Genomic DNA, 225,766 nt, shown 5'->3' with positions numbered 1-225,766 from the left:
AGCCGGATCGGTGTTGGCGATCATCTCGACGCAGACATCCCACTCCTGCTCCGAATTACGGCCAATTGACCGCCAAGAGGATATCAGCTCGCGATCGAAGCGTTGCAGCCAAGCATGCGTGCCGTCGACATGTCCTATCGTCGATTGAAGGAAGCCGATGAGTTGCTCCGACAGAAATCGCTCTTCATCGGCGGTGGCGTGCCTGCCGAAGACGAGCAGCGATGCTCGATAGATCAGACGACTGTATCGCGGGTCCGCATCCCGCCAGCCCCCGACGACCCAGCGCGCACAGTCCTCGATGAAGCGAGCGAGACGCGAGCTACGTCGTACGAGCGCATTTCCATCCGTCCGCACGAAGGGAATGTCGGCTTGCTTCAGGGCGTCCGCGACTTTGTCGCCGAGGTATGCGGCTCGGTACAGCACGGCGATTTCGTCGAGCGGAATGCCTTTTTCCACGAGCTTGGGAACAACCGTCTCGGCGATCGCCCGCGCTTGCATATCGAGGCCCTGGGTCGTCGACCAGAAGGTGAGCTCGCCTTCGGGCGCGCCTGCACGTTCCCGGTAATCGCGCTCCTCGCCCAACGCGCCTAGGGAGGCGCGGACGATCTTCCTGCCGGACCGATAGTTGAAGCGCAATCTGATCGTTCGCACATCCGGTCGTTCGGTCAGGCCCTCGAGCAGTTCCGGGTTCGCTCCCGTGAAACCATATATCGACTGGTCCGCGTCGCCGACCGCGAACAATCGGATGCCTCCGCCGAAGCACGACAGGAGAACGAGCTCGTGCAGTGCATGGCCGAGATCCTGATATTCGTCGACGAACAGGATGGGAAAGCGGGCGCGAAGCGCGTCGCGTATCCAGTCATGCTCCTTGATCATGCGATAGGCCAGTAGTGGCATGTCATCGAAATCGATCAAGCCTTGCTGCCGAAGCTTGAACTCGTATGCTTCGATGAACATCGCGAGCTCCGGATTGCGTCCCCGCCACTCCGGTCGGGTGCGATCCACGTCCCGACGACGCTTCTCCGAGGCGAAGCTCCATCGGCGATGAGGGTCGTCCGTGCCGGCGATCGCGACCGCGTAGGCGGCTTCCACCGACGCGCGCATCTCGGCGCGCTTCGCGACCCGGAAATCGGCGGGCAGTCCGATCGGCACGCATCGGGCGTACGGCGCGATCACCTGGCTAAGCGCAAAGCCGTGAACCGTACCGACGAAGACGCGGTCGCCAGCTTCCATGCCGAGGCGCGCCAGCCGCATTTCGAGCTCAATCGCGCATTCGTTGTTGTAGGTGATGCATGCCACGCCGCGTGGTTCAACCACGTCCTCCGCCAGCGCGCGCGCCATTGCGGTAGTCAGCGTCTTGGTCTTTCCGCTGCCTGGGCCCGCCAGCACCACGCAATGCCCGGTCTCGCGTACGGCCGCCGACTGCTCCGGATTCGCGGCGAGTTCCTCGAGCGCCTGAAGAAGCAACCGACTACTGGACACGGCCGGCCACGAAGCGGATTGCATCGGTGATGTAGTCGGGTGGAGCCAGACCAACCGCCTTTTTCGCGAGCTTCGCGCTCAGCCGGCCTTTACCGATGTCCGCCACCATGGCCAGCAGCTGCGACGCGTCGACGGGGGCCGAGCCTGCCCTCCAGTTCGCTATGCGGGTGCTTCGGGTGGATCCGAAGCCCTGCTCATCGAGGATGTCGAGGAGAGGCTTCAGCAGCGACGGCGTATTCGCGACGGAGACTTCAAATGTCTGCTCGTTGAGAAAGATGCCGGCACCGGCCCAGGTCGATGCGAACGACACGAACTGGAGCGCCTCCCACGCTGTCCGCTGCGCGGGATGGATGGGCGGCTGCCCACGCACCTTCAGCACATCGCTCCAGAGATCGATCACACGCTTTTTTCCGAGCGGTTGTTTGGCACCATCCAAAGGATCCCAGTCGGTAATCACCGCGTAGGGCATGCCCAGAGCTTCGGCGAGCTTGACGTATGGACCGAAGTTCGTGCCGGCGACGTTGCACACCGTGATGCCGAGATCATCCAATACTTGTCCGAGAGCCGAGGCGAACACGGGAACCAGCGCCTCCTCGGCGTCGCCTTCGACGAATATCACGCCGCGGGCGAAGAGCAGCTCCGCTCGCGTGGCATCGAGGTAGTTCTCGAGATCGTCCAACTCGTCGGACGTCACCGGCAGGTTGGCAAGGGAGAATGCCTGCGTCGACCGGTTCCGTCCTTTCAGCTGGATGATCGACCGCAGCGGCGTGACCGCGGCGAGCGTCGGGGAATGGCTGGTGACGATCAATGCCTGTGCGGCATCCGCAGAAGCGAACAGCTTCTTGAAGACGGACCGCTGCAGCTGCGGGTGAAGGTGCGCCTCCGGTTCCTCGATGCACAGCAGGGAGAAGTTGCGCTCGTTCTTCCTCCGGCGCCATGCGAATTCGGCCAGCTTCAACGCCAGCAGGGCGACGTTGGCTGATCCAAGACTCGCCTCCGCGATGCCGCGCTTGCCGCCGTCGATGAACATCGCGATCGCCCGGAACAGTCGCAGCGGGTCGGACGGCGCGAATCCCAGACGTGGATCGATATCATGCGCTTCGCCGGAGAGATGAAGGATGCCGGCGCGCAGCTCGTTCTCCAGCACCTTGATCGTCGGAAACGCCTCCAGCGTCTTCGTGGCCTTGTCGAGATCGGCCGCGACCGCGGCGAGATCCTCGCGGGTCACGCTCGAAATCGCGTCCTCAAGAAGGGGGCGCAGTGGCGAACCTCTCCATGTGCCGAGATGCCCTTCGGCATCGCGCAACGCGTCGAGCACGTCGATTGCGATCCGGCGTCGAACCTTGCTGGGCACCGGCCGGGACTCCTCGCCGCCGCCGAACACGACAAATTCGAAGTCGTCGCTCGACTGCGGAATTCCAGCGACGTCGGCCTTCTTCCGGAAGATGTAGCTGAGTCGCGCAATCGTCGGATCGCCGGCGACACGATACTCCGTCAATAAGGCGAGCAGACCGAAATCGGTCGTGAATTCCGCGAAATCCAGATGGATTTCGATCGGACTGCCGTAGTCGGGCGCCGCACCATCCCAGAAGTCCGACATCTTGAGCTGACGCGCCGAGTCCGGAAGCGTAGGATCGAGAACCAAGCGTATCGCGAACAGGAGATTGCTCTTTCCGATGCGGTTTTCCCCCAGGATAACGATGTTTCCCGAGAGAGGGATATCGACCTGTAGAAAATTTCTGAAATTTCTTATGCTGAAATTACTCAACAGCATCCGCTTAGATCCGATTCTCTAAAGTGAAATAATTCAAGAGTAAGATCAGTAACCTAGAGCAGTCGCTTCCACAATAGGAAAAGACCACGGACCCGCTTGAAATACCTTCGGGTTTCCGACGCGTGCCTGATCTTTGCTGCGATGATATCCGGGATCGAGAGGCGCCGGGCCAGCGCTTCGTAGATATCCATTCCGTCTGCGAGAATGATCTTCCTGACTGTGAACGCCTGCAGACCGACTTCGGTGAATCCCGCGAAGCTAACGAAAAGACCGCGCGTCCATTTCGGACGTTCGTTCACCTTACCTTGAAAACCGCGCAAAGTACTGGCGTCGGTCTTCACGCGGTGCCACTTCGCCTCGAGCAGATACGTGTTGCCATTCAACTGGAACGAACCGTCGATCTGCTCGCCGACAACGGTGAAACCTCCGCGCGCATCCATGTCCCATGCGTTGTAGAGGTCCGTAAGTAGCCGCTCGAAATGGCGCCCTCGGGCCTGAGGATCATCCGACAATTCGTGAAGAGCAAGAAAGCGCTCCTCAAGTCGTCGCAACTCCTGCTCGTTCGAACGTAGTGCTTTCCGAGTGTTCGGCGGATTCGGATCGACGCCGCTCCGAACGATTTCGTAATCTGGAAGTAGAGGTCCGCCCAATCGCTCCACGATTAGGCTTAGACGCCGATGTGCATCGACGGCCATCTCGATCTGCTGGCTAGCGACTCGCTTCGTCTCACAGTATTCCCATAACGCGGCCAGTGCTCTTACGATCGCCCGCGGTTGCCCGACCGTCAAGAATGCGCGGAGGCGTTTACCCTTGCTGCCGCCATAGATCGCGTAGGCGCCATCATCGATATCGACCCCGACCTCCCGGTTGAAGAAATCCGCGAAAGTGTTGTTGGTAAAATCAACCACGTAGCCCGAGCTCATGCCGAACAGCTCGTCGACGAGAATTAGTTCGATTGGTCGAAGCTGCTCCATCCGTTCGACTATCCGCATGTTCGTGTGCAGCCCTGCTCCGTTCCGCGCTGTTCGCGGGACCTCCTTGCTGCGTCCGAGCCTGTGCGAACGGCCGGGCGACGCGCTTCGGCCGCAGACGCGGATTCGGGTGGCACACCGCGTAACCTGACGAGCTTGCGGCGCAAAGGGTTCGAGACCCCGAAGCGAGCCTCCGACGCGAGCGGTGCACAAGGAGTGTCGCTTCCGCCTCCCGACGGGCGGCGCCCGCTCCGACGTACATCCCGGAAGCCTGGTCGAGCGAGGCGCGTTCTACCGCTCTCCGGATTTCTGCGTGGAATGCATGAGCCGCTCCGAACCTGCCTTCGGACTGCCTCGCCTCGCATGAGATCGCGCGAGCGGCAGGGCCACGCGTTCGGTACCGCGCAGTTCATCGGCCGGCCCGGCTACCAGCGGAAGTCGGGAAAGCGGATTGTCAAAATCCGACAACGGACCGGGCGCTGTCAGCCTCCGAAAAGATTTCCGGCCCGGTCCCTGCCCGACGTCTCGCGATGAGGGGGCAGAAATCGCGAGACACGGCGGAGTGGCACAGGCTCCGAATTCGGCCCGCACCGATGACGAAAGGTGTTCAGTTCGCGCTATACGGCCAATGCAGCTCGGAGTTCGCGACACCTGCCACTTCGATCTCGTGTGCCAGCGCCTCATCACAATGGACCCGACCTCGCGGCGACAAACTAGCATACTGCGCCAACGAACTCGCTGGATGCGCCGGCTACGCGAGTTGGCAAGATGCGCCTGAACGTCCGTGTGTGGACGCCCCATCGGATTCAAGGGGGTGTTTGAGAGATCTGTGCGCGCAGGTTCAGGTGCTTCCGTGTGTCCGGCCTTTCGATGCAGCCATCCTCACGGCTGCTGGCCTGTATGGAGATCGCGGATCGGGTCCAAGTCGCTTTGGCGCGCTCGAGGCGCTTGGACGTTCACTGGTTTTCCCGACCCCGTCTTCTGACCGTTGCGCCATACCTCTCGCCTGACCTTCCCTGCCTCCCTGACGCCTCAGGCCGTGGCGGTCACGCCGTGGCCGGAGCTCTGTAGGAGCCGCCGCGGGCCATCAACGCCCAGACGATCCTCGCCATCTTGTTCGCCAGGGCGACGGTGATCAGCATGCGCGGCTTGCGCGACAGCATACCGGCCAACCACGCCCCAGCTTTGTCGGGAGCGCGCGCCGCGACCTTGGTCGCAGAACTCGCGCCCAGGATCAGCAACCGTCGCAAGCTGCGCTCGCCCATCTTAGTCGTTCGCCCCAGCCGCTCCTTGCCGCCGCTGGAGTGCTGCCGCGGGACGAGGCCGAGCCAGGCCGCAAAGTCGCGCCCGCGGCGGAAGGTACTGGCGGCCGGTGCCAGTGCCACCAGTGCGGTCGCGACCACCGGGCCGATACCCGGTACCGTCATCAGCCGCTTAGCCACGGCATCGTCCTTCGCACGCTGGGCGATCGCGCGGTCGAGGCGCGCGATCTGCGCTTGGAGCGCTTGCAGGCTGTCCGCGATGACGGCCAGGACCGGCCGTGCCTCGGCCGGAACGTCAGATGTGGGGTCGCGGACGATCGCGACGAGCTGGCCAACGTGCCCGGCCCCCTGGCGAACGACGTATCCAAACTCGGTGAGGTGCCCGCGCAGCGCGTTGATCAACTGGGTCCGCTGACGCACGAGCAGGTCGCGCGTACGGAACACCACTGCCGCAGCTTGAGCCTGCGCGCTCTTGCCCTGGACGAACCGCATCGTCGGGCGCTGCGCCGCCTCGCAAATCGCTTCCGCGTCGGCCATGTCGTTCTTCTGCCGCTTCACAAACGGCTTCACGTAGGCTGGTGGGATGAGCCGCGTGTCGTGACCTGCCACGGCTATCTCGCGCGCCCAGTAATGAGCACTGGCGCACGCCTCCATCGCGACCACGCATCGCGGAAGTGTCGAGAAGAACGCCAGCACCTGATCACGCCGCAGCTTCTTGCGGAACACGACTGCGCCACTCGGACCGGAGCCGTGAACTTGGAAAACCGATTTGGCCAGATCGATTCCGACCGTGCTAACCTCGCCCATGGACGCCTCCTGCAGTGGTGTCACAACACCTCCACTCTGGCACGCCGATGCCGTCAGGGGGCGTCCACCCCAACGCTCCCGGGAACGGCAAGGACCCGCTTCGACCGCGAGATCGGCCGGAGAGCGGCTCCACGTGCACCCGCGCCGCCTCACGAAGGTGGCGAAGCGGATTCGATCTTCCGGAGAATTTCGGGCAACGAAACCGGCCTGAAATTCCAAACGTCCACTCCGACGTCGCAGGTGGCTGGCAGGTTCGGCAAGGCTCCGTGGCTATGTCCATGCAAAGCCAGAGATCCGCGGCGGGATCCCCTCCACCCGCGCAATGCGTAATGGAACAGGACCAGCAGGCGGCCATTCGCGTCGATCTCGGCGTAGTGCTGCACCGAAGCCCAAGGCAGCGCCAGGGTTCTTCCACGGTCGTGGTTGCCGCGCACCAGATGGATCGCCCGACCGTGTAGGCGACCGAAGATCTCCGCCTGCCGATTGGGACCACAGCGGTAGGCGAAGTCGCCCAGATGCCAGACTTCGTCGCGGTCCTCGACGACGGCGTTCCAGCGTTCGATCATCGCCTCGTCCATCTCGGCCACGTCGGCGAATGGACGATGGCAGAAGCGGATGATGTTGGCGTGGCCGAAATGGTGATCTGCCGTGAACCAGAGGGTCATGGCTCCCTCCCCCATGCGCCTGCTGAGTCGCGATCGGCGCCCACTTAGAAAACCAGATTTTCTGATAATCTTCCATCCGGTCTAGCTGGCTGGTCGGCTTTCTCGATCCCGCCGACGGGCCAATGCCCAAGACCCTCAGAAGCGCACGTCATCGAAGATTGATCGAACTGCTCGTCGAAGCTCGTGAGCGATCAGGCCTGACTCAAAGCGAGCTCGCCTCGCGACTTGGCCGATATCAATCGGTCGTCGCCGCGATCGAAGGAGGGGGAAGGCGGATCGATCTGGTCGAGTTTCTCGAGATCGCGGACGCGTTGGAAATCGACGCGACGGTGGTCCTGAAGGCAGTTCGCGCGATCTCCCCCTGACGTCGGTTCAGCCCGACCAATCCTCGTCGAGGAACCCCAGGCCGGCGAAGGGCGGCTCGGGTTTGCAGCGATCGTATCGATTGCGACGGTCGCTGCGACGGCACCAGCGCCCATCGCGGATTCCGTCATTGTAGCTGGCGACAGGCTACGGCCGCACGGCTAGGATCCTCTCCATGACTGCGCCGATGGATGAATTCTCACCTCTCACGATCGCAGGCTACGCCTCGCTCGCCTCGTCCACCGACCAGCGAAGCGACGGTGGCTCGCTGGCGTTCCCTCTGCTCGGGCTCTTCGGGGAAACGGGCAGCCTTCTCAGCGAAGTCAAAAAGAAGCAACGTGATCGGGCCTCGTATCTCGGATACGCCAGCGCCGTCGTCGAAGAACTCGGCGATGTCCTCTGGTACGTGACCGCGGTCGCTTCACGCGGCGGACTCCGATTGGAGGAGATCTTCGCAAGCCCGACCCAGACCGGTGCGGCGACCTTCGCATCCCTCCAGCCCGCGATCATGCCGCATCAGGACGCGCCGAACGCGGCTTTCGAAAGGACGCTTCTCCAGCTTGCCAGCGAGGTCGGTGTGCTGCTCGCCGACCAGCACGAGGAGCGGCTCGGACAAGGCGATCTGCTTGCGGATCGGTTGAGATCGATCACACGGTCCCTGGTCGAGGCCGCCACCGAAGCGGGAGTGACGCTCGAGGCGGCGGCAGTGAAGAACCTGGAGAAGATCTTCGACAGGTGGCCGCACGAGCGCATCTATCCGGTGCCCCTCGATGCGCAGTCCGATCCGGCGGAGCAGCTGCCGCGAGACCTGTACGTCGACATCTTCGAGCGCGACGTCCGCGAGCGCAAATTCGTCTACCAGCGTTGCAACGGCATCAACATCGGCGACCGGCTGACGGACAACGCCATGCTTCAGGACGACTACCGCTTCCACGACGTCTTCCACTACGCCTACGTCGCCGTGCTCGGCTGGTCGCCGGTCGTCCGGGCCCTGCTCCGGGTGAAGCGCAAGAGCGCGCCGAAAGTGGACGAAGCGCAGGACGGCGCACGGGCGATCCTGATCGAGGAGGGGATCACGACCTGGATCTTCGGGCAGGCAGTGGACCTGGAATTGTTCGCCGGCGCTCGGCCCGGCGACATCCCGTTCGACCTCCTGAAGCACGTCCGCCAGTTCGCGGCGGGCTACGAGGCGGAGCGCTGCCCGCTTTGGATGTGGGAAGAAGCCATTCTTCAGGGCTATGCGGCTTTCCGCTTCCTGCGCGAACATCGGCGCGGGCGTATCCACATCGACATGGTCAACCACCGCCTCTCGATCGAGCACCTGCTTTGAGAACGCCCGCATCCTTCGCTGCAGCGCTCGCCGAAGTTCGGCTGCCCTCGGTCTTCAATCCGTACGGAGACGTCTGCCCGGAACATGATCGCGCCGATGCCGCCACCGTGCGTCGACGCAATCTCACGCGCTGCCTGGAAGCGGCGCTCGACGCCAACGTCGATACGATCTGGATCGCCCGCGACCTCGGATATCGCGGCGGCCGCCGGACCGGATTGCCCCTGACGGACGAGGTCCATCTCGAGCCGGCCGGCGCCCTTATGGGCGGCATCGACCTCAAGCGCGCCACCCGCGGTCCCGTCGTCGCCGAGCGCACCGCGGCGATCATCTGGCGTGTTCTCGCCCGGATAGGCGAGCCTGCGATCCTATGGAACGTCTTCCCGCTCCACCCACACGAGCCGAAGAACCCGTTCTCGAACCGATGCCACACCCGCGCCGAGCGCGACGCCACGTGGTGCCTCATGGAGGCCTTGATCGCGATGGTCGCGCCCAAGCGCATCGTCGCGATCGGGCGCGATGCGGCTCTGGCTCTTTCTGGTATCGACATCCCGCTCTCAGTCGTCCGCCACCCGAGCTACGGCGGACAGGCGGAGTTCATCTCTGGCGTGCATTCGCTCTACGGTGTCGCCCAGACGACCAAGGAGCGGCCGACGCCTGCGAGCCTGCCCTTCTGAACACGCATGCGGGCCTTGCGGAAGGGCTCCGGCGACTCCGTCCGAGACGATCGGCGGCGACGGGACGAACGTGGTCGCGGCGCCCCCTCGATCCGGCATCGGTCAGGCCGCGTATTTCTGGCCGGCATCCCGGACTCGGCTTAGAAGGGTCTTGATGTCGTTGCGACGGGTGCCCTTCGGCAAATCGACCTCAGCACGCGTGGAGACGATCGTGAGTTCGCCGAGATCGAGGCCCGTCTCACGGCAGACGAAATCCATCAGACGCCCAAGGCCGATGAGGTTTCCGAGCAATTTTTCAACGTAGAAGTGGTTACGATACATCGCCGTAAGCCCAAGCTTCTTTCCGCTGTTCTTCGCTCCGGGCACCACCTTGAAACTCAGGAAGCTGAGACATTGTCCTCCGTAGGGTGAATTGTCGACGTCGCGTGCCGCATCGAACAATGGAAGCTCGAATTTGTTGAGGGATTTGACTTTTTTGTCGTTGATCCGTCCGACGATATCCCAAAGCTGATTCGGGCTCTTCCCTTCCGGCACCGAAACGTCGATCATCCGCTCGAAGTAGTAGCCAGACCACCGCTCGTTGCGCCGAACCCTTCTCAACACCCGTTCCTGGAAGACGTCGAAGAAGGCCGGGGCACCGTATCGGTGGTAAAGACTGGCAGGGAAGATCGTGTTCGCCACGGTCCCGACCGCCTGTTGACCCTGTTGGCGGAGGAAGTCATCGACCAGAGCGACGCCTGGATCCTGCAGCGTCGTGTTCCTCGTCGGGTCCGCGATGTCGAGGACGACGTTGTAGGCGCAGTGGCTCGGCTGCGCTTCGACCATCCGTACGGCCTCGCGCCAAGCGCTGATGCAGTCAGGCTGCTGGGGGATCGGGAGATACAACGACATCCTCCGTCAGTTTCGCGGCAGCGTAGATGCGCGGGGCGATAAACGTCTCGGTGAGCCAAGCGTGGCCTCGCTTGCCCCACTTCGCGCCCCAGCTGTTCCGCACCAGGATCGCACGATGGCCGCCGGCCTTTCCGTGGCCGACGGCGACCACGGCGTGACGGCGCTGCGGCTCCGGCGTTTCGCCGGTGGCGGGATGGATCATGCCGTCCGCATCCGGTCGAAAGAAGGAGCGGGAAAGCTGGATCAGGACGATGACCGGCTGGCCGCGCTCGATCTCGCCCACGATGATGTCGAAGGCGACCGGGCGACGTTCGGATCCGCGTCTGAACAGAAGGCCGACGTCGCCCGGCGGGACCCAGGACGCAGCATCGACCGGCGTCGCCGGAAGGTAGGGCCAACCGCCCTCCTCCGGCTGCCCGTCCTCACGCAGTACGTCCAGCATGGACGCCAGCGTCGCTCCTTCATCCGGACCGAAACCCATGCGCGTCTGAGCCCGATGAAACGCGTACTCGGACGAAAGGGGGAGCCATCCGGGCCGAACCCCGGCATGGGTGTCGCTCGCAGCAAACGCGAGACAGGTCGGCCGGGGGCCCTGATCGCGCGCATGACCGAAGCGCGGCCGCAGGTCTACGAAAACCTCGACGCCGCTCATGCCGCCTCAAGCAAGCTCCGCCGCTCGGCACGAGAGAGGCCTTCCTCCTCGGGGCCGGTCAGGTCCATCTCGACGTCCAATTTGGTTAGGAGCGCGTCGGGATCCCAGGGCCGAAACTCGGCGAGTTCGATCAGTCCGCGGAAGTCGTCCGGCGGCGCGGCCGTGACGCGCCGAAGCACGTTGTCGCCGACGCTGTCTTCGGGTGGCTCCGACAATTCGTCCCCGACGATCGCGAAGCCGCTGTCTTTGAGCTGATCGATGTCCCACAGATATCCGCCGCCGCTGTGCTCCTTCAGGCGGAGCACGAAGATGTCGTTGCGGCTTCCATCGATGCGGGTTCCGGCGTCGCGTTCCGTGAGAAGCCAGACGTCGCCTCGATAGTCGTCTGGGCGGTAGGGATCCAGAAGCTCGGCCTTGAGTTCCCGCGGTTTCGTCTCGAGGAGCGCGTCGACGTGTCCGGAGGTGATCAGACGATGCCTCGCGAGCGTGTAGCAGGTCGCCGCGTAGCTGGCGCCCAGACGCAGAGAAAGCTGGTAGACGCGATCGGGTCGGACGAAGTCCCTCGCCGTCCAGCCCTGACGCGATGCGTGTGCGAAGAAGAGCCAACGCGGCATCATGAACTCGACCGCGAAGGCATCCGCTTCGACCTCCTGGAATTTCGGCGCCCTCTCACCAGCCATCGGCATGCGCCGCAGAATTCCCTCGTCGTCGAGACTGGGCTCGTGCCCAAGGGAGAAGTGCCCGAGCTCGTGGGCTGCCGTGAAGCGCTGGATGCTCATGGCGCGCTGTGTGGTCACGAGGATTCCCGGAGCCGGATCGTTCAGATAGGCTCCGAGGAGTCCCTGCAGAGGACGCAGAAGGAGTGGCAGGTCGAGCGCTCCGATCGATCCGAATACGTCGACATTGCCCCCATGCGCTTCGACCCGTGATCGTATGCCGAGATCCCGATGAAGCCGCGCGGCGGCCTGTGTACCGGCCCGGACCGCTCCTGCGTAGGTTGTCGCGACCATCGCTCAGCCTCGATCCGGCCGCGCTCTGACCCGCAGGTACTCCGCGAAGCGACCGAGCTCCTCTCTGTCCTTCTCCGAGAGCGCCGCCGCCTGCCGCGCCAAGTGGGCGACGTCGATCGGCAGTTGTGAGGAGGCCTCGTCTTCTCCGGTGAAGTAGCCCACAGGTTGGCGGTAGAGTCTGGCCAAACGCGTCAGCTCGATGGCTTCCACACGGCGCTGGCCACTCTCGATATCGGTCAAGGCAGTGCGCGGGATCTTGAGGTAGTTCGCCACCTCCTCCTGCTTCAGACCGAGATACTTCCTGGCCTCTTTCAGCCGATCGCCCAGCTTCCTGCGTTCCTCCTCGTCGCTGCCCGGAGGGCTCGAGGCTTGGTTCACGTCTTCACTCCGTTGATCTTGGCCCAGTGCTTCTCGATCCGTGGAACAAGCTGTTCCAACGCCTGCTCCACCGACGTGAAGCCACCCGCGCGTACGACGGTATCCGGCAGGTTGCAGCCGACGACACTTTCGACCGCCGTGAGCAGCGAGACGACCACCAGGGAGTCGATCTGAAACTTCGTCGTGGCGATCGCCGCCGGCGTGGGCGGCAGGGCGTCGCCTTTCACGGCCGCCTCCGATTTGACCGCCTCGATCAGCTCGTCGCGTAGGCACTTCTCGACTTCGGCCGTCGGGAAGGACGACACGGATGGAGCGGGGAACGTGGCGAGCGTCATGGCCTGTCGAAATCCGTGACTTTCCAAGAACAATAATGTCGAATTTTTCGACATGCAAGCGGCGATCAGGATGCGACCTGAAACGGCTGCGGACGCCCTGCAAAAGCGTTGGACGACCGATCGCGGCCAAGCGTATCGGAAATGCCGCATCCGATTTCGGACCGGTGGCACGACGCCGATCCGTACCTTCCATGGCCTCGCGATAGGTTGCCGAGGAAGTTACGGACAAGGAAGACGCCGGACCCAAGCCCGAACGGATCAGTCACCCGACGTGCCGAACCCGCGATCATCCGGCCTCGGGACTAGAACGCCACGCGGCCCTGCAACTGGTCGCGCCGTGTCCCGCCCTGCTGACCGCGGCGATGGCACGACGACCGATCTCGGTCGACGGTGCTGCCTCAGGCGACGCATCGCACACCCGGCCCGCCTCGCGACGAGCGGCAGGTCGATACGCGATGCGAGATCCGGATGCGGGCGAAGGACGCCGTGCGACGCTTCGGCCCGTTGGTGGATCGACCCGATCCGCACGTGAGCCGAGAAGGCACCCCCATCAAAAGGGTGTTTCGATTTTTTCGTGGGCCGACGGCGACCTCGTGCGCGTAAGAACGGCAGGACCTCCTCGATGTCCCACCGAGTGACCGCGCCCGGCGCGCGATCTCGGCCGCCGATGTGCCCGTGTCGAGTGCATAGGAAGCACCGGCCCACTTTTGAACCGCGTTCGCCGTCGGGCGGAGGAGGCGCCCGCATGGACCGCGGAGCACCGAAGGAACCAGCGTACCCTGGATCGGCATAGCCGCGGACGACGTCTGGAACGTCGAACGCCTCCGACCCTGGATATCGCCGATCGACGAGCGGCACACCCGCCTGGACCGAAGGCAGTGGATTTCTGAGCAGGTCGGAAGGAATGCGCAGGTCCCGTGTCCCGCACCTAGGTCGAGATCGAGCTACGAAGGCGCCTAAGGCGTCGGGAGATCCAGCGCGGCCGAAACCGGAAAATCGGAGTGAGCCGTCGCTTGCCCATTCCTTCGGGAGCGGACCCACACGCGGGTCCCGCAGCGTGGCATACCCGGTGCCGCCTTGGTGCTGCCTGGAAAGCTGCAACGCCGGGGTGAGGTGTTGCAACGATCCTGCAAGTACTTGCAATAATTGAAGTTTTGGAGCGGGCGAAGGGATTCGAACCCTCGACCCCAACCTTGGCAAGGTTGTGCTCTACCCCTGAGCTACACCCGCTCACTAGTGCCGCGCCGCCTGGACTTTCGTGCCGGCGGCCCCCGGCGCGGCTCTCTAAACACCATTCCGGCGGACGACGCAAGCGCCCTTTTCGCGAACCGTGACGATTTACCAATTCGGGTCCGGCGGGAGGCCTTCCTTAATCTCGCGGAGCCGGGCGCGGGTCCCCCGGGTGGTGCCCTCGGGCAATGCGTCCAGCGGGAAGAAGGCGCATTCGGCGACCTCCCGGTCCGGCGCCTTGGGGCGCAGCACCGTGAAGGCCGGCAGGACGAACAATGCGACGTGATCGCGGGGGGCGGCCACCACATTCCGGTAGAGGGCGTGCAGGCGCGGCTCCCCCTGGGGCACGATCTCGGCCTCCTCGCGGAATTCCCGCACCATCGCGTCGCGCACGGCCTCGCCGCGCTCCACACCGCCGCCGGGCAGGTGCCAGCCGCTGACATAGGTGTGGCGCACGAGGGCCACACGCCCCGCCCCGTCCAGGGCGACGCCGCGCACGCCGAGGGTCATGCCCCGGGACGCGAGAGCCCCGAGGTGGAACAGGCGCCGCAGGAGCGGCCGGTCGAGGAGCATGCGGGTGCGCGGCTCAGACGACGTCGAGGGTGATCTCGCCGAGCCCGGCGATCGCCGCGACCATGCGCTGACCGCGCTGGACTGGGCCGACGCCGGCGGGCGTGCCGGTGAAGATCAGGTCGCCCGGTTGCAGGGCGAAGTAACCCGACAGGTAGGCGATCTGCTCGGCGACGGACCAGATCATGTCGGCCAGGTCGCCCTTCTGACGAATCTCGCCGTCCACCGACAGCGTGATCGCGCCCCGCGCCGGATGGCCGAAAACGGAGACCGGATGCAGCGCGCCGATCGGGCCGGACCCGTCGGCCGCCTTGGCGGTGTCCCAGGGCCGCGACATCTTCTTGGCCTCGTCCTGGACGTCGCGCCGGGTCATGTCGAGGCCGACCGCGTAGCCGTAGACGTGGTCGAGGGCGGTCTCCGCCGGGATGTCGCTGCCGCCGCTGGCGAGGGCCGCCACCATCTCGACCTCGAAATGGTAGTTGCCGGTCTTCGGGGGGTAGGCGTGAGGCGTCGGCTCGGAACCGACGATCTGCAGGGCGTCCGCGGGCTTCATGAAGAAGAACGGCGGCTCCCGGTCGGGGTCCGCCCCCATCTCGCGGGCATGGGCGGCGTAGTTGCGGCCGACGCAGTAGACGCGGCGCACGGGAAACAGGTCGCTGCTGCCCACGATGGGGAGCGCGATGCGTTGCGGGTTCTGGATGACGGAGAGCATCTCTGCCTCTGCGGTGGATCGTCCGGACGGCCCGGCGCGACGACGCCCGGGCCCTACATCATCGTTGTAAGGTCCGCACCGGCGCACGCCATACCGGAGCTTGCGTACCCCCGCCCCTGGCCTACAGAATCTTTGCGATGACCCCGACAGCCGCCCTCGACACCCTGCTGACCGCCCTGCGGGACGGGATCGGCGCGCGGCACGTGCTGACCGATCCGGACGCCCTGGCGCCCTACCTGACCGAGAGCCGGCGCCTGTTCACCGGATCGGCCCTCGCCGTGATGCGGCCCGGGAGCACCGAGGAGGTCGCCTTCGCGGTCCGCGCCTGCACGCAGGCCGGCATCGCGGTCGTGCCGCTCGGCGGCAATACCGGCCTGACGGGCGCCGGGGTGCCGCAAGGAGGCGTGGTGCTGTCCCTGGAGCGCATGACCCGGCTGCGGGCGGTCGATGCCGTGGATGCCACCATCACGGTGGAGGCCGGGATGATCCTGCAGGACGTGCAGGACGCGGCCGAGGCGGCCGGGATGCTGTTTCCGCTCTCCTATGCGTCCCGCGGCTCGGCCCGGATCGGAGGCGGCGTCAGCACCAATGCCGGCGGGATCGCGGTCCTCGCCTACGGCAACGCCCGCGACCTCGTCCTGGGGCTCGAGGTCGTGCTCGCGGACGGACGCGTCTGGAACGGGCTCAAGTCCCTGCGCAAGGACAATGCCGGCTATGACCTGAAGCAGCTCTTCATCGGCTCCGAAGGCACGCTGGGCATCGTCACCGCGGCCGTGCTGAAGCTGTTCCCGCGGCCGCGCTCCACGAGCGTCGCCTTTGTCGGGCTCGATTCGGCCAGGGCCGCCCTCGACCTGTTCGTATTCCTGCGGGCGCGGATGGACCGCGACCTGACGGCCTTCGAATACCTGCCGCCGTTCGCCCTGGAGATCGTGCTGCGCCACGTCCCGGGGACGGTGCAGCCGCTGGACGGCGCGCACGGCGCCTACGCGCTGATCGAGGTCGCGTCCGCGCGCCCGGATGCCGACACGCAGGCCGAGCTGGAATCCGCCCTCGGGCAGGCCCTGGCGGACGGGGTGATCGCGGACGCCACGATCGGCACCAGCGGCGCCCAGAACGCCGCGCTCTGGCGTCTGCGGGAGGGCGTTCCCGAGGCGCAGACCCGCGAAGGCGCGTCGATCAAGCACGACGTGTCGGTACCGCTGTCGCGGCTCCCCGCGTTCCTGGAGCAGGCGGACGCGGCCTGCACGTCTGAGATGCCCGGCCTGCGACCCTGCGGATTCGGCCATTTCGGCGACGGCAACATCCATTTCAACCTGTCCCAGCCGCCCGGCATGGCGGCGGTGGAGTTCCTGGCCGAATGGGGCCGGTTCAACCGGATCGTTCACGACATCGTGCACGACCTCGGCGGTTCCATCGCTGCCGAGCACGGGGTCGGCCTGATCAAACGCGAGGAGCTCGCCCGCTACGGGGATCCGGTCGGGCTCGACCTTATGCGGCGCCTCAAGGCCGCCCTCGACCCCGAGGACCTGCTCAACCCCGGCAAGGTCCTCATCCGGGACGACCGCGACGCTTCGACGGCGCGCTGAGGAATTTTGTGCATCGCGCCATAATTCGGCGCGGAGCCGGGTGCAGGACAGCAACGCCGCGCCGTCATCCGCCGGGGTGGCCCGCTGCGTTAAGCCGCTGCTAACGCTTCGGACAGACCCTCACCGCAGACGACAAAGACGGGTCCTTCGGCGCCAGGCATGGCAATTGCTCAGAGGCCTTCCTATCTCGCAGATGCGAGATCGAGCGACGAACCGTCACCGACAGGCTGTTTTCATATCTCTTTGGAGACCGACGGAATGCCCACCTCCCAGGCCCGCGTGCAGACCAACGAGGCGAGCCGCTACCTGCAGCAGCTCTGCCGGCACTGGAGCCACAAGTTCAAGGTCGAGGCGACGCCCGTGCACGGCACCGTGCCGTTCGGCGAGGACCGCGTCTGCACCTTCGATGCCGAGCCCGACGCCCTGGTGATGCGCATCGACAGCTCCGATCCGGTGAACCTCACCCGGCTGGAGAACGTCGTGGCCGACCACCTGGCCCGCTTCGCCTTCCGCGAGAGCCTCGGCGACATCCGCTGGTCGCGCGCCGCCTGACGGCCCGCGCAGCGCGGTCACGTTCGACCCGTCCGGCCCCCGGCCCGGGCGGGGTCTCGCGATCCGGAACGGCCCGCGGCGGTGGCGCACCAGGTGGCGCACCACTTGCACGCGAGTCCGGCTTGCGGCCAGATCGGTCGCCGCCGAGACCGGGATCGATCCATGAAGCGACGTACCCTGCTGACAGGCGCCGGAGCGCTGGTGGCCGGGACGCTCGCCCGTCCGGCCCTGGTGCGGGCGGCCTCCGCGACGACGCTGCGCTTCGTGCCCTACGCGGATCTGGCGCTTCTCGACCCGATCATCACCACGAACTACGTCACGCGCACCCATGCGCTGATGGTGTTCGATACACTCTACAGCCTGGATGCCGCCTACCGGGCCCAGCCGCAGATGGTCGCGGGCCACGAGGTCACGGCCGACGGCCTCACCTGGCGCCTGACCCTGCGGGACGGCCTGCGCTTCCATGACGGCACGCCGGTCCTCGGCCGCGACGTTGTGGCGAGCCTCAGGCGCTGGTCGCAGCGGGACGCCTACGGTGGGGCGCTGTTCGACACGGTGGACGACCTCTCGGCGCCCACCGACACCATGGTGCAGTTCCGCCTGAAACGGCCCTTCCCGCTCCTGCCGGACGCCCTCGCCAAGCCGACCTCCTATGTCCCGGTGATCATGCCGGAGCGCCTGAGCGCGACGCCGGCGACGCAGGCGGTGCCGGAGATCGTCGGCAGCGGCCCGTATCGGTTCGTCGCCGCCGAGCGGGTTCCGGGCTCGCTCAACGTCTACCGCCGGTTCGAGGAGTACCGACCCCGTCCGGACGGGACGGCGAGCTTCACCGCCGGACCGCGCATCGCGCATTTCGACCGCATCGAGTGGCGCACGATCCCCGACGGCGCGACCGCGGCCGGCGCCCTGCGCTCGGGCGAGATCGACTGGTGGGAGCAGCCCCTCGTCGATCTCGTGCCCGACCTGATGCGCCAGCCGGCCGTGCGGGTGGATCTGGTGGAGACCGCAGGGCTGATCGGACAGATCCGCCTCAACCACACCCTGCCGCCCTTCGACAATCCCGCGATCAGCCGCGCGCTGCTCTCGGCCGTCGACCAGACCGAGATGATGGACGCGGTTGCCGGCAGCGACCCGGCGATCCGCCGCGGGCCCGTCGGGATCTTCACCGCGGGTGGTCCGATGGCGTCATCGGCCGGCATGGCGGTGCTCACCGGCCCTCGCGACCTCGCCGCCGCGAAGCGGGCGCTCGCCGAGGCGGGCTACAAGGGCGAGCGGGTGGTGCTGCTCTCCGGGACCGACGTGCCGCGGATCAACGCGATCTGCGAGGTGATGGCCGATGCCTGCCGCAAGCTCGGGATGAACCTCGATGTCGTCGCCACCGATTGGGGGACCGTGAACCAGCGGATTCTGAACGCGAAGCCCCTGGATCAGGGCGGCTGGTCGATGTTCGGGATCTTCTCCGGCGGGCTGGACCATCTCTCGCCGGCCTACCATCTGGCCGCCCGCGGGAACGGCCGCGCGGGCGTCCCGAGCTGGCTCACGGACGCCCCCCTGGAGGAGATGCGCAGCGCGTGGTTCGCCGCGCCGGACCTCGCCGCCCAGAAGGCCCTCGCGGCGCGGATCCAGGCGCGCGCCCTGGAGGTCGGCGCCTATCTCCCCTGCGGCCAGTACTTCCAGCCGACCGCCTACCGGCGCGACCTCGAAGGCATGCTGACCGGGCTGCCGCTGTTCTGGAACCTGCGCCGGTCGGCCTGAGCGCGCAGCCGCCGGGTCACCCGACGCTCATCAGGCTGGCATTGCCGCCGGCCGCCGCGGTGTTGATCGCGGTGGAGATCTCTTCGACCAAGCCCGCCGGATCGTAGAGATCGCCGGCCGCCAGCGCCTCCGGCTCGCGGGCCTGGAGAGGTAGGATGGCCCCATCACGGGCCGCGATAGCGGCGTTGAGATCCCGCAGGGCCGTCGCATCGCCCGCGAACAGGACGCCCTGGACGTCGCCCGCGCGGTCGAGATCCGGAGCCCAGGCGATCCGGGCCGCGCACACCGCCGGCAGACCGTCCAGGGCCGCACCGCTGCCGCCGGCCGCGACGATGACCGCCGCGTTGCCTGTGCCGAGGATCGCTCCGAGCTGGAGCAGGAGCGCCGTCTCCGTCGCCGCGATGGCGGCGACGCGCCCGCGCGGACGCAGGGCGTACAGATTGCGCTCACCCACGGGCCCGGCCAGCGCGATCGGGGCGGATCCGGGATAGCGGACGGTTTCGAGCCTTTCCGCGAGGTCGTGGCGATGGCGCGACCGCAGCCACGCCGTGTAGGGGCGCAGCGCCGCGTCGTCGGCGGGCAGCCCGTCGCAGGCGGCGGCGGGCGGTCTCCGCACCAGCCGGCCGAGGGCCAGCGGGCCCCCGGCCTTGGGGCCCGTCCCCGACAGGCCCGAGCCGCCGAAGGGCTGCACGCCCACCACCGCGCCGATGATGTTGCGGTTCACGTAACGGTTGCCGGCCCGCACGCGGCCGAGGACATGGTCGATGGTCTCGTCGACGCGGCTGTGCAGCCCGAAGGTCAGCCCGTAGCCGGTGGCATCGATCGCCGCGAGGAGCCCGTCGAGGGTATCCCGACGGTAGCGCAGCACATGCAGCACCGGGCCGAACACCTCCTGCTCGACATCGGCGACCGCCCCGATCTCGATCAGCGTCGGCGGTACGAAGGTCCCGGCGCCGGCCGCGGGCGGCAGGGGCAACTGCTCCACGGGAAACCCCCGCGCGCGCAGGCTCGCCACATGATCGACGAGGCGGGCGGCGGCGTCGGCGGTGATGACCGGTCCGACATCGACGGCGAGGCGCCGCGGGTCGCCGACCTGCAGCTCCCGCAGGGCGCCCTTGAGCATGTGCAGCGTCCGGTCGGCGATCTCCTCCTGCAGGCACAGGATCCGCAGCGCCGAGCAGCGCTGGCCCGCGGAATCGAAGGCCGAGGCGATCACGTCGGCCACCACCTGCTCGGCGAGCGCGGAGGAATCGACCACGAGGGCGTTCTGGCCGCCGGTCTCGGCGACGAAGGGCACCGGCTCGCCGAAGCGGTTCAGCCGCCCCGCGAGTGCGCGCTGGATGGCCTTGGCCACCGCGGTCGAGCCGGTGAACATCACGCCCTGCACGCGCGGATCCGCGACCAGGGCGGCGCCGACACGGCCGTCCCCCGGCAGCAGGTGAAGGGCATCCGCCGGGATCCCGGCCGCGTGGAGCACGCGGATCGCCGCGGCGGCGATCAGGGGCGTTTCCTCCGCGGGCTTGGCCAGGACCGTGTTCCCCGCCGCGAGGGCGGCCGCGGCCTGCCCGACGAAGATCGCCAGGGGGAAATTCCACGGCGCGATGCAGGCGACCGGGCCGAGCGGCTCGTGCGCGTCGCCGAGGATTCGCTCGGCCTCGGCGGCGTCGTAGCGCAGGAAATCGACCGCCTCGCGGATCTCCGCCACGGCGTTCGCGTAGGTCTTGCCCGCCTCCCGCACGATGAGCCCGATCAGCGCCGGCATCTGCGCCTCGAAGGCGTCGGCGGCCCGCCGCAGGCAGGCGGCGCGCGCGGCCGCCGGCGTCGCCGCCCAGCCGGCGGCGGCCGCTTCCGCCCGGGCTACGGCGCCTGCGACCGCCGCAGCCGTCGCCGCCCGGCCGAAGCCGACGACGTCCCGGTGGTCGGCGGGATTGCGCACGGGCTCGTCGGCCGCCGCGTCGTCCTCGCCCGACGGCACCGCCCGCCAGACGGTGCGCTCGCTCGCCAGCAACCCCTCCGAGAGATCGGCGAGGGCGGCCTCGTCGGCGAGGTCGAGACCGGCGGCGTTCATGCGGTGCGAACCGTACAGGTCCCGGGGAGCCGCGATCCGCGGATGCGGCGCTCCGGGGCTCGGCATGGCCTCCACGGCGGTGACGGGGTCGGCGATCAACGCCGCGATCGGCACGGCCACGTCGGCGACTTGGTTGACGAAGGAGGTATTCGCCCCGTTCTCCAGAAGCCGCCGGACGAGATAGGCAAGCAGGGTCTCGTGTGTGCCCACCGGCGCGTAGATGCGGCAAGGCCGGCGCAGGCGCTCTCCGGCGACCACGGCCTCGTAGAGCGGCTCGCCCATGCCGTGCAGGCACTGGAACTCGTACTGGCCGGGCCGAAAATCCGGGCCGCCCATCTCGACGATGCTCGCCAGGGTCTGGGCGTTGTGGGTGGCGAATTGCGGGAAGACCGCGTCCGGAGCCGCGAGGAGCCGACGCGCGCAGGCGAGATACGAGACGTCGGTGTGAAGCTTCCGGGTGAAGACCGGGAAATCCGCCAGACCGTCCACCTGCGCCCGCTTGATCTCGCTGTCCCAATAGGCGCCCTTGACCAGACGCACCATCAGCCGCCGACGGCTTCGGCGGGCGAGATCGATCAGCACGTCGATGACGAAGGGACACCGCTTGCCGTAAGCCTGGACCACGAAGCCGAGCCCGTCCCAGCCAGCGAGGTCCGGATCGAGGGCGAGCCGCTCCAGGATATCCAGAGACAGGTCGAGGCGATCGGCCTCCTCGGCGTCGATGTTCAGGCCCATCCCGTAGCTCTTGGCGAGGCGGGCGAGGTCCCGCACACGGGGATGGAGTTCGGCCAGGACACGGTCGCGCTGCGACCGCACATAGCGGGGATGGAGCGCCGAAAGCTTGATCGAGATGCCGGGTCCGAGGAGCACGCCGCGGCCGGCGGAGGCCGCCCCGATCGCCCGGATCGCCTCCGCGTAGGCGCGCCGGTAGCGTTCCGCATCCTCGGCGGTCACGGCAGCCTCGCCGAGCATGTCGTACGAGTAGGTGAAGCCCTTGGCCTCGCGCCGCCCGGCATGCCGCTCGGCCTCGGCGATCGTCCGCCCGGCCACGAATTGCTCGCCCATCATCCGCATGCAGAGATCGACGCCGGTGCGGATCACCGGCTCACCGCCGCGGGCGATCAGGCGGGTGAGCGCGGCGGACAGACCGGCCTCGTGCCGGGTCGCGGCGAGCGTGCCGGTGACGAGCAGGCCCCAGGTCGCCGCGTTCACGAAAGGCGACGAGCTGTGCCCGAGATGGGCTGCCCAGTCGCCGCCCGCGATCTTGTCGCGGATCAGCGCGTCCCGCGTCGCCGTGTCGGGGATTCGCAGCAGCGCCTCGGCGAGGCACATCAGCGCCACGCCCTCCTGGCTCGACAGCGCATATTCGTGGATCAGCCCCTCGACGCCGCCGCGGCGCCCCTGCCGACGCAGGGTTTCGACCAGGCGTCCCGCATGTTCGGCGACGCGCCGGGCGGCCTCGGGCGACAGGCGGGCCTGATCGAGGAGCGCCGCCACACACTCGCTCTCGGGCCGCCGACAGGCCGCGGTCACGGCCTGCCTCAGGGGCGACCGGTCCGGCAGGCCGGCGGCGAGCCGGCGGGAGGCAGCACTCGCCCCGACTGCCGCAGCTTCGACGACGCCGGTCCCGGACATGATCCGTCCCTCTGACACGGCACGATGCCGCGCCGTTGCGACCTCAGGCTACACAATCCGGGCGCCGCGTCGAAGCCGGGGTGCCGACGGAAAGGCTTGGCCCGACCGGACCGTCCCGGGCGGTCACGGTCACGCGGCCTCACCTTTCAGGAGCGAAGCCTGCGCCTGCGCGAGATCGGATCCCGTATGCAGGGATGCCGCGGCGATGAACTAGGTCAATCCATAGGCTTCCGCCCACATAAGGTCTCGTCGTATGTTTTGGCCGTCTATTGGTCCGCTAGCCGCGAATTACATTAGACTATATTGAGATATATTGGGGCATTCAATCGTTTTGCACATTCGGATCGTCCGCCCTTGGTTGCGGACCGCTCAGGTCAGAGTCCCACGTCTCGATGAGGACGCCGCATGCCGCGTTTGGAGATCACCGGCACCGAACGACGCTACAACACGGTCGCAGCCATCGAAGACAAGGGTGCGTGGCAGATGGTCATGCCCTTTCCGCGGGCTTCGATCCGCGCCGCCGCCCTTGTCGGCGATGAGAGGCTGATCTGCCTGTCCGAAGACGGGGAACTCTGCCTGATCGCGTGGCGCTCGCGCCGGGATGTCGTGCGGCGGCGCCTGCCGCGCGGGGATTCCTATGCCCGTAGGCTGTTCGTCACGCGCGATGCCGAGCTGATCGCAGCCTATGTGAGCCATGTTCCGAGCGACGAGACCCAATACCTCCACCGCCTCGTCGTCCTGCGGGCGGCGGATCTCGAAATCCTGTTGGATGGGCGGGGGATCACCTGGCCGTCCGACGGTCCGATCGGACGTCTTTCCAACGAGGAGGCTTATCCGCCGCGACCGGGTGGACCGGCCATCCTGACGATTCACGGCGATCTGTTCGAGGATCCGGAGGGAAGGCTGGCCTTCATCGGCCTCCGATGTGGGCCGGGCGGGTCGTCCTACGGGCTTTGCCGCCTGGGGCGAACCGACGGGTCGGTGCGCTACGATCCGCTTCCAGAGGCGGTGAAGCCGTATTGGTTCAGCCCGAGCGGCCGCTACTGCAGTGACGCGGACAGAGGATTCACGCGTCCGATGAGACGTGCGAGTCTGGGCCATGGCTCAGACGGTCTGTGTGCTTCTCGATGCGAGCGATGCGGCACGACTGGTTGCGATCGCCAGCGACCGCTCCCGCCCGCTCAAACATACCCAGCGTGCCCGCATCGTCCTGCTCTCGGCCGAGCGCTTTTGTGTCCAGGACGTCGCCCGGCGGGCGGGCGTCAGCCGCCCGGCCGTGTGGCGCTGGCAGCGGCGCTACGCCGAGGCTGGCGTCGAAGGTCTGCTGCGCGACAAGACGCGCCCGCCCGGCACGCCGCCCCATTCAACCGAGACGGTGGCCGAGGTACTGGCGCTGACCTGCTCGGAGCCGCCGGGCGAGGTCACCCACTGGACCGGCCGGGCCGTGGCCCGCGCGGTCGGGATCTCGTTGCGTGCCGTGCAGCGGATCTGGGAGGCTCACCGCCTCCAGCCGCATCGGCTGCGCACGTTCAAGCGCTCGCGCGACCCCGCTTTCGCCGCCAAGGTCGAAGATGTCGTCGGCCTCTACATGGCCCCACCCGCCCACGCGGTGGTGCTGTCCATCGACGAGAAGAGCCAGATCCAGGCGCTGGAGCGGACGCGCCCCGACCGTCCGCCTGCCCCCGGCCATCCTGCCGCCCAGACCCACGACTATACCCGTCACGGCACCACGACGCTCTTTGCGGCCCTCGACGTCCTGGCGGGCACCGTGCTCGGCCGCTGCATGCAGCGCCACCGGAACGGTGAGTTCATCCGGTTCCTCAACGCCGTCGAATCTGCTGTCCCGTCCGGCAAGGCGATCCACGCGATCCTCGACAACGTCGCTACCCACAAACATCCGAAGGTGCGCGCCTGGCTCGCCCGGCACCCGCGCTGGACGTTCCACTTCACCCCGACTTCGGCCTCGTGGCTCAACGCGGTCGAGGGCTTCTTCTCAGCGCTGACCCGTCGTCGGCTGCGGCGAGGCTCCTTCACCGGCGTCGTCGATCTGCAGGCGGCGATCAAACGCTACATCGCCGAGCACAACCAGCGCGCCAGACCCTTCGTCTGGACAAAGCCCGCCACCGATATCCTCGAAGCCGTCGGCCGATCCCCTGAACCATCCGTCTGAGTCAGTGCACTACGCGGTCACGCCGCGCTCCGATCCTTCGCCCGGGCAACCCGGAGCGGCAGCGGATGCGGTGGGGGACGATCCCCGACACCGCGCACAGGCCGTCGAACTCTGGACGACCGAACCCGTCGCCCACGTCGCGACCCTCGTCGCGCGCCCGGGCCCCGTGCCGCACCGCGCCATGACGGAGGTGGCCTGGGAACCGGACGAGCGGGCGCTCTGGGTCAAGTACGGGTTCTTCTGGGATCAGAACACGGAGTTCCAGCGCATCGGCCTGGACGGCGCTCGCTCGCCCGTCTTCGCGTTCGGCCGCTATGCGGGCGCCAAGGCCGTTTCCACATTCGGCGACGTGGCCGATGCCGAGAGGGTCGAGATCCGCTTCTACAGCGACGCAGTCTTCATTCCGCGACCCTGGTGCGCCGATCCGGGGCCCGCGCGGCTGATCGCGCAGGACGAGGACGGGTATCGCCCTCTGGCGTCGGCGGGGCCGAGCGCATCTGCGGTCGGGCGCTTCCTAGCGCGCTCGCTACCGGTGGTCACCGTGGCGGACTTCTCGGCTGCGGCCATCGCGGAATCGTTGGGCTGGCTCACAGGCCAGATCCGGACGGATCTGGCCGCTCTTCTGCGGAGCGACGCCCTGGCGCTGACCTTCAGGGTCGGCAGGAAGGCACTGACGGAGCCGGCCTTCTTCGCGCGGATCGCGCGCGAGCGCATCGCGGTGGCGCCCGTGCTGCGTGAGCTGCTGACAACCTATCTCGAAGTCCAGCCCGCACTCGTGGCCGCCAACAACCTGTACCGGCAGATCTGGGGGCCCGAGGACGACCAGGGAGCGCTGGCGCCGGCAATGCAGGCGCTGCTCCATCTCGATCCGGCGGCCCACGACGTGTTTCGCGACTATCTCGCCCAGCGCGACGGGGAGCACGAGCACTACTCCACCACGGTGATGATGCAGACCTACATCGCCGCGACGGGCTGGCGGGACAGGGCCATGATCGGGTTCGGCGTCTATTTTGCGCTGATCCGGTACAGGGACGGCGTGATCAGCCTGGGCGGAGGCTTCCTCGAGGAACACGGTGTCCTCGATGCCGCCGAGGGGTTGCTGGATCCCGCCGACTTCGCCGTGCTCATCCGCGAGGAACTCGACGGGTTCGCCGCGCGGCCCGATCTCGATTGCCGCCTCGGCCCGGATGCCCTGTCTCGCGAACTCCGAGCCAGCCTCGCGACCACCGCCTATGGCCGGCGGGTCCTGGCGGCGCTCGCGGACCGGCCGGCCGCACCGCCCGGCCCGACCTGAGGCCGCGGGACGCGAAACGGTCCGTCGCGCGATCCCGTCACTTCACGGCTTGGGCGTGGGCGGCCTCGATCGCCTCGGTGAGGAGGGGGTGGGCGCCCTTGCGACGCAGGGTGGCGGTGGGGATCACCACCGGATCGGCGCAGGCCTGGACGACGTGCGCCAGGTCGAACTGCACCGCGAGGCCTCCGACCTTGGCGTCGAGCCACGCCATCATGGCCGGTGGCTGGCCGTCGTAGGTCTCGGTGACCGCCTCGCGGCATTCCTTGTCCGCATCGACGGACTTCGGATCGCCCGTCCTCGGCCGATAGCCCGCGAGGTAGAGTTCGTGCAGCGTCTTGGAGGCGAGCGTCACCATCTTGGTGCCGCCCGCGCCCTCGGCGAGGGCGAGCGTGCCGGTCAGGGATGCGGGCAGCAGGGTGGTCCAATCCACGGGGGCGCCGGTCGTGAGGTCGTAGACGATCGACATCGTGCTGGAGTTCGGATGCGCGCCTCCGCAATACATGCTGTCGGAGATCACGAAGCTCAGGAAACGCGGGCCGCGCATCGGGGTCTCGACGGTCCGCTCCCAGGAGCCGTTCTTCCCATCCTGCGCCTTGCAGTCCCGCGCCGCCGCGAGGGCCTTTGTGTCGAGGCGCTTCACCGCCGCGTTGATCCGCCGCTCGGCGTCGTCGGCCGGCGCAGCGATCTGCGGCATGGCCGCGAGGCCGGGGATCAGGTCGGCCGGCGCCTTCAGGACCACGGGTCCGTCGGCCCAGGCGGATGTGGTCAAAGCCAGGAGGACCGCGGTCCAACCCGCAGCCCTGCCGCGGGCTCGCCATGCGCTCGGCCGGACGGTTCGCTTGAACATGGTGCCGCTTCTCCCGATGGCGGCGGGTCCGACATCCGAGGCCGCCCGCCGTGTCGCGCTTCGATGCGTCCGTCCCTACCATCGGCGAACGCCGTGCGGCGCGCGCTTTGACACCTGCGGAAGCGGTGGCAGAAGCCCCCGCATGACCGCGATCCTGATCTACGGCGCCACCGGCTATACCGGCCAGCTCCTGGCCGCGCATGCCGTCGGGCAGGGCCTGCATCCGATCCTGGCGGGGCGCAACGCGCACACGCTGCGGCCGCTTGCGTCCCGGCTCGGTCTGGAGATGCGGGTCGCACGCCTCGACGATGCCGAAGGCCTGCGCGCCGCGCTCGCAGGGGTGGCGGCGGTGATCCACGCGGCCGGCCCGTTCTCGAAGACGGCGCGGCCGATGGTGGAAGCCTGCCTCGCCGCGGGCGCGCATTACGTCGACATCACCGGCGAGATCGCGGTGCTGGAGGCGCTCGCCGCGCAGGATGCGGCGGCGAAGGCGGCCGGCCTTGTCCTCCTGCCGGCCGCCGGCTTCGATGTGGTGCCGAGCGATTGCCTCGCTGCCCACGTGGCCGGGCGCCTGCCCGGCGCGACGCATCTGCGCATCTCCATCGGCGGGTTCGGCGGCTTCAGCCGCGGCACCGCCCGCACCATGGTGGAGGGCATCGCCTGGGGGACGCGGGTGCGCCGGGACGGACGCATCGTCGAGCTGCCGAGCCCGCCCCGCGGCACCGCCGATTTCGGCGCCGGCCCGCGCCGGACCGTGGGGCTCGGCTGGGGCGACGTGTCCAGCGCGTGGTACTCGACCGGGGTACCGAACATCGACGTCTACTTCGAGGCCTTCCCCGCCATGGCGGCGGCGGCCGGTCTGCCCGCCGGAATCCGGCGGATCATCGCCGGCGGCACCGCGCAGCGCCTGATCAACCGCGGCATCGACCGGCTGCCCCCTGGCCCGTCCGCCGCCGCGCGGGAAAAAGCCCGCAGCACCTTCCTGGCGGAAGCCTGGGACGGCGCCGGCCGCCGCGCGGCGAGCCGGATGGAGACCTCCGAGGGCTACACGCTGACGGTCTGGACCGCCCTGGAGATCGCCCGGCGCGTCGCCGCGGGACAGGTCGCGCCGGGCTTCCACACGCCCGTCACCGCCTTCGGCGCCGACTTCATCCTGGGCTTTCCGCACGTGAAGCGGACGGATCTCTGACCGGCGCTCCGGCCTGGCCCAGCGCTCGATCCGATGCGAGCGGCCCGGGGCTCACACGGTCGCGCCGATCTGCCAGGGGGCGAATTCCGAGGAGCCGAAATCGAACTGCTCGCTCTTCGTCCGCTCCCCGCTCGCGACCCGGAGGATCAGGTCGAAGATCCGGCGCCCGGCCTGCTCCACGCTCTCTTCGCCGTCGAGGATCGTGCCGCAATTGACGTCCATGTCCTCCTCGAGCCGCCGGTACATGGCCGAGTTCGTGGCGATCTTGATCGACGGCGACGGCTTGCAGCCGAATACGCTGCCGCGCCCGGTGGTGAAGCAGACGAGATTCGCCCCGCCCGCCACCTGCCCGGTGGCCGAGACCGGATCGTAGCCGGGCGTGTCCATGAACACGAAGCCCTTGGCGGTGACGGGATCGGCGTAGCGCAGCACGTCGACGAGGTTGGTGCTGCCGGCCTTCGCCATGGCGCCCAGCGACTTCTCCAGGATCGTGGTCAGGCCGCCGGCCTTGTTGCCCGGCGACGGGTTCGCGTCGATCTCCGATCCCTCCTTGCGGGTGTAGTCCTCCCACCAGTGCATCAGGTCGACGAGCTTCTGGCCCACCTCCGGGCTGACGGCACGGCGGGTGAACAGGTGCTCGGCCCCGTAGGTTTCGGTGGTCTCCGACAGGATCACCGTGCCGCCGTTCTGCACCACGAGGTCGCTGGCGATCCCCAGAGCCGGATTCGCCGAGACGCCGGAATACCCGTCCGAGCCGCCGCATTGCAGGGCGACGATCAGTTCGCTCGCCGGCATCGGCTCACGGTGAACCACGTTCGCCTCGGCCAGGATCCCCTTCACGAAGTCGATGCCGGCCTCGACGGTCTTCCGCGTGCCCCCGAGGCTCTGGATGTTCATGCTGCGGATCCGGTCGCCGAGCCCCTGCTCCTCCAGGAACGCGCCGATCTGGTTCACCTCGCAGCCGAGCCCGATCATCACGATGTGCGAGAAGTTGACGTGCCGCGCGTAGCCCGCGAGCGTCCGCCGCAGGAGCCGCAGCGGCTCGCCCATCGCCATGCCGCAGCCGGTCTTGTGGGTCAGCGCCACGACGCCGTCGACGTTGGGATAGGGGGCGAGCGGGTCGAGGCCGAGGATCGGGTGGCGGCGGAACGCGTCGGCGATCAGGTCGGCCACGTGCGCGCTGCAATTCACCGAGGTGAGGATGCCGACGTAGTTGCGGGTGGCGACGCGCCCGTCGGGGCGGCGGATGCCCTGGAAGGTCGCCGCCGGCGTGATGAGCCGCGTCGGCTTGGCGTCGACGCCGAACGCGTAGTCCCGGGCGAACTCCCCCATCCCGAGATTGTGGACGTGGACGTGCCGGCCGGCCGCGATGTCCTTCTTCGCGAAGCCGATGATCTGGCCGTACTTGGTCACCGGCTCGCCGCTGCGGTGCTCCCTGACCGCGACCTTGTGGCCGGCCGGGATCCGCTCCGCGGCCGTCACGCCGTCAGCGACCGGGGTGCCCGGCTCGATGGCGCCGCGCGCCACGGCCACGCCGTCGGCCGGCCGGAGGGTGATCACGGGATAGGTGGACATCGGTCTCTCCTGGGATTCGGTGGGGCCGGTCGCCGTCACCGCGCCGCCTCGGGGCGCAGGGCCGGGACGCGGGCGTCGCGGACCGGCAGCGGCGCGATCTCGCCGACCACGAACAGGTAGATGAAGGCGCCCAGCAGGCAGAACCCGCCGGCGACGATGAGGGGGATCACGAACGAGCCCTGGGTGACGGTCAGCATGATGCCCGTGAAGGTCGTGGTCACGATCCCCGCGACGTTCGAGGCGAAGTTCTGGATGCCCCCGATCGAGGCCACGTGGGCCGGGGTCGGCGCCACGTCGCCGGGCAGCGCCCAGATCGACGCCGCCGTGAAGGCGAGGCTGCCATAGGCGACCGCGAAGCACAGCAGAGCCACGTAGACGTTCGGGGCGATGATCGACAGCGTGATCACCGACGACATCAGCATGCCGCCGACGAGGCAGGTCTTGCGGGCCGCGGTGAGGCTCCAGCCGCGGCGGTAGAGCGCGTCCGACGCGAAGCCGCCGAGCCAGCCCGCGGGGATCGACGCCAGGGCCGGCAGGCTGCCCAGCGTGCCGAGTTCGGCCAGTGAGAAGCCGCGCGCCTTGACCAGATAGGTCGGAAACCACGTGATGAAGAAGTAAATCACGAAGTTCAGGCAGAAGAATCCTGCCATCATCCCCCAGACGGTGCGGTACCGGAACAGCGACAGCCACGGCACCTGATTCTGGGCGTCGGCGGCATCGACGGTCTTCGGCCGGTCCTGCGCGGCTCGGAGCCGGGCCAGTTCCTCCGGCGAGACCTTCGGGTGGTTCTCCGGCTCGCGGTAGAGCCACATCCAGAACACCGCCCAGACGAAGCCCAGCACGCCGGTGACGATGAAGGATTCCCGCCAGCCGAGCGTCGCGATCACCCAGGAGACCAGCGGGATCGCCAGCGCCGAGCCTACCCGGGAGCCGCTGTCGAAGATGCTGCTGGCGAAGCTGCGCTCGCCGCGGGGAAACCACGAGGCCGCGACCTTGGCGAAGGACGGATAGGCCCCGGCCTCGCCGATGCCGAGCAGCATGCGCAGGCCGAGCAGCGACAGGAAGCCCCGTCCGGCCGCGGTCAGCGCCGTGCAGGCCGACCACCAGACCACCGCGACCACCAGGGAGAGCCGCGCGCCGACCCGGTCGGCCACGTAGCCGAAGGGCAGCTGCATGATCGCGTAGGTCCAGAAGAAGCCCGACAGGATCAGGCCCATATCGGTGGCGTCGAGCCCCAGTTCCTTGGACATGGACGGCGCCGCGACCGCGAGATTGGCGCGGTCGATGTAATTGATGGCGTTGGCGGCCATGCAGAGGCCGATCATGAGCCAGCGCAAACGAGGCATCGCGTTCTCCTCCCGAATGCCGGGGATGGCGTCCCCGGGCCGTGCGGCGCCCCCGTTTTGGCCGGGGGTCGCCGCCGATCGTGGTGTGGCGCCGGGCCTTGTCCGGCTCAGTCGCGGTAGGCGTTCCCGTCGAGGCCGTGCGGCCGGCCGGCGGCCAGGAGGGTTTCCCAGACGGGCTCGGGCAGCGGCACGCCCTCGGCGAGGCGTTCGGCGCGCATCCGCCGCTCCGGCTCGCCCGGCAGCAGAACCTCGGCGCCGGGCATCGGCTTGGCGCTCTTGAAGAAATCGAGATAGGCCCGTGTCTCGGCGGCGAGCGCATCCTCGGTGCCGAGGGCGGCGGGCGTGACGTAGATCGACAGCATGCCGTTGCAGATCCGCCGCTGCCCGGGGCCGGCGGTTCCGGAGCCGGTGAGCGCGCCAGCGAGCAGCTCGCACATCAGCGCGAGGCCGGATCCCTTGTGCTCGCCGAAGGCCCGGATCGCCCCGGCGCCGCGCTGGTTGTCGCGCTCGACGCCCTCCAGCGGTCCGAACAGCGTCGCCGGATCGGCGCTCAGGCGGCCGTCGGGCTCGATCAGCGCGCCCTTCGGCAGCGGCTTGCCGCCCCGGGACGCGACGAGCACCTTGCCCTCGGCCACCAGCGAGGTGGCGAAGTCGAGGATGATCGGCTCGGAATCCGGAACCGGGAAGCCGGCGGCGAAGGGCGCCGTCGAGAACCGGCGCTCCACCGAGCCGTAGGGCGCCACGAGGAGGCTACCCGCCACGTTGACGAAATGCACCGAGACGAGCCCCGCCGCCGCCGCCCGCTCGGCCCACTCGCCGATCCGGCCGATATGCCCGGCATGCCGCAGGGCAATGATCGCGACACCGTTCTCCCGCGCCTTGGCGATCCCGAGATCGACGGCGACGGGGCCGGCCGTCTGGCCGAATCCGTAATGGGCGTCCATGAGGGCGAAGTTCGGCGCGTCGGTGACGATCTCGGGCGTGCGGCCGGCTTCGACCTCGCCCGCGCGCAGCCATTCGACGTAGCGGGTGACGCGGACGACCCCGTGGCTGTCGTGGCCGGTGAGGTTGGCCGCCACCAGGAACCGGCCGATCCGTTCGGCCTCCGGCTCGGCGCAGCCCTCGCGCACGAAGATGTCCCGCACATAGGCGGACAGCCTGTCGGCCGAAATCCGCATTCCGTTCCTCCCTCGCCGCGCTTCACCGAGCGCGTGCGGGATGAACCTAGCGGTCTCGGACGTGCAGGGCGAGCACCCGGGGGTGACGGCGGACGCCACCTGTCGTCCCCGAGGGCTCGGTCAACGATCCGACGGGACCGGGCCGGGCGGATCGCCGTAGGGATAGAAGTCGGCCGCCCGCATCTGCGCGTAGGGGAGATGACCGAGCCGCACCGTCCCGAGGAACGGCTCCGGGGGCTCCACCAGCAGGATCGTGCGGGCGTAGCCGCTGTCGTCGAAGCCGCGCCGGAAATGCACCCGCGACTTGATCGCCACGACGTCGAAATCGGCCGGCTCCAGGCCGAGACGCCACAGCTCCTCCGGGTCGACGATCTGCGCGAGCTGCGGGCTCAGGACGAGCACATTGCCGCCTCCGAAGGCGACGCAGATCCAGGTTCCGCCGCCACCGCCGCTGCCGGCGACACCGGGCTCCGGTGCCGCGACGACGCGCAGGACGGTTCCGGTGATCCGCACCGGATCGCCCGCGGACGGGTCGCCGCCGCCGCCGACCGGCGCGTCGAACGGGTCGCCCACCGCGATCTCCCGCGCCGCCGCCAGGACCGCGGGCGATGCGACGGTGGCGACCAGGGTGCGGGTGAGACCCTGCCGGAGGATCTCGCCCAGCAGCCAGGTCGCCCGGCCGGACCGGTCGCTGTGGTCGGCGAGGACGACCGGAACGGCGCCCTCCGCGACCGCCGCCCGGGCGAGGCGCACGCCGTCGGCGATCGTATGGATCCGCGTCGCCTCGAGCAGCGAACGCCGCTGCCGCCACGCGAAATCCGCGACGTCCCGCGCCACGCGGTCGGCGAGGTCCGGATCGCCATTGGTGATCGCCTGCACGGTCATCCCGCCATCCGGAGCATCGCCCCACGGGAAGCCGAAGAAGACGTTGACGAACACGTCCGGCTCGCGCGCCTCCCAGACGAGGGCGCGCTGCACGAGGTCGGCCCAGGGCGTGGCACCGGTCCATTGGACCGCGGTGGGTGACAGGATCGGCACCTTGAGGGTCCGATGCGCCGGCCGGTAATCGCCGCGCACGGCGCGGACCAGCATCCGGGCGGCCCGCTGGCCCTGGAGGTGGCCGTCGTAATGCGGGAAATACTTCACCGCGAAAGCCAGGTCGGCATGGTCGAGGAAGGCCTGATCCTCGTTCCCGTGCAGATCGAAGGTCCCGACGAGAACCGCCGCGTCGCCCACCGCCGCGCGGACCTGCCGGGCGATGTCGGCCTCGGGCCGGGGAACGCCGCGCACCGCCATCGCGCCGTGCAGCGCGAGGTAGACGCCGTCGAACGGACCCGTCGCCCGCAACTCCGAGATCATCCGGCCGAGGAAATGCGCGTAGGCGTCCGCAGTGATCCAGCCGGAGGCCGTGCCGGTGCGCGGCCAGAGCGGCGAGGTGATGCCGACCAGCGCGACGCCGTCGTATTCCCGCGCCACCTGCACGAAGCCGCCCATGTAGCCCTTGGGATCGGTGGCGAGCAGCGCGTCTCCGGCCGCCGGCGAACCGGGATAGATGAAGTCGTCCCGGGTCGTGTCGTTCGGCAGGAACGTCACGGTCTCGTGCGTGAACTGGAGGACGGCGAGGCGCATCGATGGTGGGTCCTTTGGGATCCGGGTGATGGTCAGGCGATCTCGCGCACGAGCTTGGCGATGAGCGCGCGGCCGAAGGCCGCGAAGCTCTCGGCGGTCATCACGAAGGCGCCCTCGCCGCCGATCACGACGGCCCGGTAATACGCCGCCAGACCGCCCGACGGGTTGGTGTGTTCCTTCAGAAAGTCCGGCATCCCCTCGGGATCGCTGAGGATCACGATGCCGTTCACCGTGATGCCGGACGCCACGGCGGCGTCCCGGGCCTCCGCGATGGAGCGCCCGGCATTGCCGGTGCCGTCGCCCGAGATGTCGATCACCCGCCGGTCGGCGCGGAACGGCGCCCGCGCCAGCAGATCGGTGGCGAAGGCGAGCGCCGAGCCGATGGCGGTGCGGCCATAGAACGGGCGCGGTACGGCGGACAGACGGGCGGCGAAGGCGGCCGCATCGCCGGCCGAGCCGATCACCATCCAGTCGACCGCCACCCGCTGCTCGCCGGGGCCGGCCCAGTCGAACAGGGCGACGCCGATGCGGCCGGTCGGGCCCTCGCCGATGGCGCGGAGCACGCGCGGATCCGCGAAGGCCTCCGCGTAGCCCCTGCGCTCGAGTTCGAACCGGGCCGCGCTGATGCTGAGCGACACGTCCGCCGCCAGGACGAGGAGGAGGTCCACCCCCGGATCGGCCGCATGGGCGCGGCGACCGGCCAGCGACAGGGCGGCAAGCATCCCGGACAGGAACGGGCGTCGCCGCATGGTCGACCCTCGATGGCAAGCGACTGTGCGGAACGGCGAACGCTCACACCTCTGCAACGAGCCTGCCACCCCGCCGGTTCAGGCCGTCCGGCCGCACTGCGCAAATGGGGGCCGCGTCGCGGAAAAGTTCCGCCCCCGGCACGCGGATCTGCGCCGCTTTCCGCCGCATCACGCTCCCAACGCGCTGCCCTACCTGCCGCGGACCGAGGCGCTGATGGCGCCGCCTTTCCAGAGTCCGTCGACATGAAGCTTGTCCGCCGAATCGGTCGCGCCATCGAGAGCGGGATCGTCGGAGCCGTCACCGGTACCGTCGCGCTCGTCAGCCGGACGATCGACGGCGCGATCGGGCTGGTGGGCCGCCTGTCCGACCGGCTCGACCGCCGGCTCGCGGCGCTGGCGCGCGAGTCCCGGGCGCGCCACGAGCGCGAGGGCCGCCGACAGATCGACCCGATTTCGCTGAAATAGGCGTGCTCGGCGCCCGGGCGCTACAGCCCGGGTCCCTTCGCGGCGCCGAAGATGCGGCCCGGCCTGCCATCGGCCGCGCCCTGGAGGAGGACGACCCAGCTGTCCGCGTCGGCGATGTGGGCCTGGGCATCGGGCACCTCGAAACTGATTGGCTGGCCCGTCCAGTGGCCGAGGCGCTGCATGCCCCGCACGACGTTCACGTAGGTCGCCGTCCGGCCGCCATTCTCCCCGGCCTGGATCGCGATGGCGCGGCTGCGCAGCACCGGCACGAGCCAGACATCGCCGCGGATCTCGGTCTTGGCCTCCGGGGCCGCCCCGACCTCCACCAGGATCCGGTCGCCCTTCATCTCCCCCCGCACCGGGACCGGCAGCCCGCCGTGCTGGCAGGCCTCGCGGATCAGCCGGTCCAGGGCCGGCCGGTCGGAGCCCACGGCGAATCCGTTGCCGTCAACCACCACTTGCGGTGTGAAGACCTGCCGCGCCCCCCGGCCCCGGGCGTAGGCCCGCTGGCGTTCGGTCAACGGCCGCAGCGCCAGCGTGTCCTTCCAGCCGAGATAGTCCCAGTAGGTCACCGGCAGGGTCAGGGCGACGACGCCGGGCTTGCGGGCCAGATCGCGCAGAACCGGATCCGCGGCCCGGCAGGCGCCGCAGCCCTGGCTGGTGAACAATTCCACCACGGCGCGGACCGGCTCGGCCCGCGCCGGCATGGCGGCGAGCGCCGCGCAGGCCAATACGGCGGCGCGGAGCGCGCGGCGGTCGCGGAGCGGGGCGCGGGGCCGGGGCGTCATCGATCCATCAGACCGTCTGGGAGGCCGAAGGTGAAATCACGTTGGCTTGAGAAGCCTCTACCGTCGGTTGAGATAGCGCCGGCGTCACTCTTGCCCTCGGCAGCATGTCGGGCCGCCAGCGGCGATGCATCCACAGCCACTGTCCGGGATTTTCGCGCACCCAGCCCTCCACGACGGCTGTCATCGCCTGCATGGCGCCGGCCACGTCGATGGTCCCGTCGGCGGCCCGGGGCAGGTCGAGGGGCGGGGTCAGGTCGAGGCGGAAGCGGCCCTCCGGCAGGCGCACGACGCGCACGCCATGGACCGGGCAGTCGTAATGGCGGGCGAGCTTGGCGAGCAGCGGGTTGGCGAGGCAGGGCCGGTCGAGGAAGTTCACCACGACGCCGCGGGTGAAATGCTGATCGATGAGCTGGCCCAGATGGCCGCCATTCTCGACCACGTCGCGCATGGCGAAGACGGCCCCCGGCGTGGACGCGGCCAAGCCGCCCATCGTCTTGCGCCGGACCTCCTGGACCAGGCGCGCCGCAGCCGGATTGTTGGGCGGGCGGAAGACCGCGGTGGCGTCCAGGCCGAACCGGGCCGCGCAGATCGCCGGCAGCTCCCAATTCGCCAGATGCGCCGAGAAGATGAGACCCGGCTCGCCGTCGTCGCGCAGGGCGTAGAAGTGCTCGATGCCCGACACCTCGGTCCGCGTCGGGCCCGTCGCGGCGGGATCGTAATCGAACAGGGTGTCGAGATGGGCGTACTCGGCCCCCGTCCGCCCGAGATTGTCCCAGGCCTCCAGGGCGATCCGTCTCCGCTCCGAGTCCGGCATGTCGGGGAACGCCGCCCGCAGGTTTGCCATCGCGGTGCGGTGCGCCGGCAGGAGCGGTCCGAGGGTGCGCAGCAGCAGCGCCGCGAATGCCGTGGACCGCACCGGCCCGAGGAGGCGCGCCAGAAGGACCAGGGCCCGGATCACCGGGACCATGGCGAAGCCCGCGAGGCGCGGGTACGATCGTTTCAGCAGGAGGGCGAGACGCAGCACAATCGATTCCAGGGATAAGGTCCGGGCGGCCCCCCAGCGACCCGTACGGCGACGTTTACGCCAAGTCTCTCGCGTCGCGAAATGCTGATCGCGACACCCGGAGACATTGCAGCGCCCGACGGGCGCGCCGCCGTCGGCGCTACAGGCTGACGAGGATCTTGCCGAACACCCGGCGCGATTCGAGCCGCTCCAGACCCTGCGCGAAATCGGCGAGCGGGTACACCGTGTCGACGACCGGCCGGATGCCGGCTTCCATCTTCGCGAGCGACTGACCGATATTGGCGAGCGAGCAGCCGAAGGAGCCGGTGATGCGGTATTGCTGCTGAAACAGCTGCATCAGGTTCATGGTGGTCGAGACACCCGAGGTCGACCCGCAGGTCACGAGGCGGCCGCCGCGCTTCAGACAGAGCAGGGAGCCGTTCCAGGTGTCGGCGCCGACATGCTCGAACACCACGTCGACGCCCTTGCGCTTCGTCAGCCGGCGGACCTCGCCCTCGAAGCGCTCGGTGCGGTAGTTGATGACGTGGTCGGCGCCGAGTTCCGCGGCCTTGCGGCCCTTCTCGTCGTCGCCGACGGTCGTGTAGACGGTGCAGCCGATCGCCTTGGCCATGCGGATCGCCCCGGTGCCGATGCCCGAGCCGCCGGCATGGACCAGCACGCTCTCGCCGGGCTCCAGCCGGGCATTGTCGAACAGCATGTGCTGGACCGTGCCGAAGGCGATGCCCGCACAGGCGGCGTCGGTGTCGCTGACCCCGTCCGGCACCTTCACGACGAGGCGGGCCGGCAGGGTCACCAACTCCCGGGCGAAGCCGTCGAGATGGAAGCCCATCACCCCGGACACGTCCTCGCAGAGGTTGTCGCGCCCCTCGCGGCAGGCCCGGCACCGGCCGCAGGTCATGGCCCCGTAGGGCACGACCCGGTCCCCGACCGCGAGGCCGGTGGCCGCCGCTCCGACCGACTCGACGATCCCGGCCGCTTCCGCGCCGACGATCAGCGGCATCTTCCGCTTGGCGAAGGCCATGCCGCGGAAGCCCCAGACATCGATGAAATTGAGGCCGACGGCGCGGATGCGGATCCGGACCTCGTCGGCGCCCGGTGCGGGCGGCGGCTCGATCTCGGTCAGGCGCAGGTCGCGGTCGCCGAACAGCTGCAGGGCTTTCATCGTCTCTCTCATCACTCCGGCGCCAGATATCGCCGCCGCGCCCAGCCCAGGACCCGTCCGGCCTTCACCCGGCACCACGTGGTGCGGCTCGGCGTATCGTTGGTGCAGCCGAAGACCAGGGCACGCGTGCGGATCTCGCCGATCTGCTCGGCGGACGGATCCGGCTCGGCGCGGATGCTGAGCGGCTCGCCCGGCGGCAGGCCGGAGATCCGGTAGACCTGCGGCTCCGCCCGGGCGTGGCCCGGGATCAGGACGGCCGCACAGCAGAAGGCCGCGGATAGAGCGAAGCTGGCGCGCATCGTCAGGATGGTCCGGTTCGGCGGGGCCACCGGTCAGGACCGGTGGACACCCATCATGGCAGTCAGGCCGCCATCGACGGGCAGCACGGCCCCCGTAATGTAGGCGGCCCCCTCGCCCATCAGGAAGGCCGTCAGCGCCGCGACATCCTCGGGCCGCCCGAACCGGCCGGCGGGAATCTGGCGCTCCATCCCGTCCCGGTAGGCGGCGTAGCGCTTCATCATAGCGGTGTCGACGAAGCCCGGGGCGATCACGTTGACGGTCACACCGCGCTTGGCGGTTTCGATCGCCAGCGTGCGGCAATAGGCGATGAGCGCGCCCTTGGTGGCCGCGTAGGCCGCGTTGCCGGCATTCGCCCGCAGGGCGGCGACGGACCCGATCGCCACGATGCGGCCCGACCGCGCCCGGGTCATCTCCCGGACGAGCGACTTGGCGAGCCGCGTCAACGAGAAGAAGTTGACCTGCATGGCCGCCTCGGCCCGCTCCTGATCGAGCATCGCCGCGAGGGCGTCACAGGACTGGCCGGCATTGTGGACGAGGCCGTAATAGCCCGCCGCTTCTGCGATCTCGCAGAACGCCTCCAGCGCCCCCCGATCGCTGAGATCGACGGAATGGGCCGCGAAGGCCCGGTCCGGATGCGCCGCACGCAGGTCGGCCAGCAGGGCCTGCGCGGCCTCGGCGGAGGCGCGATAGGTGAAGTCGACGCTCAGCCCGGCCTCGGCCAGGGCGCGGACGATCGCGGCGCCGATTCCGGACGCGCCGCCGGCCACGAGGACGCGGCTCTGGGCAAGTGCGGCGCTCACGCGGGCTCCGCGCCGAAGACCAGGCAGGTGTTCTGGCCGCCGAAGCCGAACGAGTTCGACAGCACCGTGCGCACCGGCAGGTCGCGGGCGGTCTCGACGATGTCGAGGGCGATAGTGGGGTCCGGCACCCGGTGGTTGATGGTCGGCGGGATCCGGCCGTGGCGGATGGTCAGGAGCGAGACCGCGGCCTCGATGGCGCCCGCCGCGGTCAGGGTGTGGCCGATCATCGACTTGTTCGAGGTCACCGGCAGGCTGGCCGCGCGGGCGCCGAACACGGCCCCCAGGCCCAGGGCCTCCATCTTGTCGTTCTCCGGCGTCGAGGTGCCGTGCGCGTTCACCGTGTCGATCGCCTCGGCCGCGACGCCGGCATCCTCCAGGCTGGCCCGGATCGCCGCGATGATCGGCGCGCCGTCGGGACTGGAGCGGGTGCGATGGAAGCCGTCGCCCTTCTCGCCGCAGCCGAGGACGTAGCCGAGGATCGCGGCGCCCCGGGCGATCGCGGCCTCGGCGTCCTCAAGAACCAGAGCGGCCGCGCCCTCGCCCATCACGAAGCCGTCCCGGTCCTTCGAGAACGGCTTCGAGGCCGCTTCCGGCGCATCGTTGCGGGTGGAGAGCGCCGAGAGCAGCGAGAAGCGGATCAGCGATTCCGGGTTCACCGACCCGTCGGTGCCGATGCAGAGCGCCGCCGCGGTCTCGCCGCGCCGGATCGCCTCGACGCCGAGCTGGATCGCCGTGGCCCCCGACGAGCAGGCGGTGGAGAGCGAGATCGGCGAGCCCTTGGTGCCGAAACGGTCGGCGATGCGGTCGGCGACCGTGCCGAAGATGAACAGGTCGTGCCAGGGATCGAAGCGGCGCGTCGCGGCAGCCCGCAGCAGGCCGGCATAGTCGACCGGACCGTCGCCACCCGCGGCCTCGGCCAGGGCCTGCCGCTGGGGCCATTCCATCTCCACCGGCGGGACCGCGATGAACAGCGCGCCCGGGAAATCGCCGCTGGTGCCGATCCCGGCTTGCGCCACCGCTTCCTCGGCGGCGACGGCGGCGAACCGCTCCGACAGGAGCGGCGCGACGAGGGGATCGGTGTCGAGGAAGTCCACCGTCCCGGCGATGCGCGTGCGCAGACCGTCGGTGGGAAACCGCGCGATGGCATGAATGCCGGACCGGCCCTCGGTCATGGCCGTCCAGGTATCGGCCTGTCCCCGACCGAGGGAGGAAACGACGCCGATGCCGGTCACCGCGACGAGCGGCCGGCCCTTGGCGTCGCGGTAGGATCGCGCGCTCATGGAGCGGTCCTTACGGGATTTTCCGCCGCGGTACACCTCCGGACCGAGGGGCTTGCGGCCGCGCTGCCATCATTCCGAGGCGCCGGAGGCGAGCCCGGGACGATGGCAACGCGGTCTCGGATCGGCGACGTCCGAGACTCGGCGCGCCGCTTCTCCTGTGCGGCCGGAACCACCAGGCTGCAGGTTTCTAGGTGCGCGGGGCGTTGGCGAGACGGAGCACGGTCTGCAGCAGCACGTCGGCGCCGGCCGCGCAGTCGGCCTGTGTGGCGGATTCGGCCTCGTTGTGGCTGATCCCGTCCTTGCACGGCACGAAGATCATCGCGGCGGACACCTTGGCGGCGAGGTTGCAGGCATCGTGGCCGGCGCCCGAAATGATCCGGCGCCGCGCATGCCCCAGGCTCTCGGCGGCCGCATCGATCGCCGCCACGATGGCGGGATCGAACGGCACCGGCTCCTTCCGCCAGATCCGCGTCAGCGCGATCTCCAGGCGACGGCGTCCGGCGATCTCGGCGGCCGCCTCGGCCAGGGCCGCCTCCATGGCGTCGAGGGTCGCCGAGCGCGGGTCTCGCACATCCACCGTGAAGGCGACCCGGCCCGGCACGACGTTGCGGGACGGCGCCAGGATCGCGGCCTCGCCGATCGTGGCCACGGCAGAGGGCGCGTGCGCCAGGGCGATCCGCTCGGCCGCGAGGGCGAACTCGGAGAGGGCGAGCAGCGCGTCCCGGCGGCGCGGCATCGGCGTGGTGCCGGCATGGCTCTCGAAGCCGGTGATGACGCCGTCGAACCACATGATGCCTTGGCCGCCCTCGACCACGCCGATGGTCTTGCCCTCGGCCTCCAGGATCGGGCCCTGCTCGATATGCAGTTCCACGAAAGCGCCGATCTCCCGCGTGCCGACGGCCTCGACCCCGCGATAGCCGATGGCGTCGAGGGCTTCCGCCACCGTCGTGCCGGCGGCGTCGCGCTTGGCCAGGATCTCGTCGGTGGTGAAGTCTCCCGCATAGGCCGCCGAGGCCATCATGGCGGGGGCGAAGCGCGAGCCTTCCTCATTGGTCCAGTTGACCACGAGGAGCGGCGCCTCGGTCTCGATCCCGGCATCGTTCAGGCTGCGCATCACCTCGAGGCCCGCCAGGACGCCGAGGACGCCGTCGAACTTGCCGCCGGTGGGCTGGGTGTCGAGATGCGAGCCGAAGGCGATCGGCTTGCGGGCCATGTCCCGGCCCGGCCGCAGGGCATATTGGGTGCCCAGCGCATCGACCGACACCGTCAGCCCGGCCGCCTCGCAGGCCTCCCGGAACCAGTCGCGGACCTGGCCGTCCTCGGCCGAGAGCGTCAGGCGGTTGATGCCGCCGGCCGGCGTGCCGCCGAACGCCGCGGTCTCCAGGATCGTCGCCCAGAGTCGCGCACCATCGGCGCGCAGGTTGTGGGTCTTGCTGAGGCTCATCTCGGCCATGCCGGTTCCTTTCACGGCGGGTCGCCGTGCGACGGGGTCTTTATAGGCGGGCGCGGCCGGCTGGGCAGCGCGTCCACACCGAGCAACCGCGATGCCAACCGGATCTGTCAGACCGGCGGGCGCCGGACCGGATTCGCGCGGAGCAGTCCGATCGCGTCGACCCGCAGGGCTACGGCGATCTCGCCGAGGGCGCTCGCCTCGATGTTGCTGATCCCGTCCTGATCGGCGACGTCCGCGGCGATCAGGAAGACGTTCTCGCGCTGGTTCGCGGGGCGCTCGGCGACCGCCGCCACATGGCGCAGATTCTCGGCCCGGCCGAGCCGGGTCCGCGCCCGGGCGATGCCCTCGTAGAGTTCGGTCTCCAGCATCAAAGCGTCGTAGCCCTTCATCAGGACCGGGTCGGCCTTCAGGCCGAGCAGAGCCGCGTCGAATTCCGGACCGGCGACCTCGCCGTCGGCGACGATGACGTTGGCCGCGGCCGAGACTGCCGCGAGCATCAGCGCCTTGTCACCGGCATAGGCCGTCACGGTACGGCCGACATGGCCGAAGAGGTCGCGCAGAAGGCTCATTCGGGACTGTCGGCGGCAGGGTCGGACGTCGGGAGTGATCGGGAGGGATAGCAGACGGCGGCGCGGAGGAAACCCATCCCCGAAGGTCAGCCCATAAAAGGGGTCGGATCCCGAGACCAGACATCCTTCGGCAACATGGCCATGCGAGTTTTTCGGTCGACCGCGTTCCAAAGCGCGGCCGGCGAAATGCGGCTTCAGCGATTCCCCCTCCGCGGCAGCCGTGCACGTCGTCACGCCGCCGGAACGACGTTCGGGTGCCCCCCAGGCCCGCGCTTCGAGCCGGCGGCGGTCTCCCCCGGGCAATACTCCGCTGCTATCGACAGGGCCGCGGGCCGGCGGGCGCCGGATCTGTAACCCGCGCCGATAAACGCCCGGGGTCGGTCGGCGCTCCGTCCGTCAAAAAGCGCGTTCCGTGGCTCGGCGCGACGCGGATCGACCCGTTACGGCCTCCGGTACGGTTCGGGCGCTCGCCCCATCGACGCGGGTCGCCGTTGCGGCGCCGGGCTCCCCCGACGGTCAGAGTTCTCGAAGATCCCGAATCCGCCTCTCCGGATCAGACGCCCCGTGGAGACGACGAGCCGCCGGGCACGCAGGTCAGCATGGCCTGCGCGGCACCGCTCTCACGAGGGGCGCCGCGCAGACCCGGCTCCGGCCCGCAGTGCGGCCCGGATCGCGTCAGCGCCAGAACGGCTTGACGTCGAGGAGGTCGGACCGGGCCTCCGCGGCGGCGTCGAGCAGCTTCTGCGCCCCGGGGTCGTCCGGTCCCGGCATCGGCGGGCCGGACAGGCTCTCGGTCATCGACCGGGCCGTCTCCAGATCGTTGAGAGCGCCGAGATGATCCTGCAGGTCCGAGAGCGCGGCGCCGAACTTCTCCTGCCGGCGGACCGCCTTCTTCTTCCGGTAGAGATCGGCGAAGAACTCGGCGCCGTAGCGCAGCTTCTTGGCGGCGATCCGGGCCCGATGGCGGGTATGCGGGTCGAGGTGTCGGAGACCGCGCCCGCGCTTCTTCAGCCGCGACCGCGCCTTATCGAGCACCTGCGCCGCGAAGTGCCGCCCGTCGACGGCGGCGTCGGGCCCGTCGGCCCAGGACCCCGCCTCGACCCAGCCGGCCAGGTCGATGATGAGCGCGCGCCATCGCGGGCTTTCCAGGGTCGCCATCACGGCCTCGTAGGCGACGGCGCGCTCCGCTTCGGCCCGCTGGCGCAGCGCGTCGAGGCCGGGTTCGTCGGGCCGCTGCTTCGCGAGATCCGGAATCGTGTCGCTGAGGAACACGTCGAGGTTGCGGGCGTGACCGAATGGCTCGGTGACCTGCTTGATCGAATCGTTGAAGCCCGCGGCCCGGGGATCGGCCTGCAGCATCGGACCGAACAGCGACAGTGCCGAGCGCAAGCGCCGCAGGGAGACGCGGATCTGGTGCAGGGCCTCGGGCGGGCGCCCCCCCTCCAGGAAGGCGGTCTCGTTGAGGCGCATGTGGCGCAGGCAGGCGCGCGCCACGTGACGGAAGACGTCCCCGGCGCTCGCTCCCTCCGGCAGGTCCACCGGCTCGGCCTTCACCACCGCCGGGCCGCGCCCGTCGAGCAGGGCGTAGCCGACGGCGCTCTTCGCGCGCACGCCGAGGCGCAGCGGCACGGTCTCGGCGAGGGACTGGGCCAGGACGAACAGATCGGCCGGGTCGCCGTCCTGGAGTTCCAGCTCGACTTCGCAGAGCGGCGCACGGCCCCGCGCAGTCTCGACCTGGCCCTCGTCCAGCGTGACGAGAATCCGGGACGTGCCCTCCTCCACCGGGATCTCCCGGCGCATCACGACGGTGGAGAAGACCCGCTCCAGCGGGGCGTCGGCCTTGCGCAGGATCCGCTCCGCCGCCGTGTCGGCCCAGGCGGCCGGGTCCGGCGCTTCCCCGGCGATCTCGGTTTCCCACTCGGCCCGGTCGAACAGGCCGACGCCGCCGCTCCCGGCCTTCACGGTCTGGACGTGCCGGCCGCCCTTGGCGCGCACCCGGAGGGTCAAGCCGGCCTCGCGAAGCGCGCCGTCGGGGGTGTCGTAATAGGTGGTGACCAACCGTTCGGGCTCGGCTGTCGCCGCCTGCTTCAGCCGGGGGTGGGACGCGAGCGCCGTCAGGTCCGCACCGGCGCAGTCGAGCTTCAACTCGACCTCGCGGGGTTCCTCGGCGGCGTGGCTCTCGGTGTCGCTCATACGCTCCTCTTGATGACCTGCCTCGCCTAACGATGCACAGATGCCCCTGGGTTGCATCGGCCCCCGCGGCATCGGCATCGGGGCGTGACCGTCCGACGCACCCGATCCACCAAAGGCGGCGGGCCTCCCGGCGTCAAGCAGAGAGCGCGGCACACCGGCCCGGAAGCCCCATGCTGCACTGCGTTAAAAACGCGCTTTCCCGGAACGGCACGACGTGGCAAGACAAATTGTCCACAATCCATCTGCCGCGCGCGCCCCCGCCCCGACCGTCCGGCGGCCAACGGCGCCGCAACGCGCCGGCGCGGCGGATTCTCCTTTCGCGCGAGCGGTGCGCCCCGGGTGGACGGCGACACCGCGGAGATGGTCCGGTCGGTGACTGCATTGAAGACACTCCTCGTCGGCGTGATCGGGCACGTCGATCACGGCAAGACGGCCCTCGTCCGGGCGCTCACGGGCGTCGAGACCGACCGGCTGAAGGAGGAGCGCGCCCGCGGCGTGTCCATCGTGCCGGGCTTCGCGCTGCTGGCGTCCGATCGCGGTGAGATCGACCTCGTGGATCTGCCGGGCCACGAGCGGTTCGTCCGCGCCATGATTTCCGGCGCCACCGGCATGCGGGCCGTCCTGCTGGCGGTGGACGCGCACGAGGGCATCAAGCCGCAGACGGTGGAGCATCTGGAGATCGCCCGCCTCATCGGCGTGCGCCGCGGCGTGCTGGCTCTGACCAAGGCGGACCTGGCGACGCCCGAGACCGTGGCGGCCCGCGCGGCCGAGATCGCCGCCGCCGCCGCCCGCGCGGGGATCGCGGCCGGTCCGGTCATCGCGACGTCGACCGTCACCGGCGCCGGCCTGCCGGAGCTGTCGGCCGCCCTGTCGGGGCTGCTGGACGAGACGGAGCCCGGCCGCGACGACGGCTTCCCGTATCTTCCGGTGGACCGGGTCTTCTCCCGGCCGGGATTCGGCACCGTCGTCACCGGGACGCTGCGGCGCGGACCGCTCGCCGTGGGCGACACGGTGGAGATCGCGCCCGGCGGCCGCACGGCGGTGGTGCGTGGCCTCCAGATTCACGGACGTGCGGTGGAGCGCGCCGAGCCCGGGCGTCGCACCGCCGTCGCCCTGCGCGGGATCGACCTCGACGAGGTCGCCCGCGGGCAGGCTTTGTCGCCGCCGGGCCTGCTCGCCCCGAGCGCGTGGCTCGACGTGGCGATCACCGCGGCGGCCGGTGCGGACGCCCTGGCGGGCGGCTCGGCCTGTCGCCTTCTGTTCGGGACCACCGAGGTCGAGGCGCGGCTGCGCCTGCTCGACCGTGATGCCCTGGAGCCCGGCGCCAGCACCCAGGCCCAACTCCATCTCGGCGAACCGGTCGCCGTGCCGGCACGGGAGCCTTTCGTGCTGCGGCTCGACTCGCCCTCCGTCACGGTGGCAGGCGGGCGGATCCTCGATCCGGCGAGCCGCCGCCGCCGGCGCCACGACCCGCGGGTCATGGCGGACCTGGCCGCACTCGCGGCAGGCCATGCCGGAGAGGCGATCACGGTCCGCCTCGGTCAGCTGGGCGCGGCCGGGGCACCCCTCACCGAACTCGCCCGGATCGCCGGCATCGCGCCGGAGCGCGCCCGGCAGATTCTCTCCGAAGCGGGCGCCCGCGCGATCGGCGACCGCTACATCGGCGCCGCAGCCTTCGCGGCCCTGCGCAGCGGCACGCTGGCGGCCCTCGCCCACCATCACCGCGACAACCCGATGGATCACGGGATCGCCCTGGAGCGGCTCGCCCGTGCCCTGGCGCTGCCCGAGACGGTAACCGGTGCGGTGCTGCGCGACCTCGCGGCCGCGGGCGCTGTCGCCCAGGCGGGCGCTGTCGCCCAGGCGGGCGCCCTGTGGCGGCGAGCCGAGTTCGACCCGGCCCGCAACGAGAGCGAGGCCGCCCGCCGGCTGGAACAGGTCTTCCGCCGCGCCGGACTCAGCCCGCCCGACGAGGCGGAGGCCATCGGACGCGACGTGCGGCGGCGCGAAGCGCTCACCTACCTCGTGGGCGCCGGCACGGTGATCCGCGCCGTCGACCGGGTCCAGCGCCGCGCCGTCCTGTTCCACCGGGAGGCGGTCGCCAACGCCAAGACCCGCCTCGTGGAGGCCTTCCCCGAGGCTGGGACGCCCGACATGGGCTTCCTGGCCCGGGAAGCGGGCGCCACGCTGGGAATCTCGCGCAAGTTCTCGATCCCCCTGCTGGAGCACCTCGACGCGACGGGCTTCACCCGCCGGGCGGGGGATCGCCGGGTGATCGTGGCCCTCGAACCCGCGCGCGCCGCACCGGACGCGGGCTGACGGCCGCCGGGGCGCTCCAACGACGCCACGGACCAGTAAGCGGACTAGTAGTCAGCGCCGAACCAGTCGCCGGCCCCCGGCTCGTAGCAGGTGTAGCCGATCAGGCAGTTCGGGTTGTCGCGGGTCGGACGGAAGGCGCGCTTGGCGATTTCGGTGGGCTCGCAGAACGACCGGTCGCGGACGAACCGGTCGTAGGTCATGCCGCCGGTCCCCAGGACCAGGGCGCCCCGGGCCTGAACGAGGCGGATCGTCTGCTGGCAGGTCATGGCCGTGCTGGACGGCCGCGTCTGCGCCGCGGCGGGTGACGCGGCCAGGACCAGGGCCGCCGCAATCCGGGTCATCATCGCCGACGCCTGTCCTCGTCCCATCGATCCTGCGGACAACCCGCCGGGGACGCTCACCCGTCCTGCGTCGCCTCGCCGCAAGGCCGCTCGTCGGGGACGGCGCTCCCGTCTCCATGGGATCCGAAGCCCCGCGGCCGGGCCGATCGAAGCCCGGCGTCAGACCTCGAAGGATTCGACGTGCACGGTTCCCGGCGCCTGCCGGCGCGCGGTTTCCTCGATCCGGGCGAGCTGCGCCTCGGCGCGGCCGCAGGGAAACCCGTAGCGGGCGCGGACGCGCGCGCTGGCGATGCCCAGGGCAAGGCGGCTCAGGGCGACGAATTCCGCGACGGGATAGTCCTGCCCGACCGCGAGGTGCTCCTTGATCACCAGCGAGGGCGCGTAGCAGGCCTCGCGGGTGCCATCCGGCCAGCGGATGTGAAAACGCATCTCAGGCATCGCGGGGGATCCGAAGGGTGTTCCAGGCCGCGGCCCCCGTCGCGGCCGGGAGCACCGGTGCGTCCCGGGGCGCCAGTTCCGCGTAGGTCGGCAGGTGGCGCGCGGCGCAGGCGTCCCAGACATGGGCCCGGGCGACCTCCCGGCCGGCATTGCGCAGGCGCCCCCGCCGGCCCGGTTCGAGACTCGCCTCCATGGCTGACGCGATGGCGCCCGTGTCCTCCGGGTTCACCGACAGGGCCTCGCCGGGGGCGAGATACTCGGTGAAGGGCGGTCGGGCGGAGACGATCACCGGCGTGCCGCAGGCCATGGCCTCCAGGACGCACAGGCCGTAGCCTTCCATGAGCGAGGGAAACACCAGGGTATCGGCGATCCGGTAGAGGCTCGGCATGTCTGCCTGGTCCACCGGGCCGGTGCGGATCACCGGACGGCCGGTGCCGACCGCGAGCCCCTCGCGCTCGAGGGCGGCGCAGCAGCGGGCCTCGTATCCCGCATGGTCGAGCAGCGAGGCGCCCCCGGCCACGACGAGCTGCGCGCCGGGATGGGCGCGGCGCAGGGCCGCGAAGGCCTCGATCACCGCCAACGTGTTCTTGCGCGCCTCAAACCCGCCGACGCTGAGGAAGACCGGGCCGCCGCCGAGACCGAGGCTTCGACGGAGAGCCTCGTCCTCCGGTCCGGGATCGGGCGTGTAGGTCGCGCTATCCACGCCGGTGCCGACCACCTCGGCCCGGGCGCCGTATTCCACGGCCAGCGTCGCCGCCCAGGTCCGGCTGAGGCAGAGCAGGCGCCCGGCATCGAGGATCGCCCGCTCCTCCCACTGCGCAAGCTGCGCATCCGTAGACGCGTCGATGTGGTGGACGGTGCGCACGAAGCCCGGGATGAGGCGGCGGCGGGTCAACGTGGCGAGGGCGTTGCCGCTGATGCAGCATTGGGCGTGAAACACATCGAAGTCGCAGGCGGCGGGGGTGGAGAAATGGGCGAGGTAGTCGGCGATCCGGGCACCGACCAGCGCGGCAGCCGATCCGCCCACCGGCTTAGCCGCGACCGAGATCGCCGGACATCGCGCCGCGCGGAAGAAGCCGCGTCCGGTCGGATCGGGGGCGTGGACGACCGCCTCGTGGCCGAGCCGGCACAGGGCCTCTCCGAGAGCCAGAGCGTGGGCCACGCCGCCGCGCGGATGGGTCGAGTGCGTGAGGATCGCGATGCGCAAGCGGCCGACCGGGGGACGGTTCATGGAGGCCTCAAGCCGGTCGGGGATCGCGCCCGAAACCCTGACCACGCGCTCCGCCGCCCTCACGGAGATGCGCCCAGCACCGGTCGCATGGTTCATGCCGGATGCGGCAGCATCCTGCCGAAACGTCGCATCGGCGCCGTTTCGGGGGCCGGCCGGTCGCCAGCCCCAAAAGCCGCCTAATTTTGCGTTACGAATTCAGTGTGTTTTCAAGCTCGGCACGGAACCGCTCTTTTCAGCACCGTGTGTCAGACTGTATCTAACGCTCACGTGAGCCGGAGCCGTCGGTCCCGTGTCCAAGTCGCTGAACACTGCCTTCCCCGCCCGCAAACTGCTGCGCCGTCTGGGCTTGCTCAGCGCCTTGCTGGTCCTGCCGACGGCGGTTCTGGCCTATGCGGACCTCCTGCCCGAATCGCTCGACATGCTGGGTCTCGACCTGTCTGAGAGTCCGGACCTGCCGCACGTCGCCCGTCAGATCGCCATCGGCGCACCGCTGAAGATCGTGGCCTTCGGCTCGTCCTCGACGCAGGGTATCGGCGCCTCGAGCCCGGCCAACGCCTACCCGGCCCGCCTCCAGATCGACCTGCGCAAGAAGCTGCACGGAATCGACGTCGCGGTCATCAATCGCGGGATCGGCGGCGAGCACGTCGACGACATGCTGGCGCGGCTCGACCGGGACGTCATCGCGGCCGAACCGCAGCTCGTGATCTGGCAGACGGGCAGCAACGATCCGCTGCGCGGGGTCTCGGTCGAACATTTCCGCGAGGCCACCGTGTCGGCCATCCGCCGGATCCGCGAGGCCGGGATCGACGTGGTGCTGATGGAGCCGCAATGGTGCCCGAAGCTGGAAGCCACGCCGGGCGCCTCCCGCTTCCGTGACGCGGTCCGCAGCATCGGCGACGACCTCGACGTTCCGGTGATCCGCCGCGCCGATCTCATGCACGGCTGGGTGCGCGAGGGTAAGCTGACCACCAAGCAGCTCTTCGCCGCCGACGGGCTCCACATGGCCGATCGCGGCTACGCCCTCCTGGCCGAGGCCGCGGCGCAATCGATCCTGCAGGATGCGGGTCCCGTGCGGAGCTTCGAGCCTGTGGCCGAATAGAGGGCGCCCCGCCGCCCCTTCCGGCTGGACTCGGCCGGCGAAGCTCCCCATCTCGGCGCGACCGAGAGCGGAGCCGAACCTTGAGCCAGGATGCATTCAGGTATGAAGACCGGGGCGCGGTGCCCCAGATGCACGCGACCACGATCCTGATGGTGCGCAAGGGCGGCCGTGTCGTCATCGGCGGCGACGGTCAGGTCAGCCTGGGCCAGACCATCGTGAAGGGGAATGCCCGCAAGGTCCGGCGCCTGGCAAAGGGCGCGGTGATCGGCGGCTTCGCCGGCGCCACGGCGGACGCCTTCACCCTGTTTGAACGCCTCGAAGCCAAGCTTGAGCAATATCCCGGTCAGCTGACGCGGGCCTGCGTCGAACTCACCAAGGATTGGCGGACGGACCGCTACCTCCGCCGCCTCGAGGCGATGATGCTGGTCGCCGACCGCGATGTCAGCCTGCTTCTGTCGGGCTCGGGCGACGTGCTGGAACCGGAAAGCGGCGTCATGGCCATCGGCTCGGGCGGCAATTACGCCCTGGCGGCCGCCCGCGCGCTGGAAGACGGAGACCTCGATGCCGAGGCGATCGTCCGGCGCGCCATGGGGATCGCCGCGGAGATCTGCGTCTACACGAACGGCAATCTGGTGATCGAGACCCTCGAAGCCTGACCTCCCGCGGCTGCGGCCTGAGCCGGCGTCGACACCGTACGATCGACGCCGATTCTCGCACCGTGGCCGCCCGCATCCGGATCGTCGGGGCGCTCATGCCCCGCCGCGGCGGTCTAAGCGGTGCATCCCCATCGCACCCGCAGCGGACTCGGCGATGCAGGTCGTATTCGCGTGCAATGAGGAAAAGAAGCGGCTCCAGCCGACTTCAGGAGATCCTCTCAATCCTAAATTCTACAATGAAAATTCGACGATCAATCAATTGATTGATGTAAAACTATCAGATTGGCTAAATTTCGTGCGCTTCATCTACCGAGCACGAGAGCTTCCGGATCCATCACTGAAATTTGAGCGCCGGGTCCGCCATCTCGCGGCACAGCTCCAGCCGAGATTTACGACGACGACTGCATCGGTAAGGGAATTTTCACGCTGTAAAATGCATAGTCGGCCCATAATAAGCAAAATTCGTCGCGCAACATGCGCGCTGAGGGCTAAATTATGCGATCGATTAACGACGTCCGCATCGTGACCAAACTGACCGCGGCCTTCGGCAGCTTAGCGGCGGTAACGATCGGGATCAGCGCGATCGGATACAGTCATCTAACGTCGATCGAGCGGGTCAATCATCTTACGGAACATTCCTACCAGGTCATCTCTGCGCTCGACGGCGTGACGCAGTCGATGCTGAACCAGGAAACGGGGCTCCGCGGCTACCTGCTCTCGGGCGACCCGAAATTTCTGGAGCCGTTCCGCAACGGCCAGAAGGCCTACAAGGCGGCGCTGGAGACCGCGCAGGCGCTCACGGTGGACAACGCGGCGCAGCAGGCGCGCCTGGCGGCGGTGAACAGCTTGGCCGCGACCTGGTCGAACGACATCGCGCGGAACGAGATCGCCCTCGTCGAGGCGGGCCAGCTCGACGCGGCGCGCCAGATCGAGGCGAGCGGAGCCGGGAAGGCGTCCATGGATGCCCTGCGCGCGAAGATTGCCGATGCGGACCAGGCCGAGCGGGAGCTCCTCGGCGCCCGCAGCGACGAACAGGGGCGCTCGTTCAGCGCCGCCTATCTCGCCAGTCTTCTCGGCAGCGTGGGCAGCGTCCTCATCGCAGCGCTTCTGGCGTTCCTGGTCTTCGCGATGCTGACCCGCCCGCTCGGCCGCCTCGTCGCGGTACTCCAGCGCATGGCCCGGGGTGAGATCGAGGCCGAGATCGCAGAGGCCCGACGCGGCGACGAGATCGGCGCGGTCGGGCGGGCCGTGGAGGGAATCAAGACCATGGTCGCCAGGAAGGCGGCCGAGGATGCCGAGATCAAGCGGATCGCCGACACGGCGGCGGCGGCCGAGCGGCGCCGGACCATGATCGAGCTGGCCGACAGCTTCGATCGCGCCGTGGGCGGGATCGTCGGGATGGTGTCGTCCTCGGCCACGGAGCTGCAGGCGACCGCGCGGACCATGTCGGCGACCGCCTCCGAGACGTCGAGCCAGTCGACCACGGTGGCGGCGGCCGCCGAAGAGGCGGCCACCAATGTGAACACGGTGGCGGCGGCGGCCGAGCAGCTGGGCTCCTCGGTCCAGGAAATCGGCCGGCAGGTGGACGGTTCGGCCCATCTGGCGCAGCGCGCCGTCTCGGACGCCGACCAGACCGGCGCCCTGGTTCAGGAGCTGAGCAATTCCGTATCGCGGATCGGCGACGTGGTCGGCCTGATCTCGAACATCGCCGGCCAGACCAACCTGCTGGCGCTGAACGCCACCATCGAGGCCGCCCGCGCCGGTGCCGCCGGCAAGGGCTTCGCCGTCGTCGCCGCCGAGGTGAAGGCGCTGGCCGAGCAGACCGCGAAGGCGACTCACGAGATTTCCGGCCAGATCGCGCAGATCCAGGCGGTGACCGGTCAGGCCGTGACGTCGATCGGCGGCATCACCGAGCGGATCCGGGAGATCAGCGGCGTCGCCACCTCGATCGCCGCCGCGGTCGAGCAACAGGGCGCGGCCACGCAGGAGATCGTCCGGAATGTCGCGCAGGCGGCGGTCGGCGCCGGCGAGGTGACGAGCAACATCTCGGGTGTCGCGGGCGCCGCCGAGGAGACCGGCATGGCGGCCGGCCAGGTGCTCGACGCGGCGTCCGAGCTTTCGCGGCAATCGGAGAAGCTGACCGCCGAGGTCGACCGGTTCCTCGTGAGCGTCCGCGCGGCGTGAGCGGTGCCGCGCAGCGGGCTTCCGGCGACGGAGGCCCGTTCGTCAAAACAAATAATGCCGACGGCGATTAGTTTACGCGGCTTTGACGAATAACCGGCATTTTAGCGCCAATCGAGCCTCTGCGGTTGGATCTCAATGAAAATCGGCGGAAAACTTCTGGGCTTCGTCGGCGCGTGCAGCCTGACGACGCTGATCGTGGCCGGGGTGAGCGTGGCGACGCTGAGAAGCTTCGAGCATTCCCTCACGAGCGTCGAGAACGCCTCGATCCGGGCGCTCGACGCCGCCAACTTCAACCGCCTCGCCGCCGAAGTGACCATGGATTCGCGGGGGGTCTACGCCTCCGCAGACCGGACGGAGGCGGCCAAGTACACCGCCGGCATCCGCAAGGGTCTGGCCGAGATGGACGCGCTCCGGGCGGACTGGGCGCCGCGGGTCACCGAGGCCGAGCGCCCGCTCTTCGACGCCATGGTGCGCAATGCCGAGGCGTTCCGGACCCTGCGCAGCGCCCTCGCGGAGGCTGGCGACACGACCGGCCCCAAGGCGGCCGCCGAACTCGGCTTCAACGACGCCAACCGCGCCAACCGCAAGGTCTTCCAGGCGAGCATCGATGCCCTGGTGAAGCAGGGCCGGACCGAGATGGCGGCGATCAAGTCGGACACCCAGGCGCTGTTCCAGGCGCGGACTCTGCTCCTCCTCGGCCTCGCGCTGGCCGGAACCGCGATCTGCTGCGCTCTGGGCCTGCTCATCGGGCAGCGGCAGATCGCCCGGCCGCTGCGGGCGGTCTCGGAGGCGATCCAGCGCCTCTCGCGCGGCGACCTGACCCTGCCCGCGATCAAGCCGGGGCGCGACGAGATCGGGGCGATCTGGACCAGCATGCAGGTCTTCAGCGACACGATGCGCGAGGCCGAGACCCTCCGGCACGAGCACGAGCGGATGCGGGTCGATACGGCGGCGCGCAAGCGTTCCGAGATGGCCGGGCTCGCCGATCAGTTCCAAAGCAACCTCGGCGGGCTGGTCGATCACCTGGCCGGAGCGGCAGCCGGCTTGGAGCGCGCCGCCGCCACCATGGCGGGCAACGCCGATCACGCCGGCACGCAGTCCCAGGCCGTGACCCGCGCCGCCGAGACCACCGCCTACAACGTCGAGGCCGTCGCCGCCGCCACCGAGGAACTCGCCGCGACGGCGAGCGAGATCGGCGTTCAGGTCACGCAGACCTCCACCGCGGCCGAGGGGGCCGTCGAAGCGACGCGGCGGACCCGGACGAGCGTCCAGGCCCTCGCCCGCAGCGCCGAGGGCATCGGGCAGGTCGTCTCCCTCATCTCCACGATTGCCGGCCAGACCAACCTGCTGGCGCTCAACGCGACGATCGAGGCCGCCCGCGCCGGCGAGGCCGGACGCGGCTTCGCGGTCGTCGCCACCGAGGTCAAGGATCTGGCCACCCAGACCGCCAAGGCCACCGAAGAGATCGCCGGGCAGATCGCCGCCATGCGGGCGGCGACGCATGAGGCCGTCGCCGCGATCGAGGAGATCGGCGGCACGATCGAGCAGGTCCACGGCATCGCCCTCGGTGTGGCCGCGGCCGTCGAGGAGCAGCAATTGGCCACGCAGGAAATCGCCCGCAGCGTCTCGGAGGCCGCGAGCGGCACCCGCTCCGTTACCGAGACCATGGCGCTGGTCCTGGGTGCGGCCCGCGAGACCGGCGCGAGCGCCGCGGAGGTGCTGGCGGCCGCCGCCGACATCGCCCGCCGCTCCAACGGGCTGGGGAGCGAGGTGGCGGGCTTCGTGGCGCAGGTCCGGGCGGCCTGACGGTCCCGCCGCCGCGCGCGGATGTTGCATTGCAGCGCGCAGGCCCCTAGGGTCCGCGCATTCGCAAGGACCCGGTGAAAGCCCGGGTGGCTCTTCCGGCCGCCGATCCGCCGGACCACGCATTCGAGACGCGCCATGACCCGCCAGCGACGCGGGCACGCCGCTCGTGCGGAATCAAGCATGTCACTCAGCTCACCCGGACAGACCGGGTTTCTCCGGTCGTGGACATCCAACATCCGCGGCGACACCCTCTCGGGGATCGTCGTCGCCCTCGCGCTGATCCCCGAGGCCATCGGCTTCTCGGTCATCGCCGGCGTCGACCCGAAGGTCGGCCTCTACGCCTCCGTGGTCATCGCCTGCACCATCGCCTTCGCGGGCGGCCGCCCCGCCATGATCTCGGCCGCCACCGCCGCCACCGCCGTCGTGATGGTCGAGCTCGTGCGCGACCACGGGGTGCAGTACCTCTTCGCCGCCACCATCCTGATGGGCGTGATCCAGATCCTGGCCGGCCTCCTCCGGTTGGGCCGGCTGATGCGGTTCGTCTCGCAGTCGGTGATGACCGGCTTCGTCAACGCCCTGGCGATCCTGATCTTCCTGGCGCAGATGCCCGAACTGACCGGCGTCACGCCGGCGACCTACGGGCTCATCGCCCTGGGCTTGGCGATCATCTACGGCGTGCCGCGGATCACCCGCGCGATCCCCGCCCCGCTCATCGCCATCGCGGTGCTGACGGCGATCACCGCGATCTTCCACCTCGACGTCCGCACGGTCGCCCATCTCGGCGCCCTGCCCTCGGCGCTGCCGAGCTTCGCCCTGCCGGACGTGCCCCTCACCTTCGAGACCCTGCGGATCCTTCTGCCCTACGCGGCGACGTTGGCCGCGGTCGGCCTGCTGGAGAGCCTGCTCACCGCGCAGATCGTCGATGACCTGACCGACACGGGCAGCGACAAGAACCGCGAATGCATGGGCCAGGGCGTGGCCAACATGGCCTCCGCGGTGTTCGGCGGCATGGGCGGCTGCGCGATGATCGGCCAGTCGGTGATCAACGTCTCCTCGGGCGCCCGCGGCCGCCTCTCGACGCTGGTGGCCGGGGCCTTCCTGCTGCTGCTCCTCGTGGCGCTGCAGGATCTGCTCGCCGTGGTGCCCGTGGCGGCCCTGACCGCCGTGATGATCATGGTCTCGATCAACACCTTCTCCTGGCGTTCCCTGGCCCGCCTGCGGACCAACCCGCTGCCATCCTCCGCGGTGATGCTGGCCACCGTCCTGGTCGTCGTGGCCACGAAGGATCTCGCCATCGGCGTGCTGGTCGGCGTGCTGCTCTCGGGCGTGTTCTTCGCCGGCAAGGTCTCCCGTCTCAACCGGATCACCTCCAGCCTCTCGGCCGATGGCCGGACCCGCACCTACGCCATCACCGGGCAGGTGTTCTTCGCCTCCGCCGGCACGTTCTCCGAGGCGATCGACGTGCTGGAGCCGGTCGAGCGTCTCGTGATCGACGTCCACGCGGCGCATTTCTGGGACATCTCGGCGGTCGCAGCCCTCGACCGGGTGGTGCTGAAGGCCCGCGCCCGCGGGCGCCTCGTCGAGGTCGTCGGCCTCAACGCCGCCAGCTCGACCCTGGTCGAGCGGTTCGGCCAGCACGACAAGCCCGGCGTCGCAGCGGTGCCGGCAGCGCATTGAGGCGGCTATCGGCCCACGCGGCGCCCCCTTGCGCGGGGCCGCGTGGGACCCCATTCCCGGCGCGGGGCCGATTTCGGGCCGGGAACAGGGATGGCACAGCGGTGACGACGTTCTCTCCGCGCGAGATCGTGTCCGAACTCGATCGCTTCATCGTCGGGCAACACGACGCCAAGCGCGCCGTGGCGATCGCGCTGCGCAATCGCTGGCGACGCCAGCAGCTGATCGGTCCGCTCCGCGAGGAGGTCGCGCCCAAGAACATCCTGATGATCGGGCCGACGGGGTGCGGAAAGACCGAGATTGCCCGCCGCCTCGCCCGGCTCGCCAACGCCCCGTTCCTCAAGGTCGAGGCCACCAAGTTCACCGAGGTCGGCTATGTCGGCCGCGATGTCGAGCAGATCATCCGTGATCTCGTCGAAGTGGCGATCGGCCTGACCCGGCAGGTGAAGCGCGAGGGCGTGAAGGCCAAGGCCGAAGCCGCGGCCGAGAACCGCCTCCTCGACGCCCTCGTCGGGCCGACCGCCAGCCAGGCCACCCGTGACAGCTTCCGGCGCAAGCTCCGCAACAGCGAGCTCGACGACAAGGAGGTGGAGCTGGAGCTGACCTCCGGCGCCCCCACGGGCATGCCGATGTTCGAGATTCCCGGTGTGCCGGGGGCCTCCATGGGCGCGATCAACATCGGCGACATGCTCGGCAAGGCACTCGGCGGCCAGCGCGGCAAGCCGCGCCGGATCCTGGTCCGGGACGCCTATGCGCCCCTGATGGCCGAAGAATCCGATAAGCTCGTCGACGACGAGGCGCTGGTCCGCGAGGCGATCGGCGAGGTCGAGAACAACGGCATCGTGTTCCTCGACGAGATCGACAAGATCTGCGCCCGCGAGGGCCGGTCCTCCGGCGACGTGTCCCGGGAGGGCGTACAGCGCGACCTTCTGCCGTTGATCGAAGGCACCACGGTCGCCACCAAGCACGGCCCGGTGAAGACGGACCACGTCCTGTTCATCGCCTCGGGCGCCTTCCACGTCTCGAAGCCGTCCGACCTCCTGCCCGAGCTGCAGGGCCGCCTGCCGATCCGCGTGGAGTTGCAGCCGCTGACGGTGGACGACTTCAAGCAGATTCTCACCGCCACCGAGGCGAGCCTGATCAAGCAGACGGTCGCGCTGATGGAAACGGAGGGCGTGACCCTGTCCTTCACGGACGACGCGGTGGACGCGCTCGCCCGGGTCGCGGTCGAGGTGAATTCCTCGGTGGAGAACATCGGTGCCCGCCGGCTTCAGACGGTTCTCGAACGGGTGATCGACGAGATCTCCTTCACCGCCACAGACCGCTCCGGCGAGACGGTGCCGATCGACGCGGCCTATGTGCGCGAGCGGGTTCAGGACCTGGCGTCCAACGCCGATCTGAGCCGGTTCATCCTCTAGGGCCTGGACGTCACCCGCGCTCCGGTTTGCGGCCACGCCGTCATTCCGGAGCGCCACGCCGGAGCGCCAGAGGCGAGCCCGGGCTTCGCGACGCGGTCCCGGAACCTCCAGTCATGATTGAGGGTGGCGTGAGCCATGCGGCCCGGCGCGGCCCTTGGCGGCCGCCGCGTCTGCTAGGCCCGCGCCGGGGCGCGGTGCTGGGGGATGTCGACGCGTGTCACGCATGAGATTCGGCCTCGGCGACACGATGCTTTCGGTCGCCGCGCTGGTGACCGGCATGGTCTCCCTCCAGAGCGGCGCGACCTTCGCCAAGAACCTGTTTCCGGCGGTCGGTGTATCCGGGACGTCCGCCCTGCGGGTCGGCTTCTCGGCCCTGATCCTCGTTGCCGTCTGGCGGCCGTGGCGGCGCAGCCTCACGGCGCGCGAGGCCGGCTGGATCGCCCTCTACGGGACGGCTCTCGGGCTGATGAACCTCCTGTTCTATCTCGCCCTGGCACGGCTGCCCCTCGGACCGGCCGTGGCCATCGAGTTCGTCGGGCCGCTGGCCGTCGCTCTGATCGCGTCGCGCCGCCGGTCGGATTTCCTGTGGATCGGCGTGGCGGTCACCGGACTCGCGCTGCTCCTGCCGATCTCCGGTCAGGACGGACTCGATCCGATCGGCATCCTGCTCGATCTCGGCGCGGCCGTGTGCTGGGCGCTCTACATCCTGTTCGGACAGCGCGCGGGGCGGATCGACGGCGGCCAGGCCGTGTCCCTCGGCATGTTCACGGCGGCCATCGTGGTGGCGCCCTTCGGCCTGTCGGAGGCCGGACCGGCCCTGCTCACCCCCGGCATCCTGGCCGCAGGCCTTGGCGTGGCAGTGATGTCGAGTGCCCTGCCCTATTCCCTGGAGATGTTCGCCCTGCGCCGGCTCGACCGGAAGAGCTTCGGCGTCCTGATGAGCCTGGAACCCGCCGTGGCGGCCTGCGCCGGCCTCGTTCTCCTGGGGGAGCGAATCAGTCCCATCCAATGGCTGGCGATCGGATTGGTGATCGCGGCCTCCGTGGGAATCACCGTGAGCACGCGGCGGACGACCCCGACCGCGGCCGTACTGGAAGCCTGATCGTGAAGACTACTTCCCCGCCAGAACCCGCGAGGCGACGTTGATGTATTTGCGGCCCGCTTCCTGGGCGTGAAGCACGGCGTCGCCGAGCTTCTCCTCGTCGCGGACGCTGGCCAGCTTGATGAGCATCGGCAGGTTGATGCCCGCCACGACCTCCACCGATCCGCCGTTCATGCAGGACAGGGCGAGGTTCGACGGCGTGCCGCCGAACATGTCGGTGAGCACGACCACGCCCTCACCGGTATTCACCCGACAGACCGCGGACATGATGTCCCGCCGTCGCAATTCCATATCGTCTTCCGGCCCGATCGTGATCGTCTCGATCTGATCCTGCGGGCCGACCACGTGCTCCAGAGCGGCCTTGAACTCGGTCGCCAGTAGCCCGTGAGTTACGAGCACCATGCCAATCATCGACACGTGTTCCAACGTCCTGTGAATGCCGCCATGTTGTGCATCGCACAGCCCCCCACAAGGCGAACGCGACTTTTTTGCCCGGACATTTCCGCGATCATGCCACGGCCGCAGCGGCTGCGCCATGGGGGTATACCAGTCTTAGGCGAATCGAACCGCCTGTGCGGCTGCGAAGTCACGGCCGATGCTTTCGCAGTGCCGCACGGATGAGCAGCGGCGCGAGGCCGGCGGCGCGCACGCCCCGGTCGAGAACGAGGCGCGGCAGGGTCAGGCCGAGGAGCGCCGCCGCCTCGGGGGGCTCCGGCAGGCGCGGTGCCGTCTCCACGAGATCGACGGCGAGGTCCAGAACCACCTCCGGGCGGAATGGGATGCCGAGCTCGGCCACGGGCAGGATCCCCTGCCCCCGGATCTCGACCTGTCCGGCGAGGCTCGGATGGGGACAGGCCACGAGTCGCCCTTCGCGCACCGTACAGACGACGCGGTCGTCGGCCACGAAGGCCCCGTCGGCCGCGTCGGCGAGCAGGAGCGCGAGACTGGATTTGCCGGCGCCCGACGGGCCGCGAATCAGGATCCCGGTCTCGCACAGCGCGATACAAGCGCCGTGAAGGGTGAGCATCAGGCGTGGAGTTGCCGCGGGGCCGCCGGCAGGCGGACCACGAAGCGGGCGCCGCGCACGGTGGGCTCGCCATCCTCATCCGGGGCGCCGGGCCGGTTCTCGGCGCGGATCGTGCCGCGATGGGCCTGGACGATCTGGCGGGAGATCGACAGGCCGAGCCCTGAATTCTGGCCGAAGCCCTGCTCGGGCCGGTCGGTGTAGAAGCGCTCGAAGATCCGCTCCAGGGCATGCTCCGGGATGCCCGGACCCTCGTCCTCGCAGATCATCTCCACCTCACCGCGCACCCGGCGCAGCACCACCCGGACCTTCGCGTCGCTCGGCGAGAACGAACGGGCGTTGTCGAGGAGGTTGTTGACCACCTGGCCGAGCCGGCTGTCGTGGCCGATGATCGTGAACGGCGCATCCTGCTCCGATCCGATCGATTCGACGTCGAGCTGGATCAGGCAGTCCTTCGGGCGCCGCCGCTCGTTGGCCACGGAGACGACGGTGGTGAGAAGCCGCCGGAGATCCACGCGCCGGGCTTCGGCGCGCGCGAGTTCCGCATCGAGCCGCGAGGCGTCCGCGATGTCGCTGATCAGCCGGTCGAGGCGCTTCACGTCGTGCTGGATGATCGCCATCAGGCGGCCGCGGGATTCGTCGGTCTTGGCGAGCGGCAGGGTTTCCACCGCGCTGCGCAGCGACGTGAGCGGGTTCTTCAGCTCGTGGCTGACATCGGCCGCGAAGCTCTCGATGGCGTCGATCCGCCGGTAGAGCGCCTGGGTCATGTCGCGCAGGGCGCCGGACAGATGGCCGATCTCGTCGGTCCGCTCGGTGAAATCGGGGATCTCCTCGCGGGTCTTGATGCCCATCCGGACCTTCTCGGCGGCCTCGGCGAGGCGGCGCACCGGCCCCGCGATGGCGCCGGCCAGCAGGAACGACAGCACCACCATCACCGCCGAGGCGACGAGGAAGACCTGGAGCAGGCCGAACCGCTCCGAGGCGATGACCCGGTCGATGGCATCGCCCTGGGTCGAGATCAGCAGGGCGCCGCGGACCGAGCCGGCCCGGTGGATCGGCACCGCCACCGACACGGTGGTCTCGCCGAGCTTGTTGCGGCGCACGAGGCTGCCGCGGTTGCCGCCGAGCGCCGCTTGGACTTCCCGGAGGGAGTGGCCGTTCACCGGCCCGGTCTCCTCGGCGGTCTCGGTCCGGCTGCGGAACAGGCCGCCGAGCTTCGCCTGGATCGTCTCGAAGGCGGATTCGAGCATCCCGGGCTTGTGGGGCTTGGGCTCCAGCGGATCGGGCCGGCTGGCGTCGCCGCGCTTGAACAGGGTGCGGGTGTCGAACAGGAGGCCGCCCTCCTGATCGTAGACCCGGGCGCGGTTGCCCGTCGGCGTCACGAGGCGCGACAGGAGCGGCGCCACTTTCTCGGGGTTGAGCGAGAAGGCGAGCGGCTGCGATTCCTCCTCCGCCGCCTCGCCGGCCTGCTGCTGGAGCAGCTTGTCGGGATCGATGCGGATCGTGTCGGTGTCCACCGACGCCGAGGCGGCGATCGCCCCCGCGATGATCTCGCCCTGGATGGCGAGGCTCTGGATCCGGGCCTGGATCAGGCCCTGGCGGAACTGGTTCAGGTAGAGGAACCCGACGAGCAGCGCGATCAGCCCGACGAGGTTGAGGACGACGATGCGGCGCGTCAGGCTCGACGAGGCGCGCTGACCGATCGCGTCCCACACGGCGCGGGGCAGGCCGAGCGGTCGGGCCAGAATCTGGGCCAGGGAGGCGCGGGGCGGGGCATCCTCGGTCTGGGGCTGGGTGGTGCGGGCGGTCACGGGGCGGATCCTGGAGATCACGCCTCCTTGAAGCGGTAGCCGACGCCGTAGAGCGTCTCGATCATATCGAAGCTCTGGTCGGTGACCTTGAACTTCTTGCGCAGCCGCTTGATGTGGCTGTCGATGGTCCGGTCATCGACATAGACCTGATCGTCGTAGGCCGCGTCCATCAGGGCGTTGCGGCTCTTCACCACGCCGGGGCGCTGCGCGAGCGCCTGGAGAATCAGGAACTCCGTGACCGTCAGGGTCACCGGCTCGCCCTTCCACGTGCAGGTGTGGCGCTCGGGATCCATCATCAGCGCGCCGCGCTCCAGCGACCGGGCCGCCACCTCGGCCTCGCCCCGGGGCGCGCTGCCGGGGGCCTCCTTGGCGAAGCGCCGGAGCACCGCCTTGACCCGCTCCACGAGGAGCCGCTGCGAGAACGGTTTATGGATGAAGTCGTCCGCGCCCATCTTGAGGCCGAACAGCTCGTCGATCTCCTCGTCCTTCGAGGTCAGAAAGATCACGGGAAGGTCGGATTTCTGCCGCAGGCGTCGGAGAAGCTCCATCCCGTCCATGCGCGGCATCTTGATGTCGAAGATCGCGAGATCGGGCGGCGAATGGCGCAGACCGTCCAGGGCGGAAGCGCCGTCCGTGTAGGTCTGGATGCGGTAACCTTCGGTCTCCAGCGCGATCGACACAGAGGTGAGGATGTTCCGGTCGTCGTCGACGAGGGCGATGGTCGGCATGCGCGGTCCCTGACTGAACGGGCTCAGGCGCGGTCCCGGCTCTACGCACAGGCCGCGCCGCATCCCGGCCCACGAGGGGCAGACGAAAACGCGAACCGGGCAGTTTCGGCGCAGCCCGGCACACGCAAAGGGACAGGTGCTTTAGTACGACCGATCGGAAAAAGCGAGCGGCGGTCATAGCTTGGCCGTAACAGCGGCACGCCGGGGCCCATCTGACGCGGTTCGGACGCCTCGCGCGCGCAGCGGCAGATCGCTAACATGGCGGCGGAATGCGGCGGCAATTCGGATCGGGGAGGAATCGCGGATGGGCGAGACGATGGACACGGGTCCGGGTCCCGGCGGACCGGCCCGTCCGCTGCCCGCCGAGGCGGCGCCGTTCGACGCGATCGGCCTGTCGCGGATGCTCCTGCGCAGCATCCGTTCGGGTGCCCTCGCGACCCTGGATCCGGACGGCACGCCCTTCGCGTCCCTCGTCACCATCGCCACCGACGCGGACGGCACGCCGCTGATGCTGCTGTCGCGGCTGTCGGCCCATACCCGCAACCTGCTCGCCGAGCCGCGCTGCTCGCTGCTGTTCGCGCAGGGCGGCAAGGGCGATCCCCTCGCCCATCCCCGGCTGACGGTGGTCGGCCGCGCCGTCCAGACACCTGAGGCGCGGGCGCGCGAGCGGTTCCTGGCCCGCCACCCGAAGGCCAAGCTCTACGCCGATTTCCCCGATTTCGGCTTCTTCGCCCTCGCGCCGGATGCCGGCCATCTCAACGGCGGCTTCGCCAAGGCCGCGACGCTGACCCGGGACCAGCTCCTCCTCGATCTCTCGGACGCGCAGCCGATCGTGGCCGGCGAGCGCGGCGCCGTGGAGCATATGAACGCCGACCATGCGGACGCGCTGGCGCTCTACGCCGCGGGCGCGGGCGGCGAGGCCGGGCTGCCCTGGCGGCTCACCGGCCTCGACCCCGAGGGCATGGACCTGATGGCGGGCGATCGCACCGTCCGGGCCCCCTATCCGGAGCGCGTCACCGACATGGGTGCGCTGCGCAAAAGCCTCGTTGCCATGGCCGCGCGGGCGCGCGCGACCGGTGCGGACGCGTGAACGCGCAAGGACTTCACGATCAGGCATGGCGAAAAGTCGCTGCGTGCCCCATATCGGGGCGATGAGCGATACCCAGACTGATACCTACCCCTTCAGCCTCGATGTGGAGCCGGTCGGCGAGAGCGGCTCCCTGTTCCAGTGGAGCATCCGCAAGCACGGCAAGCTGCACCAGCGCTCGGACCGGAAACATCCGACCGAGGCCAAGGCGCGCTCCCATGGCGAGGCCGAGATCGAGCGCCTGATCCGCGACCGCGGTCGCTGATCGGACGGACGATCGTCGGCGACAGTCCCGTCGTTCACCCGGGGGCCGGCACGTTCCGGCCCCCGTCGTTTGTCCGTGGATCGGACGATCGGGTCCATGCCCTCCGTCATCCCGGGACCGCGACGCGCAGCCCGCGACCGGGACACCCGGCGGGATCCGACGGCGCCAGCCGGTACGGTTCCGGTATTCGGGCCCTTCTGCGCCCGCCCGGAATGACGGGACGGGACCCTCATCGCGACGGCGCCGGTCCTCAGGCGCTTAGGCCGCGCTTGGCGCCTTCCCGCGGCGCTGCTATCTCGCGCGGGAGCCGATCTTTTCGAATACGTCCCGACGTCAGAGGGTGCGCGCCGGCGTGCGCCCGAACGGAATGCCGATGACAGCCCCGATCGAATCCATCCGCAATTTCTCGATCGTCGCACATATCGACCACGGCAAATCGACCTTGGCCGACCGGCTGATCCAGGCCACCGGCACCGTCGCGCTCCGCGACATGAGCGAGCAGATGCTCGACTCGATGGATATCGAGAAGGAGCGCGGCATCACCATCAAGGCGCAGACCGTGCGCCTGGAATACAAGGCGCAGGACGGCAAGGATTACGTCCTGAACCTGATGGACACGCCCGGCCACGTGGACTTCGCCTACGAGGTGTCGCGCTCGCTCGCCGCCTGCGAGGGGTCCCTCCTGGTGGTCGACGCCTCGCAGGGCGTGGAGGCGCAGACCCTCGCCAACGTCTATCAGGCGCTCGACGCCAACCACGAGATTGTGCCCGTCCTCAACAAGGTCGACCTGCCGGCGGCCGAGCCGGACCGGGTGAAGGAGCAGATCGAGGAGGTGATCGGCCTCGATGCCTCCGACGCGGTGCCGATCTCGGCCAAGACCGGGCTGAACATCGAGGCGGTGCTGGAGGCGATCGTAACCCGCCTGCCGCCGCCGAAGGGCAAGAGCGACGCGCCGCTGAAGGCGCTCCTCGTGGACAGCTGGTACGACGCCTATCTCGGCGTCGTGGTGCTGGTGCGGATCATCGACGGCACCCTCAAGAAGGGCATGACCATCCGCATGATGGGCGCCGACGCCGTGTACGGCGTCGACCGGATCGGCGTGTTCCGGCCGAAGATGGCCGATATCGACGCCCTCGGCCCGGGCGAGGTCGGCTTCTTCACCGGCTCGATCAAGGAGGTGGCCGACACCCGCGTCGGCGACACCATCACCGAGGACAAGCGCCAGACCACCGAGATGCTGCCGGGCTTCAAGGAAGTCCAGGCGGTGGTGTTCTGCGGCCTGTTCCCCGTGGACGCGGCCGAGTTCGAGAATCTCCGCTCGGCCATGGGCCGGCTGCGGCTCAACGACGCCTCCTTCTCCTACGAGATGGAGTCTTCGGCCGCCCTCGGCTTCGGCTTCCGCTGCGGCTTCCTCGGCCTCCTGCACCTGGAGATCATCCAGGAGCGGCTTGAGCGCGAGTTCAACCTCGACCTGATCTCGACCGCGCCCTCGGTGGTCTACCGCCTGAAGATGCGCGACGGGGAGGTGAAGGAGCTGCACAACCCGGCCGACATGCCGGACATCATGAAGATCGAATCGATCGAGGAGCCCTGGATCCGCGCCACGATCCTTACGCCCGACGAGTATCTCGGCGGCGTTCTGAAGCTCTGCCAGGACCGCCGGGGCGTCCAGATCGACCTCAACTACGTCGGCAAGCGCGCAATGGTGGTCTACGACCTGCCGCTGAACGAAGTGGTGTTCGATTTCTACGACCGGCTGAAGTCGATCTCGAAGGGCTACGCCTCCTTCGATTACCACGTCTCGGATTACCGCGAGGGCGACCTCGTGAAGATGTCGATCCTGGTGAATGCCGAGCCGGTTGACGCCCTGTCGATGCTGGTCCACCGCACCCGCGCCGAATCGCGCGGCCGGGCCATGTGCGAGAAGCTGAAGGACCTGATTCCCCGCCACCTGTTCCAGATCCCCGTCCAGGCGGCGATCGGTGGCAAGATCATCGCCCGCGAGACGATCAAGGCTCTGTCCAAGGACGTCACCGCCAAGTGCTACGGCGGCGACATCTCGCGCAAGCGCAAGCTTCTGGACAAGCAGAAGGAAGGCAAGAAGAAGATGCGCCAGTTCGGGCGCGTCGAGATCCCGCAGGAAGCGTTCATCGCGGCGCTGAAGATGGACGATTGAGGCGCCGCGTTGGTGAGGCGCTTTCCGTCATCTGTCACGAAGAAGACGCGAGAGCCGATCTTGCTTTTGCGTTCGAACGTGATGGCCGGTTCTGAAATGGGAACCGGCCTTTTCCGTCGTTGCGAGCGCAGCGACGATGCGGGGCGCAAAACAAGCGTCTACCCCGGCGGCAGCACGTCGATCTGGATCCCCGCATAATACGCCGCCAGATTGGCGATATCCGCGTCCGACAGCTCCTTCGCGACCACGTTCATGATCTCGTTCTGCCGCTTGCCGTCGCGGTACTCGGTGAGCGCCTTCACGAGGTAGGGCTCGACCTGACCCGCGAGGTTCGGCGCCTCCGGCAGCTTCGAGAGCCCGTCCATCCCGTGGCAGGTCTGGCAGGCGGTCGCGCGCTTCTTGCCCGCAGCAGCGTCGCCGGCCTCGGCCGAGAGCGGGACGAGCGTGGCGGCAAGGAGGAGAAGCAAGCGGATCATCGGGGCGGGCTCGAACTCTCGGACCGGTGGAGACTGGCACCCGCGCTTCCGGACGGGGCGCGGGTCCCCTCTCCCGTGCGGGAGAGGGACAGGGTGAGGGATCGGATCTTTCCGGAGACGGCGCACCCCTCATTCCGACCCTCTCCCGGACGGGAGAGGGAGTGCGTCGCGCCCGTTCGCGACGGGGCGTCCCTCCCGGTGAGGGGCGCCCGGTCACAAGACACTACTTCTCGTAGGAGATCCGATAGATCGCCCCGGCGGAATCGTCCGAGACCAGCAGCGAGCCGTCGAGCATCACCGCCACGTCCACCGGGCGGCCGAGATACTCGCCGTCGCCGGTGAGCCAGCCCTCGGCGAAGGGCTTCACCGATTCCACCTTCCCGTCGGCGCCGAGCTTGGCGAACATCACCCGGGCGCCCACCGGCTCGGTGCGGTTCCAGGACCCGTGCTCGGCGATGAAGATCCCGCCCTTGTAGGAGGCCGGGAACTGCTTGCCGTTGTAGAAGGTCATGCCGAGATCGGCCGCGTGCGGGGGCAGCTCGGCCTGCGGCGCGACGGCGTCGGCCGGCGGGGTCTGGTCCTTGTACTCCACCGTGCGGACCGCACCGCCGCCGAACCACGGGAACCCGAAATTCTCGCCGGCCTTGGTGGCGCGGTTCAGCTCGCCCGGCGGCTTGTCGTCGCCCATGCCGTCCACTTGGTTGTCGGTGAACCAGAGGGACTTATCGGTGTTGAAGTCCATCCCCACCGAATTGCGGATGCCGGTGGCGTAGACCTCGCGGTTCTTGCCGTCGGCATCGATGCGGATGATGCCGCCGATGCCGGTCTTCTTGTAGAGATCCATCTTCTCGGGCGGCGGCACGTTGTAGGGCTGGCCCAGCGCGATGTAGGTCTTGCCATCCGGCCCGACCCGGCAGACCCGGGCGGTGTGGTTGAAGCTCTCCTCGGAGGCCGGGATCAGCGCGCCCTGCTTGATCAGCACGCCGGCAGCGACGTCCGGATTCTCGTAGAAGAACTCGGCGGCCGGGAAGGCCAGGACGCGGTTCTGCTCCACCACGGTGAGCACGCCGTCCTTCGAGAAGCAGACGCCGTTGGGGATCTTGAACGCGATGCCCGGCGCGAAGGGCCGGACCTCGTCGGCGACCCGGTCCTTGTCGCGATCGGTGACCGTGAAGATCTTGCTCTTGCGCGTGCCGACGAACAGCACCCCGGCATTCGGGCCGACCGCGATGGCGCGGGCATCCGGCACCACGGCATAGAGATCGATCTTGAAGCCGTCCGGCAGCTTGATCTTCGACAGGTTCTTGCGGATCGCGTCGGCGCGCCGGCCGGTCTGCGGGATTTCGGCGGCGGCCTGCGTGTCCGTGCTGTGGAAGCCCTCGAGCTTCTCCAGATCGTCGGTCTTGGCCTTGGTCTCGGCAGGGGCGGCGCCCTGCGCCAGGGCGGGCAGAACCGCCGCCGGCATGGCCACGCCCGCGACGAGCGCGGCGAGAAGCAGAGATCGCATCGAAACAAATCCTCCCGGCGGCCCTCGGTTCAGGGCATTACCGGAAGGGAACGATAGGGGCGCGGGAGAGACCGGCAAGCCGCTTCGGTGACGCGGGCCCGGTGCTGTTGCGCGTCAGGCGACCTTGCGCGGCACGAGACGCTCGCTGCCCAGCGCCGCCTCGCCCCCCGACACGCCGGCCTCCGTGTACTCGGCGTCCTCGTTGACCCGCCAGACGTCGTGCCGGCGCCGGCCGCAGAGGATGTTCTCCACGGTCAGCATCGCGGTCATCATCGCATGGTCCTGGTTGTTGTACTTGTGCATGCCGTTGCGGCCGACGAGGTGCAGGGTCGGGAAATCCCGCTCCAGCTCCCGCCGCACGGTGACGACGTGGCCGGCATATTCCTCGTCGTAGACCGGGTAGGCCTTCGGCTGGCGGACCACGCAGGCATCGACCACGTCGGCCGGGTCGATCAGGCCGATCTGGCCGATCTCGCGCTTGGCGAGCTCCACCAGCTCGGCATCGTCGGCGTTCCAGAGGCCGTCGCCCTCGAAGCAGAAATATTCGAGGCCCAGGCAGGTATGGTCCGCGTCCGGCACCATCTCGGGGGACCAGGAGCGGAAGTTCTGCACCCGGCCGACCTTCACCGACGGGTCGTGGATGTAGATCCAGTTGTCCGGGAAGTTCTTGTCGGACTTGGCGATGAGCGCCACCGTCAGGAAATCGCGGTACTTCAGCGCCCGGGCGTTGAAGGTGCTGAGCGGCCGCGGGCGAATCGCGTCGACCAGCTCGCGGACCGGCGCGGACGAGATGACGTTGCGGGCCGTGAAGGTCTCGCGGCTGCCGTCGGCGCGGCGGGCCGCCACCGTCCAGATGCCGGTCCCGGCATCGTAGCTGAGGGAATCGACGCTGCGGTCGAGGCGCAGGTGGCCGCCCTGGGCCTCGATCTTGGCGGCGGCGGCCTCCCACATCATGCCGGGTCCCCGGCGCGGATAGCGGAACGACTCGATCAGCGTCTTGATGACGGGACCGCCTGCCGGGGTCCGCTTGCGCAGGCCCAGGGAGCGCTTGATGCCGTCGCGGATCGCCGCGCCGAGGTCGAGCCCCTTGATGCGCTGCGCCGCCCAGTCGGCCGAGATCGCGTCGCAGGACATGCCCCACACCTTCTCGGTGTAGGTCTTGAAGAAGATCGCGAACAGGCGCTCGCCGAACTGGTTGCGCACCCAGGCGTGGAAGGTCTTCGGCTCCTCGACCGGCCGCAGTCGGGCATAGAGGTAGGAGGCGACGCAGGCCGCACTGGTGAAGACGCCGAGGTTGCGGAGCGCCTCGAAGGCCTTGAGCGGGTAGGCGTAGTACCGGCCGCGATAGTAGATCCGGGACAGGCGCGGCCGCTCGATGAAGTCGTTGGGAAGGATCTCGTCCCAGAGATCGACCACGGCCTGCGACTTCGAGAAGAAGCGGTGGCCGCCGATATCGAACAGGTAGCCGTTGTGGGAAACGGTCCGCGAGATCCCGCCGACCTGCGCCGGATCCCGCTCCAGGACGGTGACGGAGCGCCCCTTCTTCGACAGCAGGTAGGCGGCGGTCAGACCCGCGGGCCCCGCGCCGATCACCAGCGTCTCGGTGTGGTGGCTCATCCCATGCTCCGGCGATTGGTGCGGCGCGCGACGCGCAGGACGCCGACCGGACGGCAGGATGCCGGGTCGTGGTTAAGGAATCGCTGGCGCGGCGGCGGGAACGCGCGGCCGATGTCCCTTGACCGCGCGTTAAGCCGAACCGCGCCAGCATGACGGCGAGGGCATCGACCGCCCGCCCGGGTGATCCAACCATGCCGGCTCCGGCGCCCCTGCCCTCCCGACCGCGCCGGCGGATCGAGACCCGCACGCTCCTGTGGGTACTCGCCGCCCTCTGCATCGCGACGATGAACGCGCCTCACGCGGTGTGGGAGACGATCCGGCACCTGCGGGTTCCGGATACCGACGACGCCATGCGCCTCGTGGAAGTCCGCGACCTGCTGGCCGGACAGGGCTGGTTCGACAACGTCCAGTACCGGTTCCTGGCCCCGGCCGGCACGCCCAGCCACTGGTCGCGCCTCGTGGACGCACCCATCGCGGCGATGATCCTGGGACTCACGCCCCTGACAGGTCACGCGCTGGCGGAAGGCCTCACAGCCGCCTTCTGGCCCATGGTGCTGTTCGGGCTCTACGGCTGGGTTCTGTATCGCAGCGTCCGGCACAGCTTCGGAAGCCGGGCCGCGCTCCTGGCCCTGGTGGCGGCGACGCAGACCTTCGGTGTCACGATCCAGTTCCAGGCAGGCCGGGTCGATCATCACAATCTGCAGATCATCGCGATCCTCGGCCTCGCCTTCTGCATGATCGGCGGCGATCTGAAGCGGGGGGTGATCGGTGGGATTCTGGCCGCCGTCTCCCTGGCGATCGGGCTTGAGGGGCTGCCCTTCGTGGCGCTGGCCGCCCTGTATCTCACGGGCGACTGGTGCCTGCGCGGAGCGCCCGCCCGTCCCCCGCTGGCGGGTTTTGGCCTCGGGCTCGGGGCCGCCGCGCCCGCATTGTTCGCCGTGCAGACAGCGCCTTCCCTCTGGGGTGTCTCGCATTGCGACGCGCTCTCGCCACCGTGGCTCTGGCTGACCGTGGGCGGCCTCGTCTTCGCCACCGGAGTCGCCGTCGCGGGAGAGCGCCTCGCGACGATCCGCGCCCGGCTCGCCCTCGCAGGCTTGGCCGGATGCGTCCTTCTGGTCGGGTTCGTCGCCGCCTTCCCGGCCTGCCTCGGCGGCCCCTTCCCGGACATGCCGCCTCTCGTGCGGATCCATTGGCTGCTGACCGTCAACGAGATGGCGCCACTGACGAAATTCGTGGCGCGCGGCCAGTGGGAGGCGCTGGTCTTCTATCCCGTCGTGATCCTCGCGACCTTCACCGCAACCGGGATGGCCTGGCGCGGGCCGGAGCGTCGGGCTTGGTCGGTGATGGCGCTATTCCTGTGGCCCGGGCTGATCCTCGGCATCATTCAGTTCCGCGGCCTCTACATCGCCTCCGGGTTCGTGCCGCTGGTGGCGGGCATCATCCTCGATCGGGCGCTGGCGCGCGCCGCAGGCCCGCCTGCCGATGGCCCACGCTGGCAGATCGCGCTCCTCGGCGCCGGAATGATCAGTTGCCTCTGGATGATCCCGGCGCTCCTGTTCGGAGCGTTGGCGCCGGACCTGCGCACCGCGCCGGATGCGGCCGAGGTCACAGCCTGCCTCAGCGATACCGCCGTGCGCCCCCTCGCGGCCCTGCCGGAGGGCACCGTGCTGGCGCCGATCGTCCTGGGACCGTCGATCCTGTTGCGGACACCGCATAAGATCGTGGCCGCGCCCTATCATCGGGCGATTCCCGGACTCACGGCAGCAATCGAAGGGCTGGGCGGTACCGAGGCCGACCTCGACCGGGTGCTGACGAAGTTCGGCGTTCAATACCTCGTCGCCTGCCCGGCCCGGCCGGCCGACGATCTTCAGGCCGAGACGGCTTTCGCCACGCGACTCGCCCAGGGCAGGGTCCGGAGCGCCCGCCTGATGCCGCTGGACCTGCCCGGCCCACTCAAGGCGTGGCGCGTGATGCCCTGAGCGTCAGAACAGGCGACGATCGAGACGGATGATCCGGCAAAGATCGCCGGCGGTCGCCGCCGGCGCGTGCGGCGCGCGGATCAGCAGGGCCTCCGAGCGTCCGAGTACGCCCAGCATGGAGGAATCCTGACGCTGCTCGGCGGTCGCGATGGGCAGCTGGCCAGGTTCCACGGTGAGGCTCGCGCGCATGTAGTCGGCGCGGCCGTCATTCGCCGAAAGGTCGCGGCCGAGCCTCGCCGGCTCGCTGCGGTCGGCGCCTGCCTGCGGATCCCCCTGGAGCGCACGGATGGCCGGAACCACGAACAGCAGCCCGCAGACGATCGACGAGACCGGATTGCCCGGCAATCCGATCACCAGCATGTCGCCGAGGCGGCCGTGCATCAGCGGCTTGCCCGGACGGAGGGCGACCCGCCAGAACCCGAGTTCCAGTCCCTCCTTGGCGAGCGCGCTCTGAACCAGATCGTGGTCACCGACGGAGGCGCCCCCGAGGGTCACGAGCAGGTCGGCCCGCGCCTCGCGGGCCCGACGGAACGCATCCGCCAGGGCGGCGTGGTCGTCGGCCGCGATGCCGAGATCGATGATGTCGGCTCCCGCCTCCGCCGCGAGGGCCGCGAGCGCGAGGCTGTTCGAAGCGACGATCTGGTCCCAGCCGGGCGTCGCCCCGGGCTCCACCAACTCATCACCGGTGGCGAGAATCGCAACCCGCGGCCTCCGCCGCACGGAGAGGCGCGGATGGCCAGCCGCCGCGGCCAGCGCCAAGCGCCGGGCGTCGAGGCTCATGCCGGCCGGGATCAGGGTTTCGCCCGCGGTGAAATCGAGGCCCGCCCGACGGATGAACCGCATCGGTTCGACCGGCTCGAGGACGCGCACCGTCCCATCCTCCGCGGCCGCATTCTCCTGGATCAGGATCGCATCCGCACCCTCCGGAACCGGCGCGCCGGTGAAGATCCGCACCGTCTCGCCTGCGCCGATGCGTCCCGAGAAGCCGTGTCCGGCCGCACTGGTGCCGATCATCCGCAGGGATGCCCCCACCTTTGAGGCGTCGGCGCTGCGCACGGCGTAGCCGTCCATGGCCGAGGCCGGGAACGGCGGCTGTGTGCGGGAGGCGCCGACATCCGCGGCGAGCGTCCGGCCGGCAGCCTGCGCCAGCGGCACGGTTTCGGGTTCGACCGGACCGGCGACGCTCGCGAGAACGCGCGCCAGCGCCTCGGCGACCGGGATCAGGTCGCTCATTCCTGCGGGGCCCGATACGCGCCCGAGCGACCGCCGTCCTTTGCGATGAGCCGTATGCCCTCGATCCGCATGCCGCGATCGACCGCTTTCACCATGTCGTAGACCGTCAGGCAGGCCACCGAGACCGCGGTCAGGGCCTCCATCTCGACACCCGTCGGACCCTGCACCCGGACTTCCGCGGCGATGCGCAGGCCCGGCAGCGCCGCGTCGGGCTCGCACTCGACCCGGACCTTCGACAACAGCAGCGGGTGACAGAGGGGGATCAGCTCGTGGGTGCGCTTGGCCGCCATGATGCCGGCGAGTCGCGCCGTGCCGATCACGTCCCCCTTCTTGGCGTCGCCCTCGCGGATCAGCGCCAGGGTCTCGGGCCTCATCACGATCTGGCCTTCCGCCCGGGCGGTCCGGTCGGTGGCGGGCTTGTCGGTGACGTCGACCATGTTGGCCGCGCCGCTGGTGTCGAGATGGGTCAGCGTCGAGTCCGGCTCCATCGCTTAAGCCTTCTTCCGCGGCTTGCCGCCCTTGGTCTCCGCATCGCCGAACAGCAGGGTACGGGCCGCCTTCGCGACGTCCGGCTGCCGCATCAGGCTCTCGCCGACCAGCACCACGCCGAGGCCGTTGTCCCGGAGACGCACCACGTCGGCATGGTCGCCGATCCCGCTCTCGGCCACGGCGATGCGATCGGCCGGTATGCCCGGCGCGAGCCCGATCGCGGTCTCGAACGACACCTCGAAGGTCTTGAGATTGCGGTTGTTGATGCCGATCAGGGCCGTACCGAGGGGGATCGCCCGGGTCAGCTCGGCCGCGTCATGCACCTCGACCAGGACATCCATGCCGAGGAGCTTCGCCGTCTCCACCAGGGCCACGGCCTCGTCGTCGTCGAGGCAGGCCATGATGACCAGAATGCAGTCGGCGCCCCAGGCCCGCGCTTCGTAGACCTGATAGGGCTCGAACAGGAAGTCCTTGCGCAGCACCGGAAGCCCGCAGGCTTCGCGCGCCGCCGTCAGGTATTCGGGCCGGCCCTGGAACGAGGGCTCGTCGGTGAGCACCGACAGGCAGGTCGCGCCGCCGGCCTCGTAGGCGGCGGCCAGGGTAGCCGGATCGAAATCGGCGCGGATCAGGCCCTTGGAAGGCGAGGCCTTCTTCACCTCGGCGATGAGCGCCGGGCGGTCCTCGGCGAGGTGGGCGCGGATCGCCGCCGCGAAACCGCGCACCGGCTCCGCCTGCGCGACCCGCCGTTCCAGCTTGGCGAGCGGCACGCGCAGCTTCGCTTCGGCGATCTCGCGGCGCTTGTAGGCCTCGATCCGCGCGAGGACGTTCGGCCGCTCGGGCGGCGTCTCGGCGCCGGTCTGCTGGGTCGCGTCGTGCGTCAGCGAGCTCATCGGCCCTCCTCCCCGTTGGAGTGGTCGTTCGAAGCCCGGACAAGGCGGGCGAGCGTCGCCCGGGCCGCCCCGGAATCGACGGCATCCTGCGCCCGCGCGACGCCGTCCGCCAGGGCCTGCGCGGCACCCGCGACGACGAGGGCAGCCCCCGCATTGAGAACCGCGATATCCCGGTAGGCGTTGCGGGCGCCGGCCAGGACGGCCTCGAGCGCCCGGGCATTGTCGGCCGGATCGCCGCCGCGCAGTTCCTCGGGGGCGCGCAGCGCCAGCCCGAATTCCCGCGGGTCGATGGTGAAGCGAGACAGCCTGCCGTGATCGAGGGCCACCACCCGCGTCGGACCCGTGACGGTGATCTCGTCGAGCCCGTCGGACCCGTGGACGGTCCAGACCCGGCGGCTGCCGAGTTCCGAAAGGACGCGCGTCAGCGGCTCGGCCAGCGCCTCCTGGGCGACGCCGAAGAGCTGATAGCCGACGCCGGCCGGGTTGCTGAGCGGGCCCAGCAGATTGAAGATCGTCCGGACAGGCAGTTCGGAGCGAACCGCCGCCACGTGTCGCATCGCCGGGTGATGGGCCTGGGCGAACAGGAAGCAAAGGCCGGCCTCGTCGAGGCAGCGCACCTGCCCGGCCGGATCGAGGCCCAGACGGACGCCCAAAGCCGCGAGCACGTCGGCCGCGCCCGACCGTGAGGTCGCGGCGCGATTCCCGTGCTTGGCCACCGGCACGCCGCAAGCGGCCACCACGATGGCAGCCAGCGTCGAGACGTTGACGCTGCCGGAATGGTCGCCGCCGGTGCCGACGACGTCGATAGCGTTCGCCGGCGCCGCGACACGCGTCATGCGTTGCCGCATGGCCTCGGCGGCGCCGACGATCTCGTCGACGGTCTCGCCGCGCACCTTGAGGGCGGTGAGGAAGGCGCCGGCCTGGACCGGCGTCACCTCGCCCGACAACAGGTCGTCGAAGGCGGCACGGGCCTCGGCACGGTCGAGGGCGAGGCCCCCGGCGACCTTCGCGAGATGGGGTCTGAAACGATCCATGGCTTCTGACGGAGGGCCGCCCCGGCCTCCCGGCGTCAATGCACGTCGGCACGCGTCCTGTCACGCGCCGTATTCCAGGCCGTGGCAAGATCGAGGAAGTTCTTCACGATCTCCGTGCCGTGCTGCGACCGGATGCTCTCGGGATGGAACTGGACGCCATGGAGCGGACGCTCGGCATGCTCGAGCCCCATGATCAGGCCGTCCGCCTCCGCGGTGACCCGCAACGCGGCCGGGCAGGTCGCACGATCGACCACGAGGGAGTGGTAGCGGGTCGCCTCGAAGCTGTCGTTCAGGCCGCGGAACAGGCCGCGGGCGCCGTGCCGGATCGTCGATACCTTGCCGTGGAGCGGCAGGGGCGCCCGCACGACATCGCCGCCGAACGCTTGTCCGATGGCCTGGAGACCCAGGCACACGCCGAAAATCGGGATCTCCGCGGACAGATCACGGACCACGTCGAGGCAGATACCCGCCTCCGTGGGCGTGCATGGCCCGGGCGACAGCACGATCGCGTCCGGCGCCCTGGCGCGGATGTCCGGAATCGTGAGCGCGTCGTTGCGCACGACATCGACGGTCCCGCAGAGCGGACCGATCAGGTGCACGAGATTCCAGGTGAAGGAATCGTAGTTGTCGATGACGAGGACGTTGGGCATCGCGGCGGCACGCTCGGGCATGCAGGCGATGTGACCGCTCGCATCGGCGCGGTCAACCATCCCCGTCGTTCGGCAATCGGGTCGGGCGCGGAACCGGTTCGCGGCCCCGCCTACTGTCCCCGTTTCGCCTGCGCGGCGAACCGCACCGCCTCCTCGGCGGCGCGGAACAGCGCCTTGGCCTTGTTGACGCATTCCTGCTGCTCGGAGGCTGGATCCGAGTCGTACACGATCCCTGCCCCGGCCTGGACGTGCATCTGACCATCCTTCACCACCGCGGTGCGCAGGACGATGCAGGTGTCCATCTCGCCCCGGGCGCCGAAATAGCCGATGCAGCCCGCATACGGCCCGCGCTTCTCGCGCTCCAGCTCATCGATGATTTCCATGGCCCGCACCTTCGGCGCCCCCGAGACCGTCCCGGCCGGGAAGCCCGCCGCCAGCGCGTCGAGGGGATCGTGGCGTGGATCGAGGTCGCCCTCGACATTCGACACGATGTGCATGACCTGGCTGTAGCGCTCGATGAAGAACGAGTCGGTTACCCGGACGCTGCCGATCCGCGAGACCCGGCCGGCATCGTTGCGGCCGAGATCGAGCAGCATGAGGTGCTCGGCCCGCTCCTTCGGATCGGCAAGGAGTTCCTCGGCGAGCGCGGCATCCTCGGCCGGGGTTGCGCCGCGGCGGCGGGTTCCGGCGATCGGGCGAACCGTGACGGTCCCCTCGCGCACCCGGACGAGGATCTCCGGCGACGAGCAGACGATCTGGAACGTCTCGAAATCGAGATAGCACAGGAACGGCGCCGGATTCGTGCGCCGGAGGGAGCGGTACAGGCTGAAGGCCGGCAGGGTGAACGGCGCCGAGAAGCGCTGGGACAGCACCACCTGGAACACGTCGCCCGCGACGATGTACTCCTTGGCGCGCGCCACCATGGCGGCGAACGCGTCCGGCGACGTGTTGGAGACCGGCTCGGGATGGGCGACCGCCGTCAGGTCCACCCGCGCCTCGATCGGCAACGGACCTTCCAGGGCGGCGGCGACCCGGTCGAGACGCTGAAGCGCATCCTCATAGGCGGCCCGGGCCGTCGTCCCGGCCGTGGGCCTCACCGGCGACACGACGGTGATCAGGTCGCGGATGGAATCGAAAACCACCATGACCCGCGGACGCATCAGGATGGCGTCCGGCACGCCGAGGGGATCCGGGTTCCGCTCCGGCAGCCGCTCCATGGCGCGGACCATGTCGTAGCCGAGATAGCCGAATAGACCGGCCGCCATCGGCGGCAGATCCTGGCCGTCGACTTCTTCGCCGATGGCGCTCTCGGCGATCAGCGCCCGCAGGCTCGCCAGCGGTGCCCGGTCATCCGGCTCAAACCGGGTGAGGTCGGCACCGCGCGCGATCGCGGGCGCGCCATCCCGGCAGCGCCAGATCAGGTCCGGGTCGAGGCCGATCATGGAGTATCGGCCGCGCACGGCACCACCCTCGACCGATTCGAGGAGGAAGGCCGGACCGGAATGGCCGGCGCGCAGCTTGAGGAACGCCGCGACCGGCGTTTCCAGATCCGCGACGAGGCTGACCGCGACGAGGCTCGGCTGCCTGGCCTCGTAGCGCGCCGCGAAGGCCGCATAATCGGGCGCTTCGGCCATGCCTCAATACTCGCCGCCGATGGCGCGGCGCAGGGCCGCCGGATCGACCTTGACGCCCGCGTTCTTCTGAACCTCGCTGATGTACTGAGACAGGACGTCGTCGGCGAGGGCGGCCTGGAAGCTCTGCGTGATCTGCTTGTCGCTGGGGCTGTCGGCCACGAAGGCCGGAACCGTCGCCGCCGTGACCTTGAACACCGCGCGCGAATCTCCGGCCGCCGCCGTACCGGCCTTGCCGACCGGTGTCGCGAAGATCAGGTTCACGTCATCCGGCTTGAGCATGTCCTTGGCTTGATTGCGTGCGAGATCCTGCGCCTCCTGCAGGTTGACGCCGACCTCCTGCGCTGCGGCCTCCATGGTCTCGCCCTTGTTGATCTTCTCGACCAGCTCGCGGCCCTTGGCCTGAAGGCGCTTGGCGATCTCGGTCGCGGTCCAGCCGGCCTTCACGCCGTCCTTGACCTCATCGAGGGGCTTGTCGTGGGCGGCATCGATTCCGGTGACGTCGTACCAGACGTAGCCGCCGGTCTTGGTGCGCAGAGGCTCGTTGTCGCCGCCGATCTCGGCGCGGAACAGGGCCGGCACAGTGGTGTCCGGATCGGGGATGTCGGCGACCCGTTGCCCGTCCGGTCCCTTGCCGTTCACGTCCACGGCCTTGACGCTGACGATCTTGAGGCCGCGCTCCGCCGCGATGTCGGTGAGGGGCTTTGCACCGGCCCGCTGATCCTCGATCGCGTCGCGGGTGGTCTCCATCGCGTCGCGGGCGCGGGCCAGGGCGAGGCCCTTGCGGATCTCACCCTCCACGGCCTCGAAGGGCTTCACCGTCCCGGGCTCGATCTTGGTGACACGCAGCAACACCGTGCCGAAGCGGCCCTGGACGGGCTGGCTGACACCGCCCTCCGGCAGCGCGAAGGCCGCGTCGGCCACCGCCTTGTCGAACAGCTCGCTCTTCGTCAGCGTGCCGAGGGTCAGGTCCTTGTCGTCGGTGCCGCGCTCCGTCGCCACCGCCTCGAACGTCTTGGCGCCGTCGGTGATCGCCTTGCGGGCCGCCTCGGCGGCGGCCGGGTCGGGGAAGACGATCTGCTGGATGGTGCGTTTCTCGGGCGCGCCGTAACGATCCTTGTTGAGCGCGTAGGCGGCGCGGGCGTCGGCCTCGGTGATCGCGTCCGGCTTCGCCATCGCCTCGGGTTCGACCACGAGGAGGTTGACCGCGCGGAATTCCGGCGCCCGGAAACCGGACTTGTTGGCCTCGTACCAGGTCTTCAATTCGTCGTCGGTCGGCTCGGGGATCTGCCCGGCGACCGAGGGCGTCAGCATCAGGTAGGCGGCGGCACGGCGCTCGGTGGTGTAGCGGTGGACCGCCTCCCGCATGGCGACCGGCACATGCAGGTCCGACGACACCGCCTCGGCGAGTTGCAGACGGGCGATCACGGAGCGCTGCTCGCGCACGAACGTGCCCTCGTTCAGGCCCGCCCGCTGCAGGGTCTGGTAGAAGAGCTGAGGCTCGAACTGGCCCTGCGCGTTCTGGAAGCTCTTCTCCTCGTGGATCGCCTTGATCACCGCGGAATCCGGCACGACGAGGCCGAGATCGTGGGTCTTCTGATCGAGGGCGGCCTCGGTGATCAGCTGGGACATGACCTGCCGGTCGAGGCCGAGCATCCGCGCCTGATCGGGCGTGAGGGGACGCTTCAACTGCGTCTGATAGCGCTGCAGCTGGTTCTGATAGGCTTGGCGCACCTGCTCGGCGGTGATCGGCGTGCTGCCAACGGTCGCCACCTTGTTGCTCGCGCCGCCGCGGAAGAACTCCTCGACGCCGAAGATCCCGACGCCGGCAATCAGCAGCGTGAAGATGATCGTCAAGACGATCTTGCCGAGCCAGTGCTGGCTGGCGTTGCGGATGCCCTGAAGCATGGTCTGTGATCGAGTACCTTCGGCAGCCGTCCCGTCGCCGGGCCGGCGCTGTTCCTGAGAGCCGACCGCGATAGACCATTCGCGTCCACAGGCAAAGACTCGGGCGCTTCGACGTGTTTGCGCGCTCAAGCTCCCTCTGGTAGGCCCCGGCAACTTCGGGAAACGCCGCGGCGGAGCGAGGGCAGGAATGACGCAATCGGGGCGCAGGCCGCTTGTCGCCGGCAACTGGAAGATGAACGGGACCCGGGCATCCATCCAGGTGGTCGAAGCGATTCGCGACGGGCTCTCGCCCGACCTCGCGGCCCGCATCGACGTGCTGATCTGCCCGCCCGCGACGCTGATCGGCTCCTGCGTGGCGGCGGCCGCCGGCTCGCCCATCGCCATCGGCGGCCAGAACCTCCATGCCCGCCCCAGCGGCGCCTTCACCGGCTCGATCTCGGCCGAGATGCTCGCCGATCTCGGCGCGCAATACGTGATCGTCGGTCATTCCGAGCGTCGGGCCTACCACCACGAGACCGATGACGGCGTCCACGCCAAGGCGCTGGGTGCCCGGCGTGCCGGCTTGTGCGGCATCATCTGCGTCGGCGAGACCATCGAGGAGCGCGAGCAGGGCCGCGCCCTCGACATCGTCCGCGCGCAGCTCGCCATCGGCCTGCCGAAGGGCGCCACGGCGGCCGATACGGTGATCGCCTACGAGCCGGTCTGGGCGATCGGCTCGGGCCGGACACCGACGCCGCGCGACATCGCTGAAGTCCACGCATCCCTGCGCGAGATGCTCGACAAGCTCGTGGGCGACGAGGCGCACAAGATCCGCATCCTCTATGGCGGCTCGGTGAAGCCCGGAAATGCCCGCGAACTTCTGTCGGTGGACAACGTCGACGGCGCCCTGGTGGGCGGCGCGAGTCTCGTGGCCGCGGATTTCCTGGGGATCTGCGCCGCCTACGCCTGAGCGCGCCTCAGACGGTTCGATGCGCTCGCGGCGCTTGCCGTCGTCACGCGTTGCAAAGAGACTTCAGTCTTTGCAGGGCCTGAGTGGGGCGGCACCGGACTGCTCCGCCGGCGCGGGCGGAGCGGCGATCGCACGGAGGCGCTGTCAGATCTTGAAGGCCTGACGCGCGAGCAGCCGCCAGCGGCCCTGATCCCGGTGCCAGACCTGCATCACGCCGATATGCACCGGCGCCGTCTTGCCGCCCGAGACGACCTCGCCCGTGAAGACATGGCGGGCGACGGCGTCGTCGCCGACCACCGAGACGGAGCGGTCCGAAAGAGTGATGCTCGGGAAGGCCGAGCGCTTGCTGGTGAGCGTTTCGACGAACGCCGTCTTGTCCTGCACCTGACCGCTGGAATGTCCGTAGCTCAGACCGTCGAGGACCAGGGCGTCGAGGGCCGGCCCGTCCGCGGCCAGCAGGGCTTGGGTCAGAGCGTCGACGGCCTGCTCCACGGCGGCGGCGTCGGGCCCGGCGGCCGTGCCGGGGACGGCGCGGATCAGAACGGGCGCGGCGATGGCGGCAACGAGCGCCACCCGGCGTGACACGGACATGGTTGGCCTCCCGGACGGGGCGGCGCGTTCGGTCGGCCGCTCTCTCCCGTGCAGAAACCACGCGGCGCGGCCGAAGGCGAGGGGCGCCGCCGACAGCCGGCCGCGCGCGTCAGGTTGGCGGCGGGCGGCCGGTGGTGTATGCCGTCGCCCAATTCCGGCCGGTCCGCCCGCAAAGTCGCCCACGAGGCTTCCGCTGCACGCATGCGTGCCGGGGAGCATCGGAAGCGGCGGCGGGCTCCGGCCCTCGTGCGTTCGTCTCCCGGTGCCCGCTGCCGGCGCGCGGCGCTGAAGAAGATCCCGGAACACCGATGCAGACCGTCCTGATCGTCGTCCACCTCATCATCGTCCTCGCGCTGATCGGCGTCGTGCTGCTTCAGCGCTCCGAGGGCGGCCTCGGGCTCGGCGGCGGGGGCGGCGGCGGCGTCGCGGGGTTCATGACCGGCCGTGGCCAGGCCAACGCCCTGACCCGGGCCACGGCGATCCTGGCGGCCCTGTTCTTCACCACCAGCCTGGCGCTCGCCATCCTGTCGCATCGCTCCGCGGCGCCGAAATCGATCCTCGATACCGGCGCGCCGCAGACGTCGGGCCAGCCCGCCAAGCAGCCGACCGGCGCCGACAACCTGCTCGACACGCTCCGCCAGCAACAGGACCGGGTGCCCGCCACGGCGCCGGCCCAGCCGGCCGCGCCCGCCCAGCCGGCGGTCCCGGACGCGCCGCAATCCCGCTGACGGGCTGCGCCCGGAACGGCGCAGCGTCTCATTCCATCTCCGACGGGCCGGCACTCAGCCGGTCCGTGCCATGCGTTCCATGATCCCCAGCCCATGCGCGGGCCGGGGCACGGGTCGTTTGGCAAACGGCAGCAGCTTCTTTATGGACCGAGGCCCATGACGCGGTACGTTTTCATCACCGGCGGCGTGGTCTCCTCCCTCGGCAAGGGGCTCGCCTCCGCAGCCCTGGCGGCGGTGCTGCAGGCCCGCGGCTACCGGGTCCGGATGCGCAAGCTCGACCCCTATCTGAACGTCGATCCGGGCACGATGAGCCCGACTCAGCACGGCGAGGTGTTCGTCACCGACGACGGCGCCGAGACCGATCTCGACCTCGGGCATTACGAGCGTTTCACCGGGGTCCCGGCGAGCCGGGCCGACAACATCACCACGGGCCGGATCTACCAGGACATCATCGCCAAGGAACGCCGCGGCGACTATCTCGGCGCCACGATCCAGGTGATTCCGCACGTTACCAACGCGATCAAGGACTTCGTCCTCGACGGCAACGACGCGTTCGATTTCGTGCTCGTCGAGATCGGCGGCACCGTGGGCGACATCGAAGGGCTGCCGTTCTTCGAGGCGATCCGCCAGCTCGGCCAGGAACTGCCCCGCGGCACCTGCTGCTACGTCCACCTGACGCTCTTGCCCTACATCCCGTCCGCGGGCGAACTGAAGACCAAGCCGACGCAGCATTCCGTGAAGGAGCTGCGCTCCATCGGCATCCAGCCCGACATCCTGCTCTGCCGCTGCGACCGGGACATCCCGGTCGATGAGCGCCGCAAGCTCGCGCTGTTCTGCAACGTCCGCGAGACCGCGGTGATCGAGGCGCGGGACGTGGCGTCGATCTACGAGGTGCCGCTCTCCTACCGGACAGCCGGCCTCGATCGCGAGGTGCTCGGCCATTTCGGCCTGGAGCACGGCGAGGAGCCGGATCTTGGCCGCTGGCGGACGATCTCCGAGCGCGTGCGCAACCCCGAGGGCGAGGTCTCCATCGCCATCGTTGGCAAGTACACGGGGCTCAAAGACGCCTACAAGTCGCTGACTGAGGCGCTGACCCACGGTGGCATCAGCCATCGGGTCAAGGTCAACCTCGAATGGATCGAGGCCGAGGTGTTCGAGCGCGAGGATCCCGCGCCGTTCCTGGAGGGCCTGAACGGAATCCTGGTGCCGGGCGGGTTCGGCCAGCGCGGCGCCGAGGGCAAGATCCGCGCGGCCCGCTACGCCCGCGAGAAGCGCATCCCCTATCTCGGGATCTGCTTCGGGATGCAGATGGCCGTCATCGAGGCCGCCCGCTCGCTCGCGGGAATGCCGGACGCCAATTCCACGGAGTTCGGCGAGACGTCCGAGCCGGTGGTCGGCCTGCTCACCGAGTGGCTGCGCGGCAACGAGCTGGAGCGGCGGGCTGCGGCCGGCGATCTCGGCGGCACGATGCGGCTCGGCGCCTATGAGGCGAAGCTCGATCCCACATCCAAGATCGCCCAGATCTACGGGTCCGAGCAGATCTCGGAGCGCCACCGCCACCGCTACGAGGTCAACATGGCCTATCGCGAGCGGCTGGAGGCCAAGGGCCTGCGCTTCTCCGGCGTCTCCCCCGACGGCCTCCTCCCCGAGACCGTGGAGCATGTCGGGCACCCGTGGTTCATCGGCGTGCAGTTCCACCCGGAGCTGAAGTCGCGCCCCTTCGAGCCGCACCCGCTGTTCAAGGGCTTCGTCGGCGCCGCGATCGAACAGAGCCGGCTGGTCTGAGCCGCGGCGGCGCGCCGCTGCTCGCGCGGCGGGCCGGAGCCCTATATCCTCGGCATCGTGACCGAGATCCTCTTCTACCATATGCAGCGGCAGCCCCTGGAACGGGTGCTGCCGAGCCTCGTCGAGCGCTCGCTGGACCGCGGCTGGCAGGCCGCGATCCAGGCCGCCAGCGAGGAGCGCCTGCAGGCGCTGGACGACCACCTCTGGACCTATTCCGACGAGAGTTTCCTGCCGCACGGGACCGATCGCGAGCCCGACGCGGCGAGCCAGCCGGTGGTGCTGACACTTCGGGACGTGAACCCGAACGCGGCTTCGATCCGCTTCCTCGTCGAGGGCGCCGACCTGCCGCCCGATGCCGGCGCGTATGAGCGGATCTGTATCCTGTTCGACGGGACCGATCAGGACGCCCTTCTTAGGGCGCGCGAGCAGTGGAAGCAGGCCAAGGAGGCGGGCCACACGGTCGCCTACTGGCAGCAGGACGATTCCGGACGCTGGAACAAGAAGGCGTGATGGTGGCCCTCAACAGACGTCTCGCGCGCGCCGCGCTCGCCTTCGGCATGCTCATCGCCGTGCCCTCCGCCGGCTGGGCAGAGGAGGCGCCGCACGGACATCCGCCCGCGGAGAGCAAGCCGGCACCGCGCGGGCCGGACGGACGACGCCTGCCGCCGGATTCCGTCACGAAGCAGAGCGTCACGCTGCCTGATGGCAGGGTCCTCGACTTCACCGCCACGGCCGGCAGCCTGCCGCTCGTCGACGAGGCTGGCAAGCTGCAGGCCGAGATCGCCTTCGTGGCCTACACGGTGGCGTCCAAGGACGGCCAGGAGCGCCCGGTGACCTTCGCGGTCAATGGCGGCCCGGGCGCCGCGTCGGCCTACCTCAACATCGGGGCGATCGGCCCCTGGCGGCTGCCCGTCGGCGGCGACAGCATCAGCCCGTCGCAGCCGGTCACGCTCACGCCCAACGACGGGACGTGGCTCGGCTTCACCGATCTCGTCTTCATCGACCCCGTCGGCACCGGCTACAGCCGGGCCGCAGACGGCAACGGCAAGGCCTACTGGTCGATCGAGTCCGACGCCGCGACCCTCTCGGCAGCCATCGCCCGCTACCTGCGCAACAACGATCGTCTAGCGAGCCCGAAGTTCTTCGTCGGCGAGAGCTATGGCGGGTTCCGCGGCCCGCTGATCACGGAGAAGCTCCAGGAAGAGATCGGCGTCGGCCTGTCGGGGATGGTGCTGCTCTCGCCGGTGCTCGACTTCGGGTGGCTGGAGACCCCGCGGGCCAATCCCTGGAGCTACGTCCTGAAGTTGCCGTCGCTGGCGGCCGGCGCGCTGGAGCGGGCCGGGACGGTACCCACGCCGGCCTTGCTGGGGGATGCCGAGGCTTACGCATCCGGTGCCTATCTGGCGGATCTCCTGAAGGGGCCGAGCGATTCCGCGGCGGTTGCGCGGATGACCGAGAAGGTAGCCCCGCTCGTCGGGCTCGATCCCGCCCTGGTCCGCGCACAGGCGGCGCGCCTCTCGACCCGGAGTGTCCAGCGGGAGATCGATCGTGCCGAAGGTCGCGTGACGAGCGCCTACGACACCGGCATCACCGGCTGGGACCCGAATCCGGCCGCCGCGCAATCGAGCTTCGAGGATCCGCAGCTCACCGCGCTCCAGGCGCCGCTGACCAGCGCGATGCTCGATCTCTACGCGCGCACGCTAAAATGGCCTGTGGCCAACATGCGCTACGAGCTCCTGAACAATGCGGTCAATCGGGGCTGGAGTTGGGGCTCGGGACGACAGGCACCGGAGGTGCTCTCGAACCTTCAGGGGACCCTGGCCCTCGACGGGCACCTGCGTGTCCTCGTGGCGCACGGATTCACCGATCTCGTAACCCCGTATTTCGCCTCGAAGCTCCTGCTGGCGCAGGTCCCGGCCTACAGTGCCGGTCGCCTGAGCCTCGCAGTCTATCCTGGCGGCCACATGTTCTACACGCGGCCGGATTCCCGCGCCGCCTTCAAGGCGGATGTCGAACGGATGTACACGGACGCCCTGAAGGTCCGCGATGGCGGCTCGGCGCGTTCGGCCGGCGCACCCGCGGAACGTCTCAGAACCGCACCGTGACGTGTTCGTCCGGGATGCAGGCGGCAAGGTCGTCGCCGGTCGGATCGTGACCGGCGCGACCGATCAGACATCGTCGAAGGCGAGAGCTTCGGCCGGGTACTCCACCATGCTCCGGCGCTGAGCGTCGGTATTCTGCCACTCGCCGACCTTCATGTACCGGCCTTCGCGATCACGAACCTCGACCACTTTCCCGATCGTGGGAATCGACTGAAAGCCCTGCGGCCAATTGGACGCGAAGTAGAACACCTGCTCGACGCGCTCCGAAAGGTGGCAGATCGCCGGCCCGAAGGTTCCGAGCCCGAAGACGAGGTAGCGGCCGTTCACCAATGCGGCAACGTCGGAGATCAGCGATTCGCTCTGGATCTCCACGGGCAGGCCGCGCTGCGCCGCATAGGCCTCCACTTCTGCAATGACCGGGTTGAGACGGTTCTCGAAGACGAGCTTGACGGAACGGATGCGGCCCTCGGCCTGCAGCCGGTCGATGACCATCCGGTAGAAGGCGAAGGGCGGCTGCGGATAGTGCGGGTCGACCCAGGTGCTGAAGATGTCGCCCGACCGGATATGGATCAGGAGCTGATCGTCGGGCTTGGCCGCAAATGTCCGCGGCAGGCCGTTGAACAGGGGCCGGATTACATCCTGAACGATCGCGCGCGAGTCGATCGGGCCCTGCAGCGCCGTCACCCGCTCGAACTGCGTCGGATCGAAATACAGCCCTGACAGGAAGTAGCCGTCCGGCGGAAGCGACTCGTCCGGCGGAATGAACGTGATGCCGTCGCAGGTCAGCCTCTCGGTCAGAAAGATCACCTTGCTGCGGTCGACCTTCGGGACCTTGATGTATTTCAGGTTGAGCGCCTTCGCGATCGAGACCGCGATGATGTACTGCACGAGGCAATTGCCGAAGGCGCCGTTCTCGAACAGTGACAGGCCGACGAGGTTGCGGCTAGCCCGGCCAGGCGCGGCTTCGAGATTGTAGGTGACGTAGACGTTAGCGCCGGGCTTCTCGTTCAAGAGCGTGATGTCGAGCCCGAGCAGCGCCCGCAGGGCGATGAGGTCGATGGCGGCTTCATCGGCGCGGATGTCGACGCCTGCGACGAGCGCCGGATCCGGCACCGCGATCCGCACGAGACGCGCCCAGGCCCGCTCGTCGGCTCCGATGGCGGCCACGAGGGCGCCCGGCTTGGCGGTCCAGCCGACGATGTCGGGCGCGGACCACGTGACGCCGTCCTGCGAGACCTCGACGGCCACATCGCCGACCTCGGGCGCTACAGTATCCTGTACGGGTCGCAGCGCGACCGCGCGGATCGGAAAGCGACCGCCCAGATCGATCTCGAGCCAGGCGGTGTTTTCATCCTGTACGATCCGGGGGGCGCGGCCGGTCGCGAGATCGACGAGGACCGGGCTCGGATCGTCTGCGAGGGCCATCGGGTCTCCGAGAGCTGAGCGGAGGCGCCCATGCCGGGCCGGCCGGGCATCCGGTGCGGCGGTGCCCGCATCAGGGCGCGGACGTCAAGCCCGGCCACCCGCGAAGGGACGCACGGGAATCCGAACGGATCTGGCGCCGCTCCGTTGTGTCGTCGCCGGCATGCGTCTACAACGTGCCGGTGACGGTGCCCTGGCAACGGGGTGAAAAGGGAATGCGGTGAGGGGTTTCGCCCCGATTCCGCGGCTGCCCCCGCAACTGTGAGCGGCGAGCGCCTGCCAAGCGCCACCGGAGCGATCCGGGAAGGCGGTGGGCGCGCCGAGCCGCGAGCCAGGAGACCTGCCGTCGCAACAGGATCCCGCAATGCCGCCGGTGGGGCGGCTGGAGACACTCGACGATGACCGCTCAGACCCTCGCCCCCGTCGCCGCCGGTACCCGCTCGTCGGAGCGTCCGGTCGCCGTCGCGCTCGCGGCCATGCTGGGCCTCGGCCTGCTGTTCATGGCGGGTTTCTCGCCGGCGATCGCGTTCCACAACGCGGCGCACGACTTCCGCCATACCCAGAACTTCCCCTGTCACTGACGCCCTCGGCGCAGGGATGATCATTCGGCTTCTGTCGGCGGCCCTGGCCGCCGGCTTCTTCGCGGCTGCCGTTGTAACGGGCCTCGAACTCACGCTGACCTCGCCGCTGATCGTCGCGGCCGAGCGCTACGAGCAGCAGGAACCCTCGCATCAGGCCGCGAAGGCCCTTCCGATCGTGCTGGCCCATGCCGGGCATGACCATGCCGCACCCGACGCGGCACCGGAATGGCAGCCCGGCCCCGGCCTGCCGCGGATGGCCTTCACCGGTCTTGCGACCCTCGTCGGCGGCGTCGGCTACGCCCTGCTGCTCGGCGCGGTGATGATCGCCTGCGGCCGCGAGCCGACGCCGCAGGTCGGTCTCGCCTTCGCGGTGGCGGGCTTCGCCAGCGTCGCCCTTGCGCCGGGCCTCGGCCTGCCGCCGGAACTGCCCGGCAGCGCCGCTGCACCGCTGGCCGCGCGGCAGGCCTGGTGGGTGATGACCGCGGCGGCGACCGGAATGGGACTCTACCTGATCACGATCCGCCGTGCTCTGATCACGATCCTGGGTGGCCTCGTCCTGATCGTAACCCCCCACGTCGTCGGCGCCCCGCAGGCACCGGAGGGCGCGTCGGAGCTTCCGGCCGCACTGGCCGCACAGTTCGCCGCCCGGTCGCTGGCGATCAGCTTCGTCTTCTGGATCCTGATCGGGTTGGGGCTCGGCTGGGCGTGGCAGGCGTTTTCCCGCGACACGCAACGGGGAACGGCCCGTGCCTGAGACCGTCCTGTACGTCTGCACGACCTGCCGCCGTCCGGACGACGATCCGGATGGACCGCGCGCCGGAGCACGCCTTTTGGAGGCGCTTCAGGCCCGGAGCGCCGGCACGCCGAACCTGCGGGTCGAGGCGGTGGAATGCCTGTCGGTCTGCAAGCGGCCCTGCACCGTGGCGGTCGCCTCGGCCGACCGCTGGACCTACGTCTACGGCGACATGGATCCGGCCGCCTCGGCGGAGACCATCCTCGCCGGGCTCGCGGCCTATGCGGCGACCTCGGACGGCATCGTGCCCTGGCGCGAGCGTCCGGAGGCCTTCCGCAAGGGCGTGATCGCCCGCATCCCCCCGTTCCCTGAACCCCGCCCGCTCCCCGCCGGCACCCTGGAGGCCGCGGAATGACCATCGTAAACAAAATCCCCTGCACCATCGTCACGGGCTTCCTCGGAGCCGGCAAGACGACGCTGGTCCGCCACGTGGTCGAGAACGCCAGGGGGCGCCGCCTCGCCATCCTGGTCAACGAGTTCGGCGACGTCGGCTTCGACAAGTCCTTCCTCGCCGCCTGCGGGGTCGAAGGCTGCACCGAAGAAGCTATCGTCGAGCTGCCGAATGGCTGCATCTGCTGCACGGTCGCGGACGATTTCGTTCCGGCGCTGGAGACTCTCCTCGGCCGCGCCGAGCCGCCGGAGCACATCCTGATCGAGACCTCGGGCCTCGCGCTGCCGAAGCCGTTGGTTCAGGCGTTCCAGTGGCCGGCGATCCGCTCGAGGGTCACCGTCGACGGGGTCGTCGCAGTGGTCGACGGCCCGGCCGTCGCCGCCGGCGTCTTCGCGGACGATCCGGAGGCACTGGCCGCCCAACGGGCCGCGGACCAATCGGTCGATCACGACAATCCGCTGGAAGAGGTCTTCGAGGACCAACTCCTCTGCGCCGACCTCGTGGTCCTCAACAAGGCCGACCTCATCGATGCCCCGACCCGCGCTCGGGTGCGTGCCGAGGTGGAAGGCCACCTGCCCCGGGCCGTGAAGGTGGTTGAGACCGAGAATGGCGTCATCGACCCGCGGGTGCTGCTCGGCCTCGCGGCGGCCGCCGAGGACGATCTCGATTCCCGCCCGTCGCATCACGGCGAGGGCGAGGATCACGACCACGACGACTTCGAGACCGTGGCGCTGCCAGTCCGCCCCGCGATCACGGCGGGCGATCTGGCGGCCCGGGTCGAGAAGGCAGCCGAGATCCCGGGCGTCCTGCGGATCAAGGGTTTCGCCGAGGTCGAGGGCAAGGCGATGCGCCTTGTGGTGCAGGGGGTCGGCCGGCGCGTGGCCCACCATTTCGACCGGCCGTGGAAGTCCGGGGAGGCCCGGGACGGCAACCTCGTGGTGATCGGCCTCAAGGGGTTCGACCAGCGCGCCGTCGCTGCGGCCCTCGCGGGATGACGGCCGCCGCGCGCGCCTGCGCGGCTGACGGCGGCGCGCCGGTGCGCGCGGCCGCGGTTTAGGGGCCGTCGATGCATCTCGTGCGCATCGATACCGTCTCGCTCGACGAGGGTGAGGCGGCGGTGGATCTCGGGCAGGAGCCCGGCGATCTGGTTGTGCTGTCGTTCACCGACAGCGACCTCGCGGCGGTCGGCCAGGCCCACGCCGCAGAGCCCGGTCTGCCGAGTCTCCGGCTCGCGAAGCTCGCCAAACTGCGGCATCCGCTGTCGGTCGATCTCTACGTCGAACGCGTCGTGGCGCACGCCAAGGTGGTGGTGATCCGTTGTCTGGGCGGACTGGATTACTGGCGCTACGGGATCGAGCGCTGCGCCGAAACCGCGCGGGCGCACGGCGTCGTGCTCGCGGTCCTGCCGGGCGACGACCGGCCGGACCCCCGCCTCGCGCCGTTCTCCACCGATCCCGCCCTCGCCGGGGAACTCGACGCCTATTTCCGTGCCGGTGGTCCCGGCAATCTCCGGCGGATGCTGCGATCCCTGGCCATCCGGCTGGGCGCCGAGGGGGCGGTCGAGCCTCCGCAGCCCCTGCCCCGCGGCTTTCCCTGGTGTCCGGGTTGCGGCGCTCTCCCCCTCGAAACAGCCATTGCCGCGTCTGAAACGGCGATCCCGCTCGACGGCGCGCCGTCGCCCGCCCATCCGCTGGCCCTGCTGCTGATCTATCGCTCCGCCGTGCTCGGCGGCGACACCGAGCCGTTCGTCGCACTCTCAGCCGCGCTGCGCGCCCGCGGGATCGGGGCGCTGCCGATGGTCGTGTCAAGCCTGAAGGAGCCCGAGGCCGCGGCCTCGGTCGCCGATGCGGTGCGGGCGCGCAGACCCGACCTCGTCATCGCAGCCACGGCGTTCTCCGCGCGTGAGGACGGCACCGACTTCGTCCTCGACGGCGCCGGCTGCCCGGTCATTCAGGCGTTCACGGTAGGGTCACCGCGCGCGGCCTGGGAGGCGTCGGCCCGCGGCCTCGGCGCGTCCGATCTCGCCATGCAGATCGCGTTGCCGGAATTCGACGGCCGGCTCTCGGGCTTTCCGATCTCCTTCAAGGAGGAAAGCCCGGAGGTCGCCGGCTTCACCCAGCGGCGGGCCGTGCCCTACCCCGCAGGCATCGCCGCCCTGGCAGACCGGGCCGCGGGATGGCTGCGGCTGGCCGCCCTGCCCCGGCCGTCGCGCCGCGTGGCCCTGGTCCTGTCCGACTATCCGGCCCGGGGCGGCCGGGCCGGTTTCGCCGTCGGTCTCGATACGCCCGAGAGCGCCCGCGCCATCGCCGCCGACCTCGCCGCCGCGGGCTACGCGACGGGGGCACTTCCGGAAGCCGGCACGCTGATGGCGGATCTCACGGAGGGTCCGGCCGCGTTCCGCGTGCCCCTCCCCGCCTATCAAGCCTGGTGGAACACCCTTCCCGAAGAGACTCGCGCCTCGATCACCGCCGTCTGGGGCGAGGCCGAATCCGATCCGGCCTGCGTCGACGGCGCCTTCCGGTTCCGGATGCTGACGGGCACGGCCGCATCCGATCGGAGCGCCGCTCCGGATCGCACCGGGGACGAGGCGATCCGTGATCGCGGTCGGCTCGCCGTCTTCCTTCAACCGGACCGCGGGCGCGATCCCGATCGCAAGGCCGGCTATCACGATCTCGACCGGGCTCCGACCCATGCCTATCTGGCATTCCATCTCGGCCTGCAGCAGCACTTCGACGTTCTGGTGCAGCTCGGTACGCACGGGACAACCGAGTGGCTGCCCGGCAAAGCCGTGGCCCTGTCCCCCACCTGCTTGCCGGCGCTGTGCGTCGGCGGCCTGCCGGTGGTCTATCCCTTCATCGTCGATGATCCGGGCGAGGCCGCGCCGGTCAAGCGGCGCCTCGGCGGCGTCGCGCTCGGTCACCTGACGCCGGACGTCGCCGTCCACGCGCTGAAGCCGGAGGCCGCACGCCTGCGCGAGTTGGTGGAGGAATACGCCGCCGCGAGCGTGCTCGATCCCCGCCGCGCCGAACTGGTGGCCCGCGCCATCCTCGAGGAGGCCGAGGCCGCCGGATTGCTGGACGGCGCCGGCATCGGCCCGGACACGCCGATGGACGAGGCGCTGACCCGGCTGGACGCGCATCTCTGCGACCTCGGCGAGACCGTCTTCCGCGACGGTCTCCACGTCTTCGCCCGAGCCCCGGGCGAGGCCGCGGAGGCGGTGCTGGCAAGCGCCGCCGCCGAGCGGACCGGGCTGCTCGCGGCCCTCGACGCCCGATTCGTCCGGCCGGGGCCCTCCGGCTCGCCGTCCCGCGGGCGAAGCGACGTGCTCCCCACCGGACGCAACCTCGCGACCCTGGACCCGCGGGCCATCCCGAGCCGCGCCGCCGCGCTCCTCGGTGAGAGGGCCGCCGCCGCCGTGGTGACCCGCTACCTTCAGGACGAGGGTGCCTATCCGGCCCGGATCGTCATGGATCTCTGGGCCTCGCCGACACTGCGCACAGGCGGCGAGGATGTGGCTCATGCCCTCGCCCTCATGGGCGTGCGGCCGGTCTGGGACCATGCCAGCACCCGCGTCACCGGTTTCGAGATCCTTCCGCTGGCGATGCTCGACCGGCCACGGATCGACGTCACCGTGCGGGTCTCCGGAGCGTTCCGCGACACGTTCCCCGAGACCCTCGCGCTGCTCGACCGGGCGACCCGCGCCGTGGCCGACAGGGACGAGGCCGACGACGAGAACCCGCTGGCGGCGGCCCGCCGACGGGGCGAGACGGCCGTGCGGGTCTACGGCGCCGCGCCGGGCCGCTACGGCGCCGGTACCGCCGCGACGGCCCTCGACGGCACATGGGATGGCCGCGCCGATCTCGGTCGCGCCTATCTTGCGGCCAGCACGCACGCCTATGGCGACCGCGAGGCGCCGGATGCGGATTTCTCCGCCCGGGTGGCGGGAGCCGACGCCTATCTCCACGCCTTCGACGTGGCCGAGCGCGATCTGTTCGACGGGGATGCCGCTGTGGACGCGATGGGCGGCTTCGCGGCCGCCGCTGCCCTGGAGGGGGCGAGCCCCACGCTCTACAGCCTCGACGTCTCGCAGCCGGAGCGACCGAAAGCCCGAACTGCCCGGGAGGACGCGGCCCGCCTGATCCGTGGTCGCCTCGCCGATCCCCGCTGGATCGCCGCCCAGCTCCGTCACGGCTATCGCGGCGCGCAGGAGCTGGCTCAGGGGCTCGATGCGGTTTTCGTCCTCGCCGCCGCCAGCGATGCGGTGTCCGATGCCGGCTTCGAGACGCTGTACGCCGCCTGGATCGCCGATACCGAGGTGTTCGAGCGCCTGCGGGCCGCCAACCCCGCGGCCACCCGGGCGATCCTGGAACGGTTCGACGCCGCCCGGGACCGGGGACTCTGGCACAGCCGGCGCAACGCTCTTCCGGCCGACGCCTTGCTGCACGAGGCCGCCGAATGAGCGTCGCTCCGCGCCCGCATGGACGTGCGCTGCCCGAGGCGGCCAGCCGTCGGGGCTGGTGCCCCGGCCTGACCCGGCCGATGCCCACGGGCGACGGCTTGCTGGCGCGGGTACACCCGCCCCTGGGCGTCCTGACGCTCGGTCAGGCCCGCGCCGTGGCGGAAGGCGCCCGTCGCTTCGGGAACGGGCACCTGGATCTCACCGCGCGGGCCAATCTTCAGATCCGGGGCGTCACCGAGGCGACGCAGGCTTCCCTTGCCGCGTGGCTCTCGGCCGAGGGCCTCGGCGATGTGCGGGCCGATGGCGGGCCTCAGCGCTTGACGCTCACGAGCCCGCTGGCGGGTCGCGATCCGGAGGAGGCCATCGACGTGCCGGGACTGGCCCGTGCCGTCGAAGCGGCGGGGCTGACGATTCCCGGCCTGCCGGCCAAGACCCTGGTCGTGATCGAGGGACGCGTCGATCGGGCGACCGCGGAGGCCGATTGCGCCGTGATCGCTGACGCACCCGGCCGCGTTGCGATCACGATCGCTTGCGGCGAGGGGCGGCAGGATCTTCTGACCTGCGGGGAACGGGAAGCGCCCGACGTGGTGGCCGCCGTGCTCACCGCCTTCGCGCGGACCGGCCGGCGCCGGATGCGCGATCTGTCGGAAGACGAAAGGGCGACGCTGACGGAGGCGCTGCGGAGCGGAAAGCGACCACACGTCGCAGCGCGCGGAGGCGGGAGCGTATGGCCCGGACAAGCCCGGCAGCCACGAGGCGGACAGGACCTTCAGATCCTCGTCATCGATGCGCCCTTCGGTCGCTGTACGGCCGACGCCCTCGACCGGCTCGCGGATGCCGCGCTCACGCTCGACGCGGACGAGCTTCGACTGTCGCCGACCCGCGGTTTCATGCTCCTGGCCCCCCCGGACGTCCCGGCAGCGGCAGTGCGAGAGGCCCTGTCGGTGGACTTCATCGTTGCCGCCGACGACCCGCGGCGGGCGATCGATGCCTGCACGGGTGCCCCGGGCTGCGCCTCCGGGTCGACCCGGACCCTCACCGATGCGGCGCGCCTCGCGGCGGCGTTCGCTCCCCTGGCGGCCTCGGGCCGCGCCGCGCACGTCTCGGGATGCGCCAAGGGATGCGCCCGACCGGGCCCGGCCGACCTGACCCTCGTCGGTCGCGATGGTCTGTACGGCGTGGTGATCGGCGGTGCCCCCGCCGATGAGCCGGCGATGCATCTCCCTATCGAGGCCGTGCTGGAGCGGTTAGGAAGGGCCAAGATCGTCGGGCTGTCCGTCGCCTTCGCGCCGGAGACGACCTGGACGGACAGCGGGAGGACCAGGAGACCGGCATGAGCGCGAGCCAGAACGCCCTGCGCCAGACAGGATCGGAGCCGGCCGCGGCCCACGAATCCCCGTCCCGCTATGAGTATATCCGCGACGGCGGCGCGATCTACGCGCGCTCCTTCGCGATGATCCGCGCCGAGGCGGATCTCGGACGCTGGTCGGGCGCCGCCGAGCGCGTCGTCGTGCGCATGATCCACGCCTGCGGGATGACCGACCTGCCGACCGACGTGGAGATGTCGCCGGGCTTCGCCGAAGCGGGCGTCGCGGCCCTGAAGGCCGGCGCGCCGATCCTGTGCGATGTCCGCATGGTCGCCGACGGCGTCACCCGGGCACGGCTGCCCGCCGATAACGACGTGGTCTGCACGCTCGGCGATCCGCGCGTGCCGGAGCTCGCCCGGAGCCTCGGCACAACGCGGTCCGCAGCCGCCATGGAGCTGTGGCGCGAACGCCTGCCGGGCAGCGTCGTGGCGGTGGGCAACGCGCCGACCGCCCTGTTCCGCCTTCTGGAGCTGCTCGACGCCGGCGTCGCGCCTCCGGCCGCGGTGATCGGCATCCCGGTGGGTTTCGTCGGCGCGGCCGAATCGAAGGAGGCGCTGGCCCGGGACGGCCGCGTGCCGTTCGTGGTCGTGCACGGGCGGCGCGGCGGCAGCGCCATGACGGCCGCCGCTATCAACGCGCTCGCCAGCGAGGTCGAGTGATGGACGGTTTCGAACGCCTCGACGGCCCGACCGAGGAGCTGTCCGCGGCGGCGATGACGGGAACGCTCTACGGGGTCGGCATGGGCCCGGGCGATCCGGATCTGTTGACCGTGAAGGCGCAGCGCATCCTGATGCGCGCGCCGGTGCTGGTGCATTTCTGCAAGCGCGGCCGGCGGGGCAACGCCCGCACCATCGCGGACGCGATCCTGCGCGATCCGGCCCGCGAGATGGCACTGGCCTATCCCTACACCACCGAGATTCACCCCGAGCATCCGGAATACGTCACCGCGCTGGCGGGCTTCTACGACGAGGCGGCCGGTAAACTCGCCGACCACCTCGGCGCCGGGCGCGACGTCGCGATCCTGTCGGAGGGCGACCCGTTCTTCTACGGCTCGTTCATGCACCTGTGGCGGCGCCTGAAGGACCGCTTCCCCGTGGAGGTGATTCCGGGCGTCACCGGGATGTCGGGTTGCTGGACTCGGGCCGGTACGCCGATCACCTGGGGCGACGACGTCCTCACCGTCCTGCCGGCGACCCTGTCGCTCGAGGCCCTGACGGAGCGCCTGCGCGGCACCGACGCCGCCGTCGTGATGAAGCTTGGGCGCCATCTGCCGAAGGTGCGCGCCGCTCTGTCGGCCGCCGGGCTGCTGGCCCGTGCGGTCTACGTGGAGCGCGGTACCATGGCGGGCGAGCGGGTGGTGATGCTGGCCGACAAGGCCGACGACGACGCACCCTACTTCTCCATGGTCCTTCTGCCCGGAGAGGGACGGCGGCCGTGAGCGGAAGCCTTGCCGTCGTCGGCCTCGGCCCGGGCGACGCCGCGCTGCTGACCGAGTCCGCCCGCCGGGCGCTGGATGCGGCGGAGGATGTCGTCGGCTACTTCCCCTATGTCGCCCGTGTGCCCGAGCGACCCGGCCTGGTCCGGCATGCCAGCGACAATCGGGTGGAGGTCGACCGGGCGCGCCACGCGCTGCAGCTCGCCGCCTCCGGACGAAGGGTCGCGGTCGTCTCCGGCGGCGATCCGGGGGTCTTCGCCATGGCGGCGGCGGTGTTCGAGGCGGTGGAGCAGGGCGAGCCTGACTGGCGCGACCTCGCGATCACCGTGGAGCCGGGCGTCACCGCCATGCTGGCCGCCGCTGCCCGGCTGGGCGCGCCCCTCGGCGGCGATTTCTGCGCGCTGTCCCTCTCGGACAACCTGAAGCCCTGGCCGGTGGTGACCGCGCGGCTGGAGGCGGTGCTGCGCGCCGACTTCGTGATCGCGCTCTACAATCCGATCTCCGCCGCCAGGCCCTGGCAGCTCGGGGCGGCTTTGGAGATCGCGTCCGGGATCCGCGCGCCCCACACGCCGGTGATGTTCGCCCGCGCCATCAGCCGGCCGGACGAGGCGATCCGGGTCGCGACCCTCGCCGAGGCGCGCGACGTGCCGGCCGACATGGCCACGATGGTCATCCTGGGCGCCTCGACGACGCGGCTGATCCCGCGCGCCGGCCGGACACCCTTCGTCTACACGGCCCGCAAGGTTGAGGAACCGGCGTGATCGCCCGCCTCCAGCCAGCGGAGGGCGCCCGCAGCGTCCGGGACGCTCGGCACGTCGGGCTTGCCCGGCCGGCGCACCATGACGACGGGGATTCCGAGGGTGCGCGCCGCCGCGATCTTGCCGTAGGTCGCCGCCCCGCCGGCATTCTTGCTGACGAGAATCTCGATGCCGCTCGTGCGCATGAGCGCAGCCTCCGACGCGACATCGAAGGGCCCGCGGGCTTCCAGGGCGGTGAGGTGCGGCACCGGCAGGATCCCGCCCAACGGCTCGACCGTGCGCGCCAGATAGGTGTGTTGGGGGGCCGCCGCGAAGACCCCGGCCTCCTGCCGGCCGATCGTCAGGAACACGCGCCGCGGCGCGGATCCGAGGGCGGCGACCGCCTCATCCATCCGGTCGACCTCGATCCAGAGGTCGCCGGGCTCGCGCATCCAGGCGGGTCTGCGGATCGCGAGGATCGGCACCGCCGTCAGGGCGGCTGCGCAAGCCGCATGGTGCGACATCGTCGCGGCGAAGGGATGGGTCGCGTCGATCAGGCAATCGATCGCGTCGGCTTTCAGGTAGTCGGCGAGGCCCTCGATCCCGCCGAATCCGCCGATCCGGGTCGGCACGGGCTCGGGCTTCGGCGCGGCCGTCCGGCCGGCCAGCGAGAGCGTCACGGACAGATCCGCCCGACCAGCGAGCGACCGGACCAGGGCGCTCGCCTCGCCGGTCCCGCCGAGGATCAGAATCCGCATCGTGCCGCTCGTCGGGAACGCCGTGTCCATGGACGCCTTGTCCATGAGCCCTGAGGCGCTGTCGAGCTCACCCTGGCTGTCGATCGTCGGCATCGGCGAGGACGGGCGGGCCGGATTGACGCCGGCCGCCGCCGCCGCGCTCGATGCCGCCCGCGTGGTCTATGGCGGCCGACGCCATCTCGCCCTCGCGGGTCCGCTCGATGCGGATACGCGGTCTTGGCCGAGCCCGATCCACGAGGCCTATCCGGAGATTCTCGCGCGGCGGGGGCAGCCGACCTGCCTCCTCGCCACCGGCGACCCCTTCCACTATGGCATCGGCGCCGAGATCGCCCGGATGGTGCCGGCGGCCGAGATCCGCGCCTTCCCGCAGCCCTCGGCCTTCAGCCTCGCCTGTGCGCGGCTCGGCTGGCCGCTGGCCGAATGCGCGCTGGTCACGCTCCATGGCCGCGCGCTGACCCGGATCGTGCCGCATCTCCAGCCGGGGGCGCGGGTGCTCGTGCTGTCCTGGGACGGCACGACCCCCGGCGCGCTCGCCGCATTGCTTTGCGCGCGGGGCTTCGGCGCGTCGACGCTGACGGTGCTGGAAGCGATGGGCGGCCCGAATGAACGGGTCGGTACGACCCGCGCGGACGCGTTCGACCGCGCCGACATCGACGCGCTGAACACGGTGGCGATCGCGGTGGCGGGGCCCGGTCACGCCCTTCCTCTCGCCCCGGGCCTCGACGACGGCCTGTTCGAGAATGACGGCCAGCTCACCAAGGCCGAGATCCGGGCTCTGACCCTATCGGCGCTCCGTCCGCATCCGGGCCTGCATCTCTGGGATGTCGGCGCCGGCGCAGGCTCGATCGCGATCGAGTGGATGCTCCGTCACTGGAGCCTGCGCGCCACGGCGATCGAGGGACGCCCGGACCGGGCCGAGCGCATCCGTCGCAACGCCGTCGCCCTGGGGACGCCGGACCTCTCCGTCGTCGTCGGCACCGCCCCCGGGGCACTCGAGGGCCTGCCGACGCCGGATGCGGTCTTCATCGGTGGCGGCGTCTCCGAGCCCGGGGTCCTGTCTGCGGTGCTTGCGGCCCTCCGGAGCGGTGGTCGCTGCGTGGCCAATGCCGTCACCCTCGAAGGCGAGGCCGCGCTGCTCGCGGCCTTCGCGGCGCAGGGCGGAAGCCTGCGTCGCTACGGTGTCGAGCGGGCGAGCCCGGTCGGCGGGATGCATGGCTGGCGCACCGCCATGCCGGTGACCCAATGGGCCTGGACCAAGCCGTGACCGGATTGCTGGTCGCCGGAATCGGCTTCCGTCGGGGGACCGACGCCGACGAGATCGCGGCGCTGATCGAGCGCGCGCTCGCGGCGCTCGGTGCCGACCGGTCGAGCCTGACGGCCGTCGCCACGGCGGCCGACCGAGCCGCAGAGCCGGCGATCCGCGCGGCGACGGCACGGTTCGGCCTGTCGCCCCAGCCCGTGGCAGCCGCCGCGCTGCAGGCGCGCGACGCCGAGATCGTCACCCGCTCGGCGCGGATCGAACAGCTGCGCGGCGTCGGCTCGCTGGCCGAGGCGACGGCCCTGGCCGGCGCCGGGCCGCAGAGCCGCCTCGCCCTGCCGCGGATCACGAGCGCCGGCGCCACTTGCGCCCTGGCCGTCCGATGCGACACGACACGGGACACATGACCGTTCATTTCATCGGCGCCGGACCCGGCGCGGCCGACCTGATCACGGTGCGCGGGCGCGACCGCATCGCGGCCTGTCCCGTCTGCCTCTACGCCGGATCGCTCGTGGCCCCCGAGATCCTGGGCTGGTGTCCGCCCGGCGCCCGGATCGTCGACACGGCCCCCCTCGACCTCGACGCCATCATGGCGGAGATCCGGACGGCGCACACGGCCGGACAGGACGTGGCACGCCTCCATTCCGGGGACCTATCGATCTGGAGCGCGCTGGCCGAGCAGATGCGCCGGCTCGACGCGCTGGCGATTCCCTACACGGTAACGCCGGGCGTCCCGGCCTTCGCCGCCGCAGCCGCTCTGCTGCGCCGCGAATTGACGGTCCCCGGCGTGGCGCAGACCGTGGTCCTGACCCGAACCTCAGGCCGCGCGAGCGCCATGCCCGAGGGAGAAACCCTGTCGGCCTATGCGGCCACCGGGGCGACCCTGGCGATCCACCTGTCGATTCATGTAGTCGAGGCGGTCGCCGCGGAACTGATCCCGTTCTACGGGCCGTCCTGCCCGGCGGCGGCTGTGTTCCGGGCCTCTTGGCCCGACGAGCGGGCGCTGGTCGGCGATCTCGCTACGCTGCCCGGCCTCGTCGCGGCGGCCGGCCTGGAGCGCACCGCCCTGATCCTGGTTGGGCCCGCCCTCGGCGCCGCGGGCTTCCGCGAGAGCGCGCTCTATGCGCCCGATTACGACCGGCGATACCGGCCCGGCGGCACCGTGGGCCAGCCGTCGTGAGCGCCCCCGGCCTCCTCGTCGCGGCGCCGCGCTCCAGCTCCGGCAAGACGACCGTGACCCTCGCTCTGATGCGCGCCCTCACCCGGCGCGGCCTGCGGGTCCGCGGCGCGAAATGCGGTCCGGACTACATCGACCCGGCCTTTCACCAAGCCGCCACCGGCCATCCGAGCTTCAATCTCGACAGCTTCGCCATGGCGACGCCCCTCCTCGACACGCTCGCGGGCGAGACGGCGGCGGCGGCGGATGTGGTGATCGCCGAGGGCTCCATGGGCCTGTTCGACGGCGTCCGGGCAGCCGAGAACCGGACCGGGGCGAATGCCGACATCGCGGCGCGCTACGGCTGGCCGGTCGTGCTCGTGGTGGACGTGTCGGGCGCGGCGCAATCGGCGGCTGCGGTAGCGCTGGGCTGCACGCTCTACGATCCCCGCGTGCGGATCGCCGGGGTCATCCTCAACAAGGTGGCGAGCGACCGCCATCGCCGCCTCGTCGAAGCCGGCATGGAGCGCGCTGGATTGCCGGTGCTCGGCGCCCTGATGCGCGACGCACAGCTGGTCCTGCCCGAACGCCATCTCGGGCTCGTCCAGGCCGGCGAGACCGCGGATCTCACCGCCCGCCTCGACCGGCTGGCCGACCTCGCGGAAGCCGGTATCGACCTCGACGCCGTCCTGGCCAGTGCGGGCGGCGCCGTGCCGGCCTCCGGCGGCCGGCTGCCGCGGCCGCCTGGACAACGCGTGGCGGTCGCTCGGGACGCGGCGTTCAGCTTCCTCTATCCGCACCTTGCGACTGGGTGGCGGTTGGCCGGTGCCGAACTCGTCCCCTTCTCACCCCTCGCCGACGAAGGCCCACCGGAGGATTGCGACGTCTGCTGGCTGCCGGGGGGCTATCCCGAACTGCATGCGGGCCGAATCGCCGGCGCCGTCCGTTTCTTGGACGGGCTTCGCGACTTCGCCAGGACACGCCCCGTCCACGGAGAGTGCGGCGGCTACATGGTCCTCGGGCAGACGCTTCAGGACGCCGACGGCACCACCCATCCCATGGCGGGCCTCCTCCCGGTGGCGACATCCTATTACCGCCGCAAGTTGCATCTCGGCTATCGCGTCGCGCGGCTCTGCGGATCCGGCATGCTCGGAGAAGACGGGGCGCGCCTCATCGGCCACGAGTTCCACTATGCCACCGAGCTCTCGCCGATCGCACCGGAGGCATCAGCGCTCGCCCGCGTTTCGGATGCGGAGGGTGTGGACCTGGGGTTTGCCGGACATCGGGTCGGCCCCGTCACCGGCAGCTTCTTCCATCTGATCGCGGCTGACGCACCCTGAAACCGTCCCGGATGCAGCCGCCTCCGGGGCGCGCCGGGCGAGGCCCGCCAGCCCGCCTGTCAGGCCGGATCCGCCGCCGGCGCCGCCGTGCGGTTCTGCGCGAGGCGCGCGGCGCTGCGGACCAGCGCCAGCACATCGCGGCGCATCTGCTCATCCTCGATCTGGGCGTAGGCGCGCAGAAGCTCGATGGCACCGTGGGCGCTGAGGAAGCCGAACACGTCCTCCTGGGCGTTCTCGCGGGGCTCGGTCTCCTCGAAGAACGCGGAAACCGGAACTTCGAGAAGGCGCGCGATCTCCCGCAACCGGCCGGCGCCGACCCGGTTCTGCCCCTTCTCGTATTTCTGGACCTGCTGAAAGGTCACCCCAACCGCATTGCCGAGAGCGGTCTGGCTCATGCCCCGCGCCTTGCGCAGGGCTGTGATGCGAATCCCGACGAGACGATCGACGTCGGTGGTCTGCTTCGGCATCGTTTGCCCAGGGGAATCCTTCTCCATGGAGTGGGATGCATCCTCCTGCGAATGCGGTGTTTTCGCCTCGCTATCGCGCCGCTTCACCGCCCGCCCCTAAGTCGCATGTCGTGCACGCCGTGTGGCCGGTCATCCCTGCCGCTCATGCGGCTATAGCCCTGATCCCGACACAGGTGGCGTGCACCGCAGTTGGACACCAAGTTGTCAAGCTTCGCAAGTCAAAGGTTACAGCTTCTAGTTTAAGTACACACATCTTTGCAACATTGTTGCGGAAATGTCGATGGCGATGATTGGGCAGCTTAAGTGGTGCGCCTTGTCGCCGCGCAGGTGTTCCCCTTAGGACCGCCGATGCTTGTAGGATTGGTAGCGCGCAGGAGAGACGCATGTTCATCGCGATGAATCGCTTCAAGGTCGTCAAGGACGCGACGGCCGACTTCGAGGCCGTCTGGCTCGGCCGCGACAGCCATCTCGGCGAGATGCCCGGCTTCGTGGAATTCCATCTCCTGCGCGGCCCCGAGCACGAAGACCACGTCCTGTACGCCTCGCACACGATCTGGCGGTCGCACGCGGATTTCGAAGCTTGGACCCGATCCGAGCAGTTCCGCAAGGCGCACGGTCGCGTGCCTTCGACCAAACCCCTGTATCTCGGTCATCCCCAGTTCGAGGGTTTCGAGACGATCCAGACCGTCGCCAGACCCGCCGACGCCGAGGCGGAGGCGACGTCTTAAAGCTCAACCGAGACTCCTCGCCCGTTCCGCATGCGGGGCGGGCGCAGGGCCGGTTGAAACTTCGGACGAAGAAACGCGCTTGAATTGAAACGACGCGTTCGATGACGGCCGAACTCCAACATTGGCGGCCGCCGCATGCGTCATGCCGGCGCTCAGCATTAATCATGTATTGCAACGCCTGGGCGCGCGCTCTAGGTCGCAGCCTCCCGCCGTGACAGCGAATGCGAACCTGCCGGGCCCGCGGCTTGCTCCGTCACCGTCACCAGGCGGCGCCGAAACCTTTCGTGTCTCAGACTGGTACAGAGTCCGACTAAGACGGGACGTTGCGGGTCAGATGTTTCACGATCGGCTTCCGGAGACGTTTCAGGCGCTGCCCACCTCGGCGGAGCGCCGACGCAATGTGTGGTCGGCGCTGCTGCCCCGGCGCGGTCGTGCCCTGGCGCGGATCGCCCTGTCGACGACGCTCGCCGCGACCGATCTCGCGGCGATCGTGATGGTGTCCCTGGGCGTCGAGTTCGCCTACCACGCTCTCGCCCAGGACAGCGCATTCTGGGCGAGCAGCGTTCGCGGCCTGCGCCTGTCGGCGCTGCTGGGACTGGTGATCATCGCCGCGAACGTCCTGCGCGAGGAGTACAGCCTCGAGAACGTCATGGCGCAGAAGCCGGGCGTTCAACGCGTGGCCTCCCTCTGGCTGGTCGCCTGGGCCGCCGTGCTGGTCGTGAGCTTCATGACCAAGACGACCAACGATTATTCGCGCCTGATCTCGTTCGGGACGTTCGCCGTGGGCCTTCCGGTCCTGATCGCGGCCCGGGCATCGGTGCGGCGCCTCGTGCGGGCGCGGCTCAGTGCCGGCTCGGCCACGGCCAGCCGGATCCACCTCGTCGGCTACGAGGAGGACATCGCGCGCTTCTACGCCGGCAAGGAAGCCGATCATCTCGGCTCGCGGATCATCGGGACCAGCTACCTGCGACGGGTCGATCCCGGCGCCGACGTGGCCACCCGATACGACCAGCTGCAGGAGGATCTCGACCTCGCGGTTTCGGTGGTGCGATTCCTCCGGCCGGACGACGTCTTCGTGCTCGTGCCGTGGGCCGACACCGCGGAGGTCGAGCGGTGCATCGACGCGTTCCTGCGGGTGCCCTCGGCCCTGCATCTGCGCCCCGGCGCCGTCCTCGATCGCTTTCCCGATCTGCAGGTCGCCCGGGTCGGCGGAGTCTCGGGGATCAATATCGGTCGTCGGCCGCTCAATCTGGGCGAGGTGATGCTGAAGCGCCTCCTCGATCTGACCTTGGCGACCATCGCCCTGGTGTCGCTGTCCCCGTTGCTGGCGGCCATCGCCGTTGCGATCAAGCTCGACAGCCCCGGCCCGGTCTTCTTCCGGCAGAAGCGCTACGGTTTCAATCAGCAGCCGTTCGGCGTCTTCAAGTTCCGGTCGATGCGCACGGATGCGAATGCCGCCTTCCGGCAGGCGACCCGCAACGACAGTCGGATCACCCGGGTCGGCGCGATCCTGCGCCGGACCAATCTCGACGAGCTGCCCCAGCTGATCAACGTCCTGCGCGGGGAGATGTCGCTGGTCGGTCCCCGCCCGCATGCGCTGGCCCACGACCGGAGCTTCGAGCGGCGGATCGCCCTCTATGCACGCCGCCACAACGTGAAGCCTGGGATCACGGGTTGGGCTCAGGTCAACGGCTACCGGGGGGAGACCCAGACCGACCTCGCCATGGAGCAGCGCGTCGCCTGTGACCTGCACTACATCGACAACTGGTCGATCTGGTTCGATATCCAGATCATGATCCAGACGGTCATTTCGCGCCGCGCATACCAGAACGCGTTCTAAGGCGCGGGCGCGAGGCGGTCGGGAGGCGCCATTCCCGCGGGCGTGGCACGCTCCTGGATTGCTCCCCGCCGCCAGCGCGGACGGGCTGGACCAGGCAACTCGGTCTCGCGGCTCAGGGTGCCAGCTTCCGCTGACGACAGGTGCCGCAATCGCCCTCGACCTCCAGGATACTGTGGGTCGGCGTGAATCCGGCCCGCTCCAGAGTGCGCCCGAGGCTGCCCTCGACCTCCTCCGACGAGGCCTCGTCGACGCCGCCGCAGGTCCGGCAGATCAGAAAAATCACCCCCTCCCCGGGCGCGTGGCCGTGCGCGCAGGGGATGAAGGCGTTGCGGCTCGCGATCCGATGGACCAGCCCCTGATCCATCAGGAAATCGAGGGCGCGGTAGACCGAGACCGGGGCCACACGCTTGCCCGGCGCGCTCAGCCGCTCGGCGATGTCGTAGGCGCCCTGAGCCTTCCCGGCCTCGGCCACGGCCTCCAGCACCTCGCGGCGCAGGGGCGTGAACTGCAGACCGCGCTCGCGACAGAGGGCCTCGGCCCGCGCGAGAATGTCACCGGTGCCGGCGTGGCACGCGTCGTGACCCTCGTGACGGTGCATGATTGCTCCAAACATGATCCGCAGGTTGTCCCGCGGGTTTGTTACAGTGTATCACCGCGGCCCAGGACCGCACCAGTAGCTCCGCGTGGTGCCCGCGCCGGTGTCAGTGCGCGACGAGGATTCCTTGCCGACCATTCCCAGCCCGAGACGCGCGGCCCGACGATCGCTGTTCCAGAGCGGGATCGGCCTGCGGCTGGCGCTCGCCGCGACGCTCGCGGCGCTGGTCTGGCTGACCATCGCCTGGGCGCTTTCGGCATGAGCGGCCCGAATCCGGATCCGATCCGCCTCGTCGGCCTCACCCTCGGTTACGACCGGCATCCAGCGGTCCACCACCTCGACGGGACCGTGCGAGCGGGCGACCTGCTCGCGCTGGTCGGACCGAACGGCGCCGGCAAGTCGACGCTGCTGAAGGGCATGGCCGGAGAGATACGCTGCCTCGACGGCCGCATCGAACGTGCGGGCGCCCTGGCATACATGCCGCAGGCGGACGAGATCGACCGGAGCTTTCCGCTCACCGTCATGGATCTCGCCGGGATGGGTCTCTGGCGGCAGGCGGGAGCGTGGCGCAGCCTCGTCCGGCGGCGGCCGGCCATCGAGGCCGCGCTGGCGGCGGTCGGTCTCGAGGGCTTCGCGGCGCGGCCGATCGGTACCCTGTCGGGTGGTCAGTTCCGGCGCGCGCTGTTCGCCCGGCTGATCCTGCAGGATTGCCCCGTTGTGCTCCTCGACGAGCCCTTCACCGGGATCGATGCGCGGACGGTCGACGATCTGCTGGTGCTGATTGCGACCTGGCACAAGGAGGGGCGGACCGTGGTCGCCGCCCTGCACGACCTCGCGCAGGTCCGCGCGCATTTCCCGACGACGCTGCTGCTCGCCCGGGAGCCCGTGGCCTGGGGGCCGACCGCGCGGGTTCTGACCGCCGAAAATCTGGCCCGCGCCCGCAACCTGTCCGAGGCCTGGGACGAGGGCGCGGCGATCTGCGAAGGACCGCGGAAGCCCGCGGAGCCGGCGCACGATCACGGCCGGGCAGCGCATCACCATCACGAGGACGCCGCGTGACCGATCCGTTCGGGTCTCTGTTTGCGCCGTTCGTCGAATTCGGCTTCATGCGCCGGGCGCTGGCGGGTTGCCTCGCCCTGTCGGTGTCGGCACCGCCCATCGGCGTCTTCCTGACGCTGCGCCGCATGAGCCTCATGAGCGACGCGATGAGCCACGCGATCCTGCCGGGGGCTGCGGTCGGCTTCCTGGTCGCCGGCCTGTCCCTGCCGGCGATGACGCTGGGCGGCCTCGTCGCCGGCCTCGCGGTGGCCCTGCTCGCGGGCGCCGTCACCCGGGCGACCACGATCCGGGAGGACGCCAACCTCGCGGCCTTCTACCTCATCTCGCTCGCCGCCGGCGTGCTGCTGGTCTCCCTGCGCGGATCGCAGATCGACCTCATGCACTTCCTGTTCGGCTCGGTCCTGGCCCTGGACGATTCCGCCCTCTGGCTGCTCGGCGGCATCAGCACGCTGACCCTGCTGGCGCTCGCCGTGATCTACCGGCCGCTCGTGATGGAATGCGTCGACCCGCTGTTCCTGCGGAGTGTCAGCCGCAGCGGCGGTCCCGTGCACCTCGCGTTCCTGGCGCTCGTGGTGGTCAACCTCGTCGGCGGGTTCCAGGCCCTCGGGACCCTGCTGGCGGTCGGCCTGATGCTGCTGCCCGCAGTGGCGGCCCGGTTCTGGGCCCGCGACCTGGCCGGACTGATCCCGGTCTCGATGCTGATCGCCGCCCTCGCGAGCGTCTCGGGGCTCAGCCTGTCGTACCAGTACGACCTGCCGAGCGGCCCGGCCATCGTTCTGGCGGCCGGGGCCCTCTATGTCGCCTCGATGATGGTGGGGCCGCGCGGCGGCCTGCTGCGCCGCCTCGTGCGGCCGCGTCACCTCGAAGCCTGATCAGGGCTGGTCCTTCAGGGCCGCGAGACCTTCGCGGTAGGTCGGATAAGCGAGGGCCACGCCGAGCTCCTCGCGGATCAGCCGGTTCCGCACGCGCTTGTTCTCGCCGTAGAAGCTGCGCGCCATCGGCGACAGGTCGGCGGTCTCGAAATCGATCTCGGGCGGCAGCGGCAGGCCGGTGAGGGAGGCGGCGTGCTCGGTCACCGTCTGGGGCGCGGTCGGCTCGTCGTCCGTGACGTTGTAGATCGCCCCCGGCCGCGGGCGGTAGATGGAGGCCAGCAGCGTCGTGGCGATGTCGTCGACATGGATGCGGTTGAAGACCTGCCCGGCCTTCACGATCCGCTGCGAACGACCCTCGCGCAGTTTCACGATCGGGTTGCGCCCGGGTCCGTAGATGCCCGAGAGCCGGAAGACCTGCAGGGCCTTCCCGGTCTCGGCGCCGAGCGCGAGCCACGCCGCCTCGGCCTCGAGGCGCACCTTCGACCGGGCGCTGCGTGGCGCCGCGGGTGTCGTCTCGTCGATCCACGCGCCGCCCTGGTCTCCGTAGACGCCGATCGTCGAGAGATAGCCGATCCAGCCGATCCGGCTCGCCGCGATGGCGTCCCCGTAGCGGGCGAGAACCGGGTCTCCCGCCTCGCCGGGGGGGGCCGAGGCGAGCAGCACGTCCGTGTCGGCGAGATCCGCGGCGATCCGGGGATCGTCGGCCTCCGGCCCGAAGGCGCGCATGGCGAACCCGGTCTCCGCCGCGACGCGGTCGGCGGCCGCGGGATCCGTGACGCTGGCGCGGACGGTCCCGAAACGCGCTCGCGCCCGTTCGGCGAAACGGCGGCCGGTGAAACCGAGCCCGAAGACGAAGAGATTCATGGGGCGGATGTCTCGCCCACGGGCGATTCCGTCAAGGCGGCGGCGGCCGTCCACTCGTCGCGGACATGGGCGTCGGTCTCGCGGTCGCCATGAAGCCGGCGGAGCGCGTGCAGGGCATCCGGCGCGAGCAGCCGGCCGCAGGCCCAGACCGCCATGCCGCGCACCAGGGGAGACGCGTCATCGAGGGCCGCGACGGCCGCGCCCGCCAGATCGGGATCGCCGGAATTGCCGATCGCGATCATGACGTTGCGCAGGAAGCGGTCGCGCCCCGTGCGCTTCACCGGCGTGCCGGCGAAGAACGACCGGAACGCCGCATCGTCGAGACCGGCGAGATCCGCCAGCGCCGGGGCCGCCAGATCCGCGCGCGCGGCGAGCCGGTTCTCCGCCGCCGAACGGGCGAACTTGTTCCAGGGACAGACGGCCAGGCAGTCGTCGCAGCCGAAGACCCGGTTGCCGATCGCCGGCCGGAACGCGGCAGGGATCGGACCGGCATGCTCGATCGTCAGATACGAGATGCAGCGGCGGGCATCGAGCCTGTAGGGGGCCGGAAAGGCGTCGGTCGGGCAGATGTCCAGGCAGGCGCGGCAGGAGCCGCAATGGTCGCGCTCCGGCGGGTCGGGCTCGAATTCCGCGCTCGTGTAGATCGCCCCGAGGAGCAGCCAGTTGCCGTGCCCGCGGGAGATCAGCACCGTGTGCTTGCCCTGCCAGCCGAGGCCGGCCGCCTCGGCGAGGGTCTTTTCCATGACGGGGGCGGTGTCGCAGAAAACCTTCACCCGCACGTCGCCCTTGGCGGAGAGATACCCCCCCAATTCTTTCAGACGACCCTTCAAAACCTCGTGATAATCCCGCCGCTGTGCATAAGCGGCGATGGCCCCGCGATCCGGCCGGGCCAGGAGGTCCAGGGGATCGTGCTCGGGCCGGTAGCTCATCGCGAGCACCAGGATGCTGCGCAGGCCGGGCCACAAGTCCACCGGGCTCGCCCGTTGGTCGGCCCGCTCCGCCATCCACTCCATGGTGCCGTGCGCGCCCTCGGCGAGCCAGGTCGACAGGCGGCCCGGAAGGTCCGGGAGCCTGTCGGGACGGGTGACGCGCAGGCCGCAGAAGCCGAGCGTCCGGGCCCGGGTCTCGACGAGGCGGCGGAGATCGGCGCCGAAATAGGTTCGTCGGGCGGTCAGAAATCCAGGTCCGCGTAATGGGCGGCCGGTGCCATGCCGGGCACGCGGTCGGCGAGCAAAGCGCGGAACGAGGGCCGCGACTTGACCCTTGCGTACCAGTTCCGGGCCATCTCGTCCTCGTCCCAGGGCACGTCGCCCAGGTAGTCGACGCAGGAGAGATGGGCGGCCGCCGCCAGATCGGCATAGGTCAGGTTGTCGCCGGCGATCCATCGCCGCCTGGCGATCAGGTAGCCGATATACTTGAGGTGGTAGCGCACGTTGGAGCGCGCGGCGCGGATCGCGTTCATGTCGGGCGGGCCGCCGCCCTCATGGGCCGACATGAAGCGCTTCGAGATCTTCTCGTTCACGAGGTAGGCCGTCACCTCGGACTCGAACTTGACCAGGAACCAGTCGAGCAGGCGCCGGACTTCGACGCGCTCGACGGTGTCCTCCGGCAGCATGCGCCGCCCCGAGAGCCCGAGGCCGCGGGTCTCGTCGAGATACTCGGCGATGACGCCGGCACCGGGGACGACGAGCCCGTTCTGCTCCAGCAGCACGGGTGTGACGCCCGCCGGATTGATCAGCAGGAAGTCGTCGCGCCGTTCCCAGGGCCGTTCCTCGAACAGCGTCGGCTCCATGCCCATCTCGGCGAGTACGAGACGGATGAACCGGGAATTCGCGCAGAAGGGGAAGTGGTAGAGGGTTGCCATCGAGGCCGTGGAGGACGTTCGGTCTGCCAACGCGGCCTGTCCCGCGCTCGTCGAGGGCCCTGATGCGCAGGTGTTCGGCGCGCAGGACTTCGGACCGAGCGTTATTGCCCGACCGTTTCCGAGCCCTTAACACGCCCGGCCCGGCCCGGTAACCGCTCGTCAACCCTAATGGGCGAAGCCTCGGGCTCAACCATTTCGCGTGGCAGGCGGCGGCTCGACGGGGGCCGCAGCGCCCACGGCACAAGGCGTCACGATGGATCCGGCAAGCATCGGCAAGGCAGTGCTGCTCGCCCTTGTGGAGGGGGCGACCGAATTCATCCCGGTCTCGTCGACCGGCCACCAGTTGCTGGTCGGACACTTCATCGGCTTCCACTCGCCCAACAACACCTTCGAGGTGCTGATCCAGCTCGGCGCGATCCTGGCGATCCTGCTGGTGTATTTCCGCCGCCTGCTGGCGATCGCCACGGCGGTGCCGTCCGATCCGAAGGCGCGCCGGTTCGTGCTCGGCATCCTGGTGGCGTTCCTGCCGGCAGCGATCATCGGCGGCCTCTTCTCCAAGCTGATCAAGGCCTACCTGTTCAATCCGTGGATCGTGTGCGCGACCCTGGTGGCCGGCGGCCTAGTGCTGCTCGTCATCGACGACACCGACCTCGAGGTGAAGAAGAAAGACGTCTACGACTTCACCCTGCCGATGGACCTGAAGATCGGCATCTTCCAGTGCCTCGCCATGATCCCCGGCGTGTCGCGTTCGGGCGCCACCATCGTGGGCGCGATGCTGATGGGCGCCGACAAGCGCTCGGCCACCGAGTTCTCGTTCTACCTGGCGATGCCGACGATGGCGGGCGCCTTCGCCAAAGACCTGCTCGACAACTACAAGTACCTTTCGAGCAACGATGTCGGCCTGATCGTGATCGGCTTCGTCGTGTCGTTCGTCTCGGCGCTGTTCGTGGTGCGGGTGCTTCTCGACTACGTCTCCCGCCACGGCTTCTGGCTGTTCGCGTGGTGGCGGATCATCGTCGGCGCCCTCGGCTTCGCCGGCCTGATCATCCTGGGCTAACGGGCCGGTCCCTCTCGGGCCCGGACGACCGGATCGGCGGATCCGCCTCGGCGGCGTGATCCGTCCGGTCGTCGGTCCGGGCACCGTAGACGGGCCCGCAATCCGGAAATGCTGGCTTTGCCGAAGCCTGCCGGGTCGGCATGTCCGGTTTCCGGGCTCCCCGTCGCGCCGCCGGGACCATCAAAAATCGGTGATGGGCGGCTTCAGCTTTCCTCAACCATCGGGCGATTGCCAGCGGCGGAGCGGCGTGCGAGGCAAACGCATGGAAGCGGTGCAGAAGACGCCGCGCTCTGGGACGTTCCGATGGAAGACACACCGCTCGCCGACCTCTTCGAGCCCGCAGACCGGGCGCGCTGGCTCGGCCTCGTCGAAGGCGTCCTCAAGGGCGCCGATTTCGAGAAGCGGCTGGTGTCGCACACGGCCGACGGCCTGCGGATCGAACCCCTCTACGGACCGGCCGCCCCGGCGGCCCAGCCGGTGCGCGAGCCGGGCCCCTGGCGGATCGCGCAGCGGGTCGATCACCCCGATCTCGCCGCCGCCAACGCCCAGGCGCTCATCGACCTCGAAGGCGGGGCCGACGCCCTCGTCCTGGCCTTTGCGGGCGCGGCGGGCGCCCGCGGCTACGGCCTGACCGCCGCGAGCGTCGAAGACCTCGACGCGGCGCTGAAGGGCGTGATGCTGCCCCTGATCGCCCTGCGGATCGACGCCGGCGGGCGCGGCCTGGAAGTGGCCCGGCTGGTGAGCGCGCTAGCGCAGCGCCGGGGCGAGGATCTCTCGACCTACGACCTCGATCTCGGCATCGATCCGGTCGGCGTTCTGGCGGCGACCGGAAGCCTCGGGGCGGTCTGGAAGGACATCGCCCCCGGTCTCGCCGAGACCGTCGCGGAGCTGGAAGCGGCGGGTTTTACCGGCCGAGCCTTCCTGGCCGACGGACGGCCCTATCACGAGGGCGGTGCCGGAGAGGCGGCGGAACTCGGTGCTGTGCTCGCCACCGCCGTCGCCTATCTGCGCGCCCTGGAGGATGCCGGTCACGACCTCTCCACCGCCCGTGACCGCGTCGCGATGCTTCTGACGGCCGATGCCGACGAGTTCGTCACGGTCGCGAAGTTCCGCGCGATGCGACGCCTCTGGGCCCGGGTCGAGCAGGCCTGCGGGCTCGATCCCAAGCCGCTGCGGCTCCATGCCGAGACCGCGTGGCGGATGATGACCAAGCGCGATCCCTTCGTGAACATCCTCCGCACCGGCATGGCGGCCGCCTCGGCCGGCATGGGCGGCGCGGACAGCGTCGCGGTGCTGCCCTACACCCAGGCCCTCGGATTGCCCGACGCCTTCGCCCGGCGCGTCGCGCGCAACAGCCAGATCGTGCTCATCGAGGAATCGCATCTCGCGCGCGTCAGCGACCCCGCGGCCGGCGCCGGGGGATTCGAGGCCCTGACCGCCGAACTCGCCGAGGCGGGCTGGGCGGCGTTCCAGGCGATCGAGGCGGAGGGCGGCATCGTCGCCTCGCTCAGCGTCGGCAAGCTGCAGCGGCGGATCGAGCTGACCCGCGAGGCCCGGGCCAAGGCCGTGGCGAACCGCCGTGAACCGCTCACGGGCGCGAGCGAATTCCCCAACCTCTCCGAGAAGCCCGCGGCCGTCCTCGACGTGCCGCCCGTGGCCGGGCCGCGCGGGTCCAATTTCGGCGCGGGTTCGGCCGTCGCCTGCGACGCGCTGCCGTCCCTGCGCCTCGCGGAGCCCTACGAGGCCCTGCGGGACGCCTCAGATGCCTGTCTCGCCAAGACGGGCCGCCGGCCGGCGGTGTTCCTCGCCAATCTCGGCCCTGTGGCGTCGTTCAACGCCCGTGCGACCTTCGCGGCCAACGCCTTCGCGGCGGGCGGGATCGAGGCGCTGTCGAACGAGGGCTATTCCGACGCCGAGGCGGTGGCGGCGGCGTTCCGGGACTCCGGAGCCAGCTTGGCCTGCATCTGCTCCACCGACGCAATCTACGCCGAGCACGCCGTCGCGACGGCGGAAGCCCTGGCGAAGGCCGGCGCCGGTCCGATCTACCTCGCGGGCAAGCCGACGGACCTCGCCGAGCCGCTGAAGCAGGCGGGCGTGGCCGCCTTCCTGCATGTCGGCTGCGACCTGCTCGCCCTCCTCAACGCGGCCTTGCGCGCGGCTATGCGGGGTCCTGCGCCGCAGACCCCACGCTGAAAGGCGCCAATCCTCGCGAACCCGCCTCGTCCCGGATCCGATGACGTCTCGCTTCGCTCTCGCCCTGTTCCTCGTCGGCATGAGTCCCGCCGCCGCCGCGCCGCGCCAAGCGGCCCCGCCCGACCGGTTCGACGGCACCTGGAGCGTCGAGATCATCACCAAGACCGGGAGCTGCGACCGCGCCTATCGCTATCCGGTGCGGATCGAGAACGGACGGGCGCGCTTCATCGGAACCGCCTTCGTGGTCGAGGGCGGGGTGACCCGGAACGGGGCGATCCGGGGATCCATCTCGAACGGGGCCGCCACCGCCGACGTAAGGGGGCGGCTTGACCGGAACGGATTCGGAACCGGCACCTGGGTCGCGTCCGGCGCCCTCTCCTGCCGCGGTCACTGGAACGCCGAGCGGCGCGGCTGAGGCCGCGTGTGGCCGTCGCGAAACAGTCCGGATCTCGCCCTGAATCGGGCAGCTCGACCGTGCCGAAAGCCCCGATCCCGACGCAATCATGAGCGAGACCTGAACACCGTTCGGACACCCGACGAGGCCGCCCGCATGAAGACTTCGATCCTCGCCACCTTCGCTGTCCTCGCTCTCGTCTCGGGGGCCGAGGCGCGTCCTCACCGGCTTCCGGCTGCGTCGAAAGTGAACACGGCGGAGGCCGAGAAGGTGCTGGCGCCGCTACGGCAGGCCGCCACCGAATGCTTCGCCGACACGGTGCTGTCGAACCCGAAGGCCACCGCCGAGGCGCGGGCGGGCCGCTGGTACGAGGCCGTCGGCATCACCGGCTTCCTCTGCCGTCCGGAAGTCGCCGCGATGATCCAGGCTCATGACCGGCTGTACGGCGCAAAGACGGGCGAGCGTTATTTCAAGGGCGCCTACGTCAAGCATCTCGACCAGCAACTCGCCGAGCGGCTCCAGCCGATGTTCGCCCGCAAGGCCGTCGCCAGCGCCGAGCCTCCGGTGGAGAAGGCCTCGGCAGAGGACTCGGCCGAGGGCAACTGAGCGGGAACCGTCCGGGCGTCCGTGTCTTCCCCGAGGCGGAGACGGCGATGCCTTACGAACTGCATTACTGGCCGATGATCCAGGGGCGTGGCGAGTTCGTCCGCCTCGCCCTCGAGGAAGCCGGCGCCGACTACATCGACGTCACCCGCCAGGATGACGAGGATGGCGGGATCGGCCCCATGCTCGACCGCCTGTCCGATCCCGGCGACCCGCGGCCGCCCCTGGCGCCGCCCTTCCTGCGCGATGGCCACATCGTCATCGGGCAGAGTGCCGCGATCCTGCTCTATCTCGGGCCGCGGCTCGGCCTCGTCGGCGCGTCGGAGCGCGACCGGATCTGGACCCATCAGCTCCAGCTCACCATCGCGGACGCGGTCGACGAGGCGCACGACACGCACCATCCCTTGGGTGTCGGCCTGTATTACGCGGATCAGAAGCCCGAGGCCCTGCGCCGGGCCGCGGAATTCCGCACCGAGCGCATCCCGAAATTCTTCGGCTATTTCGAGCGCGTTCTGGCGGGGAATGGCGGCGGCCGGCTCGTCGGCGCGGATCTGTCCTACGCGGACCTGTCGCTGTTCCAGCTCGTCGACGGCCTGCGCTACGCCTTTCCCAAAGCCACCGCCGCAGCCCTACGCCCCAACCCGAACGTGGCGCGGCTCCACGAGACCGTGGCCCGGCGACCGCGGATTGCCGCCTATCTCGCCAGCGACCGCCGGATCCCGTTCAACGAGGACGGCATCTTTCGCCGCTATCCCGAACTCGATCCCTGAGGCGCAGGCCTCACCGCCGCGGCCCGGCAATCAGGATCGCCGCGAGCGTCAGCGCGACGAGCCCCAGCACCAGCGACAGCAGGCGCCAGAACAGCAGCGGATCGCGCTCCAGCAGAGACGCCCGCCGTCCGTCCGTGAAGGCCGGATTGGGATGCCGCAGGTCGTGGACGAAGGCGGACAAGGCCGTGTAGCGCCGCAGCGGATCGGGATGAACGGCCTTGCGAAGCGCCCCGTCGACCCAGACGGGAAGCAGCGGACGCACCGTGAGAGCCGACGTGTAGCGAAGCCGCCGTTGCGCCGCGCGCGTGCGCGCCCGCGGAACGGCGTCTCCGTACGGCAGCCGTCCCGTCAACATCTGGTAGGTGATGACGCCGACCGCGAAGATGTCGGACCCGGCATTGGCCGGCGCGCCGAGGAAGCATTCGGGCGCCGTGTACTGGACCGTGCCGAGGATCTCCGCAGGATCGATCCGCGGATCGCCCTCGACGACGCCCGCGACCGTCGTGGCCCCGAAATCGATGATCTGGACGGTTCCCGCGGTATCGATCAGGACGTTGTCGGGCCGCAGATCCTGATGGACCATCTCCCGCCGGTGAAACGCCTGCACGCCCCGGGCGAGCTGCTCGACGAGGCCGCGCACCGTTTCCAGATCGGGGGTCGCCTGGTCGCGCATCCACTGGGTCAGGGTCTGGCCCTCGACGTAGCGCATGACCGTGTAGAGGTGGCTGCGGCGGCCGGCCCGGGGATGCGCCTTGAGCACGTGAGGATTGTCGATCCGCCGCGCGATCCACTCCTCCATCACAAACCGCTTCCGCTGGGCCGGGTCGTCCCGCAGGTCCAGGGACAGCACCTTCAGCGCGGCCTGGGCACCCGTCTCCGCCTCGACGGCGAGATAGACTCGGCTGCGGGGTCCGGAATGGAGGATCCGCACGAGACGGAAGCCGTCGAGTTCGGCGGGCGGGTCGAGGAGGGGCGCGGGGTCCAGCCCCTCGGCCTCCCCGAGGAGATCCGCCGGCGCGCCGGCCGGTACGCTCTCGACCCGCACGATCTGGATCGTCAGGTTGTCCTGACTGCCGGCGGCCAGAGCTGCCTCGACGATCGCCTGCGCCGCCGCGTTGAGGGTCGCGGCTTGCGCGATCGCCGCAACCACGTCGCGGGGCCGGACATGCTCGTGGACGCCATCCGTCGTCAGCACGAAGGTGTCGCCCGCCTCGATGCCGACGACGTGGTAGTCGATCTCCACACGGGCATTCGCCCCGAGGGCGCGGCCGAGATAGGATTCCGCTGCGGAGACGACGACGCGGTGGTCCTCGGTGAGCTGTTCGAGGGACCGGCCGGACACGCGCCAGATCCGGGCATCGCCCACGTGGAAGAGGTGGGCCATGCGCGATTTCAGGACGAGGGCGTCGAAGGTGGTGACGTAGCCCCGGTCGGCATCATTCGGATCGGCGCCGCGCCGGGTCTGGGCGTAGAGCCAGGAATTCGCCGCCGCGATCACGCGCTGGGCCGAGGTCTTCACCGACCACGTGTCCGGCGTGGCGTAATAGTCGCTCAGGAAGCTCTTGACCGCGGTCTCGCTCGCCGCCGCGCCCACCGCGCTGCTGCTGATCCCGTCGGCGAGCGCCACCGCGATCCCCTTCAGACCCAGAGCGGGTTGAACCGGCACCAATATGCCGTTGAAGTCCTGGTTGGCCGCCTTGCGGCCGGCGCTGCTGTACTGGCCGATCGTGACCGTCAGATCGCCGGAGACGTCCGATCCGGTGCTCAAGCGGCGGCTGCCGCGCCCGCGCCGCGCCCGCGGTACGAGAGGGCCTCCGCGAGATGGAGCCGGCGCACCTGTGTCTCGCCGTCGAGATCGGCCAGGGTCCGGGCGACACGCAGCGTGCGGTGAAAGCCGCGTGCGGAGAGGCGCATGGTCTCGGCCGCCTGCCGGATCAGCGCCGTGCCATCCGCGTCGGGGCTCGCGACCTCTTCGATGAGGTTGGCCGGACAGGTCGCGTTGGTGGTGGATTCCGGCAGGCCCCGCGCGGCATAGCGGCTCCCCTGCAGCGCGCGGGCCGCCGAGACCCGGGCCGCGGCCTCGCGGGAGCCCTCGGCCGGGGCCGGCAGGATCAAGTCTGCTGCCGTGACCGCCGGCACTTCGATGCGCAGGTCGATGCGGTCCAGCAACGGGCCGGAGATCCGCGCCTGATACTGCGCCATGCAGCGCTCGTTCGGGCCGCGGCGGCAGGCGTAGCCCGGCTCGAGGCCCTGGCCGCAGCGACAGGGATTCATCGCGGCGACGAGTTGGAAGCGCGCCGGGTAGGTGACCCGGTGGTTGGCCCGGGCGATCATGACCGCGCCGGATTCCATCGGCTGACGCAGGCTATCGAGAACCTGGGGCGAGAATTCGGGCAGCTCGTCCAGGAACAGGACTCCCCCATGGGCGAGGGATACCTCCCCCGGCCGCGCCCCGAGCCCGCCGCCCACCAGCGCCGCCATCGAGGCCGAATGGTGCGGCTGCCGGAACGGCCGGCGATTCGAGAGGGCGCCATCCTTGAGCTCGCCCGCCACCGACTGAATCATGGAGATGTCGAGGAGTTCGCGCGGACTGAGCGGCGGCAGAATCGAGGGCAGGCGCGCCGCCAGCATGGATTTGCCCGAGCCGGGGGGCCCGTTCATCAAGAGGTTGTGGCCGCCGGCCGCCGCGATCTCCAAGGCACGCTTGGCGCCCTCCTGGCCCTTGATGTCGGCGAGATCCGGGAGCGGTCCCGCCAGCGCGGCGACGGCAGGCTCCGGCCGGGCCATGACCTGGCTGCCCTTGAAGTGATTGGCGAGCTGAATGAGCGAGCGCGGCGCGAGCACATCCAGATCGCCTCCGGCCCAGGCCGCCTCCGGACCGGTGGAGGCCGGGCAGATCAGCCCGAGTCCCCGCTCCCCCGCCGCCATGGCAGCCGGCAGCACGCCGCTGACCGCCGTGATGCTGCCGTCGAGGGCGAGTTCGCCGAGCACGCAGTATCCGGCGAGCGCGTCGGCCGGGATCGCACCGATGGCCGCCATGACGCCGAGCGCGATCGGCAGGTCGTAGTGCGAGCCCTCCTTGGGCAGGTCGGCCGGCGCGAGATTGACGGTGATGCGCTTGGCGGGCAGCGCCAGTCCGGAGGCGATGAGCGCGCCGCGAACCCGCTCGCGGGACTCCGCCACCGCCTTGTCGGGCAGGCCCACGATGGTGAACACCACCGAGCCCGGGATGATCTGGACCTGCACGTCCACCGCCCGCGCCTCGATGCCCTCGAAGGCGACGGTGGCGACGCGGGTGACCATCGATGCATTGCCCTCGCCGCCATATTCCGGTGCGGCCAAGATGTGCGGCAGATTCGGGAGCGGCTCAAGGGGACCGCCGCCGCGACGGAACTCCGGTGCCGCATTCCTGTTCAAAGCCGGAAACCCTCGACGGACTGGAGAAAGCCATGCGTCTGACCACGCCCCTCCTCGCCCTGACCCTGATCGCCGGCACCGGCCTCGCAGCCCACGCCGACGAGAAACTTCCTCCCGACCAGCAGGCCAAGGTCGAGGCGATGCTGAAGCAGGAGGGCTTCACCAAGTGGAAGGAGATCGAGCTCGACGACGGCATGATCGAGGTCGACGATGCGATTGACGCGAACGGCAAGCAGTTCGATCTGCATCTCGATCCGAAGACCCTGGCCATGGTGAAGCGCAAGGCCGAGTAGGCGGCGCTTGCGTTCGGCGAACGGCACGGCCATATAGCCGTCGGGGGGTTGGCGAGGGACGTTTCACTCGCCAACCGGGTCAGGTCCGGAAGGAAGCAGCCCTAACGAGACCGAGCGGGTCTTCGTCCAGCCTCCCACCTCATTCCCGCGCGCGGAAGCTCGATCCCGACACGGCATGGACGCTACGACCGGCACGCCTGACGACGAGCCGGGCCTGCCCGGGTTTCCAGCGCCCGCCGTCGCGGCGACGCCCTACCGGGTGCTCGCGCGCAAGTACCGCCCCACCAATTTCGGCGACCTGATCGGCCAGGATGCCATGGTGCGCACCCTCGCCAACGGGTTCGCGGCCAACCGCATCCCGCAGGCCTGGATGCTCACTGGCGTCCGCGGCGTCGGCAAGACCACGACGGCCCGCATCCTCGCCCGCGGCCTCAACTACGCCCGTGCCGGCCAGCCCGACACCGGCCCGACCGTGTCGATGCCGGAACTCGGCCTCCACTGCGCGGCGATCATGGAATCCCGGCACATGGACGTGCTGGAGATGGATGCTGCCTCGCATACCGGCATCGACGACGTCCGGGCGATCATCGACGGCATCCGCTACGGGCCGGTCTCGGCGCGCTACAAGGTCTACATCGTCGACGAGGTCCACATGCTCTCCGAGAAGGCGTTCAACGCCTTCCTGAAGACGCTGGAGGAGCCGCCGCCCCACGCCAAGTTCGTGTTCGCGACCACGGAGATCCGCAAGGTCCCGGTGACGATCCTGTCCCGCTGCCAGCGGTTCGACCTGCGCCGGGTCGAGGCGCCGACCCTGCATGCGCATCTCGCGAAGGTCTGCGCGGCCGAGGGCGTCTCCGTCGAGGACGAGGCTCTCGGCGCCATCGTCCGCGCCGCGGAAGGCTCCGTGCGCGACGCGCTCTCGCTCCTCGACCAGGCGATCGCCCACGGCGCCGGCACGATCACCGCGCAGAGCGTGCGCGACATGTTGGGCCTCGCCGATCGCGCCCGGATCCTCGACCTGTTCGAGGCGGTGATGCGCGGCTCGGTTCCGGCCGCCTTCGCGGAATTGCGGGCGCAGTACGATTCCGGCGCGGACCCGTCGGTGGTCCTATCCGATCTCGCGGCGTTCACGCATCTCGTCACCCGGCTCAAGGTGGTTCCGGAGACGGCCGCCGACCCGACGCTCAGCGAGACGGAGCGCGTCCGCGGGGCGGAATTCGCCGAGAAGCTCTCGATCCGCGCGCTGTCTCGGGCGTGGCAGATCCTGCTGAAGGCGATCCCCGAGGTCCAGGCCGCACCCCGGCCCCTCGCGGCGGCCGAGATGGCGATCGTGCGCCTCGCCTACGCGGCCGACCTGCCCACCCCCGACGAGGCCTTGCGCCAACTCAAAGCCGAGGCGGCCGCCGCGCCCGCGCAGGAGCCCCCTCCCGTGCCGGCGCGGCCGCCGCTGCCGCCGATCCCCGACCTGCGTGGCGGCGGCTCCGCGGCGCTGGCCGCCGCACCCCGGACGGCGACGGCGGAGCCGGCGCCTATGACAGCGCCCACCGCCATGAGCGTGCCATCTCCGAGACCGGTGCCCGCAGCCCCCCCGGCGCCGCGCCTTGGGCGATTCGAAGACCTGATCGCTCTGGCCGACGCCAATCGGGACATCCTGCTGCGCACCGCGCTGGAGCGCGACGTGCATCTGGTGCGCTTCGAGGAAGGTCGGATCGAGTTCCGCCTCGCCCCGGGCGGCCGCCCGAGCCTCGCCACCGATATCGCCGCCGCCATCGACCGATGGACCGGACGGCGCTGGTCGGTGGCCCTGTCCAAAGAAGAGGGCGCGCCGACCCTCGATGCAGCCGCCCGGGCGGCGACCGAGACGCGCCGCGAGAACGCCGCCGCCGACCCCTTCGTGCGCGAGGTGCTGACACGCTTCCCCGGGGCTGAGATCGTCGATGTGCGCGAGACCGCGCCCGAGGCCCTGCCCTCCGCCGAGCCGGACGTTTCCGCGGACGGCGATGCCGCGCCGGTCGGCGAGGCCGAGGATGACGACGCCTGAGGCGCGCCCGACCGACGGTGGCGCCGGAGCCGCATCGTACCCAGATCAGACGGGGAAACGGAAAGAGAGCCGCATGCGCGACCTGATGGGCATCATGAAGCAGGCTCAGGCCATGCAGGAGAAGATGGCCAACCTGCAGTCCGAGATGGACGGGATCGAAGTCACCGGCGCCTCCGGCGGGGGTTCTGTCCGAGTGACGATGACGGCCAAGGGCCAGATGACGGGCGTCAGCATCGACCCGTCCCTGATGGTGGCGGACGAGCGCGAGATCCTTGAGGATCTGATCGTGGCGGCCTGCAACGACGCCCGCGGCAAGGCCGAGGCGACCATGCAGCAGCGCATGGCGGAACTGACCAAGGATCTGCCCCTGCCGCCTGGGATGAAGCTGCCGTTCTAGGTCGGTCGATTGCCGTTCATTCCGTCCCGGATCCGCATCCCGCGGTGCGGCCGCGCCATCGCGGAGGCTTTCGGGACTCGCGCGGCCGGCTGAAGGTCTCTTCGGCGGCCTCCGCGACCTTGCGGCACCTCGCGAGGCCGGCGCGGTTCGGACATGCGTGGGTCGCTCCGGCCCGATGAAGGCGGGCGGCCCCTCGGGCCGCCCGATCGCGTTTTCAGGCCGCGATCGCCTGAGCGGACGGCCCGGCGGCACGCACGTCGGCATCGACATGGGTCTCGAACCGCTTGAAGTTGTCGTCGAACATCTTCACCAGACGCGCCGCCGTCTCGACGAAGGCCCCCTTGTTGGCCCAGGTCTTCACCGGGGTCAGGATGTGCGGCTCGACGCCCGGCACGGAGACCGGCACCGCGAAGCCGAAATACGGGTCGCGGCGGAACTCGGCCTGGGCCAGGGAGCCGTCCAGCGCCGCACTCAGCAGACGGCGCGTGACCCGGATCGGCATGCGCCGGCCGGTACCGACGCCGCCACCGGTCCAGCCGGTGTTGACGAGCCAGCAATCGACACTGTGCTTGGCGATCAGGTCGCGCAGCAGGTTGCCGTAGGTGCTCGGGTGCCGCGGCATGAACGGCGCACCGAAGCAGGTCGAGAAGGTCGCCTCCGGCCCGGTCAGGCCGCGCTCGGTGCCGGCCACCTTGGCGGTGTAGCCCGAGAGGAAGTGGTACATCGCCTCGGCGCCGGTGAGCTTGGCGATCGGCGGCATCACCCCGAAGGCGTCGCAGGTGAGCATCACGATGTTCTTGGGATGCCCGGCCCGGCCGGTGGCGCTGGCATTCGCGATGAAATCGAGGGGATAGGCGCAGCGGGTGTTCTCGGTGAGCGAGGAATCGTCGAAATCCGGCGCGCGGGTGGCGGGATCGATCACGACGTTCTCCATCACCGTGCCGAAGCGTTCGGTGGTGGCGTAGATCTCCGGCTCGGCGTTGCGCGAGAGTCGGATGGTCTTGGCGTAGCAGCCGCCTTCGAAGTTGAAGATGCCGGAATTCGACCAGCCGTGCTCGTCGTCACCCAGGAGCTGGCGGGAGGAATCGTTCGAGAGCGTCGTCTTGCCGGTGCCCGAGAGGCCGAAGAAGATCGCCGAGCCGCCCTCCGCGTCGAGGGCCGCGTTGGCCGAGCAATGCATCGGCATCACGCCCTGGCCGGGCAGGATGTAGTTCAGATAGGTGAAGACCGACTTCTTCATCTCGCCCGCGTAGGCGGAGCCGCCGATAAGGACGAGCTTCTTCGAGAAGTCGATGGCGATCACGGTCTTCGACCGGCAGCCGTGCCGGGCGGGATCCGCCTGGAAGCTCGGCAGGTCGATGATCGTCATGTCGGGCACGTAGGACGCGATCTCGGAGCGGTCCGGCCGGATCAGCAGGTTACGGATGAACAGCGAGTGCCACGCGAACTCGGTGAACACCCGGGCCTTGACCCGGTAGGCCGGATCGGCGCCGCCGTAGAGGTCCTGGGCGAACAGCTCCTTGCCCTCGGCGTGCTTCAGGAAATCCTGGCGCAGGGTCTCGAACTGCTCGGGCGTGATGGCACCGTTGTTGTCCCACCAGACTTCGCTCTCGGTCCCGGCGTCCCGGACCACGAACTTGTCCTTGGGCGAGCGGCCGGTGTGGCTGCCGGTGGTGGCCACGAGGGCGCCGCCGCGGGCGAGCTGGGCCTCCTTGCGGGCCAGCGCCTCCTCGTAGAGACGCGGCGCCTCGAAATTCCAGTGGACGGCCTTGAGGTCGCGGAAGCCGGTCGCCTCGGCGCCGTGGGCCGCGTTGTGATCACCGATGTTGGTCAAGATCGTATCTCCCGGGCCCCTGTTCGACCGTCGACGCGATTGTGCCGGACGGCTCCGCCGTCCGGCTTTGCCCGGGAGACGTCCGTGCGGTCGTACAGGACCGCCGCACGCAGGATCTCCGTTCCCGGCTGCTTCCCGTCTCTCCATCCAGTAGGCGGCGAAGCTTCGCTGTCATTATGGGCTCCGCCAGGGGCCCGCAACGTGGACAAACAGATTAGAGCACAGTTGTGGACTCAGGAACCCAAGTCTGTAAGCAGTTCCGTTCATCGCACAGCGTAACGCTATCGGCGGAGCGGCTCTGGAATACCCATATGCTGGACACGCACGCGTGCACCCTTGCGCGCTGCCCGGCGGCGTCTATGCCCATCCGGACCTGACAGCCCCTTCCTCATCAAGAGGCACGATGCCCCAAGCCGTCGCCGGCCCCGAGATCGAACGCCTGATCCAGCTGCTGGCCCGCATGCCCGGCCTCGGACCGCGCTCGGCGCGGCGGGCCGCCCTCCAGCTCATCAAGAAGCGCGACACGCTGCTCGGCCCCCTCGCCGACGCCATGCGGGTGGCGGCCGACCGCATCATCGTGTGCTCAAGCTGCGGCAACGTCGATACGTCCGACCCCTGCACGATCTGCCGCGACGTGGAGCGCGACCCGACGACGCTCGTGGTGGTGGAAGATGTCTCCGATCTCTGGGCCCTGGAGCGCTCGGGCGCCGTGAAGGCGCGCTACCACGTGCTCGGCGGCGTCCTCTCGGCGCTGGACGGCGTGCGGCCGGAGCACCTGAACCTCGCGAGCCTCGTGGAGCGCGTGGCCCGGCCCGAGGTGACGGAGGTCATCCTGGCTCTCAACGCCACCGTCGACGGCCAGACCACCGCCCACTACGTCACCGAGTCGATCCGGCACTGCGACGTGAAGGTCACGCGCCTCGCGCACGGCGTACCGGTCGGCGGCGAACTCGATTATCTCGACGAGGGCACCCTGTCGGCGGCCATCCGCAGCCGCACGGCCTTCTGACGGGCGATCACGCGGATCGAGCCGGTATTTGACCGGTCTTCGGCCGCATCCTATTCGACGCTGAGCCTGGACCCGTCCCGGCGCCTTCCCTGCCGGTTTCCGCCATGACCATCCGCCCGCTCGTCATCCTCCCCGATCCCGTCCTGCGCCTGGGTTCCGAACCGGTCGGCCCGATCACCGGCGAGATCCGCACCCTCGTCGCCGACATGTTCGAGACGATGTACGATGCCCCCGGCGTCGGGCTGGCCGCGATCCAGATCGGCGTGGCCAAGCGCGTGGTCACGATCGACACGTCCAAAGAGGAGGGCGTCCGCGACGCCCGGGTCTTCATCAACCCCGAGATCGTCTGGTCCTCTGAGGAAAGGCGGGTCTACGACGAGGGCTGCCTGTCGATCCCGGACTATTACGCCGAAGTCGAGCGTCCGGACCGGGTGCGCGTGAGGTTCCGCGACATCGACGGCAATGAGCAGGAGATTGAGGCCGACGGCCTGCTCTCGACCTGCATCCAGCACGAGATCGACCATCTGAACGGCGTGCTGTTCATCGACCATCTGTCGAAGCTTAAGCGCGATCGGGTGATCAAGAAGTTCACCAAGGCAGCCAAGCGCGACGCGGCCTGACCCGGCCATGCGCGTCGTCTTCATGGGCACGCCGGACTTCGCTGTGTCGACGCTCGCGCGGCTCGCGCAGGACGGGCACGACATCGTGGCGGTCTATACCCGTGCGCCGGCGAAGGCGGGCCGCGGCATGAGCCTGCGCCCCTCCCCGGTCCACGCCCTCGCCGAAACCCTCGGCGTGCCGGTCCTGACGCCCGCGACGCTGCGCACGCCCGAAGCGGCCGAGACTTTCGCGGCGCACCGGGCCGACGTCGCCGTCGTGGTGGCCTACGGGATGCTCCTGCCGCAGGCGATCCTCGACGCACCGAAGCACGGCTGCCTGAATCTGCACGGCTCCCTGCTGCCGCGCTGGCGCGGCGCGGCGCCGATCCAGCGCGCCGTGATGGCGGGCGATGCCGAGAGCGGCGTCGGCGTGATGCGGATGGAGGCGGGCCTCGACACCGGCCCCGTGGCCCTGGAGGCGAGAATACCCATCGCGCCAGGCATGATTGCTGGCGAGCTGCACGACGCATTGATGCCCCTCGGCGCCGACCTGATGGCGCAGGCCCTCGTCCGGCTCGATGCGGGCACGCTGACGTTCACACCCCAGCCGGAGGACGGCGTCGTCTACGCGCACAAGATCACCAACGACGAGGCGCGGATCGACTGGTCCCGGTCGGCCGGTGAAATCGCCAATCGGATCAACGGGCTGTCGCCCTTCCCCGGCGCCTTCTTCGAGGTCGATCTCGGCAAGGGACCCGAGCGCGTGAAGGTGCTGCGAGCCGCCCCGGCAGAGGGTGCGGGCACACCCGGCACGCTATGCGACACCGATTGCACCGTCGCGTGCGGCGACGGCGCCGTGCGGCTCATGGAGTTGCGACGCGCCGGGAAGGGCGGCAGCGCGAGCGGGGCCGAGTTCGTCCGCGGCGCCCGCTTGATGCCCGGCGCCCGCCTCGGCTGATGCCCCGCTACAAGCTCGTCATCGAGTACGACGGCAGCCCGTTCTGCGGCTGGCAGCGGCAGGCCGACGACCTCACCGTCCAGGGCGCGATCGAGACGGCGGTCACGCGCTTCTCGGGAGAGCATGTCCGGCTCACCTGCGCGGGCCGGACCGATGCCGGCGTGCATGCCATTCATCAAGTCGCCCATCTCGACCTCGCCAAGGACTGGCGGACCGACACGGTACGGGACGCGCTGAACGCGCATCTCCGGCCACAGCCGGTAGCGGTCCTATCCGCGGAGATCGTGCCGGAGAGCTTCGATGCCCGCCACTCGGCGATCCGCCGGCACTACCGCTACCGCATCCTCAACCGGCGCAGCCCCGCGGCGCTGACGCGGGCTCATGTCTGGCACGTGCCGTGGCCCCTCGATGTCGGTCTCATGCACGCCGCCGCCCAGCGCCTCGTCGGCCGCCACGACTTCTCGGCCTTCCGGGCCGCCGAGTGCCAGGCGAACAGCCCGATCCGCACGCTGGAGCAGCTCGACGTCGCCCGGGCTCCGATGGCGTTGCACGACGAGATCGTGGTGGCGACCGCGGCGCGCTCCTTCCTGCACCATCAGGTGCGGGCCATGGTGGGCACGCTGATGCTCGCGGGCTGCGGACGCCTCTCGGCGGACGACGTGGCCGAGATCCTCGCTTCGGGCGAGAAGCGCCGGTGCGGACCGCTGGCACCGGCCGCCGGGCTGACCTTCGTGGGCGTCGACTACGCGTTCGGGAAATAAGCCTCGAGCACCCGCTCGTAGATCGCCGTGAGCCGCTCCAGATCGGCGACGGCCACGCATTCGTCGATCTGGTGCATGGTCTCACCGACGAGCCCGAACTCGATCACCGGGCAGGCATCCTTGATGAAGCGCGCATCGGAGGTGCCGCCCGTGGTCGAGAGCGTGGGCGTCAAGCCGGTCTCCGCCCGGATCGCCTCGGAGACGAGATCCACGAAGGCGTCCGGCCGGGTGAGGAAGGCCGGGGCGTTCGAAGGCTGAAGGTCGAGGCTGAAGCGCACCGCGTTCCCGGCCGCCTGCTCCAGGCGCCTGCGGATCTCGGCCCCGAGCGTTTCGGCCGTCCAGTCGTCGTTGAAGCGGACGTTGAAAGTCGCCCGCGCGGTCGCCGGGATCACGTTGCTGGCCGGGTTGCCCACGTCGATCGTGGTGAATTCCAGGTTCGAAGCATCGAAATGCGCGGTCCCACGATCCAGCGGCTCGCCGACCAGCGCCGAGGCGAGGCGCAGCAGGCCCGGGATCGGGTTCTCGGCCTTGTGGGGGTAGGCGACGTGGCCCTGCCGCCCCATCACGGTGAGCTTGCCGGTCAGCGACCCGCGCCGGCCGATCTTCATCATTTCTCCAAGCCGGCCAGGATTGGTCGGTTCCCCGAGCACGCAATGATCGAACCGCTCGCCCCGCGCGCGCGCCCAGTCGAGCAGCTTCACGGTGCCGTTGACCGCAGGCCCCTCCTCGTCGCCGGTGATCAGGAAGGCGATGGAGCCGGCGAAGCCGTCGCCCCGCCGCTCCAGGAAGGCGAGCGTCGCCGCCAGCATGCAGGCGACGCCGCCCTTCATGTCGGCGGCGCCCCGGCCGTACAGCATCCCGTCGGCCACCTCACCCGCGTAGGGTCCGTGGCGCCACGCGCCCTCGCCTTCCGGAACGACATCGGTATGGCCGGCAAAGACGAGGCAGGGACCGTCCCGTCCGATGCGCGCATAGAGATTCGGCGTGTCGGGATAGCCGGGCTCCGAGAAGACCGGCCGCTCGACGGCGAAGCCGGCAGGCCGGAGCGCGTCGGCGACCACGTCGAGGGCGCCCCGATCCTCCGGGGTCACGGACGGGCACCGGATCAGGGCCTGTGCGAGGCGCAGGGCCGCGTCGGGGGCGTGATGATCAGCCGGCATGAACCCGTCCTCGGCGGCGTGACGTGCCGCGCGGCCCGCTTACCCCGAAGCGGGCCGCCCCGGAACTCCCGTGTGCCCGGCCCTACTTGGTCACCACCACCTGCACGTCGCCGTGGCGACGCTGCACCGAGACGGTGACATCGTCGTCGTAGCGCTGGAAGCGGAGATCCAGGCGCGAACCGCCGAGCTTGACGTTGTAGAGCGTCACACCGTCGAGGAAAGCCGGGAGGATCGGGTTCTTGAGCCGGACGCGGTTGCGCTCGTGGTCGAGTTCGAGACCGAGGCAGGCCGCCAGGAAGGCGAAGGGCGCCGCCGCCGCCCAGGCCTGCGGGCTGCAGGCCACCGGATAGGAGACCGGCCCGCGCTGCTTGCGGCGCATGAAGCCGCAGAACAGTTCCGGCAGGCGCTTCTGGTCCTGGTAGAGCGAGGTGTCGAACATGCCCTGGAAGATGCGGGCGGCCTCGTGCTTGCGGTCGTAGCGCGCCAGACCCATCGCGATCAGCGCGTTGTCGTGCGGCCAGATCGAGCCGTTGTGGTAGGACATCGGATTGTAGCGCGCCTCGCCCTTGGCGATGGTGCGCACCCCCCAGCCGTTGAAGCCGTCCTTGCCGAGCAGGGTCTCGGCGACCCGTGACGCCCTCTCGGGCTTGGCGATGCCGGTGAACAGGGCGTGGCCCGCGTTGGACGAGCGCACCGCGCATTGCTTCTTCGCGCCGTCCAGGGCCAGGGCGTAGGTGCCGATCTCCTCGTTCCAGAACGCCGCATCGAAGTTCTCGCGAAGCGCCACGGCTTCCTGCGTGAGGCGCTCGGCCATCGGGTCGTGCCCCAGCAGAGCCGAGAGCTTCGCCATTCCGTTCTTGGCCGCGTAGACGTAGCCCTGCACCTCGCAGAGGGCGATCGGGCCCTTGGCCAGGTGACCGTCGGTGTGGAAGATCGAATCGTGGCTGTCCTTCCAGCCCTGATTCTCCAGGCCCTTGTCGGTGTCGCGGGCGTACTCGACGAAGCCGTCGCCGTCCCGGTCGCCGTAACGGTCCATCCATTCCAGGGCGAGCTCCAGCGCGGGCCAGATCGCCCGAACGGTGTCGAGATCGCCCGTGACGGCGTAGTACTCCCAGGCCAGCATCACGAAGAGCGGGGTGCCGTCGATGGTGCCGTAATAATGCCGGAACGGCACCTCGCCGAGCATCGCCATCTCGCCGCGCCGGGTCTCGTGCAGCACCTTGCCGGGCTGGGCGTCGGCGGCCGGATCGACCGCCTTGGCCTGCGTCGAGGCGAGGTAGCGCAGCACGCCCCGGGCGAATTTCGGGTCGATCCAGAGCGCCATCATCGCCGTGATGATGCCGTCGCGGCCGAATACCGTGGAGTACCAGGGGATGCCGGCGAAGGGGTAGATGCCCTCCGGGGTGCGGCTCGCCAGCATGTAGAGGTCGGCCGTGGCCCGGCACAGGCCCTCGTTGAACTGGTCGTTCGACGAGATGATCGTGGTGATCCCGGCGGTGAGGCTCCGGAGATCGCGCCGCGAGTCGCGATAGGCGCGGGCGAAGATCGTGCCCTCGGCGAGATCCTTCGGCTCGCGCCGGGCGCCACCGGCATTGGCCGCGAGGGTCAGTTTGGCGGCCGCGTCCTCCCCGACCATCGTGTCGGTCGGCGGCTTGGTGAAGGCCCGGTGCGCCTCGAAGGTCACGCGGATGAACAGCGAGGCCCGGCCCTCCGGCGGGAGCGAGACATCGAAAACCACCTTGCCGGGTTCGATCGAGTTGGGCTTCGGGCCGAAATGCAGCGCCGTCGTCCGGACGATCTCGTCCAGGCCGACATAGCGGAACTGCACCTCCCGATCGCTTGCCACCAGGACGCCGCGCTTGCCGCGCTCCTGGCGGTCGGTCCCGCGGACTTCGAACAGGTCGCGGAAATCCGCGTCGAACGTCACGACGATGCGCAGGCGGCGATGCTTCGAATCGTAGGAGCGCAGACCGATCCGGTCGTAGCAGGCCCCGCGGAACAGGAACTTGGTGCGCTCGATGGCGATCGTCTCGCGCGGGATCGAGGTCTCGTCATGGGCATCGAGACGGATGTCGGGCGTCGTCATGTCGACGCTGAGCGCGCCGTTGTCGTCCTGCATCACCGAGGAGAGCATCAGCGGGCGCTGACCCTCCACCGTCACTTCCAGACGCGACAGGTAACGCGTGTCCTGGAAATACAGGCCCTCCGGGCCGGGCTGGACGCCGATATCGCCGTAGGAATCGAGAACGCCGAAGGCCTCGCCGAACTTCAGCGAGCGGAGGGGCCGCTCCACAAGCGAGGTGTGCGCCTCGATGTGATAGGTCGGCAGGACGTCGTCCGCGTCCTGGAAACCGTGCGCCACGCTTCCGGCGCTCTCCGCGGTCCGGGCCTTCGCATCGTGGGCCGCTGCCGTGTTGTCCGCCGCCATGCAGGGCATCTCCGGGTGCAAGTGAGAGGTGCGAATCGAGAGGGCTGCCGCATCCATTCGATGCGGCAGCCCCTGTTCATCCTACGGATGAGTCGCCTTTAAGACGCTAGGCCGAGCCGGACCTGCCTCGCAAGCCCGGGGCCGGATTTCAGGCCGGCATGGCGGCGACCGGGATCGCCGGCCGTGCGGAGCCGTTCACCTCGCCGTATTGCGCCTTGTAGCCGGACTTCGGCAGCTTGATCACGTCGGCGCCACGGCCGAGCAGGTCCTCGTAGGCAGCGACGTACTTCTTCACCATGCACTCGGCGGTGAAGGCGCTCTCGAAGTGGCGGCGCACGCCGGCGCGGCTCATGGCCTTGACCTTGGCGACGGCCGCGACGGCATCGTCCATGCTCTCGCAGAGAACGCCGCCGACGCCGTCCTTGATCACTTCCGGCACGGAGCCGTTGCGGAAGGCGATCACCGGGGTGCCGGCCGACATGGCCTCGATCATCACGAGGCCGAAGGGCTCCGGCCAGTCGATCGGGAAGGCGAGCGCCAGGGCGTTGCCGAGGAAGTCCTTCTTCTGCTCCTCGTTGATCTCGCCGATATACTCCACGAGCGGGTGATGGATCATCGGTTCGATGACCTCGTCCCAGTAATCCTGGTCCGCCTTGTCGACCTTCGCGGCGATCTTGAGGGGCGTGCCGGAGCGGATCGCCATCTCGATCGCGCGGTCGGGCCGCTTCTCGGGCGAGATCCGGCCGAGGAAGGCGAGGTAGCCGCCCTTGGCGTCCGGGTAATACGGGCAGTTCTCGGCCGGCAGGCCGTGATGGATCGTCGCCAGCCAGTTGGAGGTCGGCGGCATGGGCAGGCGCTGGTTGTCGGAGATCGAGACCAGCGGCATGCCCGTGAAGGTGCGGTAGACCGGCATGAAGTCCGGCACGTCGAGGCGACCGTGCATCGTGGTGATGCACTTGTGGTTCAGATCCTCGAACATCGGATACTGAAGCAGGTCGATGTGGAAGTGCAGGATGTCGAATTCGTGCGCGCGGCGGTGCACCTGATGCAGCATCGCCAGGTGGCTGGCGGTGTGATCCCGGTAGCCGAGCAAGCGCAGGCCCTCGGGCGTGCAGGCTGCGAGCTTGGCAGACGTCTCGGAGTCACCGCTGGCGAACAGCGTGACTTCGTGACCCTGGCGGACCAGTTCCTCTGTAATCCAGCTGACGACGCGCTCGGTGCCGCCGTAGAACTTCGGAGGGACGGCCTCCGACAACGGAGCGATCTGGGCAATGCGCACGAAGTGTCTCCTGGTTGGCCGAATTTGACGGGGGGTCTAACCCTGCCGGCCTGAGCGGGACATGAATGAAACAGACGGCCAAGGTTATGGTTCCTGGCGACCCCCGTGTCGCTCACCGTTTTGTGCAGCGCGCTCGCTGTCCCCGAATTCCTCCGAATCAGCGGCGGCGACATGGTCACCGGCGCCCCTTCCGCTGCTATTGGGGCAGTCGCGTGGAGCCGTCCCGTCTCCGGTCCGGACACGCGCATCGCCTCCATGCGCCTCAGGATCACGAACGCCGGCTATCGGGATCAGGTTGCGCCCGGACCCGACAAACCCGTGCTCCCGGGACGGCGCAGCAGATCCCGGACCTGGATACGGACCGGGCGCCCGCAACGGCTGTGTCGGCGCTTTTAGATCCCGGGCTCGCCCGCTGCGCCCCGGAGCGGCGACGCGGATGTCCAGGGCCCTCCGCCCCCCGGCCCGCGTCCCGCCCCACGGGCGTTGCCGCCGCGTCAGCTTTCTGTCATAAGCCGCACCGCGTCGAACCGCCCGGCCGATAGGGCTGCCGTGGCGGCTCGTGCTGCTCCACCAGAAGCATCAGCGCGCGAACCCCATCCGACCCTTGCGGGGCGGTCCGGGATCATTTCGCGCAACGGAGAGCCAAATGCCCAAGTTGAAGACGAAATCGGGCGCGAAGAAGCGCTTCAAGATCACCGGCACCGGCAAGGTGATGTACGCCCAGGCCGGCAAGCGCCACGGGATGATCAAGCGGACGACCAAGCAGATCCGCAACCTGCGCGGCACCACGACCCTGTTTGAGGGCGATGCCGCCAACGTGAAGAAGTACTTCCTGCCGAACGCGCGGTAAGTCCTTCAACACCCGTTGCCACTGTCTTTCGTCGAATCCAGGAGATAACCGATGGCCCGCGTCAAGCGCGGCGTGACCAGTCACGCGAAGCACAAGAAAGTTCTGAAGGCCGCCAAGGGCTATTACGGCCGGCGCAAGAATACGATCCGGATCGCCAAGCAGGCGGTCGAGAAGGGCATGCAGTATGCCTACCGCGACCGCAAGAACAAGAAGCGCACGTTCCGCGCCCTCTGGATCCAGCGTCTCAACGCGGCGGTCCGTGAGCACGGCCTGACCTACTCGCGCTTCATCGACGGTCTGGCGAAGTCCGGCATCGTCGTCGACCGCAAGGCCCTGTCGGAGCTCGCGATCCACGAGCCGGCGAGCTTCGCCGCCGTCGTCGAGAAGGCGAAGGCCGCACTGCCGCAGACCACCGCCAAGGCCGCCTGATCCAGGCCTGAGGCGAGACGTACGGAAGGCGCGGTTCCCCGGGGAGCCGCGCCTTCGTCGTTTACGAGGTCCCCTGCCCCGCGCTTGCGTGCGGGCGCACAACGCGCGAGAGCACGGCCCGACGGCCGACTCCGCCAACCCTGCTCGAAGACAGCGATGACCGATCTCGATACCCTCGAACGCGATCTCCTGGCCCAGGTGAGCGCGGCGTCCGACGAGGCGGCGCTCGACGCGGTCCGCGTCGCCGCGCTCGGCAAGAAGGGCAGTGTCTCGGATCTGCTAAAGACCCTCGGTGCGATGACGCCGGAGGAGCGCAAGGAGCGCGGCCCGCTCATCAACGGCCTGCGCGACCGGGTCCAGGGCGCCGTCACCGCGCGCAAGACCGCCCTCGCCGAGGCCGCCCTGGAGGCCCGCCTCGCCTCCGAGCGGGTCGACGTGACCTTGCCGGTCCGCGAGGCCCCCGAGGTGCGCGGCCGGATCCATCCAATCTCCCAGGTGATCGACGAGATCACCGCGATCTTCGCCGATATGGGCTTCGCGGTGGCCGAGGGTCCGGACATCGAGACGGACGAGCTGAACTTCACCGCGCTCAACTTCCCGCCCGGGCACCCGGCCCGCGAGATGCACGACACCTTCTTCCTGGCGCCGGACCGCGACGGGAAGCGCAAGGTGCTGCGCACCCACACCTCGCCGGTCCAGATCCGCACCATGCGGTCGCAGACCCCGCCGATCCGGGTGATCATCCCGGGCCGGACCTACCGGCACGATTCCGATCAGACCCACACGCCGATGTTCCATCAGGTCGAAGGGCTGGTGATCGACAAGGCGGCCAACATCGCCAACCTGAAATGGGTGCTGGAGGAGTTCTGCAAGGCGTTCTTCGAGGTGGACAGCGTGAAGATGCGCTTCCGCCCGTCCTTCTTCCCCTTCACCGAGCCCTCCGCGGAGGTCGACATCCAGTGCTCGCGCAAGGGCGGCGAGATCCGCTTCGGCGAGGGCGACGACTGGCTGGAGATCCTGGGCTGCGGGATGGTGCATCCGAACGTGCTGCGCAATTGCGGGCTCGACCCGGATGCCGTGCAGGGCTTCGCCTTCGGTGTCGGCATCGACCGAATCGCCATGCTGAAATACGGCATGCCGGACCTGCGGCCGTTCTTCGAGGCCGACGTCCGCTGGCTCGACCATTACGGCTTCCGCCCGCTCGACGTTCCGAGCCTCGTGGGCGGCCTCACGGGCTGAGCCGCACCGGCCTCACCGGGGCCCTCCGGCTCCGGTGACGGCCCCGCCATCCTGTTCCTCCGACGGTCGAGCCGATATCGGGCTCTCGAAGGTCCATCATGAAATTCACCCTCTCCTGGCTCAAGGACCACCTCGACACCGAGGCCACCCTCGACACCGTCGCCGAGACGCTGACGCGGATCGGCCTGGAGGTGGAGGGCGTCGAGGACAAGGCCGCCGCGCTGAAGCCCTACGTGATCGCGAAGATTCTGACGGCCGAGCAGCACCCGAACGCCGACCGGCTGCGGGTCTGCTCCGTCGAGACGGGCGCGGGCGCGCCCGTGCAGGTGGTCTGCGGAGCGCCGAACGCCCGGGCCGGTCTCGTCTCGGTCTTCGCGCCGCCGGGCACCTACGTTCCGGGTAAGAACATCACCCTGTCGGTGGGCACGATCCGCGGCGTGGAGAGCCGCGGCATGCTGTGCTCGGGCGCCGAGCTCGGCCTCGGCGACGACCATGACGGCATCATGGAGCTCCCGACCGACGCACCGATCGGCCAGGCTTACGCCCTCTATGCCGGGCTCGACGATCCGGTCATCGAGATCAACCTGACGCCGAACCGGTCGGACTGCACCTCGGTCCACGGCATCGCCCGCGATCTCGCGGCCGCCGGCCTCGGCACGCTCAAGCGCGAGACGCTGCCGGGCGTGCGCGGCGAGGGCCCCTGCCCGGTCGCGGTGGAGCTGGCCTTCGAGCCGGCCGACCGGCACCTCGCCCCGCTCTTCGCCCTGCGGCTCGTCCGCGGGGTCACGAACGGGCCGTCGCCGGGCTGGATGCAGGCCCGGCTGCGGGCCATCGGCCTGCGCCCGATCAATGCGCTCGTCGACATCACCAACTACGTGACCTTCGATCGCGGTCGCCCGCTCCACGTCTTCGACGCCGCCAAGGTCGCCGGGCCGCTCACCGTGCGCCGTGCGCGCGAGGGCGAAAGCCTGCTCGCCCTCGACGGCCGGACCCACGCGCTCACCGACGACATGGTGGTGATCGCAGACCGGAACGGCGTCGAATCCATCGCCGGCATCATGGGCGGCCAGGACTCCGGCTGCGACGCCGGCACCACGGATGTGCTGATCGAATCGGCGCTCTGGGACCCGGCCAACATCGCCCAGACGGGCCGCCGCCTCGGCCTCATCACCGACGCGCGCTACCGGTTCGAGCGGGGTGTCGATCCGGCCTTCACGCTGCCGGGCCTCGATCTCGCGACGCGCTTGGTGGTGGACCTGTGCGGCGGTACGCCGACCGAGGCGCACATCGTCGGCGAGACGCCCGAATCCGAGCGGATCATCGACTTCCCGTGGACCGAGGTCCGCCGCCTGGCCGGCCTCGATGTGCCGCGTGTCGAGATGAAGCTGATCCTGGAGACTTTGGGCTTCCACATCACGGGGACCGGCGACCAGGTGAAGGTGCTGACGCCGTCCTGGCGGCCCGATGTCGAAGGCAAGGCCGACCTCGTCGAGGAGGTGGTGCGCATCGCCGGGCTGGACCGGATCGAGGCCAAGCCCCTGCCCCCGCTCGAAGGAATCGGCCGTCCGCTGCTGACGGTGATGCAGAAGCGGACCCGCACCGCGAAGCGGGCCCTGGCGAGCCGGGGCCTCATGGAGGCGGTCACGTGGTCGTTCGTCCCGCATGGCGATGCCGAACTGTTCGGCGGCGGCGGTGCCGATCTGGTCCTGGCCAATCCCATTGCCGCGGAACTGTCGGACATGCGGCCGAGCCTGCTGCCGGGGCTCCTGCGGGCGGCGCAGCGCAATGCCGACCGGGGATATCCGGACGCGGCCCTGTTCGAGGTCGGCCAGTGCTTCGCCTCCGATGCGCCGGAGGGCCAGACCATCCGGGCGGCGGCGGTCCGGCGCGGCAGTGCCGGTCTCTCGGGCGCCGGGCGCCACTGGCACGGCACGGCCGGGACCGTCGACGCCTTCGACGCCAAGGCCGACGCCCTGGCCCTGCTGGGCAGCCTCGGCGTTCCGACCGGCGGCCTCCAGATCACCGCCGGCGGCCCGTCCTGGCTTCATCCCGGCCGCTCGGGCACCCTGCGCTTCGGTCCGAAGACCGAGATCGGCTGGTTCGGCGAGGTGCATCCGCGGACGCTCCAGGCCCTCGACCTGAAGGGCACCCTCGTGGCCTTCGAGATCGTCCTCGACGCCCTGCCCCTGCCCAAGCACAAGCCGACCAAGGCCAAGGCCGCCCTGGTGCTGTCGGAGCTCCAGCCGCTGTCGCGGGACTTCGCCTTCGTGGTCGGCCGCGACGTGCCGGCGGGTGACCTCGTGAAGGCCGCACAGAACGCCGAGCGCAAGCTCGTCACCGGCGTCGACGTGTTCGATCTGTACGAGGGACCCGGCGTGCCGGACGGCGCGAAGTCGGTGGCGATCGCGGTGCGCCTGCAGCCCGTCGAGCGGACCCTCACCGACGCGGAGATCGAGGCGGTGAGCGCCAGGATCGTCGCCGAGGTGTCCCGCAAAACCGGCGCGACCCTTCGGACCTGAGGCGCCGCCATGGACCGGATCGCCCTGCTGATCGAAGACCTCGCGGCGGCCGAATACCGACCGAAGGCGGCGTTGCGGGAAGCGCTCAAGCACCCGTCCGCCGTCGCGGAGGCGACGCTGCCGCTGCTGGAGGGCGCGGCCGACGGACGTGAGCTGACGCCGGAGGAGACGAACCTTCTCTTCTGGGGCCTGCACGTCCTGGCCCATGCCCGGGATACGCGCGCCCTGGCACCGCTGCTGAGGCTGCTCCGGCACGACGAGGAAACCCTCGACGCCCTCCTCGGCGATGCCGTCACGGCGACCCTTGCCAAGGTCCTGGCGAGCCTGTTCGACGGCGATCCGCAGCCGCTGTTCCGCCTGATCCTGGACAGCACGGTGGACGATTACGTGCGCATGGCGCTGCTCAGCGCCTGCACCTTCCTGACCCTGGAGGGTCGGATCGATCGGGCCGCGATGCACGACCTGCTGGTCCGGTTCGACGACGCTCAGGCGGCCGTTGAAGAGGCGCCGGCCTGGGTCGGCTGGGAGGAGACGATCGCCCATCTCGGCTTCCGGGACCTCGCACCTCGGGCGGCTGCGGCCCGTGCCGACGGACGCCTCACAGACGAGATCAGCGACGCCGGGTGGTTCAAAGACGCTCTGCGCAAGGCCGAGGCCAATCCGGACGACCGCGACCGGCTCGGCCCCTACCAGTACGGCTACCTCGACGAACCGGTGGAAGCCCTCGACTGGGCCGAGGAGGGCGCGGGGGAGCCGACGCGCAATCCGCTCAAGGACGTCGGCCGCAACGATCCGTGTCCCTGCGGCTCCGGGAAGAAGTTCAAGAAGTGCTGCCTCGGTGCCGAGACCGTCGAGGGCCCGTGGATGCCGCCGGGTTCCCTAGGCCGCTGAGGCAGCGGTACCGCTGAGCGGGTTGTCGGGATCCCAGCCGTAGCTCAGCGTCTCGAACCGCATGGCGCGGGCATCGACCATCAGGAGGCGCCCGACCAGGGGCTCTCCGAAGCCCGCCACCGCGCGGAGCAGCTCCATGGCCATCAACGAGCCCATCACCCCGGCCAGGGCTCCCAGCACGCCGGCCTCCGCGCAGGCCGGCACGCTGCCGGGCGGGGGCGGGTTCGGGAAGAGGCAGCGATAGGTTGGGTTCGGCGTCCCGTCCGGCCCGGTCTCGTGGGCGCGGATCGTGGTCAGCGTCCCGTCGAAGCGGCCGAGCGCCGCCGTCACCAGCGGGCGGCGCGCGCGGAAACAGGCATCCGACACCGCGTAGCGCGTGGCGAAATTGTCGGATCCGTCGGCCACGAGGTCGTAGCCGGTGATCAGGTCGACGGCGTTGTCCGGATCGATCCGGACCGGATGCGGGACGACGGTCACGTGCGGGTTGAGCCGCGCCACCGCGTCGGCGGCGCTCTCGACCTTCGGCCGGCCGAGATCCGGCGTGCCGTGGATCACCTGCCGCTGGAGGTTCGAAAGGGAAACCGCGTCGTCGTCGACGATTCCGATCGTCCCGATTCCGGCGGCGGCGAGATACTGGATCAGCGGCGCGCCGAGCCCCCCGGCCCCGACGACCAGGATCCGGGCGGCCTTGATCCGGGCCTGGCCGGGGCCGCCGACCTCGGCGAGGACGAGGTGGCGGGCATAGCGTTCGATCTCATCGGGAGCGAGGGCCATGGCTGCCCCTTAATCCGCGGCGCCGCCAATCGGAAGCGCTGAAAAGACAACGCCGCCCCGGTGAGGAGGCGGCGCGGGTCTCGCGTCTCGGGATCGGTGCCGCTCAGCGCGGCGCCAGGATCATGATCATCTGGCGGCCTTCGAGCATCGGCTCGCTCTCGACCTTGGCGATCTCCGCCGTCTCGCTCTTCACGCGCTCCAGGAGGCGCAGACCGATATCTTGGTGAGCCATCTCACGACCGCGGAAGCGCAGGGTCACCTTGACCTTGTCGCCTTCCTCGAAGAAGCGGTGCACCGACTTCATCTTGGTGTCGTAGTCGTGCTTGTCGATGCCGGGGCGGAGCTTGATCTCCTTCACCTCGACGGTCTTCTGGCGCTTGCGGGCCTCGTTCTGCTTCTTCTGCTCGTTGAAGCGGAAGCGCCCGTAATCGAGCAGCTTGCAGACGGGCGGCACGGAGTTCGGCGCGATCTCCACGAGATCGAGACCGGCTTCCTCAGCCAGATTGAGGGCGTCGAAGAAGGGGACGACGCCGCGGTTCTGCCCGGTATCGTCGATCAGCTGCACTTCCCGCACACCGCGAATGTCGCGGTTGGCGCGCGGCCCGTCCTTCTGCGGGGCCGGCATGGCTCTCATCGGTCTACGAATGGCTTAGGTCTCCTGCTGCAACGGCGAAACGGCGGTTCCCAGAAGGATCTCCTGGCCGCCTGCCGCCCCGGTCTCTTCCGGACGTACAACGTTGGTGGAACCGCGACCAGAGTCAACCGCCTGAAGCCGCGGTGCCGAAAATAATCGGCCGCGGCGTCTCGGTCCGCTTTCCGGGTCAGCCGGCCGCTCAGGGCAAGCGGCCGAGCAGCCCCGCATAGACCGCCAACGTGTCGCCGACCATGCGCTCGAGGGAGAAATGCGCCGCGACATGCGCACGGCTCCGCCGCCCAAGGGCGTCGCGGGCGCTGGCGCCGAGGGAAAGGGCCTCGGTCAGGGATGTGGCGAGCGCGGCTGCGTCGCCGGCCGGGACGCGCCATCCGGTACGCTGGCCCGCTGGCGTCTCCGGCGGCGCCAGTACGGTTTCCGGTACGGCCCCGAGATCGGATACCACCACCGGTGTACCGAGCGCCTGCGCCTCCACGGCCGAACGGCCGAAGGCCTCCGGCTCAACGGACGGCACCGCCACCACCGAGGCGGCCCGGAAGGCGGCCGGCATGTCGGTGCAGTGACCGACCCGCCGGACGATGCCTTCGAGCCCGCGCGCGGCGATCAGCGCATCGAGTTCGCGCTCGTAGGAGGCGCGTCCCTGAGGGTCTCCCGCCAGGACCACCGCCAGATCGGGAACGCCGCGGTCGCGCATCTGCGCGGCCGCCTCGATCAGCACCCGATGGCCCTTCCAGGCCGTGAGGCGGGCGGCCAGCAGGATCACGCGCTCGTGCGGCGCGACATTCCAGCTCCGGCGCAGCGCCTCGACCCGTACGGCGCCGACGGCGACCGGGTTGAACACGCCGAGATCCGTGCCGCGATGGATGACCCGCACGCGGTCGCCAGCCTGCTCGGCATGCAGCCGGTGGATCAGGTCTGCGGTGTAGTGCGAGTTGGCGATGACCACGTCGCCGCGGGCCATCACCGAGTTGTACAGAACCTTGACGTTGGTCCGGCCGGAATAGCTGCCGTGATAGGTAGTGACGAACGGCAGGCCGAGCCGGCGCGCCGCTCCGAGGGCGACCCAGGCGGGCGCACGGGAGCGGGCATGGATGATCTGCACCTGCTCGCGGCGGCAGAGGGCCATGAGCCGCAGGACGTTCACGGCCATCAGCGCCGGATTCTTCGCGGCGGCCGGGAAGCGAAGCCAGTGGCCGCCCTTGGCCTGCAATTCCCCGACGAGCCGTCCACCCTCGGTCGCCACCAGCGCGCGGGCGCCCACGGCCGCGAGGCCGCCGGCGACATCGACGGTGGTGCGCTCGGCGCCTCCGGCGTCGAGTTCGGGAATGATCTGCAGGACGCGAGCGCCCGCAAGGGCCCCGACTTCCGCGGGAAAACCCGACAAGGCGTGTGTACCTTCGCCCGTCCGCGGTCCATCGGCGAGGACGCGCAGGCCCCCGACCGGTATCTGCCAAATGCTCGCTACCATTGATCCAGCATCGCCGCCGGGCTTTACGGTCCGGTAAACGAGAGTTGAAGCCGAACCGTTCAGGTCCGGACTTCTTCCACGTCGAGACAGGGATATCGGAGAGAACGATGTCGGATATGGCCCCCGAGTTCCTCACCGTCGGCACGGGCGAGGCCGCCCGGCGCATCGCCGTGCGGGTGCGTCAGGGGGGCGGTCCACCGGTCGTCTGGCTCGGCGGATTCCGCTCCGACATGACGGCCACCAAGGCGACGGCGCTGGATGCCTGGGCCTCGCAGAGAGGCCGCACGCTCATCCGCTTCGATTATGCCGCGCATGGGGCCTCGAGCGGCACCTTCACGGAATGCACGATCTCTTCGTGGCTCGAGGACGCGCAGGCCGTCCTGGCCGCCTACGCCACGGAGGCGCCGATTCTCATCGGCTCGTCGATGGGGGGGTGGATCGCCTGCCTGGCCGCCCGCGACCGGGCGAACGGAGGTCAGGCGACCGCCGGTCTCGTGCTCATAGCCCCGGCCCTGGATTTCACCGAAGAGCTGATCTGGAACCGCCTCGGCGAGGCGGCCCGCGCCATGCTGATCCGGGACGGCATCTTGCGGAGGCCCAGCGACTACGGGTCGGAACCGGACCCGATCACCCTGAACCTCATCGACGACGGGCGGCGCCATTGCATGCTCGGCGACACGGTCGATCCGGCCTGCCCGGTCCAGATCCTCCAGGGCATGCGGGACACCGATGTGCCTTACACCCACGCCCTGAAGATCCTCGGCCGGCTGCCGGCCGAGGGCACCGTGCTGACGCTCATCGCCGACGGGGATCACCGCCTGTCGCGGCCGCAGGACATCGCGCGCCTGGTCGCCGCAGTGGACGAGATCGCCTGACCGGTTCCTCGGCCGGAGCGGTCAGTGGAGGCTGACCGGCTGCAGGTCCTGCGCGACCGCATTCGCCAGGACGACGTCCCGCGAATCGGCGAGCATGATCGGTGCGCCACTCGCCGAGAGCAGGGCAAACAGATCGAGGCCTGGCAACAGCTCGGGCGCCTGTGGGAAGAAACGGCGGACCTCGTCGGACCGGATGGGCCGGACATAGGCGATGTGACCCTCGCCCAAGGCCGCGAGATCGGCGGGCGCAAAATCGGCCGGGTCGAGATCGGCCGGGGTCAACGGAGACGGGTTCAGATTGGTCATCAAAGCCCTCCTGGGGTGGCAGAGCGTCCGCCGCCGATCCTGAAGGCTTCGGCGGCTCCCCGCTGATGTGGGGATCCGCGCCGTCCAATCAATCTGTCTCAGCCGCGGGCGCCGATATCGATCTTGCGCACGATGCGGTCCGGTTCCGGACGGACCAGATCGATCGACAGCAGGCCGTTGGCGAGGTCGGCCCCGAGGACCTCCATGCCGTCGGCGAGGAGGAAGGCCCGCTGGAACTGGCGCGCCGCAATGCCGCGGTGAAGAAAGTGCCTCTCGCGCTCGTCGACCTGGCGACCGCGCACGACGAGCTGGCTCTCCTCCAGCATGACGTCCAACTGGTCGCGGGTGAAGCCGGCGACCGCCAGCGTGATGCGCAGGCGCTCGGGCTCGCTCTCAGTGCGGGGCAGCCGCTCGATGTTGTAGGGTGGATAGCCGTCATTGGCGGCCTTTGAGACGCGGTCGAGAGCCTGTTCGATCTCGTCGAAGCCGAGCAGGAACGGGTGCCCGAAGGGCGAAGATCGGGTCATCGCGGCCATCATCCAGAAAGCGAGGCCTCCGACCCCGGGATCCGCCGCAATCCCGGGATGCCTGAGCACCTCGTCGACAGGGAGCCCACCGAAGTAGCGCTCCGCCGGACGAGACGTCGCCGGCAACAACGAGATATGGCCAAGGCCGTCCGGGCCATCAAGGGAGGCCGCGGGTTTCGTCCGGACGGCGAGGTCCGATCCAATCCAGGATAATTAGGCAAAAATTACCGGGACGCATAGGCAAAGACGTGAACGGCCACGCTTTCCTCTAACAGTTTGGAACTGCTCTGATTTTCTCGCTGGGCCTTGATCCGGGCGGCCGGCCTGGATACTGCCGCGAAAGAAGATGATCCGACCATGACGGTCGGTCTATGCAAGTTGTCCTGCGACGCGAGGCACCGCAGTCCATGAGCGCGCCCCTGACCCGGACTGATCATGCGGCGATGCGGCGCGTCGCCGATATCTGCGGCGATGAGGCTGATATCCTGGCCCTGTCGGTGGCCCGTTTCGTGGCCGCCGGCTACATGACCAGCGACGTCGCCTGCTGGAACGCGGCCTTCGACGGCGCCGAGCAGCTGCTCGGGCCGACCGAAGGCTGCCGCTTCGTCGCCTGTGTGGTCGCGATCATCCGGGCACTGCGGGCGGAGCGCGACGGCGACTGGTCGTTCATGCCGGCGAGTTGCTGCCGCGTGACCGGTCACGAATGCGCCCTGGTGACGCTGATCAACCGGGGGCGTCAGCGCCTCTGGACGGATCTGGAGGCGGCCGCCGCCGAGATCACCGGACGGGAGGCGGCGCCCCGCCTCGTGGCGGCGGTCCGCGCGGCCGTCGGGCCGCTGGATGCGGCGGCCCAACGCCTCGCCCCGGCCTCCTGCCCCGCCGGCGCGGTGCTTCACTGATCCGGCCCCCAACCCGCCCGGCCGGCGCGGCGCGAAACGCCGGCCGGCAGACACTTGAAAAGGACTTGGTCACGGTGATTGCCCTGCGCGCCCCCCTGTACCGTCGGCGGATCGGGCGTATCGCCCTCGACACGGCGGCCTGCTTCGCGCTCTCGGCGCTCCTCGTGGTATCGGCCCTGGCGCAGGATGCCGCGGAGAAGTCCGCGCCGATCAAGCTGCAGCTCAACAAGGTCGAGACTGCGGGCGAGGCCTGCCGGATCACCATGGTGATCGACAACAAGGGGCCCGGCCTGAAATCCTACAAGGTGGATCTCTTCGCCTTCGACCCGGAGGGCGTCGCGCAGAAGCGTGTCGCGGTGGAGCTCGGTCCGCTGCCGCCGAAGAAGACCACCGTCAAGATCTTCGACTTCCCCGGCATCGCCTGCAACAAGGTCGGGCGCGTCCTGTTGAACGACGTTCTGGCCTGCGACGGCGGTGATTCCGCGCGCGAGGCCTGCCTCGAGCGAACCGAGACCGACAGCAAGGCCGGCCTCCCGTTCGACCGCTGATGCGGATGGTTTGACGGTCGATCAGACCAAACCGCCCGGCGGCGAGGGTCGCCGGGCGGCCTGCGGCTTTCGCCGCACCCCGAGATGACGGCGGCGCAAGGCCGCGTGAGACCAAGACGCCAGGAGCCCGCGATGGACCCGACACAAGCGCCGATCGAGGCGGCCCACGACTTCTCCTTCCTCGGTCTGTTCCTGCAGGCCGACCCGATCGTGAAGGGCGTGATGATCCTGCTGGTGATCGCCTCGATCGCCTGCTGGACGGTGGTGTTCGAGAAGATCATCCGGCTGGCCGCCGCCCGGCGTCAGGCCAAGGCCTTCGCCACGCTGGTCCGCTCCGGCGGCAGCCTCGACGGCGAGCATCGCGGCATCGCCGGCCACGTGGTGAAGGCGGCCATCGACGCGTGGCGCGATCAGGATTCCTCCGAGACCCGCGCCGAGCGCCGCGACCGGATCGAGCGGGCGATGAAGGGCGCCCTCACCCTCGAGGTGAAGCGCCTGCGCACCGGCCTGTCGCTGCTGGCGACTTCGGGCTCCACGGCCCCGTTCGTCGGGCTGTTCGGGACTGTCTGGGGCATCATGAACTCGTTCTCGTCGATCGCCCGGAGCCAGGACACGTCGCTGGCCGTGGTGGCCCCGGGCATCGCGGAGGCGCTGTTCGCCACGGCGATCGGTCTCGTCGTCGCGATCCCGGCGGTGATGGCCTACAACAAGCTGTCGAGCGACGTGAGCGGCATCCAGAGCACCTTCTCGTCCTACATCTCGGTTCTGGGCAACCGTCTCGCGCGCGACCGCGCCGGCGCCCATCGGGCGGCTGCCGAATAGAGCCGCCGCGCCCGCCCGCACAGAACCGAACGTAACGGTACCGGAGACGCCCCATGGCGATGGGATCCCTTCGCGCGAACGACGACGACGACCTCGACGACATGCCGATGTCCGACATCAACGTCACGCCGATGGTCGACGTGATGCTCGTGCTCCTGATCATCTTCATGGTCGCCGCACCGCTGATGACCACCGGCGTGCCGGTCCAGCTGCCGAAGACGGCGGCTCCCAAAGTCGCGCAGTCGAAGAAGCCCGCGGAGGTGACGGTCGACAAGGACGGCAACCCGTCCATCGCCAAGGAGGTGTTCACGATGGACAGCATCGTGCCGCGCCTGCGCGAGATGGCGGCTGCCGACAAGGATCAGGTCATCCTCGTGCGCGGCGACCGCGACGTGCCCTACGGCAAGGTGATGGAGGTGATGGGCCTCGTCGGCCAGGCCGGCTTCACCAAGGTGTCGCTGATCGCGCAGTCGCCCGGCGGCGCCGCTCCGGCAGCGGCCGCCGCACCGGCCGCCCCCGCAGGGACCGCGCGCTGAACCGATGAGCACCTTCACGTCGACGGATCTGCCGGTCGGGGCCGGCGAGCGCCGCCCGTCCGGGCTGGTCGCCGCCTTCCTGGTCGCCCTCGGGCTGCATGCGCTTGCGTTGGCCGCGATGATGTTCCTGCGGCTGGCCCCGCCCGCGCCGCCTGGCGAGCAGCAGATCACCGTCGACCTCGCGCCGCTCATGACGGATGCGACCACCGAAGCTCCGGCGGAGCAGCAGATGAGTCAGGAGGCCCCGCCGGAGACGAAGCCGGTGGACGCGCCGCCCGACGAGGCCGTCCAGCCCCCGCCGCCGACCGAGATGACCGAGGTCAAGCCGGAGGACACCCAGCCGGTCGAAGCGCCGGCGGAGGCGCAGCCGGTCGAGGCGCAGAACCAAGTGATCACCTCCACGTCGGAGGCGGCCGAGCCGCTGGCGGCGCCGCCCACCGAGGTCGCCAAGACCGAGGAACCGCCGAAGCCCACACTCGACCCCGCCAAGCTCAAGGCGGAGCGGGAGGCCAAGCTGCGGAAGATCCGTGAGGAGAAGCTCCGCGAGCAGAAGCGCGAAGAGGCGCGTCAGGAGCGCCTGGAGGAGATCCGCGAGGCGAAAGCCAAGGCCGCGCGCGAGGCGAAGGCGCGTGAGGCCAAGGCCCGAGCGGGCGCCGAGCGGAGTTCGGCCTCGGCCTCGCGCCAGAATGCGGTCGGCCGGGCCGCCGCAGGCAACGATCCGAGCGCCATGCGGCAATGGCAGGGCGCGATCAGCGCAGCGATCCACAGCCGGATGAACGTGAACGCGGCCGTCGGAACCGGGGGCGGGACCGCGGTGGTGCGCTTTACCGTGATGCGCTCGGGCCAGGTGACGGGCGCGGGCCTGGCCCGCTCAAGCGGGATCGGCCAGATCGACAGCGCCGCCCTCGCGGCGGTGCGCGGCAGCATGCCGGCGGCGCCGCCTGGTGTCACGCTGTCGAACCTGACGGTCTCTATCCCGCTTCGGTTCGGCGTGCGCTGATCGAACGACGATCGGGGCCGATATCCCTCGTCAGAACGCGGACCCGGGCCGCATGGACAGGTGGACTCGCACGAAGGGTGTGCGCGGTCAGTCCCGACCGTCGATCCGGATTCGCCATCGGCGTCGCGGGCATGCTAAAGCCTTCGCGAAGCTGCTCTCCTTGCGCGCCTGACGGCGGTGCGGGAGGGCGAATGATCCGGCCTTGCCCTCCGCCCGTCGAACAGGCCGGACCCGCTCAGACACCGTCTCGCGCAGGATGCGTCGGGTCGGATCCGTCGAGCCGGGGTGAAAGGGACAGGATGAGCGACGAGACTGAGTTTGACCTCGACGAGGTGAATGCCGTCCGCGACGCGGAAGCGGAAGCGAAGACGCGTGCCGAGAACCGCGCCGAGCGTGCGGAACGTGCGGAGCGCATGGCGCGCGAAGGCGCCCAGGCGATGGCGGAGCATCACGCGGCCATCAAGGCTGTGGACGAGCGGACGCTTCGGCTGCGCTCGCTGCGCCTCGCCAAGGAGGCCGCAGACGCGCAGGCCAAGGCGGCCGAGAAGGAAGCCAAGGCGGCCGCCAAAGGCACCGCGAAGAAGGCCGTGAAGAAGGCGGCACCGAAGAAGACGACCGCGAAGGATTAGGGGTCGATGGCCGAGGACCGCAACCGCCGCCGATTCACCGATCCGCGCGCGACCGCCGAGGCGGCTTTCCGGGCCGCCACGACCCCGAAGCCGGCTGCCCCGCCGCCGCAACCGGCCGCACGGCCGACGACGATCCCCGGCTCGCGGGAGGTGGTGAGCTTGCGTCTCGACAGCGCCGTGCTCGCGCATTTCCAGAAGGACGGGCCGGGCTGGCAGGACCGCATCAACGAGGCGCTCAGAAGCCTCGTCCCAGCGGACGACGCCTGAATCGTCCATTTGATCGGAGGGCGGCCGGGTCTCAGCCCGGCTTCGGCCGGTCACGCAGGATCCGGTTCACCGCCCGGTCAAGGGCGGACAGAAAGGCCGATCGGTCTGCGCGCGAGAACGGCTTCGGCCCGCCCGTGATGGTTCCGGCTTCGCGCAACGATTGCATCAGGTCGCGTGTGGCGAGCGCGAGGCCGATCCCGGACTCGCTGAATGGCTTACCGGTGAAGGCCAGAACCGTGGCGCCGGCTTTCACGCAGCGCGCAGCCAGCGGAACATCGGCGGTGAGCACGATGCTTCCGGGTCCGGCCCGCGCGGCGATCCAGTCATCGGCGGCATCGAGTTCCGAACCGACCACCACGCGCTCGATCCAGGGCTCGCGCGGGAGGTTCAGCACGCTGTTGGCGACGACGTGGACGGTGAGGCCGTAGCGCGCGGCCACCCGGTAGGTCTCGTCCTTCACCGGGCATGCATCGGCGTCGAGATAGATCGCCGGGCCGGTCGGGATGGCACGCGTCGGGTCGCTCGTGGCAGCGCTCATGACCGGGGCACGACCTTCGAGATGAAGCCCGCCAAAATCAGAAGCACACCCAGGCCGAACTGCCAGCGCTCGATATCGCCGCCCACCGACAGCACGATAGCGCGGCCGAAGACCACGACCCCGATCAGCGGCAGGCCGAAACGGAGCGCCATCTTGACGGCGATCAGGGTATTGGCGCGGGCGGCGCTGACACGGGCCATCAGCGGGCGACCGCAGCGCGGCGCGGCGCCAGATCCGCCACGGCGGCACTCTCGGCAGGACCACGCTCCAGCGTCGCCACGGACAACGGCGCGCCGCGGCCGCGGAGGGCATGGGCGCCGAGAGAGCGCGCCCGAACGCCGGCTGGCAGGCGCGGAAGACGGCCGAGGAGATCCTGCGAGATCAGGATGCCGACCCCGAGCGGGCGGCACAGGGCCTCGATCCGCGACGTCACGTTCACGGCGTCGCCGAAATACGCGATCTTGTGGCGGTCGACTCCGACTTCGGCCGTGACCACCGAGCCGCCATGCAGCGCCGCCCGCAGCCGCGGCACCGTCCCGAATCGGGTGGTCCAGGCCGCGGCATCCGCCTCGATCCGGTCGAGCACGTCGAACAGGCAGGTGATGCAGCGCGCGTCCTTGAGGCCGCGGGCCATCGGCCAGGTCACCATGGCGAGATCGCCGACATAGTCGTCCACGGATCCGCCGTTGCGCCGCACCGGCTCGGCCAGCGTCGCGAACACGGCCCCGAGATACTCCTGGGCGCGCAGGTCCCCGTGCGCCTCCGCGAAGGCGGTGGAGCCGACGACGTCGAGGAACAGGAAGATCCGCTCCTCCGCCACCGGCTTGTGGTAGCGGCCGATCATGAAGTTCACGAACACCTCGCCGCCGATCAGATCGCGCATCCGGATCACGAAGACGAGGAGGCCGGACACGGCCAAGGCGTAGGCGAGGACCCGCGCGGTCATCCGGGTCGCGGTCGTCAGATCGTCCGGTGTCAGGGCGAAGGCCCAGACGACCAAGCCGCCGAGGGCGTTGCCCGCCATGATCATCAGGACGTAGGCGAGTTCCGCGGCCAGCACGTAGAGCCACGCCGGCAGGCGGCGGATCCGCGTCTGCAGGCCGGCCAGGATCAGCCCGCGGTCGAAAGCCAGCACCGTGGCACCCATGCAGAGGCCGTAGGTGAATCCGGCGAGGGGAGAGGCGCCAGCCGCGAAGATGATGTTGTAGAGCAACCCCGCGCCGGCCGCCGCCAGCAGGATCAGACCCCAGAATATCCGATGGGCCGGCAGCATCGACACATCTCCAGCATGGCCACTGACGGACCGGGTGTCGCGTGGCCGGGCGCGGCGGCGCCCTGCGGGAGGCGCAGGCTCGGCATACCCGCGCCGCCTGACCTCGAGCCTGGGCCTAAAGTTTAGCGTCGCGGAAGGCCGCCAGCCATTGCTCAACGCCCCAAGATGGCGCGAGTAAGGCGTGCCGGGGAGTTGAACGGCGGACCCATGACACGTCGGCGGCCCGATCCAGACCGGATCGCCGTCAGCAACCCCTGTGACAGCGAAAAGGGAGCGCTGCCATGTATGCCAGGAGCTTCGGCGCGATGCGCGTCTCGGTCCCGGTCATCGGCCAGGGCACGTGGCACATCGACAGTTCGGACCGGACGGATGCGATCCGCGCGTTGCGGGCCGGAATCGACGCCGGCATGACCCATATCGACACTGCGGAGATGTACGGCGACGCGGAGGCAATCGTCGCCGCCGCCATCGCGGATTGCCGCGAGGAGGTCTTCCTCGTTTCGAAGGTGGTCCCTGGCAATGCGACGCGCCGCGGCGTGGCGCGGGCCTGCGAGGCCTCGCTCCGACGGCTGCGGACGGATCGGCTGGACAGCTATCTGCTGCACTGGCCGGGCCAGCACCCCCTCGAGGAGACGATCGCGGGCTTCGAGGATCTGCGCCGGGCGGGCAAGATCCTATCCTGGGGTGTCAGCAATTTCGACGTCGAGGATCTCGACCGCGCCCTCGCCATCGCGGGGCCGGACCGGATCGCCTGCAATCAGGTCCTCTACCACCTGAACGAGCGGGCCATCGAGCATGCCGTGCTGCCCTGGTGCGAGAAGCACGGCGTCGCGATGGTCGGCTACTCGCCCTTCGGCAGCGGCGACTTTCCCGATCCGGACAGTGCTGGCGGCCGCGTCCTGGCGGGCATCGCGCAGAGCCATGGGACGACGCCCTACGCCGTGGCCCTCGCCTTCCTAACCCGGCTGCCCGGCACCTTCACGATTCCGAAGACCGGTCGCCCGGACCGGGCCATCGAGAATGCCGGCGCGGCGGACCTGCATCTGGGTGCGGCCGAGATCGCCCTGATCGACGCGCATTTCCCTCGGGGGCCACGCCCCCGGATCCTGCCCATGCTCTGAGCCGCGGGCCGGCTCAGGCCCGCATCGCCAGTGTCGGGGGGGCAGGCGGCGGCGCGGCCCGCACCCGATTGCGTCCGGCCTTCTTGGCGGCGTAGAGGGCCGCGTCCGCCGCCGTGAAGAGGCCATCGGGCGGATTCCCGCTGGCCGGATCGGCGGAGGCCACGCCGATGCTGACCGTGGCGCTGCCGCCGACGTCCGGAGCATGGGGGATCCCGAGGCTCACCACCGCGCGGCGGATGCGCTCCGCCGCCGCCCCCGCCGCCGTCGCATCGAGTCCCGGCAGCAGCGCGACGAATTCCTCGCCGCCGATCCGGAAGCTCAGCCCGCCGGTATCGAGCGTCTGCTGCAGACACAGCGCCACCGCCTTGAGCACCTCGTCGCCGCGCTGGTGGCCGAAGCGGTCGTTGAACTGCTTGAAGTGGTCGGCATCGACGATCATCAGGGCCAACGGAGTCCGCAGTCGCGCGGCACGGGTCCACTCCACGGCGAAGTGTTCGTCGTAGCTGCGCCGGTTCGGCAGCCCGGTTAAGCCGTCGGTCCGGGCGAGCACCGCGAGTGCAGCATTCGCTTCGCGCGTGGAGGCCTCCGCGGCCGCCCGGCGCCCCACCTCCCGGTGAAGCAGAATTGTCAACCCGAAGGTGAGGACGCAGAGACTGAGGATCAGGATACCGACGATCGCCGCCTTATAGATCCAGACCTCGCGGATGCTGTCGACATCCGTAGCCACCGTCACGATCAGCGGCAGGTCGTCGAGATTCGCGAAGCTGTAGACTCGGTCTACGCCGTCCAAGGCCGACTGTCCCTGAAACTCGCCGCGGGCATGCGCCTGATAGAACGCATGGGCCGGACTTGCACGGATGCTCTGCCCGAGCAGTTGCGGCCGGGCCGGCGCGCGGATCAGGAGCGTCCCGTCCCGATGGAACACGTTTAGGGCGATACCGTCATCGAAACGCAGCCGGTCGAAGAGCGCCCGGAAATGCGCGAGTCTGATCGATCCGTACACGATCCCCGCGAAGGAGCCGTCTGCCGTCTGGATCCGCCGGGTCATGCGGATAATGCGCTCCCCGGTGAGAAGGGACTGAGTCGGCCCTGTGAGGATCAGACCCGCATCGGGATTGGACTTGTGGATCTGGAATTCCGGCAGCGTGCTCAGGTTGGGCCGGTTCCGCAGGTTGGGATCGCTCGTGAGTTGGACATCACCCGCCGCATCCGTGACGGTGATCGGGCCGAGACCGGAGCCCGCGACGGCGGTGTCGAACACGGCCAGGCGTCTCAGTTCCGGGTCAAGGGTTATGATGTCCGCGCGGTGCGCCAAGCGTGCGGAACTCTGCAGAGAGAAATCGTAGACCCGCAGGCTGTGGCCGACCCCCTCCTCGATCACGGCCAGAAGGTTCGCAGCGTTGCGCCGCGCATTGTGCCAAGCGACATCGCGCAGATCGAGGCAGAGATAGACCCCGAGCAGCGTCAGGCAGAGCAGCAGGCACGTGCCCCCCAGCGCGATCAGACGCGAGGCGCGATCGGCGAGGTGGACTCGGATCGCTGTGGCAGTCGCGCGCGGGACCATGGGCTCGATCGGGTTGCCGCCGGCCCCGGCAACCGGGGAGCGGACTTGCTATCGACCCGAATTCTGAGTCCCGAATATTGAAAAAGGCGTTATTTTAGGAATTAAGAAGCGTCCGACTTGCGCCAATATAGATCAATCGGCGCCAGGTCTGTCAGTGCTGCAGCGTCAAATCCGCGCTCAGCCGGATTTCGAGCACCGTCGATCAGATCCGCGATGGGGTGGCGAGCTCCGGGCCGTCACCGATCGGCGGCGTCAGTCGCCGATCCCGAACAACTTTTCGATGAAGTTGCGGTCATCCTTCTGAGCGCGCCGCGCCGGCGCGGACTGGCGCGGCGCGGGCGCCTCCGGTTCGCCCAGGATCTGCCCGAGGAGCCCGCCCGGTGCAGGCGGCGCGGCACTCGCCACCGAGGCGGTCGTCTCCGGCTGCCTGCGCCAGCGGTTCAGGCCGGGGAGCGGGACCGGAGTCTGCCCCTTCAGCGCCTGGGTCATATACGACTTCCAGATGTCGGCCGGCAGATTGCCGCCGGTGACCTTCTTGGTCAGCTCGCCGTCGTCGTTGCCGAGCCAGACCCCGGTGACGAGGCTGCCCGAGAAGCCGATGAACCAGGCATCGCGGTAGTCCTGCGTGGTGCCGCTCTTGCCCGCGAGATCCCAGCCCGGGATGTCCGCCTTCTTGCCGGTGCCGCTGACGAAGACCTCGTGCATCATCGCATTCATCATGCCGTCGGCGTTGGCATCGATGACCCGGCCGAGACCGTTGTCGGAGCGCTTGTACAGGACCTTGCCGCCCTGGCTCTTCACGGCGGTCACCACGTAGGGGATCACGCCGGTGCCGCCGTTGGCGAAGGCCCCGTAGGCGCCGACCATCTCCAGCAGCGTCACTTCGGACGTGCCCAGGGCGATGGAGCCGTTGGCCTGGAGCGGCGAGGTGATGCCGAGCCGCTGGGCGGTCTGCACCACGGTCTTCGGGCCGACCTCCTGGCCGAGCCGCACCGCGACGGTATTGAGCGAATGGGCAAGCGCCGTCCGCAGGGTGACAGGCCCCTCGTACCGGTGCGAGTAGTTCTCCGGGGCCCAGTTGCCGATCCGGACCGGCGCGTCCTCGCGGACCGTGTCGGGCGTGGCGCCGTGCTCCACGGCAGCGAGGTACACGAAGGGCTTGAACGAGGAGCCGGGCTGGCGCTTCGCGGTCGTGGCACGGTTGAACTGGCTCTGGGCGTAGTCGCGCCCGCCGATCAGCGCCCGGATCGCGCCGTCGGGCCGCATCGAGACCAGCGCGCCCTGGCCGACATTGAAGCGTGCGCCCTTGGCGTTGAGCTCGTCGGTGAGCACCTTCTCGGCAGCGGCCTGGAGGACGGGATCAACGGTCGTCTGGACCGTGATGTCGGTGTCGAACTTGCCGACGTAGTCGTCGAGCACGTCCATCACGAGGTCTGCGACGTAATTGGCCGAACCGCCGCCGCGGGCATTGGTGGGCTTGGCCGGCTGAGCGAGCGCCACCTTCACGTCCTGCGGCGCGGCGAAGCCGAGTTCCTGCATCGCGGCGAGCACCTGGGCGGCGCGGGCCTGGGCGGCCGGGAGGTTGCGGTTCGGAGCGAGCCGCGACGGCGCCTGAACGAGGCCGCCGAGCATCGCGGCCTGCGCAAGGCTCACCTCCTTGGCGGGCTTGCCGAAATAGCGCTGCGCGGCCGCCTCGACGCCGTAGGCGCCGGCGCCGAAATAGACACGGTTCAGGTAGAGTTCGAGGATCTCGTCCTTGGTGTACTTGTGCTCCAGCCAGAGCGCGAGGATCGCCTCCTGGATCTTGCGCGAGGCGGTCCGCTCCTGCGTCAGGAACAGATTCTTGGCGAGCTGCTGCGTCAGGGTCGAGCCGCCCTGCGCGACGCCGCGCCGGGTCAGGTTCTGACCGATGGCGCGCAGGATGCCGACCGGATCCACGCCGAAATGCTGGTAGAAGCGCCGATCCTCGATCGCCACGAAGGCGCGCGGCAGGTAGGGCGGCAATTCCTTGATCGAGACCACCCGGCCGCCGGTCTCGCCGCGATTGGCGAGCAGCGAGCCGTCGCTCGCCAGGATGGCGATGTTGGGCGGCCGCTTCGGCACCGCGAGCTGGTCGATCGGCGGCAATTGCGACGCGTGGTAGGCGATGAGCCCGGCAAGCCCGATCACCGCCCAGAGACCGAGGACGACGGTGCCGTAAACGATGCGGCCGAGCCAGGACCGCCGGCGTCGGCCGCGACCCGAGGCCTTCGCCCGCCCGGTGGTCCGCGCCAGTGCCTTGTTCGGCTGCCGCGCTCCTCCGCCGCCCGATCGCTTCGCCACGCCGTCTCCTGCCCCCCCGGGACGGTCCTCCCGGGACAGGCGCAGATCGAGTTCGCCGCGATCCCGGACACGCCCCTCGGGCACGTCGAAGTTCGGCTCAATCCTGCCCCGACCCTTGGCCATGCATCCCGTCTACGAATGTTCCGCCGCAGCGCGTCTGTCGGGCGCGCCGCAGGACGGTTTCCGCACGCTAAATGCGGCGGTTTAAGGGGCCGTTATCGAAGCGTTCGGCGCCCGTTCCCCATCCCGCGCGCCGATACGCCCTAGCGTTGGGCAGGAGGCTGGACGACCGGCGCGCCGAGCACCCGTCGGGCCTCCGCGAGCAGCACGGAATGGCGGGCCGATTGCGGACCTGAATCCGGCGTCTCACGGCCCAGCCGGGCGATGCGCGACCGGAACAGGCGTCGGCGCAGGCCGAACCAGCCGATGCTCATCAGCAGCGCCTGAAGCACGAGACGGACGGCCTCCGTCCGCTCGCGCTCCTCGGCGACCACCGCCGAGAGCGCCGCCTCGCGGCGAAGGGCAGCCTCCAGCTCCTCCCGGACGGCGGCGCGGGCCGCCTCGTCCTTGCGCGCCGCGTCGAGCTGGATCCGGCATTCCTGCAGCGCGCTGAGCAACAGAAGCTCCTGCGCGGACGCATCCCTCATCAAGGCCTCCTGGGGCGCCCTATCCCGTTCGACCACGGGTGGCTCCGCCCGATCATCGTCATGGCGGTGCCAAAACAGCCCGCACAGATCCGTGCGCGACGCCATAGCGAGCGCGGCCGCTGGCCGGAAGCCGCCGACCGGATTATTCGGCACGCGGACCGCGACGCAATGGGGAATCGGGGACGTGCAGATTCGGATCGCTCTGGCCTTCGGAGCCATCATACTGGGAGCCGGCACGGTGATGCCCGCGCCGGCCCGGGCCTATCAGCTCGATACGGTGAATCTGGTCGGCTGCGCCCAGGAAGGCGGCGTCTGCCGGATGCCCTACGCGACCAACGTCTATTACGGCGTGCCCGGCCGGACCAACGGTCGGCCGTTTCCCCAGGGCGGCGCCGTGCCCTGCAACAGCCAGACCTTCGGCGATCCCGCACCGGGCCAGGCGAAGAGCTGCTGGTACGCACCGCGCATCACTGCGGGCGGCTCTGGCGGTGGCGGCTTCGGCGGCGGCGGATACGGCGGTGGCGGGTACCGGAGCGATGATTACGACGACCGGCGCGACGCCTATCGCTATGGCCGCGACTACGACCGGCCGCGCGCACGCCGCCCGTACGACGACGATTATGAGCCTGGGCCGCGCCGCTACAGGGATGATCCGGACGACTATTGATCTCGATCTGAGAGCGCAGGCAAGGGATCGTATTTGCCCTGTTAACCCCCATCCGGCATCGTCCCGGACCGCGGAGATCGTCTCCGCGGACCCGCGGGTGCGGATGGGGGAGTCGATGAGGGAGAATCGCCGCGGCGTCTTCCGGAAGAACGCCTTCACCTTCGGCGCGGTCCTGCTCGACGGCGGCGAAGTCAGTTGCTTGGTCTGGGACGCGACCGAGGTCGGCGCCCAGATCGAGGTCGACGGCGATCATGTGGTGCCGGACCGCTTCCCGCTCCGCGTGAGCGCCGGCGCCGAGCCGCGCGCGGCGGCCGTTGCATGGCGGCGCAGCCGCCGGATCGGCATCGCCTTCGAGGGCTGAAGCCGCACGTCTCAGGTCGCCTGCAGGACCGGGCGGGTCTGGGACTCCGACCCCACGAGCCGGCACCAGCGCGGCCGCACGAACAGCAGATCGAGCGCCGTGCCGCGAACCAGCCGCTCCAGGACCAGCGGCAGCAGCACCGCCACGGTCATGACGATGAGGCTTGCAAGTCCGATATCGGCGATGGCTCCGGTGCGCACGAGGATCTCCCGGGTCGCCGCCATGGGTAGCGAAAAGGCGAGATAGATCACGATCGAGCGCTGCCCGCAGGTTCGGACCGCCTCGGCGATCGGCCCCCCGACGCGGCCGAGGAGCGACGCCGCCACCACGATCGCGAGCGCACCGGCGGCGCCGAGGGCGAGGCTCACCAGCGGCAGGCTGGCGAGGGTCGGGTGATTCGGAAGGCCCGACGGAGTCAGCGCGAGCCAACCTTCCAGAAACGCCCATGCGGCGAGGCCGCACAGGGCGAGCCGGACCCGGTGCCGGGCCGCGTCCGCGAGGGCGAAGATGCGGCCGGCGAACAGATAGCCGGCGACGAAGAAGACATATCGGGCGCAGAACTCCTCAATGAGGGTCGACTCGCTGCGGATGTCGGCAATCTGCAGCACGGCGGCACCGGCGAGCAGCACGGCGTCGGGCACGCGGCGCAGAGCCTTGGTGACGACCGAGAACACCGCGAGCAGATAGATGAACCACAGCGTCGAGTAGGGTTCGATCAGGGCATGGGCGAGATGCGCCGCGAAGGCCGTGGGGCCGTCATCGCCGGCGATCTTGCCGTATCTGGCGGCCGACTGGATCACGAGCCAGAGCAGGTAGAAATAAGCGAAATGGACCACCCGGCGGTCGGAGAACAGGCGCCAGTCGCGGTCGATCACCCGCCCCATGAACAGGCCGGACAGAAGGAAGAAGTCCGGAATCCGGAACGGCTTCGCGAAGGCCACGACCGGATGGAGGAAACCTTCCCCGCCCATAGCGTCGCCGGTGCCCGTGACGGAATGCATCATGACCACCAGGAGGATGCAGATCCCCTTGGCGATATCGACCCAGGCGAGCCGATCACCCGTATCCCCGACCCCGGCCATCGTCCCACCCTCGCGATCGGAGGGATCCTGGACCGGTTTGGGTTGACGGCGATGAACGTGATCGCCGCAACCTGCGGATGTGACGAACGGTCGGTAAACGCCGGCGGTCAGACCTTGCGCCGCGCCGACCGCCGCGCGCGGGTCATGCGCGTCGCGGCGTGAAAATCGTCCGGCCGGCCGCGCACCCAGGCGAGGAAGCGGGCTATCTCCGGATCGGTCCGCAGGGCTTCAAGATCGGCCAGGCGCTTGGCGATCTCGGCCTCACTGTAGCGTGCATGGATCGCCGAGTGGCAGATCTGGTGCAGGCGGACGGTACCGCGATGGGTTCCGCCCTTGAGCTTCGGGGTGAGGTGATGGAGGCTGGAGCGAGCGCGATGCGGAATCGGGCGCTCACAGAGCGGGCAGACCGGCTCGGGCCGGCCCTGCGCACCCGGTGCGTCCGGATCCTCGGCGCTCCAGCGCTGCGAGCGCCGTCCGACCACGCGCCCCCCTCTCCTATCCTTGCTGATCGACCGGCTGCGGGCAGGTCGGACCGACACGCTCTCTGAACATCGCCTCGGCCTCTCGGTCCCGGCCCCCCAGGATGGACACGTGGTCGCCCGGGATCACGGCGATCCGCGCCCGCGGGCCGGCTGCTGCGGCGAGGCCTTGCGCCAACTTGAGCGGCACCACCGTGTCGTCGCGTCCCTGCACGATCAGAACCGGCGCAGTTCCGCCACGGATGCGCGTGTCCGAGCGGTATGTGTCGCGCAGGAGCCAGATGGGGACTAGCGGGACATGCAGCCGCACGGTGTGGATCATCGAGTCGAACGGGGCCTCCAGGTAAAGCCCGATCGTCGGCACCCGTTCGGCGACGGCGACCGCGACGGCCGCCCCCAGCGAATGGCCGTGCAGCAGGATCGGCGCGTCGGGCGCCTGTGCCCGCGCGGCGTTCACGGCCGCCAGGCCGTCGCGGATCAGGCCGTCTTCGCTGGGGCTGCCGGTCGAGCCGGGATAGCCGCGATAGGCCACGGTCAGCAGACCCCAGCCGCGCGCCCGCCACGGCTCCGCGGCGAAGCGCTCCGCGTGCGGTTCCGGGCGGGATCCATTGCCGTGGAAACTGACGATGACGCCGCAGCCCGGCCGCGGCGGCCGCCACAGTCCGTGCAGGGTCTCGCCATCCGAGGTCGCGACCGTGATCGTCGCGACCCCGGGCGGCACCGGCCAGGGTGTCGGCGGGCTGAAGGCGCCCGGATAGAGGAAGCGGCGCTGTCCGAGGGCGAGCGCGGCGCAGGCCAACCCGCAGAGCAGGAGCACGGCGAGCAGGAGGCCGGCGAGGAGTCGCATGCGATGCGGGGGAGGCCGTGGGGTTGAGAAGCGGATGCGTTCGATCGAACGGTTTTCGGGATGTGTTTTCTAGGGCGCCCGGTCAGCATTGACAAAGCCGTCCGCGCGCCTGAGTCTGGAACCGTTCCGAGGGGAGCCCCGCAGGGGGCTGAGATTGGGCACGCTGCCCTGACCCTTGAACCTGATCCGGCTCATACCGGCGGAGGGACGGGAACCTGCGGTCGCATGTCGCGCGGCCCCATCTCATCTCGGCCATCGCGTGGACCGGACTGCTCCAGCACGAGGAGAGGCCCACGATGAACGCACCCGTTCTCCCCAAGGACGTGAAAGGCAGCCCGGAGACCGTGACCACGGGTCCGGTGACCGGATCGCGCAAGGCCTATGCGAGCCCGGCCGGACGGCCGGACATCCGCGTCCCCTACCGCGAGATCGTCCTCTCCGATCCGAAGGAGGAACCGGTGCGGGTCTACGACCCGTCGGGCCCCTACACCGAGACCGACGCGCGGATCGACCTCAATGCCGGCCTCCCCGGCGTGCGCGAGCCCTGGATCGCGGCCCGCGGCTACGCAGCCGTCGCGCCGCGGGCGGTGAAGCCCGAGGATAACGGCTTCGCGGGCGACAAGCTCGTGGCCCCCTGCCCTGCCGAGCGGACCATCCGCAAGGCGGCCCCGGGCCAGAGGGTGACCCAGTACGAGTTCGCCCGCGCGGGGATCATCACCGAGGAGATGATCTACGTTGCCCATCGCGAGAACGTCTGCCGCGAGAAGATGCTCGCGGGCGCCGAGGCCGCACTCGCCGACGGCCAGAGCTTCGGGGCCTCGGTCCCGCCCTTCATCACCCCCGAATTCGTGCGCGACGAGATCGCCCGCGGCCGGGCGATCATCCCGGCCAACATCAACCACACCGAGCTGGAGCCGATGGCGATCGGCCGGAACTTCCTGGTCAAGATCAACGCCAATATCGGCAACTCGGCCGTGACCTCCTCGGCCGCCGACGAGGTCGAGAAGCTCGTCTGGTCGATCCGCTGGGGCGCCGACACGGTCATGGACCTGTCCACCGGCCGCAACATCCACAACATCCGCTCGTGGATCATCCGCAACAGCCCGGTCCCGATCGGCACGGTGCCGATCTATCAGGCGCTGGAGAAGGTCGGCGGCGACCCGCTCAAGCTCGACTGGGAGGTCTTCAAGGACACGCTGATCGAGCAGGCCGAGCAGGGCATCGACTACTTCACCATCCATGCGGGCGTGCGTCTCGCCCACGTGCCGCTGACCGCCCGGCGCGTCACCGGCATCGTCTCGCGCGGCGGCTCGATCATGGCGCGCTGGTGCCTGGCCGGGCACCGGGAATCGTTCCTCTACGAGCGGTTCGACGAGATCTGCGACATCATGCGGGCCTACGACGTGTCGTTCTCGCTGGGCGACGGCCTGCGCCCGGGCTCGATCGCCGACGCCAACGACGCCGCCCAGTTCGGCGAGCTGGAGACGCTGGGCGAGCTGACCAAGGTCGCCTGGGACAAGGGCTGCCAGGTGATGATCGAGGGCCCCGGCCACGTGCCGATGCACAAGATCAAGGTCAACATGGAGAAGCAGCTGAAGGAGTGCGGCGAGGCGCCGTTCTACACCCTCGGCCCGCTGACCACCGACATCGCCCCCGGCTACGACCATATCACCTCGGGCATCGGCGCCGCGATGATCGGCTGGTTCGGCACCGCGATGCTCTGCTACGTCACCCCGAAGGAGCATCTCGGCCTGCCCGACCGGGACGACGTGAAGACCGGCGTGATCACCTACAAGATCGCTGCCCACGCCGCCGACCTCGCCAAAGGCCACCCGGCCGCGCAGCTGCGCGACGACGCGCTCAGCCGCGCCCGGTTCGACTTCCGCTGGGAGGACCAGTTCAACCTGGGCCTCGATCCGGATACGGCCCGCCGCTACCACGACGAGACCCTGCCGAAGGACGCCCACAAGGTCGCGCATTTCTGCTCGATGTGCGGGCCGAAATTCTGCTCGATGAAGATCACGCAGGATCTGCGCGCCGAGGTGCTGGCGATGGAGGAAGCCGGCGAAGTCGTGGGCGCGTCGCCCGCGATGTCCAAGGCCGAGGCCGAAGCCGGCATGCGGGCCAAGTCGGAGGAGTTCCTGGCCGAGGGCGGCAAGCTCTACGTCGACGCCGCCGAGTGAGGCCAAGTCACGCCCGGTCCGATCCGGATGCGGGCGTGCCGCCGTTCCGCCCCGGCGTTCCACCGCACGGGGCCTCGATGTCGAGGACCGCTCCGGGTCGGGCGCCATTGGTACCGCGCATCGCCGCACGCATCTGATCCGCGGCGATGCCGACGGCGCGCGGGGTGCCCAGTTCGATGATCGGGGCGCAAATCCTTCTCTGATCCGCCTGGACCGAGCGGAGCGCTTCCAGTCGCAGGCGCTTCCTGTCAGGTGCCCCGTAGGCGCCCGACGCGGCCATGCTGAGCAAGCGGGTATCCCGAGCCTGAAAATGCGCACCGGATGCAGCACTGCGGCTGCGCATGCGATCACGATGATACGGGCGCGTCCGACATCGACCGGTGCGCGCCCGTGGATGGCATTGAGCCGCGCAACGATCTCGAAGCGAGGCTTGCGGACAAACGGGTCACGCTTCCCCGATCCTCTCCGGTCTCCTGCACGGCGAGCGCGCGCATCGCGATGGCGAGCATGGGAAAATATCTGCCCCGACCGCGCTCCGGACGACACGGAATGGCCCGGGGTGCGGTCGGGGGTGAACGGATCAGATGCGCGACGAGCCGCCTCTCGGGGAGAAAGCCGCACGGATTTGTGTCGCAACGCTAACGGGATGTTCATCGCATCTCGGACCGCGAGCCACCATCCGGTGGATCGGCTGCTGCCGTTAACCGCTGGTTAGGCAGCCGCCCGTCTCAATCCTTCGATCACAGGATCGCAGGAGACCGGCCATGGAGATCCGTCCGCTGACACCCCCGACGTCGGGGCCGCAGGGCCTCGACGCCCTCGGCGCGACGGCCGCCGCCGCCGTGACGCAGGAGGCCCCCGTGCCCCAGAGCACATCCGCGCCCCTCGAACCCGCGGTGAAGCTCGACATCGGCGCAACCGGCGGTAAGGCGCGCTACATTCAGGACCCGGACACGAGCACGATCGTCTTCCAGGTGGTTGATCCCGCTTCCGGCAACGTGATCGATCAACTCCCCAGCGAAACCGCTCTGCGCAACCGCGCCTACGATTCCGCACGCGGCACGCAGGGGGCACAGACCGGCAGCCTCTCCCGCGTCGCCTGAATACCGTCGGTCAGACGCGCAGCCAGCGGCCCGACGCAGCGGGCGGGGCCCGGGCTGAACCGCGAAGGGGCCAGGAGAGCCACCAGAGCAAGCCGCCGCGCGACGAGGAGGCTGTTCTCGACAGGCGGCGCCGGGGCCGGGATTCCGATCGACCGGCTTCGAGACGACGAGCTCACTGCCGTCCAGGGCACACAGAAATCGCGCTGATTTGCGCGCACGGCCATGCAGGGGGTCGGATGCCGGGCCGCGAAGTCGGGGATCCGGGTCAGCGCCTCCACCGGATCGCAAGGCGTATCCGAACCCGTCGAGCCTTCGCCGGGCAGCGCAAGGAAGATCGCCCTCGGAACCGCGATCCTTTCACGTGCCGCGGTCAGGTCGCGTGAGATTTTTCGGGCCTCGGAGCCGCCCTGAGAGGTTCCCATGCGTTTGACGCCATCGCCGTCGAACTGCTAAACGATCGGCGCACATGAGGGCCTGGGATCGGACGGATCGACCGTCGTCAACGCCGGATCCGGACCAGTCATGTGGGCGGGCGTAGTTCAGTGGTAGAACGTCAGCTTCCCAAGCTGAATGTCGTCGGTTCGATCCCGATCGCCCGCTCCATACTTTTCAATAGCTTAGAGCTCCTGGCTGACATCACCGGGACGCGTGATACCAGCAGTAGGCATTGGTTAACGACTTACGCTGATTCGCCGGGGCCATTCTGAATCCTATCGCGTCGCGATGAATGACGCGGGTCGCTGGGACATTCTCACGTCGCACGCGCGACCACGGACGCCAAGACAGCCTCGAAGTGATCGCGCGGCATCCGATGGGGTCGTCCGTCACCCCGGCGAATGCGAGGCGTTTGCGCATGGCCGACGTGACTGCCATCGAATGGACTGACGCCACTTCGAACCCGGTGACGGGTTGAACCATGAACAGCCTGGGCTGTGACAAGTGCTATGCCGAGCGGCTATCCGAACGGTTCCGTGGCGTGTCGGACCACCATTGCGAGACCGGGTTCGACCTGACCCTGCGCCAAGCGCGTCCAGAGCAAGCGCCGGCGTGGCGCGAACCGCGCATGATTTTCGTGAACACCATGTCGGACCTGTTCCACAGTGAGGGACCCGACGCGTTCGTCGATCGCGTCTTCGACACGATGGAGCGGGCGAACTGGCCGACTTTCCAGGTCCTGACGAAGCGATCCTCCCTGATGGGGGCTTTCCTCCACGCCGGAGGAGCTTGGTGTACTTGATGGTGGTCCGAGAGCCTCAGGCTGCTGTCGCTGCCTCGGCCGACCAGCGGAAGTCCTTCGCGTCGCGCCACGTGCGGTGCAGAACGGTTGCCAGCTTGGGGGCGATGGCAACGAGGGCCTTCTGCATACCACTGTGCTTGGCCACAGCCAGCCCCGAGACCTTCAGCGAGGAGCATCGAACCCGAGGGCCAGTCAGCATCACGAGCGCGGCCTTAGACTGAGATTGCCCCGTTTCTGTGGACGGTTAGGGGGCTTGGGAGAGCAGGGTCGCGATCGTCGGTTCTGACCCCGTTTTCTGCACGTCGACGACGGGTGAGCGGTCGCCGAGCGCCGAGTGACGGCGCAGCGGATTGCAGAAGCCCTCGATGGAGCTGAAGACCGCCATCCGTGCCTCGGCCTGCGCGCGGAAGCGAGGGCGAGCCAGCAACTCGCATTCGAGGGTGGAGAAGCCCTTCGACACGCCGAGGACGCGGGCCATGGCGGCGACCGGGAAGTCGGCCTGGTCCGCGCTCATGAACCGGAAGACCCCGACGGCAGAACTCCGGTCTCCTTCGCAAACCAGGCCGTCGCGCGCGAGAGGATGTCGCGCTCCACCTTCAGCTGTCGGCTCTCACGCCGCAGCCGGACGAGTTCGTCACGCTCGGGCGCGGTCAAGCTGGGATCGGCCGTCGCCGGCTTGGCCGCGCGGCGGCCTTCGGTGCGGTCAGCCTCCGCAACCCAGTTCTGGATGGTCTGGCGCGAAGGTTCGAACTCGCGGGCGAGATCGGTCGAAGCGCGGCCGGCGCGGATAGACTCGACCATCTGGCGACGGAGCTCGGCGGGCTATGCGGGACGGGTCTTGGGCAGCGGACAAACACCTCACGCGAAAGCGGTCTCAGTGTCCACCAAACCGGGGCAATCCCAGTCGGCCTCAAGAGGCCTGAGAGGGACAGAGAGCGTTCTCGTCGCTGAAGGACGGCGTGCGTGCGAGACCCTCCGACGGGACACCATGCTTCGTAGGACCGCACCGTGGCCCGAGTCACTGCCGCGGCGTCGTGATCGTTCTGTGGATTGTCTGCTGTCACGACACCCCGCCTGTCCCACGTACCGTCTCTTCCGCCGATGACGCGTTCCCGATTTTTGACCGATCTGTGAGATTGATTGGCATCGACCTTGCGAATGTCCTTTGCGCCCGCTTCCGGTCACCGGACCCGAAGCGCGACGTCGAGAGGAGTTCGGGGGATGAGTGCGATGGACCGTCGAAAGGTGCTGAAACTGGCGATGGCGTCCGCAGCCGGCACCGTCGCGATGCCGTTCGTCGCGCGGAAGGGCCTCGCCGCCGAGCCGATCAAGCTCGGCAGCCTGCTCGACGGATCGGGCGCGCTGGGCCTCGAAGGCAAGCGGATGATCGAGACCACTGAGTACGCGGTCGAGCAACTCAACAAGGCTGGCGGGCTGCTGGGGCGGCCGATCCAGCTCATCGCCTACGACACGCAATCGTCGATGCAGCTCTACACCCAGTATGCTCAGCAGCTCGCGCTCAAGGACAAGGTCGACGTCATCCAGGGCGGCATCACCTCGGCTTCACGCGAGGCGATCCGGCCCATCTTCGACCGCGCGAGGACTCTCTACTTCTACAACACCCAGTACGAGGGCGGCGTCTGTGACCGCAACGTGTTCTGCACCGGGTCGACCCCCGCGCAGACCGTCAACCACATCGTCGATTATGCCCTCAAGACCTGGGGCAAGAAGGCCTACATCATAGCGGCGGACTACAATTACGGGCACATCACCGCGAGCTGGATGACGAAATTCATGAAGGACGGCGGCGGCTCGGTGCTGGGCACCGACTTCTTCCCCCTCGACGTCACCAACTTCTCGTCCGCGATCAGCCGCATCCAGCAGGCGCAGCCCGATCTCGTCCTCTCGGCACTGGTCGGCGCCAACCATTCGGGCTTCTATCGCCAATGGGACGCGGCGGGCATGAAGTCCAAGATCCCGGTCGGGTCGAGCGTGTTCGGGCTCGGCGACGAACTGACGACGATGGATCCCTCCACGACGAACGGGATCATCACCTGCTACGGCTGGTACAACAACCTCGACACACCCGCGAGCAAGGCCTTCGTCGCCGGCATGCAGGCGAAGTTCGGCGCCGACGTCACGGATCTCAGCGAGCTCGACACCGCCACCTACGAAGGCATCCTGTTCTGGGCCGAGGCGGTGAAGAAGGCCGGCTCGATCGAGCGCGACAAGGTCATCGCCGCCCTGGAGAGCGGCCTGTCGATCGAGTCCCCGACCGGAAAGGTCACGATGGACGGCGCCACCCACCACACCATCCGCAACACCTATCTGGCCCGCCCGAAGGACCGGAAGTGGGAGATCCTCGCCACCTTCCCGAACTCGTTCCCGGCCGATACCGGCGGCGCCTGCGATCTGATCAAGAATCCGCGCACCAACAAGCAGTTCACGCCGGACCTGAAGGGCTGAGGGCGATGGATCTCGCCGGACTGCTCGCCTTCAACGTCATCACCGGCATCGCCACCCTGGTCCTGATCACCCTCGGCCTCGGGGTGATCTACGGGATGATGCGGATCATCAATCTCGCCCACGGCGAATTCATGATGCTCGGCGCCTACACGGCGGTCATGGCGAGCGGGGCCGGGGTCAACATCTGGATCGCGATGCTCGTCCTGCCGCCCCTGGTGGTCGGCGCGATCGGGCTGATCCTGGAGCGCACCGTCATCCGCTTCCTTTACGGGCGGATGATGGACACGATGCTCGCCACCTGGGGCATCAGCCTGGGTTTGATCGGGCTGATCACCACGCTCTACGGCAACGTGGTGCGCGGGGTCTCGACGCCGGTCGGCAGCTTCGACATCGGGCGCTACGGGGCGAGCCTCTACAGCCTCGTCATCGTGGCGACGGCACTGGCCGCGCTGGGAGCGATGTTCCTGGTGCTGCGCTTCACCAAGTTCGGCCTGATCCTGCGCGCGACCATGCAGAACCCGCGTATGGCCGCGGCGCTGGGGGTGCAGCCGAACCGCATCTACATGGCGACCTTCGCCCTCGGCGCCGCCCTGGCGGGCCTTGCCGGCGGGGTCCTCGCCCCGATCTCGGGCGTCTCCCCGGCCATGGGCGCGGCCTACATCGCCCGCGCCTTCATCACCGTTCTCGGCGGCGGCCCCGCCATCGTCACCGGCACCGGCCTCGCTTCCAGCCTGTTCGGCGTCATCAACGAACTCGTCTCGTACAAGACGACGCCGGTCATCGGCGACGTCGCCCTCCTCGTCGCGGCGATCCTGCTGATCCGCGTCCTCCCGCAAGGCATCACCGGCCGCTACCTGAGGCGCAGCCTATGACCTCCGCAGCCCCCGCCCGCCGGCTCTCCGCCGCGGGATTCCTGGCGACCCTGGCCCTCGGCCTCGCCATCCTGTTCGGGGCGCCGCACGCCCTCGATACGTTCGGCCTCGTTCAATGCACCGGCTTCGCGGCGCTCGCGATGTTCGGCCTCTCGCAGGGCTTCGTCTGGGGCTTCGCGGGAGTGATGTGCTTCGGGCAGGCCGCCTTCCTGGGGCTCGGCGGCTACGCCTACGCGGTCGCGGTCCTCAACATGGGCGACAGCAGCGTGCCCGTCCTGCTGTCGATCCTGGTGCCGATGCTGTTTGCCGGCCTGCTCGGCTACTTCATGTTCTACGGCCGGATCAGCGACGCCTATATCGGCGTCATCACGCTCACCGTGTCGGTGATCCTGTTCCAGCTGGTCAACGCCACCTCGGGCAGCCAGTACCGGATCGGCGTGGCGGAACTCGGCGGCTTCAACGGCATCCCGGCGATCCCCGCCCTCAATGCGCCCGGCCACCCCGACGAGCCCCTGGACATCGAGGGGATCTGGTACGCCGCGATGGGCGCGCTGGTCCTCGTCTACGCCCTGCTGCGGGGGATCCTGGCGAGCCGCCTCGGCCGCGTGGTGGTGGCGATCCGCGAGAACGAGACGCGGGCGCAGCTGATCGGCTACGACCCGCGCCTCTACAAGCTCATCGCCTTCATGATCGCCGCCGGGGTCGCGGGCCTCGCCGGCTGCCTCTACGCCAACTGGGGCGGCTTCATCAGCCCGACGGTCTTCGCCCTGCCGATGTCGGCGCAGGTGATCATCTACGTGCTGGTCGGCGGTCTCGGAACCCTGATCGGGCCGATGCTCGGCGCGGTGCTGATCCAGGCGCTGATCATCGCCGCCGGCAGCCAGAGCGCGGTGGATTCCAACCTCGGCCTCGGTCTCGTCCTGGTCGGCTTCGTCCTGCTGGTGCCCCAGGGCCTCGTCCCGGTCGCCCGCAGCCTCGGCCTGCGCCTGCTGGAGCGGCGGCCGCGCAGGGTCGCCGGCACGGCGCAGGACGGGCTCGCCACGGGGAGCGCACGATGAACGCCCCGAGCCCGCTCACCGGCCATCACGGCGCGCCGCTGCGCCCCCTCGTCGAGGCTCGCGGCGTGACCATGCGGTTCGGCGGCGTGACCGCGGTGGCCGATGTCGACTTCACCCTCGGGGAGGTCGAGCTGCGCTGCCTGATCGGCCCCAACGGCGCCGGCAAGAGCACCTTCTTCAAGATTCTGACCGGTCAGCTCAAACCCACCGAGGGCCGGATCCGCCTGCGCGACACCGACATCACCGGGGCCGAGCCCCACGCCATCGCCCGGCTCGGCGTCGGCATCAAGACGCAGGTGCCCAACGTGTTCAACGGCCTCTCGGTCCACGAGAACGTCTTCGTGGCGGCCGGGCGGCGCAAGTCCATCGCCCGCACCCGCCGCATCGTCGACGAGACGCTGACGCGGCTCGCCCTCACGGGCATCGCCGGGCGGACCGTCGGCCAGCTCGCCCACGGCCAGCGGCAATGGGTCGAGATCGCTACCGTGCTGGCCCAGGAGCCCGAGCTGATCCTCCTGGACGAGCCCGCCGCCGGCATGACCCACGAGGAGGTCCACCGCACGGCGGAGCTGATCCGCGAGATCAACCGCACCCACGCCCTCATCGTGGTGGAGCACGACATGCCGTTCATCCGGATGATCGCCAAGACCGTGACGGTGTTCAACCAGGGCCGGATCCTCATGGAGGATACGGTCGACGCGGTGCTGGCCGATGCCCGCGTGCGCGACGTCTATCTCGGCAAGCAGGCCGCCTGACATGACCGCCTCAGCCAGCCCACCGCTCCTCTCCGTCGAGGGCCTGCATTCCGGCTACGGCCGCATCCCGATCCTCGGCGGCGTCACCCTCGCGGTGCGACCGGGGGAATTCGTCGGCATCCTCGGCCACAACGGCATGGGCAAGACCACGCTGCTGCGCACCCTGATGGGCTACCTGCCGGCCACCGCCGGGGAGGTCCGGTTTGAGGGGGCCGACATCACCCGGCGCAGCCCGACAGCCCGGGCCCGGATGGGCCTCGGCTACGTCCCCCAGGGCCGGGAGATCTTTCCGGCGCTCAGCGTGCGCGAGAATCTGCGCATGGGCTGCCTCTTGTCGAAGCGCGGCGAGGACGAGACCATCGCCGACATCCTCGCCACCTTCCCCCGGCTGCAGGCCTATCTCGACCGGCCCGGGGGCGCCCTGTCGGGCGGCGAGCAGCAATTGCTGGCGCTCGCCCGCTGCCTGTGCGGCGGGCCGACCATCCTGCTGCTGGACGAGCCGACGGAGGGCATCCAGCCCTCGATCATCGAAGAGATCATCGAGATCCTCCTGCGGATCGGGCGCGAGCGCGGGATCGCGCTGCTCCTCGTCGAGCAGAACCTCACCTGCATCACCGGCCTCTCGGAGCGCATCCTGATCCTTCAGAAGGGCGTCATCACCCGCGAGGTCCCGCCCGAGGTCGCACGCGACCGATCGCTGATCGACGAATTCGTCGGTATGGCCTGAGCCGCCGACGCCCCGCCTGCCCGTCCCAAGCCCGGAGTTTCCGATGGATGCCGCCCCGACCGACGCGCCCGATCTTGACGGGATGCTGTCCGAGATGACCGTCGCCGACGCCCAGGCCGCCTTCGCGCGCGGCGTGACGGCCGAGGCCCTGACCCGAGCCTTCCTGGCCCGGATTGAGACCTACAACCCGCGCTACAACGCGGTGATCTTCCTCAACCCGCACGCCGTCGAGGAGGCGCGGGCGATCGACCGCCGCCGGGCCGCCGGCGAGGCCCTCGGGCCGCTGGCCGGGGTGCCGGTCGTGATCAAGGACACGATGGACGTCGCCGGCCTGCCGACCACGGCCGGCTGGCACTTCCTCTGCGCCAAGGCCGGGGGCGTCGACCTGATGCCCGCCACCGACGCGCCCGTGGTGGCACGGATGCGCGCGGCCGGCTGCGTCATCCTCGGCAAGACCAACGTGCCCGTGCTGAGCGCTACGGGCAGCCACGCCAACGACAGCTGGGCCGGCCCGACGCTCAACGCCATGGCGCCCGACCTCCTGCCCGGCGGATCGAGCGCCGGCACCGCGACCGCCGTCGCCGCCAGCCTCGCGGTGCTGGGGCTCGCCGAGGAGACCGGCGGCTCGATCCAGAACCCGGCCTCGGCGCAGGGTCTCGTCGGCATCAAGCCGACCTTCGCCCTGGTGCCCAATACCGGGGTGGTCCCGCTCGCCGGCAGCACGCGCGACGTGGTCGGGCCGATCGCCCGCTGCGTGCGCGACGCGGCGCTGACCCTCGATGCCTTGGCCGGCTACACCGCGGCCGATCCGAAGACCGTGGCCGGGATCGGCCGCCGTCCGAAGGGCGGCTACGCTGCCAAGCTCTCCGAGACGGCCCTGCGGGGCAAACGCCTCGGGCTCTACGGGCCGGGCTGGCGCGACCGGGCCCTCTCCGCGGAGACGATCCAGCTCTACGCCCGGGCCCAGGCCGAGATTGCCGCACGGGGCGCCACCCTGGTGGCCGATCCCTTCGCGGGCAGCGGCTTCGCGGACCTCGGCCAGCCCGTCGCCGGCCTCGATCACTACGACGCCCGGGGCATCGAGAGCGTGCTCTACGACCTCCACCACTATCTGCAACGGCTCGGTCCGCAGGCCGCCTACCGGACCCTCGCCGAATTCGATGCCGCCACGAAGGCGGAAGATCCCCTGGCCCCGGGCGGCGTCCTCGACTGGATGAATCAGGTGCCGGCCTTCGCGGCCTGTCGCGCGGATCCCCTCGCCCCGCCGGATCTCTCGGATTTCCTGGCAGCGCGCGAGCGCTACCTCGACATCTTCACCGCGGTCATGGCGGAGCAGGGTCTCGACGCCCTGGTCTTCCCGCAGACCCGCGACGCGGTGCCGGCCCTGCACGGGTCGGAGACGATCCACGAGACCACCGTGTGCGAGATCAACATCGCCGGGCTGCCGGGCGTGGTCGTGCCGGCCGGCCGCTACGCCTCGGGCTCGCCCTTCTGCCTGATCTTCGTCGGGCCGCTCTGGAGCGAGGCCGACCTCCTCGGGCTCGCCTACGATTACGAGCAGGCGACCCGCCACCGCGCGGCCCCCGACCTCCGGGCTTGAAGGGCTAGCGCCCCGCCGCGAACCCGGTGGCGCGCTATCCCGCCGGCAGAGCCGGCGTCGGCTCGGCGGGATCCTCGCGGCGCAGCGCGACGCCGCTGGTGCCCTGGGCCAGCATCGCCCGCAGCAGCGCCTCCATCTGCCCGGCGGCCGCCTCGACCGAAAGGCCGCCCTCCCGGATGTTCGAGATGCAGTTGCGCCGGGAATCGGGCAGCCCCGGCTCCGGGCCGAACGTCACGTAGCAGCCGAGGCTGTCCGAGGCCGACAGGCCCGGCCGCTCCCCGATCAGTACCACGACGCAGCGCGCCCCCAGCCGCGCCCCGATGGGATCGCCGATCGCCACCCGCCCCTGGCTCGCGACGACCACCGGGGCGAGGCTCCAGCCGGCTTGGCGCACCCGCGCCGCGAGCGCCGCCGCCGCGGGGACCGCGTTCAGCGCGACCGCCGTGGCCGAGAGCCCGTCCGCGATCACGATGGCGACGTCGAAGCCCGGCCCGTGCCCGTCGAGCACCGTGGCGGATTCCGGAGCGAGGCTGCGGCCCCGGTCCGGCCGGCGCAGGTACTCCGTCCGGTCGGACACGGCGGAGCGGACCTCGACCGACTCCAGGCCCTGGGCCCACAGCGCTGCGCCGATCGCGGCCGCGTCGAGGGGCGTCCAGACCGCCTCGCGGGCGCGGGCATGGTCGAGGCCGAAGGCGAGCGCCGCGCCGGTGGGAAGGCCGGCGCCGTGCGCGCCCAGGGCGATGCGGGCCTGGGTCAGCCCGCGCAGATCGCGCAGCGTCGGGGTGCCCGCGTGGGCCGGCTTGGCCGGCTTCGCCGGGTCGCTCACGCGGCCCGCCCGGGCAGGAGCCGGGTGGCCGCGGCGAGGGCCGGGGGCAACTCACCCGTGGCGCTGGTGAGCCGGCCCTGCGCGTCCGTGATGCGCACGTCGCGCAGCCACGCCTCGAATTCCGGGGCCGGCGGACGGCCCAGGGTCTCGCGGGCGAAGACCGCGTCGTGGTGGGACAGCGACTGGTAGTTCAGCATCACGTCGTCCGCCCCCGGCACGGTGATGACGAAGTTGACGCCGGCCGCGCAGAGCAGGGTCAGGAGCGCGTCCATGTCCTCGCCGTCGGCATCGGCGTGGTTGGTGTAGCAGACGTCCACGCCCATCGGCAGGCCGAGCAGCTTGCCGCAGAAATGGTCCTCCAGCCCGGCCCGGATGATCTGCTTGCCGTTGTAGAGGTATTCGGGGCCGATGAAGCCCACGACCGTGTTGACGAGGAGCGGGTCGAACTCGCGCGCCACCGCGTAGGCGCGCGCCTCCATGGTCTGCTGGTCGACGCCCCAATGGGCGTCGGCCGAAAGGGCCGAGCCCTGCCCGGTCTCGAAATACATGACCTGGCCGCCCGCCGGGCAGCGGCCCAGCGCCCGCGCCGCCTCCGAGGCCTCGCGCAGGACGGCGAGGTCGACGCCGAAGCCGGCATTGGCCTTCTGCGAGCCGGCCACCGACTGGAACACGAGATCGACGGGCGCGCCTTTCGCCATGGCCTCGATCGCCACGGTGACGTGGCCGAGGCAGCAATGCTGGGTCGGCACGTCGAGGCGCAGCCGCAGGGTCTCCAGAAGCTCGACGATGCGGATATAGTCCGGCAGGGAATCGGTGGCCGGGTTCACGCCGATGACCGCGTCGCCCGAGCCCATCAGCAGACCGTCGAGGGCCGAGATCAGGATGCCCTCGGACGAATCGGTCGGATGGTTCGGCTGGTTGCGGGTGGCGAGGCGTCCGGGCAGGCCGATCGTGGAGCGGAAGCGCGTCACGACCGGCCGCTTGGCGGCGACGGCGACGAGGTCCTGCAGCCGGCAGATCTTCGAGACCGCCGCGACCATCTCGGGGGTGAGGCCGGGCGAGAGGGCGGCGAGCGCCCGCGCGTCGGCGGCGGGGGAGAGCAGCCACTCGCGGAAGGCGCCGACCGTGAGGGACGAGACCGGCGCGAAGGCCGCCGCATCGTGCCGGCGGGCGATCAGGTCGGAGACCTCGTCCTTTTCCGAGGGGATCAGCTCCTCGGCCAGGAAGGTCTTCAGCGGCAGGTCCGCCAGTGCGATCTGCGCGGCCAGGCGCTCGACCGGCCCGTCGGCGCAGAGGCCGGCGAGCTGGTCGCCCGAGCGCTCCGGCGTCGCCTTGGCGAGGAGGCGGCGCAGGTCGGGGAAGGTGAAGCGTGTGCCTTCGATCGTCGTCGCGTAGGCCATGGCGGGCGCTCCCGGCGCGCTGTTGGACGTCAGGGACCCCGATCCTGCAGGATGTCGAGGGCGGCCTCGTGCAGGTCGGGCGTGGCGGCGGCGAGCACCCGCCCGTCCGAGTCGAGGGTCAGCGCGGAGCCCGCCCAGTCGGTAATCACGCCGCCGGCCGCCTCGATCACCGGGACGAGGGCGAGGTAATCGTAGGGCTGGAGACCGGTCTCCGCGACCAGATCGCAATGGCCGGAGGCCAGCAGACCGTAGGCGTAGCAGTCGCCGCAGAACCGCCGGATGCCGACGCGGTCGACGAGGCGCCGGTAGCGCGCCGCGTCCGAACCGGAAAAGCCGTCGGGCGTGGTCGTGAAGAACCGCGCCGCGGCGAGGGACCGGCAGGTGCTGGCCCGGGTCGGCGCCCCGTTGAACGTGGCCGCGCCCGGCATGCCCGCCCAGCGCTCGCCGAGGGCCGGCATGTCGATGACGCCGACCATCGGCCGGCCGCCGTCGAGGAGGGCGATCAGGGTTCCGAACAGCGGCAGTCCGGTCACGAAGCTCTTGGTGCCGTCGATCGGGTCGATGACCCAGACCGGGCCCTGGCCCGGCGTCACACCCATCTCCTCGCCGACGATGCCGTGCTCCGGGAAGCGCGCCGCGATGCGCTCGCGCAGGAGCGCCTCGATCGCCCGGTCCGCCAGGGTCACGGGGCTCGCATCCGCCTTTGCGACAATGTCGAGTTCCGTGCGGAAGTGGCGCATCGCCACCGGTCGGGCCGCGTCGGCGAGCCCAGTCGCGAAAGCCAGGATCTCGCCTGCGGAGGGAAGCGCTTCCGGCATGGTTAGAGAGCCTTCAGGAAAGCCGGCCACCGCGTGTCGTTCATGATCGAGCGGGCGCGCATGTGTTTCCAGATGCCGTACTTGTAGAAATCGAAGTCGAGGTCCGAGATGCGGTTCTGCACCATCGCCCAGGTCGACCATTTCACGTCGGCCAGAGCTTTGTGCACCATCAGCCGAGCGAAGAGCTGGTCGCTGTACCGACCGAAATACATCTCGATCACCGTGCGATCGACGTCCTCGGAGAAGAACATTTCTCCGCTCCAGATCGCGAGATCGTAGAGGCGATCGTTGTTGGAGGCATATTCGAAGTCGATCAGCAGGATCGAACCGTCCTCGCCGATCAGGAAGTTGCCGGGCATCGGATCGTTGAAGCAGGGTACGAGGTCGATGCCGGAGGCCTCCAGGGCAGCCCGTGCGAGGCGCGTCTGGCGGGTGAGCCAAGCCTGATCGGGCGGCAGCAGCGCGCCGAGGTCGACGGCCTGACGGTCGTGCTCGTCGATCATGTCGAACACCGTCTTGGTGAGCGGCAGCAGAGGCGCGTCGTGGAAGCGGCGATAGAGGGCAATCGCCTCGCTGCGCACGGCCGCGTCGGCGAAGTCGCGGTTGGTCGAGGGCCGGCGGCCCTCCACGAACTCGGCGATCTCCACGTCTTCCGCGTCGAGATAGTCGAAGGTGCGCGGGCCGAGGCCGATCGCCTCCGCCTGCCGGCTCGCGGCGCGGGCGGCGGCCCGATCGATGAACATCTCGGTGCCCCGCCCGGGCATCTTCACGAAATAGGGGTGCGCCTCGCCCACGACCTCGACGCGCCAGTTCGTGTTGCTGATGCCGCCCAGGACCGGCCGATAGCGCATCGGCCGCCCCTGCCACGGGGCAACCCGGTGAAGGGTCGCCTCGAAGGCTCGCTCGGCCTCGGTGCGTCCGCCTCCGAAAGGGATCATGCCGCGCTCCTCACAGCGTCCTCAGGGTTTCCTCGAAATCCGGGCGGCTGACCCGCGTGCGGCAGCGCAGAAGTCGCCAGCTCGCATATTTCCGGAACTCCAGGCTGCGCCGGGGCGAGACACGGTCCATCGCGAGCGCCCGCAGACCCCAGTACAGATCATCGGCGGCGGCGTAGGCGCGGCAGCGGCTGAACACGTCCGCCCGACAGGTCCCCTCAGCGATTTCGATGCCAAGTCGCATCTCGCTCTCGAACGGACAGGCCTCGTTGAGGAAGGCGCCGAGCTGATAATGCGGGTCGGTATCGCAGGCCATGTCGAAGTCGACGAGGCGCAGCGCGCCGTCCGGCGCGAACAGCAGGTTGGAGGCGTGCGGGTCGGCGTGAGCCGGACGGCACTCGGTCCCGGCGGCGGCGAGCGCCGCCTCGATGGCGTCGCCCCAGTCGAAGAGGAACCACGCATCCAGCGGCAGGTCCGCCGGCAGGGTCTCGCCCTCGGCGCCGAGGGCCGCGCGCAGGGTCCGGATGCCGTCGAAGACGCTCCACCGGCGGCCGAACGGCGCGCCGGCGCCGATGCGGTCGAAGGCCCCGATCACCGCCGTCATGGCATCGGGCTGGCGCAGGCGGTCGAGGGAGGCCGGGCGCCATTCGGGGCCGAGGCGGCGGAACAGGATCGCCCCCTGTGCCTGCGCCAGATGCAGCGGCTCGGGGCCGAGCCCCAGCGCGGCGATCCGCGTCGCGGCCTCGAACGCGGCGGCGGGGTCGATGAGAGCGGCGGCGGCCGGCTCGGTGACCTTGAGGAAGTAGTTCGGGTCCGCATCCGGCGCCGGCGCCACCAGGAAGGTGGCCGACTCGACGCCGTGGTACGACGGCGACGCCGCGCCCGGGCACGCCACGCCGTAGCGGACCGGCCGGTTCGCCAGGAGGGGGATCGCCGCGAGGGCCTCCTCGGCCAGCCGCTCGTGAGCGCCGTCGGGCGCGCCCGGCGCCTTCACCGGACCTCTCCCCCGGTGCCGAGGGCCGCGAGACCCTCCGTGGCCAGCAGCAACAGCATGTCGGCCAGGACCTGGGTGCCGAAGGCCTGATCCTCCGGGGTGGCGAACTCGGTCGGATGGTGCATCACCCCGTCCCGGCAGGGCACCGCCAGCACGATCGCCGGGCAGACCGCCGCCAGGCTGATCGCGTCGTGGCCGCCGATCGTGTCGAGGGGCCGGGGCGGCGCACCGTTGCGGGCGCCGGCCCGCTCCGCGAGCCGGACGAGGCCGGGATGCATGGCGCCCGCGGGCCGCAGATCGACGGCGCGGACCTCGGAGCCGACGCCGGCCCGCGCCGCCGCCGCGGCGATGAACGTCCTGAGCCGGGCCTCGGCCTCCTCCAGGATCGCCGGCGCGCCGGAGCGCAACTCGATGAACAGAACCGCCTCGCTCGGGACGGTGTTGGGCGAGTTCGGGAAGACCTCCAGCCGCCCGACCGAGGTGTGCAGGTCGAGCCCGTAATCGGCCACCATGTCCTTCAGGTCGGCGATCAGGTAGGCGGCCGCCAGCAGGGCGTCCCGGCGCTCGGCCATCGGGGTCGGGCCGGTATGGGCCTGCCGGCCGAGGAAGGCGAGGCGGTACTTGGTGGCCCCCCAGTAGCGGGTGAAGGCGCCGAACCGCTTCCCCTCGCGCTCCAGCACGGGGCCGCCCTCGATGTGGAGCTCGATGAAGGCGTCCGGCACCGGGACCGTGTCGGTCCCGGCATAGCCGATCGCCGCCAGGGCCTCGTCGACCGCGATCCCGGCGCCGTCGCGCCGCTCCAGGGCCCAGGCCTGCTCGGCCTGGCCGGCGAACACGCTGCTGCCGAGGAGGCTCGGCTGGAAGCGGGCGCCCTCCTCGTTGGTCCAGTTGGCGACGACGAAGTTGCAGGCCGACCTCAGCCCGCGCTCCGCGAGGGACGCACGCACGGCACGGATCGCCTCGCAGGCCGCGACGACGCCGAGAGCACCGTCGAAGCGGCCGCCATTGGGCTGGCTGTCGAAGTGGGAGCCGACCATGATCGTCGGCGCGTTGCCCCCGGCGAGGTCGACGCGGCCGAACTGGTTGCCGATCCGGTCGACCTGCGGCGTGAACCCGTTCTCCCGGAACCAGCCGCCGAGCCAGTCGCGGGCGGCGCCGTCCTGGGCCGAGAGCGCGAGGCGCGTCATCGACCCGTCGCCGCCGCCACCGAAGCGCGATACGGCGTCCATCATCCCGTGGAGGCGTGCGGCATCGATCCGCACGGAGGACGGCGACGGTGTCTCAGGCATGGAGCACATCCACGTTTAGGTGTCGGAAGGCGTCGGCGAAGTCGCCCGCCAGGGGCGCGTTGGTGACGAGCGTGTCGACGTCGCCGAGACCGAGGGTCCGGATCGTGCCGAGCCGCCCGAATTTCGAGCTGTCGGCCAGGATCACCGAGCGCCGGGTCTGCTCGACGGCGGCGCGGCGCAGGACCGCCTCCTCCTGGCCGAGATCCATGAAGCCGTGCTCGCGATGCACGGTCACGATACCCATGACGGCGAGGTCGTAGACGTGCTCGCGCACGGCCGCGACGGTGCGGTGGCCGAACAGCCCGCGGTAATGCGGCTTCATCTCGCCGCCGAGCACGGTCACCTGCGATTGCGGATCGTCGGCGAACAGGGTGGCGATGCCGATGGAATTGGTATGGATGGTGATCCGCCGGCCGACCAACTGCCGGGCGAAGGCCAGGGTCGTGGTGCCGGTATCGATGAAGACGGTCATGCCGTCCTCCACCAGCGCCAGGGCGGCTGTCGCGATGCGCGCCTTCTCGCGCATGCCGACGCGCGCCCGCTCGTCGAAGGGCTGATCGTCCTTCTTCTGGTCGATGACGGCGCCGCCGTAGACCCGGCGGGCATGCCCGCGCATCTCAAGGTCCCGCAGGTCGCGCCGGACCGTCTCGGTGCTGATTCCGAGGCGGCTCGCCAACTCGTTGACCGATACGCGACCGTCGCGCTGCAACTCCGTCAGGATCAGTTGCAGGCGCGGCTCGGTTATACTCATCGGCGTCCGTCTCCCCAGGGTTGTAATCCCTCGTGACGGGACGCAACCTAGGAACGGGTTGGCATGGTCCTCGACGGGCCGCAATTCATCGGACTGCGTCATCTGTTAACCTGCAGCGTCGGCGTGGACCGGCCGCGCGCCGGGAGCCGTGACGCGGTGGCAGGCGGCGAGCGCGCCCGCGCCGCGCGTCACGAGGTGCGGTCCCTCGGCCGCGCAGGGCGCGAAGGCGCGGGGACAGCGCGAGCGGAAGGCGCAGCCGGCCGGAAGGTCGATCGGGCTCGGCGGCTCGCCGTCGAGGAGGCACTCCTCGGGGCGGTAGCGGCGCTCCTCCAGGGTCGGCATCGCCGACAGCAGGGCCTTCGTGTAGGGGTGGCCCGGATCGAAGAACAAGCGCTCGTTGTCGGCGAGTTCCACGACCTCCCCCAGGTACATGACGGCGATGCGGTTGCAGGCTTTGCGCACCATCGCGAGGTCGTGGCTGATGAAGATGTAGGTGAGGCCGTGTGCCCGCTGGAGCTTCTCGAACAGGGCGAGCAGCCGGAACTGCTCGGTCTGGTCGAGCGACGAGAGCGTCTCGTCCATCAGAAGTATCTCGGGCTCGAGCACCATCGCGCGGGCGACGTTGATGCGCTGGCGCTGGCCCGCGGACAGGCCCACGGGCAGCGCGTCGTAGAGCGCGGGGCTGAGGCCGACATCGTTCATGACCGCGCGGACGCGCTCGCGGATGCGGCCGGCATCCCGCCATCCGTGGGTGCGCAGGGGCGCCTCGAGCATCGCGCCGATGCCGGTGCGGGGTGGCAGCGAGTTGAACGGGTCCTGCAGCACGAGCTGGAGCTTGCGGCGGAACCCGAGGAGTGCCGGTCCCGCGAGCGGCGCGATGTCCTGCCCGTCGCATAGGATCCGGCCGCCGCTGGGGCGCTCCAGGCGGCTGAGCAGGCGCATCAACGTCGACTTGCCGCAGCCGCTCTCACCGACCACCGCGAAGCTGTCGCCCTTGTGGATGTCGAAGGTCACGTTGCGCACGGCGCGGAGCGCGCTCGTCCCCGCGAAGGTCCCCCGCTCCCGCACCCGGTAGGTCTGCGACACGTCCTCCAGGCGGATGACCGGGCTCGATTCGGACCGGTCGCACGCAGGCTCGCCGGTGCGTGGCAACGCGGGGGAGCGGGTCCAGATGGTCGGGATCTGGGCGACCAGGTCGCGGGTGTAGGCGTGCCGCGGCCGCGCGATCAGGGCCTCGGTCGGCTGCTCCTCGACGAGGCGGCCGGAATCGATGACGAGCGTGCGCGACGCGGCCTCCCGGGCAACCGGGAGCGACGAGGAGACGAACAGGATCGCCGTCTGGAAGCGCTCCGTGAGCTCGCGCATCAAGCGGATGACCTGCGCGGCCACGGTCACGTCGAGGGGCTGGGTGACGTTGTCGGCGACGAGGAGCGCCGGATCCGAGATCATCGCGTCCACCAGCAGCGCGCGCTGCATCATGCCGCCGGAGAACTGCGACGGGTAGTCGTGGAAGCGCCGGGCGGCGGAGGGTATCCGGACCGCGTCGAGCAGCGCGACGACCCGGCGGCGCGCCTCCGCCGCCGCGACGGCGGGATTCACGGCCCGCATCTTCTCGGCGATCTGGTGGCCGACGGGCAGCGTGGGGTCGAGCGCGCCCATCGGGTTGGCGCCGACATAGGCGATCTCTCGGCGCAGGGGCCGCATCGCGCGCGGGGCGAGATTGAGGATGTCCTGCCCGCGGAAGCGCACCGTTCCGCGCGCGGTGAGCGGCGGCTCGAGGCCGTTGACCAGGGCCTTCGCCAGGACCGTCTTCCCCGCGCCGGTGGCGCCGACGACGCCGACGATCTCCCGCGGCGCGACGTCGAACGCGATGGCGTCGAGGATCCGCCGTCCGCCGACGGGCCCGGCGAGGTCGACGCTCAGGTCGCGGACGGACAGGACCGGCGGCGTGTCCATCAGGCGCCTCCGTGGATCGCGTTGCGCGCGCGCTCGCACGCCGCGCCGATCAGGTTGAGGCCGATGAGCGTCAGGCCGAGGAACACGCCCGGCATGGTGGCGATCCACCACGCGTTCAGCAGATACTTCCGGCCGTCCGCGATGATGTTCCCGAAGGTCGGCGTCGGCGGCTGCACGCCCAGACCGAGGAAGCCCAGCGTCGATTCGAAGATCATCATCCGGGCGATGTCGAGCACCGACGTGAACAGGATCGGCGGCACGAGGAGCGGCGTCAGCAGCGTCAGCACGATCCGGGCATGGGTGGCCCCCGAGACCTGCGCGGCCCGGACATATTCGCGACCGCGCTCGGCCATCGCGACGGAGCGCATCACGCGGGCGTAGACGGGCCAGTTCGACAGCCCGAGCACGAGGATGATGGCGGGGATCGTCGGCCGGGACACGCCGAGCACGGCGATCGCCAGGATGATCATGGGGATCGAGAGCTGCGCGTCGGTGATGCGCATGAGCACCGCGTCGGTCCGGCCGCCGAAATAGCCCGCGACCATCCCGAGCGCACAGCCGATGACGAGGGTCAGCGCGGTCGAGGCGACGCCGATCAGGAAGGAGTAGCGCAGGCCGATCAGGCAGCGGACGAGCATGTCGCGGCCGATCTGGTCCGTGCCGAGCGGGTGCGCCCAGCTCCAGTGCGGACCGGCGAAGAGCGGCGGCAGCAGGCGGGCGCGGACATCCATCTTGCCGGGATCGAGGCCGCTGAGCTCGGGATAGAGGACGGTGGCCACGACCAGGACACCGAGCAGACCGAGGCCGATGCGGAACCCGGTCGCCCGGGCCGCCCGTCCGAGGATACGGCGCCCGATCGAGCGGGAGCGTCCCGTATCGACCGGGACGGACCCGAGGGTGAGGCTCGACTCGACGCCCATCAGTAGGCGAGCCTCGGATCGATGATCGTGGCGGCCAGATCGACGAGGATGTTGATCACGACGAAGATCGCGCTGGTGACGATGGCGATGCCCTGGATCAGCGGGAAGTCGCGCTGGAGCACGGCGTTGATGGTGAGCAGGCCGAGTCCGGGATAGTCGAGGATGTATTCGACGATGATCACGCCGCCGAGCAGGCTGGAGAACTGGACGCCGAGGAGATTGAGCAGCGGTACGGCGGCGTTGCGCAGGACATGCGCCCCGACGATCCGCGTCTCCGTGAGACCGCGGATGCGGCCGACCGCGACATAGGCCTCGCCCATCTGGGCGGCCACGGCGCCCGAGAGGGTGCGGATCAGCACCGGTGACAGTTCCACCGCCAGCACGATGGCCGGGAGGATCGTGTAGGAGAAGCCGCCGTAGCCGACCGCCGGGAGCCAGCCGAGCTTCACCGAGAACAGCAGCGCGAGCACGATCGCGAGCCAGAAGTTCGGCAGCGAGATGAAGATCGACGAGACCGCGAACGCGAACCTGTCCGCGAGGCCGCCCGGTCTCAGCCCCGCGGCGATGCCGACGAGCGACGAGAAGGCCAGGGCGAAGGCCAGGGCCAGGGCAGCGAGCTGCAGCGTCATCGGCAGGGCCTCGCCGATGAGGGCGGCAACGGGCGCGCGCTCGGCCCGGGTCGCGTCGTCGAAATTCGCGCCGCCCGTGGCCGCGCCGTTGGCGGGCCGCACGAAGCTGTGGCCGAGGTCGCCGCGCACCACCTGCCCGGCGTAGCGTCCGAACTGGACCAGGATCGGATCGCGCAGGCCCATCCGGTTGGCGATCTGCTCCACGAGGGAATCCGGCGCCATCCCGCCGACCATCAGGCGTACCGGGTCACCCGGAACGACGCGCAGGAGCGTGAAGATCAGGAGCGAGACCAGGGTGATGATGATCGCCCCCTGCGCGAGGCGCCGGGCGAGGAAGCTGAGCACGAACATCGGGCGATGGGGCTACGGGTGACGCGCCGCCGGAGGCGCGGGGATGGGGTGCAGATCAGGCCGTGCGTGCGGCGTCGATCGAGCCGTCGGGATAGATGAAGAGGCCCTTCAGGTCGGCCTGCATCGCGTGGATCATCGCCGAGGTGAAAAGCGAGAGGGCCGGCGCCTTGGCGGCCAGGAGCGGCATGGTCTCGGTCTGCAGGATCGTCTTGCGCGCCTCCAGGGTCGGCGCGTTCCGCTCCTTGTCGAGGCTCGCGTCGACCTCCGGATCCTCCAGACCCGTGATGCGGTGCGCCGACGCGTGGAAATGCGTGCGCAGCACCAAGTCGGGCTCGGGCGATCCGGTCGACCAGCCGCAATCGATCATGTGGCCCGGCCCGCCGCCGGGGCGATGATAGAGGCGCTCGTTCCAGGCCGCGGGTTCCAGCACGGTGAGGGTGACCGGAAAGCCCTGTTCGTTCAGCATCGCGGTGATGATCTCACCGTATTCCTTGGTCTTCGGATAGAAGCCGACCGAGGTGATGTATTCCAGCGGCGGCAAGCCCTTCCCTTTCGGGAAGCCGGCCTCCGCCAGCAGCGCCTGCGCCTTGTCGGGGTCGTAGGCGGGATAGTTCTTCAGGTCGACATAGCCGAACTTCACCGGCGAGACGAAGTTCGACGAGGCGTGGCCCGCGGAGCCGAGGACATCGAGGATCACGCTCCGGTCGATCGCGTGGCAGGCTGCGAGGCGCAGGCGGACGTCGTTGAACGGCGGCTTGGAGCAACGGAACCACAGATACTTGTTCTCGACCGAGACGATCCGGCTGACGGCGATCTTCGGGTTGCCCTTGACGGTCTCGACCTGCTCGGGCTCCAGGCGCTCGACGATGGAGGCCTGCCCGTTCATCAGGGAGAGCATCCGGGTGGTCGAATCCGCCGTGAAGGTGAAGTCGATGCCGGGGATCGCCGGCTTCCCCTTGAAGTAGCCCTCGTGGGCCTTGAGCACCGTGGTGTTGCCGCGCTGCTCGACGAAGCGGAACGGGCCTGTGCCGTTGAGGCGCTTGGCGAGGACGCCGCCGGGGCCCTCGGCCACGTCCTTCGCCGACATGATCGGCAGGAACGAGGCCAGGAAGACGAAGAGGTGCGCCGGGTAGCCGCCCTTCGTCGTGTCGACGATCACCGTACGGTCGTCGGGCGTCGTGATCGTGAGCGTGTCGGTCGGTCCGGGATACCATTGCGCCGGTCGATCGGGCTGCGCGCCGTACTCGAAGGTCGCCTTCACGTCCTCGGCCTTGAAGGGCTTCCCGTCGTGGAATGTGACCCCGTCGCGCAGGGTGATCTGCAGGCGGTGCGGATCGAGAAGCTTGATGTCGGTCGCCAGTTCGTAGACCACCTTGCCCGGATCATCGAGCGTCATCGGTGTGCGGGTGAGGAATCCCATCACGAAACCCTCGATGTTCTTCTGCGAGAGCGTCGTGTGGGCCGTCGGGTCCCAGTTCCCGGTGATGTTCTCCGCCGACAGGAAGACCAGAGGCCGCGCGCTCTGAGCGAAGGCCGAGGCGATCAGGAAGTCGGGGTTGATCTGCGCGCACGCGGCGATCGTACCGAGCCGCTGAAGGAACCGCCTGCGATCCATCCCGTCGCCCTCCACCTTCGAACCGACGACACACATCGGTCAAAAACCACACAGCAAGCCACGTGCCAGTGTCGTGCATTGCCGGAGTACGGCGGACTCGCGATCGTCGCCGCGCGTAGACGCGACGGTGCGTGGTGTGTGAGCACCGTGCTCACAGAGTAAACACGCTGCCGATTATCGGTCCGTTGGCACCGAAGATGCCCATGCGGTGCGCAAAATCGCCCTCGACTTCATGTATCGAGCCGATCCGAGACGCGAACTCGCGAAGATACAACGCAAAGTAGACGGTCTTCCGGCGTCTTCAGCAAAAGTAGCGGGATTAAACCGCAGTTCCACCATGACGGGCCGATGCCGCCCACTCGCGCTCTACTGTGGCCGAAACATCTCGACTCGGTCAGACTCCACAAAAACCATGCACGCCCCATTGACGATGCAGAATCTCTCATGACACGTTGAGGCAGCGATGAGCTCGGACCCGCAAGAGTAGCGGTGTCCTTCGGCGAGACCGGATTCGGCTGACGACCGAACCGTGATCGGCCCGTCATCGAGAAGGCGCGCAGAACGCCAAACCAGTCACACCACCGGCACCGAATGGGTTCCGACGGCTCCCGGCCGCTCGGCCTGCCGCCCCGCGGCCGGTCCGCGCACGGGCATGCGCCGGCCGGACCCCCGAACGGAGATCACGATGATCGGGGACATTTCGCGCTTCGCCTCACCATCCGGGACCGGCGCGGTCCTGGGCCTGCTCGTGCTAGGATCGGGCCTGACCGCACTTCCGGCCGCGGCTCAGACCGCGACGCCGGTGGAGACATTGAGCGATCAGACGCAGGCGCGGACGAACCCGGATATCGCAGCAAAAGCGACGTCGCCAATCCGCGTCGGTCCGCTCGCGCCTTGGGCGACCGAGATGGCGGCGGCCGGCTTCACCTTCGACATCAACATGTACGACTTCTACCAAGCCAACCCGTCCGCGGGTCTGCGCACGGGGCAGCAATCGAACTCCGCCTATTTCGTCCTGTCGATGACGGCGGACATGCAGAAGCTTGCCGGCATCGCTGGCGGGAGCATCAATTTCACCGAGACGCTCTTCGGGCTGGTGCGCAACCTCAACATGGCCGGCGACATCGGCGATACCACGATCGGGTATCAGCCGCCCTACAATCCGAACGACAACCGCCTGTCGCTCCTGACCTATCAGCAGAAGCTGTTGGACGACCGCCTCGTCATCGAGGTCGGCCGCACCCATCCGGGCCGCTATTACGCCCTGCCGCCCTGCAACTCGATCAACTCCTGCTTCCAGGACATCCTGTATTTCAATGCAGGCTGGACCTCGCCGCTCTACTCGGTCTGGGGGGCGAATTTCGCCTACAAGACATCGCCGACCACGTACATCCAGGCCGGCGCCTTCAGCGTGAATCCCGGGACCAACGTGCTCTCGGGCTACGATTGGGGCTATGAGCGCCTGTCGGGCGCTCTCGCCATGTTCGAGATCGGCCGCGTGACCGATTACACGCAGGAAGCCTATCCCGGACGCGCTTCGTTGACCGGTTTCTACAACTCGGCCGATCATGACGACAACTTCAAGACCGTCTTCGGCACGTCCAAAGGCCTTTTCAAGCGACAACCGGAACTGACCCCTTCGCGTCACGAGGATCTGACCCCCATGCCGGTTTCCTCGCCTAGACGGGCGTGGGGTTGGGGACGATAGCGGCCCTCTGTAGAAGTCCGCTGCGACGCTTCTCGCGCAGGCGGTAGCTGTCACCGCGGATGGTGACGACGTGGCTATGGTGCAGCAGCCGGTCGAGGATGGCGGTGGCCACCACCGCGTCCCCGAACACGCTGCCCCACTCGCCCACCGCCCGGTTCGAGGTCACCAGCATCGCGCCGCGCTCGTAGCGGCGACTGACGAGCTGGAAGAACAGGTGCGCGGCATCCGGCTCGAACGGCAGGTAGCCGAGCTCATCGATGATCAGCAGCTTCGGCTTGGCATAGTGCGTCAGCCGCTCCTCCAGCCGCCCCTCGGCGTGCGCCTTGGCCAACTGCGCCACGAGCGTCGTGGCTGGGGTGAACAACACGCCGTAGCCGGCCACGATCGCCGCACGCCCGATCGCCACCGCCAGATGCGTCTTGCCCACCCCGGGTGGTCCGAGGAGCAGCACCGCCTCACCGTTGGCGATGAAGCGGCCGGTGGCGATCTCGCGGATCTGCGCCTTGTCCAACGAGGGCTGTGCGCCGAAGTCGAAGCCGGTCAGGTCGCGCACGAACGGGAAGCGGGCCAGCCCGAAGGCCATGTCGATGCGCCGCTGATCGCGCCGGGCGATCTCCCGCTCGCAGAACAGCGTCAGCGCCTCGCGGATCGTCAGTTCGCCCCGGCCGGCCTCGTCGATCAGGCTGTCGAGTTGGTCACGCATGGCCGTCAGCTTCAGGCGGTCGAGCAGTACGGTGAGGTGATCGTGTTCCTCGCTCATCAGAAGCCTCCCCCGGCGACAGCCTCGTACTCGGCGAGCGGACGCAGCAGTTCCGGCGTCGCCACGAGAGGAGGCGGGTCGCGCCGATGAGCCGGTCGCTCACGGCTACCCACGAGCCCGGCCAGATGAGCGTCGTCGACCGCACGGCCGTGACGTCCCTTCAGTTCGGCATGCGCGGCGACCTCCCGTCCGCCGTGGTGGACGCGCACCACCGCTCCGCTCACGGTGACCCGCACCCGCTCACCGATCAGCCGCCAGGGTACCGAGTAAGCGTTGCCGTCGACCGCAACCGCGCAGTCCGCTCCGACCCGGCGCACGAGATCGCGCGCGGCGGAAAACGGCGGCACGCCCGCGAGCGGCCGTAGCGCCCGAGCCTCGTCGCGGGCGAACCGCTCGCCCGGCGCCTCGCCGGTCGTGCCGTGCACGCGCCGGTCGGCGACGTCCCGCGTCCAGGCATCGAGATGCGCCTCCAGGGCTGCGAAGCTCGCGAAGCGGCGGCCGGCCACGGCATTGTTCTTGACGTAGCCGACGCCGCGCTCGTCCTTGCCCTTCGTGCGCGCCCGGTACGGGGCGCAGGCCCGCACCCGGAAGCCCCAGTGGCGGGAGAAGGCGTGCAGGCGCGGGTGCAGGACGACCTCGCGGCTCACAGGGTCGTGGTGCAAGACCAGGGCGCGAGCGTTGTCGAGCAACACCTCGTGTGGCACGCCGCCGAAAGCCCGGAAAGCGCTCTCCAGCCCGGCGAACCAGTCCTCCTGCCGTTCGTGGCCGAAGGCACGCACGTGCAGGCGGCGCGAGTAGCCGAGCGTCGCTACGAACAGGGAGACCCGAGTCGGCACGCCGCCGATCTCGACGCGCCGTTCGCCAAAGTCGATTTGCATCTGCTCGCCCGGCCGCGTCTCGAACCGCACGCTCGCCCGCGCGGCGATCACCAGATCCCGCCGCAACGGCGCGACCGCCCGCTCCACCGTGCGCAGGCTGACGTGGATGCCCTTCTCGGTCGCCAGATCCTGGCGCACGACGTCGGCGTTGCCCGCATGCTGCCGGAAGCGTTCGACCAGCCAGTCCGCCAAGCCGTCGAGCTGCTTCGAGCGCGAGGGCGTCGCGCAGGGGCGCCAATCCCCCCGTCGCAGCCACTGCTTCACCGTGTTCTTCGAACAGCCAAGCTCGGCTGCGATCCGCTTCGCGCCCCAGCCGAGCGCCTGCAGCCGCATCATCGCCGACACGTCGTCCGGCGTCTTCATCTCGGCCCTCCACGGATCGTCCATCCGCGTCAGAGCCTGAGCCTCGTTCCTGATCATCTCGACCTCCTCGCTCATCGAGGGGGTCAGATCCTCATGGCGTCAGGGGGTCAGTTTGCCGTGTCGCCTGACAGGCCTCAATCCCGGCACGCCGGTCCTCCAGAAATCCGGGACGTCAGGTATTGTGCTGACCGGTACGCAGACCCTCTGGCGGGCCGATGGCGGACGCGAGGTCAATCCCCACCCGACCGCGATCTCGGTCTATACCGGGACCGGATATGCCTTCGATCCGACGATCCCGATCCGCTTCAACAGCTTCGTCGGATTGCTCCTGCAGGCGCCGGACCAGGGCCGTCCCCTCGACACCTACGGCATCAAGATCAACTGGCAGCGCCTCAACGAGAACTACACGCGCTTCCTCGCCGACGCGAATTTCATCTCGGGCGGGTCGGGCGCTCCCTTCTCCCGGGACAAGTTCGTGTTCGAGCTCAATGCCCATTTCGCCATGCCGGGCGGCGTGATCCTTGAGCCGGTGGTCCAGTACCTCGTCAACGGCAATTCCTACTTCAATCCCTACACGGCGCGCCGACCCAAGGACGGCCTCTACGGCGGCTTCACCCTGTCGGTCCCACTCGGCACCCTGCTCGGCTTGGCTCCAGGCTGAGGCTTGCCAATTCTGGCCGAGCGACGGGCTCGGCCAGCCCCTCTTCGGAGACGGCGTGACAGCCTTGTCTGCCGCGCCGCACCGATTTCGGCCGCAGGCGAACATTGCTAAGACGGCCGTCACACAGCGCCAAGCGCAGACGGAATGTCATCTGCCGCCGCATCAGGGAAAGGACAATGGAGAGGCAGGCAGCCAGCGCGGGTGGGGAGCATCATTGGCATCTTGAGCAGCCGGCACGATTCCGAGCTTGCACATGTCCATGCCTCCGCGCGGATCACGCCGGAGCAGGCGTCCTGGTTTCATCCAGGCGCCAACGATCTCGCGAACCATCCATGCCATGCTTCGAAATTCAGTCATCCTCTCGGGAAAGGCTGCTCAGCGAAACGCGGCGGCCGGCTCGAGATCTCAGTTTGACACGCGACGTGGGTCGAGCCGAGGTCGGTTCTGGAAATGCCGATAAGGCTGCAGAATGGCCAGGATGGGCGCCAAGTGGAATGTTGATCCTGCACGCGTTGGCGGTCAGGCGTGACGCAGTCTGGCCAAAAGCAACTGGTCGGCTGCCGGAAAGGCCCACTCAAAAAGCGGACGAGCTCTCAACGACCCATGTCGGCCCTGCTGGCAATCGTTAAGTCTTGCTGAAAGCAGTCATCCGTTGGTCGTCCGGCAGCTTCGACTGGGGGGAGATTGGCCGGACTACGGTATGCCCTGGGGTGACGAACGACCACAACCAAGGGCATCGCGCCTGGCGAATAGTTGGCGCATCAGGAGCGCTCCCTGGCTTCGGACCCGGCGTCATTGCCTGAGGCCTGCGAGCTCTCCCGCCGTGAGTACACGGTGCACGTCTGTGTCCGACAGCAGGCCTCTAGCCATTCTCCTCGCGGAGGCTGACGAGCTTGTCCGTATGGTCACGGCCGACATGCTGGAGTATGCCGGCTTTCAGGCCATAGAGGTCCGCACAGCCGCCGAGGCGCTGGCGATACTTGAAAGACCGATCCCGGTGAGCATTCGGAGTACGGGACGCGGCATCGTAGGCGACAGTATTGCCCTTGCCCACCCTGTTCTTCGCCTCTGGTCCGATGTCGACATCATTGCCGCGTCGCGGGTCGGATCAGAAGTCGAGGACGAGTTGCAGCCGGGCACACGCCTGCTCAGCAAGCGCTCCGAATTTCCAGACCTCATCCATGAGGTGGCAGCTGGCCTCGCACACGGTCAGGACGAGCCTTCAGCCGCTCCTGTGCTCCCGGGCGGTATGCCAACCCCATACGGGATCGGGAACGGAGATGGGCACAGGGATGGGAGCCAACGCCGCCTCCACGACACAGCCGGACAAATCGTAGCCCTCGCTATCATGGCGGCTAGACCTGAACGCAATCAGCTCGGCTGTCGCGATGTCCCCAACGAGGCGTGAACAGAACCAGCGATGACGAACGCTTTTCTGCAGCGCCGCTCGTGATAGGAAGCGCAGAGAATCATCCTCAACAGCCGTTCGGCTCCTGACCTCAACAGCCCTCCCGGTTCGCACGATCCAGTCATAGCGGCAGTTATGCTGCGACACCTCTAATATATATCCGCTTTAAATCTATTTTATGTCAAAAATTATAGACCAAACAATAGATTTATTTATAATATATCTTGATACAGTGTGTAGACATGAATCATGCGTCGGAATTCCGACTGTAATAATTTCATTGATAGCGTCTGATTTGAATTGAAATTTTCAATCGGACTGAGTGACGAGCTTGAGCGATCCGTCGATGAACACCGACATGAGGAGGATCGCCGACACGCCGAGCAGGCCGGCGTCGAAGGAACTCGTTGGGGTCGATGACGCTCACCGCGAGCAGAAGAACGCCCGCTGCCCGCGCGATCCGAACCGCGCCCCGCGTTTTGCCGCTTAGCGCGTCGCGACAGCGACGCGCGGCGATGGATCGGTCGAGGCTTCGGGCTCGACCGTCGCGACCAGCGCCTCGACCTCATCCATGAAGCGGCGCACTGCATGCTCGGCCGTGCGCCGCGTCGGGTCGTCCAACGAGAGTGTTCCCGCTGCCGCGGCCAGCGCGATCGGCAAAACCCGCAGCGCCTCGCGGATCGACCTGCGCAAAACTTCGATCTGATGTTGACGCGGTCCTGGATCCTCGCCCGCTTCGAGGGCGGCGACAAGGTCATCGGTCAGGCGCCGAGCGGCCTCGCCCTGGAGCATGATCGGAAGTCTTTGGATGCGGGCCATAGCGTCCTCTCAGCGTGCCAGGACGCGGGCGGCGCCCTTGGTGGTCTCGACCGCCTGGGACACGCTGCCCACCGCCTGCGCGATGGCGCCGATGTTCTGCGCGATCGCGCCGACCGCGCCGGCAGCATCCTGCATGTTGGCCGACATGTCCTGGGTGACCACGCTCTGCTCCTCCACCGCGGCTGCCGTGCGCACCACGTAGTCGCGCATGGTCTCGACGGAGGTCAGGATCGTTTGGAGAGATCCCACGACCTGCGCGGACACGGATTGCACGTTGCCGATCTCTCCGGCGATCTGATCGGTGGCGCGCGAGGCCTGGTTGGCGAGGTTCTTCACCTCCTGGGCCACGACCGCGAAGCCCCGGCCCGCCTCGCCGGCCCGGGCGGACTCGATCGTGGCGTTGAGCGCCAGCAGGTTGATCTGGCTGGCGATGTTCTGGATCAGGCCGACGATCCCGCTCATGGCCGTGGCCGTGTCGCTCAGCTTCTGGGTCAAGTCGCCCGCCGCCTGGGTCTGCTGATGCGCCTCGTCGCTCGTCGCGCGGGCCTTGCTCATGCTCGCGGCGATCTCGTTGACCGAGCGCGCCAGCTCTTCGGCGGCGGCGGCCACCGACTGGACGCTGTCGGAGGTCTTGCCGGCGGCGATCCGGGCCTGTTCGGATTCCTCGTTCGAGCGGCCGACTGCGCGGTCGACCTCGGCAAAGTTCTCGTCGATGAGGACTTTCAGCTCCGTGAGACGCTTCACGTCTTCGGTGACGTCGGTCGCGAACTTCACGATTTTGGCGACCCTGCCGTGCCGGTCCAAGATCGGGTTGTATGAGCCCTCGATCCAGATCGGCCGGCCGTCGCGCGCCAGCCGCTTGAACTGCGCGGCTTGATACTCACCCTTGCGCAAGCGATCCCAAAATTCGTGGTATTCCCGGCTGGCCCGGGTCTCCGGCTCGACGAACAGGCTGTGGTGCTGACCGCGGACCTCGTCGAGGCGATAGCCCATCAGGTCGAGGAAGTTGTGGTTGGCGGTGACGATGGTCCCGTCGGACTGGAACTCGATCACGGCCTGCGAGCGGCTGATCGCGGCGATCTGGGACGAGAAGTCGAGGTTGAGCAACCGCTCCTGGGCATCGGCCCATTCCACGACGAAGCCGATGCGCTGGCCCCCATCCGAGAGCGGCGTCACGAGCAAATCGAACACGCGCTTGCCGACGCGGATGGTCGCCTCATGGGGCCTGTCGAGCGCGGCCAGCATCCGGCGCTGGTGGGAGGGGTCCTTGTGAAAGATGTCGATGTTGCTGCCGATCAGTTTGGCGGCGTCGAAGCGGGGCAACTCGGCCTTCAAATCGGCCTCCGCCTCCTGCATGAAGCGGGTCAGGGCCGGATTCATGTAGGTGATGTTCATCGCGGCGTCGGCGATCATGACATTCGTGCGCAGGGCCGCCAGGGCCGCGATCTCGCTGGTGTTGCCCGCCGACCTGATCTTCCGGATCCAATTCATCGCGCGCCCCCGAACATTGGTTGTGCCTCGATTGGGTGTGGAGACGCGCCTGAACACTCTGAGCTCGCGGGCGTTCCATCGCCGGATAGATGATCTGCCGGCTTCTAAAAGTTCCTGAATTTTGGCGACGAGACCTCGAAAATCGGTGGTATATTTCCTGTCACGCTCTTTAAGCGGGAGTTAACGAAGTCTGAATATCCCTCGGGTACCCGAGGAGTGGAGCCATGAACCTGATCGATCTCGTGCGGCACGTCGCTGACGGTCTCGACGTGGGCGTTCTGGTCACCAGTCCAGATCTGAGGCGACCTGGACCGACCATTCTGTACGCGAACGACGCATTTCTGCGGATGAGCGGCTATGGCGCGGCCGATGTCCTGGGCCAGTCGCCCCGGATGCTTCAGGGGGCGGGGACCAGCCGGGAGGGCACGCGCCAGGTCCAGCGCGCGCTTCGAGGCGAGGGACGATTCTTCGGGCGCCTGCAGAACTACCGAAGAACTGGCGAGTCTTATCTGTGCGAGCTCGATATCCGTCCAATTTATGGCCTGGATGGGCATTTGGAAGCGTTCATCGCTTTCGAGCGGGAAGTCGTTCGCAGGCGTGGTCGGCCTACGGAAGGCGGAGCGGGCCGATACAGGGCTGTTGAGCAATCGGGATGCGGCAATCTCCCGTTCCTCAGCACTCCGATTTTTGCTTGAGATTGCAAAAACTGATAATTTTCGCCCGCCGTTTTTCGGATGGAGAACCGGCCAATTAACTATTTTCAAATACAGTGAACATTATCAGGATGCTGGCCCTGTGCTCGCGCCGAGGCGCATACGGCCCCTTCCACAATTGATCATCTTCGTAGAAACTCCGCGACTTTCCGTCCGGAGCACACTGAGCGGCGAACATCTGATGTTCGCGTTCGACGCTCGAAAGCAGAACGTTGTAAATCCACGCTGATCAGCCGTCTCGCGCCCGATACCACGCAATCAATCAAGGACGGCCGTTCGATCCCAAGAGCGGATGCATCTACCACTGCTTTTACGGCAGAAACGCACCCAACATGACTAATCAGCGAATTCCTACTGCATCCAATAAGTCGAATAGAGTCACTGCGTTCGGCGCGAGACTAACGATCATTTCATTATTTTAAATGATATCCTTTGAAAGTTGCCCAGCGGTTCATCGCCAATAAGTATTTCAGGCTTAAATTGACAGGCGCTATTGGCAGACAACCGGTCCGCGCCAACGATGACACAAGCGCATAGCTTTTAGGAAGACGCTCTTCCGAGCGCCGTCTGCAAGCGATGGGCCAACTCGAATCGATTGCGCCGCGACCGAGTGCGCCGCCTGAGGCGACCATGGCCACGATCCACGTCTTCACGATACGACCTCACAGGTGGGCCCGATCCGGCCGGCAGCACGGGGATCCCGCCGTTGCTCCAGGTGGGGCGAACCTCTCGGTTTCTCGTGGTTCAGCGCCAGCTTGTCGCGATCAGGAACTCAGAGAGCGCAGTCATGCCTGCCGCGGTGATCGTCCACTCGATGACGGAATGACCGCGCAGATGATGCAGGCGCGGACCTCCGATCCGCTGGATAAGGCCCAGGCGTTCCAGAAGGAGATTTCTCGTATCGTCGGCCGCCATCTCGCGGTTGCGTGCACCGATTAGAGCAAGGCGTTCGCCTTGCGTCTTCTTCAAGAGATCGCTCACCGCTTGGCCTGTTCGCCTGCGCCGGTGGCCCATACTGAGATCATAGAGGCCGACATGCGATCGTCTTACCTCACGCGTCGCGCCACTCTGCAACAACCGCGTGTCAGAAGGTCTGATCACCTCCTCGCCGTCAACCAGGATGATCGCGGGTGTTATGCAATTAACCATCACAGAGCGCTCGACTCTCGTTACAAGGCGACGCCACGAGCCGTGATGTCGGCGGCTCGTCCCGAGCTTATTGGTCTCGGCAATGGCGCGGATGGTCGCCGCATCCGGCATTGCGCGACCTCAATCCGGCGCGCCCTGAAGCAGGCTCACGCCGGCGCTTTTACAATGGGTCGATGGAGCAGCGTTCGCTCCAGGCCGCCCCTGGGAGAGCCTGGAGCGGGGCGCTGGACGAGCCTCCTGATGTCTTTCATCAACCCGCCTTGAGGTACTTCTCCATGCTGGCACCGAGGCCGGCGGAATGCGCCTCGAGCTTGTCGGAGATCCGCCGGACCATCTCGGCGAGCTGTCCCGTCTCTCCGGCCGCGGCCGAGACACCGGTGATGTTGGACGACATCTCCTGGGTCGAGGCGGCTTGCTCCTCGACGGCGCTCGCCATGGCCAGCGTGAGTTTCGAGAGCTCGGCCACCTCGTCGGTGATCAGGCGGATCGCCGTCACGGCCTCGCCGGTTGCTTTCTGGATAGCGTGGACCTTGTGGGTGATCTCGCCGGTCGCCCGCGCCGTCTGGCCGGCGAGTTCCTTGACCTCCGTGGCCACCACCGCGAAGCCGCGCCCGGCCGCGCCCGCGCGCGCCGCCTCGATCGTGGCGTTGAGCGCGAGGAGGTTGGTCTGGTCGGCGATCGACTTGATCATTCCGACCACTGCATCGACCTCGCCGGCATTGGCAGCGAGGTTGCGCACCGTCGCATCCGTCGCCGTCGCCTGGTTGGCGATCTGCTGGGTGCGCTCGGAGACCCGCCCGACCTGGCCCGAGATCTCGTGGATCGAGCTGGTCATCTCCTCGGATCCGGCCGCTACGGAGTTCGCGCGCTCGCTCGCCGCGTCCGCCGAGCGGTTCAAGCCCTCCGCCGATTCCTTCATCTCGCCGATCGCGGTTCCGAGTGCCTCGACGACGCCGGCGACGTCTTCGGCCATGGCGAGTTGTGCGGTGATGACCGACCAAGTCAACATCGGCCCGACATAGGCTCCGTCCGCGTCGGTGATGGCGGAGACTTGCAGGTCGAGGGTCTCGGGTCCGACCTTGATCTTGGTGCGGTGGGGCAATCGGCGCGCGTCGGCGAGCATGTTTCGCTGATGATGCGGGTTCTTGTGAAAAACATCGAAGGACTTGCCCATCATATCGGAGACCTTGATCGGCAGATACCGCTCAATGGCCTCCAGGGTCTTGCGCGAGGTATTGTTGATGTAATTGATCTTGAAGTCGTTCTTCGGGTCTGCGGTCATGACCGCGACCGGCATCTCGTCGATCATGCGCAGCAGCCTGTTGGTCTCGCTCTTCTTGGCCGTGATGTCGCTGGCGAACTTGATGACCTTGAACGGCTTGCCGTCGGCGCCCAGGATCGGGTTGTAGGTGGCTTCGAGCCAGACCTTCGCGCCGGACCGCGCGCGGCGGGGGAATTCGCCGGACGCGAACTCGCCGGCCCGAAGCCTCGACCAGAATTCGTCATACTCCGAACTGCCGGCCATCTCCTCGGTGACCAGGATCCGGTGATGCTTTCCCTGCAAGGAATCCAGATCATAGCCCACGACGGCCAGGAAATTCGGGTTGGCGCGCAAGATCGTGCCATCCATGCCGAACTCGATGATGGCCAATGAGCGCGTCAGCGCGTCGAGGGTGGCCTGGGTTTCATTATAGGCGGACTTACGGAACATGGTGCAACTCTCATTGGACACCGTATCGTGACATCAAAACCATAAGTCGTCCTTAGTCGCATCGCGAAATTCGACCCGTAACGTGCGGCACGAGGTTTCATTTCGAACGCATATGTGGAGCGTGAAACAGACCTCGGTCGCATCATGACTGATTTCCTGTCAGATCGACCCTCGTCCCCGCGTCTGGGCGCCTGCCGACGAGCGAACAGCGGTCGTCAGATCCCCAGGACCGGTCCGAGCGCGCGCATCGAGAGCTGCTGCGCGCAGTGGCAGGCCTGGCGACGGCTTGCTTCGCGCGTGAGGTGGAGCGCGGTCTTACCGATCGCGCACCGCGCCTTGGATCGCGCGGGCACGTCCTCGGTGTGCGGAACTCGCTCAGTCTTGGACAGGGCCGTGACCCGGATCGCCGGCCCCGCATCGGCGAGGTTGGCACAACGGCTATCGCGAAGCCTGTTCCGAATCCTCTTCGTCCGCGAGCCGAAGCAATTCCTCGACCTTCGCGACGTTGCGCTCGGCCATGGCAAGGACTTTCCAGGCCGCGACCAGAAACTCCGGCTCGGCGGACAGCCTCTCGTCCGGGGCTTGGAGGACCCGCCGGAGGCCACCGGCCAGAGCCCGCATCGACGCCGCGGCCTGACGGATCTGCGCGATCCGGGGACCGATGTCCTCGCCGGAATCGAGGCGACGGCGCAGGTCGAGCAGCATGGCGCGGGCGCTCTCGGCGCCCGGGATGATGCCGAGGGGGATGATGTCGGCCATGGCGGTCACGCCTGCCCGACCCGGTGCGGCCCGCCGTGCCGGTGCCCCGCCGGGGCCTCTCCCCGGCGATCCGGCCGAAGCGTGGGATCGGTCCCGAGCCCCGGGGCGCTGGCGGTGCGGCACTTCATCGGGACCGCCTCAGGCCGCGCGCACGGTGGTGAGGAAGCGCGTCATCTCCGATGCGAGTTGCTCGGCGTGTCGCGACAGCTCGCCGGAGGACGCCAGCACCTGGGTCGCCGCGGCGCCGGTGGCCTCCGAGGCCAGGGCGACTCCGGCGATGCTGCTGGTCACCTCCGCGGTGCCGGTCGCCGCCTGGGCGACGTTGCGCACGATCTCCTGGGTCGCCGCGCCCTGCTGCTCGACGGCGGCGGCGATGCTGGCCGCCACCGTGTTGATCTCGCGGATGCGCCCCGTGATCGCGCCGATGGCCGAGACCGCCTCGCCCGTCACACCCTGGATGCGGCCGATATGGCCGCCGATCTCGTCCGTCGCCCGGGCCGTCTGCGACGCGAGTTCCTTGACCTCGGCGGCGACGACCGCGAAGCCCTTGCCGGCCTCGCCGGCCCGCGCCGCCTCGATGGTCGCGTTCAGCGCCAGGAGGTTGGTCTGGCCGGCGATGGCCGAGATCATCGCGACGACGTCGCCGATCCTCGCGACTGCCGCCGTGAGGTCCTCGACGAGCCGCGCCGTCCGGTCGGCCTCGCCGACCGCGGCCTGCGCGAGGGATGCCGATCCCTGCACCTGACGGCCGATCTCCTGAACGGAGCTGCCCAGTTCCTCGGAGGCCGCCGCAACGGTACCGACGTTCGACGCTGCCTGCTCGGCGGCCGCCGCCACGGCCGTGGATTGCGTGGCCGTCTCCGTCGCGGTCGCCGTCATCGTCGCGGCGGTGACCTGCAACTCCGTCGCGGAGCCCGAGACCATCCCGACGATGCCGCCGACGGTCCGCTCGAAGCCGTTCGCGAGGTCCATCAGGATGCGTCGTCGGTCGGCGGCGGCCGTCGCGTCGGCGCCGCGCTTCGTCTCAGCCTCCGCGGCGGCCTTCCGCGCGACCATGGCCCTGATGCCCTCGACCGCCTTGCCGACTTGGCCGACCTCGTCGCGACGGTGGGCTTCCTGGATGGCGGCGTCGATGTCGCCCTCGGCCATGCGCTGCAGGACGGCGACCAGGCGCGCCAGAGGCCGCGTCAGTCCGAAATGGACGATGGCAAACGCGATGGCCAATGCCGCGAGCAGCCCGGCAACCGCAGCGGTGACGAGGACGGTCGTCGCTCGCTCCGCGCTCGTCTGGGCCTCGGCCTTCGCCTGGGCGAGCTCGGCCGTCAGATTATCGATGCGCGGCTGGACGAGGTCGCGGACCTTGGTGCGGGCGGCGAGACCTTCGGAGAGCAGGATTCTCCGCGCGGTCTCGGCGTCCCCGTCGAGGGCCGCCGCGTTCGCGCGCCCGACGATGTGGAAATAGGCTTCGACGGTCTCGTGCAGCTTTTGATTGATCGCCCGCCGCTCAGGCGAGTCGGACAGAGCGATCAGCCTGTCGACGGCCACGAAGGCGTGTCTCACGGCCTCGTCGTAGCGTGATCGGTACGTGGCTATCTCCGGCGGCCGGTCCTCGATGAGAATATTGTGACTCTGAACCGTCGCCTCGAGAACGTTCGTGCGGACATTCAGGATGTTCTCAAGTCGACTGGACTGAACGTCGACGATGTGCCGGGTCTTCTCACCCAGTTCGTCGAAGACGCCGTGCGCGCGATACACAAGGCCGGCCGCGACGGCGGCCACCAGCAGCAACGGGATCGTGACCTTTGTAACAATCCTAACATCGGAAAGGCGCGACATGTACTGCTGATCCACTGTTTTCAATTTTTGGCATGGCCGCACTTAAAGCCGCCTTGCTGGCGGCCCCGCTCTGGAGGCATTCTCAGCGCCATAAGCGACGTTTTCTCTTATTTGGGCGTCGACGGAGGTCACGAGGCGCGGGCCATCGACAGGACCGGCCGCGCGACGGAGGTCGGGCTCCTCTCGAGGGTCGGCGCGGGCGCCTCCGTGGCCGGACTCCCATCCGGGTCGCCGTCGCCTGCAGGCGGCGGCGTCCCCTCGATCCGCGCGATGAGCGCCGCGACCTCGTGGACCGGGCGCGCCGGGCTGTAGAGAAAGCCCTGCGCGATGTCGCAGCGCTTGTCCCGGAGGACGTCCAGTTGCTGGCGGGTCTCCACTCCCTCCACCGTGACGCTCATCGAGAGGGCCCGCGCCATCCGGGCGATGGCCTCGACCACGGCGACCTTCTCGGGCCGGCCCTGCAGGTCGCGCACGAACGAGCGGTCGACCTTCACCTTGTCGAACGGGAATTCGGTCAGGTAGCTCAAGCTCGAATAGCCCGTGCCGAAGTCGTCCAGCGCGATGCGGACGCCCGTCGCGCGCAGGCGCTTCAGGTTCTCCAGAACCTCCGGACCGTGGTCGAGCAGCACCGACTCGGTGATCTCGATCTCCAGCCGCTCCGGCGCGAGGCCGGTCTCGCGGAGAATGGCCGCGACCTCCGCGTGGAAGCCCGGCATGCGCACGTGGATGGAGGATATGTTCACCGCGATCTTCAGGTCGGGCCAGGCACGGGCGTCGGTGCAGGCGCGGCGCAGCGCCCAGCGGCCGATCTCGACGATGAATCCGGTCGCCTCGGCGATGGGAATGATCTCCCCCGGCGAGACCCAGCCGTGCCCGGGCTTGTTCCACCGCAGCAGCGCCTCGAAACCGGCGACGCGCCCGGTCTTCATGTCCACGAGGGGCTGGTAGTGCAGCTCCATCGCGTCCGCCGCCAGGGCCGCGCGCATGTCCAAGTCGAACTGCCGTTGGCGGACGACCCGCTCCTCCAGCGACGGGTCGAAGGTCCGCCAGCAGCCCTTGCCGCCGGCCTTGGCGGCGTAGAGGGCCAGGTCGGCGCGCATGAGCAGGGCGGCCGGCTCGATGGCGTCGTCCGGCACGTAGGCGATACCGACGCTGACGCCGACCTCCAGCCGGGCCTCGTCGATCTGGAACGGGCGGCGCAGGTCGGCCACTACGCGCGCGGCGAGGGACTCGGCCGCGGGCCGACCGAGGTCCCGGACGATCATAGCGAACTCGTCGCCGCCGAGGCGGAACAGGCCGTGCGGGTCGCCGATGGCGAGCAGGCGCGCCGTGACCTCTCGCAGCAGTCGGTCGCCGACGAGGTGGCCGCGGCTGTCGTTGACGGCCTTGAAGCCGTCGAGGTCGAGATAGAACAGCGCGCTCGGGCTCTCGGCCGTGACGACCTCGCGGCAGAGCGTTTCCAGCGTGTCCTGGAAGCCGCTGCGGTTCGGCAGTCCCGTCAGGCTGTCGTGACCCGCCAGGAAGGCGATGCGGGCCTGCGCCTCCCGACTCTCGGTGGCGTCCGACCCCACGCCGCGATAGCCCGCAAACGCCCCTTGCGCGTCGAGGACGGGCTTGCCGTTGAGCGTGATCCAGCGCGTGCCGTTCGCGGTCCGGAGCCGGACGGTTCTGTCGCGGAAGGGTGCGCGCGCCGCGATCGCCGCGGCGACCGCTTGGACGTCCGCGCCGTCGCCGTCCGGGTCGGCGAACGCCTGCAGAAGCGCAGACAGCGTCCGGTGGCGCAGCCCGGCGGCCTCGACGCCGAGCAGGGCGGCGATGGCGCCGCGGGCCTGCCGGAGCCGCCCGACCGTGTCGGTTTCCCAAAGCCAGTCACTCGTGCCCTCGGCGAAGTCCTTGAGCAGGAACCCGATGGTCTCGCTCTGCGCCTGCACCATGACGCGGTCGCGGATGCGCTGGTACGAGTGCCGACACATCCGACGCGCGCTCACGAACACGAAGGCCGCGTACATCGACAGCAGGACCGCGACATACTGGCCGATCGGGCTCTCGCAACCGGCGAGCCCGACGAACATGCCGGCCACGACCGGCGCCACGGCGAGGAGCGCCAAGGAGAAGATCGGGCCCGCGACGTAGGCGTGCGAGATCAGGGCGGCGCAGACGGCCCCGACCACGATCCGGTAGGCGTTGTCGACGGATGGCAACAGGATCGCCGGCATGCTCGCCCAGGCGAGCCCTCGGCCGAGTGCGAGGCCGTGAAGGACCGCGAAGGCCTCGCGGGCGGTCGATCGATCGCCGAGGCGGCCGCGATAGCGTCGCATGGCGATCAGGGCCGCCGCGCAGAGCGCGGTCACCGCCACCGCGAGACCGGATAGGTAAGCGTGCGAGGCGATGCCCCAGAAGATGGCGGCCAGCGCGAGCACGACGGCGGCCTGAGTCACCGCCGAGTATCTGCCGAGCTGCAGCGTCTCGGCGAGCATCGTCGCGCGTGTCGCCTCGCGCAAGCGCGCCTCCTCGTCGGGCAGGTGCACCGCGTCGTCGGCGTCCATCGGCAGGATGATTTCACTCATGGCCGGGCCCGTCCGAGGACGTCGAAGTGTCGGCATCGGCGACGATCACCGCGCCGTCGCGGTCGAAAGCCGTCAGCGCCCGCGCGGGGTCGAGCATGCTCGACTTCACCTTGAGTTCGGCATTCGACAGCGACATCGACGCATCCAGGCAGGAGACGCCCCTTCGCGTCTCGCCCGCGAGGATGAACGTCCCGGACTGCCAGAGTCTCAAGCCGATCGACGGAATTCGGGTGCGACCGAGGATGCGAGGGCGGTATTTCCTGTCATTTCTTTGCGCATGCTCCGACCTGTCGGCCGCGTGGAATTTTCTGTTTCATTTCGCTGCATATTCGTCGCACGTCCCCGGACAATCGAATTTCGAAAGCTGATATCGACCAAATAAACCGGCGCACTCCGACACGGGTAATTTTTCCTAGAAGTCCGATTGACTGCGAGGCACTGACAATCGCCAACGGATGTCAGTCAATATGGGGCGAATGCTGTCTTCTTAATGTCCCGATCGCCGCGATAATGGCATGCTGCAGGTCACGAGATGGAACGTTGGCGACCGAGGTGAGGCGATGCCGACACGGGCACTGATGCGTCCGCAGGCGACGACCGAGGCCGGCGCCGCCCCGCGCGGCTTCTCCTCGCGCCACTATCTGAAGCTGATCGAGGACACGGGCAAAGTGGGCTTTTGGTCGGCGGACCTGCGCTCCGAGCGGCTGGACGCATCGCCGGGCCTCTACCGGATCCTGGGCCTCGACCCGACCACCGAGATGACCTTCGGCTTCGGGCTCGACATGATCCATCCGGAGGATCAAGCCGCGCACGGCGACCAGATCGCCGTGCTGCGCTCCGGTCAGCCGGTCAGTCGCGAGTTCCGCATCATCCGACCGGACCGGACCCAGCGCTGGCTCCTGCACCACGCCGAGGTCATGCTGGGCGCGGACGGGCGCCCGAGCCAGGGCATGGGCGTCGTGTTCGACGTCACGGCGCAGCACGAGACCATGAACGCGCTCATGCAGCGGCATGACCGCCTGAACGCGCTGATCGCCGCGACGGCAGCGGTCTTCTGGGTCAATAAGGCGAACGGTGAGCCCAGCGAGATGCCGCAGTGGATGGCCCTGACCGGTCAGTCCCACGCGCAGATGCAGGGTCTGGGCTGGCTCGACGCCGTCCACCCGGACGACCGCTCCCGCACGCTCGCGGCCTGGACCACGGCTGTGGAGCACACGGCGCCCTACAACACGGACTATCGCGTCCTGTGCGCGGACGGAATCTATCGCTGGTTCAACGCCCGCGGCGCGCCGGTCCTCAACAAGGACGGCTCTGTCCGCGAATGGGTCGGCGTCTGCCTCAACGTTCCGGGACGTACCCGCTACGGGGCGTCACCGCCCGAGGCTGCACTGCAGCAGAAAACCGTGTCGACCGCGCCCGCCGACGAGACCCTGATCCCGAGCCAAATCCGCGCGGCCCGTGCGATCACGGGCCTTTCTAAGGATGATCTTGCCGCGTTGGCCAATGTCTCGGTCTCGACACTCAATCGGCTAGAGGACCCAGCCTCGGCCGTTCGGTCGCGGTCGGACACTTTGCTCGCCGTGCGTCGTGCCCTGGAAGAGGCGGGCGTCGAATTCATCTTCGAGGCAGGCAAGAAGTCCGGCGTCCGCGAGGCGTGACTGCGCGCCAGACCATCCAGAACTGGGTTGCGGAGGCTGACCGCAGCGAAGGCCGCCGCGCGGCCAAGCCGGCGACGGCCGATCCCAGCTTGACTGCGCCCGAGCGGGACGAACTCGTCCGGCCGCGGCGTGAGAACCGACAGCTGAAGGTGGAGCGCGACATCCTCTCACGCGCGACGGCCTGGTTTGCGAAGGAGACCGGAGTTCTGCCGTCGGGGTCTTCCGGTTCATGAGCGCGGACCAGGCCGACTTCCCGGTCGCCGCCATGGCCCGCGTCCTCGGCGTGTCGAAGGGCTTCTCCACCCTCGAATGCGAGTTGCTGGCTCGGCCCTCGCTTCCGCGCGCAGGCCGAGGCACGGATGGCGGTCTTCAGCTCCATCGAGGGCTTCTGCAATCCGCTGCGCCGTCACTCGGCGCTCGGCGACCGCTCACCCGTCGTCGACGTGCAGAAAACGGGGTCAGAACCGACGATCGCGACCCTGCTCTCCCAAGCCCCCTAACCGTCCACAGAAACGGGGCAATCCCAGCCCGAAATTCTCTATCTCCTTGCTCGCCGGCGCCAAGCTCTTGCCTGGGACTGTCCGAACCTCGATCTGGCGCAGCTTCAGCACCATCTGTTGCGCGCTCGTCTTCTGGCCTCGCCGCATGTCCGACTCCTCCGGTCCTGGCTGCTCCCCTCAATCAGCCCGGCCCAAAGCCGGCCGGTCAGGTCACTTCGACCTGTGCGCGGCTCGGACGGGTCAGATATAGGCGGAGGCCAAGGCCGGCGAGCCTTCGAGCGCGTGGGCGAGCACTTCCAATCCGTGCGTGATCTGCTGCCGGGTCGAGGGGCCGCCGAGACAGAGACGCACCGCCTCCGGCGGCGTCCCCGCGATGCAAAACGGGTCGCTGCCGATGACGCCGAGCCCGGCCGACCGACCTTGGCTGGCGAAGGCCGAGCGCGTCCAGCCCTCCGGCAGCGTGATCCAAACGTGGAAGGCATGTGGGTCGGCAGTATAGGCCCCGGCTGGAAGCATCGCGGCCGCGATGCGCTGGCGCGCGGCCGATTCCTCGCGAACGAACTGGACGATGGCCTCCGCCGTGCCATCCATGATCCAGCGCGTCGCCAAGGCCGTCGCGATCGGCGAGGCCATCACGGTCGCGGCTCGGAGTGCGCCGCCGAGCGGCAGGGCGGAACGGGCGCTCGGGGCGACCAGGAAGGCGAGGCGAAGTCCGGCGCCCAGGCACTTGGCGAGACCCGCCACGTAGTAGGTGATCTCCGGAGCAAGCTCCGCAAAACTCGGTGGCGGGGTCGGGCAGATGCGCGCGTAGGCGTCGTCCTCGATGATGGTGACGGCGTATCGCCGCGCAACCGCGATAATGGCCTCGCGCCGCGCCCTGGGCAGGGTCGCGGTGGTGGGGTTCTGCAGCAACGGATTCAGGTAGATGGCCTTCGGTGCGACTTTGGTGCAGGCGGCGGCAAAAGCATCCGGGTCGACCCCGAATCGGTCCATGGGCAGATCGACGAGGCGCAGCCGCAAATGCGCGGCGAGCGCGCGGATGCCTGGATAGGTAATCCGCTCCGCGCAGATCGTATCGCCCGCCTGGGCGACCTGACCCAGTATGCTGAACAGGGCGCTGTGCGCACCGGGGCAGATCAGCAGACGCTCCCGGGGCGGGACGATTCCGCGGCCTTTCAGCCAGCGCAGAGCCGCTTCCTTATCCTCCTCGGTGCCGCCGAAGCCCTGGTAGCGCAGCAGGCTGGTGAGATCGCCGGACAGGTCCACGAACGCGGCTTGCATGCGGGCTTGCAGGGCCGGCGCGTCGGGCTCTGGGGGCAGGTTCATGGTGAAGTCGACCGGCCCGATCCGACGCGCTGCCGCCGCACCGCTCGAACGGGGCGGACGCGCCGGATCGATCACGAAGGTCCCCTGGCCGACGCGCCCCTCGATCAGCCCGCGCTTGTGGGCCTCGACGTAGCCGCGCGAAATCGTCGTGAAGTTCAGGTCGAGCGCCTCGGCGAGTGCGCGCTGGGTCGGGAGGCGCGTCCCCGCCGTCAGACGCCCGGTCCGGATGTCGTCGGCCAACGCCTCTGCAATGGCGAGGTAACGAGGCTTACCCCACCGCTTCAGATCCGGCACCCAGAGTCCGACCCCACCCGTCTGCGGGTTGGGTCGTTCGTCTCGCTCCGGCGAAGTCATGCGTGGTGGCCCAGATCATGATGCGATCAATGCGTGATTGTATGGCTAGCAATAGCCATACCGCAGCCATGCCTCGAACATTCCCTGGGTGATTTCCATACAATCCATATAATCGAAGATCCGCGAATGCGCACGCGTTGGCGATTTTTTGTCCACGTCACGCTCATCTGGTAGGCGCCGGATACATATCTGGCGAAACTAAGCCGTGATCATTGATCGCATTATTGTATGAATATAACACCCGCGCTTTGTATGGCCCATTGATCGAAGCACTCTGGCACACCGTTTGCCATGAATGGACTGCGACCGCTCGAAGATCAGTCTGCCGCGGTTCAATCCATCGAGGAGAACGATCAATGCCTGCTGTGAACCGCGAGCCTCACAAGAAGGGCGATGTCCTGGTCGATTACGAGGAGAAGGTCTTCGAGGACGTCAAAGCCGAGCCGGGCCAGAAGGCGCTTGTCACCTTTCACACCGTCGCGTTCGAGGGCTCCATTGGCCTCGTCAACCTGCTTCAGGCGACCCGCCTGCAGCGCAAGGGCTTCGAGACCTCCATCCTTCTCTACGGCCCGGGCATTACGCTGGGCGTCCAGCGCGGCTTCCCGAGGCTCGGCGACGAGGCCTTTCCAGGTCACCTCAACTTCAACAACCAGCTTGAGAAGTTCATGGCCGAGGGCGGCAAGGTCTATGCCTGCCGGTTCTCGACCCAGGCGCTCTACGGACACGGCGAGGCCGCCTTCATCGAGGGAATCCGCATGATCAATCCCCTCGACGTCCTCGACTGCATCCTCCTGCACAAGCGCGACAACGCCGTGATCATCGACACCTGGACCGTCTGACCGGGCCCTCGGCCCCCAATCCGGGACGTCGCATCCGGCGGCCATGCGGGACGTGGCCGCCGTCACAGCCGGAGGTTCAACCATGTCAGAGAACCGGATCGTGCGGGCCGCCGCCGTCCAGATCGCGCCGGATCTCGACCGGCCGGAGGGGACCCTGGAGCGGGTGCTGAACGCCATCGATGAGGCCGCCGCGAAGGGCGCGCGCTTCATGGTCTTCCCCGAGACCTTCGTCCCCTACTACCCCTACTTCTCCTTCGTGCTGCCGCCCGCGCTGCAGGGCGCCGAGCACCTCCGCCTCTACGAGCGCGCGGTGGCCGTGCCGGGACCCGTGACGCAGGCCGTCTCGGCCGCCGCGCGCCGCCACGGCGCCGTGATCGTGCTGGGGGTCAACGAGCGCGACCACGGCTCGCTCTACAACGCGCAGCTGATTTTCGATGCGGACGGCACGCTGAAGCTCAAGCGCCGCAAGATCACCCCGACCTACCACGAGCGCATGATCTGGGGTCAGGGCGACGGCGCCGGGCTCACCGTGGTCGAAACGGCGGTCGGCCGCGTCGGCGCGCTGGCGTGCTGGGAGCACTACAACCCCCTCGCCCGCTACGCCCTCATGGCGCGCCACGAGGAAATCCACGCGGCGCAGTTCCCGGGCTCGCTCGTGGGCCAGATCTTCGCCGATCAGATGGAGGTGACGATCCGCCACCACGCGCTGGAGGCGGCCTGCTTCGTGGTCAACGCCACCGGATGGCTCACCGACGCGCAGGTGGCGCAGGTGTGCCCGGACGAGCGCCTGCGCGGCGCCTGCCGGGGAGGCAATTGCACCGCCATCGTCTCGCCGGAGGGCAAGCACCTCGCGGATCCCCTCGGGCCCGGCGAAGGCATCCTCGTCGCCGACATGGACCTCGCGCTGGTGACCAAGCGCAAGCGGATGATGGACGCGGTCGGCCACTACGCGAGGCCCGAACTCCTCAGCCTCCTCCACGACGACCGGCCGGCCTCGTTCGTGCACCAGCCGATCCATTCCCAGACCGATTTCCGGAGCCTCGACCATGAGCCGTTCTCCGCTTCCGACGAGCCGTCCCGCGTGTCCGCCGGCGGTACCGGGACTGGTCGGGATGCCGACGGAGCGCCTGATCAACGCGTTGCAGTCCTACGGCGTTAGGCTCGCCGACACCCGCGCCGGGGCGCCGAGCCGCCGCGGCGGGGCCGGACCGTCGGACCACAAGGCCATGACCATCGCGGGCCGCACCGTGATGGTGCCGGTCCACACCGAGGCCGCCTTCGACTCGCCCTTCCTGGTCCGTCACCCGGACGCCAACGGGGTCTCGGCGATCGAGCATGACGGCGTGGTGATCGGGCAGGCGACCTTCCCGGGCAAGCCGCGCTTCTACGCGCTCTCGACCCTCGACGGCGTGCCTTACGCGAAGATCGCCGTTCTGCACGGGCGGGACGTGCTCGCCACCACCGTGCTCCAGACCTGTATCCGCTACGCCAGCCGCACGAAGACCTGCCAGTTCTGCTCCATCGGCCAGTCCCTCGCCGCCGGTCGCACCGTCGCGCACAAGACGCCCGAACAGCTCGCCGAGGTCGCCCGCGCGGCCGTGCTCCTCGACGGCGTCAAGCACATGGTCATGACCACAGGCACCCCGAACGCGACCGACCGGGGCGCCGCCGTCCTCTGCGCGAGCGCCTTCGCCGTCAAAGCCGCGGTCGACCTGCCGATCCAGGCGCAATGCGAGCCGCCGGATGACGACCGCTGGTTCGAGCGCATGAAGGCCTCGGGCATCGACGCCCTCGGCATGCACCTGGAGGCCGTCACGCCCGAGATCCGGGCCCGGATCATGCCCGGCAAGGCGAGCGTGCCACTGGAGCGGTACTATACGGCCTTCGAGGCGGCCGTTCCGGTCTTCGGGCGGGGCCAGGTCTCGACCTACATCCTGGCCGGCCTCGGCGACGCGCCGGAGGCGATCCTGGAGATGGCCGAGCGCCTCATCAAGATGGGCGTCTACCCGTTCGTGGTGCCGTTCGTGCCGATCTCCGGCACGCCGCTGGAGAGCCACCCGGCGCCCGGCCCCGACTTCATGCACGGCATCCTCAAACCCCTCGCGGACATGCTGGTCGGCGCAGATCTCCGCGCGACCGACATCAAGGCCGGCTGCGGTCGCTGCGGCGCCTGCTCGGCGCTTTCCACCTACGAGCGCGCGGGGGTGACATCATGATCCTCGAACCCGTACCGCCGTACTGGCCAAGCCACTTCCGCATCAAGTTCGCCACGAGTGCGTGGGAGCGGCGCGCCTGCGCGGCGCTGCGCCGCCAAGTCTTCTGCGCGGAGCAGCGCATCTTCACCGAAGACGACCGGGACGCCGTCGACGCGCACGCCATCCCGATCTGTGCCCTCTCGACGCTCGGCGGCGACGCCGATGCCGTCGTCGGCACCGTTCGCATCCACCACGGATCGGAGCGTCCCGGCGAGTGGTGGGGCTCGCGCCTGGCCGTCGCCGGACCGTTCCGCGGCACCGCCGCGCTGGGCGCCGGGCTCATCCAGGTCGCGGTCGCCTCGGCCCATGCGCGGGGCTGCACGCGGTTCCTGGCCCATGTGCAGGACCGGAACGTCCCGTTGTTCCGGGCCCTGCACTGGACGAGCCTCGAGGAAGTCGCCTTGCACGGGCGAGCCCATCACCTGATGCAGGCAGACCTCGCGGCCTACCCGCCGATGCACGATCCGGAGCACGGGCTCGTCACGTTCCGCAAGGCCGCGTGATGACGGCGGGCTTCGACCTCCAGGCCCTGGCCGGCCAGATCCGTGACGCGCGCGGCGTCGCCCATAAGCGCGACATCGATGCCGTGGTCGCGCGGCTCGGCCTGACCAGCCGGCGCGCCGCGGTGCCGGTCGGTGACGATTGTGCCGCCATACCGGATGGCGACGGCCACCTGCTGTTCGCCATCGAAGGCTTCCTCGACAGCTTCGTCGCGGCCGATCCGTATTTCGCCGGCTATTGCGGCGTCATGGTCAACCTCAGCGACATCGCCGCCATGGGTGGGCGGCCGCTCGCCGTGGTCGACGCGCTGTGGAGCCGGGATGCCGCGGCGGCGGACCCGATCCTGGCAGGCCTGTCCGACGCTGCAACGCTCTACGGGGTCCCGATCGTCGGCGGTCACACCAACACGCGCGCCCAGGCGGGCAACCTGGCGGTCGCCGTGCTCGGCCGGGCCGGGCCGCGCCTGCTCACGAGCTTCGACGCGGCGCCCGGCGACGACCTCGTCGCGGCGATCGACCTGCGCGGACGCTTCCGCGAACCCTACCCGTACTGGGACGCCTCGACCGGCACGGCGGGCGAGCGCCTGCGCGGTGATCTCGCGTTGCTGCCGGGCCTCGCGGAGGACGGGCTCTGCCGGGCGGCCAAGGACATCAGCATGGCGGGCGTCGTCGGCACCGCCCTGATGCTGCTGGAATGCTCGAAGGTCGGCGGTGTCATCGACCTCGACGCGATCCCGCGGCCTGCGGATGTACCGCTCGCCCGCTGGCTCAACGCCTTTCCGAGCTTCGGCTACCTCCTGAGCGTTCGCCCTGAGCGCACGGCCGCCGTGCGCGCGCGGTTCGCCGAACGGGACATCGGGGTCGCCACGGTGGGTCAGCTCGATGCAAGCCGCGTCGCCCGAGTGCGCGATGCCTCCGGCGAGGAAGCCGTGGTCTGGGACTTCGCGGTCGGCCCGCTGATCGGCTGCGGCCAGGACGACAAGGATGCCGTCCGATGACGGCCCTGCGCATCGCCGTCCTGACCCACTCCACCAATCCGCGGGGCGGGGTCGCGCATTGCCTCGCCCTGGCCGAGGCCCTGTGCGCGCTCGGGCATGAGGCCGTGGTCCACGCGCCCGATCCGTCCGGGCGCGGCTTCTTTCGCCCTGCCGCCTGCCCGATGGTCTCAGTGGCCGCAAGGCCGGTCGCCGGCACGACGGTCGACCTCGTCCGAGCTCGGATCGACGATTACCTGCGCCACTTCGCGTCCCCCGCCGCCTATGACTTCGACGTCTTTCACGCCCATTGCGGCATCGGCGGCAATGCCCTCGCGACGCTCAAGCACCGCCGCTTGATCCCCGGCTTCGTGCGCACGGTCCATCACCTCGACAGCTTCTCCGACCCGGTGCTGGCGGATTGGCAGGATCGCTCGATTCGTGAGGCCTCGCGCCTGCTCTGCGTCAGCCGCGCCTGGGCGGACCGGATCGCGGGCGATCTCGGTACGGAGATCCCCGTCGTCGGGAACGGGGTGGACCTGTCGATCTACCGAGCGATGCCGACCGAAGCCGACGCGATCGTGCGGGCGCGCTGGGGCCTCGGTGGCGGGCCGATCGTCCTGAGCGTCGGCGGATTTGAGGAGCGCAAGAACACCGCCGGCATCATCGAGGCCTTCGCGCTCCTGCGCAGACGCCACCCGCAGGCGCAGCTCGTGGTCGTGGGCGGCGCATCGCTCCTCGATCATGCGTCCTACGGCGTCCGCTGCCGCGCCGCGCTCAGCGCCCACGGACTTGTGGTCGGGCGCGGCGAGGCAGTCATCGAGACCGGGCCGGTCTCTCAGGCGGAGATGCCGGCCTTCTATCGGACGGCGGACGTTCTCGCCTTTCCCTCCTGGACGGAGGGCTTCGGCCTCTGCGTGCTGGAGGCGATGGCCTGCGGCCTTCCGGCGATCGTCTCCCGCCGGCCGCCCTTCACCGAGTATCTCCGGAGCGACGACGCCCTCTTCGTCGATCCTTGCGATCCCCGGGACATCGCCGACGCCATGACGGCCGCCCTGGCCCCGATGACCCGCGCCGGCCTGCACGCTGCCGGGTCGGCCCGGGCCGCCACCCACTCCTGGCGCGCCTGCGCCGAGCGTCACCTCACGACCTACGCGGCCTGCGCCCGCGTCGAACGGGAGCCGATCCATGCCTGAGATGCATTTTCACATCCGCTGGCCCGATGGCCGGCGCGAGGCCTGCTACTCGCCCTCCCTCGTCGTCAAGGACTTCCTCGCCCCAGGCGAGAGCTACGCCCTCGACGACTTCGTCGAGAAGACCCGCACGGCCCTCAACATCGCGAGCGAGCGGGTGCGCGAGAAGTACGGCTTCGCCTGCTCGTCGGCGATGGCCCAACTCGCCCGGATCGAGGCCGCGGCGAAGCGGCAGGCCCCGGGCGGCCTCGTCACGGTCGAGACCTTCGAGCCCTGAACCAGAGCGTCCTTGGGAACATCACGGAGTCAGAGCCATGACATCCACGTCCCGTCACGTCCCTGTCGCCATCGTCGGTGGCGGCCAAGCCGGTCTCTCGGTCAGCTACCACCTGAAGCAGCGCGGCATCGAGCACCTCGTGTTCGAGAAGGAATCCGCGGCGCATACATGGTCCTCGCAGCGCTGGGACACGTTCTGCCTGGTCACGCCGAACTGGCAGTGTGACCTGCCGGGGCACCCCTACGATGGGCCGGATCCTCACGGGTTCATGAAGAAGGACGAGATCGTCGCCTACCTGGAGGGCTTCGTCGCCAAGGTGAACCCGCCGATCCGCGAGGGTGTCGCGGTCACACGGGTCGAACGCCGCGAAGATGGTCTTTTCTCGGTCCGGACCTCGGACGGCGACTACACGGCGAGCGAAGTCGTGGTCGCGTCGGGCGGATATCATACGCCGATCATTCCGCGTATGGCCGAGAAGCTGCCGGATTCGGTCACGCAGATCCACTCGAACCAGTACCGCAACCCGGCGCAACTGCCCGCGGGCGCGGTTCTGGTGGTCGGCTCGGGTCAATCCGGCGCCCAGATCGCCGAAGACCTTCATCTCGCCGGCCGCACGGTCCATCTCGCGGTCGGCGACGCGCCGCGCTGCGCCCGGTTCTACCGGGGCCGCGACGTCGTCACGTGGCTCGCCGACATGGGCTACTACGAGATGACGGTCGACAACCATCCGCTGCGCGACGGCGTCCGCGACAACACCAACCACTACGTGACCGGCCGCGACGGCGGGCGCGACATCGACCTGCGCCGCTTCGCCCGCGAGGGCATGAAGCTCTACGGCGCGTTGGACGACTACCACGACGGTACGCTGCGCTTCCGCGACAACCTCAAGCGCTCACTCGACGGGGCAGACCGGACGTACAACGGCATCAACGCGGCCATCGACAAATACATCGCCGAGAACGACATCCAAGCTCCGGTTCAGGAGCGCTACACACCCGTTTGGGAGCCGGGCGAGCCCGTCACCGGCCTCACCCTTGCGGGCTCCGGCATCACGTCGATCATCTGGTGCATCGGCTTCACGCCGGACTTCCGGTGGCTCGATGCGTCCGTCTTCAACGGTGCAGGAAGCCCAAAGCACAAGCGCGGGGTGACGAAGGAGGACGGTGTCTACTTCATCGGCCTGCCCTGGCTGCACACCTGGGGCTCGGGCCGCTTCGGCGCGGTCGGCCGCGATGCCGAGTTCGTCGCGCAAGCCATCCAGAATCGCCTCGGTACCGAGCGGTTCGCTCTGAAATTCGCCGTGTAGCCATCCAGCCCATCCGCTTTCCGACAGTCGGTGCGATGATGCGCGGACATTGCTGCATTCCGGCTTGTAAGTCTTCGTCGCGCCACTTCCAGAGATTCGTCTTGAAATCGCCAGGGCCGGAATTCGCGTAGGCGGCTCGAAGGGAAGACGTTTCACGTCGGTCGATGCCTGTGTTCCTGCAAACGAAGCATCCTGGCCCGATCGGCCACCCGGAGCCGAATCGCGCACATCGGGCGATCATTTTATATCGACCTGCGGGATGATAGATTTTGCATCCGTCTCGCTCCAGGAAAATAAATAATGTCGCGACGAGCTGGGCGCCAGAATCCTAGCTTGGCCATTGCCACTGCATTCGATTTGTGAGACCCTTCAGCAACGTCGAATATACCGAGGGCGTTGCGATGCGCAGGGCTTGGCGAATATTTTATTTGGCCATCGCCTGCGCCGCGGGGCACGTTGCTGCGCCGGATGCACAGGCGGCGGAATATGCGCAAGGCATCTACGTTCTCGGCAACCGCGGCCCGCTTGCGGGCGTGACACCGCCGCCGGGCTTCTACTTCGAGAGCGAGACATACTACTATTCCGGCAATTTCGGCGGAAACCGCCTCTTCCAGGGCGGCGGCGTCGTCGCCGCCAACATCAAGAACGACACGAGCGCGAACTTCGTGACGCCGATCTGGGTCACGCCGTTCGAGATCCTGGGCGGCAATCTCGGCTTTTCCATCACTATTCCGTTCGGCACGCCCAATGTCAGTGCCGGGGCCGTCCTCGCCTCGCCGCGCATCGACCGCATCATTGCCGGCCGCGAGCGGGATGCGAACTTTAACGTCGGCGACATCTATCTCGCCTCGTTCGTAGGCTGGCATTCCGGCAACTTCCACTGGAGCGGCACGCTCCTCGGCGTCGTCCCGTCCGGCAGTTTCGAGAACGGCCAGCTCTCCAATATCGCACTCAACCGCCCTGCGATCGATCTCAGCGCCGCGCTCACCTACCTCGATCCGCTTCTCGGCTACGAGCTCTCGGTCGTGCCGGGCATCACATTCAATTGGATCAATCCAGCGACGCAATACCTCACTGGCACAGAGTTCCATCTGGAATGGTCGGCTTCGAAGTACCTGAGCAAGGAACTGTCGGTCGGTCTCGTTGGCTACTATTACAACCAGCTCACCGGCGACAGCGGTTTGGGCGACAGGATCGGCTCGTTCAAAGGTCGAGTCACGTCACTCGGTGCCCAGATTGGCTACACCTTCAAGCTGGGCGAAATCCCGGTCTCGACGAATGTGCGCTTCTTCCGCGAGTTCGGTGTCAAGAACCGCTTCGCCGGCACGGCAACGTACCTGACGATCTCTGCGCCACTCTGGGTCGCTCCGGCACAGCAGGCGGCGGACAATAAGCCGCTCGTGACGAAGCTTTGACGTCGGATACGGATTATCTCTGCCCAAGAACGCGGCCACACGGGCTAGCCTCACATCCGAGATCGATTTGGCCAAATGGGACGGTGAGGGATCAGACACCGGGCGTCGTCATCGGCCGGTGGGGTGAACGCGGATGTGCGGTGCAGACCGGCTTGTTCTCCAGGCATGCAGCCTGCTTGGCGCCTCCCGGACCACGCCAGAACACGACCGGTCACAAGCCAAAGCTGCGTGGACGCCTGCAGCCGACGGACCTGCCGCGCGGGAGGAGCGTGCATCGTTGGCCACTGCGCTGAAGGACAACGTCCCCGAACGCCGATCCAAGGCCGGCCTCCACCTGCGCCAATCGCCTCCGGAGAGGAGTGACCCATGCCCTGCAAGGCCGCATCACGGGCTTCTTCAAGGGCGGGCAGATTGGGAGAAGGCCTGCAGCGCGTTTGATGCCGCCGCAGGCAGAGCTTGCAGATCGTTCATCCGCGCTTTTGCGCCTGCGATTGAAAATCGCGGAGCGCTTCAGGTGTCACGCTCGACTCCCCGAGATCCACAATGATCCGATTCAGCTTGCCAGTGAAGTTGAACGGAACCTGATAGTCAGAGTCATCGACAGGCGTACCGGTATCGAGACCGACATCCAGGGTTTCATCCCAGGCAAAGGTGAAGGGCAGCGTGCGCGGTAGGGAACGCCGTGCCACTTCCTGACCGTCGACGGAAAGCGTACCCGACCCGCCTCGCGAGAACGGGCCGCCGTTCGCGTCCATCTGCCAGTCGAAGACAAGGGTGTGCCGACCGGGCAACAGCGCGACCGCGGCTTCCCATTTCGGTCGCTCCATGCCCAGCAGGTTCATTGTAAACACAGGCTTGCCCTCGCGCAGGTACAGGCCCCAGCCGGCAAAGCGGCCGCCTTGGGTAATCAGCATCCCGTTGGCCCCGCCCTGCGGCACCTCGATGTCGGCCGAAATTCGATATGAGCGATTGAGGATATTGGGCGCCGAATTCGCCTGAATGCCGAAGACCGGCGCCGTATAGATGAATTGCTTGCGGCCGGCGGCCGGGCCCGGTCGTGGCGTGATCATACCCGTGATCACCGAATTGTTTACAGGAAGCACTTGATAGCGGGTCGCTTCCACAAGCCAGAGCTCCTGCATGACACGCAGTCGCTCAGGCTCCTGTTTCGCAAGGTCGTTCAACTCTGTGGGATCCTGCGCGAGATTGTACAGCTCCCAATTGTAGCCGTTGATCGCATCATCGGGAACCGGGGCGCCCGGATTCCACGGCGTGGCTATGGGTGTCGTGCACGCGACCCATCCGTCGTGGTAGATCGCGCGGTTGCCGAAGATTTCGAAATACTGGGTCTTGCGATGGGACGGCGCATCCGCGTTGGGCTTGTCCCAGGTGTACACAACACTGGTGCCTTCCACCGGCGCTTGTGCAATCCCGTTCACCATGGTGGGATGTGGAATGCCGATCGCTTCGAGCAGCGTGGGCACGATATCGATCACGTGATGAAACTGCATTCGTATTCCGCCCGTGTCGGCGATACGCTTTGGCCAGGAGATTGCCATACCATTGCGTGTGCCACCGAAGTGCGACGCCACCTGTTTGGTCCAGCGATAAGGCGTATTGAATGCGAACGTCCATGGCACGGCCATGTGATTATAGGTGCGGTCGCTGCCCCAGGCTTCGATCAACGGCAACTGCTGCTCGACCGTGAATGACTGAAGATTGAAATAGGCGACCTCATTCGGCGTGCCGTTCATGGATCCTTCGGCACTGCTGCCGTTATCGCCGCTGATGTAGATGATCAGCGTATTGTCGAACTGTCCGAGATCTTCGACCGCCTGGATGACGCGACCGATCTCGTGGTCGGTGTAGGCGAGATAGGCCGCATAGACCTCCACCTGCCGCGTGAAGAGCCTCTTCTCGTCGATCGTCAGGCTATCCCACCGCTTCAGGAAATCCGGCCACGGCGGCAATTGCGCGTTCGCCGGAATCACGCCCAGCGTCTTCTGATTGTCGAAGATCTGACGGGCAAGCGTTTCCCAACCGGCGTCGAACTTGCCCTTGAACGTCTCGATCCAGTCTTTCGGCGGTTGGTGCGGCGCGTGCGTGCCGCCTGGCGCGTAGTGGATGAACCAGGGACGGTTGGGCGTGACCGCCGCAAGCGTCCTGATGTGGCTGATGGCATCGTCGGCCATCGCGGTCCCGAGATTCCAATCCTTCCGTCCGACGTAAGGATGGATCGGTGTTGTGTTGCGGAAGAGGTTGCCCGGCTGCCATTGGCTCGTATCGCCGCCGACGAACCCGAAGAAATAGTCGAAGCCCATGCCGACAGGCCAGTTGCCGAACGGGCCGACGGGATTGACTTCCCACGCGGGGATATTGTGGTTCTTTCCGAACCAGGCGGTGGAATAACCGTTCAGACGCAGCGTCTGCGCCACCGTGGCTTTCTCCGGCGGAATAATCGAGTTGTATCCGGGAAAGCCCGAAGACATTTCCGAGATATTTCCGGTCCCTGCCGAGTGATGGTTGCGGCCCGTGAGCATGGCTGCACGCGTGGGCGAGCAAAGGGCCGTGGTGTGGAAGGCCGTGTATCGAAGACCGGCCGCAGCGATCTTGTCGAGCGCGGGGGTCGGGATGAGGCCGCCGAAGGTCGACGGCGCGCCGAAGCCGACGTCGTCGGTCAGGATCAGAAGTACATTGGGCGCGCCCTCCGGGGCAGCAACCGCGGGCGGCCAAGCGGCAACGCTATCCTTTGCCGTCGGCATGATCGTGCCGCTGAATTGCGGCGTTGGCGTCGGCAACACACGGCTGTTCGGGAACTCGACGGCATTCGGCGCCCCTGGGCTTCCACGGAGCTGCGCGTGGACAGCGGTTCCTGTCACAGCCAGAGCGGCCGTTCCGGAGAGCAGGGCACGGCGGGTTGGACGGAACGTTGCGCCTTCGGGGGGCGTCGGCAAATCAATATTCGGCGCTGTCTCAGAGGGCTCGCTTTTCTCGATCATCGCAGTCCTCCCGCTGAGGCCGATCGCGTTCGATGCCCGGATCTGACGACGCAACGAAAGCCAAGATGGCTCGTCGAAGTGTCGACTGCCTCGGCATGTCGCGCCGCCGGACGGTAGCGTTGGCAGTAGTTCGGCGAGCACAAGTGTGAACCGCCCTTGATCACCTTCCGGGGAATGTTGATCTCCGGCTGACCAGGGTCGTAGCTGCCTTCCACGCATCCGCCGCGCGGATTCATCGGGATACAGCAAGCCTTGGGCGCATCGTCCTCATGCCTTGGCGCGTACCAGTCGGTCGTCCACTCCCAGACATTGCCGATCATGTCGTGCAGGCCGTAGCCGTTGGGCGGGAACGCGGTCACCGGAGAGGTGCGCTCGTAGCCGTCCAGGGCGAGATTCTCGTGCGGGAAGGCGCCTTGCCAGGTATTGGCCATGTGCCGGCCGCCCGGCGTGAGCTTGTCGCCCCAGGCGAACTCGGCCCCGTCGAGACCGCCGCGCGCGGCGTATTCCCACTCAGCCTCGGTCGGGAGGACCTTGCCCGCCCAGGCTGCGTAGGCATCAGCGTCGGCGTAGGCGACGTGCACCACCGGGTGATCGTCAAGGCCGGCGATCGAGGAGCCCGACCCGTAGGGCCGCCGCCAATGCACGCCGAATCTAAAGCGCCACCACGCGCTCCAATCGTGCAGTTCGACCGCGCCCCTGGGCGGCTTGAACACGAGCGAGCCGGGCTTCAGCATGTGCGGCAACGCGCCGGGGTAATCCTTCGGGTCGGGCCGGCGCTCGGCCATCGTCACGTAGCCGGTGGCGCGCACGAAGGTCCGGAAATCGGCATTGGTGACCGGCGTGCGGTCGATCCAGAAGCCGTCTATGCAGACTCGATGGACCGGGGCCTCTTCCGGATAGTGCCGGTCCGAACCCATCCGGAACGTCCCTCCAGGCACAAAGACCATGTCCGGCGAGGGATCTGACGACATGGCGAACCGGTGGAGGATGGGAGCTCTCGGCATCGCGCGCGCCTCAACGCGGACCAACGAGAATGCCTGCCGAAGGCGTGCAGCAACGTATCAAGTCTGCGCACGGCAGCTTGACCGAATGGGACAGGGGATCGGTTTCGACTCGGAAGCGCACTGTCCCATCCGGCTAGATCTGATGGAAGTTTCCCTGAGCCTGCGTGCCACGGTCCGCACCCGTAGGCCGAGATACCGGATCTCCGGATACTCTTCGCTTCAGCCCCGATCGAAAGAGCCCCTTTCGACGGCCCGTTCAGGGGCGGCACAGGCCGATATGGGACGTCTGTCTGGCCCGCTGGGGCGCCCAAAAGCCGCCGTTCGGATCTCGGCCCAATCCGGCGGGCTGCCTCGTGTTACGATAGCAGTTTCGGGTGCCGCGCGTGATCGGCGGAGAACGGGCGCGCCGTGCGGGTAAGCCGTGCGGCCCTTACGGAAAGGCGCTAAAGGCGCTCCATGTCAGACGCTCTGTTTTCGCCGGCCGTGGCTCGCAACGCCGGACCCATCGTCGAAGTCCTGAAGCGCGTCATGCCGCCCGACGGCCTCGTTCTCGAGATCGCAAGCGGGTCGGGTGAGCACGCCGTTCACTTCGCCAATGCGATGCCCGCGCTCGATTGGCAGCCCAGCGATCCAGACGAAGCGGCGCGCCGCAGCATCGGCGCCCATGCGCGGGCCTCGGGCCTGTCCAACATTCGTTCGCCGCTCGCGATCGATGCTGCCCGTCCGCCATGGCCGGTGGCGCGGGCCGATGCGCTCGTCGCGATCAACATGATCCATATCGCGCCCTGGGACGCCACCACCGGGTTGATGGCGGGCGCGGGCGCAACGCTTCCGGCGGGGGGCGTTCTCTATCTCTACGGTCCGTTCCGAGAGAATGGTGCCCAGACCGCGCCGAGCAACACAGCGTTCGATGACAGCCTACGAGCGAGGAACGCGTCCTGGGGTGTGCGTGACATCGAGGCCGTCGCGGCCGCCGCCGGGGCGCAGGGGCTACACCTTTTCGAGCGCGTCGCGATGCCGGCCAACAATCTGAGCCTGATCTTCCGTAAGACAGGCCAATCCCCTGCGCCTGTCCGGGAGGCATCGCTATGACCTCATCGACCTCGACCAGCGCGGTCGTGATCGGCGCTTCCGGCGGCATCGGCCAAGCCCTGGTCTCCCGACTCGCCGCAAGTGAGGCCTATGCCCCGATCTTCGCGCTCTCCCGCTCGCAGCCGTCAGTCCCGCGTGGCGTCCGCACCCACTCGATCGACCTGGGCGACGAGGCGTCGATCGCCACGGCCGCGGCCAAGGTCGGTGAGGCCGGATCAGCCGGTCTGATCATCGTCGCGAGCGGCATCCTTCATCAGGAGGGCGTCTTGCCCGAGAAGGCGCTCACGGCGCTCGATCCCGCCGCCATGGCCGCCGTCCTTTCGATTAACACGATCGGCCCTGCGCTCGTCGCCAAGCATTTCGTGCCGTTGCTGGCGCGGGAGGGACGGTGCGTGTTCGCGGCGTTGTCGGCGCGGGTCGGATCCATCGAAGATAATCGGCTCGGTGGCTGGTACGCCTATCGCGCCTCGAAGGCGGCTTTGAACCAGATCCTACGGACCCTCTCGATCGAGGTGGCCCGCAGCCGACCGGACGCAATCATCGTCGGCCTGCATCCGGGCACAGTCGCCTCCAACCTGTCGCGGCCCTTCCGGCCCGACCCGAGTGCCGAGGGTGTCTTTCAGCCCGATGAGAGTGCGGCTCATCTCCTGCGCGTGCTCGGCGACCTCGAAGTGAAGGATACCGGAGGCGTCTTCGCCTGGGACGGCACGCGTATCCCAGCCTAGGCGCGGCACCCGCTGACGCGCGTCATACGGTTTATGCCGGGGTGATAGCAGACGTCGAAGTCTGGTCTTCGTGTTGCCAGCATATTCGCCTCCAGAATGCGCCCAGTTCGGTTTTGTGAGGCGAACTCCTTCGGACCCTGAAGCGGCCGGGGTCCCTCGGTTGTCGTCGGCACTGTCTCGTCGAGGGACATCGACGCTGGCTCGCGCCGTGGGTCGGACCTGCAAGCCTTGCCTGTGTGCGGCCTGTCCGGCTCAGGGCGTCGGAAACCAGTTTCCGTGGAAACCTGGCGGGATCCGATGCCCGAGCCGGACAATCGCCAAGGGGGGCGCCTCGAACGAGCGAGCATCGAGGATCGCAAAGTCCGTCGTTTCATGCGCCGTGTCGATCACGAAGCCCATCAGCCAGCCTTCGTCCTCACCAGCACCTTCGCTTGCAGGCACGAACACGAACTCGCCCGGGACGTGATGCTCGCAGAACGGGTGCTCGCGGCGCTCACCCGTCTCAAGATCATGCTTGTAGAGCGTCGTCGCGCCGGCAAGCTGCGGATTGCCGTCCGCGGGTACGGACACCGTGTAGGCATACCGATATCTCTGCCCGAAGCGGCGCTCGTCGATGCGGGGAAACTCCTGCGCGGCTTGGTCGATCACGCGACGCTCGACGCGTTGCGTCGTGGGGTCCAGGGTCCAGCGCTCAAGCCGACCCAGCGTGTCGAGTTCGCCGCCCTCTGAGGCGAACATCGTCGGATAGGCGATCACGTCGAGGATCACGCGCCCATCCTCACCGTCGAAGGCGTTGACGGCATGGAAGACGAAGCACGGCTCGACGTCGCACCACACGATGTCGGTGGCGCGCCCGTGCCGTGGAAGCAGCCCGACCCGGGCGCGGTGAGCGCTGTTCCAGCGAAACGGGAAGCGGTGGCCGGCGAGCACGGCCCGCATCGAGAAGGTGACGGGAAGGTCGAGCACGACCACGAAGCGTGCCGTGATCGCGCAGTCGTGGACGCAGGGACCGTGCTGGACCGCGATCGGTACGTCGCGGACCACCTTGCCGGCCGCCGAGACGACGACGTGGCGGATGGCGTCCCAGACACGCCCGTCATAGGCGATCGCGTGGGTCTCGCCGGTGATCGGATCGCGGTGCGGATGCCCCGTGAAGGATCCGGCGAGCGTGCCCTCGAACGGATTGTAGCGTTGCGTCTCCAGGGTGTCGGAGAGTTCGACAGGGAAGCTGCCTGCTTCGACGACCGCGAAGGCGCGGCCCCCGATATCGACGACGTTGGTGTTGACGGTGTCGTTTGCGCCCCGACGCGGGCCGGGTGCGGCGGGCCGACCGAGGGCGGCGGCGGCCGTGCGCGAGCCGATCCACCGATTGCGGTACCACAAGGCTTTGCCATCCTTGATGGCGAGACCGTGCACCATGCCGTCGCCGAGAAACCAGTTGTGACCGCCCGACGCGGGCCGCACGGGGTTCGCGCCCATCTTGAGGTACCGACCGTCGAGCTGGGTCGGTATCGAGCCGATCACGGCGAGATCCTGCAGCGTCAGTTCCTCCCGCATCGGCTCGTGGATGCCGATCACGAAGGCGTTCGGAGTCTTTGGCAGCCGCGCCCGGTTGTAGGCAGCCACCAGTTCGACGCCGCCTTCGAGGACAGCGCGGACGGCGGATCGAATGGGATTTGGCATCGGGAGCTATCCCTTGGGTGCGTCATGGGCAGAGATGCCCTCATGTCGAGGGCGACCCGGCTCCGACGATGCGGAGCGGGCAAGTCTGCGACCTCCGGCCTACCGGACCAGGACGACGGCTTTCCGCTCGTGGGACGGATGGTCGATCTGGGCGACGATGTACCCTGCCACGTCGGCTCGAGAGATCAGGCCGTTTCGCCAGGACGCGGGCTCGGTCAGGACCTTGTAGCGGCCTGTCGCGGCGCCGGGCATCAGGACGCCGGGCCTGACGAGCGTCCAATTGAGGCTGCTCCTGCGGATGCGCATCTCCTGCGCGTCCTTGTCGTCGTAGGCGCGTCCGAACACCAAACGGAATGGCAGTTGCTGGAGAAGTCCGATCGCATCCCGGCTGTCGCCCGCACCGAAACCGGTGACGGCGATCAGCCGTTTCACCCCGGCGGTCTCCATTGCGGGCACGAGAAGGTTGGTCGCTTCAGAGAACAAGCGGACGGGCCTGATGAGATCCCTGGTCGGTACGCCCAGCGCCTGCACGACGACATCCACGCCATGGAGGGCGGCGGCGACATCGGCCGCATTCACCGCGTCGCCCGTAAACCGTTCCAAGCTCGGATCCGACAGACCGATGCCGGCTGCGGACCGCGCGAAGGCGCGCACACGGTGCCCGGCCGCCAGAGCCGCCTTTGTGGTCTCCAGGCCGATGCCCTTGCTGGCGCCTATGACGAGAACATGTGCCATGCTTGGTTCCTCACCACCGTGGTGTTCGACAAGACCGCATGGCGGGAAGCCGCGCTATGTGGCCCCTTGACCGGGGCCTGTCGGGTCTGAGTGGCCCGAAGGGGGAATCGCGCTTGTTCACAGGCCTTTGGCAACGATCGTGGGCGGCCGAACCAGACCGAGAGTATGACGCCATGAGCGGGAGCAAGCTCTGGAGCCGCGTTGCCACAATGAGGTGGGCGTCGACGCGATCGAGACGCTCATCAGTCTCCGTGCAAGGGATCTCGGCGGCTTCGAGATTCGACGCGCCGTGCCGGCACCGAATCGCCGGACGGTCCCGCCATGCAGTGTCTTCCACCAAGCCGGCCCCGCCGCACGTCTGACGGGCCAGGGTATCGATGTCTGGCTTCATCCGCAGATCGGTTTCGCCACCGTGACCGGCCTCTACCGCGGCGACGTCCATCGCCGGACCCGCCCCGGGGCCGAACGAGTCATCCGTCCGGGCGCATTGGACTGGATGGTCGCGGGCCGCCGAGTCGCCCATTCGGAGCACATTACGGCGACGGCGCGCGGCGGGCCGAACAGCCTGTTCGGGATCCAGACTGGGTTCGCTCTGCCGGAGAGCCACGAGGACGCGGCGTCGACCTTCGCGGATCACGGTGACGGGTCGCGATCTCCGATCGGGATGCACGCGCAGAACCGACTTTTCATCCCGCGCTGTCGACAACAAAAAATGAATTATTTCGCTTGCCATATGATCCTGGCACACAGAATAATGCATGCCGCCAAGTCAATCTCGGAACCCGCGAGATGGTTCCGGCACGGGCAAGCAACCCGCCGACGTGCACGCCAATACTACAGCACGTCGCCGAATGTCAGCGCAGGGACGAGGGAGGAAGCTCATGGCCATGCCAGATGCCGTGCCGGGTACGGCAACGCCCAATACCAATCGATGGCTACAAATTGTGCTTGGCGTGATCTGCATGGTTGCAGCGGCCAACATCCAGTATGCGTGGACGCTGTTCGTCCCCGAGATTCAGAAGACCTTCAACTGGGACCGCGCCGCGATCCAGGTCGCCTTCACGATCTTCGTCGTCGTCCAGACCTGGCTGACCCCGATCGAGGGGTACTTCATCGACAAGTACGGTCCCAGCCGCGTCGTCATGTTCGGCGGTCTGATGACGGGCCTGGCCTGGGTCATCAACTCCTACGCCACGAGCTTGAGCGGCTTCTATCTCGGCTCCGTGGCCGGCGGTATCGGCGTCGGCTGCGTCTACGCCACCTGCGTCAACAACGCGCTCAAGTGGTTCCCCGACAAGCGCGGCCTGGCGGTCGGCCTCACGGCGGGCGGCTACGGCGCCGGCTCCGCACTCACCATCCTGCCGATCGCCAAGATGATCGACGGCGGCAATTACGCCCAGGCCTTCTTCATCTTCGGTCTGATCCAGGGCGCGATCATCATGGCCGCCGCCATCGCCATGCGCGCGCCACTCAAGAACCAGGTGCCATTCTCCACCAAGGTCCTGCAGTCGCGGCGCGACTACACGCTGGCCGAGGCGCTGCGCACCCCCGTCTTCTGGGTGATGCTGCTGATGTTCACCTGCACGGTGACGGGCGGCCTGATGGCGGTGGCCCAGCTCGGCGTGATCGCGCAGGATCTCGGGGTGAAGAACTTCCAGGTCAACCTGTACTTCTTTGCCATGGCGGCGCTGCCCTTTGCGCTGATGCTCGACCGGATCATGAACGGCATCTCGCGCCCGCTCTTCGGCTTCATCTCGGACCGGATCGGACGGGAGAAGACCATGTTCATCGCGTTCGCGATGGAGGGTATCGGCATCGTAGCACTGGGCTATTTCGGTTCCAATCCGTGGGCGTTCGTCTTCCTGTCCGGGGTGGTGTTCCTGGCCTGGGGCGAGGTCTACTCGCTGTTCAGCGCCACCGCTGCCGACACGTTCGGCTCCAAGCACATCGGCAAGATCTACGGCGTGCTCTACTGCGCCAAAGGCTTCGCGGCGCTGTTCGTGCCGGTGGGCAACCTGATCATGCAGGCGACCGGCACCTGGGCCACGGTCCTGTATACGGTGGCGAGCATGGACCTGATCGCCGCCTTGCTGGCGATCGCGGTGTTGCGGCCGATGCTCAAGCAGCACCACAAGGCGAACAACGACGCGGCGGCTCCCAAGCTGGCGCTGGCTCACGCCTGAGCGTCGGGCTCGGCCACGGCGCGGCCCGGCGAAAGCCTCAAGGCCCCGGCTCCGGAATTCCGGAGCCGGGGTCGTGCTGACCGGCCAAGTTGCGACACCCGCATGCCTATCGCATCTCTGGTACGCATGCGCGTCGCAGACAGCCTGGAATTCGCGAGCCTCCAGCCACCATCGCGTCAGGCACCGCTTTCCAGGCCCCCCGTTTTCACGCGGCCTCTCAGGTGCGCTCCGGCGCGTTCCTCGGATTTGATGCCAAGATCGATTTTTCGGCGCTCTCGGAGCTCGACTGTGCTGCAGCCACCTGAGACCTCTTTGGGTTTAATCTCGATCGGACAGACTGTGAGCCTGCGTGAGCAGGCCTATGACCGCATCAAGCGATCGATCCTCGCGATGGATCTCTACGACGGATCGGCACAGATCCGGCTGAACGAACACCAGATTGCGCAAGATCTCGGCATCAGCCGGACGCCAGTCCGAGAAGCCCTGACGCTTCTGGAACGGGAGGGCTTCGTGTGCACGGTGCCACGCCGCGGACTCTTCGTGACGCGCAAGACCAAGCGCGAAGTCATCGAGATGATCAGGGTCTGGGCCGCGCTGGAGGGCTCGGCAGCTCATGCCGCCGCCACGCACGCCACGGACGCCGATCTCCGCGACCTGAGCAAAGTCTTCCAGGATTTCGATCCCTCGGCATTGCCTGTTCATTTGACCGCTTATGAGGAAGCCAACCTCGATTTTCACCAGATGATCATCCGTCTCGGCGGCTGTGGATTGATGGTCGAGATGACGACCAACCTGTTCATCCACATGCGGGCGGTTCGATCGGCCTTCCTCCATCGGTCGGGGCGGTATGAAGTCTCGATGCGCGAGCATGCCGCCATCATCACCGCATTGCAGGAACGCGACGCCGATCAGGCTGCGGTCCTCGTTCGCGATCATGCACTTGGTTTGATCGCCCACGTCGAAGCACATTGGGCGTGGCCAGAGGAATAAGGGACATCTCTGACGGAGGATCGACCCGTGCTACCGTCCGTTCAGACCACCGACCTGCTCGGCCTCGGCTTCCTGATCATCGGACTCGTCGGAGCGGGCGTTGCCAGCGCAAGCCGGTCGCCGCGTTTTGCAGAAGAGCCGCGTGAGGAACTCGCGGGCGGAGCGGTGCTTGTGGCGATCCTCGGCCTCGCCTTCGTGCTCGCCGAATGACAGACACAGCGCAAGCAGGATCGGCCTCTTCGCGTGCGGCAGCGAACCAGCCCAGTGCCACCGACGGTCGATCGGTCCGCTCCCGATGCGTCTGAAGGGCCTTCCGGCGTCTGCGGAGTGAGATGTCCGTCACACCGCTTCCGGGACAGACATGCCCTGAAGCGGACGGCGTCTCCGCGCCTCCTGTGGAGACCAACGGTGCTTCGTCGGGGACAGACGCGAACGGCCAGGATCGAGGCGGCTTCCGTGCACGGACAGCCTCTCGTCCGTTGACGCCCCGGGCATTCGCTGAGGTGGTCACGCAGGCGGGCGAATGAATCCCGGAGCCTCACCTGCCGGCCGAACCGAACTCCGGGACATCCTCAAGCGAGGCCGCGTGACGCGGCCCGTCATGGCTCAGGCCAGGGTCGGGACCGGGCCGGTGAAGCCCGCGGCCGGCTTGTCGCCGTCGAATTGATTGGCGAGCGCGACAACGACAGCGAAGTTGGCGATGGCGGCAACGGGGAGGAGAGCGAGAGCGGCGAGCAAGGTCATCGGCGGCGTCCTGTTGTGCGGTGCGCAAGAAGCGATATCGCACCGCACGCATTTTCTGGTATGCCACATACCTCAAGCCCGATATGCAGAGAGCGCATGAGCAGATCGGGATGACAGGTGTCTGCCGAGTGACTTCATGCGAAGCGTCAAGTCGGAGTGACGCTGAGGCGGCCTGTCGAGGCGACAACAGGAGCTCTATTCGACTTGCGATAATCCGATCATCTGCTTTCATCCTCGCCTCACTTGGCGGTCAATCGCATTACACGTGAAAGTCGAACACGCGGGCTTTTCGTATCAATCTACCTCGAGTCGACGTTGCAGAACGGCAGACGCACAGCCGATTTCGGGATCTGTTCGCGGCAGTCTGCGCGGCCGGCATGGATTGATAGGAGGTTGCCTGCCTTTTCGACCGGTCTTCTCCGAAGCGGCCGTTACACGTTCGGCCAGCCTACGCCATGCTGGATCAGGGTCAGTTCGGTCGCTGACGCTGCAGACGGTCCGACCTCACGTTATGCCCTTACAGAAAGCGATGATGGGGTTGAGCCTCACCGCAGCGACAGGGTGCGGGGGAGGTCGGACAGGGGCTCGACCCCGTTGGCGGTGACGATCACGGTCTCCGAGGCGCCGACCGTCCAGGCTCCGTAAGAGCGCAGGGTCGCCGGCAGGTGGAAAACCATGCCGGGCTCGATGGGCCGGTCCTGTCCGGTGAAGAGCGAGAGCAGGCCGCCCTCCCCCCAGTCCGGAGCGAAGGCGACACCCATGGAGTAGCCGATCCGCTTGCGGAAGGCCGGGCCGTAGCCCGCCGCATCGATGATGGCCTGTGCCGCCGCGTGCGGGGCGGCGCAGGGATGGCCGGGGCGGATCGCCGCGAGCGCCGCGTCGAGGGCGCGCAGGGCGCAATCCATCATCCGCAACGCCTCGGCCGGCGGCGGACCGATCCAGACGCTGCGCATCAGCGCCGCGTGGTACCGGGCGTGACTGCCGGCGAGTTCGAGGAAGACGGCGTCGCCCGGCTCCAGCCGGCGGCGCCGCCACGTCATGTGCGGCAGCCCGCTGCGCGGGCCCGACGCGACCAGGGGCTCCATCGCCACGGCTTCGGACCCGGCTGCGATCGCGGCCTCCAGCATGGCGGCGGCGACGGCATTCTCGTTGGTGCCCGCCGCGCAGGCGTCGAGTCCTGCGGCGAGCCCGGCCTGCGCGTATCGGGCGGCGGCCCGGATCGCCTCCAACTCGGCCGCCGACTTCACCGCCCGCAAGGGGGCGAGGAGGCCGGAGCCGTCGGGCAGCGGCCCGCTTCCGAGCGCGGCGTCGATCCGCCCCGCGAGCGCCGGCGAGACGAACCAGCCGTCCCGCTCCAGGGCCGGCCGGGTGAGCCCGCGCCCGCGCACGAGGGCCGCCAGGGCCTCGGCCGGGTCGGCGCCGTCCGGATAGGCCTGGATGTCGTCGAGCCAAGTGTTGGCGGCCGCGCCCGGCAGTTCGAGCTGCCGGACCAGGAGGGCCGGGTTCCCCTCTACCGGTACGAGGAGGGCCTGGAAGGCGAAGTAGCCCGCCGTCTGGCGGCCGGTCAGCCAGTAGATCGTCTCCGGGCCGGTCACCACAAGGGCGTCGTGGCCGGCCGCCGCGATGGCGGCCCGGGCCGCCGCCTGCCGGGCGGCGAACTCCGCCTCCGGGAAGGCCGCCTCGCGGCCGCGCAGGCCTGTGAATTCGTGCATCGCGCCGCCCTCGCCCCAAACTCCGCTCAGACTTCGCTCAGACTTCGCTCAGGCGACGGATGATGCCCTGCTTGAAATTCTCGAGATGGGCCGCGATGGCGTCCGCCGCCGCCGCCGCGTCCTTCGCCCGCAGGGCGGCAACCACCGCGAGATGTTCGCGATGGACCGCCTCGAACCGCTCGGGCATCCGGCTCAGGTTGAACATCTGCGTCTTGAGCCGCAGATCCTTGATCGTCTTGGCGAGGATCGCGTTGTGGCTGTGATCCGCGATCAGGTCGTGGAAGCGCCGGTCGACCTCCCAGTTGCCCGGCGCGTCCGGGTCGCCCGCCGCCAGCAGCGCCTCCATCTGCCGCTGTAGATCCGCCAGCACCGCGTCGGCGATCCGGCCGGTGGCCAGCATGACGCTCTCCCGCTCCAGCAGACGGCGGACATGCAGGATCTCCACCAGCTCGCGCAGGGAGAATTCCTTGACCACGAGCATCCCCCCGGGCTGCCGTTCGATCAGCCCCTCGGTCTCCAGCCGTGACATCGCCTCGCGGGTCGGGGTCCGGGAGATGTCGAGCATCTCGGCGAGGCGGCGCTCGTGCAGCACGGTGCCGGCCGGAAGGTCGCGGCGGACGAGCATGTCGAGCAGCCGGTCGTAGGCCATCTGGCCGAGGCTCTGCTCGCGCCGGGCATTGAGCGCCGTCGTGTACGACGCGGCGTCGAGGGTTTTCATCGTGTCCTCCCGGAGCAGCCGGCCAGGCTGCTCCCCGTTTCCTTCTTCTCCGGCGCCGGCCTCGTGCCCGCCTACATGGCGGGCGTGCGGATCGGCGCCTTCGGGGCCGGGTCATAGCCGATCAACGGCGTGATGAGTTTGGCGTAGGTACCGTCGGCGACCATCTCGGCCAGGGCCTTGTTGACCGCGGCGTGCAGGTTCGGCTTGCCCTTCTTGATGGCGAAGCCCTTCTGGACCGTGCTGAGCGGGGTCTCGATCATCACCAGGGGGAGCTTGCGCGCCGTGATGGCGTAGTTGCCGGCCACCGCATCGTTGATCACCGCGTCG

General features: G+C 69.1%; 205 protein-coding genes, 2 tRNA genes, 1 other RNA gene, 7 pseudogenes, 2 riboswitches and 1 other annotated feature (2 of these 218 cut by a window edge). Of the genes and pseudogenes, 107 read left to right on the top strand and 108 right to left on the bottom strand.

From position 1 onward, the window contains the following. The 5 genes from ABC766_RS24320 to ABC766_RS24300 form a co-directional block, all read right to left on the bottom strand. Nucleotides 1–1,506, bottom strand: the 5' portion of a protein-coding gene (locus ABC766_RS24320) for an ATP-dependent helicase (RefSeq protein WP_043378413.1). Its footprint begins 324 nt before the window's first position; only the first 1,506 of its 1,830 coding nucleotides appear in the window; its start codon is at nt 1,504–1,506; its stop codon lies off the left edge, out of view. Continuing rightward, nucleotides 1,472–3,256: an ATP-dependent nuclease gene (locus ABC766_RS24315; RefSeq protein WP_043378416.1), complete on the bottom strand. Its 1,785-nt coding sequence runs from the start codon at nt 3,254–3,256 to the stop codon at nt 1,472–1,474. Before ABC766_RS24315 ends, ABC766_RS24320 begins: the two co-directional genes overlap by 35 nt. A gap of 53 nt (nt 3,257–3,309) precedes the next feature. Next, a complete protein-coding gene (locus tag ABC766_RS24310) occupies nt 3,310–4,230 on the bottom strand; it encodes a restriction endonuclease (RefSeq protein ID WP_043378421.1) in 921 nt (306 codons plus the stop codon). Between the two features lie 1,043 nt (nt 4,231–5,273). Next, nucleotides 5,274–6,296 (bottom strand): IS110 family transposase, encoded by a 1,023-nt coding sequence (locus ABC766_RS24305; RefSeq protein ID WP_043378424.1) that lies wholly within the window; start codon nt 6,294–6,296, stop codon nt 5,274–5,276. Nucleotides 6,297–6,445: 149 nt separating this feature from the next. After that, nucleotides 6,446–6,961 (bottom strand): metallophosphoesterase family protein, encoded by a 516-nt coding sequence (locus tag ABC766_RS24300; protein ID WP_043378427.1) that lies wholly within the window; start codon nt 6,959–6,961, stop codon nt 6,446–6,448. A 122-nt stretch (nt 6,962–7,083) separates the two neighbouring features. Here ABC766_RS24300 and ABC766_RS24295 point away from each other — a divergent pair, with 122 nt between their 5' ends. The 3 genes from ABC766_RS24295 to ABC766_RS24285 all read left to right on the top strand — a co-directional run bounded on the left by ABC766_RS24295 (nt 7,084) and on the right by ABC766_RS24285 (nt 9,328). After that, on the top strand, nt 7,084–7,326 hold the full coding sequence (locus tag ABC766_RS24295; RefSeq protein ID WP_043378430.1) for a helix-turn-helix domain-containing protein: 243 nt from the start codon (nt 7,084–7,086) through the stop codon (nt 7,324–7,326). Between the two features lie 173 nt (nt 7,327–7,499). Next, nucleotides 7,500–8,654: a nucleoside triphosphate pyrophosphohydrolase family protein gene (locus tag ABC766_RS24290; RefSeq protein WP_230365903.1), complete on the top strand. Its 1,155-nt coding sequence runs from the start codon at nt 7,500–7,502 to the stop codon at nt 8,652–8,654. 107 nt (nt 8,655–8,761) lie between these two features. After that, entirely contained in the window at nt 8,762–9,328 is a 567-nt protein-coding gene (locus ABC766_RS24285) for a uracil-DNA glycosylase (protein WP_230365902.1), read from the top strand. Between the two features lie 102 nt (nt 9,329–9,430). Here ABC766_RS24285 and ABC766_RS24280 read toward each other — a convergent pair whose 3' ends face one another. The 8 genes from ABC766_RS24280 to ABC766_RS24245 all read right to left on the bottom strand — a co-directional run bounded on the left by ABC766_RS24280 (nt 9,431) and on the right by ABC766_RS24245 (nt 15,106). After that, the gene (locus tag ABC766_RS24280; RefSeq protein WP_043378438.1) at nt 9,431–10,213 is read right to left on the bottom strand and encodes a hypothetical protein; all 783 of its coding nucleotides are present in this window, start codon (nt 10,211–10,213) and stop codon (nt 9,431–9,433) included. Then, the gene (locus ABC766_RS24275) at nt 10,185–10,871 is read right to left on the bottom strand and encodes a C1 family peptidase (protein WP_043378441.1); all 687 of its coding nucleotides are present in this window, start codon (nt 10,869–10,871) and stop codon (nt 10,185–10,187) included. The genes ABC766_RS24280 and ABC766_RS24275 overlap by 29 nt, the downstream gene beginning before the upstream one ends. After that, nucleotides 10,868–11,881, bottom strand: a complete 1,014-nt coding sequence (locus ABC766_RS24270) for an ImmA/IrrE family metallo-endopeptidase (RefSeq protein ID WP_081948541.1) — start codon at nt 11,879–11,881, stop codon at nt 10,868–10,870. The genes ABC766_RS24275 and ABC766_RS24270 overlap by 4 nt, the downstream gene beginning before the upstream one ends. Nucleotides 11,882–11,884: 3 nt before the next feature. Next, nucleotides 11,885–12,259: a helix-turn-helix domain-containing protein gene (locus ABC766_RS24265; protein WP_043378444.1), complete on the bottom strand. Its 375-nt coding sequence runs from the start codon at nt 12,257–12,259 to the stop codon at nt 11,885–11,887. After that, nucleotides 12,256–12,594 carry a hypothetical protein gene (locus tag ABC766_RS24260; RefSeq protein WP_051975900.1) on the bottom strand — a complete coding sequence of 113 codons (339 nt, stop codon included), beginning with the start codon at nt 12,592–12,594 and terminating at the stop codon, nt 12,256–12,258. The genes ABC766_RS24265 and ABC766_RS24260 overlap by 4 nt, the downstream gene beginning before the upstream one ends. A 1,155-nt stretch (nt 12,595–13,749) precedes the next feature. Beyond that, nucleotides 13,750–13,824 (bottom strand) — tRNA-Gly (locus tag ABC766_RS24255). Nucleotides 13,825–13,932: 108 nt separating this feature from the next. Further along, a complete protein-coding gene (locus ABC766_RS24250) occupies nt 13,933–14,397 on the bottom strand; it encodes an NUDIX domain-containing protein (protein ID WP_342141524.1) in 465 nt (154 codons plus the stop codon). A 13-nt stretch (nt 14,398–14,410) separates the two neighbouring features. Continuing rightward, nucleotides 14,411–15,106, bottom strand: coding sequence for a fumarylacetoacetate hydrolase family protein (locus tag ABC766_RS24245; protein ID WP_043758285.1), 696 nt, complete (start codon nt 15,104–15,106; stop codon nt 14,411–14,413). Nucleotides 15,107–15,243: 137 nt separating this feature from the next. Here ABC766_RS24245 and ABC766_RS24240 point away from each other — a divergent pair, with 137 nt between their 5' ends. From ABC766_RS24240 to ABC766_RS24230, 3 genes are all read left to right on the top strand, one after another. Continuing rightward, nucleotides 15,244–16,692 (top strand): FAD-binding oxidoreductase, encoded by a 1,449-nt coding sequence (locus tag ABC766_RS24240; RefSeq protein ID WP_345819716.1) that lies wholly within the window; start codon nt 15,244–15,246, stop codon nt 16,690–16,692. Nucleotides 16,693–16,950: 258 nt separating this feature from the next. Next, nucleotides 16,951–17,244, top strand: coding sequence for a DUF2218 domain-containing protein (locus ABC766_RS24235; protein WP_043352813.1), 294 nt, complete (start codon nt 16,951–16,953; stop codon nt 17,242–17,244). A gap of 162 nt (nt 17,245–17,406) precedes the next feature. Further along, nucleotides 17,407–18,999, top strand: coding sequence for an ABC transporter substrate-binding protein (locus ABC766_RS24230; RefSeq protein ID WP_345819715.1), 1,593 nt, complete (start codon nt 17,407–17,409; stop codon nt 18,997–18,999). Nucleotides 19,000–19,015: 16 nt separating this feature from the next. On the opposite strand, the gene putA is transcribed toward ABC766_RS24230, so the two are convergent. After that, on the bottom strand, nt 19,016–22,702 hold the full coding sequence (gene putA / locus ABC766_RS24225; RefSeq protein WP_345819714.1) for a trifunctional transcriptional regulator/proline dehydrogenase/L-glutamate gamma-semialdehyde dehydrogenase: 3,687 nt from the start codon (nt 22,700–22,702) through the stop codon (nt 19,016–19,018). A 1,099-nt stretch (nt 22,703–23,801) separates the two neighbouring features. Here putA and ABC766_RS24220 point away from each other — a divergent pair. Next, nucleotides 23,802–24,872: an IS630 family transposase gene (locus ABC766_RS24220; RefSeq protein WP_170867530.1), complete on the top strand. Its 1,071-nt coding sequence runs from the start codon at nt 23,802–23,804 to the stop codon at nt 24,870–24,872. A 70-nt stretch (nt 24,873–24,942) separates the two neighbouring features. Then, nucleotides 24,943–26,166 carry a hypothetical protein gene (locus ABC766_RS24215; RefSeq protein ID WP_345819713.1) on the top strand — a complete coding sequence of 408 codons (1,224 nt, stop codon included), beginning with the start codon at nt 24,943–24,945 and terminating at the stop codon, nt 26,164–26,166. Between the two features lie 37 nt (nt 26,167–26,203). On the opposite strand, the gene ABC766_RS24210 is transcribed toward ABC766_RS24215, so the two are convergent. Further along, a complete protein-coding gene (locus ABC766_RS24210; RefSeq protein ID WP_345819712.1) occupies nt 26,204–27,013 on the bottom strand; it encodes a hypothetical protein in 810 nt (269 codons plus the stop codon). A gap of 142 nt (nt 27,014–27,155) precedes the next feature. Here ABC766_RS24210 and ABC766_RS24205 point away from each other — a divergent pair, with 142 nt between their 5' ends. After that, on the top strand, nt 27,156–28,202 hold the full coding sequence (locus tag ABC766_RS24205; RefSeq protein WP_345819710.1) for a saccharopine dehydrogenase family protein: 1,047 nt from the start codon (nt 27,156–27,158) through the stop codon (nt 28,200–28,202). 51 nt (nt 28,203–28,253) lie between these two features. On the opposite strand, the gene ABC766_RS24200 is transcribed toward ABC766_RS24205, so the two are convergent. From ABC766_RS24200 to ABC766_RS24180, 5 genes are all read right to left on the bottom strand, one after another. Next, on the bottom strand, nt 28,254–29,777 hold the full coding sequence (locus ABC766_RS24200) for an altronate dehydratase family protein (protein ID WP_345819709.1): 1,524 nt from the start codon (nt 29,775–29,777) through the stop codon (nt 28,254–28,256). Nucleotides 29,778–29,812: 35 nt separating this feature from the next. Beyond that, entirely contained in the window at nt 29,813–31,123 is a 1,311-nt protein-coding gene (locus tag ABC766_RS24195) for an MFS transporter (protein ID WP_278305582.1), read from the bottom strand. Between the two features lie 107 nt (nt 31,124–31,230). Then, nucleotides 31,231–32,301, bottom strand: coding sequence for a malate/lactate/ureidoglycolate dehydrogenase (locus tag ABC766_RS24190; RefSeq protein WP_345819708.1), 1,071 nt, complete (start codon nt 32,299–32,301; stop codon nt 31,231–31,233). A 120-nt stretch (nt 32,302–32,421) separates the two neighbouring features. Next, nucleotides 32,422–33,930 (bottom strand): M81 family metallopeptidase, encoded by a 1,509-nt coding sequence (locus tag ABC766_RS24185; protein WP_345819707.1) that lies wholly within the window; start codon nt 33,928–33,930, stop codon nt 32,422–32,424. Between the two features lie 32 nt (nt 33,931–33,962). After that, nucleotides 33,963–34,679 (bottom strand): DUF1194 domain-containing protein, encoded by a 717-nt coding sequence (locus tag ABC766_RS24180; protein WP_345819706.1) that lies wholly within the window; start codon nt 34,677–34,679, stop codon nt 33,963–33,965. Nucleotides 34,680–34,922: 243 nt separating this feature from the next. Between ABC766_RS24180 and ABC766_RS24175 the strand changes: the two genes are divergently transcribed. Then, complete coding sequence (locus tag ABC766_RS24175; RefSeq protein WP_043352783.1) at nt 34,923–35,144, top strand: hypothetical protein; 222 nt, start codon at nt 34,923–34,925, stop codon at nt 35,142–35,144. Between the two features lie 20 nt (nt 35,145–35,164). Here ABC766_RS24175 and ABC766_RS24170 read toward each other — a convergent pair whose 3' ends face one another. The 9 genes from ABC766_RS24170 to ABC766_RS24130 form a co-directional block, all read right to left on the bottom strand. Continuing rightward, nucleotides 35,165–35,932 carry a DUF1223 domain-containing protein gene (locus ABC766_RS24170; RefSeq protein WP_342141534.1) on the bottom strand — a complete coding sequence of 256 codons (768 nt, stop codon included), beginning with the start codon at nt 35,930–35,932 and terminating at the stop codon, nt 35,165–35,167. A 7-nt stretch (nt 35,933–35,939) separates the two neighbouring features. Then, entirely contained in the window at nt 35,940–36,956 is a 1,017-nt protein-coding gene (locus tag ABC766_RS24165) for a lipid A biosynthesis lauroyl acyltransferase (RefSeq protein WP_342141535.1), read from the bottom strand. Nucleotides 36,957–37,095: 139 nt separating this feature from the next. Then, nucleotides 37,096–38,118: a zinc-binding dehydrogenase gene (locus ABC766_RS24160; protein WP_342141536.1), complete on the bottom strand. Its 1,023-nt coding sequence runs from the start codon at nt 38,116–38,118 to the stop codon at nt 37,096–37,098. Nucleotides 38,119–38,129: 11 nt separating this feature from the next. After that, nucleotides 38,130–38,417 (bottom strand): SH3 domain-containing protein, encoded by a 288-nt coding sequence (locus ABC766_RS24155; protein ID WP_043352800.1) that lies wholly within the window; start codon nt 38,415–38,417, stop codon nt 38,130–38,132. A 33-nt stretch (nt 38,418–38,450) separates the two neighbouring features. Next, nucleotides 38,451–39,218 carry an SDR family oxidoreductase gene (locus ABC766_RS24150; RefSeq protein ID WP_345819705.1) on the bottom strand — a complete coding sequence of 256 codons (768 nt, stop codon included), beginning with the start codon at nt 39,216–39,218 and terminating at the stop codon, nt 38,451–38,453. Then, a complete protein-coding gene (locus tag ABC766_RS24145; protein WP_043378480.1) occupies nt 39,215–40,498 on the bottom strand; it encodes a beta-ketoacyl-ACP synthase in 1,284 nt (427 codons plus the stop codon). The genes ABC766_RS24150 and ABC766_RS24145 overlap by 4 nt, the downstream gene beginning before the upstream one ends. Nucleotides 40,499–40,685: 187 nt before the next feature. Beyond that, on the bottom strand, nt 40,686–41,951 hold the full coding sequence (locus ABC766_RS24140; RefSeq protein WP_427902263.1) for a Zn-dependent hydrolase: 1,266 nt from the start codon (nt 41,949–41,951) through the stop codon (nt 40,686–40,688). Nucleotides 41,952–42,058: 107 nt separating this feature from the next. After that, nucleotides 42,059–42,520 carry a tellurite resistance TerB family protein gene (locus tag ABC766_RS24135; RefSeq protein ID WP_043351693.1) on the bottom strand — a complete coding sequence of 154 codons (462 nt, stop codon included), beginning with the start codon at nt 42,518–42,520 and terminating at the stop codon, nt 42,059–42,061. Between the two features lie 675 nt (nt 42,521–43,195). Further along, complete coding sequence (locus ABC766_RS24130; protein ID WP_342141538.1) at nt 43,196–44,713, bottom strand: CHAD domain-containing protein; 1,518 nt, start codon at nt 44,711–44,713, stop codon at nt 43,196–43,198. A 360-nt stretch (nt 44,714–45,073) separates the two neighbouring features. On the opposite strand from ABC766_RS24130, the gene selB reads away from it, so the two are divergent. Further along, the gene (gene selB, locus ABC766_RS24125) at nt 45,074–47,029 is read left to right on the top strand and encodes a selenocysteine-specific translation elongation factor (protein ID WP_345822834.1); all 1,956 of its coding nucleotides are present in this window, start codon (nt 45,074–45,076) and stop codon (nt 47,027–47,029) included. A 44-nt stretch (nt 47,030–47,073) separates the two neighbouring features. Here selB and ABC766_RS24120 read toward each other — a convergent pair whose 3' ends face one another. From ABC766_RS24120 to ABC766_RS24110, 3 genes are all read right to left on the bottom strand, one after another. Then, nucleotides 47,074–47,373 (bottom strand): hypothetical protein, encoded by a 300-nt coding sequence (locus ABC766_RS24120; RefSeq protein WP_078947409.1) that lies wholly within the window; start codon nt 47,371–47,373, stop codon nt 47,074–47,076. Nucleotides 47,374–47,529: 156 nt separating this feature from the next. After that, nucleotides 47,530–47,808, bottom strand: a complete 279-nt coding sequence (locus tag ABC766_RS24115; RefSeq protein ID WP_043351680.1) for an MSMEG_0570 family nitrogen starvation response protein — start codon at nt 47,806–47,808, stop codon at nt 47,530–47,532. Next, nucleotides 47,801–49,039 carry an MSMEG_0565 family glycosyltransferase gene (locus ABC766_RS24110; RefSeq protein ID WP_345822833.1) on the bottom strand — a complete coding sequence of 413 codons (1,239 nt, stop codon included), beginning with the start codon at nt 49,037–49,039 and terminating at the stop codon, nt 47,801–47,803. Before ABC766_RS24110 ends, ABC766_RS24115 begins: the two co-directional genes overlap by 8 nt. 289 nt (nt 49,040–49,328) lie before the next feature. Here ABC766_RS24110 and ABC766_RS24105 point away from each other — a divergent pair, with 289 nt between their 5' ends. The 7 genes from ABC766_RS24105 (at nt 49,329) to ABC766_RS24075 (ending at nt 58,978) form a co-directional block, all read left to right on the top strand. Continuing rightward, complete coding sequence (locus ABC766_RS24105; RefSeq protein WP_345819704.1) at nt 49,329–50,138, top strand: SGNH/GDSL hydrolase family protein; 810 nt, start codon at nt 49,329–49,331, stop codon at nt 50,136–50,138. Between the two features lie 128 nt (nt 50,139–50,266). Then, the gene (hslV, locus tag ABC766_RS24100; RefSeq protein WP_043351688.1) at nt 50,267–50,794 is read left to right on the top strand and encodes an ATP-dependent protease subunit HslV; all 528 of its coding nucleotides are present in this window, start codon (nt 50,267–50,269) and stop codon (nt 50,792–50,794) included. Nucleotides 50,795–51,289: 495 nt separating this feature from the next. After that, on the top strand, nt 51,290–52,978 hold the full coding sequence (locus ABC766_RS24095) for a methyl-accepting chemotaxis protein (protein WP_345819703.1): 1,689 nt from the start codon (nt 51,290–51,292) through the stop codon (nt 52,976–52,978). Between the two features lie 135 nt (nt 52,979–53,113). Further along, entirely contained in the window at nt 53,114–54,784 is a 1,671-nt protein-coding gene (locus ABC766_RS24090; protein WP_043351674.1) for a methyl-accepting chemotaxis protein, read from the top strand. 64 nt (nt 54,785–54,848) lie between these two features. Beyond that, nucleotides 54,849–54,904 (top strand) — a sequence feature (sul1 is cis-regulatory element that is thought to sense ions involved in sulfur or methionine metabolism; They are found in Alphaproteobacteria). Nucleotides 54,905–54,964: 60 nt separating this feature from the next. Further along, the gene (locus tag ABC766_RS24085; protein WP_075380504.1) at nt 54,965–56,461 is read left to right on the top strand and encodes a SulP family inorganic anion transporter; all 1,497 of its coding nucleotides are present in this window, start codon (nt 54,965–54,967) and stop codon (nt 56,459–56,461) included. Nucleotides 56,462–56,562: 101 nt separating this feature from the next. Beyond that, nucleotides 56,563–57,876, top strand: coding sequence for an ATP-dependent protease ATPase subunit HslU (gene hslU / locus ABC766_RS24080; protein ID WP_043351661.1), 1,314 nt, complete (start codon nt 56,563–56,565; stop codon nt 57,874–57,876). A 214-nt stretch (nt 57,877–58,090) separates the two neighbouring features. Beyond that, nucleotides 58,091–58,978 carry an EamA family transporter gene (locus tag ABC766_RS24075; protein WP_274927035.1) on the top strand — a complete coding sequence of 296 codons (888 nt, stop codon included), beginning with the start codon at nt 58,091–58,093 and terminating at the stop codon, nt 58,976–58,978. Nucleotides 58,979–58,987: 9 nt separating this feature from the next. Here ABC766_RS24075 and ABC766_RS24070 read toward each other — a convergent pair whose 3' ends face one another. The 4 genes from ABC766_RS24070 to ABC766_RS24055 form a co-directional block, all read right to left on the bottom strand. Next, entirely contained in the window at nt 58,988–59,389 is a 402-nt protein-coding gene (locus tag ABC766_RS24070) for a PTS sugar transporter subunit IIA (RefSeq protein WP_043351658.1), read from the bottom strand. A 175-nt stretch (nt 59,390–59,564) separates the two neighbouring features. Further along, nucleotides 59,565–60,005 (bottom strand): HPr kinase/phosphorylase, encoded by a 441-nt coding sequence (locus tag ABC766_RS24065; protein WP_182591691.1) that lies wholly within the window; start codon nt 60,003–60,005, stop codon nt 59,565–59,567. Continuing rightward, nucleotides 60,005–61,759, bottom strand: a complete 1,755-nt coding sequence (locus tag ABC766_RS24060; protein WP_345822832.1) for a sensor histidine kinase — start codon at nt 61,757–61,759, stop codon at nt 60,005–60,007. The genes ABC766_RS24065 and ABC766_RS24060 overlap by 1 nt, the downstream gene beginning before the upstream one ends. 71 nt (nt 61,760–61,830) lie before the next feature. After that, nucleotides 61,831–62,541 carry a response regulator transcription factor gene (locus ABC766_RS24055; protein ID WP_043378508.1) on the bottom strand — a complete coding sequence of 237 codons (711 nt, stop codon included), beginning with the start codon at nt 62,539–62,541 and terminating at the stop codon, nt 61,831–61,833. Between the two features lie 304 nt (nt 62,542–62,845). Between ABC766_RS24055 and ABC766_RS24050 the strand changes: the two genes are divergently transcribed. From ABC766_RS24050 to lepA, 3 genes are all read left to right on the top strand, one after another. Beyond that, entirely contained in the window at nt 62,846–63,631 is a 786-nt protein-coding gene (locus ABC766_RS24050) for a HugZ family protein (protein WP_345819702.1), read from the top strand. Between the two features lie 25 nt (nt 63,632–63,656). Further along, nucleotides 63,657–63,893 carry a hypothetical protein gene (locus ABC766_RS24045; protein ID WP_236952957.1) on the top strand — a complete coding sequence of 79 codons (237 nt, stop codon included), beginning with the start codon at nt 63,657–63,659 and terminating at the stop codon, nt 63,891–63,893. A 373-nt stretch (nt 63,894–64,266) separates the two neighbouring features. Continuing rightward, on the top strand, nt 64,267–66,069 hold the full coding sequence (lepA, locus tag ABC766_RS24040; RefSeq protein ID WP_043351666.1) for a translation elongation factor 4: 1,803 nt from the start codon (nt 64,267–64,269) through the stop codon (nt 66,067–66,069). A gap of 158 nt (nt 66,070–66,227) precedes the next feature. On the opposite strand, the gene ABC766_RS24035 is transcribed toward lepA, so the two are convergent. From ABC766_RS24035 to ABC766_RS24025, 3 genes are all read right to left on the bottom strand, one after another. Then, nucleotides 66,228–66,545, bottom strand: a complete 318-nt coding sequence (locus tag ABC766_RS24035) for a c-type cytochrome (protein WP_043351655.1) — start codon at nt 66,543–66,545, stop codon at nt 66,228–66,230. 223 nt (nt 66,546–66,768) lie between these two features. Then, nucleotides 66,769–68,052, bottom strand: coding sequence for a PQQ-dependent sugar dehydrogenase (locus ABC766_RS24030; RefSeq protein ID WP_345819701.1), 1,284 nt, complete (start codon nt 68,050–68,052; stop codon nt 66,769–66,771). 114 nt (nt 68,053–68,166) lie between these two features. Continuing rightward, a complete protein-coding gene (locus ABC766_RS24025; RefSeq protein ID WP_345819700.1) occupies nt 68,167–69,669 on the bottom strand; it encodes an NAD(P)/FAD-dependent oxidoreductase in 1,503 nt (500 codons plus the stop codon). 191 nt (nt 69,670–69,860) lie between these two features. Here ABC766_RS24025 and ABC766_RS24020 point away from each other — a divergent pair, with 191 nt between their 5' ends. Beyond that, complete coding sequence (locus tag ABC766_RS24020; protein ID WP_345819699.1) at nt 69,861–71,648, top strand: hypothetical protein; 1,788 nt, start codon at nt 69,861–69,863, stop codon at nt 71,646–71,648. A 3-nt stretch (nt 71,649–71,651) separates the two neighbouring features. Here the strand turns inward: ABC766_RS24020 and ABC766_RS24015 are convergent, their stop codons facing one another. The 7 genes from ABC766_RS24015 to ABC766_RS23985 all read right to left on the bottom strand — a co-directional run bounded on the left by ABC766_RS24015 (nt 71,652) and on the right by ABC766_RS23985 (nt 79,483). Then, complete coding sequence (locus tag ABC766_RS24015; RefSeq protein ID WP_345819698.1) at nt 71,652–72,881, bottom strand: molybdopterin-binding protein; 1,230 nt, start codon at nt 72,879–72,881, stop codon at nt 71,652–71,654. After that, on the bottom strand, nt 72,878–73,369 hold the full coding sequence (gene moaC / locus ABC766_RS24010; RefSeq protein WP_345819697.1) for a cyclic pyranopterin monophosphate synthase MoaC: 492 nt from the start codon (nt 73,367–73,369) through the stop codon (nt 72,878–72,880). The genes ABC766_RS24015 and moaC overlap by 4 nt, the downstream gene beginning before the upstream one ends. Nucleotides 73,370–73,372: 3 nt before the next feature. Further along, nucleotides 73,373–74,260, bottom strand: coding sequence for an indole-3-glycerol phosphate synthase TrpC (gene trpC / locus ABC766_RS24005; protein ID WP_345819696.1), 888 nt, complete (start codon nt 74,258–74,260; stop codon nt 73,373–73,375). Beyond that, nucleotides 74,257–75,294, bottom strand: coding sequence for an anthranilate phosphoribosyltransferase (gene trpD / locus ABC766_RS24000; RefSeq protein WP_345819695.1), 1,038 nt, complete (start codon nt 75,292–75,294; stop codon nt 74,257–74,259). The genes trpC and trpD overlap by 4 nt, the downstream gene beginning before the upstream one ends. A gap of 35 nt (nt 75,295–75,329) precedes the next feature. Next, complete coding sequence (locus tag ABC766_RS23995) at nt 75,330–75,944, bottom strand: aminodeoxychorismate/anthranilate synthase component II (protein WP_345822831.1); 615 nt, start codon at nt 75,942–75,944, stop codon at nt 75,330–75,332. Between the two features lie 110 nt (nt 75,945–76,054). Next, nucleotides 76,055–77,578 carry an anthranilate synthase component I gene (trpE, locus tag ABC766_RS23990; protein WP_345819694.1) on the bottom strand — a complete coding sequence of 508 codons (1,524 nt, stop codon included), beginning with the start codon at nt 77,576–77,578 and terminating at the stop codon, nt 76,055–76,057. 3 nt (nt 77,579–77,581) lie between these two features. Then, nucleotides 77,582–79,483 (bottom strand): peptidylprolyl isomerase, encoded by a 1,902-nt coding sequence (locus ABC766_RS23985; protein ID WP_345819693.1) that lies wholly within the window; start codon nt 79,481–79,483, stop codon nt 77,582–77,584. A 187-nt stretch (nt 79,484–79,670) separates the two neighbouring features. On the opposite strand from ABC766_RS23985, the gene tpiA reads away from it, so the two are divergent. Beyond that, a complete protein-coding gene (tpiA, locus tag ABC766_RS23980) occupies nt 79,671–80,432 on the top strand; it encodes a triose-phosphate isomerase (RefSeq protein ID WP_043348827.1) in 762 nt (253 codons plus the stop codon). Between the two features lie 144 nt (nt 80,433–80,576). On the opposite strand, the gene ABC766_RS23975 is transcribed toward tpiA, so the two are convergent. Beyond that, nucleotides 80,577–81,023, bottom strand: coding sequence for a nuclear transport factor 2 family protein (locus ABC766_RS23975; RefSeq protein ID WP_043378533.1), 447 nt, complete (start codon nt 81,021–81,023; stop codon nt 80,577–80,579). Nucleotides 81,024–81,331: 308 nt separating this feature from the next. Here ABC766_RS23975 and secG point away from each other — a divergent pair, with 308 nt between their 5' ends. The 4 genes from secG (at nt 81,332) to ABC766_RS23955 (ending at nt 85,641) form a co-directional block, all read left to right on the top strand. Beyond that, on the top strand, nt 81,332–81,751 hold the full coding sequence (gene secG, locus ABC766_RS23970) for a preprotein translocase subunit SecG (RefSeq protein ID WP_043348833.1): 420 nt from the start codon (nt 81,332–81,334) through the stop codon (nt 81,749–81,751). A gap of 156 nt (nt 81,752–81,907) precedes the next feature. Further along, nucleotides 81,908–83,536 (top strand): CTP synthase, encoded by a 1,629-nt coding sequence (locus ABC766_RS23965; RefSeq protein WP_043348836.1) that lies wholly within the window; start codon nt 81,908–81,910, stop codon nt 83,534–83,536. Nucleotides 83,537–83,593: 57 nt separating this feature from the next. After that, nucleotides 83,594–84,046: a DNA polymerase III subunit chi gene (locus ABC766_RS23960; protein ID WP_043758368.1), complete on the top strand. Its 453-nt coding sequence runs from the start codon at nt 83,594–83,596 to the stop codon at nt 84,044–84,046. Then, nucleotides 84,046–85,641, top strand: coding sequence for a S10 family peptidase (locus tag ABC766_RS23955; RefSeq protein WP_345819692.1), 1,596 nt, complete (start codon nt 84,046–84,048; stop codon nt 85,639–85,641). The genes ABC766_RS23960 and ABC766_RS23955 overlap by 1 nt, the downstream gene beginning before the upstream one ends. Before the next feature lie 63 nt (nt 85,642–85,704). Here ABC766_RS23955 and ABC766_RS23950 read toward each other — a convergent pair whose 3' ends face one another. Next, nucleotides 85,705–87,063 (bottom strand): discoidin domain-containing protein, encoded by a 1,359-nt coding sequence (locus tag ABC766_RS23950; protein WP_345819691.1) that lies wholly within the window; start codon nt 87,061–87,063, stop codon nt 85,705–85,707. A 166-nt stretch (nt 87,064–87,229) separates the two neighbouring features. Further along, a riboswitch (cobalamin riboswitch) is annotated at nt 87,230–87,422 on the top strand. Between the two features lie 36 nt (nt 87,423–87,458). Here ABC766_RS23950 and ABC766_RS23945 point away from each other — a divergent pair. From ABC766_RS23945 to cobJ, 9 genes are all read left to right on the top strand, one after another. Then, on the top strand, nt 87,459–87,641 hold the full coding sequence (locus ABC766_RS23945; RefSeq protein WP_043348844.1) for a CbtB domain-containing protein: 183 nt from the start codon (nt 87,459–87,461) through the stop codon (nt 87,639–87,641). Nucleotides 87,642–87,657: 16 nt separating this feature from the next. Beyond that, nucleotides 87,658–88,395, top strand: a complete 738-nt coding sequence (locus ABC766_RS23940; protein WP_345819689.1) for a CbtA family protein — start codon at nt 87,658–87,660, stop codon at nt 88,393–88,395. After that, nucleotides 88,388–88,789, top strand: a complete 402-nt coding sequence (locus ABC766_RS23935) for a DUF1636 domain-containing protein (RefSeq protein ID WP_287089505.1) — start codon at nt 88,388–88,390, stop codon at nt 88,787–88,789. The genes ABC766_RS23940 and ABC766_RS23935 overlap by 8 nt, the downstream gene beginning before the upstream one ends. Continuing rightward, on the top strand, nt 88,786–89,820 hold the full coding sequence (gene cobW / locus ABC766_RS23930; RefSeq protein ID WP_043758374.1) for a cobalamin biosynthesis protein CobW: 1,035 nt from the start codon (nt 88,786–88,788) through the stop codon (nt 89,818–89,820). The genes ABC766_RS23935 and cobW overlap by 4 nt, the downstream gene beginning before the upstream one ends. Before the next feature lie 71 nt (nt 89,821–89,891). Then, on the top strand, nt 89,892–93,284 hold the full coding sequence (cobN, locus tag ABC766_RS23925; protein WP_345819688.1) for a cobaltochelatase subunit CobN: 3,393 nt from the start codon (nt 89,892–89,894) through the stop codon (nt 93,282–93,284). Next, nucleotides 93,281–94,621 carry a precorrin-3B synthase gene (gene cobG / locus ABC766_RS23920; protein WP_345819687.1) on the top strand — a complete coding sequence of 447 codons (1,341 nt, stop codon included), beginning with the start codon at nt 93,281–93,283 and terminating at the stop codon, nt 94,619–94,621. The genes cobN and cobG overlap by 4 nt, the downstream gene beginning before the upstream one ends. Further along, the gene (locus tag ABC766_RS23915; protein ID WP_257787421.1) at nt 94,618–95,310 is read left to right on the top strand and encodes a precorrin-8X methylmutase; all 693 of its coding nucleotides are present in this window, start codon (nt 94,618–94,620) and stop codon (nt 95,308–95,310) included. Before cobG ends, ABC766_RS23915 begins: the two co-directional genes overlap by 4 nt. Then, nucleotides 95,310–96,089 (top strand): precorrin-2 C(20)-methyltransferase, encoded by a 780-nt coding sequence (locus ABC766_RS23910; RefSeq protein ID WP_043758383.1) that lies wholly within the window; start codon nt 95,310–95,312, stop codon nt 96,087–96,089. Before ABC766_RS23915 ends, ABC766_RS23910 begins: the two co-directional genes overlap by 1 nt. Beyond that, the gene (gene cobJ, locus ABC766_RS23905; RefSeq protein ID WP_043345289.1) at nt 96,086–96,847 is read left to right on the top strand and encodes a precorrin-3B C(17)-methyltransferase; all 762 of its coding nucleotides are present in this window, start codon (nt 96,086–96,088) and stop codon (nt 96,845–96,847) included. The genes ABC766_RS23910 and cobJ overlap by 4 nt, the downstream gene beginning before the upstream one ends. On the opposite strand, the gene ABC766_RS23900 is transcribed toward cobJ, so the two are convergent. Continuing rightward, the gene (locus ABC766_RS23900) at nt 96,814–97,581 is read right to left on the bottom strand and encodes a cobalt-precorrin-6A reductase (RefSeq protein ID WP_345819686.1); all 768 of its coding nucleotides are present in this window, start codon (nt 97,579–97,581) and stop codon (nt 96,814–96,816) included. The two genes, cobJ and ABC766_RS23900, sit on opposite strands and share 34 nt — an antisense overlap. Nucleotides 97,582–97,609: 28 nt before the next feature. Here ABC766_RS23900 and cbiE point away from each other — a divergent pair, with 28 nt between their 5' ends. Genes cbiE through ABC766_RS23880 form a run of 4 tightly spaced genes read left to right on the top strand, consistent with a single transcriptional unit; the run spans nt 97,610 to nt 101,335 of the window. Next, nucleotides 97,610–98,845 carry a precorrin-6y C5,15-methyltransferase (decarboxylating) subunit CbiE gene (cbiE, locus tag ABC766_RS23895; RefSeq protein WP_342140900.1) on the top strand — a complete coding sequence of 412 codons (1,236 nt, stop codon included), beginning with the start codon at nt 97,610–97,612 and terminating at the stop codon, nt 98,843–98,845. Next, the gene (locus ABC766_RS23890; protein ID WP_043345283.1) at nt 98,824–99,246 is read left to right on the top strand and encodes a cobalamin biosynthesis protein; all 423 of its coding nucleotides are present in this window, start codon (nt 98,824–98,826) and stop codon (nt 99,244–99,246) included. The genes cbiE and ABC766_RS23890 overlap by 22 nt, the downstream gene beginning before the upstream one ends. Further along, nucleotides 99,243–100,019: a precorrin-4 C(11)-methyltransferase gene (gene cobM / locus ABC766_RS23885; protein WP_043345280.1), complete on the top strand. Its 777-nt coding sequence runs from the start codon at nt 99,243–99,245 to the stop codon at nt 100,017–100,019. Before ABC766_RS23890 ends, cobM begins: the two co-directional genes overlap by 4 nt. Continuing rightward, nucleotides 100,016–101,335, top strand: a complete 1,320-nt coding sequence (locus tag ABC766_RS23880) for a cobyrinate a,c-diamide synthase (protein ID WP_279899241.1) — start codon at nt 100,016–100,018, stop codon at nt 101,333–101,335. Before cobM ends, ABC766_RS23880 begins: the two co-directional genes overlap by 4 nt. A gap of 59 nt (nt 101,336–101,394) precedes the next feature. Here the strand turns inward: ABC766_RS23880 and ABC766_RS23875 are convergent, their stop codons facing one another. Further along, nucleotides 101,395–101,829 (bottom strand): helix-turn-helix domain-containing protein, encoded by a 435-nt coding sequence (locus ABC766_RS23875; RefSeq protein ID WP_078947404.1) that lies wholly within the window; start codon nt 101,827–101,829, stop codon nt 101,395–101,397. A 356-nt stretch (nt 101,830–102,185) separates the two neighbouring features. Here ABC766_RS23875 and ABC766_RS23870 point away from each other — a divergent pair, with 356 nt between their 5' ends. Both ABC766_RS23870 and ABC766_RS23865 read left to right on the top strand, forming a co-directional pair. Further along, a complete protein-coding gene (locus ABC766_RS23870) occupies nt 102,186–102,530 on the top strand; it encodes an antibiotic biosynthesis monooxygenase family protein (protein WP_043378573.1) in 345 nt (114 codons plus the stop codon). 334 nt (nt 102,531–102,864) lie between these two features. Next, nucleotides 102,865–104,370, top strand: coding sequence for an undecaprenyl-phosphate glucose phosphotransferase (locus ABC766_RS23865; RefSeq protein ID WP_287089497.1), 1,506 nt, complete (start codon nt 102,865–102,867; stop codon nt 104,368–104,370). A 112-nt stretch (nt 104,371–104,482) separates the two neighbouring features. Here ABC766_RS23865 and ABC766_RS23860 read toward each other — a convergent pair whose 3' ends face one another. Next, the gene (locus tag ABC766_RS23860) at nt 104,483–104,968 is read right to left on the bottom strand and encodes a Fur family transcriptional regulator (RefSeq protein ID WP_043347562.1); all 486 of its coding nucleotides are present in this window, start codon (nt 104,966–104,968) and stop codon (nt 104,483–104,485) included. A gap of 124 nt (nt 104,969–105,092) precedes the next feature. Between ABC766_RS23860 and ABC766_RS23855 the strand changes: the two genes are divergently transcribed. Genes ABC766_RS23855 through ABC766_RS23845 form a run of 3 tightly spaced genes read left to right on the top strand, consistent with a single transcriptional unit; the run spans nt 105,093 to nt 106,896 of the window. Beyond that, nucleotides 105,093–105,227: a hypothetical protein gene (locus ABC766_RS23855; protein ID WP_257787422.1), complete on the top strand. Its 135-nt coding sequence runs from the start codon at nt 105,093–105,095 to the stop codon at nt 105,225–105,227. Then, nucleotides 105,224–106,024 carry an ABC transporter ATP-binding protein gene (locus ABC766_RS23850; RefSeq protein ID WP_345819685.1) on the top strand — a complete coding sequence of 267 codons (801 nt, stop codon included), beginning with the start codon at nt 105,224–105,226 and terminating at the stop codon, nt 106,022–106,024. The genes ABC766_RS23855 and ABC766_RS23850 overlap by 4 nt, the downstream gene beginning before the upstream one ends. A gap of 47 nt (nt 106,025–106,071) precedes the next feature. After that, nucleotides 106,072–106,896 carry a metal ABC transporter permease gene (locus ABC766_RS23845; protein ID WP_051044682.1) on the top strand — a complete coding sequence of 275 codons (825 nt, stop codon included), beginning with the start codon at nt 106,072–106,074 and terminating at the stop codon, nt 106,894–106,896. Here the strand turns inward: ABC766_RS23845 and ABC766_RS23840 are convergent, their stop codons facing one another. Genes ABC766_RS23840 through ABC766_RS23830 form a run of 3 tightly spaced genes read right to left on the bottom strand, consistent with a single transcriptional unit; the run spans nt 106,897 to nt 109,624 of the window. Continuing rightward, a complete protein-coding gene (locus ABC766_RS23840) occupies nt 106,897–107,760 on the bottom strand; it encodes an SDR family oxidoreductase (protein WP_345819684.1) in 864 nt (287 codons plus the stop codon). After that, nucleotides 107,757–108,935 (bottom strand): tRNA epoxyqueuosine(34) reductase QueG, encoded by a 1,179-nt coding sequence (gene queG, locus ABC766_RS23835; protein ID WP_345822830.1) that lies wholly within the window; start codon nt 108,933–108,935, stop codon nt 107,757–107,759. The genes ABC766_RS23840 and queG overlap by 4 nt, the downstream gene beginning before the upstream one ends. Next, nucleotides 108,932–109,624 carry a glutathione S-transferase family protein gene (locus tag ABC766_RS23830; protein WP_043347569.1) on the bottom strand — a complete coding sequence of 231 codons (693 nt, stop codon included), beginning with the start codon at nt 109,622–109,624 and terminating at the stop codon, nt 108,932–108,934. Before ABC766_RS23830 ends, queG begins: the two co-directional genes overlap by 4 nt. 253 nt (nt 109,625–109,877) lie before the next feature. On the opposite strand from ABC766_RS23830, the gene ABC766_RS23825 reads away from it, so the two are divergent. The 5 genes from ABC766_RS23825 to ABC766_RS23805 all read left to right on the top strand — a co-directional run bounded on the left by ABC766_RS23825 (nt 109,878) and on the right by ABC766_RS23805 (nt 114,641). Then, nucleotides 109,878–110,681, top strand: coding sequence for an undecaprenyl-diphosphate phosphatase (locus ABC766_RS23825; RefSeq protein WP_274927026.1), 804 nt, complete (start codon nt 109,878–109,880; stop codon nt 110,679–110,681). 303 nt (nt 110,682–110,984) lie between these two features. Further along, the gene (locus ABC766_RS23820) at nt 110,985–112,874 is read left to right on the top strand and encodes a methylmalonyl-CoA mutase family protein (RefSeq protein WP_345819683.1); all 1,890 of its coding nucleotides are present in this window, start codon (nt 110,985–110,987) and stop codon (nt 112,872–112,874) included. Between the two features lie 40 nt (nt 112,875–112,914). After that, nucleotides 112,915–113,289, top strand: coding sequence for a hypothetical protein (locus tag ABC766_RS23815; RefSeq protein WP_345819682.1), 375 nt, complete (start codon nt 112,915–112,917; stop codon nt 113,287–113,289). A gap of 135 nt (nt 113,290–113,424) precedes the next feature. After that, a complete protein-coding gene (locus tag ABC766_RS23810) occupies nt 113,425–113,874 on the top strand; it encodes a hypothetical protein (RefSeq protein ID WP_043347577.1) in 450 nt (149 codons plus the stop codon). Between the two features lie 47 nt (nt 113,875–113,921). Continuing rightward, nucleotides 113,922–114,641 (top strand): glutathione S-transferase, encoded by a 720-nt coding sequence (locus ABC766_RS23805; protein ID WP_345819681.1) that lies wholly within the window; start codon nt 113,922–113,924, stop codon nt 114,639–114,641. Between the two features lie 10 nt (nt 114,642–114,651). Here ABC766_RS23805 and ABC766_RS23800 read toward each other — a convergent pair whose 3' ends face one another. Together ABC766_RS23800 and ABC766_RS23795 are read right to left on the bottom strand one after the other, a co-directional pair. Beyond that, nucleotides 114,652–116,409 (bottom strand): protein kinase domain-containing protein, encoded by a 1,758-nt coding sequence (locus ABC766_RS23800; protein ID WP_345819680.1) that lies wholly within the window; start codon nt 116,407–116,409, stop codon nt 114,652–114,654. Continuing rightward, on the bottom strand, nt 116,406–117,944 hold the full coding sequence (locus ABC766_RS23795) for a YifB family Mg chelatase-like AAA ATPase (protein WP_345822829.1): 1,539 nt from the start codon (nt 117,942–117,944) through the stop codon (nt 116,406–116,408). The genes ABC766_RS23800 and ABC766_RS23795 overlap by 4 nt, the downstream gene beginning before the upstream one ends. Nucleotides 117,945–118,090: 146 nt before the next feature. On the opposite strand from ABC766_RS23795, the gene ABC766_RS23790 reads away from it, so the two are divergent. The 4 genes from ABC766_RS23790 to ABC766_RS23775 all read left to right on the top strand — a co-directional run bounded on the left by ABC766_RS23790 (nt 118,091) and on the right by ABC766_RS23775 (nt 120,789). Further along, on the top strand, nt 118,091–118,351 hold the full coding sequence (locus ABC766_RS23790) for a PepSY domain-containing protein (RefSeq protein ID WP_345819679.1): 261 nt from the start codon (nt 118,091–118,093) through the stop codon (nt 118,349–118,351). A 41-nt stretch (nt 118,352–118,392) separates the two neighbouring features. Further along, nucleotides 118,393–118,491: signal recognition particle sRNA small type (gene ffs, locus ABC766_RS23785), an RNA gene on the top strand. Between the two features lie 35 nt (nt 118,492–118,526). Then, nucleotides 118,527–120,392: a DNA polymerase III subunit gamma/tau gene (locus tag ABC766_RS23780; protein WP_345819678.1), complete on the top strand. Its 1,866-nt coding sequence runs from the start codon at nt 118,527–118,529 to the stop codon at nt 120,390–120,392. 73 nt (nt 120,393–120,465) lie between these two features. Then, on the top strand, nt 120,466–120,789 hold the full coding sequence (locus ABC766_RS23775) for a YbaB/EbfC family nucleoid-associated protein (RefSeq protein WP_043347589.1): 324 nt from the start codon (nt 120,466–120,468) through the stop codon (nt 120,787–120,789). Nucleotides 120,790–121,003: 214 nt separating this feature from the next. Here ABC766_RS23775 and ABC766_RS23770 read toward each other — a convergent pair whose 3' ends face one another. Beyond that, complete coding sequence (locus ABC766_RS23770) at nt 121,004–122,623, bottom strand: phosphoenolpyruvate carboxykinase (protein WP_043378606.1); 1,620 nt, start codon at nt 122,621–122,623, stop codon at nt 121,004–121,006. 403 nt (nt 122,624–123,026) lie between these two features. Between ABC766_RS23770 and recR the strand changes: the two genes are divergently transcribed. From recR to truA, 4 genes are all read left to right on the top strand, one after another. Continuing rightward, nucleotides 123,027–123,632: a recombination mediator RecR gene (recR, locus tag ABC766_RS23765; protein WP_345819677.1), complete on the top strand. Its 606-nt coding sequence runs from the start codon at nt 123,027–123,029 to the stop codon at nt 123,630–123,632. 104 nt (nt 123,633–123,736) lie between these two features. Continuing rightward, the gene (def, locus tag ABC766_RS23760) at nt 123,737–124,252 is read left to right on the top strand and encodes a peptide deformylase (RefSeq protein WP_043378612.1); all 516 of its coding nucleotides are present in this window, start codon (nt 123,737–123,739) and stop codon (nt 124,250–124,252) included. Nucleotides 124,253–124,259: 7 nt separating this feature from the next. After that, on the top strand, nt 124,260–125,189 hold the full coding sequence (gene fmt / locus ABC766_RS23755) for a methionyl-tRNA formyltransferase (protein WP_345819676.1): 930 nt from the start codon (nt 124,260–124,262) through the stop codon (nt 125,187–125,189). Then, nucleotides 125,189–125,950, top strand: coding sequence for a tRNA pseudouridine(38-40) synthase TruA (gene truA, locus ABC766_RS23750; RefSeq protein ID WP_043758419.1), 762 nt, complete (start codon nt 125,189–125,191; stop codon nt 125,948–125,950). The genes fmt and truA overlap by 1 nt, the downstream gene beginning before the upstream one ends. Here truA and dapE read toward each other — a convergent pair. The 3 genes from dapE to ABC766_RS23735 all read right to left on the bottom strand — a co-directional run bounded on the left by dapE (nt 125,932) and on the right by ABC766_RS23735 (nt 130,817). After that, nucleotides 125,932–127,110 (bottom strand): succinyl-diaminopimelate desuccinylase, encoded by a 1,179-nt coding sequence (gene dapE / locus ABC766_RS23745; RefSeq protein ID WP_043758421.1) that lies wholly within the window; start codon nt 127,108–127,110, stop codon nt 125,932–125,934. The two genes, truA and dapE, sit on opposite strands and share 19 nt — an antisense overlap. Before the next feature lie 82 nt (nt 127,111–127,192). Next, a complete protein-coding gene (locus tag ABC766_RS23740) occupies nt 127,193–129,538 on the bottom strand; it encodes an amylo-alpha-1,6-glucosidase (protein ID WP_043378625.1) in 2,346 nt (781 codons plus the stop codon). Nucleotides 129,539–129,686: 148 nt separating this feature from the next. After that, nucleotides 129,687–130,817 (bottom strand): glycosyltransferase family 4 protein, encoded by a 1,131-nt coding sequence (locus ABC766_RS23735; protein WP_342140884.1) that lies wholly within the window; start codon nt 130,815–130,817, stop codon nt 129,687–129,689. A gap of 646 nt (nt 130,818–131,463) precedes the next feature. Between ABC766_RS23735 and rpmI the strand changes: the two genes are divergently transcribed. The 5 genes from rpmI (at nt 131,464) to ABC766_RS23710 (ending at nt 136,745) form a co-directional block, all read left to right on the top strand. After that, a complete protein-coding gene (gene rpmI / locus ABC766_RS23730; RefSeq protein ID WP_007561407.1) occupies nt 131,464–131,667 on the top strand; it encodes a 50S ribosomal protein L35 in 204 nt (67 codons plus the stop codon). Between the two features lie 51 nt (nt 131,668–131,718). Beyond that, nucleotides 131,719–132,096, top strand: coding sequence for a 50S ribosomal protein L20 (rplT, locus tag ABC766_RS23725; protein WP_043355811.1), 378 nt, complete (start codon nt 131,719–131,721; stop codon nt 132,094–132,096). Nucleotides 132,097–132,252: 156 nt separating this feature from the next. Further along, nucleotides 132,253–133,335, top strand: a complete 1,083-nt coding sequence (pheS, locus tag ABC766_RS23720) for a phenylalanine--tRNA ligase subunit alpha (RefSeq protein WP_345819674.1) — start codon at nt 132,253–132,255, stop codon at nt 133,333–133,335. Nucleotides 133,336–133,433: 98 nt separating this feature from the next. Next, nucleotides 133,434–135,854 carry a phenylalanine--tRNA ligase subunit beta gene (gene pheT, locus ABC766_RS23715; protein WP_345819673.1) on the top strand — a complete coding sequence of 807 codons (2,421 nt, stop codon included), beginning with the start codon at nt 133,434–133,436 and terminating at the stop codon, nt 135,852–135,854. A 9-nt stretch (nt 135,855–135,863) separates the two neighbouring features. Beyond that, complete coding sequence (locus tag ABC766_RS23710; protein ID WP_342140881.1) at nt 135,864–136,745, top strand: DUF1186 domain-containing protein; 882 nt, start codon at nt 135,864–135,866, stop codon at nt 136,743–136,745. On the opposite strand, the gene ABC766_RS23705 is transcribed toward ABC766_RS23710, so the two are convergent. From ABC766_RS23705 to ABC766_RS23695, 3 genes are all read right to left on the bottom strand, one after another. After that, entirely contained in the window at nt 136,734–137,519 is a 786-nt protein-coding gene (locus ABC766_RS23705; protein WP_342140880.1) for a molybdopterin-synthase adenylyltransferase MoeB, read from the bottom strand. The genes ABC766_RS23710 and ABC766_RS23705 overlap by 12 nt on opposite strands. 103 nt (nt 137,520–137,622) lie before the next feature. Continuing rightward, complete coding sequence (gene infC, locus ABC766_RS23700) at nt 137,623–138,144, bottom strand: translation initiation factor IF-3 (protein WP_020092802.1); 522 nt, start codon at nt 138,142–138,144, stop codon at nt 137,623–137,625. A gap of 208 nt (nt 138,145–138,352) precedes the next feature. Beyond that, nucleotides 138,353–139,639 carry a glycosyltransferase family 4 protein gene (locus ABC766_RS23695; protein ID WP_236952958.1) on the bottom strand — a complete coding sequence of 429 codons (1,287 nt, stop codon included), beginning with the start codon at nt 139,637–139,639 and terminating at the stop codon, nt 138,353–138,355. 107 nt (nt 139,640–139,746) lie between these two features. Between ABC766_RS23695 and ABC766_RS23690 the strand changes: the two genes are divergently transcribed. Next, the gene (locus ABC766_RS23690) at nt 139,747–140,514 is read left to right on the top strand and encodes an alpha/beta hydrolase (RefSeq protein WP_345819672.1); all 768 of its coding nucleotides are present in this window, start codon (nt 139,747–139,749) and stop codon (nt 140,512–140,514) included. A gap of 21 nt (nt 140,515–140,535) precedes the next feature. Here ABC766_RS23690 and ABC766_RS23685 read toward each other — a convergent pair whose 3' ends face one another. Further along, nucleotides 140,536–140,820: a DUF1150 family protein gene (locus tag ABC766_RS23685; protein WP_043354930.1), complete on the bottom strand. Its 285-nt coding sequence runs from the start codon at nt 140,818–140,820 to the stop codon at nt 140,536–140,538. A 98-nt stretch (nt 140,821–140,918) separates the two neighbouring features. After that, nucleotides 140,919–141,347 (bottom strand): Hsp20 family protein, encoded by a 429-nt coding sequence (locus ABC766_RS23680; RefSeq protein ID WP_012320108.1) that lies wholly within the window; start codon nt 141,345–141,347, stop codon nt 140,919–140,921. Nucleotides 141,348–141,754: 407 nt separating this feature from the next. Between ABC766_RS23680 and ABC766_RS23675 the strand changes: the two genes are divergently transcribed. From ABC766_RS23675 to ABC766_RS23645, 7 genes are all read left to right on the top strand, one after another. Next, complete coding sequence (locus ABC766_RS23675) at nt 141,755–142,246, top strand: hypothetical protein (RefSeq protein ID WP_170861845.1); 492 nt, start codon at nt 141,755–141,757, stop codon at nt 142,244–142,246. A gap of 74 nt (nt 142,247–142,320) precedes the next feature. Then, nucleotides 142,321–142,794, top strand: coding sequence for a hypothetical protein (locus ABC766_RS23670; RefSeq protein ID WP_043354914.1), 474 nt, complete (start codon nt 142,321–142,323; stop codon nt 142,792–142,794). A 132-nt stretch (nt 142,795–142,926) separates the two neighbouring features. Further along, nucleotides 142,927–143,616 carry a MotA/TolQ/ExbB proton channel family protein gene (locus ABC766_RS23665; RefSeq protein WP_043354911.1) on the top strand — a complete coding sequence of 230 codons (690 nt, stop codon included), beginning with the start codon at nt 142,927–142,929 and terminating at the stop codon, nt 143,614–143,616. A gap of 53 nt (nt 143,617–143,669) precedes the next feature. Further along, nucleotides 143,670–144,152 carry an ExbD/TolR family protein gene (locus ABC766_RS23660; protein WP_342145051.1) on the top strand — a complete coding sequence of 161 codons (483 nt, stop codon included), beginning with the start codon at nt 143,670–143,672 and terminating at the stop codon, nt 144,150–144,152. 4 nt (nt 144,153–144,156) lie between these two features. Next, a complete protein-coding gene (locus ABC766_RS23655) occupies nt 144,157–145,152 on the top strand; it encodes a TonB family protein (protein WP_345819671.1) in 996 nt (331 codons plus the stop codon). Between the two features lie 299 nt (nt 145,153–145,451). Further along, complete coding sequence (locus ABC766_RS23650) at nt 145,452–145,781, top strand: hypothetical protein (protein WP_051044989.1); 330 nt, start codon at nt 145,452–145,454, stop codon at nt 145,779–145,781. Nucleotides 145,782–145,787: 6 nt separating this feature from the next. Next, nucleotides 145,788–146,048 carry a BrnA antitoxin family protein gene (locus ABC766_RS23645; protein WP_043378655.1) on the top strand — a complete coding sequence of 87 codons (261 nt, stop codon included), beginning with the start codon at nt 145,788–145,790 and terminating at the stop codon, nt 146,046–146,048. 31 nt (nt 146,049–146,079) lie between these two features. Here ABC766_RS23645 and ABC766_RS23640 read toward each other — a convergent pair whose 3' ends face one another. The 3 genes from ABC766_RS23640 to ABC766_RS23630 are packed head-to-tail and all read right to left on the bottom strand — an operon-like array spanning nt 146,080 to nt 147,859. Continuing rightward, a complete protein-coding gene (locus tag ABC766_RS23640; RefSeq protein ID WP_342145048.1) occupies nt 146,080–146,586 on the bottom strand; it encodes a YaiI/YqxD family protein in 507 nt (168 codons plus the stop codon). Then, nucleotides 146,583–146,786, bottom strand: coding sequence for a hypothetical protein (locus ABC766_RS23635; protein WP_043378658.1), 204 nt, complete (start codon nt 146,784–146,786; stop codon nt 146,583–146,585). The genes ABC766_RS23640 and ABC766_RS23635 overlap by 4 nt, the downstream gene beginning before the upstream one ends. After that, the gene (locus ABC766_RS23630) at nt 146,786–147,859 is read right to left on the bottom strand and encodes an adenylate/guanylate cyclase domain-containing protein (RefSeq protein ID WP_043378663.1); all 1,074 of its coding nucleotides are present in this window, start codon (nt 147,857–147,859) and stop codon (nt 146,786–146,788) included. The genes ABC766_RS23635 and ABC766_RS23630 overlap by 1 nt, the downstream gene beginning before the upstream one ends. A gap of 281 nt (nt 147,860–148,140) precedes the next feature. On the opposite strand from ABC766_RS23630, the gene ABC766_RS23625 reads away from it, so the two are divergent. Further along, the gene (locus ABC766_RS23625) at nt 148,141–148,980 is read left to right on the top strand and encodes an aldo/keto reductase (RefSeq protein WP_286963132.1); all 840 of its coding nucleotides are present in this window, start codon (nt 148,141–148,143) and stop codon (nt 148,978–148,980) included. Nucleotides 148,981–148,993: 13 nt separating this feature from the next. On the opposite strand, the gene ABC766_RS23620 is transcribed toward ABC766_RS23625, so the two are convergent. The 3 genes from ABC766_RS23620 to ABC766_RS23610 form a co-directional block, all read right to left on the bottom strand. After that, complete coding sequence (locus ABC766_RS23620; protein WP_345819670.1) at nt 148,994–150,544, bottom strand: sensor domain-containing diguanylate cyclase; 1,551 nt, start codon at nt 150,542–150,544, stop codon at nt 148,994–148,996. A 252-nt stretch (nt 150,545–150,796) separates the two neighbouring features. After that, on the bottom strand, nt 150,797–152,989 hold the full coding sequence (locus tag ABC766_RS23615) for a transglycosylase domain-containing protein (RefSeq protein ID WP_345819669.1): 2,193 nt from the start codon (nt 152,987–152,989) through the stop codon (nt 150,797–150,799). Between the two features lie 140 nt (nt 152,990–153,129). Further along, nucleotides 153,130–153,513 (bottom strand): hypothetical protein, encoded by a 384-nt coding sequence (locus tag ABC766_RS23610; protein WP_043378674.1) that lies wholly within the window; start codon nt 153,511–153,513, stop codon nt 153,130–153,132. 184 nt (nt 153,514–153,697) lie between these two features. Between ABC766_RS23610 and ABC766_RS23605 the strand changes: the two genes are divergently transcribed. Together ABC766_RS23605 and ABC766_RS23600 are read left to right on the top strand one after the other, a co-directional pair. Further along, nucleotides 153,698–154,180, top strand: coding sequence for a hypothetical protein (locus tag ABC766_RS23605; protein ID WP_345819667.1), 483 nt, complete (start codon nt 153,698–153,700; stop codon nt 154,178–154,180). A 115-nt stretch (nt 154,181–154,295) separates the two neighbouring features. After that, nucleotides 154,296–154,541 (top strand): hypothetical protein, encoded by a 246-nt coding sequence (locus ABC766_RS23600; RefSeq protein WP_043352457.1) that lies wholly within the window; start codon nt 154,296–154,298, stop codon nt 154,539–154,541. Nucleotides 154,542–154,552: 11 nt separating this feature from the next. Here ABC766_RS23600 and ABC766_RS23595 read toward each other — a convergent pair whose 3' ends face one another. From ABC766_RS23595 to ABC766_RS23585, 3 genes are all read right to left on the bottom strand, one after another. Continuing rightward, nucleotides 154,553–155,623, bottom strand: coding sequence for an acyltransferase family protein (locus tag ABC766_RS23595; RefSeq protein WP_345819666.1), 1,071 nt, complete (start codon nt 155,621–155,623; stop codon nt 154,553–154,555). Nucleotides 155,624–155,730: 107 nt separating this feature from the next. Continuing rightward, nucleotides 155,731–156,105, bottom strand: a complete 375-nt coding sequence (locus tag ABC766_RS23590) for a restriction endonuclease (protein ID WP_043352432.1) — start codon at nt 156,103–156,105, stop codon at nt 155,731–155,733. A gap of 13 nt (nt 156,106–156,118) precedes the next feature. Then, on the bottom strand, nt 156,119–156,949 hold the full coding sequence (locus ABC766_RS23585; RefSeq protein WP_043378682.1) for an alpha/beta hydrolase: 831 nt from the start codon (nt 156,947–156,949) through the stop codon (nt 156,119–156,121). A 119-nt stretch (nt 156,950–157,068) separates the two neighbouring features. After that, a riboswitch (TPP riboswitch) is annotated at nt 157,069–157,174 on the top strand. Nucleotides 157,175–157,245: 71 nt separating this feature from the next. Between ABC766_RS23585 and thiC the strand changes: the two genes are divergently transcribed. From thiC to ABC766_RS23565, 4 genes are all read left to right on the top strand, one after another. Next, nucleotides 157,246–159,132, top strand: coding sequence for a phosphomethylpyrimidine synthase ThiC (thiC, locus tag ABC766_RS23580; protein WP_043352437.1), 1,887 nt, complete (start codon nt 157,246–157,248; stop codon nt 159,130–159,132). Between the two features lie 764 nt (nt 159,133–159,896). After that, the gene (locus ABC766_RS23575) at nt 159,897–160,235 is read left to right on the top strand and encodes a hypothetical protein (RefSeq protein ID WP_043352439.1); all 339 of its coding nucleotides are present in this window, start codon (nt 159,897–159,899) and stop codon (nt 160,233–160,235) included. Between the two features lie 528 nt (nt 160,236–160,763). Continuing rightward, nucleotides 160,764–160,838, top strand: a tRNA-Gly gene (locus ABC766_RS23570). Nucleotides 160,839–161,151: 313 nt separating this feature from the next. Beyond that, nucleotides 161,152–161,472, top strand: a complete 321-nt coding sequence (locus tag ABC766_RS23565) for a DUF5131 family protein (RefSeq protein ID WP_345819665.1) — start codon at nt 161,152–161,154, stop codon at nt 161,470–161,472. Nucleotides 161,473–161,488: 16 nt separating this feature from the next. Here the strand turns inward: ABC766_RS23565 and ABC766_RS23560 are convergent. From ABC766_RS23560 to ABC766_RS23550, 3 genes and pseudogenes are all read right to left on the bottom strand, one after another. Next, nucleotides 161,489–161,686 (bottom strand): annotated as a pseudogene (locus ABC766_RS23560) (IS110 family transposase); the annotation flags it as partial. Nucleotides 161,687–161,716: 30 nt separating this feature from the next. Continuing rightward, nucleotides 161,717–161,920: pseudogene (locus ABC766_RS23555) on the bottom strand (IS3-like element ISAav4 family transposase); the annotation flags it as partial. A 62-nt stretch (nt 161,921–161,982) separates the two neighbouring features. Beyond that, nucleotides 161,983–162,273 carry a hypothetical protein gene (locus ABC766_RS23550; protein ID WP_345819663.1) on the bottom strand — a complete coding sequence of 97 codons (291 nt, stop codon included), beginning with the start codon at nt 162,271–162,273 and terminating at the stop codon, nt 161,983–161,985. A 429-nt stretch (nt 162,274–162,702) separates the two neighbouring features. Between ABC766_RS23550 and ABC766_RS23545 the strand changes: the two genes are divergently transcribed. Genes ABC766_RS23545 through ABC766_RS23520 form a run of 6 tightly spaced genes read left to right on the top strand, consistent with a single transcriptional unit; the run spans nt 162,703 to nt 168,950 of the window. Next, nucleotides 162,703–163,938: an urea ABC transporter substrate-binding protein gene (locus ABC766_RS23545; protein ID WP_345819662.1), complete on the top strand. Its 1,236-nt coding sequence runs from the start codon at nt 162,703–162,705 to the stop codon at nt 163,936–163,938. 5 nt (nt 163,939–163,943) lie between these two features. Continuing rightward, entirely contained in the window at nt 163,944–164,810 is an 867-nt protein-coding gene (locus ABC766_RS23540) for a branched-chain amino acid ABC transporter permease (protein ID WP_345819661.1), read from the top strand. After that, the gene (locus ABC766_RS23535) at nt 164,807–165,868 is read left to right on the top strand and encodes an ABC transporter permease subunit (RefSeq protein ID WP_111473489.1); all 1,062 of its coding nucleotides are present in this window, start codon (nt 164,807–164,809) and stop codon (nt 165,866–165,868) included. Before ABC766_RS23540 ends, ABC766_RS23535 begins: the two co-directional genes overlap by 4 nt. Further along, nucleotides 165,865–166,623 (top strand): ATP-binding cassette domain-containing protein, encoded by a 759-nt coding sequence (locus ABC766_RS23530; RefSeq protein ID WP_345819660.1) that lies wholly within the window; start codon nt 165,865–165,867, stop codon nt 166,621–166,623. The genes ABC766_RS23535 and ABC766_RS23530 overlap by 4 nt, the downstream gene beginning before the upstream one ends. A 1-nt stretch (nt 166,624) precedes the next feature. Next, complete coding sequence (locus ABC766_RS23525) at nt 166,625–167,350, top strand: ABC transporter ATP-binding protein (protein ID WP_345819659.1); 726 nt, start codon at nt 166,625–166,627, stop codon at nt 167,348–167,350. Between the two features lie 43 nt (nt 167,351–167,393). Next, nucleotides 167,394–168,950 (top strand): amidase, encoded by a 1,557-nt coding sequence (locus ABC766_RS23520; protein ID WP_345819658.1) that lies wholly within the window; start codon nt 167,394–167,396, stop codon nt 168,948–168,950. Nucleotides 168,951–168,984: 34 nt separating this feature from the next. Here the strand turns inward: ABC766_RS23520 and eutC are convergent, their stop codons facing one another. From eutC to ABC766_RS23465, 11 genes are all read right to left on the bottom strand, one after another. Continuing rightward, the gene (eutC, locus tag ABC766_RS23515) at nt 168,985–169,776 is read right to left on the bottom strand and encodes an ethanolamine ammonia-lyase subunit EutC (RefSeq protein WP_345819657.1); all 792 of its coding nucleotides are present in this window, start codon (nt 169,774–169,776) and stop codon (nt 168,985–168,987) included. Next, entirely contained in the window at nt 169,773–171,176 is a 1,404-nt protein-coding gene (locus ABC766_RS23510) for an ethanolamine ammonia-lyase subunit EutB (protein WP_345819656.1), read from the bottom strand. Before ABC766_RS23510 ends, eutC begins: the two co-directional genes overlap by 4 nt. A 29-nt stretch (nt 171,177–171,205) precedes the next feature. After that, on the bottom strand, nt 171,206–171,994 hold the full coding sequence (gene hisN / locus ABC766_RS23505) for a histidinol-phosphatase (protein WP_345819655.1): 789 nt from the start codon (nt 171,992–171,994) through the stop codon (nt 171,206–171,208). Between the two features lie 2 nt (nt 171,995–171,996). Then, nucleotides 171,997–172,932: a phosphotransferase gene (locus ABC766_RS23500; protein WP_345819654.1), complete on the bottom strand. Its 936-nt coding sequence runs from the start codon at nt 172,930–172,932 to the stop codon at nt 171,997–171,999. 10 nt (nt 172,933–172,942) lie between these two features. Beyond that, nucleotides 172,943–173,923: a phosphotransferase gene (locus tag ABC766_RS23495; protein ID WP_345819653.1), complete on the bottom strand. Its 981-nt coding sequence runs from the start codon at nt 173,921–173,923 to the stop codon at nt 172,943–172,945. Then, the gene (locus ABC766_RS23490) at nt 173,920–175,212 is read right to left on the bottom strand and encodes a Zn-dependent hydrolase (protein ID WP_345819652.1); all 1,293 of its coding nucleotides are present in this window, start codon (nt 175,210–175,212) and stop codon (nt 173,920–173,922) included. The genes ABC766_RS23495 and ABC766_RS23490 overlap by 4 nt, the downstream gene beginning before the upstream one ends. Continuing rightward, nucleotides 175,205–175,963 (bottom strand): DeoR/GlpR family DNA-binding transcription regulator, encoded by a 759-nt coding sequence (locus tag ABC766_RS23485; RefSeq protein WP_345819651.1) that lies wholly within the window; start codon nt 175,961–175,963, stop codon nt 175,205–175,207. The genes ABC766_RS23490 and ABC766_RS23485 overlap by 8 nt, the downstream gene beginning before the upstream one ends. Nucleotides 175,964–176,068: 105 nt before the next feature. Further along, nucleotides 176,069–177,919, bottom strand: coding sequence for an ABC transporter ATP-binding protein (locus ABC766_RS23480; protein ID WP_345819650.1), 1,851 nt, complete (start codon nt 177,917–177,919; stop codon nt 176,069–176,071). Continuing rightward, nucleotides 177,919–178,839, bottom strand: a complete 921-nt coding sequence (locus ABC766_RS23475; protein ID WP_345819649.1) for an ABC transporter permease — start codon at nt 178,837–178,839, stop codon at nt 177,919–177,921. Before ABC766_RS23475 ends, ABC766_RS23480 begins: the two co-directional genes overlap by 1 nt. Beyond that, nucleotides 178,839–179,819, bottom strand: coding sequence for an ABC transporter permease (locus ABC766_RS23470; RefSeq protein ID WP_043347197.1), 981 nt, complete (start codon nt 179,817–179,819; stop codon nt 178,839–178,841). The genes ABC766_RS23475 and ABC766_RS23470 overlap by 1 nt, the downstream gene beginning before the upstream one ends. Before the next feature lie 55 nt (nt 179,820–179,874). Beyond that, nucleotides 179,875–181,434: an ABC transporter substrate-binding protein gene (locus tag ABC766_RS23465; protein ID WP_345819648.1), complete on the bottom strand. Its 1,560-nt coding sequence runs from the start codon at nt 181,432–181,434 to the stop codon at nt 179,875–179,877. A 685-nt stretch (nt 181,435–182,119) separates the two neighbouring features. Here ABC766_RS23465 and ABC766_RS23460 point away from each other — a divergent pair. After that, nucleotides 182,120–183,076: pseudogene (locus tag ABC766_RS23460) on the top strand (carbohydrate porin); the annotation flags it as partial. A 37-nt stretch (nt 183,077–183,113) separates the two neighbouring features. On the opposite strand, the gene istB reads toward ABC766_RS23460, so the two are convergent. Continuing rightward, complete coding sequence (gene istB / locus ABC766_RS23455) at nt 183,114–183,902, bottom strand: IS21-like element helper ATPase IstB (protein ID WP_127991182.1); 789 nt, start codon at nt 183,900–183,902, stop codon at nt 183,114–183,116. After that, on the bottom strand, nt 183,902–185,200 hold the full coding sequence (gene istA, locus ABC766_RS23450) for an IS21 family transposase (protein WP_427902312.1): 1,299 nt from the start codon (nt 185,198–185,200) through the stop codon (nt 183,902–183,904). The genes istB and istA overlap by 1 nt, the downstream gene beginning before the upstream one ends. A gap of 73 nt (nt 185,201–185,273) precedes the next feature. Between istA and ABC766_RS23445 the strand changes: the two are divergent. The 3 genes and pseudogenes from ABC766_RS23445 to ABC766_RS23435 all read left to right on the top strand — a co-directional run. Further along, nucleotides 185,274–185,804 (top strand): annotated as a pseudogene (locus ABC766_RS23445) (carbohydrate porin); the annotation flags it as partial. An 844-nt stretch (nt 185,805–186,648) separates the two neighbouring features. After that, entirely contained in the window at nt 186,649–187,212 is a 564-nt protein-coding gene (locus ABC766_RS23440; RefSeq protein WP_345819647.1) for a response regulator, read from the top strand. 346 nt (nt 187,213–187,558) lie between these two features. Then, a complete protein-coding gene (locus tag ABC766_RS23435) occupies nt 187,559–187,702 on the top strand; it encodes a hypothetical protein (RefSeq protein ID WP_158498458.1) in 144 nt (47 codons plus the stop codon). Here the strand turns inward: ABC766_RS23435 and ABC766_RS23430 are convergent. Together ABC766_RS23430 and ABC766_RS23425 are read right to left on the bottom strand one after the other, a co-directional pair. Continuing rightward, nucleotides 187,699–188,031, bottom strand: a complete 333-nt coding sequence (locus ABC766_RS23430) for a hypothetical protein (RefSeq protein ID WP_345819646.1) — start codon at nt 188,029–188,031, stop codon at nt 187,699–187,701. The two genes, ABC766_RS23435 and ABC766_RS23430, sit on opposite strands and share 4 nt — an antisense overlap. Before the next feature lie 9 nt (nt 188,032–188,040). Beyond that, nucleotides 188,041–189,522 (bottom strand): PAS domain-containing methyl-accepting chemotaxis protein, encoded by a 1,482-nt coding sequence (locus tag ABC766_RS23425; protein ID WP_345819645.1) that lies wholly within the window; start codon nt 189,520–189,522, stop codon nt 188,041–188,043. 224 nt (nt 189,523–189,746) lie between these two features. Between ABC766_RS23425 and ABC766_RS23420 the strand changes: the two genes are divergently transcribed. After that, nucleotides 189,747–190,217: a PAS domain-containing protein gene (locus ABC766_RS23420; protein ID WP_345819644.1), complete on the top strand. Its 471-nt coding sequence runs from the start codon at nt 189,747–189,749 to the stop codon at nt 190,215–190,217. Nucleotides 190,218–190,979: 762 nt separating this feature from the next. On the opposite strand, the gene ABC766_RS23415 is transcribed toward ABC766_RS23420, so the two are convergent. From ABC766_RS23415 to ABC766_RS23390, 6 genes are all read right to left on the bottom strand, one after another. Next, nucleotides 190,980–191,216 carry a hypothetical protein gene (locus ABC766_RS23415; protein WP_043758576.1) on the bottom strand — a complete coding sequence of 79 codons (237 nt, stop codon included), beginning with the start codon at nt 191,214–191,216 and terminating at the stop codon, nt 190,980–190,982. Nucleotides 191,217–191,634: 418 nt separating this feature from the next. After that, the gene (locus ABC766_RS23410; RefSeq protein ID WP_342143198.1) at nt 191,635–193,095 is read right to left on the bottom strand and encodes a PAS domain-containing methyl-accepting chemotaxis protein; all 1,461 of its coding nucleotides are present in this window, start codon (nt 193,093–193,095) and stop codon (nt 191,635–191,637) included. A 438-nt stretch (nt 193,096–193,533) separates the two neighbouring features. Beyond that, on the bottom strand, nt 193,534–193,854 hold the full coding sequence (locus tag ABC766_RS23405) for a hypothetical protein (RefSeq protein WP_345819643.1): 321 nt from the start codon (nt 193,852–193,854) through the stop codon (nt 193,534–193,536). 138 nt (nt 193,855–193,992) lie between these two features. After that, nucleotides 193,993–195,690, bottom strand: a complete 1,698-nt coding sequence (locus ABC766_RS23400) for a methyl-accepting chemotaxis protein (RefSeq protein WP_345819642.1) — start codon at nt 195,688–195,690, stop codon at nt 193,993–193,995. 128 nt (nt 195,691–195,818) lie between these two features. Continuing rightward, the gene (locus ABC766_RS23395) at nt 195,819–198,257 is read right to left on the bottom strand and encodes a putative bifunctional diguanylate cyclase/phosphodiesterase (protein ID WP_345819641.1); all 2,439 of its coding nucleotides are present in this window, start codon (nt 198,255–198,257) and stop codon (nt 195,819–195,821) included. Beyond that, on the bottom strand, nt 198,250–198,393 hold the full coding sequence (locus tag ABC766_RS23390) for a hypothetical protein (protein WP_342143193.1): 144 nt from the start codon (nt 198,391–198,393) through the stop codon (nt 198,250–198,252). The genes ABC766_RS23395 and ABC766_RS23390 overlap by 8 nt, the downstream gene beginning before the upstream one ends. A gap of 424 nt (nt 198,394–198,817) precedes the next feature. Here ABC766_RS23390 and ABC766_RS23385 point away from each other — a divergent pair, with 424 nt between their 5' ends. The 3 genes and pseudogenes from ABC766_RS23385 to ABC766_RS23375 all read left to right on the top strand — a co-directional run. Next, nucleotides 198,818–199,915 (top strand): PAS domain-containing protein, encoded by a 1,098-nt coding sequence (locus ABC766_RS23385; RefSeq protein WP_345819640.1) that lies wholly within the window; start codon nt 198,818–198,820, stop codon nt 199,913–199,915. Further along, nucleotides 199,912–200,148 carry a hypothetical protein gene (locus ABC766_RS23380; protein ID WP_342143188.1) on the top strand — a complete coding sequence of 79 codons (237 nt, stop codon included), beginning with the start codon at nt 199,912–199,914 and terminating at the stop codon, nt 200,146–200,148. The genes ABC766_RS23385 and ABC766_RS23380 overlap by 4 nt, the downstream gene beginning before the upstream one ends. Nucleotides 200,149–200,210: 62 nt before the next feature. Then, nucleotides 200,211–200,415 (top strand): annotated as a pseudogene (locus ABC766_RS23375) (IS3-like element ISAav4 family transposase); the annotation flags it as partial. Here ABC766_RS23375 and ABC766_RS34025 read toward each other — a convergent pair. Beyond that, nucleotides 200,404–200,562: pseudogene (locus tag ABC766_RS34025) on the bottom strand (IS3 family transposase); the annotation flags it as partial. The pseudogenes ABC766_RS23375 and ABC766_RS34025 sit on opposite strands and share 12 nt — an antisense overlap. Before the next feature lie 93 nt (nt 200,563–200,655). Continuing rightward, nucleotides 200,656–202,095 carry a PLP-dependent aminotransferase family protein gene (locus tag ABC766_RS23370; protein ID WP_345819638.1) on the bottom strand — a complete coding sequence of 480 codons (1,440 nt, stop codon included), beginning with the start codon at nt 202,093–202,095 and terminating at the stop codon, nt 200,656–200,658. A 356-nt stretch (nt 202,096–202,451) separates the two neighbouring features. Between ABC766_RS23370 and ABC766_RS23365 the strand changes: the two genes are divergently transcribed. The 9 genes from ABC766_RS23365 to ABC766_RS23325 all read left to right on the top strand — a co-directional run bounded on the left by ABC766_RS23365 (nt 202,452) and on the right by ABC766_RS23325 (nt 210,854). After that, nucleotides 202,452–202,934, top strand: a complete 483-nt coding sequence (locus ABC766_RS23365) for an MSMEG_0572/Sll0783 family nitrogen starvation response protein (RefSeq protein ID WP_012317268.1) — start codon at nt 202,452–202,454, stop codon at nt 202,932–202,934. Between the two features lie 82 nt (nt 202,935–203,016). Continuing rightward, nucleotides 203,017–204,093, top strand: a complete 1,077-nt coding sequence (locus ABC766_RS23360; RefSeq protein WP_345819637.1) for a Nit6803 family nitrilase — start codon at nt 203,017–203,019, stop codon at nt 204,091–204,093. Next, complete coding sequence (locus tag ABC766_RS23355; protein ID WP_345819636.1) at nt 204,047–205,150, top strand: MSMEG_0568 family radical SAM protein; 1,104 nt, start codon at nt 204,047–204,049, stop codon at nt 205,148–205,150. The genes ABC766_RS23360 and ABC766_RS23355 overlap by 47 nt, the downstream gene beginning before the upstream one ends. Continuing rightward, the gene (locus ABC766_RS23350) at nt 205,147–205,692 is read left to right on the top strand and encodes an MSMEG_0567/Sll0786 family nitrogen starvation N-acetyltransferase (RefSeq protein ID WP_111473721.1); all 546 of its coding nucleotides are present in this window, start codon (nt 205,147–205,149) and stop codon (nt 205,690–205,692) included. The genes ABC766_RS23355 and ABC766_RS23350 overlap by 4 nt, the downstream gene beginning before the upstream one ends. Next, the gene (locus ABC766_RS23345) at nt 205,692–206,687 is read left to right on the top strand and encodes a sll0787 family AIR synthase-like protein (protein ID WP_345819635.1); all 996 of its coding nucleotides are present in this window, start codon (nt 205,692–205,694) and stop codon (nt 206,685–206,687) included. Before ABC766_RS23350 ends, ABC766_RS23345 begins: the two co-directional genes overlap by 1 nt. Then, entirely contained in the window at nt 206,684–207,859 is a 1,176-nt protein-coding gene (locus ABC766_RS23340; protein WP_345819634.1) for an MSMEG_0565 family glycosyltransferase, read from the top strand. Before ABC766_RS23345 ends, ABC766_RS23340 begins: the two co-directional genes overlap by 4 nt. Further along, the gene (locus ABC766_RS23335; protein WP_043347232.1) at nt 207,852–208,133 is read left to right on the top strand and encodes an MSMEG_0570 family nitrogen starvation response protein; all 282 of its coding nucleotides are present in this window, start codon (nt 207,852–207,854) and stop codon (nt 208,131–208,133) included. The genes ABC766_RS23340 and ABC766_RS23335 overlap by 8 nt, the downstream gene beginning before the upstream one ends. 37 nt (nt 208,134–208,170) lie before the next feature. Next, entirely contained in the window at nt 208,171–209,439 is a 1,269-nt protein-coding gene (locus ABC766_RS23330; protein ID WP_345819633.1) for an MSMEG_0569 family flavin-dependent oxidoreductase, read from the top strand. Between the two features lie 401 nt (nt 209,440–209,840). Next, nucleotides 209,841–210,854, top strand: coding sequence for a SphA family protein (locus tag ABC766_RS23325; protein WP_427902262.1), 1,014 nt, complete (start codon nt 209,841–209,843; stop codon nt 210,852–210,854). A gap of 467 nt (nt 210,855–211,321) precedes the next feature. On the opposite strand, the gene ABC766_RS23320 is transcribed toward ABC766_RS23325, so the two are convergent. Next, the gene (locus ABC766_RS23320; RefSeq protein WP_345819631.1) at nt 211,322–213,853 is read right to left on the bottom strand and encodes an arylsulfatase; all 2,532 of its coding nucleotides are present in this window, start codon (nt 213,851–213,853) and stop codon (nt 211,322–211,324) included. After that, nucleotides 213,850–214,857 carry a formylglycine-generating enzyme family protein gene (locus ABC766_RS23315; RefSeq protein ID WP_427902330.1) on the bottom strand — a complete coding sequence of 336 codons (1,008 nt, stop codon included), beginning with the start codon at nt 214,855–214,857 and terminating at the stop codon, nt 213,850–213,852. Before ABC766_RS23315 ends, ABC766_RS23320 begins: the two co-directional genes overlap by 4 nt. A gap of 456 nt (nt 214,858–215,313) precedes the next feature. Between ABC766_RS23315 and ABC766_RS23310 the strand changes: the two genes are divergently transcribed. Together ABC766_RS23310 and ABC766_RS23305 are read left to right on the top strand one after the other, a co-directional pair. Then, nucleotides 215,314–215,949: a DUF938 domain-containing protein gene (locus tag ABC766_RS23310; RefSeq protein ID WP_345819629.1), complete on the top strand. Its 636-nt coding sequence runs from the start codon at nt 215,314–215,316 to the stop codon at nt 215,947–215,949. Continuing rightward, the gene (locus tag ABC766_RS23305) at nt 215,946–216,674 is read left to right on the top strand and encodes an SDR family NAD(P)-dependent oxidoreductase (protein ID WP_345819628.1); all 729 of its coding nucleotides are present in this window, start codon (nt 215,946–215,948) and stop codon (nt 216,672–216,674) included. The genes ABC766_RS23310 and ABC766_RS23305 overlap by 4 nt, the downstream gene beginning before the upstream one ends. Nucleotides 216,675–216,926: 252 nt before the next feature. Here ABC766_RS23305 and ABC766_RS23300 read toward each other — a convergent pair whose 3' ends face one another. Together ABC766_RS23300 and ABC766_RS23295 are read right to left on the bottom strand one after the other, a co-directional pair. After that, on the bottom strand, nt 216,927–218,357 hold the full coding sequence (locus ABC766_RS23300; RefSeq protein WP_345819627.1) for a carotenoid oxygenase family protein: 1,431 nt from the start codon (nt 218,355–218,357) through the stop codon (nt 216,927–216,929). A gap of 99 nt (nt 218,358–218,456) precedes the next feature. Further along, nucleotides 218,457–219,092 (bottom strand): NAD(P)-dependent oxidoreductase, encoded by a 636-nt coding sequence (locus ABC766_RS23295; protein ID WP_345819626.1) that lies wholly within the window; start codon nt 219,090–219,092, stop codon nt 218,457–218,459. Nucleotides 219,093–219,306: 214 nt separating this feature from the next. Here ABC766_RS23295 and ABC766_RS23290 point away from each other — a divergent pair. The 4 genes and pseudogenes from ABC766_RS23290 to ABC766_RS23275 form a co-directional block, all read left to right on the top strand. Then, nucleotides 219,307–219,735 (top strand): annotated as a pseudogene (locus ABC766_RS23290) (pirin family protein); the annotation flags it as partial. 238 nt (nt 219,736–219,973) lie between these two features. Beyond that, the gene (gene oxlT / locus ABC766_RS23285) at nt 219,974–221,275 is read left to right on the top strand and encodes an oxalate/formate MFS antiporter (protein WP_345819625.1); all 1,302 of its coding nucleotides are present in this window, start codon (nt 219,974–219,976) and stop codon (nt 221,273–221,275) included. 288 nt (nt 221,276–221,563) lie between these two features. After that, nucleotides 221,564–222,265, top strand: coding sequence for a GntR family transcriptional regulator (locus ABC766_RS23280; protein WP_274926965.1), 702 nt, complete (start codon nt 221,564–221,566; stop codon nt 222,263–222,265). Between the two features lie 27 nt (nt 222,266–222,292). Further along, nucleotides 222,293–222,475 carry a hypothetical protein gene (locus tag ABC766_RS23275; protein WP_043347259.1) on the top strand — a complete coding sequence of 61 codons (183 nt, stop codon included), beginning with the start codon at nt 222,293–222,295 and terminating at the stop codon, nt 222,473–222,475. A gap of 396 nt (nt 222,476–222,871) precedes the next feature. On the opposite strand, the gene ABC766_RS23270 is transcribed toward ABC766_RS23275, so the two are convergent. From ABC766_RS23270 to ABC766_RS23255, 4 genes are all read right to left on the bottom strand, one after another. Next, the gene (locus ABC766_RS23270; protein WP_345819624.1) at nt 222,872–223,009 is read right to left on the bottom strand and encodes a hypothetical protein; all 138 of its coding nucleotides are present in this window, start codon (nt 223,007–223,009) and stop codon (nt 222,872–222,874) included. A gap of 545 nt (nt 223,010–223,554) precedes the next feature. Beyond that, a complete protein-coding gene (locus ABC766_RS23265) occupies nt 223,555–224,721 on the bottom strand; it encodes a Xaa-Pro peptidase family protein (RefSeq protein ID WP_345819623.1) in 1,167 nt (388 codons plus the stop codon). A 37-nt stretch (nt 224,722–224,758) separates the two neighbouring features. Beyond that, nucleotides 224,759–225,439: a GntR family transcriptional regulator gene (locus ABC766_RS23260; RefSeq protein WP_075380619.1), complete on the bottom strand. Its 681-nt coding sequence runs from the start codon at nt 225,437–225,439 to the stop codon at nt 224,759–224,761. A 71-nt stretch (nt 225,440–225,510) separates the two neighbouring features. Further along, nucleotides 225,511–225,766 carry the 3' portion of a transporter substrate-binding domain-containing protein gene (locus tag ABC766_RS23255; RefSeq protein ID WP_345819622.1) on the bottom strand. The gene runs 554 nt beyond the window's last position, so the window shows 256 of its 810 coding nt (coding positions 555–810); the start codon falls outside the window, past its right edge — the gene reads right to left on this strand; the stop codon is at nt 225,511–225,513.

Origin of the sequence: Methylobacterium fujisawaense, from assembly GCF_039619325.1 — a bacterium.
GTDB classification, from domain to species: Bacteria; Pseudomonadota; Alphaproteobacteria; order Rhizobiales; family Beijerinckiaceae; genus Methylobacterium; species Methylobacterium fujisawaense.
This window is presented reverse-complemented; position numbering and strand designations above follow the sequence as displayed.

Bases quoted from the DNA above. Each gene is read 5' to 3' on its own strand.
- ABC766_RS24315 (WP_043378416.1), bottom strand. From the start codon at position 3,256: ATGCTGTTGAGTAATTTCAGCATAAGAAATTTCAGAAATTTTCTACAG.
- ABC766_RS24310 (WP_043378421.1), bottom strand. From the start codon at position 4,230: ATGGAGCAGCTTCGACCAATCGAACTAATTCTCGTCGACGAGCTGTTC.
- ABC766_RS24305 (WP_043378424.1), bottom strand. From the start codon at position 6,296: ATGGGCGAGGTTAGCACGGTCGGAATCGATCTGGCCAAATCGGTTTTC.
- ABC766_RS24300 (WP_043378427.1), bottom strand. From the start codon at position 6,961: ATGACCCTCTGGTTCACGGCAGATCACCATTTCGGCCACGCCAACATC.
- ABC766_RS24295 (WP_043378430.1), top strand. From the start codon at position 7,084: ATGCCCAAGACCCTCAGAAGCGCACGTCATCGAAGATTGATCGAACTG.
- ABC766_RS24290 (WP_230365903.1), top strand. From the start codon at position 7,500: ATGACTGCGCCGATGGATGAATTCTCACCTCTCACGATCGCAGGCTAC.
- ABC766_RS24275 (WP_043378441.1), bottom strand. From the start codon at position 10,871: ATGAGCGGCGTCGAGGTTTTCGTAGACCTGCGGCCGCGCTTCGGTCAT.
- ABC766_RS24270 (WP_081948541.1), bottom strand. From the start codon at position 11,881: ATGGTCGCGACAACCTACGCAGGAGCGGTCCGGGCCGGTACACAGGCC.
- ABC766_RS24260 (WP_051975900.1), bottom strand. From the start codon at position 12,594: ATGACGCTCGCCACGTTCCCCGCTCCATCCGTGTCGTCCTTCCCGACG.
- ABC766_RS24250 (WP_342141524.1), bottom strand. From the start codon at position 14,397: ATGCTCCTCGACCGGCCGCTCCTGCGGCGCCTGTTCCACCTCGGGGCT.
- ABC766_RS24245 (WP_043758285.1), bottom strand. From the start codon at position 15,106: ATGCTCTCCGTCATCCAGAACCCGCAACGCATCGCGCTCCCCATCGTG.
- ABC766_RS24240 (WP_345819716.1), top strand. From the start codon at position 15,244: ATGACCCCGACAGCCGCCCTCGACACCCTGCTGACCGCCCTGCGGGAC.
- ABC766_RS24235 (WP_043352813.1), top strand. From the start codon at position 16,951: ATGCCCACCTCCCAGGCCCGCGTGCAGACCAACGAGGCGAGCCGCTAC.
- ABC766_RS24230 (WP_345819715.1), top strand. From the start codon at position 17,407: ATGAAGCGACGTACCCTGCTGACAGGCGCCGGAGCGCTGGTGGCCGGG.
- putA (WP_345819714.1), bottom strand. From the start codon at position 22,702: ATGTCCGGGACCGGCGTCGTCGAAGCTGCGGCAGTCGGGGCGAGTGCT.
- ABC766_RS24220 (WP_170867530.1), top strand. From the start codon at position 23,802: ATGGCTCAGACGGTCTGTGTGCTTCTCGATGCGAGCGATGCGGCACGA.
- ABC766_RS24210 (WP_345819712.1), bottom strand. From the start codon at position 27,013: ATGTTCAAGCGAACCGTCCGGCCGAGCGCATGGCGAGCCCGCGGCAGG.
- ABC766_RS24205 (WP_345819710.1), top strand. From the start codon at position 27,156: ATGACCGCGATCCTGATCTACGGCGCCACCGGCTATACCGGCCAGCTC.
- ABC766_RS24200 (WP_345819709.1), bottom strand. From the start codon at position 29,777: ATGTCCACCTATCCCGTGATCACCCTCCGGCCGGCCGACGGCGTGGCC.
- ABC766_RS24195 (WP_278305582.1), bottom strand. From the start codon at position 31,123: ATGCCTCGTTTGCGCTGGCTCATGATCGGCCTCTGCATGGCCGCCAAC.
- ABC766_RS24190 (WP_345819708.1), bottom strand. From the start codon at position 32,301: ATGCGGATTTCGGCCGACAGGCTGTCCGCCTATGTGCGGGACATCTTC.
- ABC766_RS24185 (WP_345819707.1), bottom strand. From the start codon at position 33,930: ATGCGCCTCGCCGTCCTCCAGTTCACGCACGAGACCGTGACGTTCCTG.
- ABC766_RS24180 (WP_345819706.1), bottom strand. From the start codon at position 34,679: ATGCGGCGACGCCCGTTCCTGTCCGGGATGCTTGCCGCCCTGTCGCTG.
- ABC766_RS24175 (WP_043352783.1), top strand. From the start codon at position 34,923: ATGAAGCTTGTCCGCCGAATCGGTCGCGCCATCGAGAGCGGGATCGTC.
- ABC766_RS24170 (WP_342141534.1), bottom strand. From the start codon at position 35,932: ATGACGCCCCGGCCCCGCGCCCCGCTCCGCGACCGCCGCGCGCTCCGC.
- ABC766_RS24160 (WP_342141536.1), bottom strand. From the start codon at position 38,118: ATGAAAGCCCTGCAGCTGTTCGGCGACCGCGACCTGCGCCTGACCGAG.
- ABC766_RS24155 (WP_043352800.1), bottom strand. From the start codon at position 38,417: ATGCGCGCCAGCTTCGCTCTATCCGCGGCCTTCTGCTGTGCGGCCGTC.
- ABC766_RS24145 (WP_043378480.1), bottom strand. From the start codon at position 40,498: ATGAGCGCGCGATCCTACCGCGACGCCAAGGGCCGGCCGCTCGTCGCG.
- ABC766_RS24140 (WP_427902263.1), bottom strand. From the start codon at position 41,951: ATGGCCGAGATGAGCCTCAGCAAGACCCACAACCTGCGCGCCGATGGT.
- ABC766_RS24135 (WP_043351693.1), bottom strand. From the start codon at position 42,520: ATGAGCCTTCTGCGCGACCTCTTCGGCCATGTCGGCCGTACCGTGACG.
- ABC766_RS24130 (WP_342141538.1), bottom strand. From the start codon at position 44,713: ATGAGCGACACCGAGAGCCACGCCGCCGAGGAACCCCGCGAGGTCGAG.
- selB (WP_345822834.1), top strand. From the start codon at position 45,074: ATGGTCCGGTCGGTGACTGCATTGAAGACACTCCTCGTCGGCGTGATC.
- ABC766_RS24120 (WP_078947409.1), bottom strand. From the start codon at position 47,373: ATGATGACCCGGATTGCGGCGGCCCTGGTCCTGGCCGCGTCACCCGCC.
- ABC766_RS24115 (WP_043351680.1), bottom strand. From the start codon at position 47,808: ATGCCTGAGATGCGTTTTCACATCCGCTGGCCGGATGGCACCCGCGAG.
- ABC766_RS24110 (WP_345822833.1), bottom strand. From the start codon at position 49,039: ATGAACCGTCCCCCGGTCGGCCGCTTGCGCATCGCGATCCTCACGCAC.
- hslV (WP_043351688.1), top strand. From the start codon at position 50,267: ATGCACGCGACCACGATCCTGATGGTGCGCAAGGGCGGCCGTGTCGTC.
- ABC766_RS24095 (WP_345819703.1), top strand. From the start codon at position 51,290: ATGCGATCGATTAACGACGTCCGCATCGTGACCAAACTGACCGCGGCC.
- ABC766_RS24090 (WP_043351674.1), top strand. From the start codon at position 53,114: ATGAAAATCGGCGGAAAACTTCTGGGCTTCGTCGGCGCGTGCAGCCTG.
- ABC766_RS24085 (WP_075380504.1), top strand. From the start codon at position 54,965: ATGTCACTCAGCTCACCCGGACAGACCGGGTTTCTCCGGTCGTGGACA.
- ABC766_RS24070 (WP_043351658.1), bottom strand. From the start codon at position 59,389: ATGATTGGCATGGTGCTCGTAACTCACGGGCTACTGGCGACCGAGTTC.
- ABC766_RS24065 (WP_182591691.1), bottom strand. From the start codon at position 60,005: ATGCTCACCCTTCACGGCGCTTGTATCGCGCTGTGCGAGACCGGGATC.
- ABC766_RS24055 (WP_043378508.1), bottom strand. From the start codon at position 62,541: ATGCCGACCATCGCCCTCGTCGACGACGACCGGAACATCCTCACCTCT.
- ABC766_RS24050 (WP_345819702.1), top strand. From the start codon at position 62,846: ATGGGCGAGACGATGGACACGGGTCCGGGTCCCGGCGGACCGGCCCGT.
- ABC766_RS24045 (WP_236952957.1), top strand. From the start codon at position 63,657: ATGGCGAAAAGTCGCTGCGTGCCCCATATCGGGGCGATGAGCGATACC.
- lepA (WP_043351666.1), top strand. From the start codon at position 64,267: ATGACAGCCCCGATCGAATCCATCCGCAATTTCTCGATCGTCGCACAT.
- ABC766_RS24035 (WP_043351655.1), bottom strand. From the start codon at position 66,545: ATGATCCGCTTGCTTCTCCTCCTTGCCGCCACGCTCGTCCCGCTCTCG.
- ABC766_RS24030 (WP_345819701.1), bottom strand. From the start codon at position 68,052: ATGCGATCTCTGCTTCTCGCCGCGCTCGTCGCGGGCGTGGCCATGCCG.
- ABC766_RS24025 (WP_345819700.1), bottom strand. From the start codon at position 69,669: ATGAGCCACCACACCGAGACGCTGGTGATCGGCGCGGGGCCCGCGGGT.
- ABC766_RS24020 (WP_345819699.1), top strand. From the start codon at position 69,861: ATGCCGGCTCCGGCGCCCCTGCCCTCCCGACCGCGCCGGCGGATCGAG.
- ABC766_RS24015 (WP_345819698.1), bottom strand. From the start codon at position 72,881: ATGAGCGACCTGATCCCGGTCGCCGAGGCGCTGGCGCGCGTTCTCGCG.
- moaC (WP_345819697.1), bottom strand. From the start codon at position 73,369: ATGGAGCCGGACTCGACGCTGACCCATCTCGACACCAGCGGCGCGGCC.
- trpC (WP_345819696.1), bottom strand. From the start codon at position 74,260: ATGAGCTCGCTGACGCACGACGCGACCCAGCAGACCGGCGCCGAGACG.
- trpD (WP_345819695.1), bottom strand. From the start codon at position 75,294: ATGGATCGTTTCAGACCCCATCTCGCGAAGGTCGCCGGGGGCCTCGCC.
- ABC766_RS23995 (WP_345822831.1), bottom strand. From the start codon at position 75,944: ATGCCCAACGTCCTCGTCATCGACAACTACGATTCCTTCACCTGGAAT.
- trpE (WP_345819694.1), bottom strand. From the start codon at position 77,578: ATGGCCGAAGCGCCCGATTATGCGGCCTTCGCGGCGCGCTACGAGGCC.
- ABC766_RS23985 (WP_345819693.1), bottom strand. From the start codon at position 79,483: ATGCTTCAGGGCATCCGCAACGCCAGCCAGCACTGGCTCGGCAAGATC.
- tpiA (WP_043348827.1), top strand. From the start codon at position 79,671: ATGACGCAATCGGGGCGCAGGCCGCTTGTCGCCGGCAACTGGAAGATG.
- ABC766_RS23975 (WP_043378533.1), bottom strand. From the start codon at position 81,023: ATGTCCGTGTCACGCCGGGTGGCGCTCGTTGCCGCCATCGCCGCGCCC.
- secG (WP_043348833.1), top strand. From the start codon at position 81,332: ATGCAGACCGTCCTGATCGTCGTCCACCTCATCATCGTCCTCGCGCTG.
- ABC766_RS23965 (WP_043348836.1), top strand. From the start codon at position 81,908: ATGACGCGGTACGTTTTCATCACCGGCGGCGTGGTCTCCTCCCTCGGC.
- ABC766_RS23955 (WP_345819692.1), top strand. From the start codon at position 84,046: ATGGTGGCCCTCAACAGACGTCTCGCGCGCGCCGCGCTCGCCTTCGGC.
- ABC766_RS23950 (WP_345819691.1), bottom strand. From the start codon at position 87,063: ATGGCCCTCGCAGACGATCCGAGCCCGGTCCTCGTCGATCTCGCGACC.
- ABC766_RS23945 (WP_043348844.1), top strand. From the start codon at position 87,459: ATGACCGCTCAGACCCTCGCCCCCGTCGCCGCCGGTACCCGCTCGTCG.
- ABC766_RS23940 (WP_345819689.1), top strand. From the start codon at position 87,658: ATGATCATTCGGCTTCTGTCGGCGGCCCTGGCCGCCGGCTTCTTCGCG.
- cobW (WP_043758374.1), top strand. From the start codon at position 88,786: ATGACCATCGTAAACAAAATCCCCTGCACCATCGTCACGGGCTTCCTC.
- cobN (WP_345819688.1), top strand. From the start codon at position 89,892: ATGCATCTCGTGCGCATCGATACCGTCTCGCTCGACGAGGGTGAGGCG.
- cobG (WP_345819687.1), top strand. From the start codon at position 93,281: ATGAGCGTCGCTCCGCGCCCGCATGGACGTGCGCTGCCCGAGGCGGCC.
- ABC766_RS23915 (WP_257787421.1), top strand. From the start codon at position 94,618: ATGAGCGCGAGCCAGAACGCCCTGCGCCAGACAGGATCGGAGCCGGCC.
- ABC766_RS23910 (WP_043758383.1), top strand. From the start codon at position 95,310: ATGGACGGTTTCGAACGCCTCGACGGCCCGACCGAGGAGCTGTCCGCG.
- ABC766_RS23900 (WP_345819686.1), bottom strand. From the start codon at position 97,581: ATGCGGATTCTGATCCTCGGCGGGACCGGCGAGGCGAGCGCCCTGGTC.
- cbiE (WP_342140900.1), top strand. From the start codon at position 97,610: ATGGACGCCTTGTCCATGAGCCCTGAGGCGCTGTCGAGCTCACCCTGG.
- ABC766_RS23890 (WP_043345283.1), top strand. From the start codon at position 98,824: ATGGGCCTGGACCAAGCCGTGACCGGATTGCTGGTCGCCGGAATCGGC.
- cobM (WP_043345280.1), top strand. From the start codon at position 99,243: ATGACCGTTCATTTCATCGGCGCCGGACCCGGCGCGGCCGACCTGATC.
- ABC766_RS23875 (WP_078947404.1), bottom strand. From the start codon at position 101,829: ATGGAGAAGGATTCCCCTGGGCAAACGATGCCGAAGCAGACCACCGAC.
- ABC766_RS23870 (WP_043378573.1), top strand. From the start codon at position 102,186: ATGTTCATCGCGATGAATCGCTTCAAGGTCGTCAAGGACGCGACGGCC.
- ABC766_RS23865 (WP_287089497.1), top strand. From the start codon at position 102,865: ATGTTTCACGATCGGCTTCCGGAGACGTTTCAGGCGCTGCCCACCTCG.
- ABC766_RS23860 (WP_043347562.1), bottom strand. From the start codon at position 104,968: ATGCACCGTCACGAGGGTCACGACGCGTGCCACGCCGGCACCGGTGAC.
- ABC766_RS23850 (WP_345819685.1), top strand. From the start codon at position 105,224: ATGAGCGGCCCGAATCCGGATCCGATCCGCCTCGTCGGCCTCACCCTC.
- ABC766_RS23845 (WP_051044682.1), top strand. From the start codon at position 106,072: ATGCGCCGGGCGCTGGCGGGTTGCCTCGCCCTGTCGGTGTCGGCACCG.
- ABC766_RS23840 (WP_345819684.1), bottom strand. From the start codon at position 107,760: ATGAATCTCTTCGTCTTCGGGCTCGGTTTCACCGGCCGCCGTTTCGCC.
- ABC766_RS23830 (WP_043347569.1), bottom strand. From the start codon at position 109,624: ATGGCAACCCTCTACCACTTCCCCTTCTGCGCGAATTCCCGGTTCATC.
- ABC766_RS23825 (WP_274927026.1), top strand. From the start codon at position 109,878: ATGGATCCGGCAAGCATCGGCAAGGCAGTGCTGCTCGCCCTTGTGGAG.
- ABC766_RS23820 (WP_345819683.1), top strand. From the start codon at position 110,985: ATGGAAGACACACCGCTCGCCGACCTCTTCGAGCCCGCAGACCGGGCG.
- ABC766_RS23815 (WP_345819682.1), top strand. From the start codon at position 112,915: ATGACGTCTCGCTTCGCTCTCGCCCTGTTCCTCGTCGGCATGAGTCCC.
- ABC766_RS23810 (WP_043347577.1), top strand. From the start codon at position 113,425: ATGAAGACTTCGATCCTCGCCACCTTCGCTGTCCTCGCTCTCGTCTCG.
- ABC766_RS23805 (WP_345819681.1), top strand. From the start codon at position 113,922: ATGCCTTACGAACTGCATTACTGGCCGATGATCCAGGGGCGTGGCGAG.
- ABC766_RS23795 (WP_345822829.1), bottom strand. From the start codon at position 117,944: ATGGTCACCCGCGTCGCCACCGTCGCCTTCGAGGGCATCGAGGCGCGG.
- ABC766_RS23790 (WP_345819679.1), top strand. From the start codon at position 118,091: ATGCGTCTGACCACGCCCCTCCTCGCCCTGACCCTGATCGCCGGCACC.
- ABC766_RS23780 (WP_345819678.1), top strand. From the start codon at position 118,527: ATGGACGCTACGACCGGCACGCCTGACGACGAGCCGGGCCTGCCCGGG.
- ABC766_RS23775 (WP_043347589.1), top strand. From the start codon at position 120,466: ATGCGCGACCTGATGGGCATCATGAAGCAGGCTCAGGCCATGCAGGAG.
- recR (WP_345819677.1), top strand. From the start codon at position 123,027: ATGCCCCAAGCCGTCGCCGGCCCCGAGATCGAACGCCTGATCCAGCTG.
- def (WP_043378612.1), top strand. From the start codon at position 123,737: ATGACCATCCGCCCGCTCGTCATCCTCCCCGATCCCGTCCTGCGCCTG.
- fmt (WP_345819676.1), top strand. From the start codon at position 124,260: ATGCGCGTCGTCTTCATGGGCACGCCGGACTTCGCTGTGTCGACGCTC.
- truA (WP_043758419.1), top strand. From the start codon at position 125,189: ATGCCCCGCTACAAGCTCGTCATCGAGTACGACGGCAGCCCGTTCTGC.
- dapE (WP_043758421.1), bottom strand. From the start codon at position 127,110: ATGCCGGCTGATCATCACGCCCCCGACGCGGCCCTGCGCCTCGCACAG.
- ABC766_RS23740 (WP_043378625.1), bottom strand. From the start codon at position 129,538: ATGGCGGCGGACAACACGGCAGCGGCCCACGATGCGAAGGCCCGGACC.
- rpmI (WP_007561407.1), top strand. From the start codon at position 131,464: ATGCCCAAGTTGAAGACGAAATCGGGCGCGAAGAAGCGCTTCAAGATC.
- rplT (WP_043355811.1), top strand. From the start codon at position 131,719: ATGGCCCGCGTCAAGCGCGGCGTGACCAGTCACGCGAAGCACAAGAAA.
- pheS (WP_345819674.1), top strand. From the start codon at position 132,253: ATGACCGATCTCGATACCCTCGAACGCGATCTCCTGGCCCAGGTGAGC.
- pheT (WP_345819673.1), top strand. From the start codon at position 133,434: ATGAAATTCACCCTCTCCTGGCTCAAGGACCACCTCGACACCGAGGCC.
- ABC766_RS23710 (WP_342140881.1), top strand. From the start codon at position 135,864: ATGGACCGGATCGCCCTGCTGATCGAAGACCTCGCGGCGGCCGAATAC.
- ABC766_RS23705 (WP_342140880.1), bottom strand. From the start codon at position 137,519: ATGGCCCTCGCTCCCGATGAGATCGAACGCTATGCCCGCCACCTCGTC.
- infC (WP_020092802.1), bottom strand. From the start codon at position 138,144: ATGCCGGCCCCGCAGAAGGACGGGCCGCGCGCCAACCGCGACATTCGC.
- ABC766_RS23695 (WP_236952958.1), bottom strand. From the start codon at position 139,639: ATGGTAGCGAGCATTTGGCAGATACCGGTCGGGGGCCTGCGCGTCCTC.
- ABC766_RS23690 (WP_345819672.1), top strand. From the start codon at position 139,747: ATGTCGGATATGGCCCCCGAGTTCCTCACCGTCGGCACGGGCGAGGCC.
- ABC766_RS23685 (WP_043354930.1), bottom strand. From the start codon at position 140,820: ATGACCAATCTGAACCCGTCTCCGTTGACCCCGGCCGATCTCGACCCG.
- ABC766_RS23680 (WP_012320108.1), bottom strand. From the start codon at position 141,347: ATGACCCGATCTTCGCCCTTCGGGCACCCGTTCCTGCTCGGCTTCGAC.
- ABC766_RS23675 (WP_170861845.1), top strand. From the start codon at position 141,755: ATGAGCGCGCCCCTGACCCGGACTGATCATGCGGCGATGCGGCGCGTC.
- ABC766_RS23665 (WP_043354911.1), top strand. From the start codon at position 142,927: ATGGACCCGACACAAGCGCCGATCGAGGCGGCCCACGACTTCTCCTTC.
- ABC766_RS23660 (WP_342145051.1), top strand. From the start codon at position 143,670: ATGGCGATGGGATCCCTTCGCGCGAACGACGACGACGACCTCGACGAC.
- ABC766_RS23655 (WP_345819671.1), top strand. From the start codon at position 144,157: ATGAGCACCTTCACGTCGACGGATCTGCCGGTCGGGGCCGGCGAGCGC.
- ABC766_RS23650 (WP_051044989.1), top strand. From the start codon at position 145,452: ATGAGCGACGAGACTGAGTTTGACCTCGACGAGGTGAATGCCGTCCGC.
- ABC766_RS23645 (WP_043378655.1), top strand. From the start codon at position 145,788: ATGGCCGAGGACCGCAACCGCCGCCGATTCACCGATCCGCGCGCGACC.
- ABC766_RS23640 (WP_342145048.1), bottom strand. From the start codon at position 146,586: ATGAGCGCTGCCACGAGCGACCCGACGCGTGCCATCCCGACCGGCCCG.
- ABC766_RS23635 (WP_043378658.1), bottom strand. From the start codon at position 146,786: ATGGCCCGTGTCAGCGCCGCCCGCGCCAATACCCTGATCGCCGTCAAG.
- ABC766_RS23630 (WP_043378663.1), bottom strand. From the start codon at position 147,859: ATGCTGCCGGCCCATCGGATATTCTGGGGTCTGATCCTGCTGGCGGCG.
- ABC766_RS23625 (WP_286963132.1), top strand. From the start codon at position 148,141: ATGTATGCCAGGAGCTTCGGCGCGATGCGCGTCTCGGTCCCGGTCATC.
- ABC766_RS23620 (WP_345819670.1), bottom strand. From the start codon at position 150,544: ATGGTCCCGCGCGCGACTGCCACAGCGATCCGAGTCCACCTCGCCGAT.
- ABC766_RS23615 (WP_345819669.1), bottom strand. From the start codon at position 152,989: ATGGCCAAGGGTCGGGGCAGGATTGAGCCGAACTTCGACGTGCCCGAG.
- ABC766_RS23610 (WP_043378674.1), bottom strand. From the start codon at position 153,513: ATGAGGGATGCGTCCGCGCAGGAGCTTCTGTTGCTCAGCGCGCTGCAG.
- ABC766_RS23600 (WP_043352457.1), top strand. From the start codon at position 154,296: ATGAGGGAGAATCGCCGCGGCGTCTTCCGGAAGAACGCCTTCACCTTC.
- ABC766_RS23595 (WP_345819666.1), bottom strand. From the start codon at position 155,623: ATGGCCGGGGTCGGGGATACGGGTGATCGGCTCGCCTGGGTCGATATC.
- ABC766_RS23585 (WP_043378682.1), bottom strand. From the start codon at position 156,949: ATGCGACTCCTCGCCGGCCTCCTGCTCGCCGTGCTCCTGCTCTGCGGG.
- thiC (WP_043352437.1), top strand. From the start codon at position 157,246: ATGAACGCACCCGTTCTCCCCAAGGACGTGAAAGGCAGCCCGGAGACC.
- ABC766_RS23575 (WP_043352439.1), top strand. From the start codon at position 159,897: ATGGAGATCCGTCCGCTGACACCCCCGACGTCGGGGCCGCAGGGCCTC.
- ABC766_RS23565 (WP_345819665.1), top strand. From the start codon at position 161,152: ATGAACAGCCTGGGCTGTGACAAGTGCTATGCCGAGCGGCTATCCGAA.
- ABC766_RS23550 (WP_345819663.1), bottom strand. From the start codon at position 162,273: ATGGTCGAGTCTATCCGCGCCGGCCGCGCTTCGACCGATCTCGCCCGC.
- ABC766_RS23545 (WP_345819662.1), top strand. From the start codon at position 162,703: ATGGACCGTCGAAAGGTGCTGAAACTGGCGATGGCGTCCGCAGCCGGC.
- ABC766_RS23540 (WP_345819661.1), top strand. From the start codon at position 163,944: ATGGATCTCGCCGGACTGCTCGCCTTCAACGTCATCACCGGCATCGCC.
- ABC766_RS23535 (WP_111473489.1), top strand. From the start codon at position 164,807: ATGACCTCCGCAGCCCCCGCCCGCCGGCTCTCCGCCGCGGGATTCCTG.
- ABC766_RS23530 (WP_345819660.1), top strand. From the start codon at position 165,865: ATGAACGCCCCGAGCCCGCTCACCGGCCATCACGGCGCGCCGCTGCGC.
- ABC766_RS23525 (WP_345819659.1), top strand. From the start codon at position 166,625: ATGACCGCCTCAGCCAGCCCACCGCTCCTCTCCGTCGAGGGCCTGCAT.
- ABC766_RS23520 (WP_345819658.1), top strand. From the start codon at position 167,394: ATGGATGCCGCCCCGACCGACGCGCCCGATCTTGACGGGATGCTGTCC.
- ABC766_RS23510 (WP_345819656.1), bottom strand. From the start codon at position 171,176: ATGGCCTACGCGACGACGATCGAAGGCACACGCTTCACCTTCCCCGAC.
- hisN (WP_345819655.1), bottom strand. From the start codon at position 171,994: ATGCCGGAAGCGCTTCCCTCCGCAGGCGAGATCCTGGCTTTCGCGACT.
- ABC766_RS23500 (WP_345819654.1), bottom strand. From the start codon at position 172,932: ATGATCCCTTTCGGAGGCGGACGCACCGAGGCCGAGCGAGCCTTCGAG.
- ABC766_RS23490 (WP_345819652.1), bottom strand. From the start codon at position 175,212: ATGCCTGAGACACCGTCGCCGTCCTCCGTGCGGATCGATGCCGCACGC.
- ABC766_RS23485 (WP_345819651.1), bottom strand. From the start codon at position 175,963: ATGAGTATAACCGAGCCGCGCCTGCAACTGATCCTGACGGAGTTGCAG.
- ABC766_RS23480 (WP_345819650.1), bottom strand. From the start codon at position 177,919: ATGGACACGCCGCCGGTCCTGTCCGTCCGCGACCTGAGCGTCGACCTC.
- ABC766_RS23475 (WP_345819649.1), bottom strand. From the start codon at position 178,839: ATGGGCGTCGAGTCGAGCCTCACCCTCGGGTCCGTCCCGGTCGATACG.
- ABC766_RS23470 (WP_043347197.1), bottom strand. From the start codon at position 179,819: ATGTTCGTGCTCAGCTTCCTCGCCCGGCGCCTCGCGCAGGGGGCGATC.
- ABC766_RS23465 (WP_345819648.1), bottom strand. From the start codon at position 181,434: ATGGATCGCAGGCGGTTCCTTCAGCGGCTCGGTACGATCGCCGCGTGC.
- istB (WP_127991182.1), bottom strand. From the start codon at position 183,902: ATGAGCGAGGAACACGATCACCTCACCGTACTGCTCGACCGCCTGAAG.
- istA (WP_427902312.1), bottom strand. From the start codon at position 185,200: ATGATCAGGAACGAGGCTCAGGCTCTGACGCGGATGGACGATCCGTGG.
- ABC766_RS23435 (WP_158498458.1), top strand. From the start codon at position 187,559: ATGAACACCGACATGAGGAGGATCGCCGACACGCCGAGCAGGCCGGCG.
- ABC766_RS23430 (WP_345819646.1), bottom strand. From the start codon at position 188,031: ATGGCCCGCATCCAAAGACTTCCGATCATGCTCCAGGGCGAGGCCGCT.
- ABC766_RS23425 (WP_345819645.1), bottom strand. From the start codon at position 189,522: ATGAATTGGATCCGGAAGATCAGGTCGGCGGGCAACACCAGCGAGATC.
- ABC766_RS23420 (WP_345819644.1), top strand. From the start codon at position 189,747: ATGAACCTGATCGATCTCGTGCGGCACGTCGCTGACGGTCTCGACGTG.
- ABC766_RS23410 (WP_342143198.1), bottom strand. From the start codon at position 193,095: ATGTTCCGTAAGTCCGCCTATAATGAAACCCAGGCCACCCTCGACGCG.
- ABC766_RS23405 (WP_345819643.1), bottom strand. From the start codon at position 193,854: ATGGCCGACATCATCCCCCTCGGCATCATCCCGGGCGCCGAGAGCGCC.
- ABC766_RS23400 (WP_345819642.1), bottom strand. From the start codon at position 195,690: ATGTCGCGCCTTTCCGATGTTAGGATTGTTACAAAGGTCACGATCCCG.
- ABC766_RS23395 (WP_345819641.1), bottom strand. From the start codon at position 198,257: ATGAGTGAAATCATCCTGCCGATGGACGCCGACGACGCGGTGCACCTG.
- ABC766_RS23390 (WP_342143193.1), bottom strand. From the start codon at position 198,393: ATGTCGCTGTCGAATGCCGAACTCAAGGTGAAGTCGAGCATGCTCGAC.
- ABC766_RS23385 (WP_345819640.1), top strand. From the start codon at position 198,818: ATGCCGACACGGGCACTGATGCGTCCGCAGGCGACGACCGAGGCCGGC.
- ABC766_RS23370 (WP_345819638.1), bottom strand. From the start codon at position 202,095: ATGACTTCGCCGGAGCGAGACGAACGACCCAACCCGCAGACGGGTGGG.
- ABC766_RS23365 (WP_012317268.1), top strand. From the start codon at position 202,452: ATGCCTGCTGTGAACCGCGAGCCTCACAAGAAGGGCGATGTCCTGGTC.
- ABC766_RS23360 (WP_345819637.1), top strand. From the start codon at position 203,017: ATGTCAGAGAACCGGATCGTGCGGGCCGCCGCCGTCCAGATCGCGCCG.
- ABC766_RS23355 (WP_345819636.1), top strand. From the start codon at position 204,047: ATGCCGACGGAGCGCCTGATCAACGCGTTGCAGTCCTACGGCGTTAGG.
- ABC766_RS23350 (WP_111473721.1), top strand. From the start codon at position 205,147: ATGATCCTCGAACCCGTACCGCCGTACTGGCCAAGCCACTTCCGCATC.
- ABC766_RS23345 (WP_345819635.1), top strand. From the start codon at position 205,692: ATGACGGCGGGCTTCGACCTCCAGGCCCTGGCCGGCCAGATCCGTGAC.
- ABC766_RS23340 (WP_345819634.1), top strand. From the start codon at position 206,684: ATGACGGCCCTGCGCATCGCCGTCCTGACCCACTCCACCAATCCGCGG.
- ABC766_RS23335 (WP_043347232.1), top strand. From the start codon at position 207,852: ATGCCTGAGATGCATTTTCACATCCGCTGGCCCGATGGCCGGCGCGAG.
- ABC766_RS23330 (WP_345819633.1), top strand. From the start codon at position 208,171: ATGACATCCACGTCCCGTCACGTCCCTGTCGCCATCGTCGGTGGCGGC.
- ABC766_RS23325 (WP_427902262.1), top strand. From the start codon at position 209,841: ATGCGCAGGGCTTGGCGAATATTTTATTTGGCCATCGCCTGCGCCGCG.
- ABC766_RS23320 (WP_345819631.1), bottom strand. From the start codon at position 213,853: ATGATCGAGAAAAGCGAGCCCTCTGAGACAGCGCCGAATATTGATTTG.
- ABC766_RS23315 (WP_427902330.1), bottom strand. From the start codon at position 214,857: ATGCCGAGAGCTCCCATCCTCCACCGGTTCGCCATGTCGTCAGATCCC.
- ABC766_RS23310 (WP_345819629.1), top strand. From the start codon at position 215,314: ATGTCAGACGCTCTGTTTTCGCCGGCCGTGGCTCGCAACGCCGGACCC.
- ABC766_RS23305 (WP_345819628.1), top strand. From the start codon at position 215,946: ATGACCTCATCGACCTCGACCAGCGCGGTCGTGATCGGCGCTTCCGGC.
- ABC766_RS23300 (WP_345819627.1), bottom strand. From the start codon at position 218,357: ATGCCAAATCCCATTCGATCCGCCGTCCGCGCTGTCCTCGAAGGCGGC.
- ABC766_RS23295 (WP_345819626.1), bottom strand. From the start codon at position 219,092: ATGGCACATGTTCTCGTCATAGGCGCCAGCAAGGGCATCGGCCTGGAG.
- oxlT (WP_345819625.1), top strand. From the start codon at position 219,974: ATGGCCATGCCAGATGCCGTGCCGGGTACGGCAACGCCCAATACCAAT.
- ABC766_RS23270 (WP_345819624.1), bottom strand. From the start codon at position 223,009: ATGACCTTGCTCGCCGCTCTCGCTCTCCTCCCCGTTGCCGCCATCGCC.
- ABC766_RS23265 (WP_345819623.1), bottom strand. From the start codon at position 224,721: ATGCACGAATTCACAGGCCTGCGCGGCCGCGAGGCGGCCTTCCCGGAG.
- ABC766_RS23260 (WP_075380619.1), bottom strand. From the start codon at position 225,439: ATGAAAACCCTCGACGCCGCGTCGTACACGACGGCGCTCAATGCCCGG.